Source organism: Variovorax sp. GW822-FHT04E09, assembly GCF_058800845.1.
Genome location: NZ_JBXAMR010000001.1, coordinates 669,472 through 892,794, shown reverse-complemented (window position 1 = coordinate 892,794; position 223,323 = coordinate 669,472). Strand labels below are relative to the sequence as shown.

Below are 223,323 nucleotides of genomic sequence, written 5' to 3'. Positions count from 1 at the left end.
CTGCGCGACGCGCCGACAAGCGATGCGCAAGTGCGCGCCACGCTGCTCGCCGACACCGCGCGCGATGTCACGCAGACGCTCGGCTACTCCGATGCCGAGTTCCTGCCGTTCGCCGCGGCGTGGCCGGCGGTGCGCGACGGGTATCTCGAATGGCTCGCGAAACATGAAGCAGACGGGGCGGTCTTCGTCGAGGCCGAGCCGTGGAAGGAGCAGCCCCTGGGCACCCTGCGGCTGGTCGGCCGGCTCGACCGAGTCGATCGCACGGCCGACGGCCAGCCCTTCGTGATCGACTACAAGACCGAGACCGCCTCCGTCACCAAGGAGCGCGTGAAGGACCCGACCGAGGACACGCAGCTCGCTTTCTATGCCGCGCTGGTGGCCGATGACACCTTGCGTGCGGCCTACGTCAACGTGGGCGAGAAGTCGTCCGGCACGCAGACCGTCGAGCAGCCCGCCGTGGTCGAGGCGCGCGATGCGCTGGTCGCCGGCATCATCGACGACTTCGCACGCATCGCGCAGGGCGCGCCGCTGCCGCCGCTGGGCGAGGGCAGCGTCTGCGATTTCTGCGCCGCACGCGGCCTGTGCCGCAAGGATTTCTGGGAGGTCACGCCATGAACGGCGCTGCCTACGAACACAACGGCCGGCACGTCGCGCGCGAGGCCTTCTACACCGTCGCCTGCGATCCGCGGCGCTCGGTCGCGGTCGAAGCCTGTGCGGGCGCCGGCAAGACCTGGATGCTGGTGTCGCGCATCGTGCGCGCGCTGCTCGAAGAGGGCGATTCAGCCTGCGAGCCGCACGAGATCCTGGCCATCACCTTCACCAAGAAGGCCGCCGGCGAAATGCGCGAGCGGCTCGACCAGTGGCTCGCGCTGTTCGCCGAGCTCGATCCGGCCGCGTCGCAACGCGAGCTCGTGATGCGCGGCATGACCCCCGAGGCCGCGCAGGCGGCCGTGCCGCGCCTGCAGGGGCTCTACCGGCGCCTGCTCGAAGGTGGGCGCCCGGTGCAGTTCCGCACCTTCCACGCATGGTTCGCGGGCCTGCTGCGCAACGCGCCGCTCGCCGTGCTGCGCGAGCTGGGGCTGCCCGCGAACTACGAGCTGCTCGAAGACGATGCCGAGGCGCGCAACCACACCTGGCGTCCGTTCTTCGAGGCCGTGACCGGCGATGCGCGCGCGCTGGCCGACTACTACGCCGTCGTCGCCACGCACGGCCGCTCGCAGACGGCGAAGGCGCTGGGCGAGGCGCTGTCGAAGCGGGTCGAGTTCTCGCTGTCCGATCCCCAGGATGCCGTGACGCCGTTCGACGTGCTGTACCCGGCCCTGCAGGGGCTGGAGGTGCCGACCGACGCGCTGCGCGGCGAGGCCGTGCGCCGCCGCTGGCTCGACCGCGCCGCCGCCCTCGGCCGCGAGGCCAACAAGACACCGCAGAAGGCGGCCGAAGCCATCATCGACGTGTTCGGCACGGGCGAGCCCGCACCCGAAACGCTGGCCGATGCGCTCGCCGTGCTGCGCAAGACCTTCTTCGTTGCCAGTGAAGACCGGCTTACCAAGAACCTGCAGAAATTCCCTGCCGCGCAAGAGGCCGAGACCGAACTGCAGCTGCTGTGCGCCGCGCAGGCCCAGCACGCGGCATGGCTGTACCAGCAGCGCATGACACGGCTCACGCGCCTGCTGATCACCGCCTTCGGCGAGGTCAAGCGCGCGCACGGCTGGGTCGACATGAACGACGTCGAGCAGGCCGCGCAGCTGCTCTTGGGCCAGTCGGCGCTGTCGGGCTGGGTGCAGGAGCGACTTGACGCGCGCGTCGCGCACCTGCTGATCGACGAGTTCCAGGACACCAACCCACTGCAGTGGCAGGCACTCTACGGATGGCTCAGCGCCTACACGGGCGCGGGCGGCAGTGCGCCGCGCGTGTTCATCGTGGGCGACCCCAAGCAGAGCATCTACCGCTTCCGCCGCGCCGAGCCGCAGGTGTTCATCGCCGCCAAGAAGTTCGTGCGCGAAGGGCTCGGCGGCGAACTGCTCAACTGCGACCACACGCACCGCAACGCGCGTGCCGTGGTGGGCCTCGTCAACAGCGCGATGCTGGCCGCGCAGGCGGCCGGCGAGTTCGACGGCTACCGCGCCCACACCACCGAGCGCGGCGACGACGGCGAGCTGCTGAAGCTGCCCGCCATCGACCGCGACGCGCTCGACACCACGGTGGCCGCCGCGCCGGCCGACGACGGCATGCTGCACTGGCGCGACAGCCTCGTCATGCCGCGCGTGCTGCCCGAAGAACAGCTGCTGCAGAAGGAATGCGAGCAGGCTGCGCGCTGGGTCGCGCAGCGCATCGCCGACGGCACGCCGCCGCGCCAGATCATGGTGCTGGCGCGCCGCCGCAGCCGCTTGTCGGCCATGCAGGATGCGCTGCGCCGCCGCCACATTCCCGTGCAGCAGCCCGAGAAGAACGACCTGAACGACGCGCCCGAGGTGCAGGACGTGGTCGCGCTGCTCGACGCGCTGGTGTCGCCCGCGCACGACCTGTCGCTGGCGCGTGCACTCAAGTCGCCGCTGTTCGGCATCGACGACGACACGCTGGTGCAACTGGCGCGCTGCCAGCGCGAGACGCCGGTGGCCAGCTGGTTCTCGCTGATCCAGAAGGGCGAAGGCCTGCCGACCGTGCTGACCGAGGCGGGCGTGCAGTTGCGCCGCTGGCAGCGCTGGCTGATGGCGATGCCGCCGCACGACGCACTGGACGCGATCTTTCACGACGGCGACGTGCTCGCGAAGTTCGGCGCCGCGGTGCCGGCGGCCTTGCGCCAGAGTGCGCTGGCCAACCTGCGCGGGCTGGTCGCTGCCTCGCTCGACATCGACGGTGCGCGCTTCGCGACGCCTTATGCCCTGGTGCGGGCCTTGCGCGCGGGCGGCGTGCGTGCGCCCACCGTGGCCGCGCCCGAGGCGGTGCAGCTGCTGACCGTGCACGGTGCCAAGGGCCTCGAAGCCGACACCGTGCTGATGCTCGACTGCGATGCCCCGCCGCCGCGCGCGCAGACCATGGGCGTGCTGGTCGAGTGGAAGGGCAGCGACAGCGCGCCCACGCGCTTCGTGTTCCTGGCCAGCGAGAAGACCCCGCCGGCCTGCGCCGCCGCGCTGCTCGAGGAGGAGCAGCGCGCGCGCCACCGCGAAGAACTCAACGGGCTCTACGTGGCGACCACGCGGGCGCGCGAGCGGCTGGTGCTGTCGTCGGTGAAGCCGTCGCGCGCCAACGAGGGCAGCTGGTGGGCGCGGCTGGAGCCGCTGTGCGAGCCGACCGAGGCCGACGAGCCGCTGATCGAGGCCTCTGCCACCGGCGAGACCGGGGTGAGCACCTTCGCGATGAAGCGCCTGCCCGCACCGCTCGTGGCTGCAATCGGTGCGCCGCCCGAAAAGAAAAAGGCACAAGACGCCACGGTCGACGCGCGCGCCGCCGCGTTCGGCCAGGCCATGCACCGGCTGCTCGAATGGGCGGTGCCCGGCGAAGCCTTGCCACCGGCCCATGTGCGGGCGGCCGCGCGCGAATTCATGCTCGATCCGCAGCAGGCACGTGGCGCCGCGGCGCTGGCCCAGCGCATCCGCGCGGGTGCCGGTGCCTGGGTGTGGGACGATCGCAGCATCGACTGGCATGGCAATGAAGTCACGCTGGTCCACGAGGGCGATACCTTGCGCATCGACCGGCTGGTGCGCGAGCGCGCCACCGGCGCATGGTGGATCCTCGACTACAAATCGGCCGCGCGCCCCGAACGGGACGCGGCCCTGATCGCACAGATGCAGCGCTACCGCGCTGCCGTGCAACATGCCTACCCCGGTGCCACGGTGCGCGCCGCGTTCCTGACCGGGCAGGGCGAACTGGTGAATCTCGAATGACTGTTTCTTCTACCGTCGCTGTCATCGGCGGCGGACCTGCCGGCCTGATGGCGGCCGAAGTACTGAGCGCGTCCGGCGCGCAGGTGCACGTGTACGACGCGATGCCCTCGGTGGGCCGCAAGTTTTTGCTGGCCGGCCGCGGCGGCCTCAACCTCACGCACTCGGAGCCCTTCGAGGTGTTCGTGACCCGCTTCGGCGAGCGCCGCGCGCAACTCGAGCCGTTGCTCGCGGTTTTCGGTCCGCAACAGGCCCGCGAGTGGGCGGCCGGGCTGGGCATCGAGACCTTCGTCGGCACCTCGGGCCGCGTGTTCCCGACCGACATGAAGGCCGCGCCCTTGCTGCGCGCCTGGCTGCATCGCCTGCGCGCCGCGGGCGTGCAGTTCCACATGCGGCATCGCTGGGTGGGCGACGCGGCCTTCGATGCGAACGCGCTGCGCTTCGCGACGCCGGCGGGCGAGGTCACCGCCAAGGCCGATGCCGTGGTGCTGGCCCTGGGCGGCGCGAGCTGGGCGCGCCTGGGCTCCGACGGCGCATGGGCGCCGTGGCTGCAGGCACAAGGCGTGGCGGTGGCGCCGTTGCTGCCGGCCAATTGCGGCTTCGACGGCGCAGGCTGGAGCGAGCATTTTTCAAGCCGCTTTGCAGGGCAGCCCTTCAAGTCGGTCGCGATCGCTTTCACCGACAGCCAGGGGCGGCACTTCGGGCGCAAGGGCGAGTTCGTTGCTACGGCCACCGGCATCGAAGGCAGCCTGGTCTACGCGGCGTCGGCGCTGCTGCGCGACGAGATTGCAGCGAACGGCAGTGCGACGCTGCTGCTCGACCTGCTGCCAGACCGCAGCGCCGAACAGGTGCTCGCCGCGGTGAAGCATCCGCGCGGCGCGCGTTCGCTGAGCAGCCACCTCAAGAGCCGTCTCGGCATCGAGGGCATCAAGGCGGGCGTGCTGCACGAAGCGCTGAGCAAGGATGCGATGCAGGACCCGGTGCAGCTGGCGGCCACCATCAAGGCGGTGCCACTGAAGCTGGTCGCGACGCGGCCGGTCGACGAGGCGATCAGCACGGCGGGCGGCGTGCGCTTCGATGCGCTCGATCCGGCCCTGATGGCGACGGCGCTGCCCGGCGTGTTCGCGGCAGGGGAGATGCTCGATTGGGAAGCGCCGACCGGCGGCTACCTGCTCACGGCGGCGATGGCCAGCGGCGCGGCTGCGGCGCGCGGCGCGATCCAGCGGCTGGGTCTTTGACGGAAGGCGCGCTCAGCGTGAGCGCGCGCACGGCCAGAAGAACACCTGCTCGGGGTCGTCCGCATCGAGGTTCTCGATGTGGCCGCTCTCCCTGAACCCGGCTTCTTTCAGTAGCGAGTGCATCGCCGCGTTGGAGCGGTTCGTGGAAGTGAAGAGCTTGGGTCGTTCGCAGATCGACTGGAAGTGATCGACGAGTTGCAGGCCGAACCGCTTGCGGCGAAATTGCTCGCCGACCATGAGCATCTCGATGAAGCCGCAGTCGAAGAAGTGGTGGTGCAGGACGCCGTAGGCGGCGATCTCGCCATTCGTCTCGATCACATGGCAGAAGCGATCTTCGATCCAGCCTTTGATCTGCACGGCGCGGCGCGCATTGTGTGCGGCCACGGTGTCGAGGCGCACCAACGCTTCGAGATCGCTGATGCGGGCGGGCCGGATGTCCAAGTTCATGGATGGCTGCGCGAAGTTCTGGGAATTTGAGGTGTCCGGGGTCGGTAACCCCTGGACACGGCGCGTAAGTTCTCTGCAAAGGAACTCACGGCTTCTGGATGTTAGGTTGACGAGCCTTACCCCTGGCACTGACTACGCAGTTAGGGCTGCTTGGTTCCCCACCTGACCCGGTTGGCCACTTCACCATGCAGGGAGGCCCGTCAGCCTGCATTCTAACCGCGCGGATTTGCCCCCTTGGCCGGGGCGTGAATCATTTCGACGGCGGATGGGAAACAAGCGTGAAGTGACCCCCGTCGCGCCTTTTAGAATGCCCGCAATGTCTTATCTCGTGCTCGCTCGCAAGTTCCGTCCGAAAACCTTCGGTGAGATGGTCGGTCAGGGGCATGTGGTCCAGGCGCTGGAAAACGCGCTGACGACGCAGCGCCTGCACCACGCCTATCTGTTCACCGGGACGCGGGGCGTGGGCAAGACCACGGTGTCGCGCATCCTGGCCAAGTCGCTCAACTGCCAGGGCCCGGACGGGCAGGGCGGCATCACGGCCACGCCCTGCGGCGTGTGCCAGGCCTGCCAGGACATCGATTCGGGCCGCTTCGTCGACTACACCGAACTCGACGCGGCCTCCAACCGCGGCGTGGACGAAGTGCAGTCGCTGCTCGAACAGGCGGTCTACAAGCCGGTGCAGGGGCGCTTCAAGGTCTTCATGATCGACGAAGTGCACATGCTCACGAACACCGCGTTCAACGCGATGCTCAAGACGCTCGAGGAGCCGCCCGAGTACCTCAAGTTCGTGCTGGCCACGACCGATCCGCAGAAGGTGCCGGTCACGGTGCTGTCGCGCTGCCTGCAGTTCAACCTGCGGCCGATGGCGCCCGAGACGGTGCTCGAACACCTCACCAGCGTGCTGCAGACCGAGCAGGTGCCGGCCGAGCCGCAGGCGCTGCGCCTGCTGGCGCGCGCGGCGCGCGGCTCGATGCGCGACGCGCTCTCGCTCACCGACCAGGCCATCGCCTTCGGCAACGGCGAGCTGCTCGAGACCGGCGTGCGCCAGATGCTCGGCAGCGTCGATCGCGGCCATGTGTTCCGCCTGATCGAGGCGCTCGCACAAGGCGACGGCAAGACCGTGGTCGACACCTCCGAGGCGCTGCGTCGCGACGGCATGTCCGCCGCGTCCACGCTCGAAGAAATGACGGCGGTGCTGCAGGCCATGGCCGTGCTGCAGGCCGTGCCCTCGCGCGCCGAATCGGCCGACGCGGCCACCGACCCCGATGCGGCCGACACGGCGCGCCTGGCGTCGCTGATGCCTGCCGACGAAACGCAGCTGCTGTACAGCCTGTGCCTGCATGGGCGCGGCGAGCTGGGCCTGGCGCCCGACGAGTACGCGGCGCTGACCATGGTGCTGTTGCGGCTGCTGGCCTTCAAGCCCTCCCACGCGGCCGCCTCGACGGCCTCCACGGAAAAAAAAACTCTGAATGACGCCGGCGGCACCGCGCCGCGGGCTCCCGCGCGCGAAGCCCCCCCGGTTTCCCGGCCTTCGGTACCCGATCCGGCACCCACCGCCGCGCCTTCGCAACCTCCCGCGCAGCCCGCGCCAGCCGGCCAGCGGCTCGCGGTGGTCGATGCCCCGCAGCGCCAGCCCATGCCCCGGCCTGCCCCGCAGGAGGCGTCCGACGCGCCTGCGGCCCATGTGGTCGGCGTGCCGATCCGCGTGCAGCCACCACCCGGCCAGCGCGACGTGCCGCGCGAAGAAGAACAGCGCAGCACCTACACCCCGATCCCGCCGAGCGAAGAGGGCGACTTCTGGCATGCCACGGTCATGCAGCTCGTCGCCGCCGAAAGCGTCGCGGCACTGGCGCGCGAGCTTGCGCTGCAGTCGCAGCTGGTGGCGCGCGACACCGACCAGTGGATGCTGCGCATCGAGCGTGAAACCCTCAACCAGCCGTCCAGCCGCGAGAAGCTCACGGCGGCGCTGCAGGGCCTCGGCCACAATGTGAGGCTGGCCATCGAGATCGGCGGCGTGGTCGACAGCCCGGCGCGCCGCAACAAGCAGGCGGCCGACGAGCGCCAGCGGGTGGCCGAGGAAGCCATCCGCAGCGACCCCGAGGTGCAGATGCTGATGCGCGACTTCGATGCGAAGATCGTGCCCGGATCGCTGAAGCCCCTCTGAAGCCGGCGCCGCAGTCGCCGCATTTTTCGACCCGTATTCTTTCCATCACCAACCCATCACAGACAGGACCAACGATGTTCAACAAAGGACAACTGGCCGGCCTCATGAAGCAGGCGCAGGCAATGCAGGACAACCTCAAGAAGGCCCAGGAAGAACTGGCGCACATCGAGGTCGAAGGCGAGTCGGGCGCCGGTCTCGTCAAGGTCGTCATGACCTGCAAGCACGACGTCAAGCGCATCACCATCGACCCCAGCCTGCTGGCTGACGACAAGGACATGCTCGAAGACCTCGTGGCTGCCGCCTTCAACGCCGCCGTGCGCAAGGCCGAGGAAACCAGCGAGCAGAAGATGGGCAAGCTGACGGCCGGCATGCCCGGTCTCCCGCCCGGCATGAAGCTGCCGTTCTAAGCGAGGCATGGCAGACGCCAGTTCGCTCGATGCGCTGGTCGATGCGCTGCGCCGGTTGCCCGGTGTCGGCGTCAAGTCGGCCTCGCGCATGGCGTTCCATCTGCTGCAGCACGACCGCGAGGGCGCGCAGCTGCTCGCACGCGCGTTGCAGCAGGCGGCAGGCCAGGTGCGGCACTGCGAGCTGTGCAACACCTTCACCGAAGCGCCGATCTGCCATGTCTGCATGGACTCGCGGCGCGACGGCACCAAGCTGTGCGTGGTCGAGACGCCGGCCGACCAGGCCGCGCTCGAACGCACGGGCGCCTTTCGCGGCTACTACTTCGTGCTCATGGGCAAGCTCAGTCCGCTCGACGGCATCGGGCCGAAGGACATCGGCCTGCAGAAGCTGTTCGACCGCGCACGCGACGGCACGGTGAGCGAGGTCATCCTCGCGACCAACTTCACCGCCGAAGGCGAGGCCACGGCGCATGTGATCGGCGAGGCGCTCAAGCAGCACGGGCTCACCGTGACGCGCCTGGCGCGCGGCGTGCCGGCCGGCAGCGAGCTCGAGTACGTCGACCTCGGCACGATCGCGCACGCGCTGGTCGATCGCCGCTGACGCGCGGCCTGTGCAAGGCCGCGTTCGTTCTTCCCTCTTGTTGTCGTCACCATGACCTTCTCTTTGCTCACCGTCGCCTACTGGTGCGTGTTCATCGCCTGCGGCCTGCCGTACCTCGCGGCATGGATCGCGAAGGCGGGCAGCTTCGGCGTGCGCGACAACATGCATCCGCGCGACTGGGCCGCCAAGCAAAGCGGCTGGCGCGCACGCGCCAACAGCGCGCAGGCCAACAGCTTCGAAGGCCTGCCGTTCTTCATCGGCGCGGTGCTCATCGCGCACCAGCTCGGCGTGGCGCAGGCGCGGCTCGACATGCTCGCGGTGGCCTACGTGGTGCTGCGCGTGATCTATCTCGCGCTCTACATCCGCGGCGCGCCGAGCGCGCGCAGCGCGGTCTGGGCACTCGCGTTCCTGGTCAATATCGCGATACTTTTTCTGGCGCGATAGCGCCTTGGCGAAGGCTTCTCCAGGAGGCCTTCGTGCTTACGTGAAAACCCGCACGGGATGACCCCGATGCAGGCCCACAGGGCGCACGCCTAAGCTCGATTCAGTTCACCAGAATCACAGAGCCCGCAGGACCGCGCCATGCTTCATCGCAGAACCCTCATCTCCGCCTCCGCAGTCGCTGCCGCAGCGATTGCATTGCCGCGGGTCTTTGCGCAGCAGGCCAAGCTGGAGAAAACCAAGGTCTCGATCGCGGTGGGCGGCAAGGCGGCGTTCTACTACCTGCCGCTCACGATCTCCGAGCAGCTGGGCTACTTCAAGGCCGAAGGGCTCGAAGTGGAGATATCCGACTTCGCCGGCGGTGCGCGCGCATTGCAAGCGGTGGTGGGTGGCTCGGCCGATGTCTGCTCGGGCGCCTACGAGCACACGATCAACCTGCAGGCCAAGAACCAGTTCTTCCAGGCCTTCGTGCTGCAGGGCCGCGCACCGCAGATCGCGGTGGGCGTGTCGACGAAGAACATGGCGGGCTACACCGGCATCCAGGACCTCAAGGGCAAGAAGATCGGTGTCTCGGCGCCGGGCTCCTCGACCAACATGGTGGCCAACCTCGTGCTCTCGCGCGGCGGCCTCAAGGCCAGCGACGTGAGCTTCATCGGCGTGGGCGTGGCGGCCGGTGCGCTCACCGCGCTGCGCTCGGGTCAGATCGACGCCATCAGCAACACCGACCCGGTGATGACCATGCTGGAGCAGAAGGGCGACGTGAAGATCATCAGCGACACGCGCACGCTCAAGGGCACCGAGCAGGTGTTCGGCGGGCCGATGCCCGCGGCCTGCCTCTACGCGCCGATCGACTTCATCCAGAAGCACCCCAACACCTGCCAGGCGCTGGCCAACGCGATCGTGCGCGGCCTCAAGTGGCTGCAGACGGCGGGGCCGGGCGACATCATCAAGACCGTGCCCGAGACCTACCTGCTGGGCGACCGCGCGCTGTACCTCGCGTCGTTCGACAAGGTGCGCGAGTCCATCGCCACCGACGGCCTCGTGCCGGCCGAAGGGCCGAAGACGGCGCTCAACGCCATCGCGAGCTTCGACACCTCGGTCAAGGCCGACAAGATCGACCTCGCCAGGACCTACACCAACGATTTTGCAAAGCGTGCGAAAGACAGGTTCAAAGCCTGATTGCGAACGTTCAGCAACCCGGCTTCGGCCGGGTTTTTTCTTCCGGAGCGCCATGTCCGACTACGCCCTCGAACTCCTTTCCATCCGCTGCACCTTCCTTTCGAAGGACGACCCGGGCCAGCGCTACACGGCGGTGGACGACACCACGCTGCGCATCGGCGCGGGCGAGTTCGTCTCGGTGGTCGGGCCCACGGGCTGCGGCAAGTCGACGCTGCTGAACGTGGGCGCGGGGCTGCTCGAGCCGTCGTCGGGCGGCGTGAAGGTGTTCGGCCAGCCGCTCACGGGCGTGAACAAGCGCGCGGGCTACATGTTCCAGACCGAGGCGCTGATGCCGTGGCGCAGCGCCATCGACAACGTGAAGGTGGGGCTGCAGTACCGCGGCGTGCCCGACGCCGAGGCGCACGCGCAGGCCGAGGCGTGGCTGTCGCGCGTGGGCCTCACGGGCTTCGGCGACCGCTACCCGCACCAGCTCTCGGGCGGCATGCGCAAGCGCGTGGCGCTGGCGCAGACGCTGGTACTCGACCCCGACATCATCCTCATGGACGAGCCCTTCAGCGCGCTCGACGTGCAGACGCGGCAGCTGATGGAAAACGAAGTGCTCGAACTCTGGAGCGCAAAGAAGAAGGCCGTGCTCTTCATCACGCACGACCTTGACGAGGCCATTGCGATGAGCGACCGCGTGGTGGTGCTGTCGGCCGGCCCAGCGACGCGGCCGATCGGCGAGTTCGTGATCGACCTGCCGCGTCCGCGCGACGTGGCCGAGGTGCGCACGCAGCCGCGCTTCGTGGAGCTGCACCGCCAGATCTGGGAGGTGCTGCGCGACGAGGTGCTCAAGGGCTACGCGCAGCAGTTGAGGAAGGCCGCATGATGCCGCGCCTCGATGCACGCCATGCGCGCTTCTGGCAGCTCGCGCTGCTGGCCGTGATTCTGGTGCTGTGGCATGTGGCCTCGCGCAACGACCAGATCGCGTTCTTCCTCGGCCAGCCGATCGTGGTGGCGGGGCGCATCTGGAGCTGGTTCCTCCCCTTCGAGGTGCCGCCGAACCTGCTGTTTCCCGAAGGCCTGAAGGGCAACGCCGACATCTACCGCCACCTGGGCACGACGCTGCTCGAGACGGTGCTGGCCTTCGGCATCGGCACGGCGCTCGGGCTGGGCTGCGGCCTGTGGCTGGCGCTGGCGCCCACGGCGAGCCTGATCCTCGATCCCTACATCAAGGCCGCCAACTCGATGCCGCGCGTGATCCTCGCGCCGATCTTCGCGCTGTGGTTCGGCCTGGGCATCTGGAGCAAGGTGGCGCTGGCCGTCACGCTGGTGTTCTTCATCGTGTTCTTCAACGTCTACCAGGGCGTGCGCGAAGTGAGCCCGGTGGTGCTGGCCAACGCGAGGATGCTGGGCGCCAACCAGCGGCAGCTGCTGCGCACGGTGTACCTGCCCAGCGCCACGAGCTGGGTGTTCTCCAGCCTGCACACCTCCGTGGGCCTGGCCTTCGTCGGCGCGGTGGTGGGGGAGTACCTGGGGTCGGCGCGCGGCGTGGGCTACCTGATCCTGCAGGCCGAGGGCACCTTCGACGTGAACACGGTCTTTGCCGGCATCGTGGTGCTCACGGCCTTCGCGCTGGCGCTCGACGGGCTCGTGGGGCTGATCGAGAAGCGGCTCATGAAGTGGCAGCCGCGCAGCGGGGAGACTGAGAAGCTCTGAGCCGCGCGCCCAATACCTTCAGTGGGTCTGGCGCGTCTCGGTGTTGACCTGCACCAGCGCGCGTCCCGCGAAGAGGCCGCCGGACATCTCGAGCACCAGCCGTTCCTTGTCGCGGCGGCGCAGGTCGTCGATCACTTCGTCGGCTTCCTCAGGCGTGGCGCCCAGCGCGACCACGCCTTGCCGGCCGAAGGCCATCGCCGATTCGAAGGTCTCGCGGATCTGGTAGTCGACGTCGAGCTTCACGAGCTCCACCGCGTGCTCGCGGTCGAAGGCGCGCACCATCAGGTGCGCATGCGGGAACTCGGACTTCACGTGCTCCGCGATGCGCGTGGCCACGGCGCGGTTGTCGATGCACACCATGATCGCGCGGGCGTTGTGCGCGCCGGCCGCATGCAGCACGTCGGCGCGTGCGCCGTCGCCGTAGTACACCTTGAAGCCGAAGTCGGCGGCGTCGCGGATCACCTGCGTGTCGTTGTCGATGATCGAGATGGAGGCACCGCGCGCCAGCGCGCCCTGGATCGCGATCTGCCCGAAGCGGCCGAAGCCGATGACGAGCACGTTGCCGGCCAGTTCTTCGGCTTTCTCCACGCCCTCCATCGAGGCCTGCGCGGTGGGTGCGAAGCGGCGATGCACCAGCACCACCAACGGCGTGAGCGCCATCGACAGCACGACCACCGCCGTCATGTTGGCGTTGACCGTCGGGCTGATGACCTTGGCGGCGAGCGCCGACGAGAACAGCACGAAGGCGAACTCGCCGCCCTGCGCCATCAGCACCGCACGGTCGAGCGCGTCGGCAGGCGAGCTCTTGGCAAGCCGCGCCACGCCGTAGATGCACAGCGCCTTGACCACCATCATCGAGATCACGCCCGCGACGATGAGCTGCCAGTTCTGCGCCACCACCGCGAGGTCGAGCGACATGCCCACGCCGATGAAGAACAGGCCCAGCAGCAGCCCGCGGAAGGGTTCGATGTCGGCTTCGAGCTGGTGGCGGAAGGTCGATTCGGAGAGCAGCACGCCGGCCAGGAAGGCGCCCATGGCCATCGACAGGCCGCCGACCTGCATCAGCAGCGCCGCGCCCAGCACCACGAGCAGCGCCGCGGCTGTCATGACCTCGCGCGCCTTGGAGTTGGCGAGCACGCGGAACAGCGGGTTGAGCAGCCAGATGCCGGCCGCCACCAGCGCCGCGAGCGCGCCCACGGCAATGCCGATGCCGATCCAGCGCGAAGGCGCAATGGCCTGTTGCGCCGCATCCACCGGTGCGATGAAGGCGACGATGGCCAGCAGCGGCACGATCAGTAGGTCTTCGAAGAGCAGCACGGCGACGATCTTCTGGCCGCGCGGCGCGGCGATGTCGCCGCGTTCGCCGAGCAGCTGCATCACGATGGCCGTGGAGGTGAGCACGAAGCCCATCGCGCACACGAACGAGACGGCGAGCGGGAAGCCGAAGGCCATGCCCACGCCGGTCAGCAGGATGCCGCACACCACCACCTGCAGGCTGCCCAGGCCGAAGATGTCGCGCCGCATGCTCCACAGGTGCGACGGGCGCATCTCGAGCCCGATCACGAAGAGGAACATCACGACGCCGAGTTCGGCCGTGTGAAGGATGGTCTGCGGGTCGGTGAAGAGGCCGAAGCCGAAGGGCCCGATGGCCAGGCCCGCCGCCAGGTAGCCGAGCACGGAGCCCAGCCCGAGCCGCTTGAACAGCGGCACGGCCACGACGGCGGCCCCCAACAACGTGACGACCTTGATGAGATCGCCCGCGCTTCCTTCGACTGCCATGGCCTGTCCTCCTGATGTCGCCTTTCTTGTCCGGGCCCGGCACCGCCCGCCGGCAGGGCAGGGGTCAGCGCTTGCGCTTGGACGGCGTGCCGCCGCGCGGCTGGCGCACCACCGCCTGCTTGGCACTGCTGCTGCCGCGTGCGGCGGCCTTCACCGGTGCGCCGCCGCGCTTGGACGTGACCACCGCCGCGCCCCGGCCGCGCGCGGGTGCCGCGCCCGAGCCGACACGCGCCGCGGGCGTGGCGCGCACCGGCAGGTACACGACCACGCTGTAGCCGCGCTTGAAGGCGTGGTTCTGATTGACGTCGTTCCAGTCGGCCACGGCCGCGGGCTTGAGGTTGTAGCGGCGCGCGATGCTCGCCACGTTGTCCGAGCGGCCGGCCTTGACGGTGGTGCGGCGCGTGATGATCTCGGGCTGGAAGCTCAGGTGGCCGCCGTCGGCCACGACCGCCGCCACGTCTTCCTTCACGCGCGCGCCGCGCGGCACGATCAGCGTGGAGCCGGCCTTGATGAGCATGCGCGGCGGCACGTTGTTGAGCGCGCGCAGGTCCGACTCGCTCATGCCCGAGCGCTGGGCGGCGTCGGCCACCGTCATGGTGGTGGGCACGACCCAGGCGGTCCAGCTGGCGTACTGGCCCTGCGTGTAGGCGTCGAAGTTGCGCTTGAAGACCGCCGCGTTGTCCCAGGGCAGCAGGATCTCGGAAGTGCCGGCCGCGATCAGCACGGGCTTGTGGGCGGCGGGGTTGAGCGCGCGGAAGTCCTCGATGCGCACGTCGGCCAGCTTGGCCGCCAGCTCCACGTCGAGGTCGCGCGTGAGCGGCACGGTCTGGAAGTAGGGGTGGTTGGCAATCAGCGGCAGCTCGGCGTTGAAGGCCTGCGGGTTGGCCACGATGTTCTTCACGGCCTGCAGCTTGGGCACGTACAACCGGGTCTCGGCCGGCATCGACAGATCGCTGTAGGTGGTGGGCAGGCCCAGGCGTTGGTTCTTGGCGATGGCGCGTCCCACGCTGCCTTCGCCCCAGTTGTAGGCGGCGAGCGCGAGCTGCCAGTCGCCGAACATGCCGTAGAGCTTTTGCAGGTAGTCGAGCGCGGCACGGGTGGAGGCCACCACGTCGCGGCGGTCGTCGCGGAAGATGTTCTGCTTGAGGTCGAAGTCGGTGCCGGTGGCGGGCATGAACTGCCACATGCCGGCGGCGCGCGCGCTGGAGACGGCCTGCGGGTTGAAGGCACTCTCGATGTACGGCAGCAGCGCCAGCTCGGTGGGCATGTTGCGGCGCTCGAGCTCCTCGACGATGTGGAAGATGTACTTGTTCGAGCGCTCGGTCATGCGCTGGATGTAGTCGGGCCGGCTGGCGTACCACTGCTCGCGGTCGCGCACCAGGTCGCTCTCGAGGTTGGGCATCTTGAAGCCGCGGCGGATGCGGTCCCACATGTCGGCGGGCGGCGCCAGCGTGACCACGCTCTGCGAACGCGCCTGGCCGCTGGTGAGCGGGCTGAGGTTGCTGTCGCGCGGATAGACCGGGGTGGCGCTGCCCGACGGGCGGGCGCCCGTGCCGCCGGCGGAGGCGCCGGCCTTGGCGGTGGTGGAGGAAGAAGCGCTGTTGTCCGTGCCCGCGCAGCCCGCGAGTACCAGGGAGCCTGCAAGGCAGGTGGCAACGATAAATTTCATCGGAAGTCGTTTTTCCATTGGCGCAGGGCGGCGAACACCTCGGCTTCGGCGGCATCCGCGGAAAGCTCGGCATGGGCCCGCACTGCTCGAAAGACGGTGGCTTCGCGGCTGCGAAGAAAGGGGTTGATCCGGCGTTCGATCGCCAGTTGCGACGGCAGCGTGGGCTGCCCCTGTGCGCGCAGGCTTTCGCAATGCGCGTTGTAGTGAGTGAGTTCGTCGTTGCCGGGTTCCACGGCGCGGGCGAACTTCAGGTTAGCAAGTGTGTATTCGTGCGCACAGCACACGCGCGTGTCGCCGGGCAGCGCCGCCAGGGCGTCGAGCGAGGCGAGCATCTGCGCGGGCGTGCCTTCGAACAGGCGACCGCAGCCGCCGGAGAAAAGGGTGTCGCCGCAGAACAGCACGGGGGCCTGCGCGGCCGAGGCCGGCAGGAAGTAGGCGATGTGCCCGGCCGTGTGGCCCGGCACGTCGATGACCTCGAAGCGCAGGCTCAGGGCCTGTGCGATGTCGCCCTGCACCAGCGGCGTGAAAGGCTCGGGGATGCGCTCGCGCGCCGGGCCCCACACCTTCGCGCCCGTGGCCGCATGCAGCGCGGCCACGCCGCCCGTGTGATCGGGGTGGTGGTGCGTGACTAGAATCGCGGCCAGCTGCAGCTTGTGGTGCGCCAACGCATCGAACACCGGTTGGGCATCGCCCGGGTCCACCACGATGGCGTGGTGCCCGTCGTGCAGCATCCAGATGTAGTTGTCAGCAAAAGCGGGCAGCGGAACAAGGGTCATGAGCGGTCAAATTATAGGTTTGCAGGATTGGTTCGCGACCCCCCCCGGCCGCTACCTCCTGGCCTGGGAGCAGGCCCAGTTCGACGAGGCGGTGGCCGATGTTTTCGGTTACCACGCCTTGCAGCTCGGGGCCGCCGAGGTCGACGGGCTGCGCGCCAACCGCATGCCGCACCGCTGGCTGGCCCTGACCGACCCGGTGCGGGCCGGCAAGGCGACGCTGGTGACCGACTTCGCCGCCTTGCCGTTCGCGGCCAACAGCCTGGACCTCGTGGTGCTGCCGCACGCTTTGGAACTCAGTCCCGATCCGCACGCCACGCTGCGCGAGGTCGAACGCGTGCTGGTGCCCGAAGGCCGGGTGGTGATCTGCGGCCTGAACCCGACCAGCCTGTGGGGCCTGCGGCAGCGCCGCGGGCACCTGTACCGCCGGCTGGGCCTGGGCGAGACCTTCCTGCCCGAGGCCGGCGAATTCATCGGCTACTGGCGCATGCGCGACTGGCTGCGCCTGCTGAGCTTCGAGGTGGAGTCGGGCCGTTTCGGCATCTACCGGCCGGCGGTGCGCAGCGACGCCTGGCTGGAGCGTTCGCGCTGGATGGACGCCGCCGGCGAGCGCTGGTGGCCGATCTTCGGCGCCGCCTACTTCCTGGTGGCGGTGAAGCGCGTGCGCGGCATGCGCCTGCTGAGCGCCGACTGGCGCCGCAGTGGCGCGCGGGCGACGGCGCCGGTGCCCATCGCGGGCAAGGTGCACCGCAGCAAGCAGTGAACGAACGAATCCATGGACGCGGGCGGCATCGCCCGCATGACGCTAGAGAAAAAAGGAACAGTCAGTTTGAACGAAGTCGTGATCTACACCGATGGCGCGTGCAAGGGCAACCCGGGACCGGGCGGCTGGGGCGCGTGGCTCAAGTCGGGCCCCACCGAGAAGGAACTGTTCGGCGGTGAACTCAACACCACCAACAACCGCATGGAACTCACGGCCGTGATCGAAGGGCTGGCCGCGCTCAAGCGGCCCTGCAAGGTGCTGCTGTACCTGGACAGCCAGTACGTGCGCATGGGCATCACCGAGTGGATTCGCGGCTGGAAGGCCAAGGGCTGGCTCACCTCGACCAAGCAGCCCGTGAAGAACGTCGAGCTCTGGCAGAAGCTCGACAAGCTGGTGTCCGAGGGCGGCCACCAGATCGAGTGGCGCTGGGTCAAGGGCCACTCGGGCGACCCGGGCAACGAGCGGGCCGACATGCTGGCCAACAAGGGCGTGGACAAGGCCTTGGGCCGGATCTGACCCTCAGCGGCAGGGCCAGGGGCTAGATCAGCCCTTCGAATACCATCACGTCGACCTCTTGCCCGGCGTCGACATGGCCCTGCTCGTGAGGCAGCACCACGAGCCCGTTGGCCTCGAGCATCGAACTCAGCACGCCCGACCCCTGGTGCGCCGCCACCCGCACCTCGGGCAATGACCCCGGCACCTGGCGCACGACGCCGCGCTGGTACTCGGTGCGCCCCGGCTTCTTGCGGATGGGCCCCGCGCTGCGCGCGCGCAGCAGCGGCGGCGGGGCGCAGGCCGCGTCGTGGCAGCCCATCAGCCGCAGCAGCGCCGGCCGCACGAAGGCCAGGAAGGCGACCATCGCCGCCACCGGATTGCCCGGCAGGCCGAACAGCACGGCCGACGTGGCCGTGGCCTCGCGCGGACGCGGAATCAGCCCCACCGCCAGCGGCCGCCCGGGCCGCATCGCGACCCGCCAGAAGGCCATGTCGCCCAGTTGCTGCATCACGTCGCGTGTGTGGTCGGCCGCGCCCGCGCTCACGCCGCCGCTGGTGACGATGGCATCGGCCTCGTGCGCCGCGCGCTGCAGCGTGGTGGCGAGCGTGGCGGGGTCGTCGTGCACCAGGCCGAGGTCGACCACCTCGCAGCCCAGCCGCGTGAGCAGGCCGAACAGGGTGTAGCGGTTGCTGTCGTACACGGCGCCTTCGCGCGGCGTGTCGCCCAGGCAGAGGATTTCGTCGCCGGTCGAAAAGTACGCCACGCGCAGCCGACGCCGCACGGTCACGCGCGCCAGGCCGAGGCTGGCGACCATGCCGAGCGCGGCCGGCGACAGGCGCTCGCCGCGCCGCAGCGCCGGCTGGCCTTGCATCAGGTCTTCGCCGGCCAGGCGCCGGTTGTCGCCGCGGCCCAGCACGCGGGCCGGAAAGCAGACCTGGTCGCCGTCGACCTTGCAGAACTCCTGCGGGATCACGGTGTCCAGGCCGACCGGCATCATCGCGCCGGTCATGATGCGCACCGCGTCGTGCGGCCCGAGCGCGCCGCGCCAGGCCGAGCCGGCCAGCGCCGTGCCCGCCACGCGCAGCGTGAGCGAATGGTCGATGGGCGCATCGGCCGGCAGCAGCGCGCCATCGAAGGCGTAGCCGTCCATGGCGGAGTTGTCGTGCGGCGGCACGCTCACGGGCGAAACGAGGTCGTCGGCCAGCACGCGGCCGAGCGCGTCGCGCAGCGCGACCTCTTCGGCGTCGGCCACGGCCAGCGGCGCGACGAGGCGCGCGAGAAAGGCGGCGACGGTGTCGACGTCGAGGTCGCCCGCGTCGTAGTCCGCGAGGTCGGCGGCGATGGCGGCGATGCGGCTCATGGCTGTTCGAGCGTCTGCAGGTCGGCCAGCGTGTTCGCGTTGAAGAAGGCGTCGGGCGCGTCGCCGGGGCGGTCGAAGGGAACGGTCAGGGCGTTGTGCTGCGCGGTCCAGGCGCCGACCTTGCGGCCGCCTTCCTCGACAAAGCGGCGCAGGCTGTCGCGCAGTTCGATGTGCAGCAGGCAGAACACCGGCTGGCGACGCAGCACCGTGCGGCCGTCGGCCTCGGTTTCAGGCGCGGCGGCCATGGCGATGCGCGCGTGGGGGCCCTCGGCGGCCAAGGCTTCGGCCAGCCGCGCCGCCAGGTCGGGCGGAAAGCGCGGCGTGTCGCAGGGCACGGTGAGCAGCCAGGGCGTGGGGCAGTGTTCGAGCCCGCTCAGCATGCCGGCCAGCGGCCCGGGGTGGTCGGGCACGCTGTCGGCGAACACGGGCACGCCCAGCGCTTCGTAGGCGGCGAAGTTCCGGTTGGCATTGATCAGTACGCGGCCGACCTGCGGGCGCAGCCGCCGCACGGCATGTGCGGCGAGCACTTCGCCCTGGAGCAGTTGCAGGCCCTTGTCGACTCCGCCCATGCGGGTGCCGCGCCCGCCGGCGAGCACGAGGCCCGTGATGTCGGCCGCTGCGATGGCCGGTGCGGTACCCATGGCTGGCGGCCTCATCCGCCGATGTAGCTCATCTCGACGCGCCGGGGCGCTGCCGCGTCGGGGGGGCTGTCGTCGGGGCCGCGCAGCGCGCGCAGCTCGGAATAGCGGTCGGCGCGGCCCTGCCAGATATGGCCGATGGCGGAGGCGATGTCGCCGTCGCTCGCGCCGTCGCGCAGCATCGGTCGCAGGTCGTGGCCCTGGCTTGCGAACAGGCACAGGTACAGCTTGCCCTCCGTCGACAGGCGCGCGCGGCTGCAGTCGTGGCAGAAGGCCTGGGTCACGCTGCTGATCACGCCGATCTCGCCGCCGCCGTCGGCATAGGCCCAGCGCTGGGCGGTTTCGCCGGGCGTGGTGGCTTCGAGCGGCACGAGCGGAAATTCGGCCGCGATGCGCGCGATGACTTCGGCCGAGGGCAGCACCTCGTCCATGCGCCAGCCGTTGGTGGCGCCCACGTCCATGTACTCGATGAAGCGCAGCACGACCTTGCCGCTGTGGTGCTCGCGGAAGTAGCGCGCCATCGGCAAGATTTCCTGCTCGTTGGTGCCGCGCTTGACCACCATGTTGACCTTGATCGGGCCCAGGCCCGCGGCCAGGGCCGCGTCGATGCCGGCCAGCACGTCGGCCACCGGAAAGTCGACGTCGTTCATGTGGCGGAACACGGCGTCGTCCAGGCTGTCCAGGCTCACGGTCACGCGCTGCAGGCCGGCGGCCTTCAGCGCGGCGGCCTTGCGCTTCAGCAGCGAGCCGTTGGTGGTGAGCGTGAGCTCGAGCGGGTCGCCGTCGGGCGTGCGCAGCTCGGCCAGTTGCGCGATGAGCCCCTCGATGTGCTTGCGCAGCAGCGGCTCGCCGCCGGTCAGGCGGATCTTGTGCACGCCGTGCGAGGCGAACAGGCGCGCCAGGCGCGTGATTTCCTCGAAGCTCAACAGGGCGCTGTGCGGCAGGTACTGGTAGTCCTTGTCGAACACGTCCTTGGGCATGCAGTAGCTGCAGCGGAAGTTGCAGCGGTCGGTCACGCTGATGCGCAGGTCGGTCAGCGGACGGCCCAGCCGGTCGGCCAGCAGGCCGGTGGCGGGCACGGCAATGTCCGGCGCGGCCACGACGGCGTGGCCGGCCTGAGCGATCGGAATGACGGTACTGCTGCTTTTCTTCATGGTGCGATGCCGATTTTGCGCCATGGCCCGCGACCGCGCGCCATGCGGGCTACTTCAGCACTGCCGCATAGACCATGTTGCGCGCGAGGCTTCGGTAGTGGGTGCGGTACTTGGGCGACTGCAGCATCAGCACCACGAACAGCTCGTTCTTCGGATCGACCCACATGTAGGTGCCGCCCGCGCCGCCCCAGTTGTACTCGCCGCCGCCGGACGGGTAGGGTGCCTCGCCGTCGTTGCGGCGCACCGCGAAGCCCAGGCCGAAGCCGTAGCCCGGGCCCGGCAGGTACAGCGGGCCGGGCACGATGCCGGCGCCGGCGTTCGAATGGTCGGTCGTCATCAGCGCCAGCGTGCGCGGGCCGAGGTAGCGGGTGCCGTCGAGCGTGCCGCCGTTGAGCAGCATCTGCAGGAAGCGCGCGTAGTCGGATGCGGTCGACACCAGCCCGCCGCCGCCCGATTCGAACTTGCGCACGATGCGCGGGTCGTTCAGGTCGGCGCCCACGCCGAAGCTGCGGTCGCTCGGCAGCGGCTCGGCGATGCGCGGCTGGCGCGCCGGCTCGGGCACGTAGTACGTGGTGTCCTTCATGCCCAACGGGTCGAACAGGCGCGCCTTTTCGAACTGGTACAGCGACTGGCCCGACACCACCTCGACCACGCGGCCCAGGATGTCGGTGGAGTAGCTGTAGTCCCAGGTCGTGCCGGGCTGGTAGGCCAGCGGCAGCTTGGCCAGGCGCTGCGAGAAATCGGCGCTGGTCGGATCGCCTTCCGCAAGGTTGGCGGCGTTGTAGGCCTGCTTGACGAGGCCCGGGCCGAAGAAGCCGTAGGTCAGGCCCGAGGTGTGGCGCATGAGGTCCTGCACGGTGATCGGGCGGCGCGCGGGCACGGTCTCGAGCACCGGCTTGCCGTCGGTGCCGGGCTTCTCGATGCCGACCGTCATGCGGGCGTACTCGGGCAGGTACATCGCGACCGGGTCGTCCAGCTTCATGCGGCCGTCTTCGACCAGCATCATCGCGGCGACCGTGGTGATGGGCTTGCTCATCGAGTAGATGCGGAAGATGCCGTCGCGCGGCATCGGCGTGCCGGCGGTGGCGTCGAGCTTGCCGACGGGTTCGAACCATGCGACCTTGCCCTGGCGCGCGACCAGCAGCACCGCGCCGGGGATCTTGCCGGCGGCCACGTCGGCCTTGAGCACGTCGGTGAGCTTCTGCAGGCGTTCGCCCGACAGGCCCACCGACTCGGGCCGGGCGGTGGGCAGCGACTGGGCGGTGGCGAGCAGCGGCAGGGCGAGGCTCAGGCCGAGCAGGGCCGTGCGCACCAGGGCGCGGCGCTTCAGGAAGGTCATGCGTGTTGTCTCCGTCGGTGGTGGATGGATGGAACCGGCAGGACGGTCTTGACGCCGTCCGTGCGAACCGGTCGCGGGGCAGTGTATCGGTGGATGGGCCATGGGGCGGCACGCGACCAGCTGGCCGATTGGCGGCATCTATGGCGCCGATATCTTGACGCAGACAATGAGAATTACTATCATTTGAACGCCTGAGTACGCAGCACAAGCACCACGCAAAGGGCTCTCTTCCAACAAGGAGCTTCCGAACCGTGCCGTACACCCTGCCAGCCTTGCCCTATGCCTTCGACGCGCTCGAACCCCACATCGACGCGCAGACGATGGAGATCCACCACGGCAAGCACCACCAGACCTACGTGAACAACCTGAATGCGGCGTTGAAAGACACGCCGCATGCGGACACGCCGGTCGAAGCCCTCATCGCCGGTATCGAGGAACTGCCCGAGGCGCTGCGCGCCCCCGTGCGCAACAACGGCGGCGGCCACGCCAACCACAGCCTGTTCTGGACCGTCATGGCCCCGGTGGGCGAGGGTGGCGGCGGGGCGCCTTCGGGCGCGCTCGCGCAGGCCATCGATACCGACCTGGGCGGCTTCGGTGCTTTCAAGGAGGCCTTCACCAAGGCCGCGCTCACGCGCTTTGGCAGCGGCTGGGCCTGGCTGGTCGTCGGTGCCGACGGCAAGCTCGCCGTGGAAAGCAGCGGCAACCAGGACAGCCCGCTGATGCGCGGCATCGGCTCGGGCAAGACCCCGATCCTGGGCCTGGACGTGTGGGAGCACGCCTACTACCTGAAGTACCAGAACCGCCGCCCGGAATACATCGCGGCCTTCTACAACGTGGTGAACTGGGCCGAGGTGGCCCGCCGCCATGCCGCCGCGACCGGCGGCCGATGAGCCGAAGAGGAGCCCGCCCATGAACGACACGCAGCTGCGCACGGTGGCCACAGCGCCGCCGCCCAGGTCGCCGCGCTCGGTGCGCGAATGGATCGGCTTTGCCATCGTCGCGGCCGGCGCGCTGGCGCTGGCGTCGCAGTTCTGGTCCTTCGTGCGCGCCGACCCGCTGGTGTGGAACGCGCTGCGCGGCGGTTCGGTGGCGGCGCTGGCGACCGCGCTGGGCACGCTGCCGGTGCTGTTCTCGCAGAGGCTGCCCGACCGGCTGCAGGACACGCTGTTCGGCTTCGGCGCCGGCGTGATGCTTGCGGCCTGCGCCTTCTCGCTGATCATTCCGGGGCTGGACGCCGCCAAGTCGATGGGCGTCTTCGGCGGCGGCGACTGGGCGGCGGGCGGCGTGATCGGCGCGGCCATCCTGCTCGGGGGCCTCGTGCTCATGACGATGGACCGCGTGCTGCCGCACGAGCATTTCATCAAGGGCCGCGAAGGGCAAAGCGGGCGGCAGCTGCGCCGCACGTGGCTCTTCGTGTTCGCGATCGCGCTGCACAACGTGCCCGAGGGTCTGGCCATCGGCGTCGGCTACGCGGCCAACAACGGCGTGCGCGCCGACGCGCTCGCCACGGGCATAGCGATCCAGGACGTGCCCGAGGGGCTGGTGGTGGCCGTGGCGCTGCTGGCGGCCGGCTACAGCCGCCTGTTCGCGGTGCTGATCGGCATGGCCTCAGGATTGGTCGAGCCGCTGGGCGCCGTGCTCGGCGCAGCGGTGGTGGGGCATTCGGCGATGCTGCTGCCCTGGGGGCTGGGCTTCGCGGCGGGTGCGATGCTGTTCGTGATCAGCCACGAGATCATTCCCGAGTCGCACCGCAAGGGGCACGAGGCCTATGCGACCAGCGGTTTGATGATCGGCTTCGTGCTGATGATGCTGCTGGACACCGCGCTGGGCTGACGCCCGGGCGCGGCGTCGTCAGCCTCAGCCGTGCTTGACGGCGATGGTCTTCAGCGTCGTGAAGCCGTACAGCGCCTCGAAACCCTTCTCGCGCCCGTAGCCCGACGACTTCACGCCGCCGAACGGCAACTCGACGCCGCCGCCCGCGCCGTAGTTGTTAATGAACACCTGGCCGCTCTTCACGCGCCGGGCCATGCGGAACTGGCGCGCGCCGTCGGCCGTCCAGACGCCGGCCACGAGGCCGAACTGGGTGGCGTTGGCGAGGGCCACGGCTTCGTCCTCGTCGGCGAACTGCATCGCGGCGAGCACGGGGCCGAACACTTCTTCCTGCGCCAGGCGATGGCCCACGGGCACGTCGCGCAGCAGGGTCGGGGCCTGGTAGAAGCCGGTCTCGGGCGCTTCCTCGACCACCACGCCCTGCGCCACCATCGGGATGCCGGCATGTTGCGCGTCGCTGAGGAAATCCCACACGCGCTGCTGCTGCGTCTGGCGGATCAGCGGGCCCACATCGAGGTCCATGGCCGCGGGGCCGACGCGCAGGGCTTCGAAGGCGTGGCCCAGGCGCTCGAGCAGGGGCTCGTAGATGTCGCGCTGGATCAGCACGCGCGAACCCGCCGAGCAGGTCTGGCCGGCGTTCTGCACGATGGCGTTGATCACCACGGGAATCACCGCGTCCAGGCCGGCGTCGGCGAACACGATCTGCGGGCTCTTGCCGCCCAGCTCGAGCGTGACCGGGCAGTGCCGCTCGGCCGCCACCTGCTGGATCAGCGTGCCGATCTTCGGGCTGCCCGTGAAGCTGATGTGGTCGATGCCTTCGTGGCGTGCGAGCGCGTCGCCCACCTCATGGCCGTAGCCCGTCACGATGTTGAGCGCGCCGGCCGGAAAGCCGACCTCGGCCGCCAGCTGCGCCACGCGGATCAGCGACAGGCAGGCGTCTTCGGCGGGCTTCACCACGCACACGTTGCCGGCCGCCAGGGCGCCGCCCACGCTGCGCCCGAAGATCTGCATCGGGTAGTTCCACGGAATGATGTGGCCCGTGACGCCGTGCGGCTCGCGCCAGGTGAAGACGCTGTAGCCGTCCTGGTAGGGAATGGTCTCGCCGTGCAGCTTGTCGCAGGCGCCGGCGTAGAACTCGAAGTAGCGCACCAGCGCCACCGCGTCGGCGCGGGCCTGCTTCACGGGCTTGCCGCAGTCGCGCTGCTCGATGAGCGCGAGCTCGTCGACGTGCTCGGCGATCTTCTGCGAGAGCTTGAAGAGCAGGCGGCCGCGGTCGGCGGCGCTGACCTTGTGCCACACGCCCTCGAAGCAGTCGCGCGCGGCGCGCACGGCGGCGTCGATGTCGGCTGCGTTGCTGCGCTGGATCTCGTCGAAGGGCTGGCCGTCCGACGGGTCGATGACGGGGAGGGTGCGGCCGGAGGCGGAGGGAACGTCCGCGTTGGCGATGTAGTTGAGCTGCATGGGACGAGATTTTGCGCGAAGCCCGCCCCGCGCGTGACGCCCCGGCCGGCCCGCCTTACTTCGCCGCGGTGGCTTTGGGCAGCGCGCGCACGGCGTTCAGCATGCGCTCGACGTGCTTGTCGGGGTTGAGGTTCTGGTAGTAGTAGGCGACTTTGCCGTCGGTCGCGATCACGTACGACAGGCGGTTGGCGAAGTCGGGCCGGGTCTGCATCAGCGCGTCGAAGCCCTGGATCACGGTCTTGCCCTGGTCGGAGGCCACCGGAAAGCGGCTCTGGCAGGACTTGACCGAGAACTTGGAGAGCGTGTCGATGTCGTCGGCCGACACGCCGATCACCGAGGCGCCCAGCGCGGCGAACTGGTCGACCGCCTCGGCGAAGGCGTGGGCCTCGATGGAGCAGTCGTTGGAGTCGGCCGCCGGAAAGAAGTACAGCACCACCGGTCCCTTGGCCAGCGCCTCGGCCAGCGAGTAGCGGAAGGTCTTGCCGCCCAGCGCGGCCGTGGCCGTGAACTTGGGCACCGGGTCGCCGATGTCGAGTGCGGCGTGGGCAGTGGGTACCCCGGCGGCGAGGGCCGCGGCCCACAAAGCGGTGCGCAAAAGGAGCGATCGGGCCATGATGTAACTCCGAAGCGAAGTGAATCGAATTCTAGGACGACGCTTCGCAAAAAGGGCCCCGTTGAAACCGCCGCGGGAGGACCGGCGTACATCAGGGCAGTGGCATCCACAACGACAAGAGGAACCCGACCATGAACGCCTGGGCCCGATCTCTTCTGCGCATGGCGCTGGCCGGCGTGCTGCTGGCATTGCTCGGCGCGTGCGGCTCGCTGCCGCCGGCGCGCGAACGCCCGGCCGAACACGCCGCCGCGGCCGACCCGGGCACCGCGCTCGCGAAGATCGCCGCGGCCTCCACGCCGCCCGGCGAGCATTCGGGCTTCCGGCTGATGCCGCTGGGCGTGTACTCGCTCGACGCGCGCATCCAGCTCGCGCAGCGCGCCGAGCACTCGCTGGTGGTGCAGTACTACCAGCTCGAGAACGACGCCACCGGCCGGCTGCTGCTGCGCACGCTGCGCGAGGCGGCGGCGCGCGGCGTGAAGGTGCGGGTGCTGGTGGACGACCTGTACACGGTGAAGAGCCAGCAGCTGTTGCTGGCGCTGTCCGAGACGCCCAATGTGTCGGTGCGCCTGTTCAACCCGTTCTGCTGCGCGCGCGACGGGTTCCTGTCGCGCTTCGTGGTGTCGATCTTCGACATCCACCGGCTCAATCACCGCATGCACAACAAGCTCTTCATTGCCGACGGCGCGATGGCGGTGGTGGGCGGGCGCAACATCGCCGACGAGTATTTCGTGCTGAGCGAGGCGCAGAACTTCATCGACATGGACGCGCTGGTGGTCGGCAAGGTGGTGCCGCAGCTCGAGTCCATCTTCGACGCCTACTGGAACAGCGACCAGATCTGGCCCATTGCCGAGATCGTGCGCGCGGAGGCCGGCGCCGCCACCTTCGATGCCGAGATCGGCATGTCGGGCCCGCCGCCGAAGGTCGTGCTGCCGCCCTCGGACATCCTCGGCTACGGCCCCATCGCCGAAGAACTCGACGGCGGCCGCATGGGCCTGCTGTGGGGCGAGGCCCGCGCCATCGCCGACCCGCCCTCCAAGCCCACGACGCTGACGGCCGAAGATGCCATTGCCACCAGCGTGACGATGAAGGTCTGGGCGCTGCTGCTCGACGCCAAGACCGAGGTCGATCTGACCTCGCCCTACCTCGTGCCCGGCGAGCGCGGCATGGCGGCCTTCGAGGACCTGGCCAAGCGCAAGGTCAAGCTGACGCTGCTGACCAATTCGCTGGCCGCCAACGACGAGCCGCTGGTGCACACCGGCTACGCGCGCTACCGCGAGCGCCTGCTGAAAGGCGGCGCCGACCTGTACGAGCTGAGCCCGCAGCGCACCACCGCGAGCATGCGTTTCGGCAGCTTCGGCAACTCGCTGGGCCGGCTGCACGCCAAGACCGCCGCCATCGACAAGACGCGCATCTTCATCGGCTCGATGAACCTCGATCCGCGCTCGGCCAGCCAGAACACCGAGATGGGCGTGGTGGTCGACAACCCGCAGCTGGCGCGCGAGATGCTGCGCATCATCCATGTGAGCAAGCTGCAGAACTCGTACCGGCTGCGGCTGTCGAAGGAGGGCGGCACGCTCGAATGGCTCACGAACGACGGCGAGAAAGAGGTGATCCTCACCTCGGAACCCGAGTCGGGTTTCTTCCAGCGCCTGTACAACACCCTGATCTCCCCGCTGGTGCCCGAGATGCTGTTGTAGCCTCGGGGGATGGCACAGACCTTCACTTCTCTTTCGGCCCCGCAGGTCATGCTGTGGGGCCTGCTGTTCTTCGGGGGCATCTACCTGGGTTTCGGCGCGCTCACCTGGCTGCTCACGAAGCGCGTGCTGCCGGCGCTGGGCATCGGGCGCGCGCTCGACCCTCGGCCGCTGCAGCCCGGCCAGCTGCGGCGCGAGCTCACGCAGTCGGGCATCTCGGTGCTGATCTTCGGGCTGGGCATGGTGTTCCCGTGGGGGCTGCTGCAGCTGGGCTGGGCGCGGCTCGAGCCTGACGCGGGCTGGCGCCGCATCGGGCTCGAGATCCTCGTGCTCGCGGTGTGGAACGACGTGCATTTCTGGCTCAACCACCGGCTGCTGCACACGCGCTGGCTGCGCCGCTTCCATGGTCCGCACCATCGCTCGTTCGTGACCACGCCGTGGGCCACCTACAGCTTTCACCCGATCGAGGCGCTGATGCTCGGCAACGTGATCCTGCTGCCGATGGTGCTGCACGACTTCAGCTTCTGGTCGCTGGCGTCGGTGCCGGTGTTCAGTCTGTTCTTCAACTGCGTCGGGCATTCGAACTACGACTTCGTGCCCGGCGTGTCGTACAGCCACTGGTTCGCCGCGAGCCGCCGGCATCACCTGCACCATGCCGTGCACAACGGCAACTACGGCTTCCAGTTCACCTTCATGGACCGGCTGTTCCGCACGCGCATTGCGGCCGACGCGGCCGAGCCGCTGTTCCAGGCGTTTCGAAAGAAGCATGGCGCCACGACGGCCTGACGCGCGCCATCGGCTGCCGCGGCTGCGCCACTGGCGCGACTGGCAAAGCCTGGCGTACCTCGTCGCCTTGCCCGCGCTGGCGGCGTGGCAGTGGGTGCACGGCTTCCAGGTGGTGCTGTATGCGCTGATGCTGTTCCTCACGCTCGGCATCGGCGTGATCCACCACAACCACGTGCACCTGCGCATGTGGCGCGGTCGGCGCATGAACCGGTTCACCGACTTCTGGATCACGCTGCTGCAGGGCCACCCGACCTTCGTCTTCTGGCCCGCGCATGTGGCCAACCACCATCGCCATCGTCATGGACCGAAGGACGTGGCGCGCACCTACCGCTTCGGCGGCGACACCAACCATCTGTGGGGCTACCTGCTGCATCCGTTCCAGGCCGTGTGGGTGCTGACGCCGGTGTTCTTCGGCTGGCTCGCGCGGCTGCACCGGCACCACCGCGGCGCCTGGCGCTATTGCATGGCGCAGTACGCGCTGTGGCTGGCGAGCTGGACCGTGCTCTTGGCGATCGACTGGCGCAAGGCATTGCTCTTCGTGATCGTGCCGCAACTGCACGGCCTGCACTGGCTGCTGGCCACCAACTACCTGCAGCACGCGCATGCCGACGGCCGCAAGACGCCGCGCAAGGAGGCATCCGGCGATACCCGTGGTAGCCAGCTGAACTACGCGCGCAATTTCGAGGGGCTGGTGAACCCCTTGCTGTTCAACATCGGCCTGCACACCGCACACCACGAGAACCCGCATGCCCATTGGTCCGAGCTCACGCACCTGCATCACACGCGCTACCGCGCGCAGGTCGCGCCCGCGCTCAACGAGGGCGGGCTGGTGCCGTACATGGTGCGCGTCTTCGTGCTGGGGACCGTGTGGCCGCGTTTTCGCAGCCGCTCGCTGATGCCTCCCGATTCACCTATTGCCTGAACCCATGCCCGTTTCATTCCAACGCGTGTACCTCGAAAGCGCCGGCTATTTCATGCCCGGCGAGCCTGTTCCCAACGACCGCATGGACGCGTACATCGCGCCGCTCAACCGCATGTCGGAGCGCATCAAGCGCCGCATCCTGGCCGAGAACGGCATCCTCACGCGGCACTACGCGATCGACGAAGAAGGCGTGACGCGCCACACCAACGCGCAGCTGGCGGCCGGCGCGATCCGCGACTGCCTGCAGCGTGGCGGCGCCGAGCTGTCGCGCGTGTCGCTGCTGGCCAGCGGCTCCTCGGGCGGCGACACGCTGATGCCCGGCTTCGCGAACATGATCCAGGGCGAGCTGGCGGCGCAGCCGATGGAAACGCATTCGGTGCACGGCATCTGCGCGGCCGGCGTGTCGGCGATCCAGACGGCGGCGCAGGGCATCGAACTGGGCGCGCACCGTTCGGCGCTGGCGGTGGCCAGCGAAATGCCGTCGCGCCTATTCAAGCGCTCGCGCTTTGCCGCGCGCGGCTACGAGACCGATTTCGACTCGCACTTCCTGCGCTGGATGCTGTCCGATGGCGCGGGCGCGCTGCTGCTGTCCGACGGCACGCCCGCGTTGGCCGGCAAGCCGGGGTTGCGCCTGAAGCTGAAGTGGGTGCACCAGCGCGCGTTCTCGGGCGACTACCCGGTGTGCATGCAGCTGGGCCTCACCGAAGACCGCGCGCGCGGGCATCTCGATTTCGGCTCATGGGCCGAGGCCGAGGCAGCCGGCGCGTTGTCGCTGCGCCAGGACATCCGGCTCTTGCCGCACCTGTTCGACATCGGCATCCACGAATACGCGGGCCTGGTGCGCGACGGCTGGGTCGATCCGAAGCGGGTCGACCATTTCCTGTGCCACTACTCGTCGGAAAAATTCATCCCGGTGGTCGAAGACCTGATGGCCAAGGCCGACCTGGCGATTCCGCGTGAGCGCTGGTGGAGCAACCTCGCGTGGCGCGGCAACACGGGCGCGGCATCGATCCTCGTGATGCTGGCGGAGTTCCTGCACACCAAGGCGCTGAAGCCGGGCGAGCAGATCTTCTGCTACGTGCCGGAGTCGGGGCGCTTCATGGCGGCGTACATGCTGCTCGAGGTCGAGGCCGTCGATGCGGCGCCTGTCGTGATCGCGCCCCGCGCGGCGGCGGTGGCGCCCGACGACGACCTCGTCATCGCGCCCCCGCACGACCCGGCCGCCGCGCCCGAGGGCTTGGGCGCCTTGCTGACCGAACTGGCCGCCATCTGGCACGACTACCGCTCGCGCGTGTGGCGCACGCCGCTGATCCGCCAGATCCGCGAGCGCCGCTTTGCCGTGCCCGACTACCTGAACTGGATGGAACAGTGGGTGCCGCAGGTGCGCGAAGGCAGCCTGTGGATGCGCGAAGGCGCCGCCTCGCTGAGCGAGCCGTACCGGATGCTGTCGTCGCTGATCGACGTGCACGCGGGCGAGGAGCAGAACGACTTCAACATCCTCTTCAGCGACTACCGCAAGGCCGGCGGCACGGTCGAATCGATCGACGAGCTGCGCCGCAACCCCGGCGGCGAGGCGCTCAACGCCTACCTGCACGGCCTGGCCGCCACGCGCGACCCGATCGGCCTCCTGGGCGCGATCTACATCATCGAAGGCACAGGCCAGCGCATCGTGCCGGCGCTGCTGCCGCTGCTCAAGGCCAGCCTGAAGCTGCCGCCCGACGCGTTCCGTTTCCTCGAGTACCACGGCCACAACGACGAGCACCACTTGAACCGCTGGCTCGCCGCGGTCGAGATGGTGATGGCCGTGGAAGGGCAGGCCCGCGCCGCCCGCCAGATTGCCGACACCGCGCGCCACACGGCGGCGCTGTACCTGATGCAGTTCCAGCACATCACCGAACGAATGCCCCATGGATCGAACGCCTGAGTTTTTGACGCAAGCCCACGACGAGCGCGACCCCAGCCCCTGGCTGGCGCTGTACCTCGACCAGAGCACGCCGCTGCCCGACGACGTGAAGGCGGCGTGGCTGGCCGATTCGAGCTCGGCCTCGCGCCAGTACCTGCTGCCGTTCCTGCGGCCGATCGCGCGGCTGACGATCATCCTGATCCAGATCGTGAAGGTGTTCGTGCCGCGCAACTGGTCGCACTCGATGCTGCTGCACCGCTTCCTGGCGTGGGGGCTCAAGCGCTTCGTGTCGCCCGAGGCGAACTGGCTGATCCTGCGGCACTTTCACCTGGGCTCGCAGGTGCTGGCCTTCATCGGCCGCAACTCGCCCGCGCCCGTGGGCACCTCGCCGCTGGAGCCGGCCGACATCGACGCGCTGAAGGACGAGATGTTCCTGAAGCACGACCTGAACCTGTTCAACTTCGTGATCCGGCTGAACACGGCGCTGCGCGACAAGGGGCTGGCGCTGTGCAAGGCCGAGCAGGTCGATTTCTCGATGATCCAGCCGCCGGCGTTGCGGCTGGAAGACATGCCGCAGGGCAAGCTGAATTTTCTCGACCTGCAAAGCGCCATCGAGCTGTTCACTCCGCTGTACCAGCTGATGCTGACCGACAACGATTTCTGGCGCGCCGCCAACTCCTTGCAACTGGACGAAACCATCGGCATCTACGCGGCGACGATCCTGAACGCGCCCGAGCACCTGATCCTGGTCAACAACAAGCATCCGCTGGTGCCGCTGTCGACCTTGCGGGCCGGGCACCGGCTGGTGATCCACGGCCTGTCGACCGAAATGCTTCACAGCCTGCTCCAGCGCATGCGCGCGGCGCAGGAAGCCATGTCGGCAGAGACACTTCCGCGCGACCCGCCCCTTGCATAGGGGTATGCTGTCCCCACATGCAAACCATGAACACGACCCGAAATCCGTCTCCCAAGACCGATCTGGCAGTGACCCACGTGCTGGCTCAACTGCTGGAGAGGCTTGAGCACAGCGCCGTGCCGGTTGGTGCCGAGCAGTACCGCTCGGTGGTCGAGCACCTGGTGCATGAATTCGAAGACGTCGAGCCCGGTGCGGAATTGGGCCAGTTGCTCGATGCCTATCCGGCTGCCTCCGAGGTCTACGAAAATATGAATTACCAGCACGCCGGCCTTTGCCGCTCGGCGCTGGACGTTTCCCTGGCCGCCGAAGGCGCAGCCAGGGAAGCCATTGCCCGCGCCATGCGCGGTGACGAATCGAACAAGGACAAGATGCATGGCCAAGGGTGAAGTGAAAACGGCAGTGGTGGCGGACGGGCTGCGCTACAAATCGAAGGCGCCGGGCTCTCCGTTCCGCGCCTCGGCGTCGTTCAGCGGGGCCACGATGTCCTGCTTCATGTGCGGCAAGCACCGCGTGCGTTCGCAGCTGCGCACGCGCCAGGTGCTGGGCAAGTCGCAGACCGTCTGCGCGCCTTCGTGCAAGGCGCTCGACGAGGCCCTCGAGGCCGAAGCATCGTCGAGCTGAGCGCCTAGCACGGCGCCGCGTCGCGTTGGCGACATGGCCTCATCGGCATGTCGTCGATTGCCTTCCATCCCGGTCGCAATCGATATACAGTTGGACACAAATGATGCAAGTAATTGCATTTAATCTAAAGTTCTAATTTGTAGCCGATGACCACTCAAATCCAGCAAGAAGGCGATCGGTGCCCCGCAGCGGGCGTGGATTTTTCTCTGCGTGGAGGGCCTGAGCTGTGAACAAGCCACGTCACGTCGTCATGCAGGTCGTCAAGCGCTCGTCCGGCAGCGCCACGCACCATGTCGAATTCCTCATGGACGACAACTTTGCCGAGCGCCTGCGCCAATTGCGCTCGCTGGTGCCGCCGCTGGGTGCCCTCAACAAGCAACGCGACCTCGTGATCGACAAGGTGCGCGTGCGCCTGCCCAACGCCATCTGGCGCTCGGGCAACGAGATCGCCATCGACGGCGGGGTGGACGGCTCCTGCATCGTGATTGCGGCCGAGGGCTCGTTCAACTGCGGCGGCAAGGACCGCCGCACGCGCGAAAAGCTCGTGACCTACAACTTCTCGATCGCACGCCTGATCGAGTTGCACGGCGAACGCCCCGAAGGCGAAACGCTCTACATCCGCGACGGCGTGTTCGCCAATGACGAACCGGCCGAATCGCCGGCCGGCCGCTGGGTGGCTTCCATGCACGAACTCGAAGTGGTGATGCGCGTGCCCGATGCGCCGTCCGATTTCGACACGCTGCACGACCTCACGCTGCGCGCCGACGGGCAGCCGACGCAGGCGGGCGCGCTGAGCCCGCACCGCGCCAGCATCTACTGACCCCGGCTGACGAACTCAGGCCGACGTTGCCGCAGGCGCGCCCACGGGCGTGAACTGCGCGCGGTTGTCGGCCAGCCAGCGCGCCGAGAGGCTGCTGTCCTGCTGGTCGGGGTGGAAGTCGCTGCGCAGGTACTGGCGCCAGCCCGCGAGATTGCCCCGCAGCAGGCCGCCGCGGCCCAGCAGGATGCGCGCGGCACTCTTCCAGGTGGCCCACTTCCACAATTGCTTTTCATGCCGCAGGTTGTCGGCCGTCTGGCGCATCAGGTCGCCGAGGAACATCACCGTCACGCGGCGGAACCAGCGCGTGCGCCATTCGTCGGAGCCGCCCGCGGCCTTGTAGATGTCGAAGGCCACGCTCTTGTGCTCCAGCTCTTCGGCGCTGTGCCAGAGCCACATCGTGCGCAGCCGGGGCTCGGCGCCGTCGAGGATCTCGGGGCGGGCCAGCAGCCACTCGGCGAACATGGCCGTGAAGTGCTCGGTGGCCGCCGTCACGGCCAGCGCGTGGCGCGGATCGGCGCCGTCCATCAGCTCCATGCGCTGGCTGGCGCGCGCGGTCCAGCGGTCGACCAGGCCCTGCTGCTCGAGATGCGCGTTGAACAGCGAATGGATGCGCCGGTGCGTGGCTTCCTGGCCGATGAAGCCGCGCACGTCGGCGCGGTGGCGTTCCTGCACCTCGGGCGGCAGCGTGGCCATGGCGTCGCGCACGGCGTCGATGAAGAACTGCTCGCCGAAGGGGAAGCTCATCGACAGGGCGTTGAAGAAAGCGGTCGAGAAGGCATCGCCGCCGCACCAGTCGTGCGAGAAGGGCGGTTGCAGATCGATCAGCAGGCGGCGGACAACGAGTTCGGTCATGGGGTGGCAATTCCTGAGTTCGTGGGTAAAAGTTGGTACAACTCCGTACCGCGTGCCGCCATGGTGCAATTGTGAGCTGGTACTGTCAAGTACCAAGGCGTAGGAAAATGAATCGCACATGACTGCCACCATCGACAAAACCGCCACGCCCGATGCCGCCGAAGGCGCGCCCAGCGAGCACTACGCGCGGCTGCTGCAGGGCATGGCGCATGCCGTGGCGGCCAAGGGCTACGCCGACACCACCATCGCCGACATCGTGCGCGAGGCCGCCGTGTCGCGGCGCACGTTCTACGAACACTTCAGCACCAAGACCGAGTGCCTGATCGCGCTGTACGAAACGGCCAGCCGGCTCGGCCTGCAGGCCGTGAGCGAGGCCTTCGACCCGGCCCAGCCGTGGCACACGCAGGTGGAGCAGGCGATGACCGCGTACATGGACTACCTCGCGCAAGACCCGGTGCTGCTGCGCACGCTGTTCGTCGAAATCCTCGGGCTGGGCCTGCCGGGCTTGGCGGCGCGGCGGCGCGTGAACGGCGAGATCGCCAACTTCATCCAGGTGGCGATCAACAGCAGCGATTCAGGGGAGGTGCCCGCGGCGCACATGAGCAGCCAGATGGCGATGACGGTGGTGGGGGGCATCAACGAACTGGTGCTGCAGGCCATCGAGCAGGACCGCGTGGGCGACCTGCGCGAGCTGGTGGCGCCGGCCACGCGGCTGGTGCGCGCCGTGGCGGCGGACAGCCGACGCTAGTCGCGTTCGTTCTGGCGTGGCGTGGCCGCAGCCCACAGCACGAGCAGCCCCGCCACCACCATCGTCGCCAGCGCGCCCAGGTACGGCAGCACGTCGTGCAGCGGCGCCCCCATCTGGTTGAGTCGCAGCGAGGCCTGGATGCCCGCCGTGCTCGGGAACAGCCAGCGCAGCGCCTGCAGCGGCGCGGGCAGGGCTTCGACAGGCCACGAGAAGCCCGAGAGAAAGGCCATTGGCAGCGCAGTGAAGAGCAGCACCTGCAGCGCGCGTTCGCGGTCGCGGAACCAGCAGCCCAGCAGCAGGCCCAGCACGCAGATCGCAGGCACGTAGAACAGCAGCAGCACCAGCGCGGCGAACGGATTGCCGCCGCGCGGGTAGTCCTGGAGGAAGAACACCCAGCCGAAATAGAACAGGCCGCTCAGCACGCCGAAGCCCGACAGCGCGCCCAGCCGCCCCAGCCACGCGCCCATGCCCGCGCGCAGCCGGCCGGCCTCGGCCCAGGTGCCGGCCAGCATCGCGGCGCCCATCAGCAGCGTCTGCTGCAGGATCAGCAGCGCCACCGCCGGCACCACGTAGCTGCCGTAGCCCTCGGTCGGGTTGAACAGCGCCACCAGCTGCGTGTTGAGCGGGCTGCGGCTGCGCGCGGCCTGCACCGCGCTTTGGCCGCCGGCCTGCAGCTTGCGGATTTCGACGCCGGCCGACACCGTGCCCACCGCCTCGGAGAAGCCGTACAGCACCGCCTTGTTCAGCAGCGCGTAGGCGCCGTTGCCCTCGATGCTCACCACCGCCGGAGTGCCGCGCAGCACGTTGCGCTTGAGGTCCTGCGGCAGCAGGGCGTAGCCCTCGATCTCGCCGCGCCACAGCGCCTGCTGCGCCTCGTGCACGTCGGACGTGACCATGCGCACGTCCAGCCGCGGGCTGGCCATGGCGAAGCGCGCGATCTGCCGTGACAGCCCGCTGTGGTCCTGGTCGACCACCGCCACCGGCACCCGCGTGACGGCCTGCGTGCCGTAGGGCCACGGGTAGAAGAAGCCGTAGATGATGGGCGCGAGCAGCATGATCAGCAGCACGCCCTTGTCGCGCAGCACGCCGCGGGCGGTGTCGCGCCAGGCGGCGGCGAAGCCCTGGATGCGCGCGCTCATCAGCGGCCTCCCCACGTCTCGGGTGCCGCGGCGGCGCGCACCAGCAGCGTCGCCGACACGGCCAGCAGCACCGCGGTGCCCACCACCATCCACAGCGGCGTGGCGGCCGAGTAGGCCAGGGGCGCGCCCATCTGCAGCTGCTCCATCTGCACGCGGATGTAGTGCGTGTAGGGCAGCAGGCCGGCCCACAGCTGCGCGAGCACCGGCATGGCGACCAGCGGAAAGCCCACGCCGCCAAATGCGAAGGCCGGCGCGGTGATGAAGCCGGTGGCCGACAGCGCGGTGCGCAGCGAGCGCGTGAGGCTGGCCACGAAGGCGCCGAGCGCGATCGACAGCGCCAGGAACACCATCAGCGCGAACAGCGTCCATCCCACCGAGCCGACTGGGTGCCAGCCGCGGCCCGCCGTGATCCACAGCATGGCGGCCAGGCCCACCGCCGACAGGCTCGCGAACGGCAGCGCCAGCTTGCCCGTGAGGGCGGCCAGCGCTTCGGGCCAGCGTGGCGCGGCGCCGAGCCAGCCGCCCAGGCTGCGGTCGCGCAGCTCGCGGCCGACGGCCCAGGCGCCGGCCGTCATCGCGAGGATGTGCAGCAGCGCGGGAATGAGCGCGGCGCCGAGAAACTGCTCGTAGTCGGTCGAGGTGTTGAACAGCGCAACCATGCTGGCCTTGACCGGGTCCATGCTGACGCGCGCGGCCTTCATCGACTCGCCGCGCTTGTTGCGCACCGCAAGCTCGACGCCGGCCGACACCGTGGCGACGGCGGTGCGCACGTCGCGCTGGATCAGGCTCGAATGCGTGCCCAGCTGCGCGTTGTGCAGCAGCACGACCTGCCCGACGCGGCCCTGCTTGACGTCACGGCTCAGCTCGCGCGGCAGCTGCACCGCCGCGTCGACGGCGCCGCTGGTGAGCGCGCGCTGCATCTCGCCTTCGTCGGCGTACTGCTGCGCCACGCGCAGGCCCGGCGTGGCGTCCAGGAAGCGCACCAGCTGGCGCGAGAGGGGGGAGTGGTCCTGGTCGAGCACGCCGATCGGCAGGCGCTCGGGCAGGCCGGCCGAGAAGATCCACCAGATCAGGAACACCGCGAGCAGCGGCACCCACGAGATCATGGCCAGGTCCCACGGGCGCGTGCGCAGCAGCGCGAATTCGCGCCGGGCGCTGGCGGTGGAAAAGCCGCGCAGGCTCATGGCGGGTGCGGCGTCAGTCGACCAGAACGCTCATGCCGGGGCGCGCGCCTTCGATCGGCTTGAGCGGCCGGGCGCGGACCTCGAAGGTGCGCACGTCGAAGCCGGCGCCGCCGCGCGTGGCGCGCCAGGTGGCGAAGTCGGGCAGCACGCCGCTGTAGTAGACCTTGAAGCGGGCCGTGCGCCGGTCCTCGGGCAGGGCGGGCAGGCGGGCGTCGAATTCCTTGTCGAGCGCGAAGCGGGCCAGCCGGTCTTCGCGCACGTTGAGCACCACCCACTGGTCGTTCAGGTCGACCACCGTGACCACGGCCACGCCCTGCGGCGAGAGTTCGCCGACCTTGGCGAGCACCTTGGCCACCTCGCCGGCGACCGGGCTGCGCAGTTCGGTCTCGGCCTTGGCGGCTTCCACCTCGGCCACCACGCCGGCCACCTGTCTCGCCTGTGCGTTGGCGGCGGCCTTGTCCTCGGGGCGGGCGCCGGTGCGCGCCATGTCGTACTGCGCCTTGGCCGCCACGGCGGCGTCGCGCGAGGCCTTCCAGTTGGCTTCGGCTTCGTCGCGCTTCTGGTCGGCCACGAGGCCGTCGCGCGCCAGGCCGTCGACACGGCGGAACGAGGTCTGCGCGAGCTGCGCGGCGGTCTCGGCGCGCTGCCACTGCATGCGCGCCATTTCGATTTCCTGCGGGCGGGCGCCGTTCTGCGCCTTGTCGGCCACGGCCTGCGCGGCCTGTTCGGCGGCGGTGGCCTGCGCCAGCTTGGCGCGCACCTCGGGGCTGTCCATGCGCACCAGCAGGGCACCGGCCTGGATGCGGTCGCCTTCCTTCACCGCCACTTCGGCGATGCGGGCGGTGACCTTGCCGGCCAAGTCGGTCTCGCGCGCTTCCATCTGGCCCTGGAACACCTCGGGCGCCGGCTGCGCGGCGCGCCAGAAGCCCCAGGCGAGCAGCACCAGCACGAGCAGTGCGGCGGCGATGGCGATCAGTCGGCGGGTCTTGGCACTCATCATGGTCAGTTCACCTTCACGTCGGCGCGCGCGATGTAGTCGGAAAAAGTCTCGGACAGGCCCGCGCTCTCGAGCAGCTGCGCGAGCGCCTGCACGTAGTCGTTGGCGGCCTGCGCGCGTTCGGTCAGCACCTTGGCCTGGTTGGTCTCGGCGTCGATCAGGTCGAGCGTGGTGCTGGTGCCTTCGCGCAGCCCGGCGGTGCGCAGCTTGACCACCTCTTGTGCAAGCTCGACCGAGACCTTCATCTCGAGGTACTGGCGGCGTGCGTTGTCCAGCGCGCGCCAGTTGCGCTCGACCAGCAGCGAGATGTCGCTGCGCGCCTGCAGGTCGGTGCGCTCGGCCTGTTCGACCTGCTTGTGCGAGGCGGCCGACAGTGCGTTGCGGTCGACCGAGTCGTACAGCGTCCAGCGCACGCCGAGGCCGGCCACCCAGTCGGCGTTGCCGCTCTTGATTTCGCGCGTACCGAAGGCAATCACCTGCGGCCGGCGCAAGGCTTCTTCGCCTTCGTGCAGCTGCTCGGCCTGTGCCTTCTTGGCTGCGACCTTGCCCAGGCCCGGATGCCGCGTCAGCGCCGCATCGATGAAGTGGCCGAGCGGTTCGATCGGCGCGCTGATGAGAAACAGCGGCGTCTGCGGCGTGACGCTGCCTTCGGCGCGCACCGTGCGCGCCAGGGCCACGCCCGCGAGCGCGGCGTCGTTCTCGGCCTTGCGGGCGTTGCGGCGCGCTTCTTCGTACGCGGCGCTGGCCTGCAGTCGCTCGACGCGCGAAATGACGCCGGCCGCGAGCATCTTCTGCGCCGCCGCGTCGTGCTGGGCGATGGTGCGCTCGGCCTGCAGGCGCAGGGTGGCGGCGCGCTGCGCGAGCTGGGCGCCGAAGTAGCGCTGCACCAGCAGCGTGTCGACCTCGTGGCCGGCCTGTTCGGCATCGGCCTGGGCCTCGCGCGCCTGCGCCGAGACAAAGCCTCGCACCGCGTCGGTCGCGCCGCCGAGGTAGAGCGGCCACACGGCCGACACCGAGGCGTTGGCGCCGGTGTCGTGGCGGTTCAGCGTGTAGCTGTTGGGCAGCTGCGGAATCGGCACGCGCGAGACGAAGCTCTGGATCGACGGCGGCAGCGACGAGCCGATCTGGCCGAGCTTCTGGTTGAGCGGGTCGAGGTCGAGGTTCAGGTTCGCGTTGTACGCATAGGCCAGCCCCGAGATGCTGACCACCGGCCCGCCCAGGCGCTTGACGCCTTCGCTCTGCAGTTCCTTGGCTTCGACGGCCATGCGCGCGGCGGCCAGCTTGTCGGAGCGCTCGACCATGCGCTGGCGCGCGGCATCGAAGCTCAGCGCCAGCGTGCTGGAGGTGTCGCCGCGGGCCTGCTGCTGCGCGAAAGCCGCGCCACCGAGGAAGGCCGGCAACAGCAGCAGGGACGGAAGAAGGGCGAGGCGAGGTCGTGTCATCGGCATCAGGCGGTCTTGTGCAGCAGGGCGTCGAGCTCCTGCTGCAGGATCACGGGAAAGGCGGCCTGCACCGCCCCGGTGGCCAGCGGCCGTGCTTTCTCGAGCAGCTGCGCGGCGCGGCCGGCATCGAGGGTGTCGCCGGAGAGCAGGCTGTCGGCCAGCGTGCGCAGCCAGCGCCGCGCCACGGTGCGCAGCGTGCGGACCATGGTTTCCTGCATGCCGATCACCGCTTCGAGCGGCAGGCCGAGCGCGGCCAGCTGTTCGGCGACCTGGCCGAGCGCCGGGCTCAGCACCTGCACCTGGCCGTCGGGCAGTTCGCGCATGAGGCCGGCGCGGGTGGCGCGGCCGAGCAGGGCGGGCGTCATCTGTCCTTGCCATTTGGTGGCCAGCGCCTGGGCCGACACCACCACGGGCGTTTCTTCGGCGAACAGGCTGCCCGACACCGAGCGGGCCACGGCCAGCAGGTCGGGCCAGGTGGAGGCCGGCGCGCGCGTGAAGATGCGGCGGATCGCCTCGATGCCGAAGCCCTGTTCGCGCAGTTCGCGGATCAGCGCCAGGCGTTGGACGTGGTCGGCGCCGTACAGGCCGAGCCGGCCCTGCAGCCGCGGCGGCGGCAGCAGGCCGCCCGTGGTGTAGGCGCGGATGTTGCGCACCGTGACGCCCGTGCGCGCCGCCAGGGCCTCGATGGAGAGGTCCTGCGGGGCCGTGGAATCGGGTGTGGCGGCGGATGCGTTCATGTGACAGTTTCAATGTTACATCGAAAATGTTGCATAAAACCAGCCCGGATCGCGCGGTCCGGGCGGGGCATCCTCAGCCCGGCTTGCGCTGCGCCGGGTCGTAGAAGAACTGTTCGTCGGCGATGCGCTCGCCGTCCCAGCGCTGCCAGGCGATCTCTTCCATGCGCATGCGGCCGCCGCCCTTGAACGTGAACTCGAAGATCCAGTGGATGCCGACGTGGTCGCCGTTCACCAGCACCGGCCGCACGCAGGTCGATGCCACCGACTCGGTGCGCGCGAGCACGGCGCTTTCCTGCGCAACGAGCGTGCTGCGCCCGCGCCGCGGCTCGGCCTGGTTCTCGCGCATCGTGGCGTCTTCGGTGTAGAAATCTTCGATGACCTGCGCATGCGCGCCGCCTTCGACGGCGGCAATGAAGGCTTCGAGCCGGGCGGGCGTGGGCATGTCAGGACTTCACTTTCACTTCGACGCGGCGCGCTTCCGAGGCCGGGCCGTCGGCCTGCGACTGCTCGGGCTTGGCGAGTTCGATCTTGTCCTCGGGCGCGCCCGCCGCCTTGATGGCGTCGCGCACGGCCATGGCGCGCTGCTTGGCCAGTTCGGCGTTCTTGGCCGGGTCGCCGCTGGCGTCGTGGTAGCCGCTCACCAGCACGGTGCCGCCGCTCTGCACGGCCTTGATGACATCGGACAGCGCCTCCTTGGCGTTGGGCGCGACCTCGGCGCTGGCGCTCGCGAAGTAGAACTTCACGATGCCGTTCTCGACCTTCACCGCCGCGGCTTCGGTGGCCCCCACGGCCGCCGAGGCGAGGGTGGCGGCCGGCGTGGCCGCCGGTGCCATCGCCGCAGGTGCGGTGGCTGCAGGCGGCGTCTCGACCTTGGTCGGCACGGCTGCTGCCGCATCGCCGGCGTGGAACTTGACCACCAGCGGCACGATCAGCAGCGCCACGATGTTGATGATCTTGATCAGCGGATTCACCGCCGGGCCGGCCGTGTCCTTGTACGGGTCGCCCACGGTGTCGCCGGTGACCGCCGCCTTGTGCGCCTCGGAGCCCTTGCCGCCGTGGTGGCCGTCTTCGATGTACTTCTTGGCGTTGTCCCACGCACCGCCGCCCGTGCACATGCTGATGGCGACGAACAGGCCGGTGACGATGGTGCCCATCAGCAGGCCGCCCAGCGCCTTCGGTCCGAGCAGCAGGCCGACCAGGATCGGCACCACCACCGGCAGCAGCGAGGGGATCATCATTTCCTTGATGGCCGCGCCGGTCAGCATGCCCACGGCCTTGCCGTACTCGGGCTTGCCGGTGCCTTCCATGATCCCGGGGATCTCGCGGAACTGGCGGCGCACTTCTTCCACCACCGCACCGGCCGCGCGGCCCACGGCTTCCATGGCCATCGCGCCGAACAGGTAGGGGATCAGGCCGCCGATGAACAGGCCCACGATCACCATCGGGTCGCTCAGGTTGAAGCTGATGTTCAGCCCGAAGCTTTCCAGCTTGTGGGTGTAGTCGGCGAACAGCACCAGCGAGGCCAGGCCGGCCGAGCCGATCGCGTAGCCCTTGGTGACGGCCTTGGTGGTGTTGCCGACCGCGTCGAGCGGGTCGGTCACGGCGCGCACGCTGTCGGGCAGCTCGCTCATTTCGGCGATGCCGCCGGCGTTGTCGGTGATCGGGCCGTAGGCGTCCAGCGCCACCACGATGCCGGCCATGCTCAGCATCGACGTGGCGGCCACCGCGATGCCGTACAGGCCGGCCAGCGAGTACGAGGCCAGGATCGCGATGCACACGAAGATCACCGGCCAGGCCGTCGAACGCATCGACACGCCCAGGCCCGCGATGATGTTGGTGCCGTGGCCGGTGGTCGAGGCTTGTGCGATGTGCTGCACGGGCTTGTACTGCGTGCCGGTGTAGTACTCGGTGACCCACACCAGCGCGGCCGTGAGCGCCAGGCCCACGAAGCAGGCGCCGAACAGCTTCAGCTGGCTGCCGCTGGCGGCAATGGCGTTGTCCGGAATGATCCAGCTGGTCACGAACCAGAACGCGATCAGCGACAGGATGCCCGCCACGGCCAGGCCCTTGTAGAGCGCCGGCATCACGTTGACCATGCCCGGCGACGCCTTCACGAAGAAGCAGCCGATGATCGACGCGATGATCGACACGCCGCCCAGCGCGAGCGGGTACAGCACCGCGTCCAGCGGCGCCGCCGTGACCATCAGCGCGCCCAGCACCATGGTGGCGATCAGCGTCACCGCGTAGGTCTCGAACAGGTCGGCCGCCATGCCGGCGCAGTCGCCGACGTTGTCGCCCACGTTGTCGGCGATCACCGCGGGGTTGCGCGGGTCATCTTCCGGAATGCCGGCCTCGACCTTGCCCACCAGGTCGGCGCCGACGTCAGCGCCCTTGGTGAAGATGCCGCCGCCCAGGCGCGCGAAGATCGAGATCAGCGAGGAGCCGAAGGCAAAGCCGATCAGCGGATTGAGGATGGCCGCAAGGCTGTGGTCCGCCTTCGGCGCACTGCCGGCCAGGAACCAGTAGAAGCCCGTCACGCCCAAGAGGCCCAGGCCCACCACCAGCATGCCGGTGATGGCGCCGCCGCGAAACGCCACGTCGAGCGCCGGGCCGATGCCCTGGGTCGCGGCTTGCGCCGTGCGCACATTGGCGCGCACCGACACGTTCATGCCGATGAAGCCGCAGGCGCCCGAGAGCACCGCGCCGACCACGAAGCCGACGGCCGTGGTCAGGTCGAGGAAGAGGGCGATGAGCACCGCGAGCACCACGCCGACCACCGCGATGGTGGTGTACTGCTTGGCGAGGTAGGCCGAGGCGCCGGCCTGGATGGCCGCGGCGATTTCCTGCATCCGGGCGTTACCCGGGTCCTTGGCGAGAATCCAACTTCGGGCCCAGAAACCGTAGCCCACGGCCACCAGGCCGCAGACGATGGCAAGAATCAGGGGGGTGTTGCCGCTCATGCTTTGCTTCTCCATTCGTTCGTTGTGACTTGTGGAGACGGACAGCCTGGGCCCTGCGCGCAACGCGTACGGGACCATGTTCTCCGCCGCGTTGCTTCCTCGAAGCTCGCTGCACCGAAGGTGCGGAGCCGATTGGCCAACGCTTGCAATTTACAGGCAAAAACACACACGCGTGCGACCGGCCCGTGACACGGAAAGTAAACTCCGGGTTTGTCCCCATCCGTCTCATACTTTTCAACTACTCGAAAAACGTCATGTCCTTCGACAAAGTCTCCCCCGGCAAGAACGTCCCCGACGCCTTCAATGTCGTGATCGAAATCCCGATGAACGCCGACCCGATCAAGTACGAAGTCGACAAGGAATCGGGCGCGATCTTCGTGGACCGCTTCATGACGACGGCCATGTACTACCCCGCCAACTACGGCTACGTGCCGCAGACCCTGTCGGGCGACGGCGACCCGGTCGACGTGCTGGTGATCGCCCCGTACCCGCTGCTGCCGGGCGTGGTCGTGCCTTGCCGCCCCCTGGGCATCCTGATGATGGAAGACGAAGCCGGCGTCGACGGCAAGGTGCTGGCCGTGCCCACCGACAAGGTGCTGCCGATCTACAGCCACTGGAAGTCGGTCGACGACGTGAACCCGATGCGCCTGAAGGCCATCAGCCACTTCTTCGAGCACTACAAGGACCTGGAAGCCGGCAAGTGGGTCAAGGTGCTGGGCTGGGAAGGCATCGACGCCGCCAAGAAGGAAGTTCTCGACGGCATCGCCGCGTACAAAAAGTAATTTTTTCTTTCGCTTGAAAGAAACGGCCTGGATGCTCCGGGCCGTCAGCCCCGGACCGCATCCCCGGCCAGCCGCATCCATTCGCGGTTGACGCCTCGCGCATGCGCATTCCAGTGGCGCGCCGCCTGCTGCAGCTCGTTCCAATGGCGCTGCGCGCCGGCGGTGTCGCCTTGCTGCGCCAGCCACGCGATGTAGCGGGCGCGCGTTTCCACCGTGTTGTACGTGCTCAGCGCCGCCTCGAAGGCTTCGCGCGCTTCCGGCGTGCGGCCCTCGGCGGCGAGCGCGCGGGCGTTCAGCACGGCGACCTCGTCCTTGCGGTAGTCGTCGCGCGTGGCGCGCAGGCTCTGCAGTGCCTGCGAGGCTTCGCGGGCCGAGGCCGGGCTGCCTTCGGCGACCAGGGCGCTGGCCAGGCCGAACTGCAGCTCGGGGTCGGAAGCGAAGGGGCCTTTCAGCGCGTCGCGGTAGTGCCCGACGGCATCGGCTGCCTGGCCGCGGTCCAGCGCGGCCTTGGCCAGGCGCAGCTTGTTCTGCGCCGTGGGCGCCAGGTCGTAGGCCTCGGCGGCGGCGCGGTATTCGCGCTCGGGGTCGATGAAGCCGATGGCCGCGTTCGCCACCTTGCCCGCGGTGCGCTGCATGCGCGAGGCCGGCAGGTACTCGACCACGAAGTACACGATGCTGCCGAGCAGCGGAAAGCTGAAGAGGATGATGAGCCAGTACATCTGCTTGCCGTGGCGCATGGCATGCACGGCGAAGTACAGCGCGATGAGGATGTGCAGTCCCAGTCCGACGAATGGCATCGGTGCTCCCTGTGTGTTGTGTGTGGTTGTTTGAGTGCCGGGCGGCTTTATAGCAGCCCCCGGCGCTCCCGCGCCGCTCAGGTCGCCTTGAACGGGCTGCGTTCGCCGAGGTGGTCCATGTAGTTCTCGATGCCCGCGCCTTCGCGCTCGAGGAAGCGCTCGACGGCATCGGCGAACGACGGGTGCGCGAGCCAGTGAGCGCTGGTGGTGCGCACCGGCATCAGCGCGCGGGCCATCTTGTGCTCGCCCTGCGCGCCGCCCTCGAAGCGCACCGCGCCGTGCGCGATGCACCAGGCGATGGGTTGGTAGTAGCAGGCCTCGAAGTGCAGGCAGTCGACGCGCTCCAGCGCGCCCCAGTAGCGGCCGTAGGCCACCAGCGGCTGGGCCTCGTCGGTAGAGAGCGCGATCAGGCTGGTCGCGACGGGGCGCCCGTCGCGCTCCGCCACGAACAGCAGCCACGCCTCGGGCAACGTGTCGGCCATGCGCTGGAAGAAGTCGCGCGTGAGGTAGGGTGGGTTGCCGTGCTCGCGGTAGGTGCGCTCGTAGCAGCGGTAGAAGAAATCCCAGTCGGCGGCGGCAATGTCGGTGCCGCGCGACCAGCGGAAGCTGACGCCGGCCTCGGCGACCTTGCGGCGCTCCTGGCGGATCTTCTTGCGCTTGTCGTGCGAGAGGCTGGCGAGGAAGGCGTCGAAGTCTGTGTAGCTCGGCTGCGTGTTCGTCCAATGGAACTGCACCGTATGGCGCCGCATGAGCCCGGCTTCGGTGCACGCGGCGATGTCGGCGTCGGCGCCGAACAGCAGATGCAAAGACGAAAGTTCCTGTTCCTTGCAGACCGCCACCAGCGCCTGCACCAGCAGCGTGCGGCTTGGCGCGTCGCGTGCCAGCAGCCGGGCGCCGGGCACGGGCGTGAAGGGCGCCGCCACCACGGCCTTCGGGTAGTAGGCGAGCCCGTGCTGCTCGTAGGCGTTGGCCCAGGCCCAGTCGAAGACGTACTCGCCGTAGGAATGGTCCTTGAGGTAGAGCGCGCAGGCGGCTTCGAGCACCTTGCCGCGCCAGAGCGTGACGAACTGCGGCGTCCATCCGCGCTCGGGCGAGGCGCTGCCGCTGTCGTGCATCGCCGCGAGGTATTCGTGGCGCATGAAGGGCGAGGGCTCGGGCTGCGCGGCGAGCAGGGCGTTCCAGGCTTGCGGGTCGATGTCCGACGGCGACGCCAGAACCCGAATGACATAATCGTTCAAGCCTTTTTCTTCCTTCTGTATGACGCTCAAGCTCGCCATCGCGCAACTCAATTTTGTGGTGGGCGACCTCGTCGGCAATGCGCAGAAGATCGTCGGCGCCGCACGCGAGGCCTACGCGCAAGGCGCGCGCCTTCTGCTGACACCCGAACTCTCGATTGCCGGCTACGCGGCGGAGGACCTGTTCCTCCGTCCCGCCTTCACCGAAGCCTGTGATGATGCCGTGAAAGGCATCGCCGCCGCGCTGGCCGATCTCAAAGACATGGTCGTGGTGGTGGGGCATCCCAGCGGCGGCAGCCTGCGCAGCCGATCCGTGGCCGTGCAGCTGCGCCACAACGCGGCCAGCGTCCTCAAGGAAGGCCGCATCCTCGAGACCTACGCCAAGCGCGAACTGCCGAACTACCAGGTGTTCGACGAGCGCCGCTACTTCACGCCGGGGCAGGGCACCTGCGTGTTCGAAGCGGGCGGCGTGTCGGTCGGCTTGCTGATCTGCGAGGACGCCTGGTTCGACGCGCCGGCCGAGCTGGCGCGCGCCGGCGGTGCCGAGGTGCTGGCGGTGATCAACGCCTCGCCGTACCACGTGGGCAAGGAAGGCGAGCGCGTGGCGCGCATGGCCGACCGCGCACGCGCCGTGGGCCTGCCGCTGGTCTACGCGCACCTAGTGGGCGGGCAGGACGAGGTCGTGTTCGACGGCGCCTCCTTCGCGCTGCAGGCCGACGGCGCGCTGGCCGCGCAGGCCGAGAGCTTTCGCGAGCGGCTGGTCTTCATGGAGCTCGCGCGCGGGGCGCAGGGCGGCGTCGCCGTCGTGGCCGACCCGTCAGCCATCGCCGCGCCGCGCGACGCCGAGGCGCAGCTGTGGGACGCGCTGGTGCTCGGCGTGCGCGACTACATCGGCAAGAACGGTTTTCCGGGCGCGATCCTGGGGCTGTCGGGCGGCATCGACTCGGCGCTGGTGCTCGCGATCGCAGTGGACGCGCTGGGCAAGGACAAGGTCCGCGCGGTGATGATGCCGTCGCCCTATACGGCCGACATCAGCTGGATCGACGCGCGCGACATGGCCGGCCGGCTGGGCGTGCGCTACGACGAGATTTCGATCAAGGACACCTTCGAGTCCTTCAAGGCCGCGCTGGCCGGGGAGTTCGCGGGCCGGCCGGAAGACACGGCCGAGGAGAACATCCAGGCCCGCATCCGCGGCACGCTGCTCATGGGGCTGTCGAACAAGTTCGGCGCCATCGTGCTGACCACCGGCAACAAGAGCGAGATGGCCACCGGCTATTGCACGCTCTACGGCGACATGGCGGGCGGCTTCGCGGTCATCAAGGACCTGCTCAAGACCACGGTGTTCGCGCTGGCGCGCTGGCGCAATGCCCACGACCCGTACGGCACCGGCGCGGCGCCGATTCCCGAGCGCATCATCACGCGCCCCCCGAGCGCCGAGTTGCGCCCCGACCAGACCGACCAGGACAGCCTGCCGCCCTACGATGTGCTGGACGGCATCCTGGCACGCTACATGCAGGACGATGAAGGCATCGACGAGATCATTGCCGCGGGCTACGACCGCGCGGTGGTCGAGCGGGTTGCGCGGCTCATCAGGATCAACGAATACAAGCGGCGCCAGGCGCCCGTAGGCATCCGGGTCACCCACCGAAGCTTCGGCAAGGATTGGCGTTACCCTATCACCAGCAAGTTCAACGAAACCGCCGGAGCACAAAAACCATGAAGCAGATCACCGCCATCGTCAAACCCTTCAAGCTCGAGGACGTGCGCGAAGCCCTCGCCGAGGTGGGTGTCACCGGCCTCACGGTGACCGAGGTCAAGGGCTTCGGCCGCCAGAAGGGCCACACCGAGCTGTACCGCGGCGCCGAGTACGTGGTCGACTTCCTGCCCAAGATGAAGGTCGAAGTGGTCGTCAACGAGAGCGACGTGGAGCGCTGCATCGAGGCCATCGTGAGCTCGGCGCGCACCGGCAAGATCGGCGACGGCAAGATCTTCGTGACCGAGGTGGAGCGCATCGTGCGCATCCGCACCGGCGAAGAAAACGAAAACGCAGTTTAAAAGCTCGCCCCCAGGCTGCGCGCACTTCGTGTCGCTACGCCAACCCCCTACCGGGGGCAACACCAGAGGCCCGGCGAAGCCGGTTCCTCGGTGTTCGCTGGAATGGGACGGGGCCCGGTCAGAGGTTCTCTGAAAGGCGGTCGTCGCGGGGGTGCAGGGGGACTTCGGCACGCAGCGCGGTCAGCAGCTCAGGCACGTCGGTGCCGGTGCGCACCAGGTCCATCTGCCATTCACCCATGAAGCCCTCGCGCACGCTGTGCGCCAGGAAGCCCAGCAGGCCGTCGTAGTAGCCGGCGGTGTTGAGGATGCCGGTCGGCTTGTCGTGGTAGCCGAGCTGGCGCCAGGTCCAGATCTCGAACAGTTCTTCGAAGGTGCCGATGCCGCCCGCCATCGCGAGGAAGGCGTCGGCGCGCTCGCCCATCATGGCCTTGCGCTCGTGCATGGTGTCCACCACGTGCAGCTCGTCGCACAGGGGATTGGCCAGTTCCTTGTCGACCAGGGCCTTGGGGATGATGCCGACGACGCGGCCGCCGGCCTGGCGGGTGGCCTCGGCCACCGTGCCCATCAGGCCGGTGCGGCCGCCGCCGTAGACGAGCTGGCCGCCGTGGCTGCCGATCCATTGGCCCACGGCCTGGGCGGCCTGGGAAAACTCGGGGCGCTCGCCGGGGCGCGAGCCGCAATACACGCAAATCGAAAATTCAGGGGTCATCCTGCGATCATGCCGCAGGCGGCGGACCCGCTCATGACACGAAGCGTTGCCACAGGGCCGCGGCCCAGATGCCGCCGCACAGCGTGAGCGACAGCAGGACGGCGGCGCTGCCCATGTCCTTCGCGCGCTTGGAGAGGTCGTGCCATTCGGGGCCGATGCGGTCGATGGCGGCTTCCACCGCCGTGTTGAGCAGCTCCACGATCATCACGAGGACAGCGCTGCCGGCGAGCAGCGCCACCTCGACCCAGCTGCGCCCGAGCCAGAAGGCGGCCGGGATCATCAGCATCGACAAGATGGCTTCCTGGCGGAACGCCGGCTCGCTCCAGCCGGCGCGCAGGCCGTGCAGCGAGATCAGGGTGGCATGCCAGACGCGCTCGAAGCCCTTGCGGGCCTTCTGCGGGTTCACGGCGGGGTCGGGCAGGGCACTCATTGGCGGCTCATCGGCTTGGAGGTGATGAGCCGCGTACCGGCCCAGGCGTCGTGCCAGAACTGGCGCTCGGGGTGAAAACGGGCCAGCAGCGCCCAGATGGCGACCCAGCCGAAGATCAGCACGGTCGATTCGCCGCCCGACAGCTTGAACGGGGCGATGGCGGCGAGCGGCGGCAGGAACCAGATCCAGCTCAGCAGGTAGCGCGCCAGTGCGCGGCCCTGGGTGACGGGGCGGCCGTGGCGGTCGACGATGCGGATGTTCCAGGTCTTCATGGCCAGCGTCTGGCCTTTGGCCCAGAACCAGACGAAGTAGACGCCGAACACCACGAAGAGGAAGGCCTGCAGCAGGTGCCGCCGTTCGTCCATGGCGTCGCGCATCTGGCCCAGCGTGCTGAACAGCCAGCCGGACACGAACACGACCGCGAACAGCAGCATGCCCTCATAGAGCCAGCAGGCCATGCGCCGCCACAAGCCAGGCACCGCGGGAGCGTTGGGGGTGGATGAAGAGGGCGAGGCGGACTGGCCGGGTCCCGAGGCCTCGGGCGAACTGGAAACCATCGAAACCTTCGGTCAGGGGGCGGAGGACGAGGCCGCGGGTGCCGTGGCCGCGGACGGCGCCGGCACCTGGGCCTCGGCGGGCACCGGCGGCGGCGTGAGGCTGCTCGGTGCCGACGCCGCTGGAGCGACGACGGTGCTGGCCGGCATGGCAGGGCGTTCCACGGCGGCAGGCGGCGTCGCCGGCGAACTCACCACGATGGCCGACGGCGGCAGCACGGGCGTGGGGGGCGTGGCCGGCACGATGCGGGGCGTGTGCTGTCCGGGCGGTGTGACGGCCGGCACAGGCACGAGTTTTTGCGACGAGACCGGGCGCACTGGCAGGGCGGCGCCGCGGGGCTTGGGCGGGGCACTCTCGGCGAGCTTGCGTTTTTCTTCTTCGCTCAGCGCCTGGTACTGCTCCCACTTGAGCTTGCGCTCGTCGGCAGGCACGCGCTTGACCTCGGCGAAATTCAGGCGGGCCTGGGCGCGCTGCTGGTTGCTCAGCGCCGCCCATTCGATCATGCGGCTGTGCAGCGTGACCTGGTCGTCGGCGGGCATGTTCGCGTAATTGCGCGACAAGGCCAGCCACTTGCGCTTCTGGCCGGCGTTCAGCGTGTTCCAGTGCGAAGCCAGCGGCTTCAGGGCGTGCTGCTGCTCATTGCTCAGTTCGTTCCACAGGGGCTTGGTCGTGGCGACGGCCTTGGGGCTTGACGCGCCATTGGTGGCTGCGGCGTGCGTGGCGGGCTTGGCGGCTTCGGGCAGCGTCTGTGCATCGGCCAGCGTCAGGCCGAAGGCGGCGGCTGCCAGCGCGCCCGCCCAAACGACGGCGCCCGCCGGGAGCGGGCGCAACGGAAGCAGGGCTTTCGCACGGGAAACGGAGCGGCGTCGCATTCGGTCGGGCAAGGTGTTCAGTCGGAGGCGCTGTCGGACTTCAGGAATTGGGCGAAGCCGGGATCGGTGTAGGCGGCGGGCGGCAGGTCGCCCGTCAGCAGGGCCGAGTCGACCTCGGCGAGTTCGCTGGCGCGGTCGTCGTCCTGCAGCACGCTGATGGTGATCAGGCCGGCCACCAGGGCGATGAGAGGTACCACGGAACCGATGCGGGTCCACCAACTGCCGCCCAGTGTGACCGTGTGGCCCGACTGGACCGCGACGGGCGCCGTGCGCAGCTGTGGCGCCTGCTTGCGCGCGGCGACGGCCTGCGAACGGGCAACGCGCAGACGCTCGCTGATGTCGTGCGGCAACGCTTGATTGCCGTCCGACAGCCGGGCCGCCAGCCGTTGGCCGAAGCGGTCTTCTGCTGCGCTGGATTGAGAGGTTGGAACCTTAGTGTTCATAGCGATATTCCCTTGGCCTTGAGCGCCTTGCTCAGAGCGTGGACAGCTCGCGAACAATGGGTTTTGACGCTGCCCTCGGAGCAGCCCATTGCGGCGGCCGTCTCTGCGACGTCCATTTCCTCCCAGTAACGCATCAGGAAAGCCTCGCGTTGACGGCCGGGCAAAGCCGCGATCTGTTCTTCGATTTCGTGAAAGACCTGGCTGCGGCGGGTGGTGTCTTCGGCGCTCTCCGATTCTCTGGAGTCGGTTGGCGAGACGAAGTTCTCCAGCAGGTCGAAATCTTCGCCGTTGTCGGCCGGTTCGAAGTCGCTCAGGTTGGAAAAAAGGGCGCGGCGGGTCTTCTGGCGGCGGAACCAGTCGAGCGTGCAGTTCGACAGGATGCGCTGGAACAGCATCGGCAGTTCCTCGGCAGGCTTGTCGCCGTAGTGCTGGGCCAGCTTCATCATGCTGTCCTGCACGATGTCCAAGGCCGCTTCTTCGTCCCGCACGTGATAGACCGAGCGCTTGAAGGCCCGTCGTTCGACGTTTTTCAGGAAGTCGGAGAGTTCGTGTTCAGTAGCCAAATGAGAAGGGGCGGCGGGGCGCGCCGCGTGGGGAGGATGTTTGGCGAACGCTCATGTTTTTATGCCGCGGATTATGCCTTTGTGCCAAGACAGGGCACCTGAAGCGAGTCTGAACGCGCCGGTAGTGTCATAATCCGCCTTGCAAGTCAAAAGGCAAACGGGTCACGGTCCGGCGGAACATCAGTCCGCTCATGGCTTTGGCCTCAAGTCCTGGCGCGGCCCCACAAGGGCTGGCAAGGGGCACCCAAGGTTTTTCGTTCCCGAAAAAACACAAAGGTTGATCATGGAAATCTCGAAGGCGGAACTCGCTTCCGCAGCAGCCGCGTCCTCTGGCGCCGGCAACACCACGCAAGAACTCATGGGCGCTGAAGTGCTGGTCAAGGCACTGCAGGCCGAAGGCGTCCAGTACATCTGGGGCTACCCGGGCGGCGCGGTTCTCTACATCTACGACGCGTTCTACAAGCAGGACACCATCCAGCACGTGCTGGTGCGCCACGAACAGGCCGCCGTCCACGCTGCCGACGGCTATGCGCGCGCCACCGGCGAAGTCGGCGTGGCACTGGTGACCTCCGGTCCCGGCCTGACCAATGCGGTCACCGGCATCGCGACGGCGTACATGGACTCGATCCCGATGGTGATCATCTCCGGCCAGGTGCCGACGGCCGCCATCGGCCTGGACGCCTTCCAGGAATGCGACACGGTCGGCATCACGCGCCCCATCGTCAAGCACAACTTCCTCGTCAAGGATCCGAAGGATCTGGCCATGACGATGAAGAAGGCCTTCCACATCGCACGCAGCGGCCGTCCCGGCCCCGTGGTGGTGGACGTGCCGAAGGACGTGTCTTTCAAGAAGATCCCGTACAGCGGCTATCCCGACAAGGTCGAGATGCGCTCGTACAACCCGGTGCGCAAGGGCCACGGCGGGCAGATCCGCAAGGCGCTGCAACTGCTGCTGGCGGCCAAGCGCCCCTACATCTACACCGGCGGCGGCGTGCTCCTGGGCAACGCCACGAACGAACTGCGCACGCTGGTCGACATGCTGGGGTACCCCGTCACGAACACGCTGATGGGCCTGGGCGCCTATCCGGCGAGCGACCGCAAGTTCCTGGGCATGCTGGGCATGCACGGCACCATCGAAGCCAACAACGCGATGCAGAACTGCGACGTGCTGCTGGCCGTGGGCGCGCGCTTCGACGACCGCGTGATCGGCAACCCGAAGCACTTCGCGCAGAACGAACGCAAGATCATCCACGTCGACATCGACCCGTCGAGCATCTCCAAGCGCGTGAAGGTCGACATCCCGATCGTCGGCGACGTGAAGGACGTGCTCACCGAGCTCATCTCGATGATCCGCGAGAGCACCACCAAGCCTGACGCCGGCGCGCTGGCCGACTGGTGGAAGACCATCGAAAGCTGGCGCTCGCGCGACTGCCTCAAGTACGACCGCGACAACAAGGATGTGATCAAGCCGCAGTTCGTGGTCGAGACCCTTTGGAACATGACCAAGGACGCCGACACGTACATCACGTCGGACGTCGGCCAGCACCAGATGTGGGCCGCCCAGTACTACCGCTTCGACGAGCCGCGCCGCTGGATCAATTCGGGCGGCCTGGGCACCATGGGCGTGGGCATTCCCTACGCCATGGGCATCAAGCTCGCCAAGCCCGATTCGGAAGTGTTCACCATCACCGGCGAAGGCTCGGTGCAGATGTGCATCCAGGAGCTGTCGACCTGCCTGCAGTACAACACGCCGATCAAGATCTGCTCGCTCAACAACCGCTACCTGGGCATGGTGCGCCAGTGGCAGGAGATCGAATACTCCGGCCGCTACAGCCACAGCTACATGGACGCGCTGCCCAACTTCGTGAAGCTCGCCGAGGCCTATGGCCACGTCGGCATGCTGATCGAGCGTCCACAAGACGTGGAGCCGGCGCTGCGCGAAGCGCGCAAGCTCAAGGACCGCACGGTGTTCATGGATTTCCGTACCGACCCCACCGAGAACGTGTTCCCGATGGTCAAGGCCGGCATGGGCATTACCGAGATGCTGCTGGGTTCCGAAGATCTCTGATCCGGAACATTCGTTCGTTCAACCTCTACTGACGAATCTATTGCCCGCCAAGCCCGCGCATTACCGTGCACGGGGGAGGGCGGCGAAAAGAGGAGTCACGCCAATATGAAACACATCATTGCAGTGCTGCTGGAAAACGAGCCGGGTGCTCTTTCCCGCGTGGTGGGCCTGTTCTCGGCCCGTGGCTACAACATCGAATCGCTGACCGTCGCGCCGACCGAGGACGCAAGCCTCTCGCGCATGACCATCGTCACCAACGGCTCGGACGACGTGATCGAGCAGATCACCAAGCACCTGAACCGCCTCATCGAGGTCGTGAAGGTGGTCGACCTGACCGAAGGCGCCTACACCGAGCGCGAGCTCATGATGGTGAAGGTGCGTGCGGTGGGCAAGGAACGCGAGGAAATGATGCGCATGGCGGAAATCTTCCGTGGCCGCATCATCGACGTGACCGACAAGAGCTACACCATCGAGCTGACTGGCGATCACGGCAAGAACGACGCTTTCCTGGAAGCGATCGACCGCGGCGCCATCCTCGAGACGGTGCGCACCGGCGCCAGCGGCATCGGGCGCGGCGAACGCATCCTGCGGGTCTGACACCATGATTCGGAGCTCAGTCGCTGCCCGTTCGGGCTGAGCTTGTCGAAGCCTCCGCGCGAGCGGGGACTGCATTGAGCCCTTCGACAGGCTCAGGACGAACGGCACAACAACACACTGCAACTCGCTTATCTATCTGGAGAACATCATGAAGGTTTATTACGACAAGGACGCGGACCTGAGCCTCATCAAGGGCAAGACGGTTGCCATCATCGGCTACGGCTCGCAAGGTCACGCACACGCGCAGAACCTGAACGACAGCGGCGTCAAGGTCGTGGTCGGCCTGCGCAAGGGCGGCGCTTCGTGGGACAAGGTCGGCAAGGCCGGCCTGCAGGTCGCTGAAGTCGCTGACGCCGTGAAGTCGGCCGACGTCGTCATGATCCTGCTGCCCGACGAGCAGATCGCCGCCGTCTACAAGAACGACGTGGCCCCGAACATCAAGGAAGGCGCTTCGCTCGTCTTCGCGCACGGCTTCAACGTGCACTACGGTTTCGTGCAGCCGCGCGCCGACCTCGACGTGTGGATGGTCGCTCCCAAGGCTCCGGGTCACACCGTGCGCGGCACGTACACGCAAGGTGGCGGCGTGCCGCACCTGATCGCGGTGCACCAGGACAAGAGCGGCAAGGCGCGTGACCTCGCGCTGAGCTACGCCACCGCCAACGGCGGCGGCAAGGCCGGCATCATCGAGACCAACTTCCGCGAAGAAACCGAGACCGACCTGTTCGGCGAACAAGCGGTTCTGTGCGGCGGCACGGTCGAGCTGATCAAGGCCGGTTTCGAAACGCTGGTGGAAGCCGGCTACGCGCCCGAAATGGCGTACTTCGAATGCCTGCACGAACTGAAGCTGATCGTCGACCTGATCTATGAAGGCGGCATCGCCAACATGAACTACTCGATCTCGAACAACGCCGAGTACGGCGAGTACGTCACGGGCCCGCGCATCGTGACCGACGAGACCAAGAAGGCCATGAAGAAGGTCCTGCAGGACATCCAGACCGGCGAATACGCCAAGAGCTTCGTGCTCGAAGCCGCTGCCGGCCAGCCGGTGCTGATCAGCCGCCGTCGCCTGAACGCTGAGCATCAGATCGAAGTCGTCGGCGAAAAGCTGCGCGCGATGATGCCCTGGATCAAGAAGAACAAGCTGGTCGACCAGACCCGCAACTGATCTTCAGAGGCAAGAGCCAACGGGGTGCTTCGGCACCCTGTTTCGGAGGGCCACCCGTCGCGGTGGCCCTTTTGTTTGAAGGGGAGCGCACAGGTCCCCTGAACTACACTGCGAAGCATGCGATTCACAGACCAAGATGCTATCGAATGGATAGCTGACCGGGCAGTTCCCACGAGGGGCGGAGGCCAATTCAATGCATGACGACACCGTCCCCGACGACGCGCAGCCGCGCAAGCGTCGCAAGGGCATCTACATCCTGCCGAACCTGTTCACGCTGGCGGCGTTGTTCGGCGGCTTCTACTCGGTCGTGATGGCCATGAACGCGCGCTTCGACCTGGCCGCGCTCGGCGTCTTCGCCGCGATGGTGCTCGACAGCCTCGATGGGCGCGTGGCCCGCATGACCAACACACAGAGCGCGTTCGGCGAGCAGATGGATTCGCTGTCCGACATGGTGTCGTTCGGCGCCGCGCCCGCGCTCATTGCCTACGAGTGGTCGCTCAAGGGCCTCGGACGCTGGGGCTGGATCGCCGCCTTCGTGTACTGTGCCTGCGCCGCGTTGCGGCTCGCGCGCTTCAACGTCAACACGGGCGTGGTCGACAAGCGCTGGTTTCAGGGCCTGCCGTCGCCGGCGGCCGCGGCGCTCGTGGCGGGCTTCATCTGGCTCGTGAACGAATGGGGCAAGCGTGGTGGCGAGGTGCTGTACCTCTCGTGGACGCAGATCACCTGGGTCACTTTCGCCTTCACGCTGTACGCGGGCCTCACCATGGTGACCAATGCGCCGTTCTACAGCTTCAAGGACATCCAGATGAAGAAGAGCGTGCCCTTTGTCGTGATCGTGCTGATCGCACTGGGCATCGCAGTCATCAACATCCATCCGCCGACGGTGCTGTTCAGCCTCTTCGTGGCCTATGGCCTGAGCGGCTACGTGGTGTACGCATGGCGCAAGGCCAAGGGCCAGCCGGTGAGCGTGATCAGCACCTCGACCGAAGAGCCCGACGAGCGGGGGCTGCACAACTGAAGAAGCCCCGGGCCTTCACAGGCCCGCGAAGGCTGTGCTACATTCGCAACCCTCATGACCAAGATTTCGTTGCTGGCCCTACTAGCCCTCCCTCACGGGCGGAGACGGTAGCGCACGCGCTAATCCCTCATCACGGCCCGTTCGCACCAGCAACGGGCCGTTTGTCTTTTGGGGTTGCTGGTTGAGTTCCAACCATCACAGAGAAATCGACATGCTCAAGCAACCTCAAGCCAAATACCGCGCATTCGCCCCGATCGGTCTCAAGGACCGCACCTGGCCCGATGCCGTGCTGACGAAGGCCCCGATCTGGCTGTCGACGGACCTGCGCGATGGCAACCAGGCCTTGGTCGAACCCATGGACATCGCGCGCAAGATGCGCATGTTCGAAACCCTCGTGGCCATCGGCTTCAAGGAAATCGAAGTCGGCTTTCCCTCGGCGTCACAGGTTGAATTCGACTTCGTGCGCAAGCTCATCGAAGAAGACCGCATTCCCGATGACGTGACGATCCAGGTGCTCACGCAGGCGCGCGACCACCTCATCGAACGCACCTTCGAAGCGTTGCAGGGCGCGCCGCGCGCCATCGTTCACCTCTACAACGCCGTGGCTCCGGTGATGCGCCGCGTGGTGCTCGGCATGGACGAGGACCAGATCGTCGAACTCGCGAGCAGCCATGCCCGCATGTTCAACGACTTCGCCGCAAAGCAGCCGAACACGAAGTGGACCTTCCAGTACTCGCCCGAAATGTTCTCGGGCACTGACGTGGTCTTCTCCAAGCGCGTGGTCGACGCGGTCACCGAAGTCTGGGCACCGACGCCCGAGCGCAAGTGCATCGTCAACCTGCCCACCACGGTGGAGCATTCCACGCCGAACATCTTCGCGGACATGATCGAGTGGATGCACCGCAACCTCGCGCGCCGTGATTCCATCGTGCTGTGCGTGCATCCGCACAACGACCGTGGCACCGGCACCGCAGCCGGCGAACTGGCCTTGATGGCCGGCGCCGAGCGCATCGAAGGCTGCCTCTTCGGCAACGGCGAGCGCACCGGCAACCTCGACCTCGTGAACGTTGCGCTCAACCTCTACACGCAGGGTGTCTCGCCCGAGCTCGACTTCTCGAACATCGACGAGATCCGCGCCACGGTCGAGCACTGCAACCAGATTCCCGTACACCCGCGCCATCCGTACGTCGGCGACCTCGTCTACACCTCGTTCTCGGGCTCGCACCAGGACGCGATCAAGAAGGCGTTCGCCGCGCGCAAGGACGGCGACATCTGGGACATTCCGTACCTCCCCATCGACCCGAAGGACGTAGGCCGCAGCTACGAAGCCGTGATCCGCGTGAACAGCCAGTCGGGCAAGGGCGGCATGGCCTACCTGCTCGAGAGCGAGTACGGCCTCGAGATGCCGCGCCGCCTGCAGATGGAATTCATGCAGGTCGTGCAGCGCGTGATGGACGTGGGCGGCAAGGAGCTCACCGCCGCCGACCTCTGGCAGATCTTCGTGAACGAATACGGCATCGAGACCGCCAAGGCCTTGCAGCACCGCGTGATCCAGGAAGAAGGCGAGGGCGCCGAGGCCACGGTGGTACTGCGCGGCGACCTGCCGTGGGACGGTGAAACGCGCGCCATCGAAGGCCGCGGCAACGGACCGATCGACGCCTTCACGCAGGCGCTGAGCCAGGCCACCGGCCACACGGTGCGCGTCATGGACTACCACCAGCACGCCATCGGCGCAGGCGCCGACGCCAAGTCGGTGGCCTACCTCGAGCTGCGCGTGGACGAGTCGCAGACCCTGTTCGGCGTCGGCATCGACGCGAACGTGATCTCGGCCTCGCTGAAGGCGATCGTGTCGGGGGTGCAACGGGCCAGGGGCCGGGGCGCGCGCAGCGCACAATCGGTGGCTGAAGTCGCCTGACGCACCGGCACCAGCCGCACGCAAGGTGGGAACGAACCAAGGAGATCCACGATGACCGACCAACTCATTATTTTCGACACCACCTTGCGCGACGGCGAACAGTCGCCCGGCGCCTCGATGACGCGCGACGAAAAATTGCGCATCGCCAAGCTGCTGGAGCGGCTCAGGGTCGACGTCATCGAAGCCGGCTTTCCGGCCAGTTCGAACGGCGACTTCGAGGCCGTGAAGGCCATCGCCAACGCGATCAAGGACTCGACGGTGTGCGGCCTGTCGCGCGCCAACGACCGCGACATCGCGCGCGCGGCCGAAGCCCTGAAGGGCGCGGCACACGGGCGCATCCACACCTTCATCGCGACCTCGCCGCTGCACATGGAAAAGAAGCTGCGCATGTCGCCCGACGAGGTGCATGAGCAGGCCAAGCTGGCCGTGCGCTTCGCGCGCAACCAGATCGCCGACGTGGAGTTCAGCCCCGAAGACGGCTACCGCAGCGACCCGGACTTCCTGTGCCGCGTGCTCGAAACCGTGATCAACGAGGGCGCCACCACCATCAACGTGCCCGATACCGTCGGCTACGCCATTCCTGAGCTGTACGGCAACTTCATCAAGATGCTGCGCGAGCGCATTCCCAACAGCGACAAGGCGATCTGGTCGGTGCATTGCCACAACGACCTGGGCATGGCCGTGGCGAACTCGCTGGCTGGCGTGAAGATCGGCGGCGCGCGCCAGGTCGAGTGCACGATCAACGGCCTGGGCGAGCGCGCGGGCAACTGCTCGCTCGAAGAAGTGGTCATGGCCGTGAAGACGCGCAGGGACTACTTCGGGCTCGACCTGAACATCGACACCCAGCACATCGTGGCCGCCAGCCGCATGGTCAGCCAGACCACCGGCTTCGTGGTGCAGCCCAACAAGGCCGTGGTGGGCGCCAACGCGTTCGCGCACGCTTCGGGCATCCACCAGGACGGCGTGCTCAAGGCGCGCGACACCTACGAGATCATGCGGGCCGAAGACGTGGGTTGGACCGCCAACAAGATCGTGTTGGGCAAGCTCAGCGGCCGCAACGCTTTCAAGCAGCGCCTGCAGGACCTGGGTGTGACGATGGAAAGCGAAACCGAGGTCAACGCCGCGTTCGCGCGTTTCAAGGAGCTGGCCGACCGCAAGTCCGAAATTTTCGACGAGGACATCCTGGCGCTGGTCAGCGCGGAAGAGCTGTCGCACGTTGGTGAACAGTTTGCTTTCGTCTCTCTCTCCCAGCACAGCGAAACCGGCGAACGGCCCCAAGCCAAGATCGTGTTCACGGTCCAGGGCAAGGAAGTCACCAGCGAATCCGACGGCAACGGGCCGGTCGATGCGTCCCTCAAGGCCATCGAGGCCCACGTCAAGAGCGGCGCCGAGATGGTTCTTTACTCTGTAAACGCCATCAGCGGCTCGACGGAAAGCCAGGGAGAAGTTACAGTCCGGTTACAAAACGCAGGGCGGGTGGTCAACGGTGTGGGTGCAGACCCCGACATCGTGGTCGCTTCGGCAAAGGCTTATTTGAGTGCGCTCAACAAGTTACAGAGCCAAGCTGAGAGAGTGGCGGCACAAGGTTAGGTTTTCAGGCGTTCCTTGGTATTCGAATGAAGAAGAGGATGCAAGTAACTGATATTGCGTGTCTTTTTTGATTTCGATACACTGCGGTCCTCGTTTGTTGCCGCTGGAGATTTATTGATGCCTGAAACCCGTCTACGTCGAGTTTCCATCCAGCGGTTCCTACCCGCCTTCAAGTTCCTCGCCGTGGCGCTGTGCGCCTCGGCGTTTTTGCTGCCTGGCGCCCAGGCCGCGAAGAAGGAAAAACCCGCTGCCGCCAAGTCCGCCGTCGCCAAGAAGGCGAAGGCCCCCGCCGAGGCCAAGCAACGCAATGCGTCCGCTTCCAAGGTGGCACGGGGCGGTCGCGCCGAGCAGGCCGACAAGGTCGTGCGCGGCGGCCGCAATGTCGTGGCCACCATCCACAAGAAGAACGGCAAGACCGTCGTCGCCGTGCAGCGCCGTTCGGTGGTGCGCGTCGAGACGCCGGCTCGCCAGTCCTTCGGCCAGATGGCCGGCCTGCACAGCACCGACGACGCGCTCGACCTGAAGTCGAGCGTCGCCCTGGTGATCGACCAGGACACCCACGAGGTGCTGTTCAGCAAGAACGACCACGCCGTGCTGCCGATCGCTTCGCTCACCAAGCTCATGACCGGTCTGCTGATCAGCGAGGCCCATCTGCCGAACGACGAACTCATCACCATCACGCAAGACGACGTCGACACCGAAAAGGGCAGCCGTTCGCGCCTGACCGTCGGTACCACGCTGTCGCGCGGCGAGCTGCTGCACCTGGCGCTGATGTCCAGCGAAAACCGCGCAGCGCACGCACTGGGCCGCACCTACCCGGGCGGCCTCACGACCTTCGTGAGCATCATGAATGCAAAGGCCCGCATGCTCGGCATGAAGGACACGCGCTACGTGGAGCCCACGGGCCTGTCCAGCCGCAACCAGTCGAGCGCACAAGACCTGGCGCTGCTGGTCAACGCGGCCTATTCCGACGCCACCGTGCGTTCGCTGTCCACGTCGCCGGAATACCAGGTCGAAGTCGGTAACCGCGTGCTGCAGTTCAACACCACCAACCGCCTCGTGAAGAGCCCGGAATGGGACATCGGCCTGCAGAAGACCGGCTACATCTCCGAAGCCGGCCAGTGCCTCGTGATGCAGGCCAAGGTGGCCGGGCGCAAGCTGATCATGGTGTTCCTGGATTCGGCCGGCAAATTCAGCCGCATCGCCGATGCCGAGCGGGTTCGCCGCTGGGTTGAGGCCACGCACGCCGTGTCGGGACCGCGCGGCTTCCAGGTCGCCGGCTGAGATCGGTTGAACGGGGGGCCTTCAGCGGCCTGCCTGCAGCCCTCGTGGAGGGCCAACCGGCTGACTCGCCGGGATAGAGAGGAAAAGAGTCGAAAGCAAACGGGCGCTCAGGCGCCCGTTGTCACGTTCGCGCCCGACGCAGGCGTTGCGGCCATGCCGTCCTTGAAGCCCAGCGCGCCCGAGATTTCATTGGCGGTCGCCTGCAGCTTGGGCAGCCAGCCTTCGTCGAGGCGATCGGCCGGGGCCGAGATCGACAGGCCCGCCACCAGCTTGCCCTGGTCGTCGTAGATGCCGGCGGCCATGCAGCGCACGCCCAGCTCCAGTTCTTCGTTGTCGCGGGCGATGCCGTACTGACGCGCCTTCGACAGCTCGCGCTCGAGCGCGGGCAGCTGGGTGATGCTGTTGCGGGTGTGGCCGGCCAGGCCGGTGCGCGTGGCGTAGCTGCGCACGCGCTGCGGATCGTCGGCGGCCAGGAACAGCTTGCCAGTCGAAGTCAGGTGCAGGGCGGCGCGGCCGCCGATGGCGCGCACCACCTGCATGCCCGAACGTTCGCTGTAGGCGCGCTCGATGTACACGATCTCGTCGCCTTGGCGCATGCTGAGGTTGACCGGCTGCTGCGTAAGCTTGTGCAGCTCGCGCATCGGGCCCAGGGCCGCGTCGCGCACGTTCAGCCGGCCCTTGACCAGGTTGCCCAGCTCCAGCAGGCGCATGCCGAGGCGGTAGCTGCCGGCTTCGGGGCGGTCGACGAAACGACCGACCGCGAGGTCATTGAGGATGCGGTGCGTGGTCGACGGGTGAAGCCCCGTCTTTTCGCTGATTTCCTTCAGCGAGATCGCTTCTTCGCGCGAGGCCAGGACGTCGATCAGCGAGAACATGCGCTCGATGACCTGGATGACGGGAGTGGCGGGAACGTCGGATAGGTTTTTTCTCATGGCGCAATGCGGTGATGACCGTGCGCCATTTTACCTTGTGAAATCGCTCGGTGCCTGCCAGTGGCCGTCCACCAACACTTCGTGCGGGGAAAAGCGGGCCTTGTAGTGCATCTTGGGGCTGCGCTCGATCCAGTAGCCCAGATACACGTGCGGCAGCCCCAGCTTGCGGGCCTGCTCGATCTGCCACAGCACGCTGTAGGTGCCGTAGCCGGCGCCGTCCTCAGGCTCGTAGAAGGTGTAGACGGCCGAGATGCCGTCGCTCAGCACATCGAGGATCGACACCATCTTCAGCGCGCCCGGGCTGCCGTCGGGCAGGGTTTCGCGGAACTCGACCAGCCGCGAGTTGACGCGGCTTTGCAGCAGGAACTGGGTGTACTGGTCGATGCTGTCGTGGTCCATACCGCCGCCCGAGTGGCGGCCGGTCTGGTAGCGCAGGTAGAGCTGGTAGTGCTCGGGCACGAAGCACAGCTTGAGCACGCGCGCCTGCAGGTCGGCGTGCTGCTTGGCGGTGCGGCGCTGGCTGCGGTTCGGCTTGAAGCTGTGCGCCAGCACGCGCAGCGGGATGCAGGCGCGGCAGCCGTCGCAATACGGCCGGTAGGTGAACATGCCGCTGCGCCGGAAGCCGCTGAGCACCAGGTCGGAGTAGGCGTCGTTGTGGATCAGGTGGCTGGGCGTGGCCACCTGCGAGCGGGCCTGGCGATCCGGCAGGTAGCTGCAGGGATAGGGCGCTGTCGCGTAGAACTGCAGCGTGTGAAGCGGGAGATCCTTGAGGTGCGTCACGTCACGTCACGTCGAAAGAGGAGGTCGCTCGGAAAGGAGTTCGGACCAGTATACGGGGTCGAATTGCCACTGCGGGCCCTCCTGTTTTCGGGCCTGGGCCACGTGTGCGACGAAGCGCGCGCGCGGCATTTCGCGGGCGCCGAGGCTGGCCAGGTGCGCGGTGTTCTGCTGGCAGTCGATCATCGCGATGCCGGCGCGGCGGCACAGCGCGACCAGGCCGGCCAGCGCGATCTTCGAGGCGTCCGGGCGGCGCGTGAACATCGACTCGCCGAACACGGCCCGGCCGAGCGCCACGCAGTAGAGCCCGCCCGCCAGTTCGCCGTCGATCCAGGTTTCGACGCTGTGCGCGTGCCCGGCGCGGTGCAATTGCGTATAGGCCTTCACCATGTCCGGCACGATCCAGGTGCCCGACTGTCCGGCGCGCGCCGACTGCGAACAGGCCTGGATCACCGTTCCAAAATCGTGATCGATGCGCAGCTCGCAGCCGGGCGTCGCGGCAAAACGGCCCAGCGTCTTGCGCAGCGAGCGATGCAGCCGGAAGTCGCTCACCCGCAGCACCATGCGCGGGTCGGGGCTCCACCACAGGATGGGCTGGTCGTCGCTGAACCAGGGGAAGACGCAGCGGCTGTAGGCCTGCATCAGAGTATCGACATCGAGGGAGCCGCCGGCCGCCAGCAGGCCGGGCACCGGGTCCCGTTCGTCCCACGCCGAAGCGGGGTCGGGCAGTGCATCTCCGGGTTCGAGCCAAGGCAGTTGTCGCATGGATGCAGGTATACACGGCTTCTCGAAAACGCAAGCCAGTTGAGGGAAAATCCCGCTCACACGGGAACAGTCCACAAGGCTGCGGCCCTGGTGCCACCGCCAATGGCACGCGAGACAACCCCACAAGACCCGTCGAAAAACCTATAGTGCACAGCTTGCTTTCGCAGTACCACAGCGGATCCGGCAGGCATGTGCAGGGCGCCGGGGATCAGCACAAGAGGACCACGTTGACCACTGAACCCAATCCCACGCGCTTCGGCAGCGGCCAGGCGGTGCGCCGCCTCGAGGACGAAAGCCTGCTCGCAGGCGCCGGCCGTTACACCGACGACGTCACGCTCTCCGAGCAGGCGCACCTCGTCTTCCTTCGCTCCCCCTATCCGCATGCGCGCATCGTGTCGATCGACACGTCCGCGGCCGTCGGCATGCCCGGCGTGCTGCGCGTGATCACCGGGGCCGACCTGGCCGAGGCCGGCGTCAAGCCAATGCCCGGCGCGGCCGGCTTCAAGCGCGCGGACGGCAGCGACAGCGCCAGCCCGCCCCGCCGCGCCCTGGCGCACGAGCGCGCGCGCTTCGTCGGCGAACCGGTGGCGTCCGTCATTGCCGACACCGTGCAGCAGGCGCGCGATGCGGCCGAGGCCGTGATGGTCGATTACGAAGAGCTGCCGATGGTGGTCGACCTGCCGGGCGCGACCGCCGAAGGCGCGCCGCTCCTGTGTGAGGAGGCCACGGGCAACATCGCCGCCGAGATGCGCCACGGCAGCAGCGAAGCCGCCACCGCCGCCTTCGAGCGCGCCGCCCACGTGATCGCGCTGGACGTGAACAACCAGCGCGTGGTCGCGCTCACCATCGAGCCGCGCGCCGTGCTCGCCACGCACGACAGCAAGACCGACCGCCTCACGATCCGCATGAGCACCCAGATGCCGTCCGGCGTGCGCGATTCGGTCTGCGCGGCCATTGGCCTGGCGAAAGAAAAAGTGCGCGTGGTCGTGGGCGACGTCGGCGGCGGCTTCGGCATGAAGACCGGCGCCTACCCCGAGGACATCGCGGTCGCCTACGCCGCACTGCAGGTGGGCCGGCCCGTGAAGTGGGTGGCCGACCGCAGCGAAGAGTTCCTGTCCAGCGCGCACGGCCGCGACATCGAGGCGCGCGCCGAAATGGCGCTCGATGCCGACGGCAAGATCCTGGCCCTGCGCATCAAGACGCTCGCCAACGTGGGCGCCTACGCCACCGGCACCGGTGTCGCGATCCAGCTGCTGATCGGCCCCTGGGTGCAGACCAGCGTCTACGACATCCAGACCATCGACTTCCATTTCAAGGCGGTGCTCACCAACACCGCGCCCACCGGCGCCTACCGCGGCGCGGGTCGGCCCGAGGCCATCTTCACCATCGAGCGCCTGATGGACGAGGCCGCGCGCCAGACCGGCATCGACCGCATCGCGCTGCGCCGGCGCAACTTCATCCGCCCCGAGCAGATGCCCTACAAGAACCCGATGGCGCAGACCTACGACACCGGCCAGTTCGAGTCGGTGATGGACCAGGCACTGCAGCTGGCCGACTGGCAGGGCTTCGAGGCCCGCGCAGCCGAATCGGCGGCGCGCGGCAAGCAACGCGGCCTGGGCATCGCCACGTTCCTCGAATGGACCGGCGGCAACGTGTTCGAAGAGCGCGTGACCGTCTCGGTGCAGGCCGATGGCGTGATCGAGGTGTTCTCGGCCGTCAACGCCATGGGGCAGGGCATCGCGACCTCGCTCGCGCAACTGGCCGTCGATGCCTTCGGCGTGCCCATCGAGAAGGTGCGCGTGGTGCTCGGCGACACCGACCGCGGCGACGGCTTCGGCAGCGCCGGCTCGCGGTCGCTCTTCACCGGCGGCTCGGCCGTGCGCATCGGCGCCGAGCGCACCATCGACAAGGCGCGCGAACTCGCGGCGCAGGAGTTCGAGGCCTCCATCGACGACATCGTCTACAGCCGCGGCACCTTCATCGTGGCCGGCACCGACCTCGAGCTCGACCTGTTCACCCTGGCCGCCAAGCAGCCGGGGCGCGAAATCTTCGTCGACTCCACCAGCACCGTGGCCGGGCCGAGCTGGCCCAACGGCTGCCACATCTGCGAGATCGAACTCGACCCGCCCACCGGCGAGATCAGCGTCGTGGCCTACAGCTCCGTCAACGACGTGGGCCGCGTGGTCAACCCGATGATCGTGCGCGGCCAGCTCGAAGGCGGTGCGGTGCAGGGCATCGGGCAGGCGCTGTACGAGCAGGTGGTGTACGACAGCGAAACCGGCCAGCCCGTCACCGGCAGCCTCATGGACTACGCCGCGCCGCGCGCCGACATCGTCGACACCATGTTCCAGATGGAAATGGACGAATCCACGCCCTGCAAGAACAACCCGCTGGGCGTGAAGGGCGTGGGCGAGCTGGGCACCATCGGCGCCACGCCGGCCATCGTCAATGCGGTGGCCGACGCCTTCGCACGCAACGGCCTCGGCGCCCGCGCGCCCCGCCTGCACATGCCGCTGAGCCCGTCGCGCGTGTGGCAGGCCATGCAGACGATCGACTGAGCGCCACGGCCGGTGATCGAAGGGCGACGAAAGTCATCATGCGCGTCACCACCGAACTGCAGACCGACGCGATCCGCGTCTCGACCTACCGCTGCGACGCGGGCGTCGGCGCGGCGCCGTTCACCGAGATGCACGAGACGCACTCGGTCTCGTACGTGCGCAAGGGCAGCTTCGGCTGCCGCGCGCTCGGCCGCGACTACGAGCTGGTGGCCGGTGCGGTGCTGGTCGGTGCGCCGGGCGACGACTACGTCTGCACGCACGAGCACTTCGCCTGTGGCGACGAGTGCCTGTCGTTCCACTTCTCGCCGGGCTTCGTCGACCTGATCGGCGGCGACCGGCGCAGCTGGCATGCCTCGGCGTTGCCGCCGCTGCCCGAACTCATGGTGCTGGGCGAACTCGCGCAGGTCGCGGTCGAAGGCGGCAGCGACGTGGGCCTGGACGAGCTGGGCATGGGCTTCGCCAGCCGTTTCCTCGACGTGGTGAAAGGGCGCGGCAAGCCCGCGGCGGCGCCGCCGTCGGCCACGCCGCGGGACCGTCGCCGTGCGGTCGAGGCCGCGACCTGGATCGAGGCCCACGCCGCCGGCGAGATCGGCCTGGAAGACGCGGCCGCCCAGGCGGGCCTGAGCGCCTTCCATTTCCTGCGGCTGTTCTCCCAGGTGCTGGGCGTCACGCCGCACCAGTACCTCGTGCGCTCCCGGCTGCGCCGCGCGGCCCGCCTGCTGGCGGACAGCGACCTGGCCGTGACCGACGTCGCCCTCGAGGCCGGCTTTGCCGACCTGAGCAACTTCGTGCGCACCTTCCACCGCGCGGCCGGCGTGTCGCCGCGCGGTTTCCGGCTGGCTGCCAAGGGCGACCGCAAGATTTTCCAAGACCGCCTGGCCGCGCTGCTTCACGATGACCGCTTGATCCACCCTTCAAGCAGGAAGTCATCGCCATGTACGACCACATCGGACTGAAAGTCAAAGACCTCGCCGCCAGCCGGCACTTCTACGAGGCCGCGCTCGCGCCGCTCGGCCACGTGCTGGGCTCCCACGACGACAGCTACGCCGGCCTCGGCCCGGCCGGCGAACCGGCGCTGTGGCTCTATGCCGCGAAAGGCGCCAAGGGCCCGGGCACGCACATCGCGTTCCGCGCACCCGACCACGCCGCCGTCGCCGCCTTCCACAAGGCCGGCCTGAAAGCCGGCGGCACCGACAACGGCGGCGCGGGGCCGCGCGCCGACTACAGCCCGACCTACTACGCGGCCTTCCTCATCGACCCCGACGGCAACAACGTCGAGGCCGTCTGTCCCTGACACGAAAGGCACCGACCCCATGGCCACCGTCTACAAGGAATTCATCGTCGAGGCCGACGCCGCGCAGGTGTGGAACGCGCTGCGCGACTTCGGCGCCGTGCACACGCGCCTCGCGCCGGGCTTTCTCACCGGCTGCGAGCTCGACGGGCAGGGCGCCCGCATCGTCCACTTTGCCAACGGCCTCGTGGCGCGTGAGCTGCTCGTGGCGCTCGACGAAGAGAACCGCCGGCTGGCCTACACCGTGACCGACGGCAAGGCCACGCACCACCACGCCTCGGCCCAGGTGTTCGCACACGGCGAAGGCCGGTCGCGCTTCGTCTGGATCACCGACGTGCTGCCCGACGGGTTCGCGGCGTACATCGAACCCATGATGGCGCAGGGCGGAGCGGCCATGAAAAAGACGCTGGAGAAGGCCAACGAACGATGAGCTCGCCGACAACCCCTGGCGCGAGCGAGATCCGGGCGGTCGTGCAGCGCTACGCGCAGGCCTGGGCCACCAACGACCTGAAGGCCATCGTCGACTGCTACCACGACGAGGTCGTCTTTCACTACTTCGGCCGCAGCCCGCTCGCGGGCACGCACCGGGGCAAGGCGGCCTGCCTCGCGGTGCTCAAGCAGGTGAAGGAGCGCACGAACCGCCGGCTGGTCGCGATCCGCGACGTGCTGGCCGGCGAGCATTTCGGGCTGATCGTCGCCATCGAGCAGTTCGAGCACCAGGGGCGCCCGGTCGAGCTGGAGCGCCAGCTGCGCTACGCCGTGAAGGACGGCAAGCTCAGCGAATGCTGGATCTACGACGAAGACCAGCGCTGGGTCGACGAGATGCTGTCGTCGCCCGCCGCTCAGAAGTCCTCGAGCGGCAGCCCCACGTAGTTTTCTGCCAGCGCGGTGGACGCCGCGCGCGAATGCACGAGGTAGTCGAGCTCGGCTTCCTGGATCTTCTGGCCGAAGGCGCCCGTCTCGGGAAAGCGGTGCATCAGCGAGGTGAACCACCACGAGAAGCGCTCGGCCTTCCAGACCCGGCGCAGGCACAGGTCGGAATAACGGTCCAGCGCCGAGGCCGACTTCTCGTTGTAGAAAATCTCCAGGGCGCGCGAGAGGTACCCCACGTCGGCCGTCGCGAGGTTGAGCCCCTTGGCGCCGGTCGGCGGCACGATGTGCGCGGCGTCGCCGGCCAGGAACAGCGAGCCGAAGCGCATCGGCTCGGCCACGAAGCTGCGCAGCGGCGCAATGCTCTTTTCGAGCGACGGGCCCGTCACCAGCCGTTCACGCGCTTCGGGGTCGAGGCGCGCGCGCAGCTCGTTCCAGAAGGCTTCGTCGCTCCAGTTATCCACCTTCTCTTCGGTCGGCACCTGCACGTAGTAGCGCGAGCGCGTGGCGCTGCGCATGCTGCACAGCGCAAAGCCGCGTTCGGTGTTGGCGTAGATGAGTTCGTGCGACACCGGCGGCACGTCGGCCAGCACGCCGAGCCAGCCGAAGGGGTAGACCTTCTCGTAGGTCTGGATCGCGTCGGCCGGCACGCTGGCGCGGCTCACGCCGTGGTAGCCGTCGCAGCCGGCGATGAAGTCGCACTCGATCTCGTGCGTCTGGCCGTCTTTCTCGTAGCGAACGCGCGGCTTGGCCGAATCGAAGTCGTGCAGGCTGACGTTGGCTGCGCTGTAGATCGTCGAGAGGCCTTCGGCCGTGCGCGCTTCCATCAGGTCGCGCGTCACCTCGGTCTGGCCGTACACCGTGACCTGCTTGCCGCCCGTGAGACCGTGCATGTCGATGCGGTGGCGCGCGCCCTTGAACAGCAGCTCGATGCCGTCGTGCGGCAGGCCCTCGGCCTTGGCGCGGGTGTCGACGCCCGCGCGCGCCAGCAGGTCCATCGTGACTTGTTCGAGCACGCCGGCGCGGATGCGGCCCAGCACGTAGTCGCCGCTCTGGCGCTCCACGATGATGTTGTCGATGCCTGCCTTGTGCAGCAGTTGGCCGAGCAGAAGGCCGGCGGGGCCTGCGCCGATGATGGCGACCTGGGTGCGCATGTTCGTGTCTCCGAAAGGGTTTTGCCAAGCGTAGGGCGCGGCCGGCCGGTTGGGGCGGCGGCTGGCGAGGCTCTGTGCGATCATGCGAACGCGTGCGCGATCATCGCGCAACACTTCTTCAGCCGACCGATCCACGACGAACTCCCGACGACGAATGACCATCGCCCGCGCCGACTTCATCGAGGGCATCGCCAAGGGCATGGCGGTGCTCGAAAGCTTCGACACCGAGCGCCAGCGCCTGAACGCCACGCTGGCGGCCGAGCGTGCGGGCCTCACGCGCGCCGCGGCCCGGCGCCACCTGCTCACGCTGGCCCACCTGGGCTACCTGGAAACCGACGGCAGCTACTTCTGGATGGCGCCGAAGGTGCTGCGCTTCTCGGGCAGCTACCTGGCCTCGTCGCGCCTGCCGCGCGCGCTGCAGCCCACGCTGAACCGGCTCGCGGCGCAGACGGGCGAGTCGTTTTCCGCCGTGGTGCTCGACGGCGAAGAGGTGGTCATCGTCGCGCGCAGCGGCAGCTACGGCACGCCGACGCGCGTGCTGGCCTACGGCCTGCACCTGGGGGCGCGCCTGCCGGCCCACGCCACCTCGACCGGGCGCGTGCTGCTGGCCGCCATGGCCGCCACGCAGCTCACGCAGTGGCTCAAGGGCCGGCACCTGGCGCGGCTCACGCCGCACACCATCACCCAGGCACGCGCGCTGCGCCAGCGCATCGCGCAGGTGCGCAAGGACGACTACTGCTTCGCCAGCGAAGAGCACGAACTCGGCGTGCAGGCGCTGGCGGTGCCGCTGCGGGACATGCAGGGGCACACGGTGGCGGCGCTCAACGTGGTGCTGTCGGGCACGCGCTACCAGGAAGAGACCTTGCAGCGCGAGATGCTGCCGCTGCTGTTCGAAGCGGCGCGCGAGGTGCGCTCCCTCCTGTGAACGCGGGCGCGCTGAACTTTCGGCGCCGGCGCGGCCTCGAACCCCCGAAACGGACACCACCATGCGACTCCTGCTTCTCGAAGACGACGTGATGATCGGCGAGGCCGTGCTCGACCTGTTGCGGGCCGAACAGTACGCGGTCGATTGGGTGAAGGACGGCGACGCCGCCGAATCCGCATTGCGCACCCAGCAGTACGACCTGGTGCTGCTCGACCTGGGCGTGCCGCGCCGCGACGGCCTGGAAGTGCTGCGCGCCCTGCGTGCACGCAAGCAGCGCATGCCGGTGCTGATCGCCACCGCGCGCGACTCGGTGCAGCAGCGCATCGAAGGCCTCGACGCCGGTGCCGACGACTACGTGCTCAAGCCCTACGACCTCGACGAGCTGCTGGCCCGCATCCGCGCCTTGCTGCGGCGCGCATCGGGGCGTGCCGAGCCGGTGTATGAGCACATGGGCGTCAGCATCAACCCCGCCACGCGCGAGGTCGCGGTGAACGGCGAACCGGTGGTGCTGTCGGCGCGCGAGTGGGCCGTGCTCGAGCCGCTGCTGGCCCGCCCGGGCATGGTGCTTTCGCGCACCCAGCTCGAAGAAAAGCTCTACGGCTGGAAGGACGAGATCAGCAGCAACGCGGTCGAGGTCTACGTGCACGGCTTGCGCAAGAAGCTCGGTGCCGAGCTGATCCGCAATGTCCGAGGCGTCGGCTACATGGTGCCCAAGGCATGATGCGCCGCGTGATGCGATGGACCGGATCGCTGCGCGCACGGCTGCTGGTGTTTTTGCTCGCCGCCATCGTGCTCGCGGCCGGCGCGCAGGCGCTGGTGGCCTACCGCACGGTGCTGAAAGAGGCCGACGACATCTTCGACTACCACATGCAGCAGATGGCGCTGTCGCTGCGCGCGGGCCTGCCGCCGAGCGCGGCCGTGGGTGGGCTCGGCGGCGCAGAACAGAACTTCGATTTCGTGGTGCAGGTGTGGACCGTCGACGGCGTGCGCATCTTCGAGTCGGCCGAAGAGGCCGCGCTGCCGCAGCTCGCGGTGCTCGGCTTTGCCGACGTGCGCGCCCGCGGTACGACCTACCGCGTGTTCTCGATGCAGACGCGCGGGCTGGTGATCCAGGTGGCGCAAGACATGGCGGCGCGCCGCCACATGGCCGGCTCGCTCGCGCTGCGCACCATCGTGCCCGTGGCGCTGATGGCGCCGCTGTTGATGCTGGTCGTGTGGTGGGTGGTGAGCCTGTCGCTGGCGCCCGTGGCGCGCGTGCGCCGGCAGGTGGCCTCGCGGCAGGCCGACGACCTCTCGCCCGTGAGCGAAGAGAACCTGCCCGAAGAAGTGCGCCCGCTGGTGCAGGAGCTCAACCTGTTGTTCGGCCGCGTGCGCCATGCCTTCGACGCGCAGAAGCACTTCGTGGCCGATGCCGCGCATGAACTGCGTTCGCCGCTGGCCGCGCTCAAGCTGCAGGTGCAGGGCCTGCAGCGCGCGCCCGATGATGCGGCGCGCACGCTCGCCGTGAGCCGGTTGTCGGCCGGCATCGACCGCGCCACGCGCCTGGTCGAGCAGATGCTGGCGCTGGCCCGTCACGAGGCCAGCGTGGCCGCAGGCGCGAAGCCTGAGTCAGTCGACCTAGCCGAGGTGGCGCGCCTGGCGATCTCCGATGCGGTGGCCGCCGCGCAGGCGCGCCGCATCGACATCGGCGTGGCGCAGTCCGACGCGGGCGCGACCGTGAGCGGGCAGCCCGAGGCGCTGCGCATGCTGCTGCGCAACCTGATCGACAACGCCGTGAAGTACACGCCCGAAGGCGGGCGGGTCGACGTCGGCCTCGTGAAGCGCGCCGACGCGGTGGAGCTGCGCGTGGACGACAGCGGCCCGGGCTTGCCCGAGGCCGAGCGTGCGCGCGTGCTCGACCGGTTCTACCGCTCGGGCGAGCCGCAGGCGCCGGGCAGCGGGCTGGGGCTGGCCATCGTGAAGTCGATCGCCGACCTGCACGGCGCCACGGTGGCGCTGGACAAGTCCGCGAGCCTCGGTGGGCTGTGCGTACGCGTGGTGTTCGCTCCCCCAGAGAAAGTGAATTCCGTTTAAGCGACGCCTAAGTCAAGGCCGCGACATTCCTTTCACCGTGTTTGCGCTCCGGCGCAGGATTGAAAGGAATCGAAGAATGAAAGCCGCCCTGATTTCCCCCCGTGCCCTCGTGATCGCGCTGGCCAGCGCCGGCGTGATCGGTGCCGTCGGCGCCGGGGCCTACACCAGCGCCCGCGCCGTGGGTGCGTCGGCCACCACCGCCGCCGTCGCTGCGCCCGCCGCGATGGTCACCTTGCCCGACTTCTCGACCATCACCTCGCGCGATGGCCCGGCCGTGGTCAACATCAGCGTGACCGGCACCGAGAAGGCCCCGGACGACGACACCATGGCGCAGCTGCAGGGCATCGACCCGGACGATCCGATGTTCCAGTTCTTCCGCCACTTCCAGGGGCAGATGGGACCGCGCGGCCAACAACAGCAGCGCGCCGTGCCGGTGCGCTCGCAGGGCTCGGGCTTCATCGTCGACCCGAGCGGGATCATCATGACCAACGCCCACGTCGTGAAGGACGCGAAGGAAGTCACCGTCAAGCTGACCGACCGCCGCGAGTACCGCGCCAAGGTGCTCGGCGCCGATGCCAAGACCGACATCGCGGTGCTCAAGATCGACGCCAAGAACCTGCCCGTGCTCGCACTGGGCAACACCAAGGACCTGAAGGTCGGCGAATGGGTGCTGGCCATCGGCTCGCCCTTCGGCTTCGAGAACACCGTGACGGCCGGCGTGGTGAGCGCCAAGGGCCGCTCGCTGCCCGACGACAGCTACGTGCCCTTCATCCAGACCGACGTGGCCGTGAACCCCGGCAACTCGGGCGGGCCGCTGCTCAATGCGCGCGGCGAGGTGGTCGGCATCAACTCGCAGATCTACAGCCGCAGCGGCGGCTACCAGGGCGTGTCGTTCGCCATCCCGATCGACGTCGCCGTGCAGGTGAAGGACCAGATCGTCGCCACCGGCAAGGCCACGCACGCGCGCCTGGGCGTGGCGGTGCAGGAGGTGAACCAGGCCTTCGCCGATTCGTTCAAGCTCGACAAGCCCGAGGGCGCGCTGGTCTCGAACATCGAGAAGGGCGGCCCCGGCGACCATGCCGGCCTGAAGGCGGGCGACGTGATCCGCAAGGTCGACGGCCAGGCCATCGTGTCGTCGGGCGACCTGCCGGCGGTCATCGGCCAGCAGGCGCCGGGCAAGAAGGTCACGCTCGAGGTGTGGCGCCAGGGCGAGCGCCAGGAGCTGCAGGCCAAGCTCGGCGATGCCAGCGACAAGCCGGCGCAGGTGGCCAAGGCCGACAACACGGCGGGGCAGGGCAAGCTCGGCCTGGCGCTGCGCCCGCTGCAGCCGCAGGAACAGCGCGCAGCCTCGGTCGACGGCGGCCTGCTGATCGAGGACGTGGCGGGCCCGTCGGCGATGGCCGGGGTGCAGGCCGGCGACGTGCTGCTGGCGATCAACGGCACGCCGGCCAAGAGCCTGGAGCAGGTGCGCCAGGCGGTGGCCAAGGCGGACAAGTCGGTGGCGCTGTTGATCCAGCGCGGCGAGGACAAGATCTTCGTGCCGGTGCGCCTGGGCTGACCGAGCAGAGCGCGCTCAGGGCAGCGCGCAGGGCCAGTCGAGCGACACGCGCGTGCCGCCGGCCTGCGCGTCGGCCCGCTCGATCTGCAGCCGCGCCCCGATGGCCTGCGCCCGCGAACGCATGTTCGCGAGGCCGTGGCCACCGGGGCGTTCGTTCGCCGGCAGACCGCGGCCGTTGTCGGTGAGCACGATGCGCACCAGCGGCGGCGTCTGCTCGCCGTGCCAGCCCACATGCATCACGATGCGCGTGGCGCCCGCATGCTTCAGCACGTTGGTGAAGGCCTCCAGCAAGATGCGCTGCAACTGCAGCGCGGCCTGCGCGGCAAAGGGCGCGAGCGTGGGGATGAGCGCCACGTCCCACACCAGCTCGATGCCGGCCGCGTCCAGCCGGGGCTGCAGGCGGTAGCGCAGTGTGGCCAGCACGGTGGTCAGGTCGTCGTGCATGGGCTGCAGCGAATCGACGGCCATGCGCATCTCGTCGAGCGCCAGCTTCACGTGCTCCTCGACCACGTCGCGATCGGGCGCGGGCTGGTTCACCACGTTGAGCAGGCCCACGAGCTGCGAGCCCACGCCGTCGTGGATCTCCCGCATGATGCGCTGGCGCTCCAGCAGCACGGCCTGTTCCTCCTGCTGCTTGCGCACGGTTTCGAAGGCGCCGCGCAGCTGCTCTTCGCGCTCGGCCACGCGCGCGGCGAGGTTGGCGTTGAGCGAGCGGTAGTCGGCCACGGTGCGGCTGTAGCGCTCCACCACGAGGCCGGCCAGGATCATCACGAAGAAGAAGATCGCGTGCGAGGTGAGCGTGTAGTAGGCGCCGCCGAACAGGCCCATGCGTACCAGCAGCAGGTCGTGGGCGCCCGCCAGGATGGCCAGCGTGCCCGCCGCCATCAGCACGCCCGCGATGCGCCGCCGCGCCACCAGCGCGCCGTGCACCACGTAGGGCAGGCAGATGGTGCTCGTGACCTGCAGGATCGCCAGCCCGGTGGTCCACAGTGCCGGCAGCGCGAAGGCGAAGGAGGCGCAGGCCAGCACCACCGACAGCGCCAGCGCCCCGTAGATGGAACGCACCAGCCAGGGCGGGTTGCGGTCGAGCACCAGCAGCACGAAGCGCGCGATCAGCCCGATGTGGCAGGCATAGCAGACCGCCACCACGGCACCCCACAGCGGCCAGGGCACGGGCCCTTCGGTCAGCACGCGGTCGAGGTTGCGCGCCACGCCCGAGAGCGCGGCCAGCGCGAAGCAGCCGTAGAGCGCGTCGCGCTGGCGCAGCCACAGCCCGGCGGCCAGGCCGCCCATCAGCAGCAGGCTCACGGCGTAGACGATGGCCGAGGTGTTGCGCCAGTTCTGCTGCGAGCGGTGCAGCGGGGCCAGGGAGGCCTCGGGGCCGTAGAGCACGCTGGCCAGCCCGCCGCCGCGCTGGCGCTGCATCGTGGCCTGGATGAGCAGCTCCTGCGGCTGGCCATCGCCGCGCCGCAGGGCGGCGGCCAGCGGGATCAGCAGGTTGGCCTTGCCGGCGTCGTAGGCCGGGTCGCCGAGCACGCCGTAGTTGGCGACCAGCGCGCCGTTGAACCACACGGCGGCCTGGTTGCCCAGGCCCGACATCAGGAGCGCCTGGGCGTCGTCCGCGCGGGCGGCGTCCGGGGGCAGCACGATGCGGTAGCTGGCCTTGCCGCCGCGCCCCGGAAACTCGTGGTCCCAGCGAAAGGGCAGCGCCACCTGCCGCACCTGCATCGGCAGGCCGTCGGGTTCGAGGCTGGCTTCGGCCCAGTCCACGTCGGTGGTGCCCGGCGGGGTGGCGGCATGGACGAAGGGGGCTGCGAGCACCAGCCACAGCAGCAGTTGCAGCACGGCTTGCATGCGGGAAAAGAAGGGGCGGCTCACGCGGCTAGGAAAGCCGGCCTGGAGGGCGGGTCGCCAACACGGCGTCCGAGGGTGGGGGCGCATCCAGCTTGCCGTAGATGTTTCTGATATGGGTTTGAACCGTCGATGCGGAGACTCCCATCTGCGCGCCGATTTCGGCATAGGTGAAACCACGAGACACCCGGTCGAGCACTTCGGCCTCGCGCGACGAGAGGTGCCCGGGCGCGCCGTCGGAGGCCTGCCAGCGGCGCAGCAGCTGCCGCGCGATGCCCGGCGGCAGCGGCGAACCGCCCGCGCCCAGGTGGCGCAGGTGCGCCGCCAGGTCGGCCTCGGTGCCGTCCTTGAGCAGGTAGCCGCGCGCGCCGGCCTCGAAGGCCTGCACCATGTGGGTCTCGTCGCCGAAGATCGTCAGCACCATCACCGCGCAGGCCGGCTGCATGCGGCGGCACTGGCGGATCACCTGCAGGCCGGGGTGGTCGGGCAGGCCGAGGTCGACCAGCAGCACATCGACCGGGTTGTCCGTGAGCCAGTTCAGGATGTCGACCGCGTTCGAGGCGCTGAAGGCCAGCGCCAGCGCCGGGTCGGCGCCGATCACGCGGGCGATGCGCTCACGCATGCCGCTGTCGTCCTCGACCACGGCGACCTGGGTGGCGGTCAGGGGCATGGCGGGCTTCCGCAGGCGAGACCGGGGCCGAGGCGCATGGGCAGATCCGTTTCCGTTCGGAGGTTGCAGGTGCCGCAAGCCTATCGACCGGTATCGGGCGAGCCCATCCTATAGACGGGGGATGGGGGTACCCTGCTGGCGCGCGATGGTGTCCAGCCGTGTGGCGACGCGCGCCACGTGCTGCACCAGTTCGGGAGGCGACTCGATCTCGATGGCGTGGCCCAGGCAGCCCAGCCACACGGCCAGCGCATCGAGCGAGCTGGCGCCGGTCACGACGCGCGTGCGGTCCGCGTCGAGGGCCTCGGGCACGCCGCCCACCCAGCCCAGGTGCGGTTCCAGCGCCGCGAGCGGGGCATGCACGATCACGCGCGCGTGATGCAGGTAGGGCGAGACCTTGAGCGCATGTTCCATGTAGGCCTCGACGTCGCCCAGCGGCAGGCGGCGCGCGGTGAAGCGCGCGCCCGTCGGTTCGGCGTCGACGATGCGGTCGAGGCGGAAGGTGCGCCAGTCCTGGCGCGCCGTGTCCCAGGCCAGCAGGTACCAGCGCTGGCCGGTCTGCACCACGCGGTGCGGCTCCACGGTGCGCGCCGTGGCCGTCTGGTGGTGGTCCTGGTAGCCGAAGCGCAGTTCGCGCCGCTCGGTGCAGGCCTCGGCGAACATCGACACCGCCTTCACGCGCACGCCCGACTTGCTTCGCATCACCGGCACCACCGAGGCGCGCACGCTGCCCAGGCGGCGCTGCAGGCGCGGCGGCATCAGCTGGTCGAGCTTGGCGAGGGCGCGCATCGAGGCGTTGCCGATATCGCCTTCGCCCGTGCCGGCATGGCCGAGCGCCAGCGCCACGGCAATGGCTTCCTCGTCTTCCAGCAGCAATGGGGGCAGGGCGCTGCCCGCGCCCAGCCGGTAGCCCCCGGCCACGCCCGAGGTGGAGTCGACCGTGTAGCCGAGGCTGCGCAGGCGGTCGACGTCGCGGCGCAGCGTGCGCTCGGTGATCTCCAGGCGCTCGGCCAGGGCGGCACCGGTCCAGGCGCGCTGGGCCTGGAACAGTGCGAGCAGGCGAAGCAGGCGGGCGGAAGCGGACAGCATGGGCCGCATCATGCCTGCGATCGAGGACAGAATCTGTCCGCAATGGGGCGTAGCCTTGGGCTTCCTCCACTCGTTTCCACGGACACCGACCATGAAGAAGACCTATCACGGCAGCTGCCACTGCGGCAAGGTGCGCTTCCAGGCGCTCATCGACCTCGCCGCGGGCACCGGCAAGTGCAACTGCTCGATCTGCATGAAGTCGCGCGGCTGGGGCGCCATCGTCAAGCCGGCCGACTTCACGCTGCTGTCGGGCGAAGAAGCTCTGTCGAGCTACCAGTTCGGCTCGTTCAGCGCCGAGCACCTGTTCTGCCGCCATTGCGGCGTCAAGTCCTTCGGGCGCGGCAACGTGCCGGAGATCGGCGGTGCGTACGTCAGCGTGAACGTCTCCTGCCTGGACGACGCGACGCTCGAAGAGCTGTCCACGGCGCCGGTGCGCTACATGGACGGTCGCCACAACAACTGGTTCGAGGTGCCGGCGGAGGTGCGCTACCTCTGAGCGGGTCAAGGGCAGGGGCACGCTTTCGGATGAGAATGTCCGTTGCTTCACCTGCTGCGAACGACACCAATGAACGACGAACTCGAAGCCCGCATCCGCTCGGGCCAGGCGCTGTCCGAATCGATGGGCAACTTCCACGTGACCGGCTGGGACGCCGAGCACAAGACGCTGAAGGCCGCCTTCACCGTGCGGCGCGAGTACTGCCACACGAACGGCACGATCGCCCAGGGCGGCTTCATCACGGCCTGGCTCGACGCCGCCATGGCCCATGCGGTCATGCACGACACGGAGCAGGCGCAGACGGTCTTCAGCCTGGAGATCAAGGTGAGCTTCTACGAGAAGGTCGGTCCTGGCGAAGGCCGGGTGGAGGGGCGCGTGATCCGGCGCGGGAAGCGCGTGGCGTTCCTCGAAGCGGCGCTCTACAACCCCGATGGGAAGCTGGCGGCCGAGGCCACGTCGACCGGGATACTGGCGAGCCTCTAGGCTAGGCCCGCCCGACCTGGGCCTGTATCTCGCGGATCACTGCTTCCTTTTCCCGGTTGTAGATCTGCGGGTTGGCCGGGTCGATGCCGTGGGCTCGGTCCTTGGCTTCTTCGTACTTCTGGCGCAGGTCCGGGCGCCGGTCGAGAACTTCCATGAACGCCAGCGAGTCGGCATGCACCGGGTCGCCGCGATGGCAGATGTGCAGGTTGAGGTTGAACCTGCGGCTGTCATGCAGCACGGACGCGCAGACGTAGGGCTTCTCGTCCGTGTCGACCCACACGGGGCGGCGGTGAAACCCGAGGGCTTCGAATTCCGACTGGGCGATGCGCAGGTTCTCGTGCTGCGTGATCGCCGCGATATCGACCATCGGCTTGCCCCGCAAACCGACGATGGCCGTGCTCCCAATGTGCACGAGTTCCACGCCCTCGAGCTGCGCTTGCACGTCACGCTGCACCTGCGCGAACACCTCGGCGTACGCCGGGTCGTAAGGCAGGATGTGGCGCTGGTCCAGGCTCTCGTCGAAGGCGAGGAGCTTCATCGCACGATGCGCGCCAGCCAGGCCAGCAGCACGGCCACGACTTCGTCGCGGTTGGTCTCGTTGAGCGTCTCGTGGCGCGCACCGCCGAACACATGGCACGACACGTCGCGCAGGCCGGCGTCTCGGTAGCGCTGCACCAGTGGATAGAACCACTCGGCCTTGTTGCTGACCGGGTCCTGGTCGCCGGTGAACAGGTACAGCGGCAGCTCGGGCCGGATGCGCGTCTGCATCGCGGCGGGCGTGAGTTCGTCGAGGCTGGCGAACATCGAGCCCATGCCTTCGGCCGACACGGTGAAGCCGCACAGCGGGTCGGCGATGTAGGCATCGACCTGGGTCGGATCGCGGCTGAGCCAGTCGAAGGGCGTGCGCACGTCGGGCAGCGCGGCGTTCATGTCCTCGAGCCGGAAGCCGCTTTGCAGCGCGCCGCCCAGCAGGTCGAGCGCCGTGGTGCCCGACAGCACCGCGCCCGACAGCAGCTCGCTGTGTCGCACCAGGTAGTACTGCGTGGCGAACGAGCCCATGCTATGGCCGACGAGGACCAGCGGCAGCCCGGGGTGCTCGGCGCGTGCGTGGCGGCTGAGCAGCGCCATGTCGTCCACGAGGCCGGCGAATCCGCGCGGGCCGAACTCGCCGAGTTCGTCGCGCGCGGCGGCGCCGGGGCCGTGGCCGCGGTGCTCGTTCGCGTAGACGACGTAGCCGGCCTGCGTGAGCGCATCGGCCAGCGGCCGGTAGCGCAGCGAATGCTCGCCCATGCCATGCGCCAGTTGCACGATGGCGCGCGGCGCGGTGCCCTGCCAGCGGTGGGCCTCCACCGGATGGCCGTCGTTGGCGGTCAGTTCGAAGTGGGTCTCGGTGCTCGGCATGCGGGGTCCTCCAGGGAAGTGGATCTGCATCCTAATCGTTGACGGCCCGCAGCATGGCCTTGCGCAGCCACGCCTGCGCCGGGTCCTTGTCGGTCACCGCGCGCCAGGCCATCCGCAGCGGGTAGCTCGGGCTGTCGAAGGGCAGGGGCTCGCAGCGCAGGCCGCTTTGCGCCGACAGCGCCAGTGCCACGTGCTCGGGCACCGTGGCCAGCAGGTCGGTGCCGGCGAGCACGGCGGGCAGGCTGCCGAACTGCGGCACCGAGAAGAGCACGTCGCGTTGCCGACCGAGTTCGCCCAGCGTTTCGTCGACGGTACCGCACAGGTCGCCGGCATAGGTCACGAGCAGGTGGCGTCGGTGGCAGTAGTCGTCGAGCGACAGCCTGCCGGGCGCGGTGTCGGCGCGAAGCACGGCAAAGCGCGCGGTGCGGACCTTGCGCACCTTCGCATCGGCGGGCAGGTCCTTCAGGAAGGACATCACCGCGCTGACACGGCCCTGGTCGAGGTAGCGCATGGCGTTGCGGTAGCAGACGGTGAGCGTCACCAGTTTGGCGCCGGGCACTTCGGTGCTAAGGGCGCGCAGCAGGCGGGGCAGCATCGCGATTTGCAGGTCGTCGGTCAGGCCGATGCGGAACACCGGTGCGGCGCGCGCCGGTTCGAAGTCGGCCTGCGCGCGGAACGTGGCCTCGATCTGCGCGAGCGCGGGGCCCAGGCCCTGCATCAGGGCGAGCGCCCGTGCGGTGGGTTCCATCACGCGGCCCTGGCGCACCAGCAGTGGGTCGCCGGTGAGCTCGCGCAGTCGGGCGAGCGCATGGCTCACCGCGGGCTGGCCGAGGTTCAGCCGCTCGGCGGCGCGACTGACATGGCGCTCGCGCATGAGCGCGGCCAGCACGGTGAGCAGGTTCAGGTCGATGCGGTTGAGTTCGATGGGTTTCATCGGGATCCTGGCGTTATCGATGGTGCGCATAGCGACTATCCCGCGAATCGATTTCCTTGATGACGCTGCGGCCTCTAGATTGAAGCCCTCGGTCATTCAAGAAAGAAGGAGAGTTGTCATGAGCAGGATGGTTCGCTTCCACGCATTCGGCGGTGCCGAGGTGCTGAAGGTCGAAGAGGTCGCAGTGCCCGCGCCGGGCATTGGCGAAGTGCGCATCGCGGTGCAGGCCATCGGCCTGAACCGGGCCGACGCGCTGTGGCGCGAGAACCTGTACATCGAAGACGCGACGTTGCCGGCGGGGCTGGGCAACGAAGCCGCCGGCGTCATCGAAGCCGTGGGCGAGGGCGTCGAAGGGCTACGCGTGGGCGACAAGGTCGCGGTGCTGCCGGGGGCGAGCCAGGGGCTGTATCCGACCTACGGCGACCGCATCCTCTTTCCGGCCGCGCACGTGGTGCGGTATCCCGCCAACCTGTCGGCCGCGCAGGCTGCGGGCGCCTACATGGCCTACCTCACGGGCTACTTCCCGATGTTCGAGATCGCACGGCTGCAGCGAGGCCAGGTGATGCTCGTCACCGGGGCGTCATCGGGCACCGGCATCGCGGCGCTGCAGATGGCGCGCGTGGCGGGCATCGTCGCCATCGCGGTCACGCGCACGGCTGCCAAGCGCGACGCGCTGCGGGAAGCGGGCGCGACGCATGTGGTCGTGACGGACGAAGAAGACGTGGTCGAGCGCGTGCTGGCGCTCACCGAAGGCCGCGGTGTCGACCTAGTGTACGACGGCGTGGGCGGCGCGCAGGTCGAGCGGCTCGGCGACGTGGTCGCGCATGGCGGCTGGTATGTGCTGTATGGCCTGTCGGGCGGCGCCGAATTCAGGTTTCCGGTGATTGCGCAGTTCCGAAAGAGCTGGCGCTTCCACGTCTACAAGGTGCTGGAGCACACGGGTGCTGCAACCATGGGGTTGCCGCGCGACGAAGGCGCATTGGGCCGTGCGCTGGCTTTCATCGATGCGGGCCTTGCCGATGGCTCGCTGCATGTGCGCATCGACCGCAGCTTCGCGCTCGACGACGTGGTGCAGGCCCATCGCTACCTCGAGCGCGCCGGTCACATCGGCAAGGTCGTGCTCGAGGTCTGACCGGCGCTCAGCCGGCGGATGTCAGCCGGTACCAGGCCACCCCGTCGTCGGCGATGTCGCACGCGATCTCGCCGCGGTGGCGCAGGTAGTTGAGGCAGGCGAGGCTTTCACCGGTGGCCATGCCCAGCAGCGGCACGTCGGACTCGGCGATGCTGCGCGCGAACAGGCTGGTGAACACATCGACCGCGCGCTTCGGCGTCTTCAATGCGTTGCGCAAGCGGTCGAGCGAGCGCTCCTGTCCGTGCTGCAGCCGGTCGATGCGCGCATGCAGGCCGCGGAAGCACTCGTTGTGCGACGGCAGCACCAGCACGTCGTCGGGCACTTCGCGCTTGAGCTTGGCGAGCGACGCGAGCCAGTCGGCCATCGGGTCGGCGTCGGGTTCGACGGGCGAGACCGACACGTTCGACGAGATGCGCGGCAGGATCTGGTCGCCCGAGATCAGCACCTTCAGGTCGGGGCAGTACAGGCACGCATGCTCGGGCGAATGGCCGTTGCCGGTGACGACGCGCCAGTCGTGCGCCCCGATGCGCAGCACCTCGCCGTCGCGCAGGCGCCGGAAGCTGTCGGGCAGCGGGTGGATGTGCTTGCCGAAATTGCCGAAGCGCGTGCGGTAGGTCTCGATGGCCGCCTCGCCCCAGCCGGCGCGGCGGTAGAAGGCGATGGCGTCGTCGGGCGCTTCGCGGCCGGTGTCGGACACCATCACGCGGCACATGAGGTATTCGGAGCGGGTCATCCACAGCCGCACGCCGAACTTGCGCGTGAGCCAGCCGGCCATACCGACGTGGTCGGGGTGCATGTGCGTCACGAAGACGCGGGTGAGGCCGCGCGTGTCCGGCGAATTGGCGAACAGCTCGCGCCAGACCGCCACCGTTTCCTCGGTGCGCACGCCGGTGTCCACCACGGCCCAGCCGTCGCCGTCGTCCAGCGCCCACAGGTTGATGTGGTCGAGCGAATAGGGCAGCGGCATGCGGATCCAGTGGACCCCGTCGGCGACCTCGATCGACTTGCCGCGTGGCGGAAGTTCCGCAAAGGGATAAACGAGCTTGCCCTTGGCTGCTTCCGCCGACTCTTCCAAACCATCCATCGTGTTTCACCTCCAGAGGGATGAATTGTGAACCCGGCCGGCATTCGGCCCGGGTCACTTCGAAGACGATGGACGGCCGCGCTTACTTGCGGCGCGGGCGGGCGGCGCCCGGCGCCGAGGTCTGCGACGGGGCGGCGCCGCCGTCCACGCCCAGCCGGCCGCCGCCGCCCAGGCCCTGGCCGCGCACCGTTTGCGCCTTGTAGTTGCGCAGCGAACGGACCATCTGGTTGAAGGCGTCCATGAAGGCCGCCGCGATCACCTTGCCCTGCGCGGTGTTGGTGTAGCCGCCGATGCCGCCGGCACCGCCGCGGCCACCGAGGCCGCCGAAGCCTGCGAAGTCGGTCTTGGAGGCGCTGCCTTCGGCCGCAGCCACCTGCACGCCCGAGCGGTTGTCGATGAGCGTCAGCAGCGCGCTGGCTTCCTTGGTCTGCAGGCTGGCGCCGACAGCCGCGATGGCGCGGCCACGGCCGCCGCCCACGAGGCCGCCGAGCGCGCCGCCGATGCCGCCGGCATCGTTGTTGCTGAACACGATCTCGGGCGACAGGCCGTAGTCGGAGGCCACCATCTGGCCGCGGCCGAAGTTGCTGCCGCCGCGCATCTCGCCCGATTGCATCAGCGCGCGCTCGCGCGTCATGGCGTTCATGCCGGCCGCGCCGCGCTCCACCACCACGAAGCAGTTCGACTGCTGCACCAGCAGGCGCAGCAGGTTGGCCGTGGGGGGCAGGCGGTATTCACCGGTGAGGATCGTGTACCACCCGGCATTGACGTTCTCGATCAGCGAGACGGTACCGAGCGGCGAGTCGCAGCGTTCGAGCTGGCTGCTCTCGCCCGAGGTGGCGCCGCCGGCGGCGCTGCCCGTGGCCGTGGTCTTGGCCGCCGGAGCGCCCATCTGCATGTCCATGGTCTGGCAACCGGAAAGCGCGAGCAGGCCCGCGAGTGCGCTGGCGAGAGAGAGTTTGGAAAAAGGCATGTCCCTGTCCATCAAATGAAAACAATGTGGCGTCCGCCCCACCGGCGGGCGCCGCGCCCGCGCGACGATACGGGCCGCCCGATGCGGGGGCCAGTGTCGAAAGTCACACGGTCAGGAACATTTGTGGCGCTTGTCGGGGCTTGGTTACAGTCCGAACTCCATTCGCAGGAGTTTTCAGATGGCCACAAAGAAGAGGAATATCGTGGGAGAAGCCGCCGTCGAACTGACGACGCAACAGGTGGCGCAGGCCCTTGCCATTGCCGGGGCGTCGGGCTACAGCGGCAGCGCCGATCCGTCGTTCGTGGGGGCGGTGCTGGTGGCGCTGGCGGTCAACACGAGTTCCGTCAGCGCGACCATCGACAGTGCGAAGAGCAGGGGCCCCGGCGTCGCCGGCGTGCTGCAGCACTGACCGGCCGGTGGGGCGCCGGCCTCCGGCCTGAACCGGCGCACTTTCAGGTCGTGTAGTCGCCGCTGGCTTCCGGCTGGAACAGCACGGCGATCACGCGCGCGCTGTGTTCGCCGCCGCCGGGCGTCTTCCAGCGCGCGACCGCGCCGGTCTTCTGGCCCAGCAGGCCGATGCCGACGGGCGAGAACACCGAGATGAAGCCCGTGGTCGGGTTCGCATCGGCGGGATAGCAGATCACGATCTTCTGCCGCTGTCCGGCGGGCAGGTCTTCGATTTCCACCTGGGTGTACATCGTCACGATGTCCGAGGGCATTTCCCGTGACGGAAGGATGTCGGCCGTGTCGAGCAGATCGACAAGGGCCGGAGGAAGCGGCGTGTCCGCGAATTTGCTGAGACGGACGTAATCGAGTTCGGTGAGCGTGCGCTCCCCGTGAACGGTTGAAAGCATGAAGCACTCCAGATGAACGCAACCCGCCTTTCCAACAGACAGGGTCGCTACCGCGCGGTGTGGTGCCCGGCGGTCAAGGTGTGCGCATCAAGAAGAAGGTAGCGGACCGCCGGGCTCAGGAATGTGCGGACGTGCGTCGGAGGACCGACGTGGCCGCCGCGACGACGGCGCCCACACGACGACCGGCCGCTGCCATGGGCAGGGCTGCGCGCGCAGGGTATCGACGGGGCGAGAGGAGAGCCATGGGCCGCGAGTGTAGGGGATTCTGGCCAGATTGGCCAATTATGGCCCTACGGGCGCAGCGAGGAATTGCCGTGGAATCTCTGGATTCAATCAGTAGAACGCCTGAATTGAAATCAAGAGCCTGTGATTCGAGGCGACGTGAATGAGTGATGAAAAACGGGTGGGCAAGCACTCATCTTTACTAGATTCTTTGTGAGTTGGATATTTTTTTGGTCGCCGGGATTTCTCCGAAATTCATCGATGAATAATTTCTTGTACCGCATCGAATGAGTGGTTTTAAATTAATTCTATGAGTTTGAATTCATTGAAAATATTATTTCACGAATAGGGGTGCGCCTGGGGTTGCTGTTGTTGTCATTCGCTCTCAATTGTTTTGACTCTCCCAGAAGCTTGAAAGCTTCAATTGAGAGGGCTTCAGGTCGAATGAAATGGTGGATGCATTTTGTTTGTTCAATATGTCTCATTTGCGCATCCTCTGTTCTTTTGTTTGATTGCCATAAAAGCCCCGAGACATAAGAATTCAGTACGCAAAATCCAAGTGGCCGATTGCCTTCGATTGCAAGCAATGTTGGCCATTTGTTTGCAATAAGAAGTTGATTGCAAATTTTGCGACATGAATTTCAAATATTGTTAATTGGGGTTTGAATGACAGCATCCACATGGGACTTGTTCTTGTCGTCGTCGCGAGGCCGTGCAGGGGCGGTCCACCCGCTGATCCGCGCAGGCCTGGTCCTGCTTGCCGCAGGCGCCGCGACCGTCGCGTTCGCGCAACCCACCGCTTCGCTGGAGGCGCCGCGCGCACCTGCCGCGAGCCAGGCCGTGACCGTCGTCCTCTCCCAGTCGAAGGTGGTCAAGGGGCCCGACGGCAATGAACAGTTCCAGGACGCGGCCACCATCAAGCCGGGTGACGTCATCGAATACAAGGCCACCTACACCAACAACACGGGCAAACCGGTCAAGGGCCTCGTGGCCGATCTGCCGATCCCCGAGGGGCTGGAATACCTGCCGCGCAGCGCCAAGCCAGGCGCCAGCCTCGTGAAAGCCGCTACCAAGACCGCCGTCTTCGAGCCCGAGCCGCTCGTTCGCAAACTGCCCGGCGGCAAGACCGAACCCGTTCCCTACAGCGAGTACCGCATGCTGCGCTGGAGCCTGGGCCAGTTGCCCGCCAACGGCAGCCTCGCCGTGAGCGCGCGCGCCAAGGTCGAAACCGTCGCGCCGCCAACGGCCGCGCCCCCCACGCCCGCCACGTCGCCCCCGCGCGGCAAGTAAAGGCCGCGCCGCCCCTCGCGCGCTGCGCGAGGCGAGGGCGCCCGCCTTTTCCATCGATCTCTTGTTTCCGAGTGCCAGTCGGCAGGTACGCGTTCGCCCGTCGAAACGTACCGGCCAGGTTCTTTCGTGTTCCCGTTCATCGACAACAGAGGAGAAAACTACGTGATTCCCACCCAGCCAACCCAACGCGCCAGCGGCTGCAAGCCGTGCGCGCCCTGGGCAGGCGCCGCAGCGTTGACGCTGGGCTTCCTTTTCGGAAGCCCGGCTGCATTTGCCGCGTCGCCGCCCGCCAACACCGTCATCGGCAACCAGGCGTCCGCCAGCTATTCGGACGCCGCCGGGACGACCCAGGTCGCGACCTCCAACCTGGTGCAGACCACCGTTCTCCAGGTGGGCTCGTTCACGCTCGACAGCGTCAACCAGGTCACGACGACCATCGTCAACACCAAGTCCGGCGCGGCCGGCGCCACGGTCTATGCGCCTCACGTGCTGACCAACACCGGCAATGGCGTCGACACCTTCGGCCTCACGGTCAAGGCCGACGCGGGCAAGTTCTCGCGCGTCGAGGTCTTCGCCGATGCCGACGGCAACGGGCTGCCCGACAGCACGACGGCGCTCTGCTCGGCGGTCGGCACGGACGTCTGCACGGTGACCCCGGCGCAGAGCGTGCCCGGCAACAACGGCGCGTTCCGTTTCGTCGTGGCCTACACGATCCCGGGCTCGGCCACCGGCGCCGGCAATTTCGATGCCGCAACGATCACCGCCACCCCGGGCACCCCGGCGCTGTACACCGCGCCGAACACCTCGGCGGCCGACAAGGACGAGGTCAAGCTGGCCACCGATGCGGTGTTCAACCTCACCAAGGTCATCGGCACTCCGTCGGTCGCAGCGCCGGGCAACGGCGTCTGGCCGACCGCGCCGGCCAGTGGGCCGAGCTCTTCCGCTGCCTGCACGGCCACGAGCTGGACGGCGGGTCTCGCGTCGAACGCGAACTGCCAGTACTCGGTCTATACCCTCACGTTCAACAACACGGGCGGCGCACCGGGCAAGTTCGCGCTGTCCGACGTGTTGCCTGCAGGTTTGACCTACGTCACCGGTTCGGCCGTGTGGAGCGGTGCGTCGGGTACGGCGCTGGGTGACGGTGTGGGCGGTGATCCGTCGGGCATCGACTTCCAGGTGACCGGCAACACGCTGAATGCCGTGGTGGCTTCGCTGAGCCCGAACGTGACGCAAACGCTGAGCTTCGTGGTGCTGGTGAACAGCACCGCGGCGGTCGGCACGTCCACCACCACCAACGTGGCCCGCTACAACCCCGCGACCGCGCCGGCCGGCGTGACCGCGGCGTTGATCGGCACGGTCGGCTCGACCTCCAACCCGTCGGCATACACCGTCCTGGCGCGTTTCGGCATCGTGGTGGGTTCCAACCCGTCCACGGCTGCAACGGCACTCGACGCGACACCCGGCACGCCCAATCCCGCCGGGCAAGACCTGACCACGAGGCAGTTGGCCGTCGCGGGCGGCAGCGTCCGGTTCCCGCAAACCGTGTTCAACACGGGCGGCGCAGCCGATGCAGTGAACCTGTCGATCTCCGCCAGCACCTTCCCCGCCGGCACGAGCTTCCAGTTCTTCGCGGCCGACAGCGGCGCACCGCTGCTGGACACGAACGGCGACGGCGTGCCCGACACAGGCCCGATTCCTGCCGGCGTGAGCCTCAACATCGTGACGCAGGTGCAACTGCCGCCGGGCACGGTGGGCGGCGCCTACGTGGCCACGGTGCTCGGTCGCTCCGTGAACGACAACACGAAGATCGATGCGACCGAAGACCGCCTCGAGCGCGTGATCGAGACCCTAGTCGACCTGACCAATACAAAGATTGGTACAGGCACCGGCAGTGTTGCCAATGGTGACCTCGGCGCGGGCCCCAGCCCGTTGCCGACGCAGGTCCACGAAACGGGTGCCGGCACCGGCACGGTCTTCACGCTGTGGGTGAAGAACCACGACGTGGTCGACGCGACCTACAACCTTGCCGCCAGCCAGACGACCGGTTTCCCGGGCGCGCTGCCGGCAGGCTGGACGGTCAAGTTCGTGGCGTTTGGCGGCACTTGTGCATCGCCGGCCATCTCGAACCTCGCAGTCATCGCCGGGGGACAGCAGGCGGTCGAAGCGTGCGTCACGCCGCCTTCCTCGCAAGCCGCAGTCACTGCAGTGAAGATCTACTTCAAGGTGCAATCCACTGCGGTGGCTTCGACCGGCGGCATCGCGTCTGACGTCAAGACCGACGCCGTGACGGTGACCTCGACGGCCCTTCAACTGGGCGCCTCGCTCACGCCGAACAACAACGGCCAGGTCGCACCCGGCGGCACCGTGGTGTATGCCCACACGCTGACCAACATCGGCGCCCAGAGCTGCGGCGCGTACACGCTGACAGCCACGGTGCCTGCGGCAGATGCGGCGCAAGGCTGGACCACCACGGTCTACCTCGACGTCAACGGCGACGGCCAGATCGATGCCGGCGACACGCCGGTGAACGGTCCGCTGGCAAGCCTGCCGGCAGGTGCGGCGCAGAAGCTGCTGGTGCGCGTGTTCGCGCCGGGCGGCGTGAGCGCGGGTGTCAGTAACACCACGACGGTGACGGCCACCTTCACCGACCCGGCCCCCAACTGCGGTACGCCTTCGGCCACCGACATCACGGCCGTGATCACCGGCCAGATCCGCGTCCTCAAGACGCAGGCGGCCGACGCGACTTGCGACGGCGTGGCGGACACCGCGTTCGCGGCAACGTCGCTGCAGTTGAAGCCGGGCCAGTGCATCGTCTACCAGGTCGTTGCCACCAACGAAGGCATCGTGCCGGTGACCAACATCGCCATCAACGACGCACTGCCGGCGTACACCGTCCTGAGCGCGAAGCAGCCTGCATTGCAGTGCGAAGCCCCGGGCATTGGCGGTACGGCGCCGGCCTTCGCATCGACCGCCACGGCGGTGAGCTGCGGCAGCGCGGCCAACACCGTGGCCCCAGGTGGAAAGGTCACGCTGACCTTCGCCGTGCAGATCAACCCCTGATCTGACATCGGCGCCGCCGACGGCCCCGCCAGGGCCGTCGGCCGTTTCCCGCGAGGCCCGGGTTCATCTACGGCGCCTCGCCTGTTTCCCCTGCCGCTTTCACGCACATCGCTACATGCAAGCCGTGCCTTGCCAGCCCTCGAGGCGGCAGAGGAAAGAGTTCTTCGACTGTTTGACGTGTCTCCCGCAGCGGGAGGTGCGAGGGAAGGTTCACCGCGTGCCATTTCTTCTTTCTTCTTCGCGTGCCGGCTTGCCTCGGTGGTGGGGCTGCGCGGCGCCTGCGCGCAGCGCGATGGCAGTCTTCGGCCTCGCACTTGCATTCGCCATGTTGTTCGCACCGGTCGCGCAAGCGGCGCGCGCTCCCGGCGGCGTCGTGATCCGCAGCATCGCGACGGGCACCTACGTTCCTGCCGGCCTCGGCCACAGCGAGACCGCCATCTCCAATGCCGTGACCGCCAGCGTGCTGCCCGTGGAGGCGTTGTCGCTCACGCAGGACCAGCGCGTGAACCGCCCGCCCGGCACCGTCGTCACGCTGAACCACTTGCTCACCAACACCGGCAACGTGGCTTCGCGCTACACCCTGGGCCTCGTCAACGACGGCGCGGGGTGCCCGGCCGACGGACTCGACCTGTCAGCGTTGCGCGTGGCGCGCGACGCCAACCACAACGGCGTCGTCGACGCCTCCGATCTGGTGCTGCTGCCCGGTGCGGCCGGCACGCTCGCGCTGGAGCCGGGCCAGACGGCCGAACTGCTGGTGCAGGGCACCATTCCCGCCGCGGCCAGCGGCAGCGCCTGCGTGGTGCTGAGCGCGATCACCGCCCTGCAGGGCGCGAGCGCGAGCAATCGCGACACGGTGGACGTGGGCAGCGTCGCCGTGCTCGCGCTGGTCAAGTCGGCCAGCCATGCGGGAGCCGTCGTGCCCGGCAGCACGCGCATCGACTTCAGCATCTCGGGCACCAACACCGGCGCGCGCGACGCGCAGCCCGGCGGCGCGGCCGCGCCCACCGGCACGCAGGTGCTGGTCAACGGCAGCCCGCGCAGCCTGCTGCTGCTGCGCGACCTCGTGCCCACCGGCACGCGCTACCTGCCTGGCAGCCTGCAGAGCACGGCGGCCGGCGCGGTGCGCCTGTTCCGCATGCCCGGCGACGCCGACTTCAGTTACCGCACCGCCGAAGACGGCGCGGCGATCGAAGTGGCCATCGGTGTGCCCACCGCGCTCGCGCGCAACGCCTCCATCGCCATGCAGTTCGCGGTGCAGGTCAAGGCCGATCACACCGGCGACATTCGCAACACCGCGCACAGCCAGTACAACGACGGCGTCGCACCCGCCGCGTCGCCGTCGAACACGGTGGTGATCGCGGTGGCGCCGCCGCAAGGCCAGGGCCGCATCGGCGTCGCCAAGGCCGCCTCCACGCCGCGCATGCACCGCGGCGCGGACGGCCAACCCGACGGCACGGCCACCGTCACCTTCGACGTTCATGTGCGCAACTACGGCACGACTGCGCTGCACGGCGTGCAGCTGGCCGACGTGCTCGAAGGGCAGGGCGCGACGCAGTTCGGCACCCGCACGACCGCCGCGGTGCCGGGCGCGCGCCAGTACGCCGTGGTGCCCGGAACCCTGACCATCGTCGGCGGTCCGGGCAATGGCGTGGCGGGCACGGTGGCGGCTGTCAACGCCGCGTTCAACGGCACGGCCTCCGCGCAGGACCTGCTCTCACCCGGCGCGGTGCTGCCCGTGGGCGGCCAGTTCACCGTGCGTTTCGATGTGCGCTTCCACGTGTCGGGTCGCGCGGGCACGCTGCTCAACACCGTGCGCGCACAGGCCGCGCTCGCCGCCGGCGGCCCGCCCACCGTCTTCGACGACTCCGTCAACGGCAGCAACCCCGATGCCGACGGCGATGGCAACCCCGGCAGCGACACCTCGCCCACGCCGGTGCAGCTGCAGCAGCCCGTGCTCTCGCTCGTGAAGAGCGTCTCGCAGCCGCGCCGCGTGGGAGAGGGCGTCTACGAACTCGACTACCGCTTCAAGGTCGGCAACACTGGTGCAGCCCCGGCCCCGAACGTGCGCGTGATCGACAACCTCGATTGCACCTTCGACATGGACAAGCCCGACGGCCTCGTCGCCGCCTGGGAACTCGTGGGCGCGCCCAAGGTGCGCCACGGCGTGCTGCAGATCGCATCCGGCTTCACTGGCCGCTCCGCCTGCGATCGCGAGGCCGTTGTCAGCGCCGATCCCTTGCGGCTGCCGATGCAGGCGGCGCTCGGTCTCACCGACGGCAGCCGCGCCCTGGCACCCGGCCAGAGCGAAGACATCGAATTCACCGTGCGCGTCACCCGCAAGCCTTCCAGCAACGGCGCCCGCGTGCCGTTCACCAACAAGGCCTGGGCGGCCGCCTTCGAGCAGAACACCGTTCCTGCGTCGTCGGCCGCGCTCGTCACCGCGAGCGCCAGCAGCGTGTCCTCGATGCTGGCCGACCCGCAGGGCGTGGTCTACAACGCCGTCGCCCGCCAACCGGTCGCCGGCGCCGTCGTCACCTTCACCCGCCAGTCGTGCAGCGACGGCACCGCCCGGCCGATGGCCCTGGCCGAAGTGTTCGGCGGCGACAGCGGCGTCTACCGCGCCAACGCCGACGGCAGCCTGTCCATGACCACCGGCGCCGACGGCGGCTACCAGTTCTATTTCCTGTCGCCGCCGGTCACCGGCAGCTGCACCTATGCGCTGGGCGTGGCGCCGCCCGCGGGCAGTGCCTACGCGGCGCCTTCGCAGCTCATCCCCGCCACGCCCGGCACCTTCGACCGTTGCGGCGCCATCGTCCCGAACGCTGCGTTGCCGCAGGGCGCGGAGTCCACCACGCACCACTTCTCGCTCAAGGCCGGGTTTGACGCCTCAGGCGCGGCATGCGACGTGCTGCACAACCACATCCCGCTCGATCCGGGCAACGTGCTCGGTCTCGTGCTGCGCAAGGAAGGCAGCAAGCGCCAGGTCGAGTTCGGCGATTTCCTCGACTACGCACTTGTCGTCACCAACAAGACCGGCTTTCCCGTCACCGGCCTCAGCCTCTCCGACCAGTTGCCCCCGGGCTTCGCCTACGTGGCCGGCAGTGCGCGGCTCAACGGTGCGGCCACGGCTGAGCCCGTGGGCGGGGCCGGTCCCCGGCTGGTCTTCAACCAGCCCGGCCTCGCGCTTGGCATCGACCAGTCCGCCACGGTGCGCTACCGCGTGCGCGTGGGTGTCGGCGCACCGACGAACGGCGATGCCGTCAACCGTGCACGCGCCAGCTCCGGCCCGATGCAGTCGAACCTCGCCCAATGGACCGTGCGCGTGACCGGTGGCGTGTTCTCCGACGATGCCTTCCTCTTCGGCAAGGTCTACATGGACTGCCGGCGCGACGGTCGCCAGCAGGGCGTCGACGAAATCGGCGTGCCCGGCGTGCGCCTGTACATGGAAGACGGCACGCACGTCATCACCGACGTCGAAGGCAAGTGGAGCCTGTACGGCCTCAAGCCCGTCACCCACGTGCTGCGGCTCGATGCCACCACGCTGCCCGCCGGCGCGCGGCTCGAAGCGCTCGACAACCGCAATGCCGGGCGACCTGACAGCCGCTTCGTCGATCTCAAGAAGGGCGAATTCCACAAGGCCAACTTCGTCGTCGCCAACTGCGACGCACCAGCGGTGATGAGCGACGTCATCGCGCGGCGCGAGGCCATCGCCGCCGTGCCCGACACCGAAGCCGAAGCCCAGGTGCGCATGCGCCTGGACCCCGAAGGCCGGATCGTCCCCGTGGGCGACCGGCGCGCGCTGCCTGCCAGCGGCGAAGTGCGCGCGGGTGGCAGCACCGGCACCAGCACCACGCAGGCCAGCTCGGCGCCGCTGATCGCGATGCCCGCCGCACCGGCGTCGCCCAGCAGCTTCATCGGAGGCGCGTCGGGCAGCCAGGGCAGCACGCTCGGCGCGGCGACCGGCGGCGCCGCGGTGGATGGCGCATCCCCCGTGGGCAGCCTTTTCACCGGTATGCGTGTGTCCCGCGGTATTGCGCAGCCGACCGCCGCTGTGGCGCCGCCGCAGGCCGTCCCCAGCCCCATCGACCTCGAGGCCCTGCTGCCCCGCATCGAAAGCAACGCCCTCGGCTTCATCGACCTGCGCGATGGCGACACCTTGCCCTCGACCTCGCTCAACGTGCGCGTCAAGGGCGAAGCCGGCCTGGCGCTGCGCCTGAGCGTCAACGGCCAGGGCGTCGAGGAGCGCCGTGTCGGCAAGAAGACCGAGCAGGCCAGCCGCCGGATCGGCGCCTGGGAATACATCGGCATCGTGCTGCGGCCCGGTGTCAACCGCCTCGTGCTCGAAGCCGTCGATCCGTTCGGCAACGTGCGTGGCGCCGCGCAGCAGATCAGCGTTACCGCGCCCGACAAGCTCGGCGCCATCCACATCGACGTGCCCGCCTCGGCGCAAGCCGACCTGCGCACGCCCGTCGTCGTGAAGGTGCGCCTGACCGACGCGGCCGGCGTGCCAGTGACCGCGCGCACGCAGCTCACGCTTGAGACCGACCGCGGCCGCTGGCTCGACGAAGACCTGAACCCCGCCGAGCCCGGCACCCAGGTCTTCATGGACGGTGGCGTGGCCGACTTCCGCCTGCTGCCGCCCGGCGAACCCGGCGATGCCCGCCTGCGCGTGACGGCCGCGAGCTTCACGAGCGAGGCGCGGCTGGCGCTGCTGCCCGCGCTGCGCCCGATGATCGGCGTCGGCATCGTCGAAGGCGTGCTCGACTTCACCAAGCGCGGCCAGGTGCCGCTGGGCGCGATGCCCGCGGGCGCGGCCTTCGAGGCCGAGCTGTCCGGCCTGGCCGACGAGGGCAACGACAAGCGCCGTACCGCCGCGCGCGCTGCCTTCTTCTTCAAGGGCGCCGTCAAGGGCGACTACCTGCTCACCGCCGCCTACGACTCCGACAAGACCCGCAAGGACCGCCTGTTCCGCGACATCCGACCCGACGAGTTCTACCCCGTGTACGGCGACTCGTCCGCGAAGGGCTTCGACGCCCAGAGCACGCAGAAGCTCTACGTGCGCATCGACAAGAACCGCTCCTACCTGCTGTACGGCGACTTCAGCACCGCCAGCAGCACCGAGGTGCGCAGCCTGAGCCAGGTCAGCCGCTCGCTCACGGGCCTCAAGCATGTCTACGACGACGGCGAGGTGCGCACCACCACCTACGCCTCGCGCACCGCGCAGACCCAGCAGGTGGAAGAGTTCCGCGCGGTCGGCACCTCGGGCCCGTACTACCTGGGCGCCCGGGGCGGCGAGTTCGTCGAGAACAGCGAGCAGGTCGAGATCGTCGTGCGCGACCGCAACCAGCCCGACCTCGTGCTGCAGCGCTCGAGCGTGACGCGCTTCGTCGACTACACCGTCGAGCCGCTCACGCGCCGCCTGCTGTTCACGCGCGCCATCGCGTCGGTCGATGCGAACCTGAACCCGCAGTCGATCCGCGTCACCTACGAGGTCGACGCGGGCGGCCCCAAGTTCACCGTGGCCGGCGCCGACGTACAGCTCAAGGTGGCCAAGAACCTGCAGGTCGGCGTGGTCGCGGCCATCGACGAGAACCCCGAAAACCGCCGCAAGCTCGGTGCCGTCACCGCCATGGCGCGCCTGGGTGAGCACACCACCGTCGCCGGCGAATGGGTGCAGACCGACTCCGACCGCAACGGCAAGGGCAGCGGCGCCCGCGTCGAGCTGCGCCACCAGGGCGAAGACCTGGCCGTGGCCGCGCTCGCGAGCAAGACCAGCACCGGTTTCGACAACCCCGGCGCGAGCTTCTCGGCCGGGCGCACCGAAGCCTCGGCGCGCGCCGAGTACCGGCTCGACGCCGCCACCGCGCTGCGCGGCGAACTGCTCTACGGCCAGGACGCCCTGCGCGAAGGCACCCGTCGCGGCATCACCGCCAGCGTGCAGAGAAAGTTCGGCGAGCAACTGGTGGGCGAGTTCGGCCTGCGCCACGGCCACAACGGCGCGGGCCTGGGCAGCGGCTCGGGCTTCGACTACGGCCAGGTCTCCACCTACAGCGGCAACCTCGGCAGCGGCGTGGCCGCCAACAACGTCACCGCGCTCGGTGCGGCGGCCAACGCCGGCACCCAGGCCAACGCCAACGACGACGACCTGACCACCGTGCGCGCCCGCCTGTCGGCGCAGGTGCCGGGCGTGCCGCAAGCCAACGTGTTCGTCGAAGGCGAGCAGGACATCCGCAAGTCCGACCGCCACGTGCTCGCCGTGGGCGGCAACTACGCCGTCACCGACAAGACGCGCCTGTACGGCCGCTACGAGCTGGTCTCCAGCCTCTACGGGCCGTACGAGCTGAACGCGGGGCAGTCGAACAACGTGGGCATCCTGGGCATCGAGAGCGCCTACATGGAGGGCGGGCGCGTGTACAGCGAGTACCGCCTGGCAGACAGCCTCGACGGGCGCGCCGCGCAGGCCGCCACGGGCGTGCGCAACACCTTCAGGGTCGACGACCACTGGCGCCTGACCGGCGGCGTCGAGCACACGCGCCAGATCGGCGGGCTGCGCAACAGCGGCAACAACGGCACCGGCCACGCCAGCGGCCTGGCGGGCGACTCCACCGCCATCACCGGCGGCGTGGAATACACCGACGCGCGCATCAAGGCCAGCGGCATCCTCGAAGGCCGCCACGGCGACGACGCGGACACGCGCCTGTTCAGCGCGGGCTTCGGCTTCAAGATCGATCCGTCATGGAGCCTGCTGGCGCGCAGCGTGATGAGCGCCAGCGAAGGGCAGGGCGCCAACGCCGGCAACGCGCACCATCTGGCGCGCCACCAGATCGGCCTGGCCTACCGCCCGGTCGACACCGACAGCTGGAACGCGCTCATGCGCTACGAGCGCCGTTCCGAGCGCGTCACCGGCACCGGCAGTTCGACCGGCGCACTCGACGGCGCCAGCGTCTTCGGTGCGGGCAACGGCAGCGCAGCGCTGCCCGGGCGCACCAGCGCCGACATCGTCTCGGCCCACCTCAACTACAACCCGCGCCCCGGCACCGTCATCAACGGGCGCTACGCCGCCAAGTGGTCGCGCGCCGACGACGGCGTGCTGCGCAGCACCTACTGGGCGCATCTGCTGCAGGCGCGCTACACGCAAGACCTCAACGACAGCTGGGACCTCGGCGTGCAGGCCGGCCTGCTGCGCGGCAAGGGCGGCGGCCTGCAGAAGACCTTGGGCATCGAAGTCGGCTACCAGGTCATGAAGGACCTGTGGGTGTCGGCGGGCTACAACTTCGTGGGCCTGAAGGACCGCGACCTGGCGGCCAACGACTACACGAGCAAGGGCGCGTACATCCGGCTGCGTTTCAAGTTCGACGAGACGGCGCTGGGTGCCGCGTCGGCGGGCGCGGCAGCCCCCGTGAAAGACGAGCGGACCGATCGATGAAGTCGCGGAGGAATGGCCAATGAAAATGCAAAAAACTGATTCGATGCGCTGCGCGACGGCGCTTCGCTGCCTGCCCGTGCGGACGCGTGCGATGGCGCTTGCGAGAGGCGTGGCGCACTTCTTTCATGCCTTGCGCGGCGTCGCCTTTCTGGCACTGACCTCGCTCCTGATCGGCACGCAGGCCACGGCTGCGGAGCTATGTATATGGAAGAGCGGGAACTACGGGGAAGTCGCTGTCACCACGGAGGGTGCATGCAGGGTGGAGGACAAGCGCGCATGGGGTACTTATCTCTGGCTGGGAGATTTCAACGCGTGGGAGGCATGCACGTTCAATTTTTCTGTACCGGTGAAGAACCTGAGCATTCGAACTTACGTGCTCAACTGCGGCGATTTTGGGTGCGAGAAGATGGCGGTGTCCGTCAACGGAAACCACTATCCGTTCACTGCGGCGGAGGTCACGACGCCTATCTCCGATCTATCGGCCACAGAGTTTAGGGCCCTTGCGCCGGTAAAAATCGACGCAGACGGCAATCTTGAGGGGGCGGAACTCGCCACCTCGTTCGGTCATGGGGCCTCTGCATGGGCCCTTATTTCGAGAACATCCGTGTCTTCCGTCACGCTCTCGCACGAGCCACTCTACGGTCAGCCGAATGGGTCGGACAACCTGGTGTGCTTCTTCGTGGAAAACCTCCCAGTTCCCCCATTGGCGCTCAAGAAGGAAGCCAGCGCGGCCCCATGGGTCGTCGGCCAGCCCGCCAGCTACACACTCACGCTGACGAACTCGAGTGGCACCGCGACCACTTCCGAAATGGTGGTGACCGACAACGTGCCGTCTTCGCTGAACATCGGCACGCTTCCCCCGGGGTGCAGCCGAATAGGCCAGAACGTCGGTTGCCTGGTGCCCGCAGGGCTCACGTCGTCCGTGTCCTTTGTCATTCCGGTGACGCCCCTGCCTTCTGCCGTGCCCAGCGTGACCAACACGGCCACGGTATCGAGGGGGGGAGACCCCACTTGCAACGACACAGGGGCGTGCACGAGTACGGTGACCACGCCGGTGGCCCCTACGCCTCCGCCCGTCATCACCTCGACCAAGACGGTCAGCGCCAGCCCGCTGGTGGTGGGGGCGCCCAACCAGTTCTACGCTGTGCTCGTTACCGTGGCCAGCGGCACGACCACGGCGCCGATCTCGGTGGTGGACACCTTGCCGCCGGGCGTCACCCTGCGCGGGGCCCCGACATTGGTGGCGGGAACGACCATCGGCGTGCTGAGCGGTTGCCCGACCTCGGGACCGAACACGACCAACTGCAGTGTGGCGGCGGGCATCGCGCCCGGCACCTTCGAAATACGGATTCCTGTGAACGTCGCCGCATCGGCCGTGGGCGCAACGGGCGGCACGAACACGGTGAATCTCAGCGGCGGTGGGGATGTCGCATGTACGACGGCGCCAGCAGAGGCGTGCGATGCGAGCACGCCGGCCACGCGCGTGGTGTCTCAAGCGACGTTGAAACTCGAAAAGATCGCTGATGTGGCGCAGTTCATCATTGCCGAGCCGGCCAGCTACACGCTGAAACTGAGCAGCACCAATGCCGGGATGACGACGGCGAACACTGTCATCACCGACACCTTCCCGGTCTCCTTGACGATCGGCACGCTGCCTTCGGGGTGCAGCAGGGCCGGGCAGGTCGTAACGTGCACGGTGCCTGCGGGCATGGCAACGTCCGCGTCGTTCGTCATCCCGGTGACGCCTCTGCCGGCTGCGAGGCCGCGCGTGATCAACGCGGCAACGGCCGTGGGGGGCGGGGACCCCGCGTGCAACGGTGTCGGTCCATGCGCGAGCACGACAATCACATCGGTTGCTGGGCCGCGCATCCGGGGATTCAAGTATTCGAGGCCCCACCCATTGATTGTCGGGGCGCCGGGGCAGCTCTACGTGGTCGACGTCGTTGTGGATTTTGCAGCGACCACAGCGCCGCTCGTGCTCGAAGACGTCTTGCCCAAGGGCATCACACTGGCTGGGCCGCCCGTGCTGGTTGCGATCACTACCACGGGTGTCCTGAGCGGTTGTTCCCCCGCCGGCTCCATGGTCGTCCGCTGCAGCGTGGCTGCGGGTGTCATGCCCGGTAGCTTCTCTGTCGAGATTCCTGTGCACGTCGACGCCACGGCCGTCGGGCCGCTGGGTGGTACGAACTCCATCAACCTGAGCGGTGGTGGGGATCCGCTTTGCACCACCTTGCCGAACGAAGCGCTCTGCGATGACTCGACGGGGCCGGTCGCGGTCCTCCTGCCTCCGAAACTTCGCATCGTCAAGGAAGTGATCAGCGGTTCCGGCACCCATCGCTTCGACTTTGCGCTGTCGGGCCTGAGCGTGGCCCGCGACACCATCACGGTCAGCGCGCCGGGCCGGGGTATCGGTGCGCAGACGATCACCGGCAAGGTGGGCGTGCCGGTCACCATCACCGAAACGTCGCCTGCCGGCTGGCCCGTGAACCCGGTGAGCGCCAGCTGCCGCGACCTGAAGGACGTCATCGCGCCGTCGCCCATTCGCGGGGTGTCGGGTTCGAGCCCGGCCGCAGCGGCCGCGTCGGCGCCGCCGGTGGTGCTGGCCGGCAATGTGCTGAAGATTCCTGCCGAGTGGATGGTGGCCGGTGTGGACCTTGAATGCACCTTCGTCAACAGCGATGCGCATGCCATCACCGGCCGCGTCTTCAGCGACAACGGCAGCGGCGCGGGCGTGCCGAACGACGGCGTGGCCAACGGCGGCGAAGCGGGGCTCGTGGGTGTGCAGATGCGGCTCACCAACTGTGCGGCGGGCGTGTGGTCCACCGCCGTGACCGACGGCTCGGGCCACTACCGCCTGGAGGTGCCGTCGCAGCCGTCGTCGCCGTCCGATGGCGATCCGCTGTGCGTCGAGGAGATGACGCCGGCGGGGCATCTGTCCACGGGGGCCTCGGTCGGCGCCACGCCGCTGCCTTCCGGCGCGGGCGTGGCCGTGGGCGGGCGGACCTACACCTACACGCGCACCGCCGCAGGGGCGCCGGATCACATCGCCTTTGCATGGAACGAGGCTCGGGCCGGCGAGCTGAACTTCGGCGACGTGGCCCTCAACCGCTTCGGCGCCGACAGCGCCCGCACCGGCTCGCCCGGCAGCAGCGTGAGCCACGCGCACACCTTCGTGGCGCAGACCGGCGGGACGGTGAGCTTCGGCGTGGCCGGTGCGGAGGCCACGCCGCCGATCGACGGTTGGAGCGCCAGGATCTTCGACGACCCGGGCTGCACCGGCGCCTTGCAGACCGGCGCTGCGGTGCTCTATCCGCCGGCGGTGCCCCGGCCTGTGACGACAGGGCAGAACCTGTGCGTGGTGGTGCAGGAGTTCATTCCGGCCAGCGCGCTCGCCGGCTACAACGACAAGCGCTCGGTGCAGGCGAGCTTCGTGTTCACGAACGCATCGCCCGCGTTGAGCGCGAGCTACCTCGTGCTCGACACCACGACCGTGTCGAGCACGGCGCTGGAGCTCAAGAAGGAAGTGCGCAACCTGACGAAGAACGGCGACTTCGGGCTCAATAACGAAGCCAAGTCGGGCGAGACGCTCGAGTACCGCATCACCTACACCAACAACGGCGCGACGCCGATCAGCGGCCTGACGGTGAGCGACGTCACGCCGGTCTACACCAGCTTCGTCGCCTCGCAGGAAGGCGCGACCCCGCCGACGCTGACCGCATGCATGAAGCACACGCCGGCCAATGCAGTGCCTGCGCCGGCCGTGGCGTGCGCGGCCGCGCAGGCGCCGGGCGGAACGGGTTCACTGGACTGGAAGTTCACCGGGCAACTCGCGCCCGGTGGCACGGGCAGCGTGCGGTTCAGGGTGACGGTGAACTGAGGGCTTGCGCGTCAGCAGGCGCACAAGCTGCTGCTGCTATCAGCAGCGTCCCTTTTTCGCCTGGCCGGGCGGGCAGTGACCGCCGCCGCGGTGGTCGTCGTCATGGTCGTAGCGGTCGTGGTCATGGTGACGGTGGTGGCGGTCTTCGCGGCGTTCCTCACGGCGCTCGGCGCGGCGCCAGTCGCCTTCGCGCCAGCGCCAGCCGCCGTCGGCGCGCACCCAGCCCCCCGGGGCATAGGCGTAGTCGGGGCGGGCCGCGACGTAGTAGCCGGGGCGCCACGCGTAGGCGCGGTCGTTCCACTGCCAATGGCCGGGCACCCAGACCTGGCCGCTGCGCGGCCGGGGCGCGGGTTCGTAGCGCGGTGCGGGCGGCGCGACCTGGATCAGGCCGGGCACGTTGATGTTGACGGACACCTGCGCCACGGCGGGCAAGGTGGCGGCGGCCACGGCGGCGGCCAGAAGAATTCTTGTGAGTTTCATCGTGATGCCCTTGACGGTTGTTATTTGTGAATGACTGAGCCCAAACAACGCCTGAGCGGCGCGTCGCGTGCACGGGTTTGCCCGGGGCAGGGCAGTAGAAGCCGTTAACAAAGAGGGAGTTTTGCACGCAGGGCGGGGCCCGCGTGTCGGACAGGCCCGCGAGCGGGCAGGCGGCGGCCGATGTGTGGCGCCAAAGCAAAAAGGGCCGCAAAGCGAAAAGGCCCGTTACCTTGTGGGTAACGGGCCTTCAGCAAATGGTGGCTCCTCGACCTGGGCTCGAACCAGGGACCTACGGATTAACAGTCCGGCGCTCTACCAACTGAGCTATCGAGGAACAAGCCTTCAATTATATTCAATGAATTCGCCGTTCTGAGACGACGGCGATCATTTTTGATGGGTGAAGCGCGCAGGGCGATTGATTTTTTTCGCACCTTCCACGTCTTCGCCCCCGCGTGCTTCGTTCGCGTGGGGCTCCGCAAATGAAAAGGCCCGCTACCTTGTGAGTAGCGGGCCTTCCAGAGGCCTTGCGGCTTTGTGATGGCTCCTCGACCTGGGCTCGAACCAGGGACCTACGGATTAACAGTCCGGCGCTCTACCAACTGAGCTATCGAGGAACAAGCCTTAGATTATAGCGTGATTTTTGGGGCTTCCAAAACAACGCGGCGCCCGCGCAACGAATTCGTGGCAACGACGCCGCGATGACGAAGACGAAGCGCCCCGCTCATGTCGTCACATCGCGATGCTCACGCCCAGGCGCAGCGTGCGCGGCGCGCCCGGGAACAGGTAGACGTGGCTGAACTGGTAGGGCGATTCCTTCCAGTAGCGGCGATCGAACAGGTTGTCGACGGCCAGCGTCCAGCTCGTGGCCATGCCGGCCAGCTTGGTGTCGTAGCGCAGCACCGCATCCAGGCGCGTCCACGACGGCAGCCGGATGGAGCCGTCGGGCAGCACGTTGCGGCGGCCTTCGTACGACAGCTGTCCCGCAAGCTCGAGGCCCGGCACCGACGCGAAGCGGTAGCCGGCCTGTGCGCGCAGCACCTGCTTGGGCACGTTGGTGGGCGCCTGTCCGTTGAGTTCGGGCGCGGCCGTGCTGCCGCGCCGCTTGGCGTCGATGAGTGCCACGCTGCCGCCCAGGCGCCACGGGCCACCCGTCCATTGCGCGCCGGCCTCGAGGCCGCGATGCACTGCGCGGCCGTCGTTGCGTACCGTGCAGGACACGCCGCACAGGTCGAGGTTGGTCATCGGGCGCGAGATGTCGAACCACGCGAGCTGCCAGTTGAACGCCGCGTCGCCGCCCTTCAGGCCGAGTTCCCACTGGCGCGATTGCAGCGCGGGCAGCGCCTCGCCCGCGTTCGCGTACTGCGAACTCTTGTTCGGTACGACCTGCGACTCGACACCCTTGCCCCAGCTCGCATAGGCGAGCAGTCCGGGCTGGATCGTGTAGCTGGCCGCGATCCACGGCGTGGTGATGCTGTCGCTGTAGCCGGTGGGGCGCGAGCCGTCGGTGCGGATGCTGTCGCGTGACAGCCGCGTGTGCCGCGCGCCGATCCAGGTCGTGAAGCGGTCGTTCCAGCGGATCGCGTCCTGCACCGACAGCTCGGTCGAGCGCTCGTTACGGTTGGTGTTCGCGTCGGTCAGGCGCGGGTCGGCCGGCGTCATCGCGGTGGCCCAGATGTTGCCGGTGCCGACGTAGTTGTAGGCCTGGTCCTGGAAGCGGTTGCGCACGCGGCTTTGTAGCAGGCCGAAGCCCAGCTCGTGCCGCACGCTGCCCGTCATCACGTTGCCCTTGAGGTTCAGGCTGCCCGCGGTCTGCGTGCGGCGCTCGTTCTCGCTGCGGAAGTCGTACACGTCGAAGGTGCCGTCGGAACAGTAGCGGTCGTAGTTGCCTTCGGCGCCGCAACCGAAGGCGTAGGCCAGCCGGTCGTCGGTCTTCAGGCGCTGCTGGCCGATCTGCGCGCTCCAGCGCCAGTCGGCATTCAGCGCCTGGCTGAAGCGCACCGTGCCGGTCCGCGCCTTGAACACCGAGGGCTGCGACCACGGCTGGTTGTTGAGGTTGATGCGCGGATCGACCGGCCGGGGCAGCGTGTTGCCCAGCAGGCTGTAGCCGTTCTGGCTGGGCTGCTGCTTGTGGCTTTGCTCCACCTCGAACTCGAGCACCGAATCGCGCGTGATGCGCCAGTCGGCCGCGAGCGAGAAGAGGCGGCGGCTGCCGTCCAGGTTGTGCGTGAGCGGTTTGAGCTTTTCGCCGGCCACGTTGAGCCGGTAGCCGAACTGGCGGTTCTCGCCGAAGCGCCCGCCCAAGTCGAGCGCGCTGAGCACGCTGCCGCGGCTCGTGGTTTCGAGGCGGATGGCGCGCAGGTCCTGCTCGGTTGGGCGCTTGACCACGTAGTTGACGAGCCCGCCCGGCGCGCTGGTGCCGGCCTGGATGCCGCTGGTGCCGCGCAGGATCTCGATGCGCTCCTTGTTGTCCAGCGGGATCGCCGTCTCGGCGCTGATCGGCAGGCCTTCGCGCCGGTAGTTGAAGCGGTTGTCGAGCACGAAGCCGCGCACCGTGAGGTAGTCCCAATAGCCGGCGGAGTTGTAGGCGTCGGTGACCGAGGCGTCGAACTGCGTCAGGTCGGCGAGGCGGCGTGCGCCGCTGCTGCGCAGCTGCTGGCTGTCGATCACGGTGGCCGACAGCGGCAGCTCGCGCAGCGGCACGTCGCCGAAGCCGCTGATCTCGGCCTGCGGCGCGGCGGCGCCGTCGTTCACGGTGACTTCGGGCAGTGCCTGCGATGAAGACTGCGCATGCGCGCCGCAGGCACCGAAAGTGAGAAGGGCGGCGGCAAGCGCGCGCGAGAGCGGGGAGGGCGAGAAAAGTCGAGCGTTCATTCTGTGCGTTCAGGGGAACCGGGGGCGGCGTGCATCGCCGTCATCCATTGCGCGGCCGTGGCCTCGGGGTCGTCGGCGGCGACCAGCGCGCGCACCACGGCGACCGAGCCGATGCCGGTGGCGAGCACCTCGGGCAACCGCACGGCATCGACGCCGCCGATGCCCACCTGCGGGTAGCCGCGCAGCAGCCGCGCGTAAGCCGCGAGCCGCGCCACGCCCTGCGGCGCGGTCGCCATCTTCTTGAGCGTGGTCGGGTAGATGGCGCCCATCGCGATGTAGCTCGGGCTCACCGCGTCGGCGCGCACCATCTCGGCATAGCCATGGGTGCTCACGCCGAGCCGCAGGCCCGAGGCGCGCAGTTGCTGCAGTTCATCGGGCGACAGCGCGTCGAGGTCTTCCTGCCCAAGGTGGATGCCGTAGGCGCCGGCCGCGATGGCGATCTGCCAGTGGTCGTTGATGAAGAGCAGCGCACCCGTGCCGCGCACCGCATCGACGGCGGCCTGCACTTCGCGCGCGACGGCAACGGCGTCGTCCGACTTGAAGCGCAGCTGCACCGTCGGCACGCCGGCGCGCGCCATGCGGCCGACCCATGCCGCGTCGGGCAGCACGGCGTAGAGGCCGAGCCGTTCGGGGCAGGGCGGAAAGGCGTCGTCGCGCGCGGTCGGCGGAAACGGGCCCATGCCGAAATCGACCGGCGCATCGGGCCATGCCGACGCGTCGAACTGGCTGAGCCGTTCGGTCTGTGCGCGCCACGCGTGGGCAAGGCATTCGGCGTCGATCTCGATGAAGCCGAGGGCGGTGCAGGCCTGCTTCGCGCCGCGGTAGACGGCGTCGTCGGAGGTAAAACGCGGCGCGCTCACGGCCGTGGACGTGGCGGCGCCGAAGCGCAAGCCGTGGGCCGCAACGATGGCTTGTGCCACGGTGCGGGCGTTGGAGGTGTCGATGGCGTTCATGGTGCGTGATGCCAGAAGGGCGTGCCGAGCACGGGCGTGCTGGGCTGCGCGGCGTCCTGCGCGGCCATCGCGCCGGCGCGGTAGGCGGCGCGGCCGGCCTGCACCGCATCGGCGAACGCGCCGGCCATGGCGATCGGCTCCTGTGCGAGCGCGACGGCGGTGTTGAGCAGCACGCCGTCGTAGCCCCACTCCATCACCTGGCACGCATGCGAGGGCAGGCCGAGGCCCGCGTCCACCAGCATCGGCACCTTCAGCCGCTCGCGCAGCAGGCGCAGCGCATATGGGTTGACCGGCCCGCGCCCGGTGCCGATGGGCGCGGCCCAGGGCATCACGGCCTGGCAGCCGACATCGACGAGGCGCTGGCACAGCACGAGGTCTTCGGTGCAGTACGGCAGCACGTGGAAACCGTCGCGGATCAGCTGCGACGCCGCATCGACGAGGTTCAGCGTGTCGGGCTGCAGCGTGTAGTCGTCACCGATGAGCTCGAGCTTGATCCACGGCGTGTCGAACAGCTCGCGCGCCATTTGCGCGGTGGCGATCACTTCCTGCACGCTGTGGCAGCCGGCGGTGTTGGGCAGCACCGGCACGGCCAGCTTGCGCAGCAGCTCCCAGAAGCCGTTGCCGAGGTCGCTGTTGCCGGAGCCCTGGCTGGCGGTCTGGCGGCGCAGCGAGGCGGTCAGCATCGCGGGTTGGGCGCGCCGCACAGCCGCTTCGAGCACGTCGGGCGAGGGGTAGCGCGCGGTGCCCAGCAGCAGGCGGCTGTGGAAGGTCTGGCCGTAGAGGACCAGGGGATCAGGATTGGTCATGGTTGTCGTCTCCATCGTCTTGTCTCTGTGGTGTCGTTCAGCCGCCGGTCACCGGGCGGATCACCTCGACGCGGTCGTCGGCGTGCAGCGGGTGCGTGGCATAGGCCGAGCGCGGCACGAACTCGCGGTTCACCGCCACCGCGAAAGGCGGCACGGCCTGCAGCACGGCCAGCGCGTCGGCGAGCAGCGCGCCCTCGGGCAGCGTGCAGGGCTTGTCGTTGATCAGGATGTTCATCGGGCTTGTCGTTGTTCTCGTCATGCGTCGGGCACGTCCATGCCGAAGCCGCGTGCGAGCGTGGAACGGCCATGCGCCAGCAGTTCCATCGCCGCGTCGAGCAGCGCGGGCGCGATCATGAAGCCGTGGCGGTACAGGCCGTTGATCTGCAGCACGCGCGGCTGGGGCTGGCGAATGGCGGGAAGGTTGTCGGGCAGCGTGGGCCGGCATTGCGTCGCGATCTCGACGATGCGCGCCTCGGCAAAGCCGCTGTGCACCGCGTAGGCCGCGCTCAGCAGCTCGAGCGTGGAGCGCACGCTGGCGGGCGACATGTCGTCCGACTCGATCTCGGTCGCGCCGATCACGAACAGATGGTCGGGCTTGGGCGCGATGTACAGCGGGTAGCGTGGATGCACGAGCCGCGTGGGCCGCTGCAGCGTGACCTCGGGCGCATGCACGCGGATCACCTCGCCGCGCACGCCGCGCAGCGCGCTCCATTGCGGCTTGGCGCCGAGGCCGCGGCAGTCGATCACCCAGTCGGGTTGGCCTGCCGTGCCGGGCGAAAAGTCGGAGGGCGCACGCGGCGACTGCCAGTGCAGCGTCACGCGCGCATCGGATTCCAGCGTGGCGCGCAGTGACGCCAGCAGCGCGCGGTTGTCGAGCTGGCCTTCGCCCGGCAGGTACAGGCCGCGGGCGAAGCGCGTGCCCAGCGAGGGCTCCAGCGCGGCGATGGCGGCGGGCGTGTCGAGCGCCTGCATCGGTGCCAGCTCGGGCACCTGCGCGCCGGTGCGCGCCAGCACGCCCGCGAGTCGCGTGGCCTCGGCGGCGTCCTGGCGGTGCCACAGCACCAGCGTGCCTTCGCGCTGGAAGAACACGGGTTGCGCCAGCGGCGCCAGCAGCTCGGGCCAGCGCGACAGCGCATGCTGGCCCATGCGCACGACCGACACCGGGGCCACGGCCGATTCGGCCAGCGGCGCGAGCATGGCCGCAGCCACGCGCGCGGCCGCGCCTTCGGCCTCGGGGCTGCCGGCTTCGTACAGGTCAATCTTGCAGCCAGCTTGCGCGAGCGTGACCGCCATCAGGCGACCCATCAGGCCCGCGCCGAGGATCGCGGCCGAGCCGAAAGGCAGGGGATGCGGTGTGCTCATGCGGCGCCTCCGTCGGCTCGCCGATAATTTTCGACATGACCCAAGCACCCACCCAGCGCTACGCACGCGTGCTCTCCATCGCCGGCTCGGACAGCGGCGGCGGCGCCGGCATCCAGGCCGACCTCAAGACCTTCGCGGCCCTCGGCTGCTACGGCATGACGGCCATCACCGCGCTCACTGCGCAGAACACGGTGGGCGTCTCGGGCATCCACGGCGTGCCGCCCGACTTCCTGAAGGCGCAGATCCAGGCCGTGGTGGAAGACATCGGCGTCGACGCCGTCAAGCTCGGCATGCTGCACGCGCCCGAGGTGGTCGAGGTGGTTGCCTGGGCCATCGACCGCTACCAGCTGAAGAACGTGGTGCTCGACCCCGTGATGATCGCCACCAGCGGCGACCGCCTGATCGCGGCCGAGACCGTGCAGGTGCTGGTGCGCGAGCTGTTCCCGCGCGCCGTGGTGGTCACGCCCAACCTCGACGAGGCCGCCTTGCTGGTTGGCCACGCCATCGGCGGCATCGACGCGCTCGACGGCGCGGCCGACGAGCTGCTCGCGCTCGGCGCGAAGGCCGTGCTGCTCAAGGGCGGCCACCTGCCCGGCGACGAAGTGGTCGATGTGCTGCTGGAGCGCAGCGGCGCGCGCAAGCGGCTCGCGTCGCAACGCATCGCCAGCCGCAACCTGCACGGCACCGGTTGCACGCTCTCGTCGGCCATCGCCGCGCATCTGGCACTGGGCTTGGCGCTGCCCGAGGCGGTCGAGCGCGCACGCGCGTACATCCTCGGCGCGATGCGCGCCGGTGCGGATGTGCTGGTGGGCGCGGGCCACGGTCCGCTCAACCACGGCTTTGCGCCAGTGCCGACCCACCGCTTGCCGCTGTCGGCCGGCTGAGCCAGGCCAGCACGAAGGTCGCGGCCAGCGTCGGCAGCGCCGAGCCGAACTGCGGTGCCCACTTGGCGAGCGCGTGGTAGGCCGCGATGCCCGCGAGCCAGATCAGCGCCGCGCCCCAGTCGATGGTGCGCGTGCCGTTCGCCGACACGGCGTGGCCGCTGCCCAGCCGCCCGAGGATCACGCCGTACAGCGGCACGAACACCGAGCTCAGCAGCAGCAGGAAGGGTTCGAGCGTGTGCATCGGCAGCACCAGCGCCAGGCCGATGCACAGTACTGCCAGCAGCAGGCCCCAGCGCTTCACGCTCCAGCGCGGCAGCAGGCTGTGCGTGGAGACCGAGCCCGAGTACACGTCGCCATAGGCGTTGTCGAGTTCGTCGATGAGGATCAGCCCCAGCGCCACCAGTCCGCCCTGCGCCAGCAGCAGCGCCATGACAAGGCTGGTGCCCGGCTCGGCCACGCTCACCACCATCACGCCCAGCGCGTAGCACCAGATGTTGGCGAGCGCGTAGCCGATCCAGGTGCCGCTGAACGCGCTGCCCAGGCCGCCCCCCATGCTGCGCTTGCCGTGGCGTGCGTAGTCGGCCACCAGCGGCAGCCACGACACCGGCATCGCAATCACCAGGTCGAGCGCGCTGAACATGCCCATGCTGCCGTTGCCCGGCCGCGCCCAGAAGGCGTCCAGGCCCTTGGCGTGCAGCTGCGTCGCGAACTGCCAGCTGAGCCACAGCAGCGACAGCACCACCAGCGGCAGGCCGAAGCGGCTCACGAAGCGGCGCACCAGCTTGACCATCGAGCCGGCCAGCAGCGCCAGCAGCACCGCGCCCCACAGCAGCGTGGTCAGCACGCCGCCCCAGGCCGTGCTGAGCGCGGGGCCGAAGGCCTGCTGCCCGATGGCCTGCGTGCCCTCGCGCATGATCACGAGTTCGAAGGTGGTCCAGCCCACCAGCTGCACGATGTTGAGCAGCACCGGCAGCCGCGCGAAGGCGCTGCCGTAGGTGGCGTGCATCAGGCCGGCGCTGGCCAGCCCGGTTTCGCAGCCCAGTCGCGCGGTCCAGGCCAGCAGCCCGGCGCCGAGCAGCGAGCCCAGCACGATGGCCAGCGCCGCGTCGCGCGTGCCCACGGCCGGCACCAGGTAGGCGCCGATCTGCATCACCAGCAGCCCGACGCCGAGGCTGAACCACAGCGAGGCGTGGTCGTGCCAGCCGAAGACGCGCCGGGAGGCGGGCAGGGGCGTGAGCGCTTCGTTGCCGGACGAAGCGGAACTGTCGTTGTCGTTGTGTGCCATCCGTTTGCTCCAGTGCAAAAGGTTTGGCAGGTGGGCGAGGCTCCAGTGGCGCGGCCATCACGCGAGACAACGCGACAGGCCACCGGACCAGCTTCCCTGCGCGAGGATTACCTCGGGCTCACAAAATAAAAGTGAGCGCAATCAGGTTCAAAGGGACTTTCTCAGCCGAACGGATAGCCCGTGTCAGCACCCCTAGCGAAGCGCGATTGTAGATCTAGTTGCGCAGGAGATTGGTGGTTTCCGCAATGAGATATTTACACGGCAAGTTACCATGCGATACACGTATTGGTGCATTGCGCGTCCCCATTCGACTTTTAGGAGTTTTTTTGTATGAGAAAGCCTGATGACCTTGCCTTGGAGTATCAGCGCATCGTCGGGGACGCTGAAAGACTTCGGCTAGCTCTGTCACAACAATTGGAGCGGCTACTTGAGTCTGAAGTGGTGACGCTTGGAATGCCCTTGGAAGGACGCGTTAAATCCCTATCTTCTATTCTTGAAAAAATAAAGCGAAAATCAAAAGAAATTAAGGGCATTCTGGAGTTTGATGACATTGTCGGAATTCGGATGGTTCTTCTTTTCTCCAAAGATTTGGAGCAAGTTAAAAGATTGGTTGAGAATAGGCTGGATATAATAAGCAGTGAAGACACGGCGCAGAGACTTGCTGAAGGTCAATTTGGATATCAATCTCAGCACTATATTGTTCGTCTTCCCAAGAGTTGGCTTGAAATACCTACTTTCGCCGGCCTCGGTCATATAAAAGTAGAGTTGCAGATTCGAACGCTTGCTCAACATATTTGGGCTGCAGCTTCCCACAAGTTGCAATACAAAAACGAGTCTAGCGTACCCCCACCTCTACGTCGGGCTATACATCGTGTTTCAGCCTTGCTCGAAATGGTAGATCTCGAATTTGATCGAGTTCTGAGTGAGCGAAAAGACTACGTTACGGAAGAACTCCATCTATCTAATGTGGAGCAATCACTGAACGTGGACGTTATCGAAGCCGTTCTGTCGGAGGTATTTCCAAAACAAAATAGAGGGGCGAATGAAACTTATGCGGAGCTTCTTGAGAATTTGTTATATCTTGAGGTTGACAATGTGGAGAAGTTGCGCAATATATTAACGAGGCACCGAAATGCGGCTGCTGAGAGTGATAAAGAAAATGTCAAGCGCGTTGCCCAAAAGGGGGAGTATCTTGGAACCTCTAGAGAGCGAAACTCCAGAGGGGTGTTTTTTACTCATGTTGGCTTGGCTCGCGAATGTCTTGAGCGAGAATTTGGAGCTAATCGCCTCGGGGAAGCGATGCAGAAGACCTACTCTCCAGAGCCCTGATTTTTCGTCCTTACCACGGCCGAGGGCTGCGCATATTGGCGGCGGAATGCGATTCGCACACTTGCATCAATAGGGGGGAGCATGCACAAAATCGGATTTGTCGACATCGTGGGTCTTCGGGCCTGCCAGCACGTGAGCATGCCAATGGAGTCCTTCACTCCGCTCGTGGGCCAAAACAACGCCGGAAAGTCCACCATTCTTTTTGCACTTGGCTGGGTGCTGAAGCCAGGGGCGTTAGAGCAATCTGACTTCTTCCAAGTCGGTGAGCCTGTAGTGGTCACGGCAAGGATCGATGGCATCAACGAAGAGATCTTGCAGCTCATTCCAGACGCAAAGCATCGAGCAGCCATTGCCCCGTTTTGCGGGACCGGTTCGATGTGGATTCGCGTAGTTGGAAAAGCCCCAGGGGCCAAGGGAATCTCCTGCGAAGTGTTCGACTTCGAGAAGTACCGGGGCGACGGTCTTCCGGAGATCTGGCGAGAGTACCCGACGGGATTGCCTCAAGCCGTGTCTGCGTTGTTGCCTGAAGCATTGCGCATCGACGCGATGGAGGATCTTGGTGAGGACTTGGGAAAAGCAAAGGCCGGCAGCACTCTCAAGTCACTCTTGGACTTGATCATGGTGCCGATCGTCGAAGCCCACGCGGAGCTGAAGGCGGCAATGCAAACCGTGCAAAATATTCTGAGCGCCAAAGGTGCAGCGCGGTCAGATCATCTGAGGGTTTTCGATGAGGGGGCGACAACTGCGCTCAGCAGCTTCTTTCCGGGCCTTAACATTGAGCTTGATCTCCAGACGGTCGAAGTTAAGGAGTTCTTCAAGGCGGGGAGTCTGAACATCACGGACTCCGTGACGGGGGATCGCAGGAGTTTTGATCAGCTCGGAACTGGGGCCCAACGTGCCATCCAGATGGCATTAATCCGCCACCTTGCCGACCTTCGTATTGGTCAGAAGCCGGTTGCTGCGCGACGGCTGCTCCTCATCGATGAACCGGAGTTGTACTTGCATCCGCAAGGGGTCAAGCGACTTCGGCAGGCCCTGGCTGAACTCTCCAATCGTGGCTTTCAAGTTGTTTACGCAACGCACTCTCCAATGATGCTCAGTAGGGAGAATGCTGCGGATGCTGTCATCGTAAGCAAGGACAAGGTACGGGGAACGATCACTCGTCTTCCGCTGCGTCACGCGGTGCCCGCTGCGTTGCAGGAGGCGCAGGCGCAATCCAGAACCTTGTTTGAATTGGGCAACCTCGCGGAGATCTATTTCTCCGACCTCGTCGTGCTCTGCGAGGGAAAGACCGAGCGGCGATTGCTACCTCTGCTCTACGAAAAACTGCGCGGCCGTCACCCGGAACTCGATCAGATCGCCTTTGTGGCCGTGGGCGCATGCTCCGACCTCCCAAAGGCGCTGCCTGTGCTAGCTGCAATGGGGATTCAGGCATGCGCAATCGCTGACCTTGACTATGCATTCACGGAGGCGCGTAAGGGCCAAGCGCCAATGTTGCCGAAGGAAGACGAGGTGCTTGGGCGCAGCAAAACTGTGCTAAAGCGGCTGCAGACAGATCTTGATTTCCCTCTGGGCGACAACGGTCTGCCGGTAAAGGACAAGAAGACCGGGTGGCACGCAGCGGATTCTTGGGCTGCTTTTGCTCGTGACCCTGAGGGGATGAACATCACTGCCGGCCTGCACGATAGCCTTCGAGCGCAGAGCGTCTGGATTTGGAAGGCGGGCTGTCTAGAGGACGTCATGGGCAATGCCGATAAAGGCGAAGACGCGATCTTGGTGCAGGAACATGCGATCGGTTCGATGACCGCGGCAGACGTAGAGGAAAAAATGCCGGCCATTGGGCATTGCTTTCAATGGCTCGATTCAGTGCGCCTAACGATGCCGGAGGTCGTTGCCGAGCAGGCCTGTCGGGAATGAGGGCGGTACAAATCGCACTGTTGAGAGCGTTCTAGTTGGGCCGGCGACGCAGTCATTTCTTTGTCGGAGGCGCGTTCAATGGCAAGCTGAGTACTCGCAGGAAGCCTTTCCCCTGCAGCATGTTTCGGTAGCAATTCACCGCAACGGCCTCTGCCTCGCGTGCGACATCATCGCCCGAGCTGACTACTGTCCCGTCCTCGAGCACGATGGCGAGCCGAGCTGGCTTGCCATCGACGCTGACGCGCAGGCCTTCATGCGACACCGCGGTGATCACCACACCTTGAATAGTGCCGGTAGGCTGGGTGCCGATCATGCTAGTACTCCCTGCTGGTGGTCGACGACGCGCCCGCCCGGGGCGTTGAGCGTTTGGGCGATTGCCTTGTCGCATGCTCTCGAAAACTCGCCGAAGCTCAGGCTGCGGATCTGGTGGCCGTGCAGGTCGACCAGCAGGTCCAGCAGGTCGCGCTCTTCGTAGTACAGCGCCGGCGGGGCCCAAGCGCCTGAAGAGCGAGCGCGCTTGCCGATCTCCTGCAGTGCCACGTCGATGCTGCGGAGGTGCCCGGCAAGGCCGCGCACGACGCCTTGCGTCTCGATGGCGTCGCCGACGTTGACACTGTCGGCGGATCGCGTCACTCACGCGCCTGCTCTTCGTGTCAGATTCCTCAACGGACGCGCAGTCGGCGTGGGGACCACCTTGCTGTTGCACTGCGACTTCGTCGTGCTGGCTGAGGATGCGCTGCTGTCCACGCCGTTCGTCAACCTGGCGCTGGTTCCCGAAGCGGCGTCGAGCCTGCTGCTGCCTGCCCGCATCGGCCACGTTCGTGCCTACGAGATGTTTGCGCTGGGCCTGCCGGTGTCCGCTGCGCAGGCCTTGGCCTGGGGCATCGCGAACCGGGTCGTTCCTGTGTCGGACCTGCACGGCGAGGCGCAGAAGGTTGCCGAGCTGCTCGCCAGCCGTGCCGCGGGCTCGTTGAAGCTGACGAAGGGCCTGATGAAGCAGGGCGCGGCCGTTGCAGCCCAGATGGACCTCGAAGGCGCGCAGTTCGTGGAGCGCCTCCAGAGTCCCGAAGCGCGCGAAGCCTTCACGGCGTTCGCTGAGAAGCGGGCCCCTGACTTCTCAAAGACTGCGGCGTAGCGGCAAGCGGGCCGGTCATCGTCCAGATGTCGGCCGACCCGTGATGCGCCGGTCCGCGGGCCCACGGCCCGGGTGAGAATCTCCGCCACGAGGGCGCCTTCGAATGCCCTGGAGGCTCCCCGCACATGACAGACGACCGCAAGCACCCGGAACCACCGGCCTCATCGCCCGCACCCCACGCGCGGCTGCGGCGCTTCCGGGTCGACGTCGGCACCATCATCTGCGCGGTCGCGCTGCTGCAGTCGCTGCTGCTGGTGGCCTTCGGCTACTGGGGGGCGGAGAAGCTGGTGTCGAAGGTGGGCGAGTCGGCGCACAAGGTCAACCACGACCGCGTCGAGGACAACATCCTCGCCTTCCTGGCCAAGACGGAGGGCCTGGTGCGCGCCATCGCCCACACGCCCGACTTGCACCCGGCGGGCCACGACGGCGAGCAGACCGCCGAGCTGCTCTGGGCCGCGCTGGAACAGACACCCGAAATCGACAGCATCGGCGTGGGCAGCGACGACGGCCATTTCTTGATGGCCATGCGCCACCCCGCGCCGGTGGTGCGGCAGGTGCTGCGCGAGAAAGACTTCAGCACCGAGACCTGGGAGTACAAGTCGCCGCCCGACAGCGACGGCGACGAAGACCCGCGGCGGCGCTACGAGACCACGCGCATCGAGGCCTTCCGCAGCGAAGACGACCCGGTGCACCAGGACTGGTTCACGCAGGCCGAGAAGGCGCAGCGCGCCGTGTGGACCGCGCCCTTCGTGCTGCCCTCGATGAAGGAGCTCGGCGTGAGCCACGCGCGGCCGAGCCGGCGGCAGGACGAGGAGGGCGTCACGCAGACGATCGTGGCGGTCGCCAGCGTGTCGCTCGGGCATCTCTCCAGCCTCGTGCGCCTGTTCGGCGGCACGGGCCACGGCCACAGCGCGCTGTTGAGTGCCGACCACCACGTGATCGCGCGCAGCGACCACCCGCATTCCATGCGCGTGCTCGAAGACCCCGACGAGGGCGTGCTCGGTGCGCTGCACACCCACATGCTGGCCAACGGCAGCCGCGGCTGGACCGAGGACATGGCTTTTGCGCTCGTGCACGAGGGCATGCACTACCAGGTGCAGACCTCGCGCATTCCGGCCACCGACTGGCATCTGGTGAGTTGGGAGCCCGAAGAGGCGCTGCTGGGTGCGCTGCATCGCAACGTGCTGTGGTCGCTGCTGCTGGTGTTGGCGTTCCTGGCGATCGCGCTCTTCATTTCGCTGCGCTTGTCGAAGCTGGTGACCGCGCCCATCGAAAGTCTCTCGCGCACGGCGCGGCGCATCGGGCGGCTGGAGCTCGACGACCTGCCGCGCGAGTCGAGCCGCGTGCTCGAGATCCAGCACCTGAACCAGGCGCTGGACGAATCCGCGCGCAGCCTGCAGGCCTTTCGCAAGTTCGTGCCGGTGGACGTGATCCGACAGCTCATCGCCGAAGGGCATGCCCTCGAACCCAACGGGTCGCCGCGCCGCATCACCGCGATGTTCACCGACGTGGAAGGATTCACGGCCATCGCGGAATCGATGCCGGCCGACGTGCTGATGCGGCAGCTGACCGACTACTTCAACCTCGCGACCCGCGTGTTCGCGCGCCACGGCGGCGTGATCGACAAGTTCATGGGCGACGGCATCATGGTGCTGTGGGGCGCGCCCACCGACCTGCCCGACGCGGAGTACCACGCCTGCGCGGCCTCGCTCGAACTGCACGCCGAGATGACCGAGCTCAACCGTCGCTGGCAGGCCGAGGGCCTGCAGCCTTTTCGCACGCGCATCGGCATGCACACCGGCATCGTGATCGCCGGGGTGCTCGGCTCGAGCGACCGGCTGTCGTACACCGCGCTGGGCGACGTGATCAATGCGGCCAGCCGCATCGAGGGCACCAACAAGCAGCTGGGCACGCGCACGCTGATGTCCGAGGCGACCTTCGAAGGGCTGGGCGGGCGTCTGGCCACGCGGCGCATCGAGGAGCAGATCGAGCTGCGGGGGAGGCAGACGCGGATGGTGCTCTACGAACTCCTAGAGGTCGAGCACCAGCCTCGGTGAGCGGGCCCGCGAGCAGCAGGGCAGGAAGCAGTCGTTGGCCGCCTGCTCGGCGGGTGTCAGGTAGAGGTCGTGGTGCGCGACCTCGCCCGCGAGCACACGCGTGAGGCAGGTGCCGCAGACGCCTTGCGCACACGAGACCGGAATCTCGATGCCCTCGGCGGCGAGCGCGTCCAGCACGGTCATCGTCGCGGGGATGCGGACAACGCGGCGCGAGCGGTGCAGTTCGACCTCGAAGCTGCCCTGTCCATCGGCTGGCGGTGCGGCGCCCGAGAACGACTCGAAGTGCACCTGCGCGTCCGCCCAGTGCAGGGCGCGCGCTGTCGTGCGCACGGCCTCGAGAAAGCCCGAGGGGCCGCAGACATAGACGTGTCGGCCCGGCGCCGGACGGCCGAGGGTAGCGGCGAGGTCGAGGTGCTGCGCGGGCGGGCCGTCGTCGTGGTGAAAGAACACCTTGTGCGCGAACGCGCTGTCTTCGAGCCGGCGCCGGTAGGGCGCGCGCGCCGCCGAGCGGCTGCAGCAGTGCAGCGCGAAGTCGGCCCCCAGCGCGGCCAGCCGCTGCGCCATCGACAGCAGCGGCGTCACGCCGATGCCGCCGGCCAGCAGCAGGCTGTGCGTTGCGTTTTCGTCGAGCGCGAAGAGGTTGCGCGGCGGGCCGATCTGCAACACCGAGCCCTCATGGACGGCGTCGTGCATCGCCCGCGAGCCGCCGCGCGAGGCGGCGTCGCGCAACACGCCGATTTCGTAGTGCCCCTCGTCGCCAGGGGCCGATGCGTTGCACAGCGAATACTGGCGCACCAGCCCGCCGGGCAATGCAACGTCGATGTGCGCGCCCGGCGTGAAGGCCGGCAAGCGCTCGCCATCGACGGGTACCAGCCTGAAGCCGGCCACGCCTTCGGCCTCGACCGTCTTGCGCGCCACCCGCACCGCGATGCCTGCGCCGCCCGACACGCCATTCATTCCTTGGGCACGAGGAAGTTGCCGGCTTCGAACTGCACGGGCGCCGCCGCGGGGTCGAAGCTCACGCCGGCCGGGTCGCGGCCTTCACGCACCGCATCGAGCTGGCGCTGCAGCAGCCGGCGCAGCATCACGATGCCGCGATCCGACGAGGCCAGATGCTCTTCCGAATGCGCGGTGATGGCGCCCTGGCTCACCTGCGCCTCGTAGTCGCCGGGGAAGGCGCGGTGTTCGGCCTCGCTCAGCTCTTCCCACAGCTTGCCGTTCAGGCGCGAGCGCACGCGGGCGAGATCGCCCGGGGTTTTCACCCGGCCGACGGTGTAGATGCGAAAGCTGTGGTCGTCGATCGGCAGCACCCAGCCGATCGACTCGACGCGCCCGTAGGCGGCCACGCGCGGGTTGGGCACCACGCGCAGCGTCGGCAGCACGGGGCCTGCCACGCGGCGGAAGGTGTTGCCGTCTTCGAGCGTGCGGATCGAGGTGATCGTCACGCCGGTCTCGGTGCTCTCGAAGCTCACGTCGGGCATCTGACCCATGAGTGCCACGAACTGCGTGCCGCTGAAGCTGCCGTGCAGCACGGGCACGTGAAACGGGTCGGCCACGTTCTCGTAGTGCTGCAGCCAGTTGCAGGGAATGACCTGCGGCCCGCCGCCGCCGATGCTGTTGCCGTCGGCTTCCAGGGTCTCGCCGTCGTCCATGGTTTCGAGGCAGTCGTAGCGTGGCAGCACGGGCTTCTTCTCGGCCGGGCCGAGGTAGGCCCAGACCAGGCCGTACTGCTCCTGCACCGGGTACCAGGGCTGGCGCACGCGGCCGCGGCTGCGCGCGCCGCCATCGGGTTCGCAGGGCTGGTCGACGCAGTGGCCCTGCACGTCGAACATCCAGCCGTGGTAGCAGCAGCGGATGCCTTCTTCTTCCACGCGCCCGTAGTAGAGCGACGCTCCGCGGTGCGCGCAGCGCCAGTGCACAAGGCCCGCGCGACCTTTCTTGTCGCGGAACAGGATGAGGTCTTCGCCCAGCACGCGCACCTGGCGCGGCGTGTCGGTGGCGTCGGCGGCCAGGCCGATGGGATGCCAGTAGCGGCGCAGCAGCTCGCCCATGGGCGTGCCGGCGCCAACCTCGGTCAGCTCGGGTTTGTGGCTCGGCGCCTTGCGGCCGTAGGCGGTACCGGTGTCGAAGGCGATGGGTTGCCACTCGGAGGTGGCGGAGGGCGGGACAACGGCGCTCATTCGGGGGTGACTCCTGCGGCCTTGATCAGGTCCGCCACGCGGGGAAAGTCGGCCTTGTAGCCGGCACGGAATTCGGCGGGCGTGCTGCCCAGCGGCTCGAAGCCGTAGCCGGCCAGGCGCTCCTGGATGTCGGGCAGCTTCGTGATCTCACGCAGCGCGAGCGACCATTCGTCGAGCACGGGCTGCGGCGTGCGGGCGGGCGCGTACACGCCGATCCAGCTGTCGAGGTCGAAGCCAGCGAAGCCTTGCTCGGTGAAGGTCGGCACGTTGGGCATCGAGCGCACGCGCTGGCGGCCCGTGATGCCCAGCACCTTGATGCGCCCGGCCTGTGCGAGTCCGCGCGCCGTCGCGGGGTTGGCCCAGGCCACGCCCAGCGCTTCGCCGAACATGTCGTTGTGCGCGGCGGCCTCGGCCTTGTAGGGCACGTGCACCAGGTCGATGTGGTTCTGGCGCGCCAGCAGTTCGCCGAACAGGTGCGCGTTGGAGCCGTTGCCCCAGGTGCCGTACGAGACGCCGGGATGCGCCTTGGCGTAGGCCACGAACTCGCGCACGGTGGAGAAGGGCGCAGAGGCGCGGGCGATCAGCATCGGGCCGCCGGTGGCCAGTTGCGACAGCGGCTCGAAGTCTTTCACCGGGTCATAGGGCAGCTTGGGCTGCAGCACCACGTTGTTGATGTGCGTGAGCGGCAGCGTGAGCAGCACGGTGTAGCCGTCGGGCGCGGCCTTGGCGACGGCGTCGGCCGCGATGGTGCCGCTGGCGCCGGGACGGGCCTCGACGATCACCGGCTGGTTCCAGCGCGCCTTGAGCTTCTCGGCGTAGACGCGGGCGATGGCGTCCATCGGTCCGCCGGGCGAGCCGAAGGGCACGATGCGCACCACGCGGTTGGGAAAGGGCGCGGGTTGCGCGAAGGCGGGGCCGGCGGCGAGGGCCGCGATGCCGGCACCGAGCACACCGAGTGCATGGCGGCGCGCAGTGCATGTCTTGTTCGCCTCGGGCGGCGAGGGTCTGAACCGATTCATCGTGTCTCCAGTCGTGTTGTACTTGTGCGCTGGACGATACGGACAGCCTGCCCCGCGGGCAATTCGAAGCTTTGAATATGAGATATGGCCCAACGTGATATCCGCAGCCTCGACGTCGGCATGCTGCGGACCTTCGATGCCCTGATGCGCGAACGCAGCGTGTCGCGCGCGGCGACCCGGCTCTTCCTGAGCCAGCCGGCGGTGAGCGCTTCGCTCAATCGGCTGCGCGACACCTTCGGCGATCCGCTGTTCACGCGCACGGCCCACGGCGTGGAGCCCACCGCGCGCGCCCATGCGCTGGCCGGCCAGGTCGAGCGCGTGCTGGCCGATCTGTCCGCGATGCTGGAGCCCGGCGAGGGCTTCGAGCCGGCGGCGTCGCAGCGCATCTTTCGCATCTCGGGCAGCGACTACGCCAGCCACCTGCTGTTGCCCACGCTCGCCAACGAACTCGCGGCCTGCGGCTCGCGCATCCGCCTGCACTGGGAGACCAGCTCCTTCCTCACGCTCACCGAGCGCCTGCGCAAGGGCGACTTCGACGTGGCCGTGCTGCCGCGCCTGCAGCCGCCGAGCGATTGCGAATCGGCGCTGCTGTACGAGGACCGCTATGTGGTCGCGGTGCGGCGCGGCCATCCGACGCTCGGCGAGGCGGCCACGCTCGATGCCTTCTGCGAAGCACCGCACGTGTTCCTGGGCTACGGCAGCTCGGCGCTCGACGACCTCATCGACCAGGTGCTGGCGCGGCAGGGGCGCACGCGCAGCATGCGCGTGGCGATGACCAGCTTCGGCCAGATCGTCGACCTGCTGGCGCAGACCGACCATGTGGCCGTGCTGCCGCTGCGTGTGGCCGAGCGCTTTCGCGACCGGCTCGCGGTGCACCCGCTGCCCTTCGAGCTGCCGGGCTACCGCTCGGTCGTCTGCTGGAACCGCCGCTCGAACTCGGATGCGGGCGTGCTGTGGCTGAAAGACGCGCTGCTGCGCATCGCGCTCACTGCGCCGGCTTGAGCCTGCGCGCGAACGCTTCCAACCCGTCGATCGTGATCTGGATGTGCCGCTCGAAACTGCTGTCGAGCGGCACGGTGGTGCCGTTGTCCCAGCGCAGGATGAAGGCCTGGTTCGCCAGCTGCGGCAGGTGGCGCGTGAGCACCGGATGGTCGAGCGGGCGGATCGTGTGGACGCGCTCGCGCAGCTCTTCGGCCCAGGCCTGCGTGTTGTCGGCGGGCAGGGGTGAGAACTCCATCGTCAGGAAGCCCAGCATCGCGGCGATCACGCAGTTGTAGGCCTCGCGCAGCGGTTCACCGTCGAAGCCGGCCTCGGTCAGCGCCGCCAGCACGCCTTCGACCAGTTCGGTCGGCAGGCTGCCGTTGGACACCAGCTGCGCCCCGAGCAGTTGCGCCACGTTCGGGTGCTGCCGCACCGCCGCGCGGCAGCGGTGGAACAACTCGGCGATCCAGTCCTGCCAGGCGAGCGTGCCCTTGGGCGGCGTGACCTGCGCCATGACCGTGGCGGCGACTTCGGCGAGCAGGGCCTCGCGCGTGCTGACATGCCAGTGCACCGTGGCCGGGTACACGCCGAGCTGCGCCGCGATCTCTCGCATGCTGAAGGCGCCGAGGCCGAAGGCGTCGATGTGGGCCAGCGCGGCTTCGGCGATGCGCTGCTTCGACAGCGCCGCACCGCCGGCAGGGCGGCCGGCCGTCCGGGGGCGAGGCTCGGGGGCTTTTTTCTTCATGGATGCGGCCATTGTGCAGCGGGTGAATTGATTGTATAAATATTATTAATTGAGCATTGATCAATTAAACGGGCCGGGCGCTCCCGGCACGTTCCACTCCCAAAGGATGTCTTCCATGACGACCGCCATCGACCAGGCCCTGGCCCAGGCCCATCAACGCTTCACCGACGGCAACCCCGAAAGCCTGCGCCGCTTCGAGGCGCAGACGCGCTACATGCCCGGCGCCAACAGCCGCTCGGTGCTGTTCTACGCGCCGTTCCCGCTGACCATCGCGAAGGGCGAGGGCGCGTCGCTCTGGGACGCGGACGGCCATCGCTATACCGACTTCATCGCCGAGTACACGGCCGGTGTCTACGGCCACTCGGCCCCCGAGATCCGCGAGGCGGTCATCGAGGCGATGCAGGGCGGCATCAACCTCACGGGCCACAACCTGCTCGAAGGCCGGCTCGCGCAGACGATCTGCGAGCGCTTTCCGCAGGTCGAGCAGCTGCGCTTCACCAATTCGGGCACCGAGGCGAACCTGATGGCGCTCACGGCCGCGTTGCGCTTCACGGGACGGCGCAAGATCGTCGTGTTCTCGGGCGGTTACCACGGCGGCGTGCTCGGTTTCGGCGACCAGCCGTCGCCGACGACCGTGCCCTTCGACTTCCTCGTGCTGCCGTACAACGATGCGGACACGGCGCGCGTGCAGATCGACGAACACGGTGCGGACATCGCCGCCATCCTGGTCGAACCGATGCAGGGCGCGAGCGGCTGCATTCCGGGGCGGCGCGACTTCCTTCAGACGTTGCGCGACGGGGCCACGCGGGTCGGCGCGCTGCTGGTCTTCGACGAGGTGATGACGTCGCGGCTGGGGCCGCACGGGCTGGCGAACGGGCTGGGCATTCGCTCCGACCTCACGACGCTGGGCAAGTACATCGGTGGCGGCATGTCCTTCGGCGCCTTCGGTGGGCGCTCTGACGTGATGGCACAGTTTGACCCGCGCACCGGGGCACTCGCGCATTTAGGCACCTTCAACAACAACGTGATGACGATGGCGGCCGGCTACGCGGGCCTCACGCAGCTGTTCACGCCCGAGGCGGCAGCAGCATTGGCCGAGCGCGGCGAGGCGATGCGGTCACGGCTCAATGCGCTGTGCGAACACGAGGGTGTCGCGATGCAGTTCACCGGCGTGGGCTCACTCATGAATGCGCATTTCCTGCGGGGCGAGGTGCGGCGCGTGGCCGACCTGGCGGCGGTGGACGGGCGCTTGCGGCAGCTGCTGTTCTTCCACCTGCTGAAAGAGGGGATCTACACCTCGCCGCGTGGATTCGTCGTGCTCTCGCTGCCGTTGTCGGCGCAGGATATCGACCGCTACGTCGCCGCCGTGGGCAGCTTCATCGAGGCCTACCGGCCGCTGCTGCTCAGCGCGGGGTAGCGCCCGCCACGCCCAGCAGCTCGTGCAGGCGCGTGCTGGTGGTCGTGTACTGCAGCGGGATCGCCTTGCCGGGGAACACCCGCGCGGCAGCGCCCCAGGCCGCCAGCGTGGCCTCGTGGAAGCCGCAGACGATGAGCTTCTTCTTGCCCGGGTAGGTGTTGATGTCGCCCACCGCGAACACACCGGGCTCGCGGGTTTCGTACTTCTCGGTGTCGACCGGCACCTGCTTGCGCTCCAGCTCGAGGCCCCAGTCGGCGATGGGGCCCAGGCGCGGCGAAATGCCCAGGCAGGCGACCAGCGCATCGAGCGGAAGCTCGACCGTGGTGGCGTCGGGCGTGGTGATCTGCAGCTGCCGGCCATCGAAGGCACTCGGCTGGCCGACCCGGAAGGCCAGCTTGCCGTCGGCCACGAGGGCGCGCATGGCGGCCACGTTCGCCTCGTCGGCCTGGAAGCCGTCGCGACGGTGGACCAGCGTCACCTGCTTGGCCAGGGCCGTGAGGGCGATGGCGGCTTCCAGCGCGATGTCGTCGCCACCGTTGACCACGACCGTCTGGCCGGCGAAGCGGTCGAGCGAATCGGGGTGATAGAACAGCGTCGAGCCTTCGAACTGCCCGATGCCGTCGACCGCGATGCGCTTGGGCACGAAGGCGCCGACACCCGCCGCGATGAACACGGTCTTCGCGAGGAAGGCCGTGCCGGCCGAGGTGGTCAGCAGCAGGCGGTCGTCGCCCTGGCGGGCCAGGGTAGAAACCTGCTCGCCGAAGTGGAATTGCGGCTTGAACGGCGCCACCTGCTGCAGCAGCGACTGCGCCAGATCGCGCCCGCTGGTGACCGGGGTGCCGGGAATGTCGTAGATCGGCTTGTGGCCGTACAGCGCCACGCACTGGCCGCCCGCGGCGGGCAGCGCATCGACGATGTGGCAGGAAATCTCGAGCAGGCCCAACTGGAAGGCCTGGAACAGGCCGACCGGACCGGCGCCGATGATCAGCGCGTCGGTCTCGATCGGTGCGGGCGCCTGGCTCAGCGCACGAGCTCCGAGATCTTGCCCGTCTTGTCCTTCCACTCCTCGGCTTCGGGCAGGGCGGGCTTGCGCTTGGTGATGCTCTTCCAGCCGTCGGCCAGGGCCAGCTCGGCGTTCAGCTTGATGAAGGCGATCTGGTCGGCCGGCAGGTCTTCTTCGGCGTAGATCGCATTGACCGGGCATTCAGGGATGCAGACGGCGCAGTCGATGCATTCATCCGGGTCGATCACCAGCATGTTGGGACCTTCGCGGAAACAGTCGACGGGGCAAACGTCCACGCAGTCGGTGTATTTGCAACGGATGCAGGCTTCGGAGACGACGTGGGTCATTTGTCTTTTAGCGTCAGGAGAAGGGGCTGGAAAACCCTAGATTTTAGGCCTTTGCGGCGGGCGGCTGCACGAGCACGGCTGCGGAGGTGCGATGAGAGGCCGTATCGACCAGCACGAGTGACCCCAGCGCACGCGATTGGGCGAAGGGCAGCACGGCCAGCGGCTGCTGCAGCGCGAGCACCACATCGCCGATGGAATTGGCTTCCAGCTGGGTCGCCGGCTCGGATTCGAGGGTGGTGATGTTCACGCGATCGACGATGCGCGCCACCTTGGCCTTGACCCAGCGGTGGCCCTGCAGCGCCCAGTACACGCGGCCCGCAACCAGCGGCTCGTCGTCGAGCCAGGCCACGGTGGCGGTGATCTCGCGCACGGGCTCGAAGGCCTCGGGTGCCAGCAGCCAGTCGCCGCGCGACACGTCGAGCTCGCGGTCGAGCACGATGCCGGCGCTGTGGCCCGCATGCACGGTCTTCGGCTGGCGCGTGTGGCTCAGCACCTGGGCCACGGTGGCGGTCTGGTTGCTGGGCAGTACGGTCACGCGCTGGCCGGGCTCCACGTGGCCCGAGGCGACGCGGCCCCAGAACACGCGGCGGCCTTGCGAGGTGTCGGCCGAGGCCGAGAACTTCTCGACCCACTGCACCGGGAAGGCGAAGGGCACGGCTTCGTCCTGCGCGGTCACGGGCAGGTCTTCGAGCAGCTCGAGCAGGCTCGGGCCTTCGTAGCCGACCCAGTCGGCATGGCGCGTGGCCACGTTCCAGCCCTTGAGGGCCGAGATCGGCACGATGGCAGCGACCTTCACGCCGGCCGCTTCGGCAAAGGCGTTCAGCGCGGTCGAGATGCGTTCGAAGGCGAGCGCGGCGTCGTCGATGGCGTCGAGCTTGTTGACGGCGAACACGATCGACTGCACGCGCAGCAGGTTGGCGAGCAGCGTGTGGCGGCGCGTCTGCGGCAGCAGCTCGCGCTTGACCACGGTGCCGTCTTCGACCTCGGCGGCCCAGGCCAGCTTGGTGGCATCGACCAGCACGACGGCCGCGTCGGCGGCCGAGACGGCCGTGACCATGTTGCGCGTGTACTGCTCGTGGCCCGGCGCGTCGCCGATGATGAACTTGCGCTTGGCGGTCGAGAAGTAGCGGTAGGCCACGTCGATCGTGATGCCTTGCTCGCGCTCGGCCGAGAGGCCGTCGGTCAGCAGGGCCAGGTCGGTCTCGCCGCCGCGCTGCACGCCGGCCAGCTGGTCCTGCAGCACTGTCTTGCTGTCGACCAGCAGGCGGCCGATGAGCGTGCTCTTGCCGTCATCGACCGAGCCGCAGGTGATGAAGCGCAGGGCGGTGCCGGTGTCGCCGTGGACGTCGGACGTGGCGGGGGTTGCGATCGTTGCGCTCATCAGAAGTAACCGTCTTTCTTGCGTTTTTCCATCGAAGCTTCGGACGTCATGTCGTCCATGCGCGTGGCGCCGCGCTCGCTGACGTCGACCGACAGCGTCTCCAGCACCACGTCGCCCGCGCCTGCGGCCAGGCTCTCGACCGGGCAGGTGGTCGTGATGTCGCCCACGGTGCGAAAGCGCACGTCGCGCACCTGGACGGTCTCGCCGTCGCGCGGCGGCGTGAGTTCGGTCACGGGCACCAGCAGGCCGCGGCGCTCGACCACTTCACGCTTGTGCGTGTAGTAGATCGACGGCAGGCCGACGTTCTCGCGCTCGATGTATTGCCACACGTCGAGCTCGGTCCAGTTGGAGATCGGGAACACGCGGAAGTGCTCGCCGGGGGCCAGGCGCGTGTTGAACAGCGTCCACAGCTCGGGGCGCTGGTCCTTGGGCTGCCACTGGCCGAAGCTGTCGCGGTGCGAAAAGATGCGCTCCTTGGCGCGGGCCTTTTCCTCGTCGCGGCGGGCGCCGCCGATCAGCGCATCGAAGCGGAATTCTTCGATCGCCTCGAGCAGCGTCACCGACTGGTGCGCGTTGCGCGACTCGCCGGGGTGGGCCAGGCGCACGGTGCCGCGCTTCATCGAGTCTTCGACGCTGCGCACGATGAGTTCGGCGCCCAGCTCCTGTGCGCGCTGGTCGCGGTAGGCCGTCACTTCGGGGAAGTTGTGGCCGGTGTCGATCATCAGCAGCGGGTAGGGAATGCGGCCGACGCCGAAGGCTTTTTCAGCGCACTTGAGCAGCACCAGCGAGTCCTTGCCGCCCGAGAACAGCAGGGTGGGGCGCTCGAAGGCGGCAGCCACTTCGCGCAGGATGAAAATGGTTTCTTCTTCCAGCGCGTCGAGGTGCGTGTTGGACAGGTTCGCGGGTGAATGCATGGGCGGCTGCAGCAGGTCGGCTTCGGTACGGGCGTTCATCGGATGGGTCCTGGAGGCGGAGAGCGATCGTTCAGTGCGACAGGTGCAAGCCGCATTCGCGGTTGTCCTCGCCCTTGGTCGGGTCCACGTAGTCGAAGTTGTTGGGCAGGCCGTTGGCTTCGCAGTATTCGTACAGGTCCTTGGACGACCAGTGCAGCAGCGGCGCGACCTTGATCAGGCCGTCCGGGTTCACGCTGACCGGGTCCATCTGCGCGCGCACGGCCGTGTCGGTGGCCCGCAGCGCGGTGAACCAGACCTTGGGCGCGGTCTCGCGCAGGGCGCGGGCAAAGGGCTCCAGCTTCACTTCTTCGGTGAAGGCGGCGTGGCGCGGATCGTCCAGCGCCGGCGTGGCGCCTTCGACCGCTTCGCGGTGCGCGCGCGAGCGGCGCGGCAAGTAGATGTGCAGGTCCAGGCCCAGGAGCTTCGTCACCTCGTCGGCAAAACGGTAGGTGGCCTCGGTGTTGTAGCCGTTGTCCATCCAGACCACCGGCACGTCCCGCTTGGCGCGCGTGACCATGTGCAGGATCACGGCCTCGAAGGGGCGGAAGTTGGTGGTGATGATCGCGGGCTGGCCCAGGCCGACGGCCCAGTCCACCAGGCCCTCGGCGTTGCGGCCGAGTTCGGTGTTGATGCGTGCAAAGTCGATGTCGGTGGCGATGCTCATGGGGCTCTCTTGTCTGCTCAGGCGCCGGCGACGAAGTGCGGCGCGGTCTTCACCGCATCGCCCTGGTAGAACGTGGCGAAGCGGTCGAACTGGCGCTGTGCGTCGGAGGCGTCCACGCCTTCCTTGAGCACGGCGCTGGAGAAACCGGTGCGTTCCATCTGCACCAGCTGGTCGATCAGCACGTCGCCCGTGGCGCGGATGTCGCCCGTGAAGCCGAGGCGGCGGCGCAGCAGGAAGGCCTGGCTGTAGGCGCGGCCGTCGGTGAACTTCGGAAAGTTCAGATCGATGCGCTCGATGTCGGCCAGGCACACCTCGATGGCGAGCGGGTCGGCATCGTTGGCCAGTTGCAGGACCTTCGGGTCGCCGTCGTCGATGTGTTCTTCGGCCGAAAGGATGTTCAGAGTCTTCTTCATGCTGCTTCCTCCACCTTGAATCGCGCACCGTTGGCTGCGGCCTTGAACGGGTCGTGGCCCACGCGGCGCAGGGTGTCGATGAAGGTCTCGCCGTTGGCGCGGGTGTCGCGGTACGTGGTGAGCACGGCCTCGATCACGCCCGGCACTTCGGCCGCCGAGAACGAGGGGCCGACCACCTTGCCGGCCTGCGGCGCGCCGCTGAGCGCGGAGCCGTCGGAGCCGCCGAGGGTGACCTGGTACCACTCCTTGCCGTCCTTGTCGACGCCCAGGATGCCGATGTGGCCGCTGTGGTGGTGGCCGCACGAGTTGATGCAGCCGCTGATGTGCAGGTCGATCTCGCCCAGGTCGTCGAGCTCGTCGAGGTCCTGGTAGCGCTCGGTGATGGCTTCGGCGATGGGAATGGAGCGGGCGTTGGCCAGCGCGCAGAAGTCGCCGCCGGGGCAGGCGATCATGTCGGTCAGCAGCTGCACGTTGGCGCTGGCGAAACCGGCGGCGCGGGCGGCGAGCCACAACGCGTGCAGGTCTTCGGCGTGCACCCAGGGCAGCACCACGTTCTGGTCGTGCGTCACGCGGGCTTCGCCGGCCGAGAAGCGGTCGGCCAGCTCGGCGATGGTGTCGAGCTGGTCGCCCGAGGCGTCGCCGGGCGCCTGCTTCAGGCGCTTGAACGACAGCGTCACGGCGCGCAGCGCGGGGTTCTTGTGGGCGTCGACGTTGCGGGCGAGCCAGCGCGCGAACATGACGTCGTCGGCGGCGTGGGCGCGCAGTTCGGCGTCGGTCTTCTCGGCGCTTTGCAGCACGCGGGTGGCCAGCGTCGGCGGCACGAAGGAGGCGGCCACGCGGTCGTACTCTTCCTGCGTGATGGTGTGCGGTGCGCCGTCGTGTTCGAGGATCTGCTTGTACTCGGCCTCGACGTCGTCGATGTAGCGCTGGCCTTCGGCCTTCACCAGGATCTTGATGCGCGCCTTGTAGATGTTGTCGCGGCGGCCATAACGGTTGTAGACCCGGATCACCGCTTCGAGGTAATTCATGATCTGCTGCCACGGCAGGAACTCGCGCAGCACGGTGCCGATGATGGGCGTGCGGCCCATGCCGCCGCCCACCTGCACGCGGAAACCGATGTCGCCCGCGTCGTTCTTCACCACGTGCAGGCCCACGTCGTGCCAGCCGGTGGCGGCGCGGTCTTCGGTGGCGCCGGTGATGGCGATCTTGAACTTGCGCGGCAGGAAGGCGAACTCGGGGTGCAGCGTGCTCCACTGGCGCATGATTTCCGCGAAGGGGCGCGGATCGGCGATCTCGTCGACGGCGATGCCGGCGCGCTCGTCGCTCGTGATGTTGCGGATGCAGTTGCCGCTGGTCTGGATGCCGTGCATGTCGACCGAAGCCAGCAGGTCCATCACGTCGGCCGACTTGGCCAGCGGAATCCAGTTGTACTGGACGTTCTGGCGCGTCGTGAAGTGGGCGTAGTGGGTGGGCAGCTTGTGGCTGCCGAGCAGGCCCTGGGTCTCGATGGCCTTGCGATAGACCTCGGCTTCGGGCTCGTCGTATTCGCGGGCGATGCGGGCCAGTACGCGCAGCTGCTTGCTCGACAGCTCGCCGTACGGCACGGCCACGCGCAGCATCGGCGCGTAGCGCTGCACGTACCAGCCGTTTTGCAGGCGCAGGGGGCGGAACTCGTCCTCGTGCAGGCGGCCCTTTTGCCAGCGTTCGAGCTGGTCTCGGAACTGGGCAGCGCGTTGGTGAACGAACTGGCGGTCGAATTCTGTGTATTGGTACATCGTGCGTGTGTGTCTTGAAGAAGTGCGGTGCCGCACGTACAACGGGGCGCCCCAGCAAGAAGCCGTGATTCTGAAAGCCCGCCTTATGGAAGCAAACTATTTTTTGGTTCGCGTCTTATGCGGATAAGCTTATTCACCAGCATCCATGCGGGTTGCGAGGCGGTTGGTTGCTTATTCCGGATAAGGCGCGAAGGCCGGCGCGGTGTCGCCGGACGCTGGATTCTAGGAACCCGGGGGCACCCGCGCAGGGCGCCTACCGCAGCTTGAAGTCGAAGCCGAGGGTCTGCGGCGAGCTCAGCAGCTGCCGGGCGGCCTTGTCGGCCTGGTGCTGCGCATTGAGCCATTCCCGGGCCAGCCGGGCTTCGGTCCGGTTCAGGTGCTCGATGCCGTGGTGGCGCTCCTTCGACCAGGCCTGGAAGCACTTCACCACCCGCAGCGGATCGCCGATCTGCTCCTCGATCCGCAGCCGATAGATGTCCGCGGCCACCATGACGTCCTTCAAGGTGAAGTTCTGGCCTTTGACGTGGACCACGTAGGGGACCACATAAGAAGTTGTCCTGGCTAGATCGCTCATGCCTTCATCCGTGCCTCAAGTCGCTGCCTGTGCCGCAGATTAGCGGCGGGTATCGAAATGAAACTGAGCGTTTCTGAGCGCCGCAGCGGCGCCCGGACAGCGCCGGGCTAGCGCCGGATGAGCGTCTTGGCGTGGAAGCGGTAGCCGGCGTTGCGCGCCGTGTTGATCGGCAGCACCAGCCCCGTGGCCTCGCTGACCTTGCGCCGCAGGCGGCGAATCTGCGTGTCGAGACGGCGCTGGTCGTAGCTCAGGTAGTGCTCGCCCAGGGCTTGCACGATCTGCTGGCGGCTGGCGATCTCGCCGGCGCTGCGCATCAGCTCGTGCAGCACCGTGAGGTCCTGCTCCGACAGCGCAATGGGCGCAAAGCCCGGCGGCGACAGCCGGCGCGGGCCGAGCTCCAGCACCCAGGCGTCGACCGGCAGCGCGGCGGGCGAATCGCCCAGGCGCCGCGACAGCGCCGCCAGCGTGGCCGCCAGTTCATCGAGGTCGGTCGTCTTCGACAGGTAGTAGTCGGCGCCGATGTCCAGCCCCGTCACTCGGTCGCGGGCGCCGCCGCGCGCCGTCAGCACGACGATGCCCAGGCGCTCGCCGCGTTCGCGCAGCTCGCGGATCAGCGACAGGCCGTCGCCGTCGGGCAGCCCGAGGTCGACCAGCGCGATGCCGTGGCGGGCGGGGTCGTAGGTGCGGTGGAAACCTTCGAGCGACGCCTCGGCATCAACCCGGTAGCCGCTGCCGGTCAGGAACTCGCTCAACTCCTCGCGCAGCACGGCTTCATCTTCCAGCAGGATCACATCACGCATGGGAACAGGGTAGGGGCTGGCGACCGGGGGAATCTGAGCGTTTCTAAGCGGGGCGAAGGGCGCGCAGATTCTAGGTGCGGCCTCGATAATCCGCGCCCATGAAACGCCTTGCTCGGTGCCTGTGGTTGTGCGGTTGCCTCGTCGTGTGGGGCCTTCTCTTTTCGACTGCGGCCACCGCCGGTGTGTTGCGGCTGAACCCGCTGGCGAGCGTCGACAGCCACGGCCAGTTGTCCATGCTGCGCGACCCCGAAGGCCAGCTGAGCGCCGACGAGGCCGCCGCCGCCCCGGGCTGGAAGGCCTTGCCCGGCGCCGTGAACGCGGGCTTCACGCGCGATGCGGTGTGGATCAGGCTCGAGGTGCAGCGCCCCGCCGACGTGCCGCAGCAACGGTGGCTGGCGCAGTTCAGGAACGCGCTGCTCGATGACGTGCGGCTGTACCGCCGGGACGACGCCGGCCGCTGGCACCTGGCGGTGCAGTCGGGCGAAGACATCGGCCGCGAGAACTGGCCCATCGACGCGCGCAACGTGCAGCTGCCGCTGACCCTGGAGAGCACCGCGCCCACGCCGCTGCTGCTGCGCCTGCAGTCGCGCAACGCCATGTCGACCACCATCGGCTTCGCCGCGCCCGAGGTCTACGCGGGCACCGCGCGGCGCGAGTACCTCTTCTACGGCCTGGGCTTCGGTTTCGGCCTGATGCTCATCGCCTTCCACGCCCTGTTCTGGCAGATGACGCGCGAGCGCGTGAGCGCCTGGTACCTGGTCTATGTCTCGAACGCGCTGCTGGTCGAGTTCCTGTCGGCCGGGTTGCCGCAGCAGTTGTTCGCGATGCCCGCGCGGCTGTCCGACATGCTGCTGAGCCTGTCGATCTGCGCCGGCGTGGGCATCGGCATCCGGTTTGCCGTCATGCAGCTGGGCGCCGACCTGCAGTGGCCGCGCTTCACCCGCGTGGCGATGAACGCGGTGGGCCTGCTGAGCGCCGTGGGGGCGGTGCTGGTGCTGGCCGGTGCCAACGGCGTGGCCATGCAGGCGGTGCAGGGGACGGCGATGCTGTGCATCGTGTGCCTGATCGGCGCGGCGCTGTGGCTGCTGCCGCGCGACCAGGGCCAGGCGCGGGCCTTCCTCATCATCTTCGGCATCTACTACGTGGGCGTGGTGGTGAGCTTCCTGCGCAACCAGGGCTGGCTGCCGGCCGGTGCCTGGACCGACAACGCGACGGCCATCGGCACGCTGCTGCACCTGCTGCTCATGAGCATGCGGTTGAACCGCCGCTACGACCAGCTGCGCCGGGAGAAAGAGGCTGCGCAGGCGCGCCTCGTGCACGTGGTCGGCCGCCAGAACGACCGGCTGGAAGCGGAAGTGCGTCGGCGCACGGCCGACCTGCGCGGCGAGATCGAGCAGCGCCAGCGCCTCGAGGTCGACCTGCGCGCGGCACTGGAGACCGAGCGCCGCGCCAAGCAGTCGCAGGTGGATTTCGTCGCGATGGTGTCGCACGAGTTCCGCACGCCGCTGGCCATCATCCACACCACGGCGCAGCAGATCGCGAAGAACCTCGACGCCGCGCGCGAGAAGACGCTGGCGCGCTGCCAGAACCTGCGCGCCGCCGCACAGCGCATGACCGCGCTGGTCGACGAGTACCTGACTTCTGATCGCATGGAGGCCGGCCAGACGCCGTTCCAGCCGCGCCCCTGCGAGCGCGACGAGCTGCTGGAGCTGTTCGAGGACCTGGTGGCCGACTGGCCAGACGGCCGCGTCGTGTGGCACGAAGGGCAATTGCCGCCGCAGCTGGTGTGCGACCCCGGACTGCTGCGCGTGGCGCTGCGCAACCTGCTGGCCAACGCCGACCGCCACACGCCGGCGGGCCGGACCATCGTGCTGGACGTGGTGCCGGCGGAAGCGGGTGGGCTGAACATCCGCGTGAGCAACCCCGGCGACGCGATTCCGCACGACGAGGTGCCGCGGCTGTTCGAGAAATACTTCCGTGGCCGCCAGGCGGCGCGCTCACCGGGCGCCGGGCTGGGCCTTTATCTCGTGCACCAGATCGCCGAGTTGCATCGGGGGCACGCCCGGCTAGACAGCGCCGGGCAGGACGGTCACGTGCGCTTCAGTCTCGCGCTGCCTTGAAGTGCCTTGAGGGCGCGCAGCTTCAGCGCAGCATCGACGACATCGCCGAGCAGCAGTTCAGCATGCGCACGGCCGACTCCACCGAGTCGGCGCTGAAGCGCAGCGTCACGCCGTCGACGCGCTCGAAGCTCGGCCACTGGCAGAACAGGTCGGCCATCATCGGCGACTGGGTGCGCAGCGTGACCACCTGCGGGCCCTGGAAGACCAGCGGGCGTGCATGGGCGCGCGCGGCCAGCCCTTCGATCACGCCGGCGCGGATCGCCTGGCGCGACTGCTCCGGCGACAGCGACACGCCGCTGTTGAAGCCGGTCGCCTTCTTGGTCTGCACGAAGCTGGCATGCGGGAAGAGTGCCCGGTTCTCGGAGATGAACACGTCGTCGCCGCTGGCCATCACGACCGGCACGCCGTATTCGCCGGCCAGCGCGCCGTAGATTCCGGCTTCGCCGAGTTCCTGGTCGCCCAGCCGGATGCCCGCGAAGGCAAAGCCGTTGATCGTGTGCGCCAGGATGCCGCGGCCCTGCGCGCGCGAGTGGTAGCCCACCATGCACAGCGCGTCCACGCCTTCTTCCACGCCGGCCACCATGCTCAGGTAGCGCGGCTTGCCTTGCACGACACGGGCGCGTGCATCGAGCACATCGGGCGGCATGTTGCGAAAGCCGCCGTGCGAGTCGTTCACCAGCACCTCGGTGGCACCGGCGTCGAAGGCGCCGGCAATCGCGGCGTTGGCCTCCTGCGCCATCAGCACGCGGGCACGTTCGTACTCGGGGTTGCCCTGGCGCGCCTGCTCGTGGTGATAGACGCCTGCAACGCCTTCGATGTCGGTGGAGATCAGGACTTTCATGGACGTGTGTTCAGACGAGAGGTGAAAGGGAAGACGCCGGCAGCAATTCGCCGAGCGCCGCGCGGTGGTTGCCGTCGCGGCCCGTGACCGGCGTGGCGCGCCACAGCGCATGAAGTATGGCCTGCTCGGTGCTGTCGGCCGCGGCCTGGAACAGCCCGTCGAGCCGTGTGTCGTGCAGCATCGCCACGGCCGGCATGGGCCGGTCGGCGCGATCGGGGATGGTGTAGGCGGTCGAGAAGGCCAGCACCAGGTCGCCGCTGCCGTGGCCGTAGACCGAGCCGGTGCGGGCCAGCCCCGCGCCCGCGCGCAGTGCCAGGCGGCGCAGCTGGCGCGCGTCGAGCGGTGCGTCGGTGGCGACGACGATGATGATCGAGCCCTTCTCGGGCTCCGCTGCTTCCTTCGCTGCCTGCAGTGCCGCGAGCCGCTCGCCCACCGCGTGCCCGGCCAGCACCAGCTGCGGCTGGCGTCCGTAGTTCGCGAGCACCAGCGTGCCCACCGTGTGGGTCGTGCCGTCGGCCATCGCCACGCGGCGCGACGCGCTGCCGATGCCGCCCTTGAGCTGGAAGCTCGACATGCCGCGTCCCGCGCCGACCGAGCCCTGCTCGAAATCGGCCCCGGCGGCGTCGAGCGCCTGCAGGTAGTCGGCCTCGGTCACGGCCAGCCGCTGGATGTCGTTGAGAAAACCGTCGTTGCACTCGAAGACCAGCGGGTTCACCGTGGGCAGCGCGCGGCCGGTCTCGGGGTTGGCCGCCGCGCAGTGGCGGATCTGCGCCGTGGCCACGGTGCCGACCGAGAAGGTGTTGGTCAGCGCGATCGGCGTTTCCAGCACGCCGAGCTCGGTCAGCTGCACCAGCCCCACGCTCTTGCCGAAGCCATTGAGCACCACGGCCGCGGCCGGCACCTTGTCGCGGAACGGGTCGCCGGCGTGCGGGCGGATCACGGTCACGCCGGTCTGCACCGGGCCGTCGGCCAGCGTGCGGTGGCCGACCGTGACGCCCGCGACGTCGGTGATGGCGTCGCGCGTGCCCGCAGGCAGGGTGCCGATGAAGGGCAGGGAGGTCGTCGAGGCCATGAAGAGAAAAAGAAGAACGGTCTTACTGGCGGTCGATCTTCGGATCGAGCGCGTCGCGCAGCGCATCGCCCAGCAGGTTGAAGGCCAGCACGGTGAAGAAGATGGCCAGGCTGGGGAACAGCGCCACGTGCGGCGAGGTCACCATGTCGGCGCGGGCTTCGTTGAGCATCGCGCCCCATTCGGGCGTCGGCGGCTGCGCGCCCATGCCCAGGAACGACAGGCTGGCTGCCGTGATGATCGAGGTGCCCACGCGCATCGAGAAGTACACGACGATCGACGAGATCGTGCCCGGCAGGATGTGCCGCACGATGATGGTCCAGTCGGACGCGCCGATGCTGCGCTCGGCCTCGATGTAGGTCTGCTGCTTGAGCACCAGCGTGTTGCCGCGCACCAGGCGCGCAAAGGCCGGCACGCTGAACACCGACACTGCCACCACCACGTTGGTCATGCTGCTGCCCAGGATGGCCACCACGCCCAGCGCCAGCAAAATGCCGGGGAAGGCGAACAGCACGTCCGAGATGCGCATCACGATGCGGTCCCACCAGCCTTCGTAGTAGCCCGCCAGCAGGCCGAAGGCCGTGCCGATGATGCCGCCCACCAGCACCGACAGGAAGCCGGCCGCCAGCGAGATGCGTGTGCCCGCCAGGATGCGGCTGAAGATGTCGCGGCCCAGCGGATCGACGCCGAACCAGTGCGTGGCCGAGGGCCCGCTGTTCAGCATGTCGTAGTCGAAGAAGTTCTCGGGGTCGAAGGGCACGATCCACGGTGCGAACACCGCGATCACCACCAGCAGCAGCACGAACACCGCTGCGACGATGCCCACGGGCTGTTTCTTGAAGCGGCGCCAGCATTCGCCCCAGGGCGTGCGGACCTTGCCGGCGGTCAGCGCAACGGCGACGGGGGACAGTGGAACGATGGATTCGGCAGACACGCCGGTAGCTTGCGTCATGGCTGCGTGCTCACTTGTAGCGGATGGTCGGGTTGATGTAGCCGTACAGCACATCGACCACGAGGTTGATCAGGATGAATTCGAGCGAGAACAGCAGCACCAGTGTCTGGATGACGGGGTAGTCGCGCATCTGCACGGCATCGACCAGCAGGCGGCCCAGGCCGGGCCAGTTGAACACCGCCTCCACGAGGATGGAGCCGCCCAGCAGGAAGCCGAACTGCAGGCCCATCATCGTGACCACCGGAATCAGCGCGTTGCGCAGCGTGTGCTTGAACACCACGCTGGTTTCGTGCACGCCCTTGGCGCGCGCGGTGCGCACGAAGTCTTCCTGGATCACTTCGACGAAGGAAGCGCGCGTGAAGCGTGCCATCACGGCCGCGACGGCCGCGCCCAGCGTGATCGAGGGCAGGATGTAGTGCTGCCAGGTCGCGGCGCCCACCGTGGGGAGCCAGCCCAGTTGCACCGAGAAGATCTGCATGAGCAGCATGCCCAGTGCAAATGCGGGGAATGAGATGCCCGACACCGCCAGCGTCATGCCGATGCGGTCGGGCCATTTGTTGCGGTACACCGCCGACACGATGCCGATCCCCATGCCGAAGATCACCGCCCACACCATGCTGGTGATGGTCAGCATCACCGTCGGGAAGAAGCGCTCGGCAATCTCCGTCGACACCGGCCGCCGCGTGCGGATCGAGGTGCCGAAGTCGCCTTGCACCATGTGGGTGAAGAAGCTCACGAACTGCTGGGGCAGCGGCTTGTCCAGCCCGAGCTCCGAGCGGACCATGGCCACGGTCTGCTCGTCGGCATCCTGGCCGGCAGCAAGGCGCGCCGGGTCGCCGGGGAGCATGTGGACGAACAGGAACACCAGCACTGCCACGATGAGCAGCGTGGGGATCAGGCCCAACAGTCGTTTGAGGAAGTAATTCAGCATGGGATACGGTTGTCGCGAGCGGGCGATGGCACGGTGCCACCGCCCGCCGGACAGTCAGTCAGGAAACGAAGGAGCTGCGATCAGTTCGACACCGACATGGCGTCGATGTTGATGTTGGCGTCGGGCATCACGAACACACCCGACAGGCGCTTGGCGTGCGCCGACAGGTTCTGCTCGGTGACCAGCGGCACGCGCGGCAGGTCCTTGCGGATCTCTTCCTGCGCGGTCTTGTACAGCGCGGCCTTTTCCTTGTCGTCCACCGTCACGAGCGCCTTGGCGATCGCGGCGTCGACCACGTCGCTCTTGTAGAACGACATGTTGTTGAGCTTGGGCGCCCACGACTCGGAGGCGAACAGCGGACGCAGGCCCCAGTCGGCTTCACCGGTCGACGACGACCAGCCCGTGTAGTACATGCGGACCTTGGCCGTCTTGGGATCGGGCCAGGCATCGACCTGCTCGGTGCGCTGGCCCACTTCGAGCGCCTGCACCTGCAGCTTGATGCCCACCTGTGCGAGCTGCTGCTGCACGAACTGGATCGTCTTCTGGCTGGTCGTGTTGTTGTAGGCGCTCCACAGCACCGACTCGAAGCCGTTGGGGTAGCCGGCTTCGGTCAGCAGCTGCTTGGCCTTCTTCACGTCGTAGGGAATGGGCGCCATCTTCTCGGCGAACTTCACGCCCTGGGGCATCACGCCCTGTGCGGGGAAGGCGTAGCCGCCGAAGGCGACCTTGGACAGCGCTTCCTTGTTGATGGCGTAGCCGATGGCTTCGCGCACCTTCGGGTTGTCATACGGCTTCTGCAGCATGTTGAAGGCCAGGAAGCGCGTGATGATCGAGGGCGAGGCCACCACTTCGAGCTTGTCGCTCTTCTTCAGCAGCTCGGCCTGCTCGTAGGGAATGGGGAAGGCAAAGTCGGCTTCGCCGGTCTGCAGCATCGCGGCGCGCGTGTTGTTCTCGAGCACCGGCTTCCACTGCAGGTTGTCGACCTTCGGGTAGCCCTTCTTCCAGTAGCCGTCGAACTTCTTGGCCTTCACGGCGTCGGTCTGCTTCCACTCGACGAACTCGAAGGGGCCGGTGCCCACGGGGTGGAAGGCGATGTCCTTGTTGCCCCACTTCTTCAGCGCGGTGGGCGAGATCATGGCGGCCGAGGCGTGGGCCAGCGAGTTGATGAAGGGGCCGAAGGGCTCCTTCAGCGTGATGCGCACGGTGGTCGGGTTCACGGCCTCGACCTTGCCCACGCGGTTGAACTGGTTGTAGCGCAGCAGCTTGTTGTCCTGGTTCAGCACGCGGTCGAGCGTGACCTTCACGGCTTCGGCGTTGAAGTCGGTGCCGTCGTGGAACTTGACGCCGCTGCGCAGCTTGATGGTGTAGACCAGGCCGTCCTTGGACACGTCGTAGCTCTCGGCGAGCACGTTCTGCACCTTCAGGTCCTTGTCGAACTGGAACAGGCCTTCATAGAAGGTCTTGGTCACGGCCGTGGTGATGGTCGTGTTGGTGTTGTACGGGTCCAGCGTTTCCGGCTGGTAGCCGATGGCCAGCACCACGTCTTTGGCAGCCAGTGCCGAGCCCGAGGCGGCGAGCGCGGCCAGGCCCAGCAATGCGGATGCCCAGCGCAGGGAGGAAGAAGATTGCTTCATGGAAGAACTCCAGTCGGTTCGTGGAAAAAATGCAGGGGGCCTGCGGGTGAAAAAACGGTTCGGAATCAGAAGGCGCCGCCGATGGCATCGAGCCTCAGAAAGCCCCGCCGATGGCGTGGCGTGCGACGAAGTGACCGGGCGCCACCTGCACCAGCGGCGGCACGTCGGGCTCGTCGCCCACGGCGCGGATCGGGCTGGGAATCTCGCCTTCGAGCAGCGCGCGCGGCTTGTGGCGGCGCGACGGGTCGGCCACCGGCACGGCGGCCATCAGCTTGCGTGTGTAGGGGTGTTGCGGCGCCTCGAACACGGCGCGGCGCGGGCCGATCTCGACGATCTGGCCCAGGTACATCACGGCCACGCGGTGGCTGATGCGCTCGACCACGGCCATGTCGTGCGAGATGAAGAGGAACGCCACGCCCAGCTCGCGCTGCAGGTCGAGCATGAGGTTGACGATCTGCGCCTGGATGGACACGTCGAGTGCCGACACCGATTCGTCGGCCACCACCACCTTCGGGTTCAGCGCGAGCGCACGCGCGATCGCGATGCGCTGGCGCTGGCCGCCCGAGAACTCGTGCGGATAGCGCTGCGCCACCTCGGGCGGCAGGCCGACCTTCTGCAGCAGCCAGTCGACGCGCTGCTGCGCCTCGGCACCCTTGGCGATGCCGTGGATGAGCAGCGGCTCCATGATCGAGAAGCCCACCGTCACGCGCGGATCGAGCGAGGCGAACGGGTCCTGGAAGATGAACTGGATGTTGCGGCGCAGTGCCTGCAGCTCGCGCGTGGGCAGCTCGCGGATGTTCTTGCCGCCGAACTCGATCGCGCCACTCTGGCTCTCGACCAGGCGCAGCAGCGAGCGGCCCGTGGTCGACTTGCCGCAACCCGATTCGCCGACCAGCGCCAGCGTCTCGCCGGGGTACAGGTCGAAGCTGATCTTTTCCACCGCGTGCACGCGGCGCTTCACGCGGCCGAAGATGCCGCTGCGCACGTCGAAGCGCGTCACGAGGTCGCGCACGCGCAGGATCGGGCCGGCGTCTTCGCGCACGGTGGTTTGCGGTGTGGTGTCGGTGCAGGGCACGGTGTCGGTGCTGTCTTCGGTGCCGGATTCGGTACGAAGGAGCTCGAACTTGGCCGGCAGGTCGGTGCCCTGCATCGCGCCGAGCTTGGGCACGGCCGACAGCAGCGCCCGGGTGTAGGGGTGCTGCGGCGAGGCGAACACGGTGTCGGAGCTGCCGGCCTCGACCTTGTCGCCGCGGTACATCACGAGCACGCGGTCGGCAATTTCGGCCACCACGCCCATGTCGTGCGTGATGAAGAGCACGCCCATGCGCATCTCTTTCTGCAGCTCGCGAATGAGCTGGAGGATCTGCGCCTGGATCGTCACGTCGAGTGCGGTGGTGGGCTCGTCGGCAATCAGCAGCTGCGGCTTGCACGACAGCGCCATCGCGATCATCACGCGCTGGCGCATGCCGCCCGACAGCTGGTGCGGAAAGCGGTCGAGCACGTTGCGCGCTTCGGGGATGCGCACGAGTTCGAGCATGCGCAGCGCCTCGGCGCGCGCCGCCGCGTTGCTCTTGCCCTGGTGGATGCGGATGGCCTCGGCGATCTGGTCGCCGGCGGTGAACACCGGGTTCAGCGAGGTCATCGGCTCCTGGAAGATCATCGCAATGTCCGCACCGCGGATGCCGCGCATCGTGCCGTCGCGTGCCTGCGCCAGGTCGAGCACTTCGCCGTTGCGGCGGCGGAAGGCCATGCTGCCGCCGAGGATGCGGCCACCGCCGTGTTCCACCAGCCGCATCAGCGCGAGCGAGGTGACCGACTTGCCCGACCCCGATTCACCCACCACCGCGAGCGTTTCGCCGTGGTCGACATGGAAGGACAGCTTCTTGACGGCGTCGACCGTGCGCTCGGAGGTCGAGAAGCGCACGGTGAGGTCGTCGACGGCGAGGACGCGGCCGTCGGGCAGGTTCAGGGCAGGGGAGGACATGGCGGATGCGGGAGAAAAAGAGGGCGGGCGTCAGGCGAAGATGGCCGTCACGGGGGCTTCGTCGCCGCGCGCGTGGCCGCGGTACATGCCTTCGGTGTTGAAGGCCAGGCTCAGGTTGCCGTGGCGGTCGACGGCGATCAGGCCGCCGGTGCCGCCGATGGCGGGCAGCGACTCGTGCACCACGGCGTGCGTGGCCGCTTCGAGCGTGGCGCCGCCGTAGGCCATGCGCGCGCAGATGTCGTAGGCGGCTGCGACGCGGATGAACATCTCGCCGCTGCCGGTGCACGAGATGGCAGCGGTGCGGTCGTCGGCGTAGGTGCCGGAGCCGATGAGCGGCGTGTCGCCGACGCGGCCCACGCGCTTGTTGGTCATGCCGCCGGTCGAGGTGGCGGCGGCCAGGTGGCCGTGCATGTCGAGGGCCACGGCGCCGACCGTGCCGAACTTCTTGTCTTCGTCCAGCGGCGGCTTGGTCATGGCGGCGCCTTCGTGGTCGGTGACCACGCGGCCCGTGTCGCGCACGCGGTACAGCTGCTGGCGGCGCGCGTCGGTCGAGAAGAAAAAGGGCTCGACCATCTCCAGGCCGCGGTCGCGCGCGAAGGCCTCGGCGCCCGCGCCGGCCAGCAGCACGTGGGCGCCGTCCTCGAGCACGGCGCGCGCGGCGCGCACCGGGCGGCGCACGTGGCTCACGCCAGCAATGGCGCCGGCCGCGAGCGTGGCGCCGTCCATCACGGCGGCGTCGAGCTCGTGCGTTTCCTCGTGCGTGAACACCGCGCCGTAGCCGGCATTGAAGAGCGGGCAGTCTTCGAGCATCTCGACCGCCAGGCAGGTGGCGTCGAGCGCGGACATGCCCTTGAGCAATGCGGCCTGCGCGGCGCGCACGATGGCCTGCAGCGCGTCGTGGTAGGCCTGCGCCTGCTCGGGGTTGGTGGTCGAGGCGCTGATGGTGCCGGCGCCGCCGTGGATGGCGATGACGGGCGTGACGTTCTTCATCGGGGAGCTTTCTTCTTTTTCTTGCCGGCGTCGGAAGCGACGGCGGCGGGGAGGGAGGGCATGGAGACTTCGCCGCGCGCGTGGCCCTGGCCCAGCCCGCCGTGCAGCCACGGGCGCACCGCCTGCAGGATGCGGCCGGCCGACTGCGCCGCGCCGGGCGCGCGCAGGGCGACGGCGCTGGTCAGTGCCTCGATCAGCGCGAGCACGCTGGTCTCGCAATTGGGGCGGTAGCTGGTTTCGGTCTGGCCATAGAGCACCACGTCGGCCAGCGGCGCGATGGGCGAGCTGGGCCGGTCGGTCAGCGCGAGCACCGCGCAGCCCTGGCCGCGCGCGATCTGCGCCAGCGCCACCGTGTCGGTGAGGTAGCGCGGAAATGTGAGGCCGATGAACAGGTCCTGCGGCCCCGCATGCATCAGCGTGCGCGCCGAGTGCGTGACGCCGCTCACGCTGGAGAGCATGCGCACGTCGCTGCAGGAGCCATCGAGCCCGTGCTGCAGCAGCCCCGCGAGCCAGGCGCTGGCGCCGAAGCCGCCGATGTAGATCGAGCGGGCCTTCAGGATGCGCTGCACCGCGGCTTCGCAGGCGGCGTAGTCCAGCGACTGGCGCGTGGCTTCGATGTTGCGGCGGCTCTCGTCGAGCGCGGTGGCGAACACCTCGGCCACCGTGGTCGGGTGCTCCAGGTTGCCGCGCAGCCGCTCGACCGGTGCCACCAGCGGCTCGAAGCCGCGCACGAGCTCGGCGCGGAAGGCCGCGTAGCCGTCGAAGTCCAGCGCGCGCGCAAAACGGTTGGCCGTGGCGACCGACACGCCGGCTGCGGCGGCGAGCTCGTCGATGGGCAGCGTCGCGACCTGCAGCGGATGCCCGAGCACGAAGTCGGCCACCTGCCGGTGCGAACGCGTCAGCCGCGGCAGCGCCTGCGCAATGCGCTGGGCCACGGTGGTGCCTGGGGTGTCGACGTTGGTGCTCATGGGGCGGGCGATGCACCGGGAAGGGTGCGAGTGATGTAAATCGGTTTACAAATATATGTCAGTTATGAAAATTTTCTGTCATTCCCGAGCGATATCGCAAGTAGCGGGCCAGCCGTGAGGGGCTTTGGCGAGGGGCGGAAGGGGCGTGTTTCCCTTGTGGGGCGGCGTGTTCCGGGCCGTTGGGGCGCGGTCTTCAGGGATTTCCCTGATGCTGTCGTTTCATCCCCACGGGCGGGGGATCGGGGGCTTTGGAAACGAACGAATTAACTGCGATGGTCGGGTTGCATGGCGACATTGACGGCCTTCAGGCCAGCCCTGAGTATCCCGAGCGGTGCGATTGGCACCGGGGAACGAGGAACCAAAAAATGAGACAGGAATGGCTTCGCCGCGCGTGCGCGGTGATGGGTGGCTTTGTGCTGGTTGCGGCCGTGACCGCATGCGGCGGCGGTGGGGGCGGAGGGGGTGGCGGGGGCGGTGTGCCGCTGATCCTGCCGCCGACGGGCACGGCGCCCGTGCAGCCGGCGCCTTCGGCCAATGGCCGGGTGGTGTCGGACACCGTGACGTCGAGCGTCAACAACGTGCGCTACCCGATCGAGGTGTTCATTCCGGCGGCGTACGACAGCAGCAGCGACGCCGTGCCGATCATCTACGCCTTCGACGGCGACGCGACCAACGGCCTGCCCGACACGCGCTTCACCAACCTCAAGAACGTGCTGCTCAAGCGCGGCACCAAGGCCATCCTCGTGGGCATCGGCAACACCGCGCGCCGGCAGGAGGACTACAACTTTCCGGGCGCCAACGCGTACCACACCTTCCTCACGAAGGACCTGGTGCCGTTCATCGAATCGAAGTACCGCGCCGACCCGAAGAAACGCATGCTCACAGGCCTCTCGACCAGCGGCAACCTCGCGGCGACAGCACTGTTCCTGGAGGCGCCCGACAACCTCGTGTTCTCGTACTTCATCTCCATCGAGGCGGCCTTCTGGCAGCAGGAGGCCGAGAACAACGCGCTCGAAAAGAAGATGTTCGACGCGCTCGCGGGCCGGCCGTTGCCTGTCACGCTGATCCTGGCGCACTGCGCCAGCGGCTGCAACGAAGTGCCGGTGAAGGCGATGTACAAGCGGATGTCCGAACGGGGCTACGTGGGGCTGCAGCTCATCGACACGGAGTTCAATTCCACGCACGTGGGCACGGACGTGCTCGCGTTCGACGACGCGATCGTGCGGATCTTCAAGTAAGGCTTCGCGGCGAACCGGGCAAGCCGGTTCGCGCCACGCGCTCAGTGGGCGGAAGGACTCGGCGGGTAGCCGGCTTCCGTCAACGCTGCCACCAGCGAGGGGCGGTCTTCGGTGGTGTCGATGCGCACCGTTCTTTGCTTCACGTCCACTTCGAGCCTGGCCTGCGGGTCCAGGTCCTTGATGGCGCGAGTGATGCGGCCGGCGCAACTGCCGCAGGTCATCGACTGGATTTCAAACGCTTGCATGAGGGTGAGTCCTTTCAAAAGAGTGGCTCGCAGTCTCAAGCTTGGCATCGTGTGAAGGTCAAGCGCGGCGAAGGCCTGACCCCTGGCGTGCCAAGGTCATGCGCCGTTTGCGTTTGACTCTCTCATGGTGTGAAGGTTGAGACTTCGCGCTTTGGCTCGAAGGAGAACCCCATGGAACATCCCACGGCGCCGGCTGCTGCGGCGCGCTTGTCTCTAGCCGATGTCGTTGCGCGCTCCGGTGCATCCGCGCAACTGTTGAGCGATTGCGAATCGCTCGGACTGCTCGACGACACGGCGCACGCGGGCCGTTATGACGAGCGCGCCGTGTCGACACTGCGCTTCGTGCGACGCGCACACACGCTGGGTTTCGACACGCCGGAAGTCGTCGAGCTGCACGCCCTGTGGCAGGACGGTCGTCGTGCAAGCTTCGACGTGAAGCGCGTCGCGCTCGAACGCGCCGACGACCTGGCCCAGCGGATCGAAGAGCTCGCGCACATGAAGCGCCTGCTGGAGCGCCTGGCCCACTGCTGCGAAGGCGACGAGCGCCCGGAGTGTCCGATCCTCGATGAGCTGGCCGGGCTCAAGGGCTTCGCCGGCTGCGAAGCACGGCGTGCCTGAAGCCGATCCTCAACCCGGGATGTTCGGCTCGACCAGCTGGGCCAGCGCGACCAGCGATTCCTGCCAGCCCAGGTAGCACATCTCGACGGGAATCACGTCGGGGATGCCTTCCTGCACGACGGACATGTCCGTGCCGCACGAGACCGCGGTCAGGACCACCGTGGTCTTCATCGTGCCCGGCAGGTGGGGATCGTCGAAGCTCGCGTCGTAGGCAATGCGCTGGCCGGGCACGAGTTCCAGGTACTTGCCGCCGAACGAATGGCCGTGGCCGGTGCCGAAGTTGGTGAAGGACATGCGCCACGCGCCGCCCACCACCGGCTCCATGGTGTGGACCTTGCCGGTGAAGCCGAAGGGCGGCAGCCAGCGCTCGAAGGCGCCGGGCTCCACGAAGGCACGGTAGAGCTTGTCGGGGGTGGTGCGCAGCACGCGGTGCAGGCGAACGGTGTTGGTGGCCATGGTTGCTTTCTCCTGATGAAGTACAGAGGACGACCCTCTGTGATGACGTCGGATGAGCCCGCTGCGATTCGACAGGTGCAGGATCAGGAAAAACCCTGAGCCCACACCTCGCGCTTCAATCGATGAACCGCGCGACGATGTCCTGGAACGACGGCAAGTCCATCTGCGTGTGGCCGCCCTCGTAGCCCTTCAGGCTCAGCTGCAGACCCTTGTAGTTGCGTGCGGCGATCTGGTCGCGCAGCGCGGTGATCTCCGGGCCGCCGACGTTGCTGATGGCATAGCCCAGCAGCAGGGTCACGGGAATGTCGCGCGTGCTGCTGTTGGCGTACATCTGGCTTTCGAGCGGATCGAGCTGGCCGCGCGCGCCGGCGGCGGGCGGGTCGGATGCGAAGAAATGCTGGAAGGTGAACGTGCCCGCCGCGCCTTCGGTGAAGAAGGCGATGACCGTGAAGACGCCGCCGTTCGACAGGCCCGAAAGCATGCGCCTGGCAGGGTTGGCCCGGTAGTTCGATTCGACATGCGGCACCAGCTGGGCGACGAGGAACTCGTGGTACGCCTTGGCGCCCGGCATCAGGTAGTCGGTGTTGCGGCGTGAGGTGCCCCCGATGCCGACCACGATGGCTTTCTTGCCGGCCTTCTCGAGGATGTCGGTGAAGTTCTGGAAGCGCGTCACGCTCTGGTTGTAGACCGCGTCGCCGTCGGTGATGTAGACCGTGGGGTAGCTCGCCGTGGCGCCGTCGTAGCCGGCCGGCAGGTAGACCTGGATCGGGTAGGTCGCTTCGGTGGCGGTCGACTTCATCGAACTGCTGACCACCCGGCTGCGCCCGGTGTCCGCGGGCGGTGGCGTCGGCGTGCCGCCGGCCGGTGGCAGCGGCAGCATCGCCACACCGCCTCCGCCGCCCCCACCACCCCCTCCGCCGCCGCAACCTGAAAGCCCCAGCAGCAAGGCGCAGCCCGCTGTGAACATGAGCCGGCGAAGAATCCCTCTTGTCTGCATGTGGTGTTCCTTGTTGGTGAGAACCGTGGTGGCGGAAGCCGGGGCGATCTTAGGGGGTATGGGCTGCCGCCGTCTTCTGCATGAACACACTCAACGGATCGTCCGGGTAGTCCCCGAAGCGCTCGCGCCGCGCATACCCCGCGCGCGCATAGAAGGCCAGCGCCTCGGGCTGGCTCACGCCCGTCTCCAGCCGGAACATCGCGCATCCGCGCGCCGCCGCTTCGCCTTCGAGAAAGCCCAGCACCTTGGCCGCGACGCCTTGCCCGCGGTTCTGCGGGCGCACGTACATGCGCTTGAGTTCGCCGTAGCCGGGGTTCATGACGACGGCGCCGCAGCCGATGGCCGTGCCCGCCACGTCGCGCGCGACGGCGAACAGCACATGCGCCGCCGACAGCGCGGCAATGTCGATGCCGTAGTGGCTCTCGGGCGGGTACAGCGGCTTCTGGTACGCATCGAGGTCGTCGATGAGTTGGATGACGTCGGGCTGGTTCGGGTTTTCGATCGAGATCTGCATCGTTCGATCGTACCGAGCCGACGCGCTGCAAAGCCCGACGCGCAACGGGGTTCTGCGCGGCGGCCAACAATGGCCGCGTCATTCATCTGGTTCGTCAGTTCATTGATTGAAGGAGTAGAACTTTGGAATACCGTCATCTGGGCAAATCAGGCCTCAAGGTCCCCGTGCTGAGCTTCGGCACCGGCACCTTCGGCGGCAAGGGCGAGTTTTTCAGCGCATGGGGCAGCACCGACGTGGCCGAGGCGCGCACGCTGATCGACATCTGCATGGACGCCGGCGTGAACATGTTCGACAGCGCCGACATCTACTCGGGCGGCGCCGCTGAATCGGTGCTGGGCGAGGCGATCAAGGGCCGGCCGCGCGACCGGCTGCTGATCTCGACCAAGGCCACCTTCCGCAGCGGCGAGGGGCCGAACGACGTGGGCTCGTCGCGTCACCACCTCGTGCAGGCGGTCGATGCCTCGCTCAAGCGTCTGGGCACCGACTACATCGACCTGTTCCAGCTGCACGGTTTCGATGCCAGCACGCCGGTGGAAGAAACGCTGTCCACGCTCGACGACCTCGTGCGCGCGGGCAAGCTGCGCTATGTGGGCGCGTCGAACTTTTCGGGCTGGCACCTGATGAAGTCGCTGGGGGTGTCCGAGCAGCGCGGCTACGCGCGCTACGTGGCGCACCAGGCGTACTACTCGCTGGTGGGCCGCGAGTACGAGTGGGAGCTGATGCCGCTGGCGCAAGACCAGGGCGTGGGCGCGGTGGTCTGGAGCCCGCTGGGCTGGGGCCGGCTCACGGGCAAGATCCGCCGCGGCCAGCCGTTGCCGGCCAACAGCCGCCTGCACGTGACGGCCGACATGGGCCCGCCCGTGCCCGACGAGCTGCTGTATCGCGTGGTCGAGGCATTGGAAAAAGTCGGCGCCGAGGTCGGCAAGACGGTGCCGCAGGTTGCCCTCAACTGGCTGCTGCAACGCCCGACAGTGTCCAGCGTGGTGGTCGGCGCACGTGACGAGGCGCAGCTGCGCCAGAACCTCGGCGCGGTGGGCTGGAACCTCACGCCCGCGCAGGTGGCCGAGCTCGACGCGGCCAGCGCGACCACGCGCACCTACCCGTACTGGCACCAGCAGGGCTTCAAGGAACGCAACCCGAACCCGGTCTGAGCGGGTTCAATCGGGTGTCAGCCCCAGCACCCACTGCTTGAAGTGCTCCAGCGCCCCGGAGGCCGGCCGGCCTTCGGGGTACGCGAAGTAGTAGCCCTGGTGCACGTCCAGGTGCCGGTCCACCGGGATCACGAGTTCGCCGGTGCGCAGTTCCTGCTCGACCAGGATGCGCGGCGCCAGCCCCACGCCCATGCCCGCCGCCGCGGCGGCCACCACCATCGTGAACAGCTCGTAGCGCGGCCCGCGCGAGGCGTGCACCGTGTACTCCCATTCCTGCTGCGCGTACCAGTCGCGCCAGGCATGGGCGCGCGTGCTCAGGTGCACGTGGCGGCAGCGCTCGAAGCCGGCTTCGTCCCACCGGGCCTGCGCGTCGCGGAACGCGGGGCTGCAGATGGGCACCATCTCGCCTTCGGAAAAGATCAGCCCGCCGCGCGTGTTCGGCCAGAACTGGTCGCCGAAGTAGATCGCCGCGTCGTACGCGTTTTCCTGGAACGAGAAGGGCTGCGAGCGCGCCGACAGGTTCACCGTGATGTTCGGGTGCAGCCGGCTGAAATCGGGCAGCCGCGGAATGAGCCATTGCGTGGCAAAGGTCGGCACCACGGCCAGTTCGAGCACGAAGCCCATCTCGTGGCCGGCGCTGATCTCCAGCGTGTCGCGGCGGATCTGGTCGAGGTGGCGGCGGATGCGCGCGGCGTACTCGCGGCCCACGTCGGTGAGCGTGAGCCGCTTGCGCACGCGCGAGAACAGCGGCACGCCCAGGCGCTGCTCCAGCATCGCCACCTGGCGCCCGACCGCGCTTTGCGTGAGCGCCAGCTCGGTCGCCGCGCGGGTGAAGCTCCCCAGGCGCGCCGAGGCTTCGAAGGCCTGCAGCGCGCCGAGGTTGGGAATGTCTTTTCTCATCGCGCTATTCTGGCGGGAGCTTGCGCGGCCCGGGCAACGAACCGGGCCCGCACATCGAAGACACGGAAAGGCATCACATGCGGCGTGTGGCGATCATCGGCGGCGGGGCCATCGGCTCGGCCATCGCGTACTTCCTGGGCGCCGACCCGACGGGCGAGGCCTTCGACATCACGGTGGTGGAGCGCGACTTCTCGTACCGGCAGGCCTCGTCGGCGTTGTCGGCCAGCTCGATACGGCAGCAGTTTTCCACCGCCATCAACATCGAGATGTCGCTCTACGGCATCGAGTTTTTTCGCGCGCTGGGCGAAACGCTGCGCGTGGGCGACGACGTGCCGGACATTGGCCTGGTCGAGCCGGGCTACCTGTACCTGGCCTCGCCGGCGGGTGTCGAGGTGCTGCGAGAGAACCACGCGACGCAGAAGGCGCATGCGGTGGACGTGGCGCTGTTGACGCCCGATGAACTGAAGGCGCGCTTCCCGTGGATCTCGATCGAGGGCATCGCGCTCGCATCGCTCGGCCTTTCGGGCGAGGGCTGGTACGACGGCTACAGCCTGCTGCAGGCCTTTCGCAAGAAGGCGGTGTCGCAAGGCGTGCGCTATGTGCAGGCGCGGGCGACGGGTCTGCAGCGCGAGGGCCGCTGCGTCACCGGCGTGCAGCTCGACGGCGGCGACACGCTGCAGGCGGACATCGTCGTCAACGCGGCGGGCGCGTGGGCGGCGCCGGTCGCGCAGTGGGCCGGCATCGCGCTGCCCGTGCACGGTCGACGCCGCAGCGTGTTCAGCTTTTCATGCCCGAGTGCCTTGCCGGGTTGCCCGCTGGTCATCGACACCTCGGGCATCTGGCTGCGGCCCGAAGGTCGCCAGTTCATCTGCGGCTTTGCGCCGCCCGAAGACCGGGACCCCGACGATGCACCGCTCGAAGTCGACCACGAGGCCTTCGAAAGCTTCATCTGGCCGGCGCTGGCCGAACGCATCCCGGCCTTCGAAGCCGTCCGCATGACGGGCGCCTGGGCCGGCTATTACGAGATGAACGTGTTCGACCACAACGCGATCCTCGGCCTGCACCCGGACTGCGACAACCTCTACTTCGCGAACGGCTTCTCGGGCCACGGGCTGCAGCAGTGCCCGGCGGCTGGGCGCGGCATCGCGGAGCTGATCCGCTTCGGCGGCTACCGCAGCCTCGACCTGTCGCCGTTGTCGTTCGCGCGCATCCTCGAGAGCCGACCGCTGCGCGAGAAGAACATCATCTAGGGTTGCTGCTCCGCCGGCTTGATGTCCCCCACGGGCGACAGCAGCGCCGGGTCGAAGGCGGCGAGTGCGCGACCTTCCTTCAGGCGTCGCGGCCAGTCGGGGTTCGACAGCGCGCCGCGTCCCAGCGCCACGAAGTCGGCACCGCCCGCGAGCGCCGCTTCGGCGCGCCCCGGGTCGTGCAGGCCGCCGTTGGCGACGATCGCTAGGCCGGGCGCGTGGCGGCGCGCGAGCTGCAGCAAGCTAGGCCCCGCATCGCCGAAGGCCGGTCGCCAGGCCTCGAACTCGGTGACGTGCAGGTAGTCGATGCCGCTGTGTGCCAAGGCCCCGAACACCGTCGCCGCGCCGGCTTCGGCTTCCGGCCACTTGTGGCCGAAGTCGTTGACCTTGCCTTGCGAGATGCGCACGCCGACCGGCGCCGACGCGCCCAGCATCTGCCGCACGGCGCGCACCACCTCGACCGTGAGCTGCACGCGCTGCGCGAGGGCGCCGCCCCAGCGGTCGGTGCGCGTGTTGGTGTGGCCGCTCAAGAATTGGTCGAGCAGGTAGCCGTTCGCGCCGTGGATCTCCACGCCGTCGAAGCCCGCCACTTCCATCGCCAGCAGCGCGGCCCGGGCGAAGCCGCGAATCGCTTCGGCGATGTCGGCATCGGTCATCGCGCGGGGCACCGGGTACTCGCCTTCGCCGCGGTAGGCCGTCATCTGCGTGCCCAGCGGGCGAACGGCCGACGGCCCCGCCGTGTGGTCGCGAAAGCGGTTGAACTGCGACAGCGCGCCCGCATGCATGAGCTGCGCGATGGCGCGCCCGCCTGCGCCCTGGATCGCCTTCACCACCGGGCGCCACGCGCGGGCTTGTTCGCCATCGATCAAGCCGGGCTGGCGGGCATAGCCTTGCGCATACGCCGCATCGGTGTAGATGCCTTCGGTGATGACGAGCCCGAAGCCGCCCCGCGCAAAGCGCTCGTAGTAGCGGGCCATGGTGCCGTTGGCGTGGCCCTCGGGCGAGGCGCTGACGCGCGTCATCGGCGCCACGGCGAGCCGGTTGGGCAGCTGCAGGCCGTGCAGCTTCGCCGGCGCGAGCAGCGGCGTGCTCATCGGGCGTCTCCGGGCGCGACGGCGATGGCCTCGATCTCGATCATCGCGTCGGGCGAGTACAGGCCCGAGACCTCCACGATGGTGTCGGCCGGGTAGGGCGCCGAAAACCACTGACGGCGCAGTTCGACGATCTTCGGAAAGTTCGCCATCGAGGTCAGGAAGATCGTCACCTTGACCACGCTGCCCAGGCCCGTGCCGGCGGCCCGCAGCACGCGGTCGAGGTTCTTGAAGGCCTGCTCGGCCTGGCGGTCGAAGTCGCCCTTGCCGACGATCTCGCCGTCGTCGCCGATCGCGGCCTGGCCGGAGACGAAGACCAGGTTGCCGAGCTGGATGGCCTGGGACAGCAGGAAGGGCGCGTAGGGGTCGGGTTGCGTGTGGATCTGCTTGGGTTGGAGTTGCATGACAGGTGCCTTCTATGGTGAATTTCAGATCAGCCGTGGAAGTGATTTCTTCCCGCGACCCCTGAAATTTAGGGATGAAGACGGCGCCCGACAAAGGCTGATTTTTCAACCGATGGATGAGTTAAGCTAATCTGTCTGCATGCGAAGACTTCCTCCCCTGGGCGCATTGCGCGTGTTCGAGGCCGCGGCCCGCCGGCTGAGCTTCAAGGCGGCTGCCGACGAACTGCACGTCACGCCCACCGCCGTCAGCCACCAGATCAAGCAGCTCGAGGAAACGCTCGAGGTGCGCCTGTTCGAACGCGGCACGCGGCAGGTGCACCTGACGGCCGCCGGGCACCAGCTGTTTCCCGCGCTGCGCGACGGCTTCGACAGCTTCGAGCGCGCCGTCGACGGCGTGCGCCGGCTGAAGGGCACGCGCATCGCCACGCTGTCGTCCACGGTCGGTTTCATGGCCCGGCGGCTGGCGCCGCGTGCGGGCACCTTCCGCGACCTGCATCCCGAATGGACGCTGCGGCTGGACGCCACCAACCAGGTCGTCGACCTCGACACCGAGGCCGATGCGGCGATTCGCTACGGCAACGGCCGCTACGCCGACCTGGTCGTGGAGCCGCTGTTCCAGGACCACTACGCGCCGGTCTGCAGCCCCGCGCTGGCGGTCGTGGCGCGGCAGGACCTGAAGGCCGTGTCGCTGATCCATTTCGAATGGGGGCGCGCGGGGCGCGACGAAACGCTGGCGCCCGTGTGGCGCACCTGGCTCGCGCGCGCGGGCCGCACCGACGTCGATGCGCAGGCCGGCCTGTCGTTCACCGAAGAGATCCACGCGGTGCAGGCCACGGTCGCGGGGCAGGGCGTCGGCCTGCTGAGCCTGGCGCTCGTGGCCGACGAGCTGGCGTCGGGCCTGCTGGTGCAGCCCTTCGCGTTGTCGGTGGAGAGCTACCGCTACGACCTGGTCTACAGCCCGCGCGCCGCCACCCGGCCCGCGACGGGGGTGTTGCGCGACTGGGTGCACCGCGAGTTCGGCGCTGGCGAAAAGAAGGCATAGTGGCAGGCATGACTGCCCAGACCCTGTACGCGCAAAAGCGCGTTTCCGCCGCCGATGCCGTGCGCCAGGTGCGCAACGGCGACATGATCATCGTGCCCACGGGCGTCGGCGAGCCGCCCTCGCTGCTCACGGCGCTGTCCGAGCAGCGCCGCGACTTCCGCGACGTGAAGGTGGCGCAGATCCTGGCGATGCGCAAGTACGCCTACATCGACCCCGAGACGGTCGAGCATGTGCGCCACGTCGCGCTGTTCTTCGGCGGTGCCACGCGCGCGGGCGGGCAGGCCGGCTGGATCGACTTCATTCCGAACTACTTCTCCGAGATCCCGGCGCAGATCGAGCGCGGGCAGATCGCGGCCGACGTGGTGTTCAGCATGGCTTCGCCGATGGACTCGCACGGTTACTTCGCGCTGAGCCTGGGCCCCGACTACACGATGGCGGCCGTGGCGAAGGCCCGCGCGGTCGTGCTCGAGGTGAACCCCAACGTGCCCTATGCGCACGGCAACTGCCACGTGCACATCTCGCAGGTGGCGGCGCTGGTGGAAAGCAGCGAGCCGGTGATGGAAGTCGGTTTGCCCAAGATCGGCCCGGTGCAGGAAGCCATCGGCAAGCACGTGGCCGACCTGATCGACGACGGCGCCACCTTGCAGATCGGCTACGGCGGCATTCCCGACGCGGTGGTGATGCAGCTCACGGGCAAGCGCGACCTGGGCATCCACACCGAGATGATCGGCGACGGCATCCTCACGCTGGTGGAAAGCGGCGCGGTCACCAACCGCCGCAAGAACTACCTGCCGGGCAAGTCGGTCGCGACCTTCGCGCTGGGATCGAACAAGCTGTACCGCTTCATGGACCGCAACCCGGGGCTGGAGATGCACCCGGTGAACTTCACCAACGACCCGGCGCTGGCGGGGCTGAACGACAACCTCATCGCCATCAACGCCACCATGCAGATCGACCTGCTGGGCCAGTGCGGCTCCGAGAGCCTGGGCCATGCGCCGTACTCGGGCACGGGCGGGCAGTCGGACTTCGTGCGCGCGGCCAACCGCTCGCGCGGCGGCAAGGCTTTCATCGTGCTGCCTTCCACAGCGAAGGACGACACCATCTCGCGCATCGTGCCCTCGCTGTCGCCGGGCACACACGTGAGCACGAGCAAGAACGACATCAACTACGTCGTCACCGAGTACGGCGTGGCGCAGCTGCGCGGCAAGTCGGCCAAACAGCGCGCGCAGGAGCTGATCGCGATTGCGCATCCGGACTTCCGGGCGGAGCTGACGGAGCAGGCGAAGCAAGCCAAACTGCTCTGAGTTTCGTGGGGCGCAGGGCGTGACTTAGGGCACTCCTGCGTGGCCCGGGCGCGGGCTACATTCGCTGCGATGAGCATCTCGTTGCGACACATCTTCCTGCTGGGCGCGGCCTGCGTGCTGTCCGGCCAGGCGTTCGCTTGCAGCGGACCGGGCCAGCCGGGATGCCCGCCACCGAACGCGCCGGGCTGGCCCCACAACAGCCGGCCGCCGCCCCGGGACACCGTGCCCATACTGCCCGGCGGCACGGGCCGCTACAGCGACCCCGACGAGTACCTGGCGCCGCCGCCGCCCGACCCCACCTTCTCGTACAAGTGGGGCGCGTACGTCATCGACAAGTCGAAGGGCGCCTTCGGCGGGGTCGACAACCGGGCGACCCAGGCCGATGCCGAAAACAACGCCATCGCCCAGTGCGTGGGCAACGGCGGTACCGCCACCGGCTGCCGCAGCATGACGCTGACCTGGCAGGAAGGATGCGGCGTGGTCGTGATGGGCCGCAACGTGCTGTCGATGAAAGCCAACAAGCTGCAAAGCGCGGCGCAGGCGGAAGCGATGGCGGAGTGCTCCGCGCACGCGAAGGACTGCAAGGTCGTTACCGCGCGCTGCAACGCGCTGGTCGTCAATCGCTGATCAGCTGGCCTTGGTTGCCCGCACCAGCGACGGCGTGGCCTTGTAGCTCTCGGGGAAGAGCTTCTTCAGGTCGTCGATCTTCGGCAGGTCGTTGATCGCGATGTAGGGCTGGTTCGGGTGCAGCGTGAGGTAGTCCTGGTGGTAGTCCTCCGCCGCATAGAAGGGCTTGGACATCTCGACCGTGGTCGCCAGCGGCTTGTTGCCGAAGGTCTTGGCCTGGTTCAGCTGGGCGATGTAGGCGTTGGCGATGCGGGCCTGTTCGGCGTTTTCGGCGAACACGGTGGAGCGGTACTGCGGGCCGGTGTCGGGGCCCTGGCGGTTGAGCTGGGTCGGGTCGTGCGCCACCGAGAAGTAGATCTGCAGCAGCTTGCCGTAGCTGACCTTGCGCGGGTCGTAGCTGATGCGCACGGCCTCGGCATGGCCGGTGCGGCCCGAGCCGACCTCGTCGTAGCGTGCGGTACGGGCCTCGCCGCCCGCATAGCCCGAGAGCGCATTGCTCACGCCCTCGACGCGCTGGAACACGCCCTGCACGCCCCAGAAGCAGCCGCCCGCGAACACGGCGGTGGCGGTGGTGGCGCCCGCAGGTACGGTGAGGTCGACCGTGGGCGCGGGCACGCGGCGCGCGGTCTCGGCGAAGGAGGGGGCCGCGTGCCAGGCGAAAGCGGCGGCGGCGAGCGTGCCGGCGGCGATGGCGAAGGATTTCATGGCGGTCTTTCGTAGGGAGCGCAGGAAAGGGACGGTGATCCCGATCCCGCCGACCGTCAATGGCGGCGGGTCGGGCAGAGAAAGAGGCTTACTTCTTCATCTCGTCCTTGCCCATCGCGTCCTTCTTCATCTCGTCCTTGGCCATGGCGTCTTTCTTCATGCCATCTTTGGCCATGCCGTCCTTCTTCATGGCGTCCTTGCCCACGGCGTCTTTCTTCATCCCGTCCTTGGCCATGCTGTCCTTCTTCATGCCGTCCTTGGCCATGTCGTCCGCGGCCAAGGCCGAGGCGCCGGCGAAGGCCATGCAGGTGGCGAGGAGGGTGGCGGTGAGCTTGTTCATGTCGGTCTTCCTGAGTTGAGGTTGGGTCTTGTTGTCGAGATCGGCCTGGTTCCCTGTCGGAATTCGGCCTCGCGCTTTCTTCGGCAGTCGAGCGGCTGTGGCAGCCCCTCAGCTCCCTCCGAACCAGTTGTAGCCCTGGTCTTCTCAGTAGCCACCGGGATAGGTGTTGGTCACGTACATCGCCTGGATGTGCTTGGGGTTCTTGTAGCCAAGCTTGGTCGGCATGCGCAGCTTCATCGGGAAGCCGTACTTCGGCGGCAGCGGCTGGCCGTCGTAGTTCAGCGCCAGCAGCGTCTGCGGATGCAGCGCGGTCGGCATGTCGATGCTGGTGTGGTAGTCGTCCGCGCACTGGAAGCCGACGTACTTGGCGCTCAGGTCCGCGCCGACGTGGCGCAGGAAATCGGCAAAGCGCACGCCGCCCCACTTGCCGATGGCGCTCCAGCCTTCCACGCAGATGTGGCGCGTGATCTGGTCCTGCTGCGGCAGGGCGCGCAGCTCGGCGAGTGTCCAGCGGCGCTTGTCGGCGACCATGCCGCTCACTTCGAGGCGGTAGGTGGCTTCGTCGACCTCACGGACTTCGTCCTCGCCGTAGTAGGCGTTGAACGGAAAGGGGCGCGTGATCTCGGCTTCGGTGTAGGTCGGCGCCAGCCGCGTCGGGCTGAAGAGCCAGCCCTGCACCTCGTCGTTGAAGCGCGAGACCTTCGAGAGCGCTGCTTCCACGTGGCTGTCGTCGCTGATGCTGCAGCCGGTGAGCATCGACAGGCCGCCCAGCGTCAGCGAACGGCGCAGGAACAGGCGGCGCGAGGGGGCGTCGAGTTGGCGCTCGATGAGGGCGCGGGCTTCGCGCACCACGGCGTCGCCGTCGACACCGACCAGGGGAGGGCGTTTGAAAAAGAGGCTCATGGGGTGTGGGGCGCGCGACCGCGCAGCATGGTGAGCAGGGTGCGGGGCACGAGCGCCACCATCACAAGGTGCACGGCAACGAAGGCCACCAGGGCCGCCATCGCCACGAAGTGGACGCGGCGCGCGGCTTCGTAGCCGCCCAGCAGCTCGCGCAGCAGCGGAAACTGCACCGACTTCCACAGCACCAGCCCCGACAGCACGATCGCGACGAGGTCGACGATCACGAACAGGTAGGCGAGCTTCTGCACATGGTTGTAGTGGCGCGGGTCGGCGTGCGAGAGCCTGCCGCCGAGCGCGGCCCGCGCATCGCGCCAGAGACCGGCCGGGGTGAGCGGAAAGAACTTGCGCGCGAAGCGCCCGCTGGCAAGGTTCAGCACCAGGTAGACCCCCCCGTTGAACACCAGCAGCCACATCGCCGCGAAGTGCCACTGCAGCGCGCCGCCGAGCCAGCCGCCCAGCGTGATCGCGGCCGGGAAGCGAAAGGCAAGGAAGGGCGCCGCGTTGTAGATGCGCCAGCCGCTGGTCACCAGCACCAGCACGGCCAGCGCGTTGAGCCAGTGCGTGACACGCATCCACAGCGGGTGGATCGGTCGGTGGTCGGGGGCGGCGCGTGTCTGCATGGGCCGGATTGTTGGGCGCACCCCCTCGCCGATTCATCACGCAAAGTTCAAAGATTCGTGATAACTCCGAGGGGCGTCTCGCGGGACAATCGCGGCCATGGACACCGCCAAACGCGTGCTGATCGTCGAGGACGACGCCCACATTGCCGAGCTGCTGCGCATGCACCTGCGCGACGAGGGCTACGCGGTCGAGCACGCCGCCGACGGCAACGCTGGCCTGCGCGCGCTGGAGCGCGGCCAGTGGGACGCGCTGGTGCTCGACCTCATGCTGCCCGGCATCGACGGCCTCGAAATCTGCCGCCGCGCCCGCGCCATGGCGCGCTACACGCCCATCATCATCGTGAGCGCGCGCTCGAGCGAAGTGCACCGCATCCTCGGGCTGGAGCTGGGCGCCGACGACTACCTGGCCAAGCCCTTCTCGGTGCTGGAGCTGGTGGCGCGCGTGAAGGCGCTGCTGCGGCGCACAGACGCGCTGGCGCGCAACGCGCGGCTGGAGTCGGGCAGCCTCACGCTGGGCAACCTCGACATCGAGCCGCTGGCGCGCGAGGTGCGCGTCGACGGCAAGCCGATCGAACTCACGCCGCGCGAGTTCGACCTGCTGTACTTCTTCGCGCGCCACCCCGGCAAGGTGTTCTCGCGGCTTGACCTGCTCAACCAGGTCTGGGGCTACCAGCACGACGGCTACGAACACACGGTCAACACGCACATCAACCGGCTGCGCACCAAGGTCGAGGCCGACCCGGCCGCGCCGCGGCGCATCCTCACGGTGTGGGGGCGTGGCTACAAGCTCGCGGCCGATGAGGCCGCACCGAAGGGTGACGTATGAGCGCCGCGCCGGGCCGCCCCAAGCAAGCTCGCTCCCGCCTGGCGGGAAGGCGCGAAGCGCCAAGGGTGCTTCAATGACGATGGCCTGGGCCACGCTGTCGCGGCGCCTGTCGATCGCGTTCGCAGTGCTGCTGCTGGCCTGCTGCGGCGCCTCGGCGTGGCTGCAGATGCGCGCCGGCGCGCAGCACGCGCAGGAGGTGACGCAGCGGTTGTCGCTCGGGCTTGCGGCCCACATCGCGCAGAACACCGAGCTCATGAAGCCCGGCGGCCTCGACCCGGTGGCGGTGAAAGACCTGTTCGACAAGCTCATGACCGTCAACCCCAGCGTCGAGGTCTACGTGCTGGGGCTCGACGGCCGCATCGAGGCCCAGGCCGCGCCGCCCGGCCACCTCAAGCGCGACAAGGTGGCGCTCGGCCCCATCCGCCGGCTGCTGGCCGGCGAGCGGCTGCCCATCGCGGGCGACGATCCGCGCAGCCCCGACGGTGCCAAGGTCTTCAGCGCCGCGCCGCTGCGCATGGGCGGGCGCGATGCCGGCTACGTGTACGTGGTGCTGCAGGGCGAAGACCACGACGCGCTGGCCGCCAACCTGTCGGCCGACACCGTGCTGCGCACCACGCTGTGGTCGATGGCCTTGGTGGCGCTGCTGGGGCTAATCGCCGGGCTGGTGGCGTTCCGCCTCATCACCCGGCCGCTGCGCGAGCTGACGGCGGCGGTGCGCCGTTTCGAGGCCGAGGGCATTGAGGCGCTGGAGCGCGAGGCGCCCATGCCCGCGCCGCCGCGCCATGCCGACGACGAGATCGCGCAGCTGCAGCAGGCCTTTGCGCAGATGACACGCCGCATCGCCGAGCAGTGGCGCGAACTGAGCCTGCAGGACCGCCAGCGCCGCGAACTTTTCGCCAACATCTCGCACGACCTGCGCACGCCGCTCACCTCGCTGCACGGCTACCTCGAGACGCTGCTGCTCAAGGCCGGTACGCTCAGCGAGGAAGAGCGCCGCCGCTACCTGGAGATCGCACTCGGCCAGAGCCGCAAGGTGGGCCGGCTCGCGCAGGAGGTGTTCGAGCTGGCGCGGCTTGAGTACGGCGTGGTCAAGCCCGAGAAAGAGAACTTCGCGCTCGCCGACCTCGTGCAGGACGTGTTCCAGAAGTTCGAACTCGCGGCCGAAGCGCGGCGCCAGCAGCTCAAGCCCGACATCGCGCCGAACCTGCCCGTGGTGTCGGCCGACCTCGGCATGATCGAGCGCGTGCTGACCAACCTGCTGGACAACGCCATCCGCCACACGCCGGCCGGCGGCGAGATCGAGGTGCGCCTGCGCCCGTCCGACGCCGGCGTGGCGGTGCAGGTGAGCGACACCGGCCCGGGCATTCCGGGCGAGCTGCAGAAGGGGCTGTTCACGCGGCCGGCCTTTGCCGACGGCGGTGCGCGCGGCGGCGGGCTGGGGCTGATGATCGTGCAGCGCATCCTGCAGCTGCACGGCAGCGACATCCGGCTCGTGCCGCAGCCGGGCAAGGGCGCGGTGTTCCTGTTCCGGCTCGGGGGCGCAACGGGGCGTTGAGCCCGGCGGTCGACGGGTTTGCCAGCGGGCGGCGGGCGATGCTACAAGCGAAGCGGCATCACCCCCCAAGAACAGAAGGAGACCCCCGACCATGCCCGCTTTCGAGACCGTCCTGATCGACAAGGACCCGCAGCACCCGCGCATCGCGCGCCTCGTGCTCAACCGCCCCGAGAAGCTCAATGCCATCGGCGACAGCACGCCGACCGACATCCGCCGCGCGGTCGAGTGGGCCGAGGCCGACGACGAGGTGCATGTGATCGTGGTCGAGGGCGCGGGCCGCGCCTTCTGCGCCGGCTACGACCTGGGCGACTACGCCGAAGGCCACGGCCGCGAAGGCCAGGCCGACCATCCCTGCCGGCAGGAAAAAACGCCGTGGGACCCGATGCTCGACTACGCCGCCATGAAGCGCAACACCGAGGACTTCATGTCGCTGTGGCGCTGCCGCAAGCCGACCATCGCCAAGGTGCACGGCTACGCGGTGGCCGGCGGCAGCGACATCGCGCTGTGCTGCGACCTGCTCACCATGGCCGACGATGCGCGCATCGGCTACATGCCCACGCGTGTGTGGGGCTGCCCGACCACCGCGATGTGGACCTACCGCCTCGGCGCGCTGCGCGCCAAGCAGCTCATGTTCACGGGAGACACCATCACCGGCACGCAGGCGGCCGACTGGGGCCTGGCCAACTTCGCGGTGCCCGCGGCGCAGCTCGATGAGGCCACGCTGGCGCTCGCGCAGCGCATCGCGGGCGTGCCCAGTTCGCACCTCATGATGCACAAGATGGTCGTCAACCAGGTCTGGCACTCGATGGGGCTGGAGCAGACCCAGATGTTCGCCACCGTGTTCGACGGCATCACGCGTCACAACCCCGAAGGCATGTGGTTCCGCCGCCAGGCCGAGGCCGAAGGCTTCAAGAGCGCGGTGCAGTGGCGCGACAGCGGCCGGCCGATTCCGGAAGGCGATGAAGCCCGCGCACGCATCGCCGAGCTCGAGGCGAAGCTGGCTGCGCGCGGCTGAGCGCGATGGTTCGCGCGGTGGCTTAGCCGCCCTTGCGCCGCTTCACCACCACCGTGGCCTCGAGGCCTTCGTAGGCCTCGGCGTCGCCGTACCAGCTGCCCGAGATGGGCGCCGCCAGCGCGGGGTCGCGCGCCACGCCCACGCGGATCAGCTGGCCGCTGCCCATGAGGTTGTTGGTCGGGTCGAAGGCCAGCCAGCCCGCGCCCGGCAGGTAGGCCTGCAGCCAGGCGTGCGTGCTGCCGGCGCCGGTGACCGATTCGCCGGGCGCCTGCCCGGTGGCGTCGTTGTCCAGCGAGGCGTCGTAGAGGTAGCCCGAGACGAAGCGCGTCGCGATGCCGAGACGGCGCGTGGCTTCCATCATCAGCAGCGCGTAGTCGCGGCAGCTGCCGCTGCCCAGCGCCAGCGTCTCCAGCGGCGTCTGCGTGCCTTCCTCGTCGCGCGCCTTGTATTCGAAGCTCTGGCCGATGTGCGCGTTCATGCGCGTGAGCACGTCGCGCGTGCTGTTGGGCTGGTCGGTGTGCAGGAACTGGTGCGCCCAGCGGATCAGCGTGCCGTTGGCATCGTCGTTGTGGTGCGGGCGCAGGTAGTGCTCCAGGTCCAGGCGCTCCTGCACCGAATAGGCAAAGGGCAGGAACTCGGCCGACGGGTCGAGCGTGAGCAGGTCGCGCTGCGACGGCGGCACGTGCTCGATGGTGAAGGAGCACACGATGCGCAGCTCGGTCGCCTCGCCCAGCGGCTGCACCAGCGCGACGGAGTTCGAGTACGGGTCCTGGATCAGCCGCGTGAGGGCCTGCGGGCTCACCTGCAGGTCGGTGGCGAGCACCCGCAGGTCGTGGCTGTCGCGCGGACGGAACATCACGCGGTGCAAGCCGAAGGTCACCGGCTTGTTGTAGCGGTAGACGGTGGTGTGGGTGATGTCGTACTGGATGGCCATGGCGCGCATTGTGCGATGCGCGCGTGACCTCGGGTGACGGGAAACCCAGAACGAGCCGATTCAGTCCGATCCGGGCCAGAGCCGCTGCGTGCCCAGCGCCTTGGCAAGCGTCGCGGGCAAGGGCAGCGGCTCGCCATGCCACTGCGCCGCCAACAGCTCGGCGCACAGGGTGGCAAAGCTCAGGCCGCGCGAGCCCAGCGCGGTGCAGGCCCACAGGCCCTCGTCGGCCCCCGGGGCCAGCGGGCCGACCAGCGGCCGGCGGTCGCCCGAGGCGCAGCGCACGCCGACCCAGGCATGGGTGTCTCCGCGTTCAAAGGCGGGCGCGAGCGCGGCGGCGGCGCCGGGGTGCAGGCGCGCGAGCCGGTCGCGGTTGGCGAGGCGGTCGGCGTCGTTGGGGGCGAGGTCGGTGTTGTCGCGGTCGAAGGTGGCGCCGATCAGCCACAGCGGCTGCGGTGCCTGGCCGTCGGGCACGCCGGCGATCAGGTGGCCGTCGCCGTTGATGGGGGTGACGGGCAGGGCGGCGGGGTCCGCGCGGCCCCAGGCGACTTGGCCGCGTACGGGTTGCAGCGGCAGGTTGGGTGCGAAGTGGCGGGATGCGAAGCCCGCGGCCACGACGACGCGGTCGGCTTCGGAGAGCAGGGCGCCGGTGTCGTCGAGCAGCTGCCAGTTGCTGTCCGTGCGTGCGAGGCGCGCCACATGGCTGTTGCCGCGGAATTCGACGCCCGGTTGGCTCAGCCACGCGGCGATCAGGCGGTGCGGCCGCACCCAGGCCGCGCGCGCATGCCACAGCGCCGGCGTGTCGGGCGGCAGGCCGGCTGCGGCGAGCCGATCGGGCTGTGCGGGCCAGGATTCGTTCGGGCCCTGAGCGCTCCAGCCGGGCGGCACGCGCACGTCGCCGTCGGGCCGGCGTTCGAGCGAGCCGTGCGCGCCCCAGTCGCGGCCGGGGTCGAGCCGCAGCGCCAGTTCGGTCCAGGTGGCGCGGATGCCGGCGCGCGTGAGCCGCGACAGCAAGGCGTCGTCGGATGACACATGCGGCGCCAGCAGCCCGACCGGCAGGCCTGACGCGCCCGAGGCCGGCGTGTCGGCCGCGTCGAGCACCGTGACCCGCCAACCGCGCCGCGCGAGGCTGGCCGCGACCGCAGCACCCGCGAGCCCGGCACCGATCACCGCGCAGTGGCCGGGCGCGTCGACGCCTTCGCGCACCGGCTGGCGGCGCCGCACCGTCCAGGCGGGCGCGAACACGCCGCGCAGGCTGCCGTGGCGCGAATCGAGCTGGAAGCCGTTCTGCATCAGCGCATGGCGCACCCCGTCGTCGTCGGTGCGGGCCGCGAGGCCGGTGCCCTGGCGGGCGAAGCGCGACACCGCCTTGAGCGTGTCGGGTGAGGCCATCGCCGAGCCGAAACCGTCGAGGAAGAGACTGTCGGCCTCGAAGCGCTGGGCGCGCAGCATCGGCTGCAGCTCGCCCACGCACAGCGTGAGCAGCACGCGGCCGTCGTCGAAGGCCAGCCGATGAAAGCCCGGCAGCAGCCCGGTCCATTGGCGGGCCAGTTCCGCGGCGAGCGGCGCCAGCGCCGGGTCGGCCTCACCGGCGCGCAGCAGATCGCCGGCCGGCGCCGGATGGGCGTCGACCGCGACGTAATGCAGCAGGCGCGACCGGTGCGGGTCGGCGCGCCAGGCCTGCCAGGTTGTCAGGAAATGAAAGCCCAGCCCGAAGCCGGTTTCGAGAATCCGCCATTGCGGGCGCCCGGACCAGGCGGCGGGCAGGCCGCAGCCGTCCAAAAACACACGGCGCGAAAGCGCCGGTGTGTCGTTGTCGAGGGGGGAGGTGTCGCCGGAGCGCGCGCCGAGCGGGGTGCCGTCGGCGGCCACGCCGGACTCAGTTCGAGGGGGGAACGTAGCCTTGCGCCACGTCGGCGCCTTCGCCGAAGAAGTGCTTTTCCATCTGGCGCGCCAGGTACTGGCGGGCGCGCAGGTCGGCCAGGTTCAGCCGGTTTTCATTGACCAGCATGGTCTGTTGCTTGAGCCAGGCGGCCCAGGCTTCCTTGCTGACGTTTTCCCACAGGCGCTTGCCCAGGTCGCCGGGGTACGGCGGAAAGTCGAGTCCTTCGGCCTCTTTGCCGAGCTTGATGCACTGAACCATGCGTGCCATTTGATTGCCTCTTGTGGGGGAAAGCGGTTGCTTAGTTGATTTGGCTATTAAGAACTGAAAACTTGGTCGTTCCAGTTCCTATATGTCGTATTCAGAATACGTGGCTTCATTGATATGCCTTTTTAAGAGCAAGACACCATGAGCCTTCGCCGCGACTTTATCAAGCTTTCCCTGGGTGCCGGCGTGGCCGGTGCCTTGGCCCTGTCGGCATTGCCGTCGTTTTCGCAGGGTGCGGCGGGTGCCAAGGGCCCCGTGACGCTGCTGAACGTGTCGTACGACCCGACCCGCGAGCTGTACGTGGACTACAACCAGGCCTTCGCCAAGTACTGGAAGGCCAAGACCGGCCAGGACGTGAGCGTCAAGCAGTCGCACGGCGGCTCGGGCAAGCAGGCGCGCTCGATCATCGACGGCATCGATTCCGACGTGGCCACGTTGGCGCTGGGCGGCGACATCGACGCCCTGGCCACGCACGGCGGCCTCGTCAAGGCCGACTGGCAAAAGCGCCTGCCGCACAACTCCGCCCCCTACACCTCGACCATCGTGTTCCTGGTGAAGAAGGGCAACCCCAAGGGCCTGAAGGACTGGGACGACCTGGTCAAGCCCGGCGTGCAGGTGATCACCCCCAACCCCAAGACCTCGGGCGGCGCCCGCTGGAACTACCTGGCCGCCTGGGAATTTGCCAAGCGCAAGTACGGCGGTGACGCCAAGGCCAAGGAATTCGTCGGCAACCTGTACAAGAACGTGCCCGTGCTCGACACCGGCGCGCGCGGCTCGACCATCACCTTCGTGCAGCGCGGCGTGGGCGACGTGCTGCTGGCCTGGGAAAACGAAGCCTTCCTGGCGCTGAAGGAATTCGGCCCCGAGAAGTTCGAGATCGTCGTGCCGTCGATCTCCATCCTGGCCGAGCCCAGCGTGGCGGTGGTCGACAAGGTGGTCGACAAGAAGGGCACGCGCGCCGTGGCCGAGGAGTACCTGAAGTACCTGTACTCGGACGAAGGCCAGGACATCGCTGGCCGCAACTTCTACCGCCCGACCTCGGACAAGGCCAAAGCCAAGTACGACAAGCAGTTCCCCAAGCTCACGCTGGTGACCATCGACCAGGCCTTCGGTGGCTGGGCGAAGGCGGACAAGGAGCACTTCGCCGACGGCGGCTCCTTCGACCAGATCTACGCGCCGAAACAAAAGTAACCCCCCAGGCTGCGCGCACTTCGTGTCGCTTCGCCCACCCCCCTGCCGGGGGCGGGCCGGCCGCTTCGGGCGGCCGTGCGCGGCGGCCCCCACGCGTTAGCGCTCCTCTTCATCGAACCAAGGTTTCCTGTGTCCGTTCTCCTGATTGCCGGCAGCCCCTCGGCCCCGTCCCGCTCCACCGCCTTGCTCGACGCGGTGGGCGAGCGGCTGGCCCAACGCCATGCGCGCATCGAGCGGCTCGCGATCCGTGACCTGCCGGCGCAGGCGCTGCTGCTGGCCGAGTGGGCGCATCCGGCCATCGAGCGTGCCATTGCCCAGGTGGCGGCGGCCCGCGTGATCGTGGTGGCCACGCCGGTCTACAAGGCGGCCTACAGCGGCGTGCTGAAGGTCTTTCTCGACCTGCTCTCGCAGAATGCGCTCAAGGGCAAGACGGTGCTGCCGCTGGCCACCGGCGGCAGCCCGCACCACATGCTCGCACTCGACTACGCACTGCGCCCCGTGCTGCAGTCGCTGTCGGCGCGCCACATCCTGCCGGGTGTCTACGCGAGCGATTCGCAGATCGCGCTGACGCCCGAGAACGCCTACCAGGTGCACCACGACCTGGCGGAGCGCCTGAACGAGGCCGTCGAGGTGCTCGCGACCGAAGGCCTGAAGCTGCCGGCGACCCATGGCTTCGAGCCGGTTCCTTTCTCCCGTGTGCGATGTAGCGTCTGACGACCGGGTTCGCTGCTGAACCCGGCCCCGGCCAGACCTCTTTCCGTTCCCCGTTTTTTGAAGCCGCCTGCGCGCGGCCGGGGGATCGCTTTGCCCCACGTTTTTGCACCAAGGAATTCCGCATGAACCCCGTCGCTCCCGAAGACTCCGTGTTCGAAGTCGCGCCGCGCTCCTTCTGGCAGGCGCTGCGCGACCTGGCCATCAGTGCCATCGTCGTCACCGCCATCGCGCTCATCGTGAGCTTCATCTCCGCCGCCTCGGCACACGCCCAGACGCAGACGAAGGCCAGGGGCGAGCTGCGCATCGGCTACCAAAAGTCGGCCAGCCTGTTCGTGTTGCAGAAGGCGCAGGGCACGCTCGAGAAGAAGCTCTCGCCGCTGGGCTTCGGCGTGAAGTGGGTCGAGTTCCCGGCCGGCCCGCAGCTGCTCGAAGGGCTGAACGTCGGCGCGGTCGACGTGGGCTATGTCGGCGAGGCGCCGCCCATCTTCGCGCAGGCCGCGGGGGCGAAGTTCGTCTACTTCGGCTACGACCCGGCCGCGCCGCGCGCCGAGGCCATCCTCGTCACCAAGGATTCGCCCATCCGCTCCGTGGCCGACCTCAAGGGCAAGAAGGTCGCGCTCAACAAGGGCAGCAACGTGCACTACCTGCTCGTGAAGCAGCTGGAGAAGAACGGCCTGAAGCTGTCCGACATCCAGCCCGTGTACCTCGCGCCCGCCGATGGCCGCGCCGCCTTCGAAAGCAAGAACGTCGACGCCTGGGTGATCTGGGACCCGTTCCAGGCCGCCGCCGAGAAGGCCACCGGCGCCCGCGTGCTGGCCGATGGCGCGCCTGACGTGGTCAACAACTACCAGTACTACCTGGGCGAGCGCGGCTTCGTGAAGAAGCACCCGCAGGTGATCGATGCGCTGTTCGCCGACTCGGTCGAGCAGGGCATCTGGCTCAAGAAGAACCTGCGCCAGGCCGCCGAGCTGATCGCGCCGCTGCAGGGCCTGCCCGTGGACGTGGTCGAGCTGGCGCTGCGCCGCTATGAGTTCAACGTGAAGCCGATCACCGCCGCCGTCGCGGCCGACCAGCAGCAGATCGCCGACACCTTCTACGCGCTGAAGCTCATTCCCAAGCCCATCAAGGTCAGCGACGCGGTCGTCACGGCCCAGCCCTGAACAGTTTCGAAGGACCCCATTCCATGACCCGCATTGCCATTCCCCGCCGCCGCCTGCTCCAGGGCGCGGCCGCCGCCCTCGCGCTGCCGTCGTCGTTCGCCGCCCTGGCGCAGGCCCCCGCGCGCCAATTGCGCATCGGCCATCAGAAGGGCTACCTGAGCGTGCTCAAGGCCCGCGGCACGCTCGAGAAGCGGCTCGCGCCGTTGGGCGCCACCGTGAAGTGGACCGAGTTCACGGCCGGCCCGGTGCAGCTCGAGGCGCTGAACGTCGGCTCGATCGACTTCGGCGACGTGGGCGAAGCGCCGCCCATCTTCGCGCAGGCCGCCGGCGCGCCGCTGGCCTACGTGGGCGCCACGGTGCCGCGCCCGAAGACCGAGGCGGTGCTGGTGCCCAAGGGCTCGGCCATCCAGACCGTGGCCGACCTCAAGGGCAAGAAGATCGCGCTCAACAAGGGCTCGAACGTCCACTACTTCATCGTCAAGCTGTTCGAGAAGCACGGCCTGGCGTACAGCGACCTGAACCTGGTCTACCTGCCGCCGGCCGATGCGCGCGCCGCCTTCGAAAAGGGTTCGGTCGACGCCTGGGTGATCTGGGACCCGTTCCTGGCCGCCGCGCAGCAGTCGCTCGACGCGCGCATCCTGGCCGATGCCGTGGGCGTGGTCGGCAACCGCGCCTACTACTTCTCGTCGCTCGACTACGTGGCGAAGAACGCCGACGTGCTGGCCGTTGCGATCGAAGAGGTCAACAAGATCGACCAGTGGGGCGCCGCCCATCGCAACGAACTGGCGACCGAACTGTCGGCCATCTGGGGCCTGCCCAAGGCGGTGGCCGACCTGTCGCAAGGCCGCACCGCCTACGGCACCGGCCCGATCACCAAGGCCATCCTGGCCGAGCAGCAGCAGATCGCCGACACCTTCTTCGCGCTCAAGCTGATTCCCAGAAAGATCAACGTGCTCGAAGCCGCCGGCGCGGGGATCGCGTGATGGCCGCCGTGTTGTCGACTGCGCTGCACGAACGCGCCGGCCACGTGCTGGCCATCACGGCGCGCGCCTGGGGCGTCGTGTCCGCGGCGCGCCGCCTTCCTTTCCTGCTTGCCGTCTGAACGGGCAAGCCAACGAACGATCGAGAGTTTCCGATGCAGATCTTCTGGTTCCTCCCCACGCACGGCGACAGCCGTTACCTCGGCACGAGCGAAGGCGCGCGCGCCGTCGACCTGCCGTACCTGCAGCAGATCGCCGGCGCGGCCGACCACCTCGGCTACGAAGGCGTGCTGATTCCCACCGGCCGCTCCTGCGAAGACCCGTGGGTGATCGCGTCCAGCCTGATCGGCGCGACGAAGAAGCTCAAGTTTCTGGTGGCGGTGCGCCCGGGCCTGCACCAGCCCAGCCTGGCCGCGCGCATGGCCGCGACCTTCGATCGGCTCTCGGGCGGGCGCCTGCTCGTGAACCTCGTCACCGGCGGCGACCAGGCCGAGCTGGAAGGCGACGGCGTGTACCTCGACCATGCGGCGCGCTACGAGCAGTCGGCCGAGTTCATCCGCATCTGGCGCGAGATCATTGCGCGCAGCCACGAGACCGGCACCTACGACTACGAGGGCAAGCACCTGAGCGTGAAGGGCGCGCGGCTGCTGTTCCCGCCGGTGCAGAAACCGTATCCGCCCGTGTGGTTCGGCGGCTCTTCTGCGGCGGCGCATGACCTCGCGGCCGAGCAGGTCGATGCCTACCTGACCTGGGGCGAGCCGCCCGCGGAAGTGTCAAAAAAGATCGCCGACGTGCGCGCCCGCGCCGAGCGCCAGGGCCGCACCGTGCAGTTCGGCATCCGCCTGCACGTGATCGTGCGCGAGACCGAGGACGCCGCCTGGAAGGCCGCCGAAGAACTCATCAGCCGCGTCGACGACGAAACCGTCGCGCGCGCCCAGGCCGCCTTTGCGCGCATGGATTCCGAAGGCCAGCGCCGCATGGCCGCGCTGCACGCCGGCGGCGCCAAGCGCGGGCGCGCCGACCTGGAGATTGCGCCCAACCTCTGGGCCGGCGTGGGCCTGGTGCGCGGTGGCGCGGGCACGGCGCTGGTCGGCGACGCCAAGACCGTGGCGGCGCGCATCGAGGAGTACGCGGCACTGGGCATCGACAAGTTCATCTTCTCGGGCTACCCGCACCTCGAAGAGGTCTACCGCTTCGCCGAGCTGGTGTTCCCGCTGCTCTCGCGCAAGGCGAAGACGCAACTCGCGGGCGGCTCGCTGAGCGGTCCTTTCGGCGAAGTCGTCGCCAACCTCGACGCGCCTTCCCGACTCGTCTCGCAAAGCTGAGGACTCGCATGACCGAACAAGTACAGGAACTGCCGGCGGTGGCGCCGGCATCGAACACCGCAGGGGACGCATTGCGGGGCTTCGGCCTCAACGTCGCGAAGCGGCTCATTCCGTGGCTGGTGCCCGTGGGGCTGATCGTCGTCTGGCAGATCGCCTCGTCGCTGGGCTGGCTCTCGACGCGCGTGCTGCCGGCACCGCTGGACGTGGTCAAGGCCGCGTGGTCGCTCACCGTGTCCGGCGAGCTCTGGACGCATGTGAAGGTGAGCGCGGGCCGCGCGCTTGCGGGGCTGGCCATCGGCGGCGGCGCGGGGCTCGCGCTGGGCCTGCTCACGGGCTCGGTGAAGTTCTTCGAAACGCTGCTCGACTCCACCATCCAGATGGTGCGCAACATCCCGGCGCTGGCGCTGATTCCGCTGGTGATCCTGTGGTTCGGCATCGACGAATCGGCCAAGCTCTTTTTGATCTCGGTGTCGGTGTTCTTCCCGATCTACCTGAACACCTTCCACGGCATCCGCAACGTCGACCCGCAGCTCATCGAGATGGGCCGCACCTACGGCCTGTCGCGCTGGCAGCTGTACCGCGAGGTGATCCTGCCGGGCGCGCTGTCGTCGATCCTGGTGGGCCTGCGCTTCTCGCTGGGCCTGATGTGGGTGATCCTCATCGTGGCGGAGACCATCTCGGCGCAGGCCGGCATCGGCTACCTCACGATGAACGCTCGCGAGTTCCTGCAGACCGACATCGTGCTCGTGGGCATCCTGCTGTACGCGCTGCTCGGCAAGCTGGCCGACCTGTTCGCACGCGGCCTGGAGCAATGGTGGCTGCGCTGGCACCCTGGCTACCAGAAGAAGCCGGCGAAGTGAAGGCAGGGCACATGAACCACCTCATCAATCGCCGCACCGCCATTGCGACGCTGGGTGCGCTCAGCGCAGGTGCCGTGCTGGCACAGCAACAACGGCCCGCCACCGTGCGCTTCGGCTACCAGAAGTCGTCCACGCTGATCGCGCTGTTGAAGGTGCAGGGCACGCTCGAGAAGCAGCTCGTGCCGCTCAATGTGACGCTGAGCTGGCACGAGTTCACCAGCGGCCTGCCGCTGCTCGAAGCGCTGAACCTCGACAACCTGGACATCAGCGCCGACGTGGCCGACACCGTGCCCGTGTTCGCACAAGCGGCCGGCGCCGACCTGACCTTTCTGGCGCAGGAAGCCCCATCGCCGGCCGCGCAGGCCATCGTCGTGCGCGACGAGTCGCCGCTCAAGACCGTGGCCGATCTCAAGGGCAAGAAGGTCGGCTTTGCGAAGGCGGCCGGCGCGCACTACCTGCTGATCGCCGCGCTGGAGAAGGCCGGCCTGTCGTTCAAGGACATCGAGCCCGCCTACCTCACGCCGGCCGACGGCCGCGCCGCCTTCGAACGCGGCGCCATCGACGCCTGGGTGGTCTGGGACCCGTTCCTGGCCGCGGCCCAGCGCCAGTCGAAGGTGCGCATCCTGGCCGACGGCGCGGGCATTGCGTCGTACCAGCGCTACTACCTGGCGAGCACCAAGTTCGCGAAGGCGCGGCCCGACGTGCTGCGCGTGGTCTACACCGAACTAGAAAAAACCGGCAAGCGGGTCAAGCAGCACCCCAAGGAAGCCGCGGCCTTGCTCGCGCCCGTGTGGGGGCTCGACGCCCCGACCATCGAGCAGGCCAACAGCCGCCGCAGCTACGCCGTGCGGCCGGTGGTGGCCGGCGGGCTGGCCGAACAGCAGCGCATCGCCGATGCCTTCTTCGCCGAGAAGCTGCTGCCCAGAAAAATCGATGCGCTGAACGTGGCGCTGTTCAACCCCGGGGCCTGACTTCATGAGTGCCGTTCTGAAAGACATCCAACCTCAAGCCATTGCCGGCGGCGTGCGCCTCGAGGCGCGCGGCCTGCACAAGCGCTACGGCGCGCGCGAGGTGCTGCGCAACACGCAGCTGACCATCGAGCCGGGCCAGTTCATCGCCATCGTGGGGCGCAGCGGCTGCGGCAAGAGCACGCTGTTGCGGCTCATCGCGGGCCTGGAAGAAGCCACCTCCGGTGGCCTCTACACCGACGGCAAGGCCGTGAGCGGCCTGCACGACGACACGCGCATCATGTTCCAGGAAGCGCGCCTGTTGCCGTGGCGCCGCGTGCTCGACAACGTGACGCTGGGCCTGCCGAACGATGCCAAGGCGCGCGGCAAGGAAGTGTTGGCGCAGGTCGGCCTGGCCGACCGCGAGAACGAATGGCCGGCGCGCCTGTCGGGCGGTCAGCGCCAGCGCGTGGCCCTGGCGCGCGCGCTGGTGCACCACCCGCGCCTGCTGCTGCTCGACGAGCCGCTGGGCGCGCTCGACGCGCTCACGCGCATCGAGATGCACCGCCTCATCGAGAACCTGTGGCAGCGCCACCGCTTCACCGCGCTGCTGGTGACGCACGATGTGCAGGAAGCCGTGGCGCTGGCCGACCGCGTGATCCTCATCGAGGACGGCCGCATCGCGCTCGACGAGAACATCGCGCTGGCCCGCCCGCGCTCGCAGGGCGACCCGGCCTTTGCCGCGATTGAAAAACGAATCCTCGACCGGGTGCTGCAGAAGTCCGAAGAGACCGATGTGGAAAGCACCGATGCCAGCTGGCTCACGCCCCAGGCCCACGCCCTGCGCTGGGCGATCTGAGTCGTTTCATCCATTCCCCCTTTGAAAGGCAGTCGCATGTCGCAGAACTGGAAATTCGAAACCCTGTCGGTCCACGCCGGCTACTCGCCCGACCCGACCACCCGCGCGGTCGCGCCGCCGATCTACCAGACCGTGGCCTACGCCTTCGACAGCGCGCAGCACGGCGCGGACCTGTTCGACCTGAAGGTGCCGGGCAACATCTACACCCGCATCAACAACCCGACGCAGGACGTGCTGGAGCAGCGCGTGGCCGCGCTCGAAGGCGGCATTGCGGCGCTGGCGCTGGCCTCGGGCCAGGCGGCCGTGACCTACGCGATCCAGACCATCGCCGAGGCCGGCGACAACATCATCAGCAGCACCGCGCTGTACGGCGGCACCTACAACCTGTTCGCCCACACGCTGCCGCAGTTCGGCATCACCACGCGCTTCGCGGACCACCGCGACCCGAGCAGCTTCGAGAAGCTGTTCGACGAGCGCACCAAGGCGGTGTTTGTCGAGTCGCTGGGCAACCCGGCGGGCAACGTGACCGACATCGCGGCCATCGCCGAGATCGCGCACCGCCACGGCGTGCCGCTCATCGTCGACAACACCGTGCCCTCGCCGTACCTGAGCCGACCCATCGAGCACGGCGCCGACATCGTGGTGCACTCGCTCACCAAGTACCTGGGCGGCCACGGCACCAGCATCGGCGGCGCCATCGTCGACTCGGGCAAGTTCCCGTGGGCCGAGCACAAGGAGCGCTTCAAGCGCCTGAACGAGCCCGACGTGAGCTACCACGGCGTGGTCTACACCGAGGCACTGGGCCCGGCCGCCTACATCGGTCGTGCGCGCGTGGTGCCGCTGCGCAACACGGGCGCGGCCATCTCGCCGTTCAACGCCTTCCTGATCCTGCAGGGCATCGAGACGCTGGCGCTGCGCATGGACCGCATCAGCAGCAATGCGCTGGCGGTGGCGCAGCACCTGAAGCAGAGCAAGGCCGTCAACTGGGTGAACTACGCGGCGCTCGAAGACCATGCCGACTACCCGCTGGCGAAGAAGTACTTCGGCGGCCGTTCCAGCGGCGTGCTGACCTTCGGCATCGGCGCAGGTCGCGAGGGCGGGGCGAAGTTCCTCGATGCGCTGAAGCTCTTCACGCGCCTCGTGAACATCGGCGATGTGCGCTCGCTGGCCACGCACCCCGCATCGACCACGCACCGGCAGCTGTCGCCCGAAGAGTTGGCCCGGGCCGGCGTCACGGAAGACACGGTGCGTTTGTCGGTGGGCATCGAGCACATCGACGACCTGATTGCCGACCTCGACCAGGCGCTGGCCGCCGCATCGAACTGAGACAGCGTTCCAAGCCATGACCACATTGCAAGCCATTCCTGACGCCGCGCTGGACCAGCTGTTTCGCAAGGCGCGCACCGTGCACGCCTTCAAGCCGGTGCCCGTGACCGACGCGCTGATCCATCAGCTGTATGACCTCGTGAAGTGGGGCCCGACCGCCTACAACGCCCAGCCCGCGCGCTACGTGTTCGTGCGCAGCGAGGAGGCCAAGGCGAAGCTGAAGCCGGCCGTGTCGGCGGGCAACACCGCGCAGACGCTGCAGGCCGGCGTGACGGTGATCGTGGCGCACGACACGCGCTTCTACGAGCACCTGCCCACGCAGTTCCCGGCCTACGACGCCAAGCCCTTCTTCGAGAAGAGCGCCGACGCCGCGCAGGCCACGGCCTTTCGCAACAGCAGCCTGCAGGGCGCCTACCTGATCCTGGCGGCGCGCGCACTCGGGCTCGACGCGGGGCCGCAGTCGGGCTTCAACGCCGACCTGGTCGACAAGGCCTTCTTCCCCGACGGCCGTTACCGCGCGAACTTCCTCGTCAACCTCGGCGTGGCCGACCACGCCGGCACTTTCGAACGCGGGCCCCGGCTGGCGTTCGACGACGTGGCCGAGATCGTCTGAGCGCCGGCCGTTTTCACTCACAACCCCTGTCAACCCTGAAAGAGAAATCACCATGTCCATCCAAGCCATCAACGTCCGCAACCAGTTCAAGGGCAAGGTCCGCGAGATCATCCGCGGCGACGTCGTCTCCGAAGTCGATGTCGAAACCGCCTGGGGCATCGTCACCTCCGTCATCACCACGCGCTCGGTCGACGAGCTGCAGCTGAAGGTGGGTTCCGACGTGGTCGCACTCGTGAAGTCGACCGAAGTTTCGATCGCCAAGCTCTGACGGACCCTCGGGCTTTGCGATTCCCCGGTGCTGTCTTTGGTGCCGGGGTTTTTCGTTTGAGGTCGCTGGTTCGGGGCGTGTGCCCAGGCCACCGGGTACTTCCCTCCGCGAATGTCCTCCGGCCTGCGGCCTCCCCCTTGATTTCGCTGCGGGAAGCACCCAGTGTCCTGCGCACGGGACGCGGCGGTGGTGTGCAGCCGATCAACGACCGCACTGAACACGCTCACGCCGATGGGGTGCCTTGCGCAGCGAAATCAAGGAGGAGCCCGAAGGGCGGGGGACATTCGCGGAGCAAGGTACCCCGTCGGCGGGAGCGCGCCCTGAAGCACCCGGGCCTTGCACCCCATAGATCACAAGGTTGTTAAGAATCGACTTTTGAGTCGTTTGACCTTGGCCTTCGCACTCCTACAGTGGTGGTTATCGCCATCAAGGAAGATGGAATGACCAACGTACAACAGGAGCCGAACCGCATGTCCGTGGAAGTTGAAGATGTCATCGCCTTGCCGCCCGCTCTCGAACAGGCGCGCGCGCAAGCCATCGAAAAGAACTGGCCCTACGCCGGCGGCGTGACGCCCCCCGTGGCGTGGCAGCTGGTGCAGGACGGCCAGGCCCTGATCGTGGACGTGCGCTCCGGCGAAGAACGCAAGTTCGTCGGTCACGTGCCCGACAGCCTGCACGTGGCGTGGGCCACGGGCACCGCGCTCACCCGCAACCCGCGCTTCGTGCGAGAACTCGAAGCCAAGCTGGCGAAGGACGGCGGCAAGGAGGCCGTGGTGCTGCTGCTGTGCCGCAGCGGCAAGCGCTCGGCGCTGGCGGCCGAAGCCGCGGCCAAGGCCGGCTTCACGCAGGTGTTCAACGTGCTCGAAGGCTTCGAGGGCGAGATCGATGCGCGGCAGCATCGCGGCGGGTCCGACGGCTGGCGTTTCCATGGCCTGCCGTGGGTGCAGGACTGAACCCACACCGATAGAAACACACGGGAGGAAAACACACATGGCTCAATTCGAAGTGAGTGACATCGTGCGCGCCCTGCACGAGGTGCGTGACGAGTGGCGCGATTCGCAGCGCCGTTCGCGCGAGCCCGGTGCGCGCGAGTTTCCGTCGCGCGATGCGCTGGCGCAGATCGTCGAATCGCTCAAGGGCGCGCTCTTTCCGATGCGGCTGGGCCCGCCGGACCTGCGCCACGAGAGCGAGGATTTCTACGTGGGCCACACGCTCGACGCCGCCTTGCAGGCACTGCTGGTGCAGGCCCGGCTCGAGCTGAACTTCAACGCCCGGCTGGCACCGCGCCCCGCGAGCGAGATCGACGCTGCAGCCACCGAAGCCGTGCGCCAGTTCGCGAACGCGCTGCCGGGCCTGCGCCGGCTGCTCGACAGCGACGTGCTCGCGGCCTACCAGGGTGACCCCGCGGCGCGCAGCGTCGACGAGGTGCTGCTGTGCTATCCGGGCGTGCTCGCGATGATCCACCACCGCCTCGCGCACCGGCTCTACGAGCTCGGCCTGCCGCTGCTCGCGCGCATCGTGGCCGAGCTGGCGCATGCGCAGACCGGCATCGACATCCACCCGGGCGCGACGATCGACGCGGGCTTCTTCATGGACCATGGCACCGGCGTCGTGATCGGCGAGACGGCCGTCATCGGCAAGCGCGTGCGGCTGTACCAGGCCGTCACGCTCGGCGCCAAGCGCTTCCCCACCGACGCCGAAGGCAACCTGCAGAAGGGCCTGCCGCGCCACCCGGTGGTGGAGGACGACGTGGTCATCTACGCGGGCGCCACCATCCTGGGCCGCGTGACGCTGGGCAAGGGCGCGGTCATCGGCGGCAACGTGTGGATCACCGACGACGTGAAGCCCGGTGCCAGCGTCACGCAGGCCAGCCTGCAGAACAACAGCGCACCGAAGGCGGGCGGCGTATGAAAGCCTTCGTCGAAGACTTCGGCGTCACCGTGCGCCAGCTGCGCGAAGGGCAGGGCTGGTCGCAGGAAGAGCTGGCCGAGCGTTCCGATCTGAACCGCTCGTACGTGGGCGAGATCGAGCGCGGGCGCGTGATCCCGTCGATCGTCACGGCGCAGAAGCTGGCCACCGCGCTGGGCATCAACATCGTCAACCTGCTCGCGCGTTGCGAGCAACTGGAGCAGTCGCGCCTTGCACGGCGGATCAACTTGGCGGCTATAGCCTGTTGAGGGGAAACCCGTGGTCGCCAGACACTGGCGATCACTTTTTCCTCAACCCACGGAGCCTTGATCCATGAGTGCAACAGTCGGTGGTACCACCGCCCTTGGCGACAACGCCGCCCGCCAGCTAGCCAACGCCACCAAGACCGTTCCCCAACTCGAGACCATCAGCCCGCGCTGGCTGACGCACCTGCTGCAATGGGTGCCGGTGGAGGCGGGCATCTACCGCGTCAACAAGGTCAAGAACCCCGAGTCGATCAAGGTCACCTGCACCTCGCGCGAAGAAGAGAACCAGCTGCCGCGCACCTTCGTCGACTACGAAGAGAACCCGCGCGAGCACTACCTCAATGCCGTGAGCACCGTGCTTGATGTGCACACCCGCATCTCCGACCTGTACAGCAGCCCGCACGACCAGATCAAGGAGCAGCTGCGCCTGACGATCGAGACGATCAAGGAGAACCAGGAGAGCGAGCTCATCAACAACCCCGACTACGGCCTGCTGGCGCAGGTGAGCGAAGAGCAGCGCATCTTCCCGCTGACCGGCGCGCCCACGCCCGACGACCTGGACGAGCTGCTGACCAAGGTGTGGAAGGAGCCCGCGTTCTTCCTCACGCACCCGCTGGCCATTGCCGCGTTCGGCCGCGAGGCCACGCGCCGCGGCACGCCGCCGCCCACGGTGAGCCTGTTCGGTTCGCAGTTCATCACCTGGCGCGGCATTCCGCTGATTCCGTCGAACAAGGTGCCGGTGGCCGACGGCAAGAGCAAGATCCTGCTGCTGCGCGTGGGCGACAAGCGCCAGGGCGTGGTGGGCCTGTTCCAGCCGGGCCTGTCGGGCGAGCAGAGCCCGGGGCTGTCGGTGCGCTTCATGGGCATCAACAACCATGCGATCGCGTCGTACCTGATCTCGCTGTACTGCTCGCTCGCGGTGCTGACCACCGACGCGCTGGCCGTGCTCGACGACGTCGAGATCGGCAAGTACCACGACTATCCCGACACCTACAAGTAAGCCGCGGTGAGCAGCACACCCACGTTCCCGGGCGAGGCGCCGTTCGATCCGGCCGTTCTCGCGCGCATGGCCAGCGCCATGTTCTCCGCGCCGCCGGGCGCGCAGTTTCCCGCCAACATCGCGCCGCCGGGCTCGCCGCTGGTGAGTCCCGCCGGCTTCGGGCCGAGCGTGCCGGGCACGCCGATCCCGCAGGGGCAGATTCCGGGCGCCAATGTGCTGCCTGCATCGCCGACGCAGCTGCCGTCGCTCGCGAACCGCGCGCCGGCCTTGTTGCCGCATGCGTTGGCGGGCAACGGCGTGCCTGACACGGTGCTGTCGGTGGCGCCGGCTTTCGAGCCGCGCTCGGGCGGCGTGGTGCAGGGCGTGCCGCAGCAGGTGGGGGCGCCTGCGTCGCCGCAGGCGGCTTCAGCCTCGCCGTTCTACTTCCTGAACCACAGCTACGGGCATCCGACGGCCACTGCCAGTGACGGCTTCGCGATCCACGATCCGTTCGCGGGCCTTGCCGCGCCGACGGCGCAGCCCGCATTGCCACCGAGCCCGCTTTCGGCGCCGGTCGGACGCGACGCGCAGTTCTACTTCGTCGATGCGGTGCGCCTGCCCAACGGCTTCGTCACGCCGGCCAAGCCCGATCCGCGCGGCCCCGACGCGGTGCCGCTCGCGGGCAGCGGCCAGCATCCGCCGTTCGACGTGCACGCTGTGCGCCGCGACTTCCCGATCCTGCAGGAGCGGGTGAACGGCAAGCAGCTCGTGTGGTTCGACAACGCCGCCACCACGCACAAGCCGCAATCGGTCATCGACCGCATCGCGTACTTCTACGAGCACGAGAACTCGAACATCCACCGTGCAGCCCACGAGCTGGCCGCGCGCGCGACCGACGCCTATGAAGGGGCACGCGAGCGCGTGCGCAAGTTCATCAACGCACCCGAAGTCGACGAAGTGATCTTCGTGCGCGGTACCACCGAGGCCATCAACCTCGTGGCCAAGAGCTGGGGCGGCCAGCATGTGGGCGAGGGCGACGAGATCATCGTGTCGAACCTCGAGCACCACGCCAACATCGTGCCGTGGCAGCAGCTTGCCGCCGCCAAGGGCGCGAAGCTGCGCGTGATCCCGGTGGACGATTCGGGCCAGGTGCTGCTCGACGAATACCGCAAGCTGCTGAACGACCGCACGAAGATCGTCGCGGTCACGCAGGTATCGAACGCGCTGGGCACCGTGGTGCCGGTGAAGGAGATCGTCGAGCTGGCACACCGCGCGGGCGCCAAGGCGCTGGTCGATGGCGCGCAATCGGTCTCGCACATGCGCGTCGACGTGCAGGACATCGGCGCCGACTTCTTCGTGTTCTCCGGCCACAAGGTGTTCGGCCCGACCGGCATCGGCGTGGTCTGGGGCAAGCGCGAGGTGCTCGAGGACATGCCCCCGTGGCAGGGCGGCGGCAACATGATTGCCGACGTGACCTTCGAGAAGACCGTGTTCCAGCCGATCCCGAACAAGTTCGAGGCCGGCACCGGCAACATCGCCGATGCCGTGGGCCTGGGCGCGGCCATCGACTACGTGAACAAGGTCGGCATCGAGAACATCGCGCGCTACGAGCACGACCTGCTGGTGTACGGCATGGCGCAACTGGGCGCGATCCCCGGCGTGCGGCTGATCGGCACCGCGGCCGACAAGGCGAGCGTGATGTCCTTCGTGCTCGACGGCTACACCACCGAAGAGGTGGGCCACGCGCTCAACGACGAAGGCATCGCGGTGCGCACGGGGCACCACTGCGCGCAGCCGATCCTGCGGCGCTTCGGCGTCGAGACCACGGTGCGACCGTCGCTGGCGTTCTACAACACCTTCGACGAGATCGACCGGCTGGTGACGGTGGTGCGGCGGCTCGCCGGCCAGCGGCGCACGCGCTGAGCCGGCTCAGGGCTTCGATGCCAGGTGCTGCCTGAAGAAGGCGAGCACCTTGGCATTGAAGTCGGCGTGGAAGGCGACGCGGTCGAAGCCGCCGGCATCGCTGCAGATCTCCGGCAAGGCCTTGGCCATGGCCGGCGCGCAGGGCGCCAGGAAGGCGAAGTGCGCGGTGTTCGAGGGCTCGTACCAGTCCGGCGCGGAAGGCAGGTGGCGGCGAATCGCTTCGACGTCATCCAGCGCCACCCCGTCGCCGCCACGCGCGGAGGCCCAGAGCTGGACGGGCACCGTGACCTGCTTCAGCCCCTCGGCATCGAAAAAACTCAACGGGTCGACGATCACCGCCGCCTTGATGCGCGCATCGTGCACCGGCGGCGCGGGCAGTTCCTGGCGCTGGATCTGGCCGCAGAACGGAATCCTCGACGCCGGCGTGCAAAAGCGCAGGCCCAGCTTGAAGTCGGGCACCGCGCCCGTCGCGACGAGGCCGGTGTAGCCGCCGCGCGAGAAGCCGAAGAAGCCGACCTGGTCGGCGACGATCTTTGTGTGGCCGGGCCACGTCTTGAGCATGTGATCCGCCAGCCGCCGCATGTCGACGGGCCGCGCGGCAAATGTCGAGAGATGGCCCCGGCGTTCCATGTCCTGGAAGTTGTCGTTCGGATGGTTGATGGCGGCGACCACGAAGCCCGCGTCGGCCAGCGCCGCGGCCGTGTCGTGGTGCCCGAGGAACGAGCCGCCCGAGCCGTGCGACATCAGCACCAGCGGCAGGCCCGTGCCGGCAATGGGGCAGTCCTTGGTGGCCGAAATGGCGATCAGGCCGAACGCGATCTCGCCGGGTGCCGCCTCGCAAGGCGTCCACACCGCGCCGCGCAAGGCCGGCCCGTCCTTGTCGGCCGGCACCTCGATGAAGCTGAACCCCGCGGCGTGGCTCCATGCAGCAGACACACAGAGGGCGGCGAGCAGTGCAAGGCGATGCAGGGTCATGGCGCGCAAGGGGTCGAGGGCTGAAAAGGCCGCCAGTGTGCCGCCTCCGGCCCCGCGCCGCCAGCCCGTTTTGCGTCGTGCGATGCGGGCGCGCTATGCTCTGTCGCTGTCCATCACGCTGCTTGTCTTCGCATGTCCCAGCCTCAGGTTTCTTCTTCCGGTGCTCCTTCTTCTGTCAGCGATTCCTGCGATGTGTTCGTGATCGGCGGCGGCCCCGCGGGCTCGACCGTCGCGGCGCTGCTGGCGCAGCAGGGGCGAAGGGTGGTGCTGGTCGAGAAAGAGCACCATCCGCGTTTTCACATCGGCGAATCGCTGCTGCCCGCGAACGTTGAGCTGTTCGACAGGCTCGGCGTGCGTGACCAGGTCGAGAAGATCGGCATGCCGAAGTTCGGCATCGAGTTCGTCTCGCCCGAGCATGAGCACCGCAGCTACGTGGAGTTCGCCGAAGGCTGGGACAAGTCGCTCGACTCCGCCTGGCAGGTGCGCCGCTCCGAGCTCGATGAGCTCTTGTTCCGCAACGCCGCCACGCGCGGCGCCCAGACCTTCGAAGGCTGCAAGGTGCGCGACGTGGCCTTCGACGCCGACGGCGCCACCGTGCAGGCCGTGATGGATGATGGCGCCAAGCGCAGCTGGCGCGCGCGCTTCGTGGTCGACGCCACGGGCCGCGACACGCTGCTGGCCAACAAATTCCGCTGCAAGCAGAAGAACCCCGACCACAACAGCACCGCGCTGTTCGGCCACTTCACGAACGCCGAACGGCTCGAAGGCAAGAAGGAAGGCAACATCAGCATCTGCTGGTTTCCGCACGGCTGGTTCTGGTTCATTCCGCTGGCCGACGGTACGACCAGCGTGGGCGCGGTGTGCTGGCCCTACTACCTGAAGACGCGCGAAAAATCGCTGAAGGAATTCTTCTACGACACCATCGCGTTGTGCCCCGTGCTGGCCGACCGCCTGAAGAACGCCACCCTGGTCGACGACGCCGTGCACGCCACGGGCAACTTCTCGTACTCGAGCACGCACGCCACCGGCGACAACTACCTGCTGCTGGGCGACGCCTTCACCTTCATCGACCCGATGTTCTCCTCGGGCGTGTACCTGGCGATGCACAGCGCCTTCGACGGCGCCGAACTGGTGGCCACCGCGCTCGACCAGCCGGCCGAGTTGGCCCGCGCGCGCGAAGGCTTCGAGGCCATGATGCGCAAGGGCCCGCGCGAGTACTCGTGGTTCATCTACCGCGTGACCAACCCGACCATCCGCGACATGTTCATGTACCCCGGCAACCCGTTCCGGGTGAAGGAGGCGCTGATGTCGCTGCTGGCCGGCGACATCTACAAGGGCACGCCGATGTGGGGCGCGCTGCGCATGTTCAAGGTGCTGTACTACGGCATCTCCCTCGCCAACTTCCGCCGCACCTGGGCGGGCTGGAAGCGCCACCGCTTCAACATCCGCGACATGGGTGCGTTGAAGGGGGAGACGATCCTCAAGTCGGACTAGGCGCGCCCAGAGGCGGGTTCGCGTCGCGGGGCTACCAGCCCGTCAGGCCGGTACGGGCGGATGCCCACGCGGTGTTCGATGCGCGCAACGTCGCCACCGCGTGCGCCACCCCCAGTTGCGGGCTGCTGAGCACATCGACCCCGAGGTCCGCCAGCAACCCCGTCACCGGCGCCATCGACGCCTGCGCCAGCACGATCACGTCGGTGCCGTCGGCCGCGGCGCGGATCGATTCGGCCAGCGTGGCCACGTAGCGCGCGATGTCGCCGGACTGGAAATGCACCCAGGCGTCCTCGACCAGCAGCGTGCTGGCGCGGATGCCGACGCCGGCTTGCCGCGCGGCTGAAAGCACGAGCGACAGGGTCGGGTCGATGGTGCTTTCGACGGCACCGACGATCAGCACGCGCGGGCCGTTGCGCACGGCGCGGTCGGCCATGGCGCGGTCGATGCGCAGGGCGGCGAAGGCGCCGCCGGTGGCGGTCCTTTCGGCGATGCCGCCGATGGTCGAGCAGGTGCACACGACCACCGAGGCGCCGTCCAAGGCGGCGTCGCGCATGGCCTCGTGGACGCGCGCCACCAGGCCGGCGTGGTCGAGGCCCAGGGTGCGCGCATCGGCGAGCAGCTCTTCCATCACCAGGTGCTGCACGCGCAGCTCGGGCGCGAGCTCGCGGGCCAGGCTGCCGAAGGTCTGCACATGCACCTGCGCGGTATGGAGGAAGGCGAGCGTGTCGGCCATGGCGTGGCTGCCGTTCAACCGGCTTCGCGGGCGCGCCGGAACTCGTAGGCCTTGAGGTGCACGTACGCCGTGCGCAGCACCGACGGTGTGGCCGAGGCGCTGCGCGGTGCGCGGGCCAGCAGGTCGCCCAGGATGTGGTCGGCCTCGACGCGCGCGCCGCGGGCCATGTCCTTGTACATGGATGCGGTCATGGGCGAGCCGGCGGTCGTGACCACCGCGCGGCCGCGCGTGACGGCGCCGGGCCGCGGGGCAAAGCCGTTGTGGGCGGCGATGGCGCAGCACTCGTCGAAGATCGCAAGCGCCGTCTTCGCCGCCGGCGGCCACGATGTCGCCGATGGAGGCGTGCATCAGGCTCGTGAGGCCCGCGGCCGAGGCGATGAAGACCCACTTCTCCCACATGTCCTGCGCGATGGTCTCGCTCGCGGTGGCGGTGAAGTTCGCGCCGGCGAACTGGGCCGCGATGGCGTCGATGCGCGGCGAGCGCCCGCCCGCGCGTTCACCGTAGCTCAGGCTGTGCATGTCGTTCAGGTGCTGCACGCGGCCCTCGTCGTCGAGCGTGGCGGAGATCATGCACAGGCCGCCGAGCACGCGCGCCTCGCCGAAGCGCGCGACCAGCCGGTCGATGTGGCCCAGGCCGTTGAGCAGCGGGAGGATGACGGTGTCGGGCCCGACGGCGGGCGCGAACGAGTCCATGGTGGCGTCGAGGTCGTAGGCCTTGCAGCCGACCACGACCACGTCGTACGGGCCATCGATCTGCGGGGCCAGCACGTGCTTCGGCGTGGGCAGGTCGAGGTCGCCGAAGGGGCTGCGCACCACGAGACCGGTCGTGGCCAGCTGGGCCGCGCGGCCGGGACGCAGTAGAAAGGTCACATCGCGGCCTGCCGCGAGCAGGCGTGCGCCGAAGTAACCACCGAGTGCTCCCGCACCCACCATCAGGAATCGCATCGCGCGCTGCCTCCGAAGAAACTGAAGATCGGGAGCGATGATGCCCCGGATCGCGCGCGGGCGCCTCAGGGGTGTTGCGAGGTCGCCAGCCGCTCGCGGCCAAAGGGCCGCAGGTCGAGGTTGTGCGCGCTCTCGCGGCCGAGCACGCGGTCGGCGATGGCGTCGCCCAGCCCGGCCGAGTGCTTGAAGCCGTGGCCCGAGCAGGCCGAGACGATCAGCACATTCGGCAGGCCGTCGAGCGCGTCGATCACGAAGCGGCGGTCGGGCGTGACGGTGTACATGCAGGCGCGGGCCTTGAGCGCGTGCCCCGCGATCTGCGGAAAGCGCCCGGCCACGCGGTGGCGGTACATGGCGGCGCTTTCCTCGGCGCTCACCTCGCGGTCGAGCGCGTCGGGCGTGGTGGCGTCGACGTACTGCTCGGTGGCGACCTTCAGCGCGGGCTGCGACGCGTCGGAGGCCGGAAAACCGTACATGTAGTCTTCCTGCGCGTCGCCGAACATCCAGATGAAGATGGGAAAACGCCCGGGCGCGAAGTCGGCCGCGGCGGCGGGGCCGGTGTCGAACCAGTGCATCACCTGGCGGTGCACCGAGAAGTGGGCCTGCCAGTCGGTGCGCGCCTGCCGGCCGAGGAATTCGGGCAGCCAGGCGCCGGCCGCGACCACCACCTGGTCGGCGGTGAAGCTCGCGGTTTCGGTGCGCACGCGCACGGTGTCGCCGTTGCCCACGGGCTCGACGCCCAGCACGCGCTCGCCGGTGCGGGTCTGTGCGCCGTCGGCGCGGGCCACGGCGAGCTGGGCGGCGATGGCGTCTTCGGGGCGCACGAAGCCGGCGTCGCGCTCGAGGTAGCCGATCTCGTCGCCCTGCAGGTGGAACTGCGGGTAGCGCGCGCGGATGCCGGCCGCATCGAGCACCTCGTGCGCGATGTCGAAGCGCTCGGCGCAGGCGATGGTGCGGCGCACGAAGTCGGACTTGCCGTGGTGCGCCGCCACGCGGTCGCGCGGCGCGAGGATGAGGCCGCCGGTGGTGGTCATCAGCGGCCGGCCGGTGCGCGCCTCGAGCTCGCGCCAGATGGTGTGCGAGCGGTGCACCAACGGCACGTACTCGTCGCCTTCGCCGACGGCCAGCCGCGTGATGCGCGAATCGCCGTGCGAGGAGCCGCGGTCGTGCGGCGGTGCGAACTGGTCGATGCCGAGCACGCGCGCGCCGCGCTGCGAGAGCTGGTAGAGGGTGGCCGCGCCGAGGGCGCCCAGGCCGATGACGATCGCGTCGTAATGAGTAGGAGAACGGGTCACGGGGCGAGAGGTTTCGTCGTCACACAAGGTTCAGGTCGAGAAACGCATCCTTGACCACGATGGGCTGGGGAATGAGCTTCAGCTGCGCGAACACGTCGGCCAGGCCCTGCTGTTCGCGGGCGATGGCGGGCGTGAGGGCCACGACGCCATAGTGCCGCCGTTCGGTCGCCAGCGCCAGCACCTTGGGCTCGACCTTGAGCTGCGGCGCGAGCGTGGCCACCACGTCGCCGGGGTGGGCCTGGGCCCAGTCGTTGGCCTTGCGCAGCTCGGCGAACACGGTACGCAGCGTGTCGGCGTTGGCGCGCGCGAAAGCGGGTTGCGCGAAGTGGTAGGTGCGGTTGCCGCTCAGGCCGGTGCCGTCGAACAGCAGGCGCGACTCGGTCGCCACCTGCGCGCCGGCCAGGAACGGGTCCCACAGGCCGATGGCCGCGACGCTGCCCGACTGGTAGGCGGCCACGGTGTCGGAGGCCGTGACGATGTAGACCGGCTCGATGTCTTCGTGGCGCAGGCCGGCCGCTTCGAGTGCGCGGATCAGCACGTACTGCGTGTTGTAGCCGCGGCCGGTGACGACCTTCTTGCCCTTGAGGTCGCGCACGCTGCGGATCGGCGAGTCGCGCGGCACCAGGAAGCCGACGCCGCCGGGGTAGGGGCTTTCGGCCGCGAGGTAGACCAGGCCCTTGCCGCTGGCCTGCTGGAACACGCCGATGCCGTCGGAGGCGTGGCCGAAGTCGATGGCGCCGGCCGCCAGCGCTTCCGACAGCTGGCTGCCGCCGAGGAACTCGCGCCACTCGACGCTCACGCCGGCCGGCGCCAGCGCCTTCTCGAGCTGGCCCGTGCCCTTGAGGATGTTGAGCGTGTTGAACTTCTGGTAGCCGATGCGCAGCGTGCGGGCGCGCGTCTGGGCGAACAGCGGAGCCGATGCGGCCACGGCGGCGGCACCGACACCGGCGCGAAGCAGAAGGCGCCGGGAGACGGCGGGTGAGGAAGAGCGTGGGAAGTGCATGGGAAGAGCGGGGCCGCGTCGCGCGGCCGAAGAAGAAAAAAGCAGTCAGTCGGAAGGCAGAGGCTGGCCACTCTAGGGGCCGACGCTGTCTCGCGCCACGAAGCTTTTGTCATTTGTTCATGCGCAACTCATCGCTGCATATGCAAGCGGAAATTGCTTCGTTGGCGCCGTACGCAGCGCTGCCTAGAGTCGCGCTCTCTTTTTCCACTTCCAGCGAAGCGCAGGCATGACCCGCAACACCCACTCTTTCACCGTTTCCAGCCTGGCCCTGGCAATCGGCGCTCTCACCACCCTGGGCAACATCGCCTGGGCCGACAAGCTCGACGACATCCGCAAGGCCGGTGTGCTGCGCGTGGCCGCGTTCGACGGCAACCCGCCCTTCGGCTACATCGACCCGGCCAGCAAGAAGCAGGTCGGCCACGACATCGACCTGGCGACCGAGTTCGCGAAGAGCCTGGGCGTGAAGATCGAGCTGGTGCCGACCAACCCGGCCAACCGCATTCCGCTGCTGACCTCGGGCAAGGCCGACGTGGTGTTCGCCAGCTTCACCATCACCGACGAGCGCGCCAAGGCGGTGGACTTCACCACGCCGTACTTCCTGGTCGGCCAGCAGTTCCTGGCGAAGAAGGGCGTGCTGAAGGAGGCCGCGCAGATCAAGGACATCCGCATCGGCACCGAGAAGGGCACGACCATGGAGTCGAACCTGCGCAAGAACTACCCCGACGCCAAGGTCGTGCTCTACGACGATTCGCCCTTTGCGCTGGCCGCGCTGCGCAACGGCAACGTGCAGGCCATCACCAACGATGGCGTGAAGCTCACGGCGCAGTGGAACGCGATTCCCGACAAGGAGAAGTACGAGATCCCGGCGATCACGGTGTCGAAGGAATACCTCGGCGCGGCCGTGGCCAAGGGCGAGACGCGCCTGCTCGAGACGCTCAACGCCTGGCTGGTCGACAGCGAGAAGAACGGCCGCGCCGTGGCGATCTACGACACCTGGTTCGGCCCGAACAGCAAGGCGCCGCTGCCGCGCCTGCTGAAGATCGGCGACCAGCGCGTGGCCGCCAACTGATGGGGCACGCAACGACCGGATCGATGCGGCCTTGAGCGATTTCCTGCGCGAGCACCTGCTCGCGCCCCATTACCTCGGCTGGCTGCTCGACGGCTGGCTCGTGACCGTGGGCGCCTCGCTGCTGGTGGCGGCGGGCGCCACGCTGCTGGGCGTTGTCGTGGCGGCGGGGCGCTCGTCGAGCCGGCCCGCGTGGCTGCGCGCGAGCGGCGCGTACGTTTCGCTGTTTCGCAACACGCCGCTGCTGGTGCAGCTCTTCTTCTGGTACTTCGGCGCGCCCAGCCTGCTGCCCGAGGCGCTGCGCGAAGGGCTGCTGGCGGGGCGCTTCATTTCCTTCGAACTTCTGTCGGCGCTGCTCGGGCTCACGCTGTATGCGGCCGCCTACGTGGGCGAGGACATCCGCTCGGGCATCCGAGGCGTGCCCGTGGGGCAGACGCTGGCGGCGCAGGCGCTGGGCTTCACGCGCGCGCAGGTGCTGGCGCAGGTGGTGCTGCCGCAGGCGCTGCGCATCGCGTTGCCGCCGCTGCTGGGGCAGTACATGAACATCGTCAAGAACACCTCGCTCGCGATGGCCGTGGGGCTGGTCGAGCTGTCGTACGCCTCGCGCCAGGTCGAGGCCGAGACCTTCAAGACCTTCCAGGCTTTCGGCGTGGCGACGCTGCTCTACATCGTGACCATCGGCGCGATCGAGTTGCTGGCGGCGCGGGCTGCGCGTCGGCAATCGGCGGTGCCGGGGAGGGCAGCTGCATGAGCGACGCGCTGCACATGCTGTGGGACAGCCTGCCGTACCTGCTGTGGGGCGCCTTTCCGCAGGGCGAGCTGGGCGGTGCGGCGCTCACGGTGCTGCTCAGCGCCGGCTCGGGCATCGCGTCGGCGCTGCTGGGGCTGGCGTGGGGCATCGGGCTGGCCATGGCGCGGGGGCCGCTGAAGCGCGTGCTGACGCTGGGGCTGGCGTTCCTGCGTGCGATCCCGGTGCTGATGCTGATCTTCTGGACCTACTTCCTGCTGCCGTTCGCGCTGGGCGTGAGCGTGCCGGGCGTGCTGTCGGTGATGTGCGCGCTGTCGCTGGTGGGCGGCGCCTACCTGGCGCACGCGGTGCATGCGGGCATCCGCGGCATCGGTGCGGGGCAGTGGGCGGCGGGGCTGTCGCTCGGGCTCACGCGCTGGGGCACGCTGCGCCACGTCGTGCTGCCGCAGGCGCTGCGGATGATGCTGCCGTCGTTCGTCAACCAGTGGGTCACGCTCGTGAAGGACAGTTCGCTGGCGTACGTGGTGGGCGTGGGCGAGCTGTCGTTCGTGGCCTCGCAGGTGAATGCGCGCACCATGGTCTATCCGGCGGAGATCTTCGTGCTGGTGGGCGCGATCTACTGGCTGCTGTGCACCGGGCTGGACCGGCTGGCCCACGGGGTCGTGCGCCGCGCGCAGGCGGGTGCGCCGGTTGTCATGAACTTTTCTGGAAAAGGTCTTGAGCGCTTCGCATAATCGTCCCGGTCATTCCGACAGCCTTTTCCATTTCAAGGAGTTCCACCCATGGCACAGACCCGGATCGCCGTCATCGTCGGCAGCCTGCGCAAGGATTCGTTCAACCACAAGCTGGCCCTGGCCCTGGCGCATCTCGCGCCGTCGGACTTCACGTTCGAGACCCTGCGCATCGACGACCTGCCGCTGTACAACCAGGACGACGACGGCAACCAGGCCGCGCAGGTGAAGCGCCTCAAGAGCGAAGTGGCCGCCGCGCAGGGCGTGCTGTTCGTCACGCCCGAATACAACCGCTCGATCCCCGGCGTGCTGAAGAACGCCATCGACCACGCCTCGCGCCCCTACGGCCAGAGCGTGTGGGCCGGCAAGCCGACCGGCGTGCTCGGCATCTCGGTGGGCGCCATCGGCACCGCACTGGCGCAGCAGCACCTGCGCAACATCCTGGCGTACCTCGACGCACCCACGATGGGCGGCCCCGAGGTCTTCCTGCAGGCCAAGGAAGGCCTGTTCGACGACAAGGGCCACATCGGCAACGAAGGCACGCAGAAATTCCTGCAGGGCTGGATGGACAAGTACGTGGCCTGGGTCAAGGCGCACGCTGCAGCCTGAACGCAGAGCAAGCGCCAATGAAAAAGCCGCCCCAAGGGCGGCTTTTTCGTTCCGGTGTCGGAGCTACCTGGCTGTTGCACAAGATTCCTCGCTCCCTCGGAGCGAGGGGTTTCTTCGGGACCGCTAGTGGAGCGATTTAAGCCCGACCACGCCCATGACAATCAGCCCAATGCAAAGTAGCCGGAGTGCCGAAGCCGACTCTCCCAAGAGAGCCATGCCCACAATCGCTGTTCCGACCGCACCGATGCCTGTCCACACGGCGTAGGCAGAACCGACTGGCAAATGCCTCAGCGAGAAGGTGAGCAGTGACAGGCTGCCGAGAAGCGAAGCGATCGTGCCTGCCAACACCCAAGGGCGGTCGAATCTTGTGGCCGATTTCAGCCCGACGGCAAATAGGATTTCGAGTCCCCCAGCAGCAAAGAGCGCTAACCATGCGGTCGCCGCATTCATGATTGGGTCCATTCGGCTGCGAGTCGCATGCGCAAGATCAAAGGCACAGAAGCAACACGATGCTTTGAGCGACCAACGTGAAAGGACACCTTGCTGCTGAACAGGCAGAAGTGAGCGGCTTGTTGGTCCGTCAAGTGAAATCCGACATACAAGACGAGCACAGATGCTGTGCCGTGCTCAAACGCGCGCTTACTGAGTTGGCCCCTTACTGCATGCCCACAGAAAACCAGATCCGTTTCCTGCTCGGCATCGGTTTGTTGGGCACGTCGAGAAGCTGAGGAAACTTCTTGTTGACCAGTCGTGGGATCGAATGTGATGCGCGCCATCAGTTCGTTGCGTGCAGGAGCCATCGCAACGTAGTTGCTGATTTCATTCCCAATCGCTTCTCCTCGGAGTCCTTGTGCATGCAAGGCTTCCTGGCCCTGCAGCCAAAGCGACTCCTTGGTTTCGAAACTGACGGCGTATGGCGGCCTTGTCGGCAAGCTGCGAGCGGCTCGGAGATCAAGAAGCCGTTGGCTGTGCGTACCGCGTGCCTGCTCAAACTGCCTGCGTGACAGGGGCTGCGACCCTCTTGGTGAGCGCTGAGTTTCGGTCACTTCAGTTCGCAAGGAGCTTGCCGTTGAAGACGATACGGAAGGTCCGCACAGTCAGTAGCGACAGAGCCGCGGTGAGCAGGATCAGCAAGCCCCACGCAAGCCACGTCAGGGGCTGTGATGACTGCACGGACGCATATTTGAGTGCAGCGTTGACGAGCGCGGCAAGGGGGAAGCTGATAGCCCACCAAGCGGGACCGAACGCAATGCCCGGCCGAAACACTTTGGGAGCCAGAACCAGGAACAGGAAGAGGCCGAAGTAAAAGAGCATTGCGGCGAAGGCGTCGACTTCGCCTGTGAGATTGGTGTAGGCGAGGAAGCCAACCTCAAACGGAGCCACGAGAATCATCAGAGAAGGCGTCATGGCCGGAGCGAGCGGCTCTCGCTGCACGAGTCTCACAACGATCATCGTGAACATCACCAAGGCGAGGGCCGTGCCAATGCCGGCAGCGACACGCAAAGTCTCGGCGGAGCCCGGTAGATCGGTGTAGGCGAAGGTCACGGCAATGTCCAGCGCGGCAACACCGGGAATCAACCAGGCAGGCACGGCGTGCGAGGGGTCACCCCCGCCGGATAGCAGCCGGGAAACGACCACGTAGCTCACCAGGAGTGTCGTGACGGTGCCAACGATCCACAACACCAGTCCCACCTGCCCGAAGTAGTGGCCCAGTACGGCTGACTGCAGCAACAGCGAGATGGTGATTGTTCCGAAGAAGTTGCCAGCGATGGGGTGGCGGAACTCGGCCAGGACAGCGTCGGGATGCTTCACCAGCTTGAAAAGATACGCGACCGTGATGGCCAGAAAAACGAGGCTGGAAAAGATGCTCAGGGCATCCGCGACTTGCGCGCCAAAGCCAAGAGACTGGGTGGCCAGGCGCCAACCCAGTGCAAGGCCTGAGAGGCCCATGACAGCTCCGAAAAGGTTGACAGGAAGATTCCGGATGGAACCCGTTACTGCAGGGCGGGACTGCTGTTCAGCAGAGAGGAGATTGGCGGTCATTTGTTGCTCCGTATGTTGGCGGAAAGTGCCATGTACGAAAGTTTCCGCCAACAGGCGAGGGCGCGGGCTGCAGTCCTCCGCTCTTTTCTGCCAATGTTCAAGCAGATACAGCCGACCTCGTTACAGCATGGTCAAACCCCGTGGCTTGAATTGCCAATCCCGTGAGATCCCGCCAAACTTCCGGCACGGCGCGCCCATGGCGCGCATGACGGAGCCACCCCGATGCGTATCGCCATCCTTGCTTTCCCACGTGTTCAGCTGCTTGATGTTGTCGGCCCGGCTGACATCTTTGCCGAGGCTTCGAGGCAGCTGGGAGATCCGCGCGCGTACCGCGTGCAGGTCATCGCCCCAGATGAAGGGGCACTCAAGAGCAGCAGCGGGCTGCGTCTGATGATCGATGCCACGATTGCCAGCCATCGAGGTGCGATCGACACGTTGCTGGTTGCGGGGAGTCCAGATGTGCACAGCGTGACGGGCAACGAAGCGCTCAAGACGTGGCTTCGGCAGCAATGTGGGAGGGTGCGACGCATCGGGTCGGTTTGCAGCGGCGCCTTTGTGTTGGCAGCAGCCGGTCTTCTGAGCGGAAAGAAGGTGGCCACGCACTGGAATGCAGCAGACCGACTTGCCGCGGACTATCCAACTACAGACGTTGACGCTGACGCAATATTCGTGAGAGATGGGAATCTCTACACATCGGCGGGCGTATCTGCTGGAATGGATCTCGCGCTCGCTCTGGTCAAGGAAGATCATGGGCGCGATCTCGCACTTCGCGTGGCTCGCGAGATGGTGATGTTTCTGAAGCGCCCCGGGGGCCAGTCCCAGTTCAGTGCGCACCTCGCGGCCCAGACCGCCGAGCGTTCCGCAATTCGTGAGATTCAAGACTTCGTCCTGGGCAACCTCCGGGCCGACCTCAGCGTGCCTGCGCTCGCCCTGCAAGCAAAGATGAGTGAGCGGAACTTTGCGCGGATTTTTCGACTTGAGGCTGGCATGACGCCTGCAGACTATGTCGAGAGCGTTCGAATCGACGCAGCGCGCAGGCGCATCGAGGAGTCAAACGTTTCGTTGAAGGGTTTGGCCGACGAAGTAGGCTATGCCAATGGGGACGGCCTTCGCCGCGCGTTTCACCGGCGGCTCGGGGTCGGACCTGCGGACTACCGCAAAAGATTCTCCAGCTGAAGCTCTTGGGTCTGCAGAAGGTAGCGCACCGTGAACGCTCGATTGGCCCAGACAGCTCTACGCTGCATGGGCTCAACCAAGCGGCAATGACATCCAGCTTCTTAAGCGACTGGTTCTGTTGGCTTTTGCATCAGCCAGACAAGTCCGTTCCGGCCGTGGAAGCTTCAGGCGGCTTGCGCGACGTTCTTCTGGTTCGCAGCTTCGGTCGTGGCCACGAGGATGTCGGCGCGGGCGGCGGCCAGTGCGGCGGCCTTGGGCGCGTCACCCATCGCGATGCCTTCGGCGCGCACGAAGCGCACGTCGGTGATGCCGAAGAAGCCGAAGATCACCTTCAGGTAGCTCTCCTGGTGCTCGGCCGCCTGGCCGCCTTCCGAGGTCGAGTAGATGCCGCCGCGGCTCGAAGCCACGATCACCGTCTTGCCGCCGGCCAGGCCGACGGGGCCCTTCTCGGTGTACTTGAAGGTGCGGCCGGCTTGCGCGAGGCGGTCGATCCAGGCCTTGAGCTGGGTCGGGATGGTGAAGTTGTACAGCGGCGCGCCGAGCACGACGACGTCGGCGGCCAGGAACTGGCTCACCAGCTTTTCCGACAGGGCGTTCTCGCGCAGTTGCGCTTCGGTCGGCTGGGCCTGCACGCCGGTCTTGATGCCGAGGGCGTCGACGCCGAAGTGCGAGGGCGCGTCCACGGCGAGGTCCAGGTACTCGACCTGGGTGTCGGGGTGGGCGGCGCGCCATGCGGCGACGGTTTCGGCGGTCAGCTGGCGCGAGGTGGAGCCGGCGGCGAGGATGCTGGAGTCGATGTGGAGCAGCTTCATGTCAGTCAATCACTTTCTGTGCAAGGTGTCGGCGCTGAGAAGTGGCCGGCGTTGGGAGAATTCTATTTTTGATGTGAGTGGCTGATAAGTAGCCAAAATTTGATCAGATCGTTCTGTTTGCAGGACAATGAAGCCATGCAAGACCTCAACGACATGGTGTTCTTCGCCGAGGTGGCCGAGCGGGGCGGCTTTGCCGCCGCCAGCCGGGCGCTGGGCATCCCCAAATCGCGGCTGTCGCGCCGCGTGGCCGAGCTCGAGGAACGGCTGGGCGTGCAGCTGATGCAGCGCAGCACGCGCCGCCTGTCGCTCACGCCGGCCGGCGAGATCTACCTGCGGCACGCCTCGGCCATGCGCGACGCGGCCCAGGCGGCGGCCGAGGCGGTGGCGCAGGTGCAGACCGAGCCGAGCGGGCTGGTGCGGCTGACCTGCCCGGTCACCATCTCGCACAGCGGGCTGGCGCAGCTGATGCCGGTGTTCATGGCGCGCCACCCGGCGGTGCGCGTCGACATGCGCGTCATCAACCGGCCGGTGGACCTGATCGAGGAGGGCATCGACATCGCGCTGCGCGTGCGCCCGACCATCGAGGACAGCACGGTGCTGGTGGCCAAGACCTTCGGCCACAGCCGCGGCGTGCTGGTCGCCAGCCCGGCGCTGTTGGCCAGCCAGGGCCCGGTCGACACGCCCGCCGACCTCGCGAAGCTGCCGACGGCGGCCATGTCGGTCAACGGGGAAGGGCGCTCGGAGTGGCGGCTCGAAGGCCCGGAAGGCCGCAGCCACGTGCATGTGCACACGCCGCGCTACGTGGCGGATGACTTGGCCACACTGCAGTTCGGCGCGCTGGGCGGCGTCGGCGTGACCCTGCTGCCCGACTACATGTGCAGCGCCGACATCGAGGCGGGCCGGCTGGTGCGGGTGCTGCCCGGCTGGGGGCCGTCGCCGGTGGTGGCGCACATGGTGTTTCCGGCGCGGCGGGCGCTGGTGCCGGCGGTGCGGCGGCTGATCGACTTTCTGTCCGAACACCTGCAAAGCGAGCAGATGCGGATGTTTTGAGGCAGGTTGCTATCTAAAAAATAGCGCCATAGTGGGTCTTCGCAGGTTCTATATGCGAAAAACGTCATATCCAAACAAACAGATATTCGTTTGCCATTGAAGCAGCGGTTCGCACAATCCAGGGCTTCACCCCCTCCTTGGAGCGACCATGGCAACCCTGCGACTCGGCGACACCGCCCCTAATTTCACCCAGGACTCCAGTGAAGGCCCGATCGACTTCTACCAGTGGGCCGGCGATTCGTGGATCGTGTTCTTCTCGCACCCGGCCGATTTCACGCCCGTGTGCACCACCGAACTCGGCAAGACGGCGGCGCTGTCGGGCGAGTTCGCCAAGCGCGGCGTGAAGCCCATCGCACTGAGCGTCGACCCGGCCACCAAGCACAAGGAGTGGATCGGCGACATCAACGAGACGCAGAACACCACCGTCAACTTCCCGATCATTGCGGACGCCGACCGCAAGGTGGCCGACCTGTACGACCTGATCCACCCGAACGCCTCGACCACGGCCACGGTGCGCAGCGTCTACATCATCGACCCCAAGAAGGTCATCCGCACCACCATCACCTACCCGGCGTCGACCGGCCGCAACTTCGACGAGATCCTGCGCGTGATCGACTCGCTGCAGCTCACCGACAGCCACAAGGTCGCCACGCCCGTGAACTGGAAGGACGGCGACGACGTCGTCATCGTGCCGAGCATCCAGGACCCGGCCGAGCTGGCCGAGCGCTTCCCCAAGGGCTTCAAGGCCGTCAAGCCTTACCTGCGCATCACGCCGCAGCCCAACAAGTAAGAAGCCGCAGGACCGCGCCGTCATGCAGACTCGTGTCGTCATCGTGCCCGGTTGGCGCGACTCCGGGCCCGGCCATTGGCAGAGCCTGTGGGAAGAACGCATTCCGGGCGCGGCGCGGGTGGCGCAGGACGACTGGGCTTCGCCCAAGCGCGATGCCTGGGTGCCTGCGCTGGCCAAGCTGGTGCTCGAAAGCGAAGGCCCCGTGGTCATCGCGGCGCACAGCCTGGGCTGCATCGCCACGGCGCACCTGCCGCCCGAGGCCGCCGCCCGCATCCAGGGCGCGCTGCTGGTGGCGCCGGCCGACCCCGAGCGCCGCGCGGTGCTGTCCGACTTCGCACCCGTGCCCTACGCGGCGCTGCCGTACCGCAGCATCGTGGTGGCGAGCAGCAACGATCCTTATTGCCCCATCCGCCTCGCCGGCGCCTACTCGCGCGCCTGGGGCAGCGAGTTCGTGCGCATGCAGAATGCGGGGCACATCAACATCGATTCGGGGCACGGAGACTGGCCGCTCGGCCTGGCCCTGCTGCAATCGTTGACCGACGAACCCGCCGCCTGGTCGGCGGGACGTGAATTTTCAGAAAACCTGGCAACCACATGACTTCCAGAATCAAGACCTTCGTCGCCGTGCTCGCGCTGGCGTCCTCCGCACTCGCCGGCAGCACCGCCTTCGCACAAGGCACGGGGCTGCTGAACGCCTCGTACGACGTGGCCCGCGAGTTCTACAAGGACTACAACGCGGCCTTCGTGGCGAACTACAAGAAGGCCACGGGCAAGGACGTCAAGATCGACCAGTCGCACGGCGGCTCCAGCGCCCAGGCGCGCGCCGTGGCCGACGGCCTCGATGCCGACGTGGTGACCATGAACACCTCGACCGACATCGACTTCCTGGCCAACGCCGGCGTGGTCGCCAAGGACTGGAACAAGAAGTTCCCCGAGAACGCATCGCCCACCACCTCGACCATGCTGCTGCTGGTGCGCAACGGCAACCCCAAGGGCATCAAGGACTGGGACGACCTGATCAAGCCGGGCGTGCAGGTCGTGATCGTCAACCCCAAGACCGGCGGCAACGGCCGCTACGCCTACCTGGCGGCCTGGGGCTACATCAAGAAGAAGGGCGGCACCGACGCCCAGGCCGCCGAGTTCGTCGGCAAGCTGTTCAAGAACGTGCCGGTGCTGGCACGCGGCGGCCGCGACGCGACCACCGCCTTCCTGCAACGCAACATCGGCGACGCGCTGATCACCTTCGAATCCGAAGTGGTCTCGATCGACCGTGAGTTCGGCACCGGCAAGGTCGACTCGGTGTACCCGTCGATTTCCATCGTGGCCGAGAACCCGGTCGCCATCGTCGAGCGCACCGTCAAGAAGAAGGGCACGGGCGAGCTGGCCAAGGCCTACCTCGACTGGCTGTACTCCGAAGAAGCGCAGGAAATCGCCGCCAAGCACGCGCTGCGCCCGCGTTCGCAGACCGTGCTCAAGAAGTACGCCTCGACCTTCAAGCCGCTGCAGCTGTTCACGGTGCAGGAACTGTTCGGCAGCCTGAGCGAAGCGCAGAAGGTGCACTTCAATGACGGCGGCCAGTTCGACAAGCTGTACACCCCTGGCGCGAAGTAAATGAGCGGCGCTGCTTCTTCGGCGCTCCCGGCAGCGGGAGCGCCTTTTTCACGTGCCAACCGGGCAGGGGGCGCCAAGCGCGTGCTGCCCGGTTTCCACATCACGCTCGGCTTCACGGTCTTCTATCTGTGCCTGATCGTGTTGATCCCGTTGTCGGCGCTGGTCTTCAAGACCTTCACGATGACCTGGGAGCACTTCTGGGTGTCGGTGACCGCGCCGCGCGTGATGGCCTCGTACCGCCTGACCTTCGGCGCCTCGCTGATCGCTGCCATGGTGAACGCGGTGTTCGGCCTGCTGGTGGCCTGGGTGCTGGTGCGCTACAAGTTCCCGGGCAAGCGCATCGTCGATGCGCTGGTCGACCTGCCGTTCGCGCTGCCCACGGCCGTGGCCGGCATCTCGCTCACGGCGCTGCTCGCGGGCAACGGCTGGATCGGGCAACTGCTCGAGCCGCACGGCATCAAGCTGGCGTTCACGCCGGCGGGCATCGTGATCGCGCTGATCTTCATCGGGCTGCCCTTCGTGGTGCGCACGGTGCAGCCGGTGCTCGAAGACGCCGAGAAGGAACTCGAAGAAGCCGCCACCTCGCTGGGCGCCACGCGCCTGCAGACCTTCACCAAGGTGATCTTCCCGTCGATCGCGCCCGCGCTGCTGGCGGGCTTTGCGATGGCCTTCGCACGCGCCATCGGCGAGTACGGCTCCGTGATCTTCATCGCCGGCAACATGCCGATGATTTCCGAGATCACGCCGCTCATCATCATCGGCAAGCTGGAGCAGTACGACTACACGGGCGCCACCGCGGTCGCGCTGGTGATGCTGGTGCTGTCGTTCATCCTGCTGCTGGTCATCAACGGCCTGCAGGCCTGGCAGCGCAAGCGCGCGGGGGCATGACATGAGCGCACCTTCGAAAATCATCCGCCGCGCGCAGGCCGGCACCACCGAGTCGGCCTGGGTCCGCTGGACGCTGATCGGCATCGCCCTGGCGTTCATGTTCCTGTTCCTCGTGCTGCCGCTGGCGGCCGTGGCGGTCGAGGCGCTGCGCAAGGGCCTCAATGCCTACCTCGAGGCGCTGAAGGAGCCCGATGCGTGGAGCGCCATCCGCCTCACGCTGATCACCGCCGCCATCGCGGTGCCGATGAACCTCGTCTTCGGCGTGGCCGCAGCCTGGGCCATTGCCAAGTTCGAGTTCCGCGGCAAGGCCTTTCTCACGACGCTGATCGACCTGCCGTTCGCGGTGTCGCCGGTGGTGGCGGGCCTGATCTACGTGCTGGTGTTCGGCGCGCAGGGCTGGTTCGGTCCGTGGCTGGCGGAGCACGACATCAAGATCATCTTCGCCGTGCCCGGCATCGTGCTGGCCACCGTGTTCGTGACCTTTCCCTTCATTGCGCGCGAACTCATTCCGCTGATGCAGGCGCAGGGCACCGACGAGGAGCAGGCCGCCATCGTGCTCGGTGCGACCGGTTGGCAGACCTTCTGGCGCGTGACCTTGCCCAACATCAAGTGGGGCCTGCTGTACGGCGTGATCCTGTGCAACGCGCGCGCCATGGGCGAGTTCGGCGCGGTGTCGGTGGTGTCGGGCCACATCCGCGGCCAGACCAACACCATGCCGCTGCACGTCGAGGTGCTCTACAACGAATACCAGTCGGTGGCCGCCTTCGCGGTGGCCTCGCTGCTGGCGATCCTGGCGCTGGTCACCCTGGTGATCAAGTCGGTCATCGAGTGGCGCCATGAGCGCGAAATGAAAGCCATCGCCGAGCTGCCGCCCGAGCGTCCCCCCGAGCCTTCGGCGGCCTGAGAAGACGAGAGAACAAGACCATGAGCATCGAAATCCGCAACATCAGCAAGCAGTTCGGCGACTTCCGCGCGCTGAACAACGTGAACCTCGACGTCGAGTCGGGCGAACTGGTCGCGCTGCTCGGCCCCTCGGGCTGCGGCAAGACCACGCTGCTGCGCATCATCGCGGGCCTGGAAACGGCCGACACCGGCAGCATCCACTTCTCGGGCGAAGACACGACCGACGTGCACGTGCGCGAACGCCAGGTCGGCTTCGTGTTCCAGCACTACGCGCTGTTCCGCCACATGACCGTGTTCGAGAACGTGGCCTTCGGCCTGCGCGTGAAGCCGCGCAAGGAGCGCCCGAGCGACGCGCAGATCAAGGCCAAGGTGACCGACCTGCTCAAGCTGGTGCAGCTGGACTGGCTGGCCGACCGCTACCCGTCGCAGCTGTCCGGCGGCCAGCGCCAGCGCATCGCGCTGGCCCGCGCGCTGGCGGTGGAGCCCAAGGTGCTGCTGCTGGACGAACCCTTCGGCGCGCTCGACGCCAAGGTGCGCAAGGAACTGCGCCGCTGGCTGCGCCGGCTGCACGACGAGCTGCACGTCACTTCGATCTTCGTCACGCATGACCAGGAAGAAGCACTCGAGGTGGCCGACCGCGTGGTGGTCATCAACAAGGGCCGCATCGAGCAGGTCGGTTCGCCGCAGGACGTGTGGGACAAGCCCGCGAGCCCGTTCGTCTACGGCTTCCTGGGCGACGTGAACCTGTTCCACGGCCGGGCCGACAACGGCGCCGTACAACTGGACGGCATGCGCATCGACTCGCCCGAGCACAGCAGCGCGCGCGACGCCAAGGCGCTGGCCTATGTGCGCCCGCATGACCTGGATGTGACACGCTACGTGTCGGGTGCCACCGGCATCGTCGCCACGCTGTCGCGCGCGATCGTGGTCGGACCGATCGCGCGGCTGGAACTTGAGCCCACCGAAACGAATCCAGATAATCCGGGCTCCGGAACCATCATCGAAGCGCAACTCCCTGCGCAACAGTTCCGCGACCTGGGCTTGAAGGAAGGCGACACCGTCGTCGCCAACCCCCGCAAGGCCAGGGTGTTCGTAGAAGAAGATTGGGTATCTCCTTGATCCATTGGTACTTCGGCGCGCCGCGCCGCGCGCTCGGGCTGATCTGCGTGGCCTGTGTCCTCATGCTGGCCTTCGGGCTGTATCTGCAGCACGTGGTCGGGCTCGAACCCTGCCCGATGTGCATCGTGCAACGCTATGCGCTGATGCTCGTGGCGCTGTTCACCGGCCTGGCGGCGCTGTTCAGCAGCCGCGGCCTGCAGGTGACGGGCGGGGTGCTGGCGCTGGCGGCGGCGGTGGGCGGTGCCTACACGGCGGCGCAGCAGAGCTGGCTGCAGTGGTATCCGCCCGAAGTCGTCTCGTGCGGGCGCGACCTGTACGGGATGATCGAGACCTTCCCGCTCAAGCGTGCGCTGCCGATGATCTTCCGCGGCGGCGGCGACTGCTCCAAGATCGACTGGTCGCTGTTCGGCCTGACGCTGGCGAACTGGTCGTTCATCGCGTTCACGGTGCTGGCGCTGTTGCTCCTCACCTTGCTCTTGCGCCGGCGCACCGCGCGCTGAGTTCTTTTTCAGTAGTCTTTTGCGGCGTGGCCCGCTGTCCTTCGAGGGCAGCGGGCCACGCCGTTTTCATGGGTCGCTGCGCAGGCCCGTGCAAAAAGCCCGTCAAAACGCATGCTTTAGCAGGCCTTCAGCAACCGGGGCTAGGATGAACCGCATCCCTTCCCGGGCCTCGCCGCCCGTTCCATTCCACTTCTTCACTGCATGCCCACCACTCCTTCGCGACGATCGCGCAAGTTCCTTGTCGGCCTGGCCTTGCTCGTCGTGCTGGCCATCGCGGCCTTCTTCTGGCTGAGCCCGCCGAAGAAAAGCGACTACCTCACCGCCACCGTGCAGCGCAGCGACCTGGAGAACGCGGTGCTCGCCACCGGCGTGCTGCAGGCGCTCAAGCAGGTCGAGGTGGGCGCGCAGGTGTCGGGGCAGCTCAAGTCGCTGAAGGTGGTGCTCGGCCAGACGGTGAAGAAGGGCGACTGGCTGGCCGAGATCGATCCCGTCATCTCGCAGAACACGCTCGCGCAGGAACAGGCCAAGCTCGAGAACCTGCAGGCCCAGAAGCTCGCCAAGGAAGTGCGTGTGAAGCAGGCCGAGCTCACCTGGGCGCGCCAGCGCGAGATGCTGGCGCAGGACGCCGCCGCGCGCCAGGACCTGGAAAGCGCGGACACCGAGCTGCGCGCGCTGCGCGCCGACGCCGTCTCGCTCGACGCGCAGATCCGCCAGCAGAAGCTGGCCCTGGCCTCGGCGCAGACCAACTTGTCGTACACCCGCATCGTCGCGCCCATCGACGGCGACGTGGTGTCGATCAGCACGCTCGAAGGCCAGACCGTGGTGGCCTCGTTCCAGGTGCCCACGCTGATGAAGCTGGCCGACCTGTCGACCATGACCGTGAAGGCGCAGGTGTCCGAGGCCGACGTGGTGCGCGTGAAGGCCGGCCAGCCGGTGTACTTCACCATCCTGGGCGACCCCGACACGCGCTACCACGGCACGCTGCGCGCGGTGCAGCCTTCGCCCGAGAAGATCAACAACGCCGTGTTCTTCAACGCGCTGTTCGACGTGCCCAATCCCGACCGCACGCTGCGCGTCGACATGACGGCGCAGGTCGCCATCCTGCTGGGCGAGGCCAAGCAGGCGCTGACCGTGCCGCTCACCGCGCTCGGCACGCGCGACAAGGACGGCCGCCACGAAGTGCGCGTGCTCCTGCCCGACCAGCGCGTGGAAAAGCGGCAGGTGCGCGTGGGCATCAGCAACAACTTCCAGGCGCAGGTGCTCGAAGGCCTGAAGGAGGGCGACAGCGTCATCACCGGCGATGCCTCGGCGCTGGAGAAGACCGACGGCAATGACAGCGGCAACCGGAGGCCGCGCCAGTGACGCAGCCGCTGCTGACCCTGCGCGGCATCGGCCGCAGCTTTCCCTCGGGCGAGCAGGAAGTCCAGGTGCTGAAGGACGTCGACCTGGACATCGGCCACGGCGAAATGCTGGCCATCGTCGGCGCCTCGGGCTCGGGCAAGTCGACGCTCATGAACATCCTCGGCTGCCTCGACCGGCCGAGCACCGGCACCTACACCGTGTCGGGCCAGGACGTCGGCACGCTCGACAGCGACGCGCTCGCCGCGCTGCGGCGCGAGCACTTCGGCTTCATCTTCCAGCGCTACCACCTCATGCAGCACCTGACGGCCACCGGCAACGTCGAGGTGCCCGCCGTGTATGCCGGCACCGAGGGCGCGGCGCGCGACGCGCGGGCGCGGCAACTGCTCGCGCGCCTGGGCCTGGAAGACCGCACCGAACACCGGCCGAGCCAGCTCTCGGGCGGCCAGCAGCAGCGCGTGAGCATCGCGCGCGCGCTCATGAACGGCGGGCAGGTCATCCTGGCCGACGAGCCCACCGGCGCGCTCGACAGCAAGAGCGGCCAGGAGGTCATCGGCATCCTGCGCGAGCTGCATGCGCAGGGGCACACCATCATCATCGTGACGCACGACATGCAGGTGGCGCGCTGCACCGAACGCATCATCGAGATCGCCGACGGCGTGATCGTGGGTGACCGGCCGAACGTGCCGACCGTGGCCGCGCCCGCGCAGACGGTGGGCGACGACACCCCCACGCCGCCCGCCATGACGCGCCCCACGCTGGGCATTGCGCGCTTCAGCACCGGCTGGGCGCGTTTCTCCGAAGCCTTCCGCATGGCCTGGCGCTCGATGATGGCGCACCGAATGCGCACGGCACTGACCATGCTGGGCATCATCATCGGCATCACCTCGGTGGTGTCGATCGTGGCCATCGGGGAGGGCGCCAAGCGCTTCGTGCTGGCCGACATCAAGGCCATCGGCACCAACACGCTCGACATCTACCCGGGCCACGACTTCGGCGACGACAAGGCCGCGAGCATCCGCACGCTGCTGCCGGCCGACCTGCAGGCCATCGCCGCGCAGCCCTACGTGCACAGCGTCACGCCCACCACCATGCGCAGCCTGCGCCTGCGCTACCGCAGCGCCGACGTCAACGGCAACGTGAACGGCGTCAGCGACAACTTCTTCAGCGTGCGCGACATCCAGATGGCCAGCGGCACGGCCTTCGACGCCAACGACCTGCGGCACCAGTCGCAGGTGGTGGTGATCGACCAGAACACGCGGCGCAAGCTCTTTCCCGACGGCACCGACCCCGTCGGCAAGATCATCCTGGTGGGCAGCCTGCCATGCACCGTGATCGGCGTGGCGCAGGAAAAGAAGAGCATGTTCGGCGAGAACAAGTCGCTCAACATCTGGCTGCCCTACAGCACCGGCGCGAGCCGCCTGTTCGGCCAGCAGCACTTCGACAGCATCACCGTGCGCATCCGCGACGACCAGCCCACCAAGGCGGCCGAAGAGAGCATCGTGCGGCTGCTCACGCTGCGCCACGGCGGCAAGGACTTCTTCACCTTCAACATGGACAGCATCGTGAAGACGGCCGAGCGCACGAGCCAGTCGCTCACGCTGCTGCTGTCGCTGATCGCGGTGATCTCGCTCGTGGTGGGCGGCATCGGCGTGATGAACATCATGCTGGTGTCGGTGACCGAGCGCACCCGCGAGATCGGCATCCGCATGGCCGTGGGCGCGCGCCAGAGCGACGTGCTGCAGCAGTTCCTGACCGAGGCCGTGCTCGTGTGCCTGGTCGGCGGTTTCATCGGCGTGCTGCTGTCGTACGGCATCAGCTTTGTGTTCTCGCTGTTCGTGAAGCAATGGCAAATGATCTTTTCGCTGGGGGCAGTTGTGTCGGCTTTTTTGTGCGCGTCGCTCATCGGCGTGCTGTTCGGGTACCTGCCGGCGCGCAATGCTGCTCGGCTCGACCCCATCGAGGCGCTGGCGCGTGAGTAGCGCGCGACCGACCCTGGCGGGCCTCGCCATCGCGCTGGCGCTCGGCGGCTGCACGTTGTTCGCGCCGGAGCGGCGCGAACACCGACCGCTCGGCGTGCCGCAGGCCTGGCAGCAGCAACAGCCCCTGCCGCAGAACGCAGCGGCCGTGCCGCAGGCCCGCTGGTGGACCGCCTTCCACGACGCGCGGCTCGACACCCTCATCGACAGCGCCCTGCGCACCAACAACAACCTGGCCGCTGCCGGCATCCGCGTGCAGCGGGCGCAGCTGCAGGCCGGCCTAGCGAACACCAACCTCACGCCGGGCGTGACGGGGCAACTGGGCACCCAACGCAGCTTCGACCTGAAGCGCGGCGGCGTGGCCGCATCGAGCGCGAACTCTTCACTGAGCCTGAGCTACGAAGTCGACCTGTGGGGCCGCCTGTCGGCGCAGCGCAGCGTCGCCGACTGGGAGCTGCAGGCCACCCAGTCCGACCGCGAGGCCACGGCGCTGGCGCTGGTGGGCACCACGGCCGGGCTGTATTGGCAGACCGGCTACCTGAACCACCGCATCGCGCTGAGCGAAGCCGGCATGGCCGATGCACGGCGTATCCAGGCGCTGGTGCGCGCCAAGTACGCGGCAGGTGCCGTGTCCGGCCTCGATGTCGCGCAGGCCGGCCAGAACCTTGCGAGCCAGGAGGCGGCCCACACGCAGTTGCTGCAGCAGCGCGTCGAGGCGCGCAACGCGCTGGCGATCATGTTCGACATGCCGCCCGACGCCCCGAGGGAAGAGCCCTCGCAGCTGCCGGACACCGCTTTGCCCGTGATCGATGCCGGCCTGCCTGCCAGCCTGCTGGGCCGCCGGCCCGACCTGCGTGCTGCGGAGCAGCGCCTGCGGTCCTCGCTGGCGAACGTCGATGCCACGCGCACCAGCTTCTATCCGGTGCTGAGCCTCACGGGTTCGCTGGGCGCGGGGAGCAATGCCCTGGGCGAGGTGCTGAAGAACCCGGTCGCGACCCTCGGTGCCGGCCTGGTGCTGCCTTTCCTGCAATGGAACACCGCGCGGCTGACCGTCGCCGTGTCCCAGACGCGTTATGAAGAAGCGGTCGTCGGTTTCCGCCAGTCGCTGTACACCGCGCTGTCCGAGGTCGAGAACACGCTGTCGTCGCGCACCCAGCTGCAGGACGAAAGCGTGAAGCTGGCCCTGGCGTTGCAGCAAGCGCAACGCGCGGAGGCCTTGTCGGAAGTGCGCTACCGCGCCGGCGCCACCGCGTTGCAGCCCGTGCTCGATGCCAAGGACAAGCGCCGCCTCGCGGAGGTGTCGGTAGCGCAGAACCGGTTGAACCAGCTCAACGCCACGATGACGCTCTACAAGGCACTGGGCGGGGGCACGATCGTCGAGTAGCGGAAGAAGGGCAGGGTGCTTTCACGCCACGGCAGGTGCCCGGCAGGCGGTGCGGTGTGGGCGGCCCCTCTGTGCCGCCGAGGAGCGCAGCGTTTCGCGGATCAGGGCTCGCAGCTGTTTGAGCGAAGCGAGTTCTGCGAGACCCCGCGAAACGCGAGCACCGCAGGGCAGCCGCGAAGCGGCCGGCACAGTGGGGCCGACCGCGCCGAACCGCCTGCCGGGCGCCCCTCAAAAGAAGGCTAGGCCTGAAACGGCGGCGCCCCCCGCAGCTTGCGAAAAAGCAACCCCGGCAACCGCAAGACAAACTCGACCATCAACCGCGTGTGCATCCAGGTCAGCAGCACATTGTCCCGCCCATAGCGAAAGTGCGACACCCCGCCTTCCTCCGCCGTCAGGTACTTCACAGGCGCATCGATGTTCACCGGCTTGACCCCGCGCCAGGCCAGCCGCACGACCGCTTCGGTGTCGAAGTCGAAGCGCCGCATCCACGGTTGCCGCGCCATCACGGCGATCAGGTCGACCACCGGGTACACGCGAAAGCCGTAGAGCGAATCGCTCACGCCCGCGAACAGCGTCTCGAGCTGCGTCCAGCCGTTCGACACCCGCCGCCCGCGCACCCGCAAAAGCGGCGCGCTGGCGTCGAACACGGGTCGACCCAGCACCATCGTCTCGGGCCGCGCCAGCGAGGCGTTCATGAAAGAGGGGATCAGGTCCGCCGGATGCTGCCCGTCGGAATCCATCGTGAGCGCGTGCGTGAAGCCCGCTTCTTTCGCGACCCGCAAGCCGTGCAGCACCGCCGAGCCCTTGCCCTGGTTCTGCGGCAGCACCCACACGCGCAATCCCGGATCATTGGCTGCCATCTGCTGCAGCCGTTCACCCGTGCCGTCGTCGCTGCCGTCGATCACCACCCACACCGGGTTCCATTGGGCCCGCGCGGCGGCGACCGTCGAGAACAGGCGCTCGCCCGTGTTGTAGCTGGGAATCAGGACAAGGTGGGTGCGCGAGGCGTCTGCTGGCATTCGGGGGACGCGTCGGTGGCGCGCTGCTCCATGTGTTGACGGAAATAGTGCTCCAGCTCGACCTGCAACGCATCGCTGTCCTGCGTTGGTGCAAAGCGCTTGCCCAGCCGCAGCGTGAAGACGATGGGCAGCGGCGGCACGCGCCACAGCGGCCAGCCCTTGCCGAGGTAGGGCGAGTCGGTGTCGATGAACACGGTCTGGATCGGCGCCTGCGCCAGCTTGGCGATCAGCGTGGTGCCGGGGCGGAAGGGGTTCAGCGGCGGCGTCACCGTGCGCGTGCCTTCGGGAAAGATCACGAGCTGGCCGCCCTGGCGCAGGTCGTTGACCGCCAGGCGCACCATCGTGCGGGCCGACTTGTTGCTGATGTAGCGCGCCAGCCGGGCCCCGGCGCCGAGGAAGATGTTGCCCATCAGCTCGGCCTTCATGATGCAGGCGCTGCGCGGCAGCCGCGCCACCAGCAGCAGCGCATCGAGCATGGTCGGGTGGTTGGCCACGAAGATCACGCCGGGCTCGTTGCGCATCGGGTCCAGGCACGAGGCGTCGATGCGCATCATGCCGGTGACCGAAGCGAGCCACCAGAACATCCGGTAGGCAAAGGCGATGGTCATGCGGCCCAGCGCGCGCGCCGGTACGGCCGGCATCACCGGGTACAGCAGCATGGCGACGAAGTTCCAGACCAGCGAGATCAGGCCGAGGAACAGCAGCAGCGCATAGAGCATCAGCGCGAGCGGGATCGACGTGAGAAGACGCAGCACGTTCATGGGTGGTGTCGGTCGAGCAGGCGGACGGCGGGCCGCTCAGGCGGCCTGCAGCCGGCCGGCGGCGACCGTGTGGGCCTCGATCTCGACCAGCAGATCGCTGCGGCAGATGTCGGCTTCCAGGTACACCGCATGGCGGGCCATCGGCGCGGAGGCGCCGAGCGCGGCTTCGATCACCTCGCGCACGGCCTCGGTGTCCGGCGGATGCCGCACGTACACCACGCAATCGAGCGCATCGAGCGAGAAGCGCGCCGTGGTCTGCGCATGGGCGGAGGCGATCACGGCCTCGAGGTTGCGCAGCGTTTCGCGGGCCTGCTCACGCACGTCGCCGTGGTGCACCGTTTCGTGGCCGACGATGCTCGCCGTGCCCGAGATGAACAGCGCCACCTGGCCGTCGCCGATGTCCGCCAGCGCGGCGCGCGAGAAGGTCGGCGAGCGCGGGCCGTAGGTTTCGGGATAGCGGTAGGCCGACACCTGCCGCGGGTTCTCGACCGGCAGCGGCGCGGCACGTCCCGCGAGAAAGCGGATCGACAGCGCGCCCTGGCGGATGCCCAGTGCGCAGGCGGCCGGTGCGCCTTCGAAGGCGGCGCGGCCGGCTTCGAAGAAGGCCTCTTGCCGACCGAGGTTGAACTGGCGATACCGCTCCAGCCCGCCGCCGTCGGCATTGATGCGCGGCAGGTAGTTCCAGATGCGCTGCAGGTGCGGCGTGCCGGCCTGCTCGAGTGTGCGGAACAGGTCGCGGTAGGCGCGCTGCGCGAGTTCGGTCAGGCCCTGGCCTTCGACGGCTTCATCGAGGTCGATGGCGCCGAGCAGCCAGTGCCCGTCGGTGCGCCAGCGCGCGATGCCGGTGGTGCCCGACCGGACCTGGGTGCCGTCACCCACGTGCCCCACGTGCCACACATCGGCCATCGCGCCTTGCGGTGACAGCACGCGCGCGTTGACCGTGGGCATCCAGGCGACACCGTGCGGCGTGCCGTAGCCGAGCGCGGCGAAGGGCGCATGGCTGTGCGTGGCCAGCGCAAGGCTGTCCGGCAGCGAGAGGCGCTCCACGCGCAGGGGGGAATGAAGGCGGTCGTCCTGGGGGCGCACGTTCAGCGAACCTCGTCGGCGGTGGATTCGGGTTTGCGACCGGTGTAGGCAGAGAAGACCCCGAGGCTCGCATGCCGGCGCACGTCGCTGAAGCCGGCGGCGCCCAGTGCCTGCATGACGCGCTCGGGCGGGATGCAGGCCTCGATCGTGTCCCAGTAATAGCGCCACAGCTCCGAGGTGTCGCTGCGGCGGCCGACCACGCGGGCGATCAGCGGCACCACGGCGCGCATGTAGCCCTTGAGCAGCGCGGTGGCGATGCGGCCTTCTGGCTTGGTGATCTCGAGCACCACCACGCGCCCGCCCGGTCGCAGCACGCGATGGAACTCGGAAAAGGCGGCGGCCACGTCGCTGATGTGGCGCATGGCGTAGCCCATGCTCACGAAATCGCAGCTGGCGTCGGGGCGGGGCAGGGCCTCGGCGACGCCTTGAATGAGTTCGACGCCGGGCAGCCGGACTTGACCCATCATGCCCACGCTGGGGTCGACGCCGGTGAGCTTGCCGGTGGAGCCGATGAGCTTCAGGGCTTCGCGGGCGACGAGCCCGGTGCCGATGCCCACGTCGAGCACCTGGGCGCCCGCCGTGAGGCCGGCCTGCTTCAGTGCATCGCGCCGGTACGAGGGGCCGGTGCCGAAGGCCAGCACGGCTTCGATGCGGTCGTAGTCCGCGGCCGTGCTGTCGAAGATGCGCCGCAGGAACGCCTGGTGCTCCGCTTCGGTGTTGTAGTACAGCGGCAGCGGGGCGTGCGGCGGCAGGGCGTCGGGATTTCCCGTACCGGCAATGGGCGATGGCGTCATCGAACAATTATCACCAAAAGGTCCGGGCCGAAATCCCGGGCGCCGGGGGAGCGTTGTGTGCGCCGGACAGTAAACTCCGTACTTGCTTTGAAAACACACGACAGCGAGAGAGAAAGCCATGGCCGGACATAGCAAGTGGGCAAATATTCAGCACCGCAAGGGCCGCCAGGACGAGAAACGGGGCAAGCTCTGGACCCGCGCCATCCGTGAAATCACGGTGGCGGCACGCGCCGGCGGCGCCGACCTCAGCGCCAACCCCCGGCTGCGACTGGCGGTCGAAAAGGCCAAGGCGGTCAACCTGCCCATCGACACCGTCAAGCGCAACATCGACAAGGCCACGGGCAACCTCGAAGGCGTCAATTACGAAGAAATTCGTTACGAAGGGTACGGCATCGGCGGCGCGGCGATCATCGTCGACACCATGACCGACAACCGCGTGCGTACCGTGGCCGAAGTGCGCCACGCCTTCTCCAAGCACGGCGGCAACATGGGCACCGAAGGCTCGGTGGCCTTCCAGTTCAAGCACTGCGGCCAGATCATCTTTGCGCCCGGCACCAGCGAGGACAAGGTCATGGAAGTGGCCCTGGAAGCCGGCGCCGAGGACGTGATCACCGACGACGACGGCGCCATCGAGGTGCTCACCGCCATCGGCGACTTCGAGGCCGTGAAGAATGCGCTCGAAGCCGCGGGCCTGAAGCCCGACGCCGCCGAAATCACGATGCGCGCCGAGAACACCGTGGACGTGACCGGCGAAGACGCCGCCAGAATGCAGAAGCTTCTCGACGTGCTCGAGGACCTGGATGATGTGCAGGACGTGTATCACAACGCCGCACTGTCCGACTGAACGAATGAATGATGGATCCACAGCGACAAACGAAAGCCCGCGAATGAAGGTACTGGTGATTGGAGGAGGGGGCCGCGAGCACGCACTGGCGTGGCGGCTGGCGCAGGGCAACCGGGTCAGCCGCGTCTACGTGGCGCCCGGCAACGGCGGCACCGTGAGCGACGAACGCTACGACTGCATCGACATCACCGAACCCGCCGCGCTGCGCGAGTGGGCGATGGCCGAGAAAATCGCGCTGACCGTGGTCGGCCCCGAGGGGCCGCTGGCGGCGGGCGTGGTGGACGAGTTCCGCGCGCACGGCCTGCGCATCTTCGGCCCGACGCAGGCGGCTGCGCAGCTCGAAAGCTCCAAGGCCTTCTCGAAGGCCTTCATGAAGCGCCACAAGATCCCGACGGCCGAATACGAGGCCTTCACCGACGCCGCCGCGGCCCATGCGTACATCGACGCCAAGGGCGCACCGATCGTCGTCAAGGCCGACGGCCTGGCCGCCGGCAAGGGCGTGGTGGTTGCCATGACCGCGCAGGAAGCTCATGAGGCCGTCGACTTCATGCTGGTCGACAACAAGTTCGGCGTGTCGCACAACGAAGGCGGCGCGCGCGTCGTCATCGAAGAATTCCTGCAAGGCGAAGAAGCCAGCTTCATCGTGATGTGCGACGGCAAGAACGTCGCCGCGCTCGCCACCAGCCAGGACCACAAGCGCCTGCTCGACGGCGACGAAGGCCCGAACACCGGCGGCATGGGCGCGTACTCGCCCGCACCGGTCGTCACGGCCGAGGTGCATGCGCGCGCCATGCGCGAGATCATCCTGCCGACCATCCGCGGCATGGAAAAGGACGGCATTCCGTTCACCGGCTTCCTCTATGCCGGTCTCATGATCGACGCGGCCGGCCAGCCCAAGACGCTCGAATTCAACTGCCGCATGGGCGACCCCGAGACGCAGCCGATCATGATGCGCCTGAAGTCCGACCTGTTCGAGGTGTTCTGGCACGCCACCGACGGCACGCTCGACCAGGTCGAGCTGCAGTGGGACCGGCGCGTGGCGCTGGGCGTGGTGATGGCCGCGCACGGCTACCCGCTGTCGCCGCGCAAGGGCGACCGCATCAGCGGCATCCCGGCCGAGGCGCCCGATGCCGTGGTGTTCCACGCGGGCACCACGCTCGAGAACGGTGAGCTCAAGACCAGCGGCGGCCGCGTGCTCTGCGTGACCGTGCTGGCCGACAGCGTCAAGCAGGCGCAGCAGCGCGCCTACGAGGTCGCGGCGCGCGTGCAGTTCGACGGTGCGCAGTACCGCAAGGACATCGGCTACCGCGCCGTCAACGCGCGCAACACGCCCCACGCCTGATGCCAGCCACCCAGCCGAAGGCGGTCGGCGACTACCTGCGCGGACTGCAGCAATCGATCATCTCGGCGGTCGAGGCGGCGGACGGCGGCAGCGCGGTGCGCGATGCCTGGCAGAAAGAACCCGGCGAGCCGCTGCAGGGCAGCGGCCTGACCTGCATCCTCGAAGGCGGCGCGCTGTTCGAGCGCGCCGGTGTCGGCTTCTCGCAGGTGCGCGGCGCCAAGCTGCCGCCCTCGGCCACGCAGAACCGCCCCGAGCTCTCGGGCGCACCGTTCGAGGCCATGGGCGTGTCGCTGGTGTTCCATCCGCGCAATCCTTACGTGCCGATCGTCCACATGAACGTGCGCATGCTGGCTGCGCAGCCCGCGGGCCGCGGTGATCCCGTGTGCTGGTTCGGCGGCGGCATGGACCTCACGCCGTGCTACGGCTTTGAAGAAGACGCGGTGCACTTCCACACCGTGTGCCGCGACGCGCTCGCACCGTTCGGCGTCGACAAGTACCCGCGCTTCAAGACCTGGTGCGACGAGTATTTTTTCCTCAAGCACCGCAACGAGCAGCGCGGCATCGGTGGCATCTTCTTCGACGACTTCGCCGAGGGCGGCATCGAGAACGGCTTTGCGCTGATCCGCTCGGTCGGCGATGCCTTCCTGCAGGCCTACCTGCCGATCGTCGAGCGCCGCCGCAGCATGCCGTACGGCGAGCGCGAACGCGAGTTCCAGCTGTACCGGCGCGGGCGCTATGTCGAGTTCAACCTCGTGTGGGACCGTGGCACGCACTTCGGCCTGCAGTCGGGCGGGCGTACCGAATCGATCCTGCTGTCGATGCCGCCGCTCGCGAGCTGGGCCTACCGGCAACAGCCCGCAGCGGGCAGCCCCGAAGCCGCGCTGTACAGCGACTTCATCGTGCGCCGGGACTGGGTGTGAGCCCCACCGGTTCCGCTTTGCGCATCGGCGTCTTCGGCGGGGCCTTCGACCCGCCGCACAACGCGCACGTCGCCCTGGCCGAAGCTGCATTGGCGCAGCTCGATCTGACGGAGTTGCACGTCATTCCCACGGGGCAGGCCTGGCACAAGAGCCGCACGCTCACGCCGAAGGAAGACCGCCTCGCGATGGCGCAACTGGCCTTCGGCAACTTGCAAGGCAAGGTCGTCATCGACAGCCGCGAGGTGTTGCGCGACGGCCCGACCTACACGCTCGACACGCTGCATGAATTGCAGAAAGAGCAGCCCGGCGCACAGCTCGTGCTGGTGATGGGCGCGGACCAGGCGGCGGCCTTGCCGACCTGGCACGGCTGGCAGGATATACTCGGCATTGCTATCGTTTCTGTAGCGTATCGCGCACTATCGACGGGTGACGTCACTCGTTTTGATCCGAAACAGCTGCCCGGCCTCCCGGCTGGCGCGCGTTTCGAGGCGCTTGAACTGCCTGCCGCCATGGACACCAGCGCCACCGATATCCGGCGGCGTGTGGCGTCGGGTGTGGACATTTCCTCGCTGGTTCCGCCCACGGTTGCACGCTATATTGACCAACACCACCTCTACCGCTCTGCCTGATGACCACTGAAGCCGCCGCCAAAAAAGACATCCAAAAACTCCAGCGAGCCATCATCGATGGTCTCGAAGACGTCAAGGCGCAGGACATCCAGGTATTCGACACGGAGCACCTCTCGCCGCTGTTCGAGCGCGTGATCGTGGCGTCGGGCACCTCCAACCGCCAGACCAAGGCGCTCGCTTCGAGCGTGCGCGACGCCGTGCGTGAAGCCGGCTTTGCCAAGCCGCGCACCGAGGGCGAGGAAAACGGTGAGTGGATCATCGTGGACTGCGGCGCGGCCGTGGCGCACATCATGCAGCCCGCCATCCGCCAGTACTACCACCTCGAAGAGATCTGGGGCGACAAGCCGGTGCGCGCCAAGCTCGGCGCCACCAAGCCCGCGCTGGCCACCGCCTCGTCCGTCGTCAAGGGCGCCGAAGAGAAGAAGACGGCCGCCGCCAAGACGCCGAGCCTGCGCCGTTCGAGCGCCGCCAAGACCGCGATCCGCGCGGCCGAGCAGGAAGCCAAGGCCGCCAAGGCCCCGGCGAAGAAGGCCGCATCGAAGACCGCGGGCAAGACTGCCGCCAAGAAGGCGCCTGCGAAGAAGTCCGCCACGGGCACCGCGCGCGTGCCGGTGAAGGTGGTCGGCAAGCCGGCCGCCAAGAAGACCGCTGCGAAGAAGGCGCCGGCCAAGAAGGCGCCAGCCCGCCGCGCATGAAGCTGCTGGTGGTCGCCGTCGGGCAGCGCATGCCCGACTGGGCGCAGACTGCCTGGGACGACTACGCCAAGCGCTTCCCGCCCGAGCTCAAGCTCGAGTTGCGCGCCGTCAAGACCGAGCCGCGCGGTTCCAAGACACTCGAAACGCTGTATGCCGCCGAGCGCGAGCGCATCGAAGGCGCCATCGCCCGCGGCATGCGCATCGTCGTGCTCGACGAGCGCGGCACCGCGCTCACCACCAAGGCGCTGGCCACACGGCTGCAGACCTGGCAGGGCGAGGGCGACGACGTCGCGCTGGTCATCGGCGGCCCCGACGGGCTCGACCCGGCCTTCAAGGCCGCGGCGCACGAACGCATCCGCCTGTCCGACCTGACCCTGCCGCATGCCATGGCGCGCGTGCTGCTGGTCGAGCAGCTCTATCGGGCGTGGTCGGTCAACGCGGGCCATCCGTACCACCGGGAATGACCACGGGGCCGGCGGTGGGGCCCACCTCGGAGACCTGAACTTGCCTGACTTCATTTATCTCGCGTCGCAAAGCCCGCGCCGCGCCCAATTGCTCGGCCAGCTCGGCGTGCGCCACGAACTGCTGCTGGCCGGCGCCGACGAAGACGCCGAGGCGCTCGAGGTCTTGCTGCCGAACGAGTCGCCCACAGCGTACGTGCAGCGCGTCACCGCCCTCAAGCTCGATGCCGCCGTTGCGCGCCGCAAGCGCCTGGGCCTGGCCGATGCGCCCGTGCTGTGCGCCGACACCACCGTCGCGCTCGGCCGCACCATCCTTGGCAAGCCCGAGGACGCACGCGATGCCGAGCGCATGCTCGCGCACCTGTCCGGCGCCACGCACCGCGTGCTCACCGCAGTCGCACTGCAGAACGGCCGTCGCCGCCATGCGGCGCTCAGCGTGTCGCGCGTGCGCTTCGCCACGCTCACCAAGAAGCAGGTCGCGGCCTACGCCGCCAGCGGCGAGCCGCTCGGCAAGGCCGGCGCCTATGCCATCCAGGGCGCAGCGGCTGCGTTCGTGGAGCACATCAGCGGCTCCTATTCGGGCATCATGGGACTCCCCATGTTCGAGACCGCGCAGCTGCTTCGAGGCGTCGGTTTCAATACTTAAGACATCCATGCAAGACATCCTGATCAACTGGTCTCCGCAGGAGACCCGTGTGGCGCTGGTCGAGCACGGCGCGGTGCAAGAGCTGCACGTCGAGCGCACGCTCGAGCGCGGGCTGGTCGGCAACATCTACCTGGGCAAGGTCTCGCGCGTGCTGCCGGGCATGCAGTCGGCCTTCATCGACATCGGCCTGGAACGCACCGCCTTCCTGCACGTGGCCGACATCGTCTCGCCGTTCACGCCGGGCTCGCGCCCGAGCGCCGCGCCGCCCGAACGCGACCACCGCAACGGCGGGCCGATGGTGCCCATCGAGAAGCAGGTGTTCGAAGGCCAGTCGCTGCTGGTGCAGGTCATCAAGGACCCGATCGGCACCAAGGGCGCGCGGCTGTCCACGCAGATCAGCATCGCGGGCCGGCTGCTGGTGTTCCTGCCGCAGGACAACCACATCGGCGTGTCGCAGAAGATCCCGCCCGATCAGCGCGAGTCGCTGCGCAACCGCATGCTGGCGCTCATCGAAGCGGCCGCGGCCGCCGAGAGCGGCGGCGTGGTGCCGGTGAACACGGGCGGCTTCATCCTGCGCACCAACGGTGAAGACGCCGCCGACGCCGAACTGGCCGAAGACATTGCCTACCTGCGCAAGACCTGGACGCGCATCCGCGAGGCCTCAAGCCGGATGCCGGCCATGTCGCTGCTGCACCAGGACCTGAGCCTGCTGCAGCGCGTGCTGCGCGACATGACGAGCGAAGACACGCAGACCATCCGCATCGACTCGCGCGAGCAGTTCGAGGTGCTGCTGAAGTTCGGCCTCGAATTCATGCCGCAGGCGGCCGGCAAGCTGCAGCACTACAAGGGCGAGCGGCCGATCTTCGACCTGTATTCGGTGGACGAGGAAATCGCGAAGGCGCTGGGCCGGCGCGTCGACCTGAAGTCGGGCGGCTACCTCGTGGTCGACCAGACCGAGGCGCTGACCACCGTCGACGTGAACACCGGCGGCTTCGTCGGTGCGCGCAACTTCGACGACACCATCTTCAAGACCAACCTGGAGGCCGCGCAGGCCATTGCGCGGCAGCTGCGCCTGCGCAACCTGGGCGGGATCATCATCGTCGACTTCATCGACATGGCACGCGACGACCACCGCGAGCAGGTGCTGGCCGAGTTCCGCAAGCAGCTCGCGCGCGACCGCGTGAAGACCACGGCCGGCGGTTTCTCGCAGCTCGGCCTGGTCGAGATGACGCGCAAGCGCACGCGCGAATCGCTGGCCCACATGCTGTGCGAGCCCTGCGTGGCCTGCGGTGGGCAGGGCATCGTGAAGACCGCGCGCAGCGTGGCCTACGACGTGATGCGCGAGATCCTGCGCGAAGCGCGGCAGTTCACGCCGCGCGAGTTCCGCATCGTTTCTTCGCCGCAAGTTATCGAGCTGTTCCTCGATGAAGAGAGCCAGCACCTCGCGGGGTTGAGCGACTTCATCGGCAAGCCGATCTCGCTGCAGTCGGAGCCGGCGATCGGGCAGGGGCAGTACGACATCGTGCTGCTCTGATGGCAGGAGCGCGCGGCCCGTTGCAACGACGGGTCAGCGCTTCGACTCCTGGCCCTGCCGCATCCAGACGCTGGCCAGCGCGGCGGCCACCAGCATGCCGGCGATCAGCAGCAGCCCGTTCTTCGTGCTGCCCGTGCTCTGCTCGATCCAGCCCATCACCGACGGCCCGATGAAGCCGCCCACGAGGCCGCAGGTGTTGACCAACGCGAGTCCACCTGCCAGCGCCACACCGGCCAGCCGTGACGACGCGAACAGGAAGATCACGGACTGCACCACGAAGAACATCGAGCCCGTGAGGCAGAAGCCGGCCAGCGCGACGGCCGGGCTTGCGAAGGCTGCAATCAGCAAGCCCACCGCCATCGAGACCAGCCCGACCAGCAGCAGTAGCCGGCCGCGCTGCGGCGTGACCGCGAGCCGCGGCAGCGCAATGGCGCCGACAGCGGCGGCCACCCAGGGCAGCGAGTTGAGCGCGCCGATTTCCAGCGGCGAGAGCTTGCCGTAGGTGCCGATGATGCTCGGCAGGAAGAAGATCACCGTGTAGATGCTGATCTGGTGGCAGAAGTAGACAAAGATCGCCAGCCAGATCTGCCGGTCGACCAGGCAGGCGCGGAACGACTCGCCGACCTGGCCGTTGGCCACGTCCTCGGCGCGTTCGGCGGCGAGCTGGCGTTCGATGGCCTGCGCCTGCGGGCGCGTGAGCCAGCTGGCGCTGGAGGGGCCGTCGGGCAGCTTGCGCCAGACCACGAAGGCCAGCGCCACGGCGGGCAGGCCTTCGAGCACGAACATCCATTGCCAGCCGTGCCAGCCCCACAGGCCGTCCATCTGCAGCAGCGCGCCGCCGACGGGGCCGCTGAGGATGTTCGCGATGCACACGCCGAGCAGGAAATAGCCCGTGGCGCGTGCGCGGTCCTTGCGGCCGAACCAGTAGTTCAGGTACAGCATCACGCCCGGGAACAGGCCGGCTTCCGCCGCGCCGAGCAGGATGCGCATCACGTAGAACGAGGTCTCGCCCGTGACGAAGGCCATGCCGGCCGACAGCAGGCCCCAGGTGATCATGATGCGGGCGATCCACCAGCGGGCGCCCACGCGGTGCATCACGAGGTTGCTGGGCACTTCGAGCAGCGCGTAGCTCAGGAAGAACAGCCCCGCGCCCAGCCCGTAGGCGGCCGCCGAGATGCCGATGTCCACGGCCATGTGGCTCTTGGCGAGCGCGATGTTGGTGCGGTCGATGAAGCTGATCACATAGGCCAGCACCAGCAGCGGCATGAGCTTGCGGAAGATCAGCGCATTGAGCGAGGCCTGCTCGTCGACGGCCTGGCTGGCGCGCAGGCCCGGCGGCGTGGCGGGGATGGATGGGTGTTGCATGGGATGTCTCTCTCCTGTCCTGTCGTGTTCTGGCGGAAGGTCGTCGGCGGGAGCCGGCGGGCGTGCAGATGCGGCCCGGTCATGGGCCGGGCCGAGTCGGGTCAGTGGTTCTGGCGCAGGGCTAGAAGTCGACGTTCGCCGCGCCCTTGAGCCCGAGGATCTCGCGGGCTTCGGTGGGTGTCGCGATGTCGATGTTCAGGGCCTCCAGCACGGTGCGGATGCGCAGCACCTGTTCGGCGCTCGACGCGGCGAGCCGGCCCGGGCCAATCCACAGCGAGTCTTCGAGCCCGACGCGCACGTGCGCGCCCATGGCCGCGCCGATGGTGGCCAGCGGCAGCTGGTTGCGGCCGGTGCCGAGGATCGACCATTCGAAGCGGTCGCCGAACAGCCGCGCGGCGGTGCGGCGCATGTGCATCAGGTCTTCGGGATCGGCGCCGATGCCGCCCAGGATGCCGAAGACCGTCTGCACGAAGACCGGCGCCTGCACCAGCCCGCGGTCCAGGAAGTGCCGCAGGTTGTTGAGGTGGCTCACGTCGTAGCACTCGAACTCGAAGCGCGTGCCGTTGGCGTTGCCGAGCTTGAGGATGTTCTCGATGTCGGCGAAGGTGTTCTTGAAGATCAGGTTGCGGCTGTTCTCCAGGTGCTCGCGCTCCCATTCATGCTCGAAGGACTTGAAGCGCTCCAGCATCGGAAAGAGGCCGAAGTTCATCGAGCCCATGTTGAGCGACGCGAGCTCGGGCTTGAAGGTGGTGGCCGGGCGCATGCGCTCCTCGACGCTCATGTGCGGGCTGCCGCCGGTGGTGATGTTGATCACCGCATCGGTCGCGGCCTTGATCTTCGAGAGGAAGGGGCGGAACAGGTCCGGGTCCTGCGAAGGGCGGCCGTCCTTCGGGTCGCGGGCATGCAGGTGCAGGATCGCGGCGCCGGCGCGGGCGGCTTCGATCGAGGCTTGCGCAATCTCGTCGGCCGTCACGGGAAGGTGCGGCGACATGCTGGGCGTGTGGATGGCGCCCGTGGGGGCGCAGGTGATGATGGCTTTGGAGCGTTGGGCCATGAGGTATCCGGAAAGAAGAAGAGGGAAAGAGAGGGCGTGCGAGCGGATCAGCTCAGCGCCTGCGTGTGGCCGTCCACCACGAGCTCCTGGCCCGTGACGCTGGCGGCCAGGTCGCTGGCGGCGAACAGAACCATGTTCGCGATGTCTGTCGCTGTGACCATGCGGCCCAGTGCGGCCTGCGCGGTGTAGGCGCGCGTCACTTCGTCGAGCGGCTTGCCCAGCGCCTCGGCCTTGGCGGCGATGACCGCACGGATGCGTGGACCGTCGACCGCGCCCGGCAGGATCGCGTTGACGCGGATGCCGTCGGCCCCGAGCTCGAGCGCCAGCGTTTTCGTGAAGCCGATGACGGCCCACTTCGAGGCGGAGTAGGGCGAGCGCCCCGGCATGCCCAGGTGCCCGGCGGCCGAGGACAGGTTGATGATGGCCGGCAGGCGGCCCTTGCGCAGCCGCGGCACGGCCAGCCGCACGCAGAGAAACTGGCCGGTGACGTTGACGGCCATCGTGCGTTCCCAGTCGGCGAGCGAGACGGTCTCGACCGGCCCGGTGGGGCCGGCCACGCCGGCGTTGTTCACCAGCACGTCGAGGCCGCCGAGTTCGCGGTCGACGGCCTCGAAGAGGCGGGCCACGTCGTCCTCATTGGACACGTCGGCGACGCAGCGGCCCACCTCGGGCAGTTCACGCGCGAGCTGGTCGAGGCTGGCAGCCTGCACGTCGCAGACGAAGACCTTGGCGCCCGCCGCCGCGAAGCTGCGCACGATGTCCAGGCCGATGCCGTTGGCACCGGCGGTGACGAGCACGCGCCGGCCGGCGAGGGAGTTGTTGTTCCACATGCTGAAGAGATCCTTGAGGTCGATTTCGGAATGACGGGGATCGTATATCTGTGATCACAGATAAATCATAGGGAATACCCCGGTCATATACTTCGACGCATGAGCCTCACCGATCTCGTCACCCCCCTGAAGCGCCAGACGCTCAGCGCCAACGTCTACGACCAGTTGCGCGACCTCGTGATGAGCGGGCAGATGATGCCGGGCGAGCAGATTTCATTGCGCAGCGCGGCCGAGGCACTGGGCGTGAGCGTGATGCCGGTGCGTGAGGCGATGCAACGCCTGGTGGCCGAGCAGGCGCTCGAACTCACGCCCAGCCGCACCTTGCGCGTGCCCCGGATGACGGCGGCACAGTTCAAGGAAATCACCACCATCCGCACCAACCTCGAAGGCCTGGCCACGGAGCTGGCGGCCTCGGCGTCGGGCGCGGTGGCGCTGCGCGACATCACGCGCTGGCACGACGAGTTCGCGGCCGAGATGAATGCGGCGAGCCCGGACGGCTCGAAGCTCGTCACCTTCAACAAGGAGTTCCACTTCGCGGTCTACGCCGCCGCCGACATGCCGGTGTTGTTGCAGATGATCGAGGCGCTGTGGCTGCGCATCGGCCCCATCCTCAACTACGACCTGCGGGCCGGCTCGCGCCGTGTGGGGGACAAGGTGGCGATGTCGCACCATGCGGCGCTGCTGGCCGCATTGAAGCGCCGCGACGGCGCCAAGGCCCGTGCCGCGCTGCAGGGCGACATCGAAAGCGCTGCGGAATTCATCCTGTCGACGGGCGTGCTGGTGTCCGATGGCACGCTGCCGCCGCAGAACGCTGCGCCGGCGGCGAAGAAGGCGCGCGCTGCGGCGGGCACCGCGCGCTGACGGTCAGAGCGTCGGGTCCTGCCCCGGCGCCGCGCTGCGCACCGCCAGCGTCTGCAGCCGCGCATAGAGCCCGTCGCTCGCCATGAGCTGCTCGTGGCTGCCTTGCTCGGCGATGCGGCCTTGCTCCATCACGATGATGCGGTCGGCGTGCTGGATGGTCGACAGGCGGTGCGCCACGATCAGCGTGGTGCGGCCTTGCATCAGGCGCTGCAGGGCGTCCTGCACCAGCCGTTCCGATTCGGTGTCCAGCGCCGACGTGGCTTCGTCGAGCAGCAGCACGGGGGCGTTCTTGTAGAGCGCGCGGGCAATCGCCAGCCGCTGGCGCTGGCCGCCCGACAGCTGCGTGGCGTTGTGGCCCAGCACGGTGTCGATGCCCTGCGGCAGGGTCTCGACGTGCGTGCTCAGGTTGGCCGCCTCGAGGCAGGACTGCACGCGCGCGATGTCGATGTCGCCGCCCAGCGCCACGTTGGCGGCGAGCGTGTCGTTGAGCATGACCACGTCCTGGCTCACCATCGCGAACTGGGCGCGCAGGCTCTTGAGCTGCCATTCGCTGGTGTCGTGGCCGTCGAGCAGCACCTGGCCGCCGCTGGGCTGCACGAAGCGCGGCAGCAGGTTGACCAGCGTGGTCTTGCCCGAGCCCGAGGGGCCGACGAAGGCCACCACCTGGCCGGGCTCGATGACGAGGTTCACGCCGTCGAGCGCGCGCTGTTCGTCGTCGCCGCGGTAGCTGACCTGCACGTTGCGCAGCTCGATGTGGCCTTGCGCGTGCGCAATGCTGAAGGTGCCCTGCGATTCGGGCGCCACTTCGTCGATGAGGATCAGCCCACGCTCCAGCGCTGCAAGGCCGCGCGTGATCGGCCCGGCCACTTCGGCCAGGCGGCGGATCGGTGCGATCAGCATCAGCATGGCCGTGATGTAGGCGACGAAGCCGCCCACCGTGAAGCCCTGCTTGCCGCTTTGCCAGAGGGCGATCATCACCACCACCGACAGCGCCAGCGAGGCCATCATCTGCGTCAGCGGCGTGGTGGCGGCCTGGGCGATGGTGGACTTCACGGCGAGGCGGTTCAGGCGCTGGCTCAGTTGTTCGAAGCGGCGCTCCTGCGCCTGCTCCGCGCCGTGCAGCCGCACGACGCGGTGGGCCAGCACGTTTTCCTCGACCACGTAGGCCAGCTCGTCGGTGGCCTGCTGGCCTTGCTGCGTGAGCTTGTACAGGCGCTTGGAGAACACCTTCATGATCCAGGAGATGCTGGGCACCAGGAAGGCGACGATGAGCGTGAGCTTCCAGTTCAGGTAGACCAGGTAGCCCAGCAGCGCGATCAGCGTGAAGCCGTCGCGCGAGAGCCCGAGCAGCGCTTGCACCAGCAGCATGGCGCCGGTCTGCACCTCGTACACCACGGTGTTCGACAGTGCGCTGGCCGACTGCCGCGCGAACAGCGCCAGCTCGGCGCCGAGCAGTCGCTCGAACAGCACGCGGCGCAGCTTCTGCATGCCTTCGTTGGCGATGCGAGAGAGCGCGTACTGCGAAATGAACTGCGCGATGCCGCGCACCGCGAACAGCAGGAGCACGGCGGCCGGAATGAACCACAGCGGCATTTCGCCGCGCGTGAAGCCCCGGTCGAGCAGCGGCTTGAGCAGGGCGGCCATGAGCGGCTCGGTGAGCGCGGCCAGCAGGGCGCCGATCAGCCCCACGGCCCACCATTGGCGCGAACTGCCGAACCAGGTCATGAGTCGCGCCAGCCTGCGCATGAGGGGAGGGCGGGCGCTCTCGCTGCCGGGGGATGCTTGCATATGGCGGCGGATTTTACGGGGCGGCTCCGACCGCCTTTTTGAAGGGCTGTAGGACCATTTCGCCGGATAAACGTTTTGTGACGGCGGGTTCAACCCAGTGTGTAACATGTGGCCCGTGAAACGCCGGGGAGAAACTTTTTACCCGGAAACCTCTCCGAACCGCATGAACAAGCCGTTGCCAGATCTTTCCCCAACTCCTTCTTCATCGTTGATTGCACGCCGCAGCCTCATCGCGGCCCTTGCTGCCTCTCCCATGCTTCCCGCCATGGCCCAGTTCCGGGTCGAGGTGTCGGGCGTGGGATTGACGCAGTTGCCGATCGCGCTCGTGCCTTTCCGGGGGCAGGACGCCTCGCCCCAGAAGATTTCCGACATCGTCCAGGCCGACCTCGAACGCAGCGGCCAGTTCCGCGGCGTCGATGCCTCGGGCCAGGCGCTCGACGAGTCCTCGCGCCCCGACCTCGCCCTGTGGCGCCAGCGCACCGCCGACTCGCTCGTGGTGGGCAGCGTGAGCCGGCTGGGCGACGGCCGCTACGACGTGCGCTTCCGCCTGTGGGACGTCGTGAAAGACCGCGACCTCGGCGGCCAGAGCTACACCGTGCCGCAGGGCGACCTGCGCCTGGCAGCCCACCGCATCGCCGACTACGTGTATGAGAAGCTGACCGGCGAGAAGGGCATCTTCTCGACCCGCATCGCCTACGTCACCAAGGGCGGCAGCCGCTACTCGCTGTGGGTGGCCGACGCCGACGGCGAGAACGCGCAGGCCGCGCTCGCCAGCCCCGAGCCGATCATCTCGCCCTGCTGGTCGTCCAACGGCCAGCAGCTGGCGTATGTGTCCTTCGAGTCGCGCAAGCCCGTGGTCTACGTGCACAACGTGGCCAGCGGCCAGCGCCGGTTGCTCGCCAACTTCAAGGGCTCCAACAGCGCTCCGGCGTGGGCGCCCGACGGCGGCTCGCTGGCCGTCACGCTCAGCCGCGACGGCGGCTCGCAGCTGTACACCATCCCGGCCAGCGGCGGCGAACCGCGCCGCCTCACCCAAAGCTCGAGCATCGACACCGAGCCCGTGTACTCGGCCGACGGCAGCACGATCTACTTCGTGAGCGACCGCGGCGGCGCGCCCCAGATCTACAAGATGAGCGCCAGCGGCGGCAACCCGACGCGGGTCACCTTCAGCGGCACCTACAACATTTCTCCATCTGTCAGCGGCGATGGCCGGTGGTTGGCCTACATCTCGCGGGTCGGCGGTGCGTTCAAACTCCACGTGATGGAGTTGGCCAGCGGCAATGTCGCCGCGATCACCGACACCACGGCCGACGAGAGCCCGAGCTTCGCACCCAACAGCAAGCTGATCGTCTATGCCACGCACCTGCAGGGCCGCGAGGCGCTCATGACGACCACGCTGGACGGAAAGATCAAGGCCCGCCTCGCGGGTCAGGCGGGAGACATCCGTGAACCGGACTGGGGTCCGTTTCAGAAGCAATAAGCATTGACCAGATAAATTTACTTGAGGAGTTCGCAAATGTTGAAACGTACGATCTATTCGCTCGCCATCGTGGCGCTCATCGCCGGTTGCTCGTCGGGCACCAAGCTCAACGAAACGCCGGTCACCGACCGCAGCGGCACGGCCGGCGGCCAGCAAGGCGGCGCAACCGCCGTGGCCCCGGTGACCATCGACCCCAACGCAAACACGGCGCAAGGTCCGGTCGGCGTGGCACGCATCGTGTACTTCGACTACGACAGCTACACGGTCAAGCCCGAGTTCCAGTCGGTGATCGACGGCCATGCACGCTTCCTCAAGGGCGCCACGCAACGTCGCATCTCGATCGAAGGCCACACCGACGAGCGCGGCGGCCGCGAGTACAACCTGGCCCTCGGCCAGAAGCGTTCCGAAGCCGTGCGCCGTGCGCTCACGCTGCTGGGCGTGAACGACAGCCAGATCGAAGCCGTGAGCTTCGGCAAGGAAAAGCCCGCGGCCCAAGGCTCGGGTGAAGAAGTGTGGGCGCAGAACCGCCGCGCTGAAATCCGCTACACCCGGTGATGCAGCCACGTGCCCTGTGGCGAGGCGCGGCCCTCGCCGCCGCCTTGTTCTGCGCGTCGGCCGGCTCGCAGGCGGCGCTGTTCGAGGACGACGAGGCGCGCCGCGCCATCCTCGACCTGCGCCAGCGCGTCGAAGCCATGCGCCAGCAGACCGACCAGCGCCTGGCCGACGAGAACGGCCAGCTGCGCCGCAGCCTGCTCGACCTGCAAAGCCAGATCGAGCAGATGCGCGGCGAGCTGGCACGCATGACCGGCCAGAACGAGCAGCTCACGCGCACGCTGAGCGAAATGCAGTCGCGCCAGACCACGATCGACGACAAGCTCAAGCAGAACGAGCCTTCCAAGGTCTCGATCGACGGCCGCGAGTTCAACGCCGATCCGAAGGAAAAGGCCGACTTCGAAGCCGCCCTGGGCGTCTTCCGCTCGGGCCAGTTCGCCCAGGCCCAGACCGCCTTCGCCGAGTTCGTGAAGCGCTACCCGCAAAGCGGCTACAACGCGTCCGCGCTGTTCTGGCTCGGCAATGCGCAGTACGCCACGCGCAACTACAACGAAGCCATCGCCAATTTCCGCTCGATGCTCTCGCTCGCGCCCGACCACGCCAAGGCGCCCGAAGCCGTGCTGTCGATTGCGAATTGCCAGATCGAACTGAAGGACACGCGCGCCGCACGCCGCACGCTGGAAGACCTGACCAAGGCCTACCCGCAGTCGGAAGCCGCACAGGCCGGCCGCGAGCGTCTGTCGCGCCTGCGTTGATGCAATGACCGTTTCGGCGGAGTGTTCCGCTTGAGAGTGCTTCGATGATGCCTTCGGCTGAAGAAGCCTCGCCCCTCCCCATGGCCGCCGCGGATGTCCTCACCGACACCGCGGCGCCTGACTTTGCGCGCCGCTTCGGCGGCCTCGAGCGCCTGTACGGCGTGGCCGGTGCCGCGCGCATCCGTCACGCGCATGTGCTGGTCGTCGGCATCGGC

The 223,323-nt window shown here is 68.2% G+C and carries 212 protein-coding genes, 2 tRNA genes, 1 other RNA gene and 2 pseudogenes (2 of these 217 cut by a window edge); 114 read left to right on the top strand and 103 right to left on the bottom strand.

Annotated features, from left to right (window positions below; genetic code table 11):
* The 3 genes in view from AC1RL8_RS04260 to AC1RL8_RS04250 are tightly spaced (each overlapping or abutting the next) and all read left to right on the top strand, a layout consistent with a single transcriptional unit that may run on beyond the window.
* Positions 1–615 carry the final stretch of a PD-(D/E)XK nuclease family protein gene (locus tag AC1RL8_RS04260; RefSeq protein ID WP_492683994.1) on the top strand. Its footprint begins 1,941 nt before the window's first position, so 615 of the gene's 2,556 nt are visible here — the last part of the coding sequence; its start codon lies beyond the left edge, outside the window; the stop codon is at positions 613–615.
* Positions 612–3,884, top strand: coding sequence for a UvrD-helicase domain-containing protein (locus AC1RL8_RS04255; protein ID WP_492683993.1), 3,273 nt, complete (start codon positions 612–614; stop codon positions 3,882–3,884). The genes AC1RL8_RS04260 and AC1RL8_RS04255 overlap by 4 nt, the downstream gene beginning before the upstream one ends.
* Positions 3,881–5,119, top strand: coding sequence for a TIGR03862 family flavoprotein (locus tag AC1RL8_RS04250; protein WP_492683992.1), 1,239 nt, complete (start codon positions 3,881–3,883; stop codon positions 5,117–5,119). The genes AC1RL8_RS04255 and AC1RL8_RS04250 overlap by 4 nt, the downstream gene beginning before the upstream one ends.
* 12 nt (positions 5,120–5,131) lie before the next feature.
* Here AC1RL8_RS04250 and AC1RL8_RS04245 read toward each other — a convergent pair whose 3' ends face one another.
* A complete protein-coding gene (locus tag AC1RL8_RS04245) occupies positions 5,132–5,560 on the bottom strand; it encodes a GNAT family N-acetyltransferase (RefSeq protein WP_492683991.1) in 429 nt (142 codons plus the stop codon).
* Positions 5,561–5,671: 111 nt separating this feature from the next.
* Positions 5,672–5,768: signal recognition particle sRNA small type (ffs, locus tag AC1RL8_RS04240), an RNA gene on the bottom strand.
* Between the two features lie 114 nt (positions 5,769–5,882).
* Here ffs and dnaX point away from each other — a divergent pair.
* From dnaX to AC1RL8_RS04205, 7 genes are all read left to right on the top strand, one after another.
* Positions 5,883–7,730 (top strand): DNA polymerase III subunit gamma/tau, encoded by a 1,848-nt coding sequence (gene dnaX, locus AC1RL8_RS04235; protein ID WP_492683990.1) that lies wholly within the window; start codon positions 5,883–5,885, stop codon positions 7,728–7,730.
* Positions 7,731–7,804: 74 nt separating this feature from the next.
* Positions 7,805–8,137, top strand: a complete 333-nt coding sequence (locus AC1RL8_RS04230; RefSeq protein ID WP_007836669.1) for a YbaB/EbfC family nucleoid-associated protein — start codon at positions 7,805–7,807, stop codon at positions 8,135–8,137.
* Between the two features lie 7 nt (positions 8,138–8,144).
* Positions 8,145–8,735 (top strand): recombination mediator RecR, encoded by a 591-nt coding sequence (recR, locus tag AC1RL8_RS04225; protein ID WP_062473120.1) that lies wholly within the window; start codon positions 8,145–8,147, stop codon positions 8,733–8,735.
* Positions 8,736–8,786: 51 nt separating this feature from the next.
* Positions 8,787–9,179 (top strand): MAPEG family protein, encoded by a 393-nt coding sequence (locus tag AC1RL8_RS04220; protein WP_062473118.1) that lies wholly within the window; start codon positions 8,787–8,789, stop codon positions 9,177–9,179.
* Between the two features lie 138 nt (positions 9,180–9,317).
* Entirely contained in the window at positions 9,318–10,355 is a 1,038-nt protein-coding gene (locus AC1RL8_RS04215) for an ABC transporter substrate-binding protein (RefSeq protein ID WP_062473116.1), read from the top strand.
* A 52-nt stretch (positions 10,356–10,407) separates the two neighbouring features.
* Positions 10,408–11,223 (top strand): ABC transporter ATP-binding protein, encoded by an 816-nt coding sequence (locus AC1RL8_RS04210; protein WP_307586782.1) that lies wholly within the window; start codon positions 10,408–10,410, stop codon positions 11,221–11,223.
* On the top strand, positions 11,220–12,053 hold the full coding sequence (locus tag AC1RL8_RS04205) for an ABC transporter permease (RefSeq protein ID WP_492683988.1): 834 nt from the start codon (positions 11,220–11,222) through the stop codon (positions 12,051–12,053). The genes AC1RL8_RS04210 and AC1RL8_RS04205 overlap by 4 nt, the downstream gene beginning before the upstream one ends.
* Positions 12,054–12,071: 18 nt before the next feature.
* On the opposite strand, the gene AC1RL8_RS04200 is transcribed toward AC1RL8_RS04205, so the two are convergent.
* The 3 genes from AC1RL8_RS04200 to gloB all read right to left on the bottom strand — a co-directional run bounded on the left by AC1RL8_RS04200 (position 12,072) and on the right by gloB (position 16,277).
* Entirely contained in the window at positions 12,072–13,832 is a 1,761-nt protein-coding gene (locus tag AC1RL8_RS04200) for a monovalent cation:proton antiporter-2 (CPA2) family protein (RefSeq protein ID WP_492683987.1), read from the bottom strand.
* 64 nt (positions 13,833–13,896) lie between these two features.
* The gene (locus AC1RL8_RS04195) at positions 13,897–15,501 is read right to left on the bottom strand and encodes a transglycosylase SLT domain-containing protein (RefSeq protein ID WP_307635632.1); all 1,605 of its coding nucleotides are present in this window, start codon (positions 15,499–15,501) and stop codon (positions 13,897–13,899) included.
* Positions 15,498–16,277 carry a hydroxyacylglutathione hydrolase gene (gloB, locus tag AC1RL8_RS04190; protein ID WP_492683986.1) on the bottom strand — a complete coding sequence of 260 codons (780 nt, stop codon included), beginning with the start codon at positions 16,275–16,277 and terminating at the stop codon, positions 15,498–15,500. Before gloB ends, AC1RL8_RS04195 begins: the two co-directional genes overlap by 4 nt.
* On the opposite strand from gloB, the gene AC1RL8_RS04185 reads away from it, so the two are divergent.
* Together AC1RL8_RS04185 and rnhA are read left to right on the top strand one after the other, a co-directional pair.
* A complete protein-coding gene (locus AC1RL8_RS04185) occupies positions 16,276–17,037 on the top strand; it encodes a class I SAM-dependent methyltransferase (protein ID WP_223301333.1) in 762 nt (253 codons plus the stop codon). The genes gloB and AC1RL8_RS04185 overlap by 2 nt on opposite strands.
* 66 nt (positions 17,038–17,103) lie before the next feature.
* Positions 17,104–17,553 (top strand): ribonuclease HI, encoded by a 450-nt coding sequence (gene rnhA / locus AC1RL8_RS04180; protein ID WP_095745544.1) that lies wholly within the window; start codon positions 17,104–17,106, stop codon positions 17,551–17,553.
* A 22-nt stretch (positions 17,554–17,575) separates the two neighbouring features.
* On the opposite strand, the gene moeA is transcribed toward rnhA, so the two are convergent.
* Genes moeA through AC1RL8_RS04160 form a run of 4 tightly spaced genes read right to left on the bottom strand, consistent with a single transcriptional unit; the run spans position 17,576 to position 22,023 of the window.
* The gene (moeA, locus tag AC1RL8_RS04175) at positions 17,576–18,892 is read right to left on the bottom strand and encodes a molybdopterin molybdotransferase MoeA (RefSeq protein WP_492683985.1); all 1,317 of its coding nucleotides are present in this window, start codon (positions 18,890–18,892) and stop codon (positions 17,576–17,578) included.
* A complete protein-coding gene (mobA, locus tag AC1RL8_RS04170) occupies positions 18,889–19,533 on the bottom strand; it encodes a molybdenum cofactor guanylyltransferase MobA (RefSeq protein WP_492683984.1) in 645 nt (214 codons plus the stop codon). The genes moeA and mobA overlap by 4 nt, the downstream gene beginning before the upstream one ends.
* 11 nt (positions 19,534–19,544) lie before the next feature.
* Positions 19,545–20,684 carry a GTP 3',8-cyclase MoaA gene (gene moaA, locus AC1RL8_RS04165; RefSeq protein WP_492683983.1) on the bottom strand — a complete coding sequence of 380 codons (1,140 nt, stop codon included), beginning with the start codon at positions 20,682–20,684 and terminating at the stop codon, positions 19,545–19,547.
* A 49-nt stretch (positions 20,685–20,733) separates the two neighbouring features.
* Complete coding sequence (locus tag AC1RL8_RS04160) at positions 20,734–22,023, bottom strand: serine hydrolase domain-containing protein (protein ID WP_492683982.1); 1,290 nt, start codon at positions 22,021–22,023, stop codon at positions 20,734–20,736.
* Positions 22,024–22,274: 251 nt separating this feature from the next.
* On the opposite strand from AC1RL8_RS04160, the gene AC1RL8_RS04155 reads away from it, so the two are divergent.
* Positions 22,275–22,913, top strand: coding sequence for a superoxide dismutase (locus AC1RL8_RS04155; protein ID WP_492683981.1), 639 nt, complete (start codon positions 22,275–22,277; stop codon positions 22,911–22,913).
* 19 nt (positions 22,914–22,932) lie between these two features.
* Positions 22,933–23,856 carry a ZIP family metal transporter gene (locus AC1RL8_RS04150; protein WP_492683980.1) on the top strand — a complete coding sequence of 308 codons (924 nt, stop codon included), beginning with the start codon at positions 22,933–22,935 and terminating at the stop codon, positions 23,854–23,856.
* A 24-nt stretch (positions 23,857–23,880) separates the two neighbouring features.
* Here AC1RL8_RS04150 and AC1RL8_RS04145 read toward each other — a convergent pair whose 3' ends face one another.
* Both AC1RL8_RS04145 and AC1RL8_RS04140 read right to left on the bottom strand, forming a co-directional pair.
* On the bottom strand, positions 23,881–25,314 hold the full coding sequence (locus AC1RL8_RS04145) for an aldehyde dehydrogenase family protein (protein ID WP_492683979.1): 1,434 nt from the start codon (positions 25,312–25,314) through the stop codon (positions 23,881–23,883).
* Positions 25,315–25,369: 55 nt separating this feature from the next.
* A complete protein-coding gene (locus tag AC1RL8_RS04140; protein ID WP_095745539.1) occupies positions 25,370–25,927 on the bottom strand; it encodes a peroxiredoxin in 558 nt (185 codons plus the stop codon).
* Between the two features lie 131 nt (positions 25,928–26,058).
* On the opposite strand from AC1RL8_RS04140, the gene AC1RL8_RS04135 reads away from it, so the two are divergent.
* From AC1RL8_RS04135 to AC1RL8_RS04100, 8 genes are all read left to right on the top strand, one after another.
* On the top strand, positions 26,059–27,624 hold the full coding sequence (locus AC1RL8_RS04135) for a phospholipase D family protein (protein ID WP_492683978.1): 1,566 nt from the start codon (positions 26,059–26,061) through the stop codon (positions 27,622–27,624).
* Between the two features lie 9 nt (positions 27,625–27,633).
* On the top strand, positions 27,634–28,407 hold the full coding sequence (locus tag AC1RL8_RS04130) for a sterol desaturase family protein (RefSeq protein ID WP_095745538.1): 774 nt from the start codon (positions 27,634–27,636) through the stop codon (positions 28,405–28,407).
* Positions 28,388–29,329 (top strand): fatty acid desaturase family protein, encoded by a 942-nt coding sequence (locus tag AC1RL8_RS04125; protein WP_492683977.1) that lies wholly within the window; start codon positions 28,388–28,390, stop codon positions 29,327–29,329. Before AC1RL8_RS04130 ends, AC1RL8_RS04125 begins: the two co-directional genes overlap by 20 nt.
* A 4-nt stretch (positions 29,330–29,333) precedes the next feature.
* Complete coding sequence (locus AC1RL8_RS04120; protein ID WP_159276637.1) at positions 29,334–31,253, top strand: iron-containing redox enzyme family protein; 1,920 nt, start codon at positions 29,334–29,336, stop codon at positions 31,251–31,253.
* Entirely contained in the window at positions 31,237–32,148 is a 912-nt protein-coding gene (locus tag AC1RL8_RS04115; protein ID WP_492683976.1) for a DUF6999 family protein, read from the top strand. The genes AC1RL8_RS04120 and AC1RL8_RS04115 overlap by 17 nt, the downstream gene beginning before the upstream one ends.
* 26 nt (positions 32,149–32,174) lie before the next feature.
* Entirely contained in the window at positions 32,175–32,534 is a 360-nt protein-coding gene (locus AC1RL8_RS04110; RefSeq protein ID WP_370680636.1) for a hypothetical protein, read from the top strand.
* Complete coding sequence (locus AC1RL8_RS04105; protein WP_056580179.1) at positions 32,521–32,769, top strand: hypothetical protein; 249 nt, start codon at positions 32,521–32,523, stop codon at positions 32,767–32,769. Before AC1RL8_RS04110 ends, AC1RL8_RS04105 begins: the two co-directional genes overlap by 14 nt.
* 226 nt (positions 32,770–32,995) lie before the next feature.
* Positions 32,996–33,589: a hypothetical protein gene (locus AC1RL8_RS04100; protein WP_070060930.1), complete on the top strand. Its 594-nt coding sequence runs from the start codon at positions 32,996–32,998 to the stop codon at positions 33,587–33,589.
* Between the two features lie 15 nt (positions 33,590–33,604).
* Here AC1RL8_RS04100 and AC1RL8_RS04095 read toward each other — a convergent pair whose 3' ends face one another.
* Positions 33,605–34,441 carry a metal-dependent hydrolase gene (locus AC1RL8_RS04095; protein ID WP_492683975.1) on the bottom strand — a complete coding sequence of 279 codons (837 nt, stop codon included), beginning with the start codon at positions 34,439–34,441 and terminating at the stop codon, positions 33,605–33,607.
* A gap of 118 nt (positions 34,442–34,559) precedes the next feature.
* On the opposite strand from AC1RL8_RS04095, the gene AC1RL8_RS04090 reads away from it, so the two are divergent.
* Positions 34,560–35,189 carry a TetR/AcrR family transcriptional regulator gene (locus tag AC1RL8_RS04090; RefSeq protein ID WP_062473073.1) on the top strand — a complete coding sequence of 210 codons (630 nt, stop codon included), beginning with the start codon at positions 34,560–34,562 and terminating at the stop codon, positions 35,187–35,189.
* Here AC1RL8_RS04090 and AC1RL8_RS04085 read toward each other — a convergent pair.
* The 7 genes from AC1RL8_RS04085 to AC1RL8_RS04055 all read right to left on the bottom strand — a co-directional run bounded on the left by AC1RL8_RS04085 (position 35,186) and on the right by AC1RL8_RS04055 (position 43,648).
* Entirely contained in the window at positions 35,186–36,328 is a 1,143-nt protein-coding gene (locus AC1RL8_RS04085) for an ABC transporter permease (protein ID WP_492683974.1), read from the bottom strand. The two genes, AC1RL8_RS04090 and AC1RL8_RS04085, sit on opposite strands and share 4 nt — an antisense overlap.
* A complete protein-coding gene (locus AC1RL8_RS04080) occupies positions 36,328–37,512 on the bottom strand; it encodes an ABC transporter permease (protein WP_492683973.1) in 1,185 nt (394 codons plus the stop codon). Before AC1RL8_RS04080 ends, AC1RL8_RS04085 begins: the two co-directional genes overlap by 1 nt.
* A 13-nt stretch (positions 37,513–37,525) precedes the next feature.
* Positions 37,526–38,512, bottom strand: coding sequence for an HlyD family secretion protein (locus AC1RL8_RS04075; RefSeq protein ID WP_492683972.1), 987 nt, complete (start codon positions 38,510–38,512; stop codon positions 37,526–37,528).
* Positions 38,513–38,514: 2 nt separating this feature from the next.
* Positions 38,515–39,951 (bottom strand): TolC family protein, encoded by a 1,437-nt coding sequence (locus tag AC1RL8_RS04070; protein ID WP_492683971.1) that lies wholly within the window; start codon positions 39,949–39,951, stop codon positions 38,515–38,517.
* Between the two features lie 5 nt (positions 39,952–39,956).
* Positions 39,957–40,688, bottom strand: a complete 732-nt coding sequence (locus tag AC1RL8_RS04065; protein WP_492683970.1) for a MerR family transcriptional regulator — start codon at positions 40,686–40,688, stop codon at positions 39,957–39,959.
* Positions 40,689–40,761: 73 nt separating this feature from the next.
* Positions 40,762–41,130, bottom strand: a complete 369-nt coding sequence (locus tag AC1RL8_RS04060) for a nuclear transport factor 2 family protein (RefSeq protein WP_492683969.1) — start codon at positions 41,128–41,130, stop codon at positions 40,762–40,764.
* Between the two features lies 1 nt (position 41,131).
* Positions 41,132–43,648: a sodium-translocating pyrophosphatase gene (locus AC1RL8_RS04055; protein WP_492683968.1), complete on the bottom strand. Its 2,517-nt coding sequence runs from the start codon at positions 43,646–43,648 to the stop codon at positions 41,132–41,134.
* Between the two features lie 254 nt (positions 43,649–43,902).
* Here AC1RL8_RS04055 and ppa point away from each other — a divergent pair, with 254 nt between their 5' ends.
* A complete protein-coding gene (gene ppa, locus AC1RL8_RS04050; protein WP_007834256.1) occupies positions 43,903–44,430 on the top strand; it encodes an inorganic diphosphatase in 528 nt (175 codons plus the stop codon).
* Positions 44,431–44,474: 44 nt separating this feature from the next.
* On the opposite strand, the gene AC1RL8_RS04045 is transcribed toward ppa, so the two are convergent.
* Positions 44,475–45,227, bottom strand: coding sequence for a hypothetical protein (locus AC1RL8_RS04045; protein ID WP_062481428.1), 753 nt, complete (start codon positions 45,225–45,227; stop codon positions 44,475–44,477).
* Between the two features lie 77 nt (positions 45,228–45,304).
* Positions 45,305–46,465 (bottom strand): GNAT family N-acetyltransferase, encoded by a 1,161-nt coding sequence (locus AC1RL8_RS04040; protein ID WP_492683967.1) that lies wholly within the window; start codon positions 46,463–46,465, stop codon positions 45,305–45,307.
* Between the two features lie 19 nt (positions 46,466–46,484).
* On the opposite strand from AC1RL8_RS04040, the gene AC1RL8_RS04035 reads away from it, so the two are divergent.
* Both AC1RL8_RS04035 and AC1RL8_RS04030 read left to right on the top strand, forming a co-directional pair.
* Positions 46,485–48,182 carry an NAD+ synthase gene (locus AC1RL8_RS04035; RefSeq protein ID WP_492683966.1) on the top strand — a complete coding sequence of 566 codons (1,698 nt, stop codon included), beginning with the start codon at positions 46,485–46,487 and terminating at the stop codon, positions 48,180–48,182.
* Positions 48,179–48,517: a P-II family nitrogen regulator gene (locus AC1RL8_RS04030; RefSeq protein ID WP_056580191.1), complete on the top strand. Its 339-nt coding sequence runs from the start codon at positions 48,179–48,181 to the stop codon at positions 48,515–48,517. The genes AC1RL8_RS04035 and AC1RL8_RS04030 overlap by 4 nt, the downstream gene beginning before the upstream one ends.
* Before the next feature lie 118 nt (positions 48,518–48,635).
* On the opposite strand, the gene AC1RL8_RS04025 is transcribed toward AC1RL8_RS04030, so the two are convergent.
* Genes AC1RL8_RS04025 through AC1RL8_RS04000 form a run of 6 tightly spaced genes read right to left on the bottom strand, consistent with a single transcriptional unit; the run spans position 48,636 to position 52,089 of the window.
* Positions 48,636–49,226 carry an LOG family protein gene (locus AC1RL8_RS04025; RefSeq protein ID WP_492683965.1) on the bottom strand — a complete coding sequence of 197 codons (591 nt, stop codon included), beginning with the start codon at positions 49,224–49,226 and terminating at the stop codon, positions 48,636–48,638.
* Between the two features lie 31 nt (positions 49,227–49,257).
* Positions 49,258–49,656, bottom strand: a complete 399-nt coding sequence (locus AC1RL8_RS04020) for a diacylglycerol kinase (protein ID WP_119552011.1) — start codon at positions 49,654–49,656, stop codon at positions 49,258–49,260.
* Entirely contained in the window at positions 49,653–50,213 is a 561-nt protein-coding gene (locus AC1RL8_RS04015; RefSeq protein ID WP_095745526.1) for an RDD family protein, read from the bottom strand. Before AC1RL8_RS04015 ends, AC1RL8_RS04020 begins: the two co-directional genes overlap by 4 nt.
* Before the next feature lie 12 nt (positions 50,214–50,225).
* Positions 50,226–51,041, bottom strand: coding sequence for a DUF3106 domain-containing protein (locus AC1RL8_RS04010; RefSeq protein WP_492683964.1), 816 nt, complete (start codon positions 51,039–51,041; stop codon positions 50,226–50,228).
* 59 nt (positions 51,042–51,100) lie between these two features.
* Positions 51,101–51,526: a DUF3619 family protein gene (locus AC1RL8_RS04005; protein ID WP_062478060.1), complete on the bottom strand. Its 426-nt coding sequence runs from the start codon at positions 51,524–51,526 to the stop codon at positions 51,101–51,103.
* On the bottom strand, positions 51,523–52,089 hold the full coding sequence (locus tag AC1RL8_RS04000) for an RNA polymerase sigma factor (protein ID WP_062478063.1): 567 nt from the start codon (positions 52,087–52,089) through the stop codon (positions 51,523–51,525). The genes AC1RL8_RS04005 and AC1RL8_RS04000 overlap by 4 nt, the downstream gene beginning before the upstream one ends.
* 283 nt (positions 52,090–52,372) lie before the next feature.
* Between AC1RL8_RS04000 and AC1RL8_RS03995 the strand changes: the two genes are divergently transcribed.
* The 7 genes from AC1RL8_RS03995 to AC1RL8_RS03965 all read left to right on the top strand — a co-directional run bounded on the left by AC1RL8_RS03995 (position 52,373) and on the right by AC1RL8_RS03965 (position 61,726).
* Positions 52,373–54,157 carry an acetolactate synthase 3 catalytic subunit gene (locus AC1RL8_RS03995; RefSeq protein WP_062478065.1) on the top strand — a complete coding sequence of 595 codons (1,785 nt, stop codon included), beginning with the start codon at positions 52,373–52,375 and terminating at the stop codon, positions 54,155–54,157.
* A gap of 105 nt (positions 54,158–54,262) precedes the next feature.
* The gene (gene ilvN, locus AC1RL8_RS03990) at positions 54,263–54,754 is read left to right on the top strand and encodes an acetolactate synthase small subunit (RefSeq protein WP_062478068.1); all 492 of its coding nucleotides are present in this window, start codon (positions 54,263–54,265) and stop codon (positions 54,752–54,754) included.
* Positions 54,755–54,902: 148 nt separating this feature from the next.
* On the top strand, positions 54,903–55,919 hold the full coding sequence (ilvC, locus tag AC1RL8_RS03985; protein ID WP_062478069.1) for a ketol-acid reductoisomerase: 1,017 nt from the start codon (positions 54,903–54,905) through the stop codon (positions 55,917–55,919).
* A gap of 193 nt (positions 55,920–56,112) precedes the next feature.
* Positions 56,113–56,937 carry a CDP-diacylglycerol--serine O-phosphatidyltransferase gene (pssA, locus tag AC1RL8_RS03980; protein ID WP_062478071.1) on the top strand — a complete coding sequence of 275 codons (825 nt, stop codon included), beginning with the start codon at positions 56,113–56,115 and terminating at the stop codon, positions 56,935–56,937.
* A 211-nt stretch (positions 56,938–57,148) separates the two neighbouring features.
* Positions 57,149–58,852 (top strand): 2-isopropylmalate synthase, encoded by a 1,704-nt coding sequence (gene leuA / locus AC1RL8_RS03975; protein WP_139704127.1) that lies wholly within the window; start codon positions 57,149–57,151, stop codon positions 58,850–58,852.
* A gap of 51 nt (positions 58,853–58,903) precedes the next feature.
* Complete coding sequence (locus AC1RL8_RS03970; RefSeq protein WP_492683963.1) at positions 58,904–60,442, top strand: 2-isopropylmalate synthase; 1,539 nt, start codon at positions 58,904–58,906, stop codon at positions 60,440–60,442.
* Between the two features lie 117 nt (positions 60,443–60,559).
* Positions 60,560–61,726, top strand: coding sequence for a serine hydrolase (locus tag AC1RL8_RS03965; protein WP_095950197.1), 1,167 nt, complete (start codon positions 60,560–60,562; stop codon positions 61,724–61,726).
* Between the two features lie 107 nt (positions 61,727–61,833).
* Here AC1RL8_RS03965 and AC1RL8_RS03960 read toward each other — a convergent pair whose 3' ends face one another.
* From AC1RL8_RS03960 to aat, 3 genes are read right to left on the bottom strand one after another with little or no spacing between them, the layout of a single operon-like run.
* Positions 61,834–62,658, bottom strand: a complete 825-nt coding sequence (locus AC1RL8_RS03960) for an IclR family transcriptional regulator (protein ID WP_070060913.1) — start codon at positions 62,656–62,658, stop codon at positions 61,834–61,836.
* Between the two features lie 30 nt (positions 62,659–62,688).
* The gene (locus AC1RL8_RS03955) at positions 62,689–63,438 is read right to left on the bottom strand and encodes an arginyltransferase (RefSeq protein ID WP_062478083.1); all 750 of its coding nucleotides are present in this window, start codon (positions 63,436–63,438) and stop codon (positions 62,689–62,691) included.
* A gap of 6 nt (positions 63,439–63,444) precedes the next feature.
* Positions 63,445–64,200 (bottom strand): leucyl/phenylalanyl-tRNA--protein transferase, encoded by a 756-nt coding sequence (gene aat / locus AC1RL8_RS03950; RefSeq protein WP_492683962.1) that lies wholly within the window; start codon positions 64,198–64,200, stop codon positions 63,445–63,447.
* A gap of 227 nt (positions 64,201–64,427) precedes the next feature.
* Here aat and AC1RL8_RS03945 point away from each other — a divergent pair, with 227 nt between their 5' ends.
* The 5 genes from AC1RL8_RS03945 to AC1RL8_RS03925 are packed head-to-tail and all read left to right on the top strand — an operon-like array spanning position 64,428 to position 68,922.
* Positions 64,428–66,758 (top strand): xanthine dehydrogenase family protein molybdopterin-binding subunit, encoded by a 2,331-nt coding sequence (locus AC1RL8_RS03945; protein WP_492683961.1) that lies wholly within the window; start codon positions 64,428–64,430, stop codon positions 66,756–66,758.
* A gap of 38 nt (positions 66,759–66,796) precedes the next feature.
* A complete protein-coding gene (locus tag AC1RL8_RS03940) occupies positions 66,797–67,714 on the top strand; it encodes a helix-turn-helix transcriptional regulator (RefSeq protein ID WP_492683960.1) in 918 nt (305 codons plus the stop codon).
* Positions 67,693–68,052: a VOC family protein gene (locus AC1RL8_RS03935; protein WP_492683959.1), complete on the top strand. Its 360-nt coding sequence runs from the start codon at positions 67,693–67,695 to the stop codon at positions 68,050–68,052. Before AC1RL8_RS03940 ends, AC1RL8_RS03935 begins: the two co-directional genes overlap by 22 nt.
* Positions 68,053–68,071: 19 nt before the next feature.
* Positions 68,072–68,479 carry an SRPBCC family protein gene (locus tag AC1RL8_RS03930; RefSeq protein ID WP_492683958.1) on the top strand — a complete coding sequence of 136 codons (408 nt, stop codon included), beginning with the start codon at positions 68,072–68,074 and terminating at the stop codon, positions 68,477–68,479.
* On the top strand, positions 68,476–68,922 hold the full coding sequence (locus AC1RL8_RS03925) for a nuclear transport factor 2 family protein (RefSeq protein WP_492683957.1): 447 nt from the start codon (positions 68,476–68,478) through the stop codon (positions 68,920–68,922). The genes AC1RL8_RS03930 and AC1RL8_RS03925 overlap by 4 nt, the downstream gene beginning before the upstream one ends.
* On the opposite strand, the gene pobA is transcribed toward AC1RL8_RS03925, so the two are convergent.
* On the bottom strand, positions 68,892–70,073 hold the full coding sequence (pobA, locus tag AC1RL8_RS03920; RefSeq protein ID WP_492683956.1) for a 4-hydroxybenzoate 3-monooxygenase: 1,182 nt from the start codon (positions 70,071–70,073) through the stop codon (positions 68,892–68,894). The genes AC1RL8_RS03925 and pobA overlap by 31 nt on opposite strands.
* Positions 70,074–70,227: 154 nt before the next feature.
* On the opposite strand from pobA, the gene AC1RL8_RS03915 reads away from it, so the two are divergent.
* The 4 genes from AC1RL8_RS03915 to AC1RL8_RS03900 all read left to right on the top strand — a co-directional run bounded on the left by AC1RL8_RS03915 (position 70,228) and on the right by AC1RL8_RS03900 (position 74,629).
* Positions 70,228–70,998 (top strand): IclR family transcriptional regulator domain-containing protein, encoded by a 771-nt coding sequence (locus tag AC1RL8_RS03915; RefSeq protein ID WP_070060906.1) that lies wholly within the window; start codon positions 70,228–70,230, stop codon positions 70,996–70,998.
* 61 nt (positions 70,999–71,059) lie between these two features.
* The gene (locus AC1RL8_RS03910; protein ID WP_492683955.1) at positions 71,060–71,719 is read left to right on the top strand and encodes a response regulator; all 660 of its coding nucleotides are present in this window, start codon (positions 71,060–71,062) and stop codon (positions 71,717–71,719) included.
* 11 nt (positions 71,720–71,730) lie between these two features.
* A complete protein-coding gene (locus tag AC1RL8_RS03905; RefSeq protein WP_492683954.1) occupies positions 71,731–73,071 on the top strand; it encodes an ATP-binding protein in 1,341 nt (446 codons plus the stop codon).
* A gap of 76 nt (positions 73,072–73,147) precedes the next feature.
* Complete coding sequence (locus tag AC1RL8_RS03900; protein ID WP_492683953.1) at positions 73,148–74,629, top strand: DegQ family serine endoprotease; 1,482 nt, start codon at positions 73,148–73,150, stop codon at positions 74,627–74,629.
* 15 nt (positions 74,630–74,644) lie between these two features.
* Here the strand turns inward: AC1RL8_RS03900 and AC1RL8_RS03895 are convergent, their stop codons facing one another.
* The 3 genes from AC1RL8_RS03895 to AC1RL8_RS03885 all read right to left on the bottom strand — a co-directional run bounded on the left by AC1RL8_RS03895 (position 74,645) and on the right by AC1RL8_RS03885 (position 78,236).
* Positions 74,645–76,483: a sensor histidine kinase gene (locus AC1RL8_RS03895; protein ID WP_492683952.1), complete on the bottom strand. Its 1,839-nt coding sequence runs from the start codon at positions 76,481–76,483 to the stop codon at positions 74,645–74,647.
* Positions 76,484–76,511: 28 nt separating this feature from the next.
* On the bottom strand, positions 76,512–77,150 hold the full coding sequence (locus tag AC1RL8_RS03890) for a response regulator (RefSeq protein ID WP_159276685.1): 639 nt from the start codon (positions 77,148–77,150) through the stop codon (positions 76,512–76,514).
* Between the two features lie 108 nt (positions 77,151–77,258).
* Positions 77,259–78,236 carry a helix-turn-helix transcriptional regulator gene (locus AC1RL8_RS03885; RefSeq protein WP_492683951.1) on the bottom strand — a complete coding sequence of 326 codons (978 nt, stop codon included), beginning with the start codon at positions 78,234–78,236 and terminating at the stop codon, positions 77,259–77,261.
* Between the two features lie 91 nt (positions 78,237–78,327).
* Here AC1RL8_RS03885 and AC1RL8_RS03880 point away from each other — a divergent pair, with 91 nt between their 5' ends.
* Both AC1RL8_RS03880 and AC1RL8_RS03875 read left to right on the top strand, forming a co-directional pair.
* Complete coding sequence (locus tag AC1RL8_RS03880) at positions 78,328–78,732, top strand: GFA family protein (RefSeq protein ID WP_492683950.1); 405 nt, start codon at positions 78,328–78,330, stop codon at positions 78,730–78,732.
* A 69-nt stretch (positions 78,733–78,801) separates the two neighbouring features.
* Positions 78,802–79,215 carry a PaaI family thioesterase gene (locus AC1RL8_RS03875; protein ID WP_062478117.1) on the top strand — a complete coding sequence of 138 codons (414 nt, stop codon included), beginning with the start codon at positions 78,802–78,804 and terminating at the stop codon, positions 79,213–79,215.
* Position 79,216: 1 nt separating this feature from the next.
* On the opposite strand, the gene AC1RL8_RS03870 is transcribed toward AC1RL8_RS03875, so the two are convergent.
* The 3 genes from AC1RL8_RS03870 to AC1RL8_RS03860 are packed head-to-tail and all read right to left on the bottom strand — an operon-like array spanning position 79,217 to position 81,550.
* On the bottom strand, positions 79,217–79,753 hold the full coding sequence (locus tag AC1RL8_RS03870; RefSeq protein WP_492683949.1) for a GrpB family protein: 537 nt from the start codon (positions 79,751–79,753) through the stop codon (positions 79,217–79,219).
* The gene (locus AC1RL8_RS03865; protein ID WP_492683948.1) at positions 79,750–80,616 is read right to left on the bottom strand and encodes an alpha/beta fold hydrolase; all 867 of its coding nucleotides are present in this window, start codon (positions 80,614–80,616) and stop codon (positions 79,750–79,752) included. The genes AC1RL8_RS03870 and AC1RL8_RS03865 overlap by 4 nt, the downstream gene beginning before the upstream one ends.
* Before the next feature lie 31 nt (positions 80,617–80,647).
* Positions 80,648–81,550: a LysR family transcriptional regulator gene (locus AC1RL8_RS03860; RefSeq protein WP_492683947.1), complete on the bottom strand. Its 903-nt coding sequence runs from the start codon at positions 81,548–81,550 to the stop codon at positions 80,648–80,650.
* 118 nt (positions 81,551–81,668) lie between these two features.
* Here AC1RL8_RS03860 and AC1RL8_RS03855 point away from each other — a divergent pair, with 118 nt between their 5' ends.
* Positions 81,669–82,682 carry a zinc-dependent alcohol dehydrogenase family protein gene (locus AC1RL8_RS03855; protein WP_492683946.1) on the top strand — a complete coding sequence of 338 codons (1,014 nt, stop codon included), beginning with the start codon at positions 81,669–81,671 and terminating at the stop codon, positions 82,680–82,682.
* A 7-nt stretch (positions 82,683–82,689) separates the two neighbouring features.
* Here the strand turns inward: AC1RL8_RS03855 and AC1RL8_RS03850 are convergent, their stop codons facing one another.
* Positions 82,690–83,766: an MBL fold metallo-hydrolase gene (locus AC1RL8_RS03850; protein WP_492683945.1), complete on the bottom strand. Its 1,077-nt coding sequence runs from the start codon at positions 83,764–83,766 to the stop codon at positions 82,690–82,692.
* Between the two features lie 82 nt (positions 83,767–83,848).
* The gene (locus AC1RL8_RS03845; RefSeq protein ID WP_095950180.1) at positions 83,849–84,736 is read right to left on the bottom strand and encodes a CsgG/HfaB family protein; all 888 of its coding nucleotides are present in this window, start codon (positions 84,734–84,736) and stop codon (positions 83,849–83,851) included.
* A gap of 178 nt (positions 84,737–84,914) precedes the next feature.
* Between AC1RL8_RS03845 and AC1RL8_RS03840 the strand changes: the two genes are divergently transcribed.
* The gene (locus AC1RL8_RS03840; protein WP_062472430.1) at positions 84,915–85,145 is read left to right on the top strand and encodes a hypothetical protein; all 231 of its coding nucleotides are present in this window, start codon (positions 84,915–84,917) and stop codon (positions 85,143–85,145) included.
* Between the two features lie 43 nt (positions 85,146–85,188).
* Here the strand turns inward: AC1RL8_RS03840 and AC1RL8_RS03835 are convergent, their stop codons facing one another.
* Positions 85,189–85,590: a GreA/GreB family elongation factor gene (locus AC1RL8_RS03835; RefSeq protein WP_062472433.1), complete on the bottom strand. Its 402-nt coding sequence runs from the start codon at positions 85,588–85,590 to the stop codon at positions 85,189–85,191.
* A gap of 888 nt (positions 85,591–86,478) precedes the next feature.
* On the opposite strand from AC1RL8_RS03835, the gene AC1RL8_RS03830 reads away from it, so the two are divergent.
* From AC1RL8_RS03830 to AC1RL8_RS03815, 4 genes are all read left to right on the top strand, one after another.
* Complete coding sequence (locus AC1RL8_RS03830) at positions 86,479–87,102, top strand: hypothetical protein (protein WP_492683944.1); 624 nt, start codon at positions 86,479–86,481, stop codon at positions 87,100–87,102.
* A 126-nt stretch (positions 87,103–87,228) separates the two neighbouring features.
* Entirely contained in the window at positions 87,229–90,162 is a 2,934-nt protein-coding gene (locus AC1RL8_RS03825; RefSeq protein WP_492683943.1) for a hypothetical protein, read from the top strand.
* A 325-nt stretch (positions 90,163–90,487) separates the two neighbouring features.
* Positions 90,488–97,588, top strand: coding sequence for a hypothetical protein (locus AC1RL8_RS03820; protein ID WP_492683942.1), 7,101 nt, complete (start codon positions 90,488–90,490; stop codon positions 97,586–97,588).
* Between the two features lie 19 nt (positions 97,589–97,607).
* Complete coding sequence (locus AC1RL8_RS03815; protein WP_492683941.1) at positions 97,608–101,465, top strand: prealbumin-like fold domain-containing protein; 3,858 nt, start codon at positions 97,608–97,610, stop codon at positions 101,463–101,465.
* 39 nt (positions 101,466–101,504) lie between these two features.
* Here AC1RL8_RS03815 and AC1RL8_RS03810 read toward each other — a convergent pair whose 3' ends face one another.
* The 8 genes from AC1RL8_RS03810 to AC1RL8_RS03775 form a co-directional block, all read right to left on the bottom strand.
* Complete coding sequence (locus AC1RL8_RS03810) at positions 101,505–101,945, bottom strand: hypothetical protein (RefSeq protein ID WP_492683940.1); 441 nt, start codon at positions 101,943–101,945, stop codon at positions 101,505–101,507.
* A gap of 258 nt (positions 101,946–102,203) precedes the next feature.
* Positions 102,204–102,279, bottom strand: a tRNA-Asn gene (locus tag AC1RL8_RS03805).
* 204 nt (positions 102,280–102,483) lie between these two features.
* Positions 102,484–102,559: transfer RNA gene (locus AC1RL8_RS03800), tRNA-Asn, on the bottom strand.
* A gap of 115 nt (positions 102,560–102,674) precedes the next feature.
* A complete protein-coding gene (locus AC1RL8_RS03795; RefSeq protein WP_492683939.1) occupies positions 102,675–104,816 on the bottom strand; it encodes a TonB-dependent siderophore receptor in 2,142 nt (713 codons plus the stop codon).
* Positions 104,813–105,769, bottom strand: a complete 957-nt coding sequence (gene thiE / locus AC1RL8_RS03790) for a thiamine phosphate synthase (protein WP_492683938.1) — start codon at positions 105,767–105,769, stop codon at positions 104,813–104,815. Before thiE ends, AC1RL8_RS03795 begins: the two co-directional genes overlap by 4 nt.
* On the bottom strand, positions 105,766–106,575 hold the full coding sequence (locus AC1RL8_RS03785; protein WP_492683937.1) for a thiazole synthase: 810 nt from the start codon (positions 106,573–106,575) through the stop codon (positions 105,766–105,768). The genes thiE and AC1RL8_RS03785 overlap by 4 nt, the downstream gene beginning before the upstream one ends.
* A 37-nt stretch (positions 106,576–106,612) precedes the next feature.
* On the bottom strand, positions 106,613–106,810 hold the full coding sequence (gene thiS, locus AC1RL8_RS03780) for a sulfur carrier protein ThiS (RefSeq protein WP_062472460.1): 198 nt from the start codon (positions 106,808–106,810) through the stop codon (positions 106,613–106,615).
* Between the two features lie 20 nt (positions 106,811–106,830).
* Positions 106,831–107,937: an FAD-dependent oxidoreductase gene (locus AC1RL8_RS03775; RefSeq protein WP_492683936.1), complete on the bottom strand. Its 1,107-nt coding sequence runs from the start codon at positions 107,935–107,937 to the stop codon at positions 106,831–106,833.
* Positions 107,938–107,972: 35 nt separating this feature from the next.
* Between AC1RL8_RS03775 and thiD the strand changes: the two genes are divergently transcribed.
* Positions 107,973–108,821, top strand: a complete 849-nt coding sequence (gene thiD, locus AC1RL8_RS03770) for a bifunctional hydroxymethylpyrimidine kinase/phosphomethylpyrimidine kinase (RefSeq protein WP_095950172.1) — start codon at positions 107,973–107,975, stop codon at positions 108,819–108,821.
* Here the strand turns inward: thiD and AC1RL8_RS03765 are convergent.
* On the bottom strand, positions 108,766–110,106 hold the full coding sequence (locus AC1RL8_RS03765; protein ID WP_492683935.1) for a purine-cytosine permease family protein: 1,341 nt from the start codon (positions 110,104–110,106) through the stop codon (positions 108,766–108,768). The two genes, thiD and AC1RL8_RS03765, sit on opposite strands and share 56 nt — an antisense overlap.
* Positions 110,107–110,436: 330 nt before the next feature.
* On the opposite strand from AC1RL8_RS03765, the gene AC1RL8_RS03760 reads away from it, so the two are divergent.
* Both AC1RL8_RS03760 and AC1RL8_RS03755 read left to right on the top strand, forming a co-directional pair.
* Complete coding sequence (locus AC1RL8_RS03760; protein ID WP_492683934.1) at positions 110,437–111,435, top strand: GTP pyrophosphokinase; 999 nt, start codon at positions 110,437–110,439, stop codon at positions 111,433–111,435.
* An 81-nt stretch (positions 111,436–111,516) separates the two neighbouring features.
* On the top strand, positions 111,517–113,352 hold the full coding sequence (locus tag AC1RL8_RS03755; RefSeq protein WP_492683933.1) for an ATP-dependent nuclease: 1,836 nt from the start codon (positions 111,517–111,519) through the stop codon (positions 113,350–113,352).
* Between the two features lie 52 nt (positions 113,353–113,404).
* Here AC1RL8_RS03755 and AC1RL8_RS03750 read toward each other — a convergent pair whose 3' ends face one another.
* Together AC1RL8_RS03750 and AC1RL8_RS03745 are read right to left on the bottom strand one after the other, a co-directional pair.
* Complete coding sequence (locus AC1RL8_RS03750; RefSeq protein WP_492683932.1) at positions 113,405–113,665, bottom strand: hypothetical protein; 261 nt, start codon at positions 113,663–113,665, stop codon at positions 113,405–113,407.
* A complete protein-coding gene (locus AC1RL8_RS03745) occupies positions 113,662–113,985 on the bottom strand; it encodes a hypothetical protein (RefSeq protein ID WP_492683931.1) in 324 nt (107 codons plus the stop codon). The genes AC1RL8_RS03750 and AC1RL8_RS03745 overlap by 4 nt, the downstream gene beginning before the upstream one ends.
* Between AC1RL8_RS03745 and AC1RL8_RS03740 the strand changes: the two are divergent.
* Positions 113,978–114,487 (top strand): annotated as a pseudogene (locus tag AC1RL8_RS03740) (enoyl-CoA hydratase-related protein); the annotation flags it as partial. The gene AC1RL8_RS03745 and the pseudogene AC1RL8_RS03740 sit on opposite strands and share 8 nt — an antisense overlap.
* Before the next feature lie 965 nt (positions 114,488–115,452).
* Positions 115,453–116,544 carry an adenylate/guanylate cyclase domain-containing protein gene (locus AC1RL8_RS03735; RefSeq protein ID WP_492684853.1) on the top strand — a complete coding sequence of 364 codons (1,092 nt, stop codon included), beginning with the start codon at positions 115,453–115,455 and terminating at the stop codon, positions 116,542–116,544.
* Here AC1RL8_RS03735 and AC1RL8_RS03730 read toward each other — a convergent pair.
* Genes AC1RL8_RS03730 through AC1RL8_RS03720 form a run of 3 tightly spaced genes read right to left on the bottom strand, consistent with a single transcriptional unit; the run spans position 116,518 to position 119,743 of the window.
* Positions 116,518–117,501, bottom strand: coding sequence for a PDR/VanB family oxidoreductase (locus AC1RL8_RS03730; RefSeq protein ID WP_492683930.1), 984 nt, complete (start codon positions 117,499–117,501; stop codon positions 116,518–116,520). The two genes, AC1RL8_RS03735 and AC1RL8_RS03730, sit on opposite strands and share 27 nt — an antisense overlap.
* Positions 117,498–118,724 carry a Rieske 2Fe-2S domain-containing protein gene (locus AC1RL8_RS03725; protein ID WP_492683929.1) on the bottom strand — a complete coding sequence of 409 codons (1,227 nt, stop codon included), beginning with the start codon at positions 118,722–118,724 and terminating at the stop codon, positions 117,498–117,500. Before AC1RL8_RS03725 ends, AC1RL8_RS03730 begins: the two co-directional genes overlap by 4 nt.
* Positions 118,721–119,743 (bottom strand): Bug family tripartite tricarboxylate transporter substrate binding protein, encoded by a 1,023-nt coding sequence (locus tag AC1RL8_RS03720; protein ID WP_492683928.1) that lies wholly within the window; start codon positions 119,741–119,743, stop codon positions 118,721–118,723. The genes AC1RL8_RS03725 and AC1RL8_RS03720 overlap by 4 nt, the downstream gene beginning before the upstream one ends.
* Positions 119,744–119,827: 84 nt before the next feature.
* Between AC1RL8_RS03720 and AC1RL8_RS03715 the strand changes: the two genes are divergently transcribed.
* Positions 119,828–120,745, top strand: a complete 918-nt coding sequence (locus AC1RL8_RS03715; protein ID WP_062472484.1) for a LysR family transcriptional regulator — start codon at positions 119,828–119,830, stop codon at positions 120,743–120,745.
* Here AC1RL8_RS03715 and AC1RL8_RS03710 read toward each other — a convergent pair.
* On the bottom strand, positions 120,729–121,469 hold the full coding sequence (locus tag AC1RL8_RS03710) for a TetR/AcrR family transcriptional regulator (protein ID WP_492683927.1): 741 nt from the start codon (positions 121,467–121,469) through the stop codon (positions 120,729–120,731). The genes AC1RL8_RS03715 and AC1RL8_RS03710 overlap by 17 nt on opposite strands.
* Before the next feature lie 115 nt (positions 121,470–121,584).
* Between AC1RL8_RS03710 and AC1RL8_RS03705 the strand changes: the two genes are divergently transcribed.
* On the top strand, positions 121,585–122,886 hold the full coding sequence (locus tag AC1RL8_RS03705) for an aspartate aminotransferase family protein (protein WP_492683926.1): 1,302 nt from the start codon (positions 121,585–121,587) through the stop codon (positions 122,884–122,886).
* Here the strand turns inward: AC1RL8_RS03705 and AC1RL8_RS03700 are convergent.
* The 9 genes from AC1RL8_RS03700 to AC1RL8_RS03660 all read right to left on the bottom strand — a co-directional run bounded on the left by AC1RL8_RS03700 (position 122,873) and on the right by AC1RL8_RS03660 (position 130,796).
* Positions 122,873–123,949 carry an NAD(P)/FAD-dependent oxidoreductase gene (locus tag AC1RL8_RS03700; RefSeq protein WP_492683925.1) on the bottom strand — a complete coding sequence of 359 codons (1,077 nt, stop codon included), beginning with the start codon at positions 123,947–123,949 and terminating at the stop codon, positions 122,873–122,875. The genes AC1RL8_RS03705 and AC1RL8_RS03700 overlap by 14 nt on opposite strands.
* Positions 123,907–124,236: a ferredoxin FdxA gene (gene fdxA / locus AC1RL8_RS03695; RefSeq protein WP_062472491.1), complete on the bottom strand. Its 330-nt coding sequence runs from the start codon at positions 124,234–124,236 to the stop codon at positions 123,907–123,909. The genes AC1RL8_RS03700 and fdxA overlap by 43 nt, the downstream gene beginning before the upstream one ends.
* Before the next feature lie 43 nt (positions 124,237–124,279).
* Positions 124,280–125,617: a sulfate adenylyltransferase subunit 1 gene (locus AC1RL8_RS03690; RefSeq protein ID WP_492683924.1), complete on the bottom strand. Its 1,338-nt coding sequence runs from the start codon at positions 125,615–125,617 to the stop codon at positions 124,280–124,282.
* Positions 125,617–126,570, bottom strand: a complete 954-nt coding sequence (gene cysD / locus AC1RL8_RS03685) for a sulfate adenylyltransferase subunit CysD (RefSeq protein ID WP_307588654.1) — start codon at positions 126,568–126,570, stop codon at positions 125,617–125,619. Before cysD ends, AC1RL8_RS03690 begins: the two co-directional genes overlap by 1 nt.
* A gap of 31 nt (positions 126,571–126,601) precedes the next feature.
* Complete coding sequence (locus tag AC1RL8_RS03680) at positions 126,602–127,234, bottom strand: phosphoadenosine phosphosulfate reductase domain-containing protein (protein ID WP_139706772.1); 633 nt, start codon at positions 127,232–127,234, stop codon at positions 126,602–126,604.
* 17 nt (positions 127,235–127,251) lie between these two features.
* A complete protein-coding gene (locus tag AC1RL8_RS03675) occupies positions 127,252–127,647 on the bottom strand; it encodes a DUF934 domain-containing protein (protein WP_062472499.1) in 396 nt (131 codons plus the stop codon).
* Entirely contained in the window at positions 127,644–129,422 is a 1,779-nt protein-coding gene (locus tag AC1RL8_RS03670) for a nitrite/sulfite reductase (protein ID WP_159276726.1), read from the bottom strand. Before AC1RL8_RS03670 ends, AC1RL8_RS03675 begins: the two co-directional genes overlap by 4 nt.
* A 253-nt stretch (positions 129,423–129,675) precedes the next feature.
* On the bottom strand, positions 129,676–129,996 hold the full coding sequence (locus AC1RL8_RS03665) for a hypothetical protein (RefSeq protein WP_139705889.1): 321 nt from the start codon (positions 129,994–129,996) through the stop codon (positions 129,676–129,678).
* Between the two features lie 107 nt (positions 129,997–130,103).
* Positions 130,104–130,796 carry a response regulator transcription factor gene (locus AC1RL8_RS03660; RefSeq protein WP_492683923.1) on the bottom strand — a complete coding sequence of 231 codons (693 nt, stop codon included), beginning with the start codon at positions 130,794–130,796 and terminating at the stop codon, positions 130,104–130,106.
* Positions 130,797–130,894: 98 nt separating this feature from the next.
* Between AC1RL8_RS03660 and AC1RL8_RS03655 the strand changes: the two genes are divergently transcribed.
* The gene (locus AC1RL8_RS03655) at positions 130,895–132,916 is read left to right on the top strand and encodes a sensor histidine kinase (protein WP_492683922.1); all 2,022 of its coding nucleotides are present in this window, start codon (positions 130,895–130,897) and stop codon (positions 132,914–132,916) included.
* 22 nt (positions 132,917–132,938) lie between these two features.
* Here the strand turns inward: AC1RL8_RS03655 and AC1RL8_RS03650 are convergent, their stop codons facing one another.
* From AC1RL8_RS03650 to AC1RL8_RS03615, 8 genes are all read right to left on the bottom strand, one after another.
* Complete coding sequence (locus AC1RL8_RS03650) at positions 132,939–133,757, bottom strand: M55 family metallopeptidase (protein WP_159271646.1); 819 nt, start codon at positions 133,755–133,757, stop codon at positions 132,939–132,941.
* Positions 133,758–133,767: 10 nt separating this feature from the next.
* Positions 133,768–134,829 carry a DmpA family aminopeptidase gene (locus AC1RL8_RS03645; protein WP_492683921.1) on the bottom strand — a complete coding sequence of 354 codons (1,062 nt, stop codon included), beginning with the start codon at positions 134,827–134,829 and terminating at the stop codon, positions 133,768–133,770.
* A 22-nt stretch (positions 134,830–134,851) separates the two neighbouring features.
* Positions 134,852–135,778, bottom strand: coding sequence for a glutathione ABC transporter permease GsiD (gsiD, locus tag AC1RL8_RS03640; protein ID WP_062472514.1), 927 nt, complete (start codon positions 135,776–135,778; stop codon positions 134,852–134,854).
* Between the two features lie 10 nt (positions 135,779–135,788).
* Positions 135,789–136,709: a glutathione ABC transporter permease GsiC gene (gsiC, locus tag AC1RL8_RS03635; protein ID WP_095950158.1), complete on the bottom strand. Its 921-nt coding sequence runs from the start codon at positions 136,707–136,709 to the stop codon at positions 135,789–135,791.
* Positions 136,710–136,789: 80 nt separating this feature from the next.
* Complete coding sequence (gene gsiB, locus AC1RL8_RS03630; RefSeq protein WP_159271648.1) at positions 136,790–138,343, bottom strand: glutathione ABC transporter substrate-binding protein GsiB; 1,554 nt, start codon at positions 138,341–138,343, stop codon at positions 136,790–136,792.
* 94 nt (positions 138,344–138,437) lie between these two features.
* Positions 138,438–140,327, bottom strand: a complete 1,890-nt coding sequence (locus AC1RL8_RS03625) for a dipeptide ABC transporter ATP-binding protein (protein ID WP_492683920.1) — start codon at positions 140,325–140,327, stop codon at positions 138,438–138,440.
* Between the two features lie 30 nt (positions 140,328–140,357).
* Positions 140,358–141,317, bottom strand: coding sequence for an isoaspartyl peptidase/L-asparaginase family protein (locus AC1RL8_RS03620; RefSeq protein WP_307692953.1), 960 nt, complete (start codon positions 141,315–141,317; stop codon positions 140,358–140,360).
* Positions 141,314–142,285 (bottom strand): MurR/RpiR family transcriptional regulator, encoded by a 972-nt coding sequence (locus AC1RL8_RS03615; protein WP_492683919.1) that lies wholly within the window; start codon positions 142,283–142,285, stop codon positions 141,314–141,316. The genes AC1RL8_RS03620 and AC1RL8_RS03615 overlap by 4 nt, the downstream gene beginning before the upstream one ends.
* Before the next feature lie 365 nt (positions 142,286–142,650).
* Between AC1RL8_RS03615 and AC1RL8_RS03610 the strand changes: the two genes are divergently transcribed.
* Positions 142,651–143,523 carry an alpha/beta hydrolase gene (locus AC1RL8_RS03610; protein ID WP_492683918.1) on the top strand — a complete coding sequence of 291 codons (873 nt, stop codon included), beginning with the start codon at positions 142,651–142,653 and terminating at the stop codon, positions 143,521–143,523.
* Between the two features lie 41 nt (positions 143,524–143,564).
* On the opposite strand, the gene AC1RL8_RS03605 is transcribed toward AC1RL8_RS03610, so the two are convergent.
* Positions 143,565–143,768, bottom strand: a complete 204-nt coding sequence (locus AC1RL8_RS03605) for a heavy-metal-associated domain-containing protein (RefSeq protein ID WP_159276741.1) — start codon at positions 143,766–143,768, stop codon at positions 143,565–143,567.
* Between the two features lie 171 nt (positions 143,769–143,939).
* Here AC1RL8_RS03605 and AC1RL8_RS03600 point away from each other — a divergent pair, with 171 nt between their 5' ends.
* On the top strand, positions 143,940–144,386 hold the full coding sequence (locus tag AC1RL8_RS03600) for a MerR family DNA-binding protein (RefSeq protein ID WP_492683917.1): 447 nt from the start codon (positions 143,940–143,942) through the stop codon (positions 144,384–144,386).
* 9 nt (positions 144,387–144,395) lie between these two features.
* Here AC1RL8_RS03600 and AC1RL8_RS03595 read toward each other — a convergent pair whose 3' ends face one another.
* From AC1RL8_RS03595 to AC1RL8_RS03585, 3 genes are all read right to left on the bottom strand, one after another.
* Positions 144,396–144,842: an SRPBCC family protein gene (locus AC1RL8_RS03595; RefSeq protein ID WP_307588679.1), complete on the bottom strand. Its 447-nt coding sequence runs from the start codon at positions 144,840–144,842 to the stop codon at positions 144,396–144,398.
* Positions 144,843–144,957: 115 nt separating this feature from the next.
* Positions 144,958–145,722, bottom strand: a complete 765-nt coding sequence (locus AC1RL8_RS03590) for an alpha/beta hydrolase (protein WP_492683916.1) — start codon at positions 145,720–145,722, stop codon at positions 144,958–144,960.
* Positions 145,723–145,888: 166 nt separating this feature from the next.
* Positions 145,889–146,353, bottom strand: a complete 465-nt coding sequence (locus AC1RL8_RS03585; RefSeq protein WP_492683915.1) for a GNAT family N-acetyltransferase — start codon at positions 146,351–146,353, stop codon at positions 145,889–145,891.
* 122 nt (positions 146,354–146,475) lie between these two features.
* Between AC1RL8_RS03585 and AC1RL8_RS03580 the strand changes: the two genes are divergently transcribed.
* Positions 146,476–147,504: an aldo/keto reductase gene (locus AC1RL8_RS03580; RefSeq protein WP_492683914.1), complete on the top strand. Its 1,029-nt coding sequence runs from the start codon at positions 146,476–146,478 to the stop codon at positions 147,502–147,504.
* Positions 147,505–147,510: 6 nt separating this feature from the next.
* Here the strand turns inward: AC1RL8_RS03580 and AC1RL8_RS03575 are convergent, their stop codons facing one another.
* Positions 147,511–148,404 (bottom strand): LysR substrate-binding domain-containing protein, encoded by an 894-nt coding sequence (locus AC1RL8_RS03575; protein WP_095745476.1) that lies wholly within the window; start codon positions 148,402–148,404, stop codon positions 147,511–147,513.
* A gap of 77 nt (positions 148,405–148,481) precedes the next feature.
* Here AC1RL8_RS03575 and AC1RL8_RS03570 point away from each other — a divergent pair, with 77 nt between their 5' ends.
* Positions 148,482–149,654 carry an NAD(P)/FAD-dependent oxidoreductase gene (locus AC1RL8_RS03570; RefSeq protein WP_492683913.1) on the top strand — a complete coding sequence of 391 codons (1,173 nt, stop codon included), beginning with the start codon at positions 148,482–148,484 and terminating at the stop codon, positions 149,652–149,654.
* Here AC1RL8_RS03570 and AC1RL8_RS03565 read toward each other — a convergent pair.
* Positions 149,651–150,745: an oxidoreductase gene (locus tag AC1RL8_RS03565; protein WP_492683912.1), complete on the bottom strand. Its 1,095-nt coding sequence runs from the start codon at positions 150,743–150,745 to the stop codon at positions 149,651–149,653. The two genes, AC1RL8_RS03570 and AC1RL8_RS03565, sit on opposite strands and share 4 nt — an antisense overlap.
* The gene (locus AC1RL8_RS03560; RefSeq protein ID WP_095745474.1) at positions 150,742–151,146 is read right to left on the bottom strand and encodes a RidA family protein; all 405 of its coding nucleotides are present in this window, start codon (positions 151,144–151,146) and stop codon (positions 150,742–150,744) included. Before AC1RL8_RS03560 ends, AC1RL8_RS03565 begins: the two co-directional genes overlap by 4 nt.
* Before the next feature lie 139 nt (positions 151,147–151,285).
* On the opposite strand from AC1RL8_RS03560, the gene AC1RL8_RS03555 reads away from it, so the two are divergent.
* The 3 genes from AC1RL8_RS03555 (at position 151,286) to AC1RL8_RS03545 (ending at position 154,119) form a co-directional block, all read left to right on the top strand.
* Entirely contained in the window at positions 151,286–152,188 is a 903-nt protein-coding gene (locus tag AC1RL8_RS03555; protein WP_492683911.1) for a LysR substrate-binding domain-containing protein, read from the top strand.
* An 8-nt stretch (positions 152,189–152,196) separates the two neighbouring features.
* On the top strand, positions 152,197–153,492 hold the full coding sequence (locus AC1RL8_RS03550) for an acetyl-CoA hydrolase/transferase family protein (protein ID WP_492683910.1): 1,296 nt from the start codon (positions 152,197–152,199) through the stop codon (positions 153,490–153,492).
* Between the two features lie 69 nt (positions 153,493–153,561).
* Positions 153,562–154,119 carry a DUF4189 domain-containing protein gene (locus AC1RL8_RS03545; protein ID WP_095745471.1) on the top strand — a complete coding sequence of 186 codons (558 nt, stop codon included), beginning with the start codon at positions 153,562–153,564 and terminating at the stop codon, positions 154,117–154,119.
* Here the strand turns inward: AC1RL8_RS03545 and msrA are convergent, their stop codons facing one another.
* The 4 genes from msrA to AC1RL8_RS03525 all read right to left on the bottom strand — a co-directional run bounded on the left by msrA (position 154,120) and on the right by AC1RL8_RS03525 (position 156,687).
* A complete protein-coding gene (msrA, locus tag AC1RL8_RS03540) occupies positions 154,120–154,824 on the bottom strand; it encodes a peptide-methionine (S)-S-oxide reductase MsrA (RefSeq protein WP_492683909.1) in 705 nt (234 codons plus the stop codon).
* A gap of 88 nt (positions 154,825–154,912) precedes the next feature.
* Positions 154,913–155,164 (bottom strand): pentapeptide MXKDX repeat protein, encoded by a 252-nt coding sequence (locus AC1RL8_RS03535; RefSeq protein WP_492683908.1) that lies wholly within the window; start codon positions 155,162–155,164, stop codon positions 154,913–154,915.
* A 144-nt stretch (positions 155,165–155,308) separates the two neighbouring features.
* Positions 155,309–156,067 carry a molybdopterin-dependent oxidoreductase gene (locus AC1RL8_RS03530; RefSeq protein WP_492683907.1) on the bottom strand — a complete coding sequence of 253 codons (759 nt, stop codon included), beginning with the start codon at positions 156,065–156,067 and terminating at the stop codon, positions 155,309–155,311.
* The gene (locus tag AC1RL8_RS03525) at positions 156,064–156,687 is read right to left on the bottom strand and encodes a cytochrome b/b6 domain-containing protein (RefSeq protein ID WP_492683906.1); all 624 of its coding nucleotides are present in this window, start codon (positions 156,685–156,687) and stop codon (positions 156,064–156,066) included. The genes AC1RL8_RS03530 and AC1RL8_RS03525 overlap by 4 nt, the downstream gene beginning before the upstream one ends.
* A gap of 97 nt (positions 156,688–156,784) precedes the next feature.
* Here AC1RL8_RS03525 and AC1RL8_RS03520 point away from each other — a divergent pair, with 97 nt between their 5' ends.
* The 3 genes from AC1RL8_RS03520 (at position 156,785) to AC1RL8_RS03510 (ending at position 160,083) form a co-directional block, all read left to right on the top strand.
* Positions 156,785–157,513 (top strand): response regulator transcription factor, encoded by a 729-nt coding sequence (locus AC1RL8_RS03520; RefSeq protein WP_492683905.1) that lies wholly within the window; start codon positions 156,785–156,787, stop codon positions 157,511–157,513.
* Positions 157,514–157,592: 79 nt separating this feature from the next.
* Positions 157,593–159,068 carry a sensor histidine kinase gene (locus AC1RL8_RS03515; RefSeq protein ID WP_492684852.1) on the top strand — a complete coding sequence of 492 codons (1,476 nt, stop codon included), beginning with the start codon at positions 157,593–157,595 and terminating at the stop codon, positions 159,066–159,068.
* A gap of 91 nt (positions 159,069–159,159) precedes the next feature.
* Entirely contained in the window at positions 159,160–160,083 is a 924-nt protein-coding gene (locus tag AC1RL8_RS03510; RefSeq protein ID WP_062472565.1) for a crotonase/enoyl-CoA hydratase family protein, read from the top strand.
* A gap of 22 nt (positions 160,084–160,105) precedes the next feature.
* Here AC1RL8_RS03510 and AC1RL8_RS03505 read toward each other — a convergent pair whose 3' ends face one another.
* Genes AC1RL8_RS03505 through AC1RL8_RS03495 form a run of 3 tightly spaced genes read right to left on the bottom strand, consistent with a single transcriptional unit; the run spans position 160,106 to position 163,166 of the window.
* On the bottom strand, positions 160,106–161,017 hold the full coding sequence (locus AC1RL8_RS03505) for a transglutaminase family protein (protein ID WP_223301327.1): 912 nt from the start codon (positions 161,015–161,017) through the stop codon (positions 160,106–160,108).
* A 60-nt stretch (positions 161,018–161,077) separates the two neighbouring features.
* Positions 161,078–162,886 carry an FAD-dependent 5-carboxymethylaminomethyl-2-thiouridine(34) oxidoreductase MnmC1 gene (gene mnmC1, locus AC1RL8_RS03500; protein WP_492683904.1) on the bottom strand — a complete coding sequence of 603 codons (1,809 nt, stop codon included), beginning with the start codon at positions 162,884–162,886 and terminating at the stop codon, positions 161,078–161,080.
* 7 nt (positions 162,887–162,893) lie between these two features.
* The gene (locus AC1RL8_RS03495; protein ID WP_070060844.1) at positions 162,894–163,166 is read right to left on the bottom strand and encodes an oxidative damage protection protein; all 273 of its coding nucleotides are present in this window, start codon (positions 163,164–163,166) and stop codon (positions 162,894–162,896) included.
* A gap of 138 nt (positions 163,167–163,304) precedes the next feature.
* On the opposite strand from AC1RL8_RS03495, the gene AC1RL8_RS03490 reads away from it, so the two are divergent.
* The 16 genes from AC1RL8_RS03490 (at position 163,305) to AC1RL8_RS03415 (ending at position 178,482) form a co-directional block, all read left to right on the top strand.
* Positions 163,305–164,354, top strand: a complete 1,050-nt coding sequence (locus AC1RL8_RS03490; RefSeq protein WP_070060843.1) for a sulfate ABC transporter substrate-binding protein — start codon at positions 163,305–163,307, stop codon at positions 164,352–164,354.
* A 129-nt stretch (positions 164,355–164,483) separates the two neighbouring features.
* Complete coding sequence (gene ssuE / locus AC1RL8_RS03485; protein WP_070060842.1) at positions 164,484–165,068, top strand: NADPH-dependent FMN reductase; 585 nt, start codon at positions 164,484–164,486, stop codon at positions 165,066–165,068.
* A 122-nt stretch (positions 165,069–165,190) separates the two neighbouring features.
* Positions 165,191–166,228, top strand: coding sequence for a sulfonate ABC transporter substrate-binding protein (locus AC1RL8_RS03480; protein ID WP_492683903.1), 1,038 nt, complete (start codon positions 165,191–165,193; stop codon positions 166,226–166,228).
* 23 nt (positions 166,229–166,251) lie between these two features.
* Complete coding sequence (locus AC1RL8_RS03475) at positions 166,252–167,211, top strand: sulfonate ABC transporter substrate-binding protein (protein WP_062470010.1); 960 nt, start codon at positions 166,252–166,254, stop codon at positions 167,209–167,211.
* 152 nt (positions 167,212–167,363) lie between these two features.
* Positions 167,364–168,533, top strand: a complete 1,170-nt coding sequence (gene ssuD / locus AC1RL8_RS03470; RefSeq protein WP_492683902.1) for an FMNH2-dependent alkanesulfonate monooxygenase — start codon at positions 167,364–167,366, stop codon at positions 168,531–168,533.
* Between the two features lie 8 nt (positions 168,534–168,541).
* Positions 168,542–169,393, top strand: a complete 852-nt coding sequence (ssuC, locus tag AC1RL8_RS03465) for an aliphatic sulfonate ABC transporter permease SsuC (RefSeq protein WP_487846838.1) — start codon at positions 168,542–168,544, stop codon at positions 169,391–169,393.
* An 11-nt stretch (positions 169,394–169,404) separates the two neighbouring features.
* Positions 169,405–170,364, top strand: a complete 960-nt coding sequence (locus AC1RL8_RS03460; RefSeq protein ID WP_492683901.1) for an aliphatic sulfonate ABC transporter substrate-binding protein — start codon at positions 169,405–169,407, stop codon at positions 170,362–170,364.
* A 4-nt stretch (positions 170,365–170,368) separates the two neighbouring features.
* Positions 170,369–171,199: an ATP-binding cassette domain-containing protein gene (locus AC1RL8_RS03455; protein ID WP_095745458.1), complete on the top strand. Its 831-nt coding sequence runs from the start codon at positions 170,369–170,371 to the stop codon at positions 171,197–171,199.
* Positions 171,200–171,235: 36 nt separating this feature from the next.
* Positions 171,236–172,525, top strand: coding sequence for an O-acetylhomoserine aminocarboxypropyltransferase/cysteine synthase family protein (locus tag AC1RL8_RS03450; protein WP_492683900.1), 1,290 nt, complete (start codon positions 171,236–171,238; stop codon positions 172,523–172,525).
* Between the two features lie 16 nt (positions 172,526–172,541).
* The gene (locus tag AC1RL8_RS03445) at positions 172,542–173,138 is read left to right on the top strand and encodes a malonic semialdehyde reductase (RefSeq protein ID WP_062470026.1); all 597 of its coding nucleotides are present in this window, start codon (positions 172,542–172,544) and stop codon (positions 173,136–173,138) included.
* Positions 173,139–173,190: 52 nt separating this feature from the next.
* On the top strand, positions 173,191–173,406 hold the full coding sequence (locus AC1RL8_RS03440; RefSeq protein ID WP_007829250.1) for a TOBE domain-containing protein: 216 nt from the start codon (positions 173,191–173,193) through the stop codon (positions 173,404–173,406).
* A 470-nt stretch (positions 173,407–173,876) separates the two neighbouring features.
* Positions 173,877–174,359 (top strand): rhodanese-like domain-containing protein, encoded by a 483-nt coding sequence (locus AC1RL8_RS03435; RefSeq protein ID WP_369632785.1) that lies wholly within the window; start codon positions 173,877–173,879, stop codon positions 174,357–174,359.
* Between the two features lie 37 nt (positions 174,360–174,396).
* Positions 174,397–175,317 carry a serine O-acetyltransferase EpsC gene (epsC, locus tag AC1RL8_RS03430; RefSeq protein WP_070060834.1) on the top strand — a complete coding sequence of 307 codons (921 nt, stop codon included), beginning with the start codon at positions 174,397–174,399 and terminating at the stop codon, positions 175,315–175,317.
* Positions 175,314–175,583 (top strand): helix-turn-helix domain-containing protein, encoded by a 270-nt coding sequence (locus AC1RL8_RS03425; protein ID WP_062470032.1) that lies wholly within the window; start codon positions 175,314–175,316, stop codon positions 175,581–175,583. The genes epsC and AC1RL8_RS03425 overlap by 4 nt, the downstream gene beginning before the upstream one ends.
* A gap of 64 nt (positions 175,584–175,647) precedes the next feature.
* Complete coding sequence (locus AC1RL8_RS03420) at positions 175,648–176,580, top strand: family 2A encapsulin nanocompartment shell protein (RefSeq protein ID WP_042579703.1); 933 nt, start codon at positions 175,648–175,650, stop codon at positions 176,578–176,580.
* 66 nt (positions 176,581–176,646) lie between these two features.
* Positions 176,647–178,482 (top strand): family 2A encapsulin nanocompartment cargo protein cysteine desulfurase, encoded by a 1,836-nt coding sequence (locus AC1RL8_RS03415; protein ID WP_492684851.1) that lies wholly within the window; start codon positions 176,647–176,649, stop codon positions 178,480–178,482.
* A 6-nt stretch (positions 178,483–178,488) separates the two neighbouring features.
* On the opposite strand, the gene AC1RL8_RS03410 is transcribed toward AC1RL8_RS03415, so the two are convergent.
* On the bottom strand, positions 178,489–179,457 hold the full coding sequence (locus tag AC1RL8_RS03410) for an alpha/beta hydrolase family protein (RefSeq protein ID WP_492683899.1): 969 nt from the start codon (positions 179,455–179,457) through the stop codon (positions 178,489–178,491).
* A gap of 132 nt (positions 179,458–179,589) precedes the next feature.
* Between AC1RL8_RS03410 and AC1RL8_RS03405 the strand changes: the two genes are divergently transcribed.
* The gene (locus AC1RL8_RS03405; RefSeq protein WP_492683898.1) at positions 179,590–180,951 is read left to right on the top strand and encodes an NAD(P)/FAD-dependent oxidoreductase; all 1,362 of its coding nucleotides are present in this window, start codon (positions 179,590–179,592) and stop codon (positions 180,949–180,951) included.
* A gap of 31 nt (positions 180,952–180,982) precedes the next feature.
* Here AC1RL8_RS03405 and AC1RL8_RS03400 read toward each other — a convergent pair whose 3' ends face one another.
* The 4 genes and pseudogenes from AC1RL8_RS03400 to AC1RL8_RS03385 form a co-directional block, all read right to left on the bottom strand.
* Positions 180,983–181,684 (bottom strand): aspartate/glutamate racemase family protein, encoded by a 702-nt coding sequence (locus AC1RL8_RS03400; RefSeq protein ID WP_492683897.1) that lies wholly within the window; start codon positions 181,682–181,684, stop codon positions 180,983–180,985.
* A gap of 14 nt (positions 181,685–181,698) precedes the next feature.
* A pseudogene (gene panE, locus AC1RL8_RS03395) lies at positions 181,699–182,629 on the bottom strand (2-dehydropantoate 2-reductase).
* Between the two features lie 65 nt (positions 182,630–182,694).
* On the bottom strand, positions 182,695–183,921 hold the full coding sequence (solA, locus tag AC1RL8_RS03390; protein WP_492683896.1) for an N-methyl-L-tryptophan oxidase: 1,227 nt from the start codon (positions 183,919–183,921) through the stop codon (positions 182,695–182,697).
* 19 nt (positions 183,922–183,940) lie between these two features.
* Positions 183,941–184,849, bottom strand: a complete 909-nt coding sequence (locus AC1RL8_RS03385; RefSeq protein ID WP_492683895.1) for an aliphatic sulfonate ABC transporter substrate-binding protein — start codon at positions 184,847–184,849, stop codon at positions 183,941–183,943.
* 301 nt (positions 184,850–185,150) lie between these two features.
* Between AC1RL8_RS03385 and AC1RL8_RS03380 the strand changes: the two genes are divergently transcribed.
* The 4 genes from AC1RL8_RS03380 to AC1RL8_RS03365 are packed head-to-tail and all read left to right on the top strand — an operon-like array spanning position 185,151 to position 188,078.
* Complete coding sequence (locus tag AC1RL8_RS03380) at positions 185,151–185,993, top strand: transporter substrate-binding domain-containing protein (protein WP_062470056.1); 843 nt, start codon at positions 185,151–185,153, stop codon at positions 185,991–185,993.
* Positions 185,994–186,024: 31 nt separating this feature from the next.
* Entirely contained in the window at positions 186,025–186,741 is a 717-nt protein-coding gene (locus AC1RL8_RS03375) for an amino acid ABC transporter permease (RefSeq protein ID WP_492683894.1), read from the top strand.
* Positions 186,738–187,472 (top strand): amino acid ABC transporter permease, encoded by a 735-nt coding sequence (locus tag AC1RL8_RS03370; RefSeq protein WP_492683893.1) that lies wholly within the window; start codon positions 186,738–186,740, stop codon positions 187,470–187,472. The genes AC1RL8_RS03375 and AC1RL8_RS03370 overlap by 4 nt, the downstream gene beginning before the upstream one ends.
* 48 nt (positions 187,473–187,520) lie before the next feature.
* Positions 187,521–188,078: an NADPH-dependent FMN reductase gene (locus tag AC1RL8_RS03365; protein WP_492683892.1), complete on the top strand. Its 558-nt coding sequence runs from the start codon at positions 187,521–187,523 to the stop codon at positions 188,076–188,078.
* Between the two features lie 123 nt (positions 188,079–188,201).
* Here AC1RL8_RS03365 and AC1RL8_RS03360 read toward each other — a convergent pair whose 3' ends face one another.
* Genes AC1RL8_RS03360 through AC1RL8_RS03350 form a run of 3 tightly spaced genes read right to left on the bottom strand, consistent with a single transcriptional unit; the run spans position 188,202 to position 190,121 of the window.
* Positions 188,202–188,528 carry a DMT family transporter gene (locus AC1RL8_RS03360; RefSeq protein WP_492683891.1) on the bottom strand — a complete coding sequence of 109 codons (327 nt, stop codon included), beginning with the start codon at positions 188,526–188,528 and terminating at the stop codon, positions 188,202–188,204.
* The gene (locus AC1RL8_RS03355; protein ID WP_492683890.1) at positions 188,525–189,124 is read right to left on the bottom strand and encodes a DUF3501 family protein; all 600 of its coding nucleotides are present in this window, start codon (positions 189,122–189,124) and stop codon (positions 188,525–188,527) included. Before AC1RL8_RS03355 ends, AC1RL8_RS03360 begins: the two co-directional genes overlap by 4 nt.
* Before the next feature lies 1 nt (position 189,125).
* The gene (locus tag AC1RL8_RS03350; RefSeq protein ID WP_492683889.1) at positions 189,126–190,121 is read right to left on the bottom strand and encodes an SLAC1 anion channel family protein; all 996 of its coding nucleotides are present in this window, start codon (positions 190,119–190,121) and stop codon (positions 189,126–189,128) included.
* A 222-nt stretch (positions 190,122–190,343) separates the two neighbouring features.
* Here AC1RL8_RS03350 and AC1RL8_RS03345 point away from each other — a divergent pair, with 222 nt between their 5' ends.
* Positions 190,344–191,297, top strand: coding sequence for a GlxA family transcriptional regulator (locus AC1RL8_RS03345; protein ID WP_492683888.1), 954 nt, complete (start codon positions 190,344–190,346; stop codon positions 191,295–191,297).
* 164 nt (positions 191,298–191,461) lie between these two features.
* Here the strand turns inward: AC1RL8_RS03345 and AC1RL8_RS03340 are convergent, their stop codons facing one another.
* Positions 191,462–192,109, bottom strand: a complete 648-nt coding sequence (locus AC1RL8_RS03340) for an FMN-dependent NADH-azoreductase (RefSeq protein WP_095745444.1) — start codon at positions 192,107–192,109, stop codon at positions 191,462–191,464.
* 135 nt (positions 192,110–192,244) lie between these two features.
* Between AC1RL8_RS03340 and AC1RL8_RS03335 the strand changes: the two genes are divergently transcribed.
* From AC1RL8_RS03335 to AC1RL8_RS03285, 11 genes are all read left to right on the top strand, one after another.
* Entirely contained in the window at positions 192,245–193,159 is a 915-nt protein-coding gene (locus AC1RL8_RS03335) for a LysR family transcriptional regulator (protein ID WP_070060824.1), read from the top strand.
* A gap of 148 nt (positions 193,160–193,307) precedes the next feature.
* A complete protein-coding gene (locus AC1RL8_RS03330; protein WP_062470070.1) occupies positions 193,308–193,949 on the top strand; it encodes a peroxiredoxin in 642 nt (213 codons plus the stop codon).
* 22 nt (positions 193,950–193,971) lie between these two features.
* Positions 193,972–194,547, top strand: a complete 576-nt coding sequence (locus AC1RL8_RS03325; RefSeq protein ID WP_056580397.1) for an RBBP9/YdeN family alpha/beta hydrolase — start codon at positions 193,972–193,974, stop codon at positions 194,545–194,547.
* A complete protein-coding gene (locus AC1RL8_RS03320) occupies positions 194,544–195,560 on the top strand; it encodes a sulfate ABC transporter substrate-binding protein (RefSeq protein ID WP_492683887.1) in 1,017 nt (338 codons plus the stop codon). The genes AC1RL8_RS03325 and AC1RL8_RS03320 overlap by 4 nt, the downstream gene beginning before the upstream one ends.
* Positions 195,561–196,448, top strand: a complete 888-nt coding sequence (cysT, locus tag AC1RL8_RS03315; protein WP_492683886.1) for a sulfate ABC transporter permease subunit CysT — start codon at positions 195,561–195,563, stop codon at positions 196,446–196,448.
* 1 nt (position 196,449) lies between these two features.
* Positions 196,450–197,352: a sulfate ABC transporter permease subunit CysW gene (gene cysW / locus AC1RL8_RS03310; protein ID WP_153284104.1), complete on the top strand. Its 903-nt coding sequence runs from the start codon at positions 196,450–196,452 to the stop codon at positions 197,350–197,352.
* Between the two features lie 20 nt (positions 197,353–197,372).
* Complete coding sequence (locus AC1RL8_RS03305) at positions 197,373–198,470, top strand: sulfate/molybdate ABC transporter ATP-binding protein (protein WP_062470081.1); 1,098 nt, start codon at positions 197,373–197,375, stop codon at positions 198,468–198,470.
* Entirely contained in the window at positions 198,467–198,970 is a 504-nt protein-coding gene (locus AC1RL8_RS03300; protein ID WP_492683885.1) for a disulfide bond formation protein B, read from the top strand. Before AC1RL8_RS03305 ends, AC1RL8_RS03300 begins: the two co-directional genes overlap by 4 nt.
* Positions 198,971–199,171: 201 nt before the next feature.
* Positions 199,172–200,332 (top strand): macrolide transporter subunit MacA, encoded by a 1,161-nt coding sequence (gene macA, locus AC1RL8_RS03295; protein WP_492683884.1) that lies wholly within the window; start codon positions 199,172–199,174, stop codon positions 200,330–200,332.
* Positions 200,329–202,311, top strand: coding sequence for a macrolide ABC transporter ATP-binding protein/permease MacB (gene macB, locus AC1RL8_RS03290; RefSeq protein ID WP_492683883.1), 1,983 nt, complete (start codon positions 200,329–200,331; stop codon positions 202,309–202,311). The genes macA and macB overlap by 4 nt, the downstream gene beginning before the upstream one ends.
* Positions 202,304–203,692 (top strand): efflux transporter outer membrane subunit, encoded by a 1,389-nt coding sequence (locus AC1RL8_RS03285; RefSeq protein ID WP_492683882.1) that lies wholly within the window; start codon positions 202,304–202,306, stop codon positions 203,690–203,692. The genes macB and AC1RL8_RS03285 overlap by 8 nt, the downstream gene beginning before the upstream one ends.
* Positions 203,693–203,931: 239 nt before the next feature.
* Here the strand turns inward: AC1RL8_RS03285 and AC1RL8_RS03280 are convergent, their stop codons facing one another.
* From AC1RL8_RS03280 to AC1RL8_RS03265, 4 genes are read right to left on the bottom strand one after another with little or no spacing between them, the layout of a single operon-like run.
* Positions 203,932–204,711, bottom strand: coding sequence for a glycosyltransferase family 2 protein (locus AC1RL8_RS03280; RefSeq protein ID WP_492687418.1), 780 nt, complete (start codon positions 204,709–204,711; stop codon positions 203,932–203,934).
* Complete coding sequence (locus AC1RL8_RS03275; protein ID WP_369628991.1) at positions 204,675–205,472, bottom strand: lysophospholipid acyltransferase family protein; 798 nt, start codon at positions 205,470–205,472, stop codon at positions 204,675–204,677. The genes AC1RL8_RS03280 and AC1RL8_RS03275 overlap by 37 nt, the downstream gene beginning before the upstream one ends.
* Positions 205,473–205,508: 36 nt before the next feature.
* On the bottom strand, positions 205,509–206,558 hold the full coding sequence (locus AC1RL8_RS03270; RefSeq protein WP_492687417.1) for a chorismate transformation FkbO/Hyg5 family protein: 1,050 nt from the start codon (positions 206,556–206,558) through the stop codon (positions 205,509–205,511).
* Between the two features lie 2 nt (positions 206,559–206,560).
* The gene (locus AC1RL8_RS03265) at positions 206,561–207,352 is read right to left on the bottom strand and encodes a class I SAM-dependent methyltransferase (protein ID WP_062470103.1); all 792 of its coding nucleotides are present in this window, start codon (positions 207,350–207,352) and stop codon (positions 206,561–206,563) included.
* Between the two features lie 118 nt (positions 207,353–207,470).
* Here AC1RL8_RS03265 and AC1RL8_RS03260 point away from each other — a divergent pair, with 118 nt between their 5' ends.
* Genes AC1RL8_RS03260 through rng form a run of 8 tightly spaced genes read left to right on the top strand, consistent with a single transcriptional unit; the run spans position 207,471 to position 214,423 of the window.
* Positions 207,471–208,196, top strand: coding sequence for a YebC/PmpR family DNA-binding transcriptional regulator (locus tag AC1RL8_RS03260; RefSeq protein ID WP_056580425.1), 726 nt, complete (start codon positions 207,471–207,473; stop codon positions 208,194–208,196).
* 43 nt (positions 208,197–208,239) lie between these two features.
* Complete coding sequence (gene purD / locus AC1RL8_RS03255; protein WP_062470106.1) at positions 208,240–209,538, top strand: phosphoribosylamine--glycine ligase; 1,299 nt, start codon at positions 208,240–208,242, stop codon at positions 209,536–209,538.
* Entirely contained in the window at positions 209,538–210,458 is a 921-nt protein-coding gene (hemF, locus tag AC1RL8_RS03250; protein ID WP_492687416.1) for an oxygen-dependent coproporphyrinogen oxidase, read from the top strand. The genes purD and hemF overlap by 1 nt, the downstream gene beginning before the upstream one ends.
* Positions 210,455–211,087 carry a nicotinate (nicotinamide) nucleotide adenylyltransferase gene (nadD, locus tag AC1RL8_RS03245; protein ID WP_062470111.1) on the top strand — a complete coding sequence of 211 codons (633 nt, stop codon included), beginning with the start codon at positions 210,455–210,457 and terminating at the stop codon, positions 211,085–211,087. Before hemF ends, nadD begins: the two co-directional genes overlap by 4 nt.
* Positions 211,087–211,782 (top strand): ribosome silencing factor, encoded by a 696-nt coding sequence (gene rsfS, locus AC1RL8_RS03240; protein WP_062470113.1) that lies wholly within the window; start codon positions 211,087–211,089, stop codon positions 211,780–211,782. Before nadD ends, rsfS begins: the two co-directional genes overlap by 1 nt.
* Positions 211,779–212,246: a 23S rRNA (pseudouridine(1915)-N(3))-methyltransferase RlmH gene (gene rlmH / locus AC1RL8_RS03235; RefSeq protein WP_159276828.1), complete on the top strand. Its 468-nt coding sequence runs from the start codon at positions 211,779–211,781 to the stop codon at positions 212,244–212,246. Before rsfS ends, rlmH begins: the two co-directional genes overlap by 4 nt.
* Positions 212,247–212,286: 40 nt before the next feature.
* Positions 212,287–212,889, top strand: a complete 603-nt coding sequence (locus AC1RL8_RS03230; protein WP_492687415.1) for a Maf family protein — start codon at positions 212,287–212,289, stop codon at positions 212,887–212,889.
* Positions 212,890–212,896: 7 nt separating this feature from the next.
* On the top strand, positions 212,897–214,423 hold the full coding sequence (gene rng, locus AC1RL8_RS03225) for a ribonuclease G (RefSeq protein ID WP_062470121.1): 1,527 nt from the start codon (positions 212,897–212,899) through the stop codon (positions 214,421–214,423).
* A 33-nt stretch (positions 214,424–214,456) separates the two neighbouring features.
* Here the strand turns inward: rng and AC1RL8_RS03220 are convergent, their stop codons facing one another.
* The 3 genes from AC1RL8_RS03220 to AC1RL8_RS03210 form a co-directional block, all read right to left on the bottom strand.
* Positions 214,457–215,788 carry an MFS transporter gene (locus AC1RL8_RS03220; protein WP_492687414.1) on the bottom strand — a complete coding sequence of 444 codons (1,332 nt, stop codon included), beginning with the start codon at positions 215,786–215,788 and terminating at the stop codon, positions 214,457–214,459.
* 121 nt (positions 215,789–215,909) lie between these two features.
* Positions 215,910–216,842 (bottom strand): 3,5-dioxohexanoate:acetyl-CoA acetone transferase, encoded by a 933-nt coding sequence (gene kce, locus AC1RL8_RS03215; RefSeq protein ID WP_492687413.1) that lies wholly within the window; start codon positions 216,840–216,842, stop codon positions 215,910–215,912.
* Between the two features lie 47 nt (positions 216,843–216,889).
* Positions 216,890–217,672: an SDR family oxidoreductase gene (locus AC1RL8_RS03210; protein ID WP_095948650.1), complete on the bottom strand. Its 783-nt coding sequence runs from the start codon at positions 217,670–217,672 to the stop codon at positions 216,890–216,892.
* A 99-nt stretch (positions 217,673–217,771) separates the two neighbouring features.
* Here AC1RL8_RS03210 and AC1RL8_RS03205 point away from each other — a divergent pair, with 99 nt between their 5' ends.
* Positions 217,772–218,533, top strand: a complete 762-nt coding sequence (locus AC1RL8_RS03205) for a GntR family transcriptional regulator (RefSeq protein WP_341892454.1) — start codon at positions 217,772–217,774, stop codon at positions 218,531–218,533.
* 3 nt (positions 218,534–218,536) lie between these two features.
* On the opposite strand, the gene msbA is transcribed toward AC1RL8_RS03205, so the two are convergent.
* Positions 218,537–220,321 (bottom strand): lipid A export permease/ATP-binding protein MsbA, encoded by a 1,785-nt coding sequence (gene msbA / locus AC1RL8_RS03200; protein ID WP_307588499.1) that lies wholly within the window; start codon positions 220,319–220,321, stop codon positions 218,537–218,539.
* Between the two features lie 163 nt (positions 220,322–220,484).
* Here msbA and tolB point away from each other — a divergent pair, with 163 nt between their 5' ends.
* The 4 genes from tolB to AC1RL8_RS03180 form a co-directional block, all read left to right on the top strand.
* Complete coding sequence (gene tolB, locus AC1RL8_RS03195) at positions 220,485–221,801, top strand: Tol-Pal system beta propeller repeat protein TolB (protein WP_095745431.1); 1,317 nt, start codon at positions 220,485–220,487, stop codon at positions 221,799–221,801.
* Between the two features lie 36 nt (positions 221,802–221,837).
* Positions 221,838–222,356 (top strand): peptidoglycan-associated lipoprotein Pal, encoded by a 519-nt coding sequence (pal, locus tag AC1RL8_RS03190; protein WP_062470142.1) that lies wholly within the window; start codon positions 221,838–221,840, stop codon positions 222,354–222,356.
* Positions 222,356–223,108 carry a tol-pal system protein YbgF gene (gene ybgF / locus AC1RL8_RS03185; RefSeq protein WP_062470144.1) on the top strand — a complete coding sequence of 251 codons (753 nt, stop codon included), beginning with the start codon at positions 222,356–222,358 and terminating at the stop codon, positions 223,106–223,108. Before pal ends, ybgF begins: the two co-directional genes overlap by 1 nt.
* A gap of 80 nt (positions 223,109–223,188) precedes the next feature.
* Positions 223,189–223,323, top strand: the 5' end (the start) of a protein-coding gene (locus tag AC1RL8_RS03180) for a tRNA threonylcarbamoyladenosine dehydratase (RefSeq protein WP_235926844.1). 684 nt of this gene lie beyond the right edge of the window; 135 of the gene's 819 nt are visible here — the first part of the coding sequence; the start codon lies at positions 223,189–223,191; its stop codon lies off the right edge, out of view.

Coding starts and splice junctions, on each gene's coding strand:
- AC1RL8_RS04255 (WP_492683993.1), top strand. CDS start 612: ATGAACGGCGCTGCCTACGAACACAACGGCCGGCACGTCGCGCGCGAG.
- AC1RL8_RS04250 (WP_492683992.1), top strand. CDS start 3,881: ATGACTGTTTCTTCTACCGTCGCTGTCATCGGCGGCGGACCTGCCGGC.
- dnaX (WP_492683990.1), top strand. CDS start 5,883: ATGTCTTATCTCGTGCTCGCTCGCAAGTTCCGTCCGAAAACCTTCGGT.
- AC1RL8_RS04230 (WP_007836669.1), top strand. CDS start 7,805: ATGTTCAACAAAGGACAACTGGCCGGCCTCATGAAGCAGGCGCAGGCA.
- recR (WP_062473120.1), top strand. CDS start 8,145: ATGGCAGACGCCAGTTCGCTCGATGCGCTGGTCGATGCGCTGCGCCGG.
- AC1RL8_RS04220 (WP_062473118.1), top strand. CDS start 8,787: ATGACCTTCTCTTTGCTCACCGTCGCCTACTGGTGCGTGTTCATCGCC.
- AC1RL8_RS04215 (WP_062473116.1), top strand. CDS start 9,318: ATGCTTCATCGCAGAACCCTCATCTCCGCCTCCGCAGTCGCTGCCGCA.
- AC1RL8_RS04210 (WP_307586782.1), top strand. CDS start 10,408: ATGTCCGACTACGCCCTCGAACTCCTTTCCATCCGCTGCACCTTCCTT.
- AC1RL8_RS04205 (WP_492683988.1), top strand. CDS start 11,220: ATGATGCCGCGCCTCGATGCACGCCATGCGCGCTTCTGGCAGCTCGCG.
- AC1RL8_RS04200 (WP_492683987.1), bottom strand. CDS start 13,832: ATGGCAGTCGAAGGAAGCGCGGGCGATCTCATCAAGGTCGTCACGTTG.
- AC1RL8_RS04195 (WP_307635632.1), bottom strand. CDS start 15,501: ATGAAATTTATCGTTGCCACCTGCCTTGCAGGCTCCCTGGTACTCGCG.
- AC1RL8_RS04185 (WP_223301333.1), top strand. CDS start 16,276: ATGAGCGGTCAAATTATAGGTTTGCAGGATTGGTTCGCGACCCCCCCC.
- gloB (WP_492683986.1), bottom strand. CDS start 16,277: ATGACCCTTGTTCCGCTGCCCGCTTTTGCTGACAACTACATCTGGATG.
- moeA (WP_492683985.1), bottom strand. CDS start 18,892: ATGAGCCGCATCGCCGCCATCGCCGCCGACCTCGCGGACTACGACGCG.
- mobA (WP_492683984.1), bottom strand. CDS start 19,533: ATGGGTACCGCACCGGCCATCGCAGCGGCCGACATCACGGGCCTCGTG.
- moaA (WP_492683983.1), bottom strand. CDS start 20,684: ATGAAGAAAAGCAGCAGTACCGTCATTCCGATCGCTCAGGCCGGCCAC.
- AC1RL8_RS04160 (WP_492683982.1), bottom strand. CDS start 22,023: ATGACCTTCCTGAAGCGCCGCGCCCTGGTGCGCACGGCCCTGCTCGGC.
- AC1RL8_RS04150 (WP_492683980.1), top strand. CDS start 22,933: ATGAACGACACGCAGCTGCGCACGGTGGCCACAGCGCCGCCGCCCAGG.
- AC1RL8_RS04145 (WP_492683979.1), bottom strand. CDS start 25,314: ATGCAGCTCAACTACATCGCCAACGCGGACGTTCCCTCCGCCTCCGGC.
- AC1RL8_RS04140 (WP_095745539.1), bottom strand. CDS start 25,927: ATGGCCCGATCGCTCCTTTTGCGCACCGCTTTGTGGGCCGCGGCCCTC.
- AC1RL8_RS04135 (WP_492683978.1), top strand. CDS start 26,059: ATGAACGCCTGGGCCCGATCTCTTCTGCGCATGGCGCTGGCCGGCGTG.
- AC1RL8_RS04130 (WP_095745538.1), top strand. CDS start 27,634: ATGGCACAGACCTTCACTTCTCTTTCGGCCCCGCAGGTCATGCTGTGG.
- AC1RL8_RS04125 (WP_492683977.1), top strand. CDS start 28,388: ATGGCGCCACGACGGCCTGACGCGCGCCATCGGCTGCCGCGGCTGCGC.
- AC1RL8_RS04120 (WP_159276637.1), top strand. CDS start 29,334: ATGCCCGTTTCATTCCAACGCGTGTACCTCGAAAGCGCCGGCTATTTC.
- AC1RL8_RS04115 (WP_492683976.1), top strand. CDS start 31,237: ATGGATCGAACGCCTGAGTTTTTGACGCAAGCCCACGACGAGCGCGAC.
- AC1RL8_RS04110 (WP_370680636.1), top strand. CDS start 32,175: ATGAACACGACCCGAAATCCGTCTCCCAAGACCGATCTGGCAGTGACC.
- AC1RL8_RS04105 (WP_056580179.1), top strand. CDS start 32,521: ATGGCCAAGGGTGAAGTGAAAACGGCAGTGGTGGCGGACGGGCTGCGC.
- AC1RL8_RS04095 (WP_492683975.1), bottom strand. CDS start 34,441: ATGACCGAACTCGTTGTCCGCCGCCTGCTGATCGATCTGCAACCGCCC.
- AC1RL8_RS04090 (WP_062473073.1), top strand. CDS start 34,560: ATGACTGCCACCATCGACAAAACCGCCACGCCCGATGCCGCCGAAGGC.
- AC1RL8_RS04085 (WP_492683974.1), bottom strand. CDS start 36,328: ATGAGCGCGCGCATCCAGGGCTTCGCCGCCGCCTGGCGCGACACCGCC.
- AC1RL8_RS04080 (WP_492683973.1), bottom strand. CDS start 37,512: ATGAGCCTGCGCGGCTTTTCCACCGCCAGCGCCCGGCGCGAATTCGCG.
- AC1RL8_RS04075 (WP_492683972.1), bottom strand. CDS start 38,512: ATGATGAGTGCCAAGACCCGCCGACTGATCGCCATCGCCGCCGCACTG.
- AC1RL8_RS04070 (WP_492683971.1), bottom strand. CDS start 39,951: ATGACACGACCTCGCCTCGCCCTTCTTCCGTCCCTGCTGCTGTTGCCG.
- AC1RL8_RS04065 (WP_492683970.1), bottom strand. CDS start 40,688: ATGAACGCATCCGCCGCCACACCCGATTCCACGGCCCCGCAGGACCTC.
- AC1RL8_RS04060 (WP_492683969.1), bottom strand. CDS start 41,130: ATGCCCACGCCCGCCCGGCTCGAAGCCTTCATTGCCGCCGTCGAAGGC.
- AC1RL8_RS04055 (WP_492683968.1), bottom strand. CDS start 43,648: ATGAGCGGCAACACCCCCCTGATTCTTGCCATCGTCTGCGGCCTGGTG.
- ppa (WP_007834256.1), top strand. CDS start 43,903: ATGTCCTTCGACAAAGTCTCCCCCGGCAAGAACGTCCCCGACGCCTTC.
- AC1RL8_RS04045 (WP_062481428.1), bottom strand. CDS start 45,227: ATGCCATTCGTCGGACTGGGACTGCACATCCTCATCGCGCTGTACTTC.
- AC1RL8_RS04035 (WP_492683966.1), top strand. CDS start 46,485: ATGACGCTCAAGCTCGCCATCGCGCAACTCAATTTTGTGGTGGGCGAC.
- AC1RL8_RS04030 (WP_056580191.1), top strand. CDS start 48,179: ATGAAGCAGATCACCGCCATCGTCAAACCCTTCAAGCTCGAGGACGTG.
- AC1RL8_RS04025 (WP_492683965.1), bottom strand. CDS start 49,226: ATGACCCCTGAATTTTCGATTTGCGTGTATTGCGGCTCGCGCCCCGGC.
- AC1RL8_RS04020 (WP_119552011.1), bottom strand. CDS start 49,656: ATGAGTGCCCTGCCCGACCCCGCCGTGAACCCGCAGAAGGCCCGCAAG.
- AC1RL8_RS04015 (WP_095745526.1), bottom strand. CDS start 50,213: ATGGTTTCCAGTTCGCCCGAGGCCTCGGGACCCGGCCAGTCCGCCTCG.
- AC1RL8_RS04005 (WP_062478060.1), bottom strand. CDS start 51,526: ATGAACACTAAGGTTCCAACCTCTCAATCCAGCGCAGCAGAAGACCGC.
- AC1RL8_RS03995 (WP_062478065.1), top strand. CDS start 52,373: ATGGAAATCTCGAAGGCGGAACTCGCTTCCGCAGCAGCCGCGTCCTCT.
- ilvN (WP_062478068.1), top strand. CDS start 54,263: ATGAAACACATCATTGCAGTGCTGCTGGAAAACGAGCCGGGTGCTCTT.
- ilvC (WP_062478069.1), top strand. CDS start 54,903: ATGAAGGTTTATTACGACAAGGACGCGGACCTGAGCCTCATCAAGGGC.
- pssA (WP_062478071.1), top strand. CDS start 56,113: ATGCATGACGACACCGTCCCCGACGACGCGCAGCCGCGCAAGCGTCGC.
- leuA (WP_139704127.1), top strand. CDS start 57,149: ATGCTCAAGCAACCTCAAGCCAAATACCGCGCATTCGCCCCGATCGGT.
- AC1RL8_RS03970 (WP_492683963.1), top strand. CDS start 58,904: ATGACCGACCAACTCATTATTTTCGACACCACCTTGCGCGACGGCGAA.
- AC1RL8_RS03965 (WP_095950197.1), top strand. CDS start 60,560: ATGCCTGAAACCCGTCTACGTCGAGTTTCCATCCAGCGGTTCCTACCC.
- AC1RL8_RS03960 (WP_070060913.1), bottom strand. CDS start 62,658: ATGAGAAAAAACCTATCCGACGTTCCCGCCACTCCCGTCATCCAGGTC.
- aat (WP_492683962.1), bottom strand. CDS start 64,200: ATGCGACAACTGCCTTGGCTCGAACCCGGAGATGCACTGCCCGACCCC.
- AC1RL8_RS03940 (WP_492683960.1), top strand. CDS start 66,797: ATGCGCGTCACCACCGAACTGCAGACCGACGCGATCCGCGTCTCGACC.
- AC1RL8_RS03935 (WP_492683959.1), top strand. CDS start 67,693: ATGTACGACCACATCGGACTGAAAGTCAAAGACCTCGCCGCCAGCCGG.
- AC1RL8_RS03930 (WP_492683958.1), top strand. CDS start 68,072: ATGGCCACCGTCTACAAGGAATTCATCGTCGAGGCCGACGCCGCGCAG.
- AC1RL8_RS03925 (WP_492683957.1), top strand. CDS start 68,476: ATGAGCTCGCCGACAACCCCTGGCGCGAGCGAGATCCGGGCGGTCGTG.
- pobA (WP_492683956.1), bottom strand. CDS start 70,073: ATGCGCACCCAGGTCGCCATCATCGGCGCAGGCCCCGCCGGCCTTCTG.
- AC1RL8_RS03915 (WP_070060906.1), top strand. CDS start 70,228: ATGACCATCGCCCGCGCCGACTTCATCGAGGGCATCGCCAAGGGCATG.
- AC1RL8_RS03910 (WP_492683955.1), top strand. CDS start 71,060: ATGCGACTCCTGCTTCTCGAAGACGACGTGATGATCGGCGAGGCCGTG.
- AC1RL8_RS03905 (WP_492683954.1), top strand. CDS start 71,731: ATGCGATGGACCGGATCGCTGCGCGCACGGCTGCTGGTGTTTTTGCTC.
- AC1RL8_RS03900 (WP_492683953.1), top strand. CDS start 73,148: ATGAAAGCCGCCCTGATTTCCCCCCGTGCCCTCGTGATCGCGCTGGCC.
- AC1RL8_RS03895 (WP_492683952.1), bottom strand. CDS start 76,483: ATGCAAGCCGTGCTGCAACTGCTGCTGTGGCTGGTGCTCGCAGCCCCC.
- AC1RL8_RS03890 (WP_159276685.1), bottom strand. CDS start 77,150: ATGCCCCTGACCGCCACCCAGGTCGCCGTGGTCGAGGACGACAGCGGC.
- AC1RL8_RS03885 (WP_492683951.1), bottom strand. CDS start 78,236: ATGCTGTCCGCTTCCGCCCGCCTGCTTCGCCTGCTCGCACTGTTCCAG.
- AC1RL8_RS03880 (WP_492683950.1), top strand. CDS start 78,328: ATGAAGAAGACCTATCACGGCAGCTGCCACTGCGGCAAGGTGCGCTTC.
- AC1RL8_RS03875 (WP_062478117.1), top strand. CDS start 78,802: ATGAACGACGAACTCGAAGCCCGCATCCGCTCGGGCCAGGCGCTGTCC.
- AC1RL8_RS03870 (WP_492683949.1), bottom strand. CDS start 79,753: ATGAAGCTCCTCGCCTTCGACGAGAGCCTGGACCAGCGCCACATCCTG.
- AC1RL8_RS03865 (WP_492683948.1), bottom strand. CDS start 80,616: ATGCCGAGCACCGAGACCCACTTCGAACTGACCGCCAACGACGGCCAT.
- AC1RL8_RS03860 (WP_492683947.1), bottom strand. CDS start 81,550: ATGAAACCCATCGAACTCAACCGCATCGACCTGAACCTGCTCACCGTG.
- AC1RL8_RS03855 (WP_492683946.1), top strand. CDS start 81,669: ATGAGCAGGATGGTTCGCTTCCACGCATTCGGCGGTGCCGAGGTGCTG.
- AC1RL8_RS03850 (WP_492683945.1), bottom strand. CDS start 83,766: ATGGATGGTTTGGAAGAGTCGGCGGAAGCAGCCAAGGGCAAGCTCGTT.
- AC1RL8_RS03845 (WP_095950180.1), bottom strand. CDS start 84,736: ATGCCTTTTTCCAAACTCTCTCTCGCCAGCGCACTCGCGGGCCTGCTC.
- AC1RL8_RS03840 (WP_062472430.1), top strand. CDS start 84,915: ATGGCCACAAAGAAGAGGAATATCGTGGGAGAAGCCGCCGTCGAACTG.
- AC1RL8_RS03835 (WP_062472433.1), bottom strand. CDS start 85,590: ATGCTTTCAACCGTTCACGGGGAGCGCACGCTCACCGAACTCGATTAC.
- AC1RL8_RS03830 (WP_492683944.1), top strand. CDS start 86,479: ATGACAGCATCCACATGGGACTTGTTCTTGTCGTCGTCGCGAGGCCGT.
- AC1RL8_RS03820 (WP_492683942.1), top strand. CDS start 90,488: ATGTTGTTCGCACCGGTCGCGCAAGCGGCGCGCGCTCCCGGCGGCGTC.
- AC1RL8_RS03815 (WP_492683941.1), top strand. CDS start 97,608: ATGAAAATGCAAAAAACTGATTCGATGCGCTGCGCGACGGCGCTTCGC.
- AC1RL8_RS03810 (WP_492683940.1), bottom strand. CDS start 101,945: ATGAAACTCACAAGAATTCTTCTGGCCGCCGCCGTGGCCGCCGCCACC.
- AC1RL8_RS03795 (WP_492683939.1), bottom strand. CDS start 104,816: ATGAACGCTCGACTTTTCTCGCCCTCCCCGCTCTCGCGCGCGCTTGCC.
- thiE (WP_492683938.1), bottom strand. CDS start 105,769: ATGAACGCCATCGACACCTCCAACGCCCGCACCGTGGCACAAGCCATC.
- AC1RL8_RS03785 (WP_492683937.1), bottom strand. CDS start 106,575: ATGACCAATCCTGATCCCCTGGTCCTCTACGGCCAGACCTTCCACAGC.
- thiS (WP_062472460.1), bottom strand. CDS start 106,810: ATGAACATCCTGATCAACGACAAGCCCTGCACGCTGCCCGAGGGCGCG.
- AC1RL8_RS03775 (WP_492683936.1), bottom strand. CDS start 107,937: ATGAGCACACCGCATCCCCTGCCTTTCGGCTCGGCCGCGATCCTCGGC.
- thiD (WP_095950172.1), top strand. CDS start 107,973: ATGACCCAAGCACCCACCCAGCGCTACGCACGCGTGCTCTCCATCGCC.
- AC1RL8_RS03765 (WP_492683935.1), bottom strand. CDS start 110,106: ATGGCACACAACGACAACGACAGTTCCGCTTCGTCCGGCAACGAAGCG.
- AC1RL8_RS03760 (WP_492683934.1), top strand. CDS start 110,437: ATGAGAAAGCCTGATGACCTTGCCTTGGAGTATCAGCGCATCGTCGGG.
- AC1RL8_RS03755 (WP_492683933.1), top strand. CDS start 111,517: ATGCACAAAATCGGATTTGTCGACATCGTGGGTCTTCGGGCCTGCCAG.
- AC1RL8_RS03750 (WP_492683932.1), bottom strand. CDS start 113,665: ATGATCGGCACCCAGCCTACCGGCACTATTCAAGGTGTGGTGATCACC.
- AC1RL8_RS03735 (WP_492684853.1), top strand. CDS start 115,453: ATGCGCGTGCTCGAAGACCCCGACGAGGGCGTGCTCGGTGCGCTGCAC.
- AC1RL8_RS03730 (WP_492683930.1), bottom strand. CDS start 117,501: ATGAATGGCGTGTCGGGCGGCGCAGGCATCGCGGTGCGGGTGGCGCGC.
- AC1RL8_RS03725 (WP_492683929.1), bottom strand. CDS start 118,724: ATGAGCGCCGTTGTCCCGCCCTCCGCCACCTCCGAGTGGCAACCCATC.
- AC1RL8_RS03720 (WP_492683928.1), bottom strand. CDS start 119,743: ATGAATCGGTTCAGACCCTCGCCGCCCGAGGCGAACAAGACATGCACT.
- AC1RL8_RS03715 (WP_062472484.1), top strand. CDS start 119,828: ATGGCCCAACGTGATATCCGCAGCCTCGACGTCGGCATGCTGCGGACC.
- AC1RL8_RS03710 (WP_492683927.1), bottom strand. CDS start 121,469: ATGAAGAAAAAAGCCCCCGAGCCTCGCCCCCGGACGGCCGGCCGCCCT.
- AC1RL8_RS03705 (WP_492683926.1), top strand. CDS start 121,585: ATGACGACCGCCATCGACCAGGCCCTGGCCCAGGCCCATCAACGCTTC.
- fdxA (WP_062472491.1), bottom strand. CDS start 124,236: ATGACCCACGTCGTCTCCGAAGCCTGCATCCGTTGCAAATACACCGAC.
- AC1RL8_RS03690 (WP_492683924.1), bottom strand. CDS start 125,617: ATGAGCGCAACGATCGCAACCCCCGCCACGTCCGACGTCCACGGCGAC.
- cysD (WP_307588654.1), bottom strand. CDS start 126,570: ATGAACGCCCGTACCGAAGCCGACCTGCTGCAGCCGCCCATGCATTCA.
- AC1RL8_RS03680 (WP_139706772.1), bottom strand. CDS start 127,234: ATGAGCATCGCCACCGACATCGACTTTGCACGCATCAACACCGAACTC.
- AC1RL8_RS03675 (WP_062472499.1), bottom strand. CDS start 127,647: ATGAAGAAGACTCTGAACATCCTTTCGGCCGAAGAACACATCGACGAC.
- AC1RL8_RS03670 (WP_159276726.1), bottom strand. CDS start 129,422: ATGTACCAATACACAGAATTCGACCGCCAGTTCGTTCACCAACGCGCT.
- AC1RL8_RS03665 (WP_139705889.1), bottom strand. CDS start 129,996: ATGAGCGATCTAGCCAGGACAACTTCTTATGTGGTCCCCTACGTGGTC.
- AC1RL8_RS03660 (WP_492683923.1), bottom strand. CDS start 130,796: ATGCGTGATGTGATCCTGCTGGAAGATGAAGCCGTGCTGCGCGAGGAG.
- AC1RL8_RS03655 (WP_492683922.1), top strand. CDS start 130,895: ATGAAACGCCTTGCTCGGTGCCTGTGGTTGTGCGGTTGCCTCGTCGTG.
- AC1RL8_RS03650 (WP_159271646.1), bottom strand. CDS start 133,757: ATGAAAGTCCTGATCTCCACCGACATCGAAGGCGTTGCAGGCGTCTAT.
- AC1RL8_RS03645 (WP_492683921.1), bottom strand. CDS start 134,829: ATGGCCTCGACGACCTCCCTGCCCTTCATCGGCACCCTGCCTGCGGGC.
- gsiD (WP_062472514.1), bottom strand. CDS start 135,778: ATGACGCAAGCTACCGGCGTGTCTGCCGAATCCATCGTTCCACTGTCC.
- gsiC (WP_095950158.1), bottom strand. CDS start 136,709: ATGCTGAATTACTTCCTCAAACGACTGTTGGGCCTGATCCCCACGCTG.
- gsiB (WP_159271648.1), bottom strand. CDS start 138,343: ATGAAGCAATCTTCTTCCTCCCTGCGCTGGGCATCCGCATTGCTGGGC.
- AC1RL8_RS03625 (WP_492683920.1), bottom strand. CDS start 140,327: ATGTCCTCCCCTGCCCTGAACCTGCCCGACGGCCGCGTCCTCGCCGTC.
- AC1RL8_RS03620 (WP_307692953.1), bottom strand. CDS start 141,317: ATGAAGAACGTCACGCCCGTCATCGCCATCCACGGCGGCGCCGGCACC.
- AC1RL8_RS03615 (WP_492683919.1), bottom strand. CDS start 142,285: ATGAGCACCAACGTCGACACCCCAGGCACCACCGTGGCCCAGCGCATT.
- AC1RL8_RS03610 (WP_492683918.1), top strand. CDS start 142,651: ATGAGACAGGAATGGCTTCGCCGCGCGTGCGCGGTGATGGGTGGCTTT.
- AC1RL8_RS03605 (WP_159276741.1), bottom strand. CDS start 143,768: ATGCAAGCGTTTGAAATCCAGTCGATGACCTGCGGCAGTTGCGCCGGC.
- AC1RL8_RS03600 (WP_492683917.1), top strand. CDS start 143,940: ATGGAACATCCCACGGCGCCGGCTGCTGCGGCGCGCTTGTCTCTAGCC.
- AC1RL8_RS03595 (WP_307588679.1), bottom strand. CDS start 144,842: ATGGCCACCAACACCGTTCGCCTGCACCGCGTGCTGCGCACCACCCCC.
- AC1RL8_RS03590 (WP_492683916.1), bottom strand. CDS start 145,722: ATGCTGCCGCTGCCACCGGCCGGCGGCACGCCGACGCCACCGCCCGCG.
- AC1RL8_RS03585 (WP_492683915.1), bottom strand. CDS start 146,353: ATGCAGATCTCGATCGAAAACCCGAACCAGCCCGACGTCATCCAACTC.
- AC1RL8_RS03575 (WP_095745476.1), bottom strand. CDS start 148,404: ATGAGAAAAGACATTCCCAACCTCGGCGCGCTGCAGGCCTTCGAAGCC.
- AC1RL8_RS03570 (WP_492683913.1), top strand. CDS start 148,482: ATGCGGCGTGTGGCGATCATCGGCGGCGGGGCCATCGGCTCGGCCATC.
- AC1RL8_RS03565 (WP_492683912.1), bottom strand. CDS start 150,745: ATGAGCACGCCGCTGCTCGCGCCGGCGAAGCTGCACGGCCTGCAGCTG.
- AC1RL8_RS03560 (WP_095745474.1), bottom strand. CDS start 151,146: ATGCAACTCCAACCCAAGCAGATCCACACGCAACCCGACCCCTACGCG.
- AC1RL8_RS03555 (WP_492683911.1), top strand. CDS start 151,286: ATGCGAAGACTTCCTCCCCTGGGCGCATTGCGCGTGTTCGAGGCCGCG.
- AC1RL8_RS03550 (WP_492683910.1), top strand. CDS start 152,197: ATGACTGCCCAGACCCTGTACGCGCAAAAGCGCGTTTCCGCCGCCGAT.
- AC1RL8_RS03545 (WP_095745471.1), top strand. CDS start 153,562: ATGAGCATCTCGTTGCGACACATCTTCCTGCTGGGCGCGGCCTGCGTG.
- msrA (WP_492683909.1), bottom strand. CDS start 154,824: ATGAAATCCTTCGCCATCGCCGCCGGCACGCTCGCCGCCGCCGCTTTC.
- AC1RL8_RS03535 (WP_492683908.1), bottom strand. CDS start 155,164: ATGAACAAGCTCACCGCCACCCTCCTCGCCACCTGCATGGCCTTCGCC.
- AC1RL8_RS03530 (WP_492683907.1), bottom strand. CDS start 156,067: ATGAGCCTCTTTTTCAAACGCCCTCCCCTGGTCGGTGTCGACGGCGAC.
- AC1RL8_RS03525 (WP_492683906.1), bottom strand. CDS start 156,687: ATGCAGACACGCGCCGCCCCCGACCACCGACCGATCCACCCGCTGTGG.
- AC1RL8_RS03520 (WP_492683905.1), top strand. CDS start 156,785: ATGGACACCGCCAAACGCGTGCTGATCGTCGAGGACGACGCCCACATT.
- AC1RL8_RS03515 (WP_492684852.1), top strand. CDS start 157,593: ATGGCCTGGGCCACGCTGTCGCGGCGCCTGTCGATCGCGTTCGCAGTG.
- AC1RL8_RS03510 (WP_062472565.1), top strand. CDS start 159,160: ATGCCCGCTTTCGAGACCGTCCTGATCGACAAGGACCCGCAGCACCCG.
- AC1RL8_RS03505 (WP_223301327.1), bottom strand. CDS start 161,017: ATGGCCATCCAGTACGACATCACCCACACCACCGTCTACCGCTACAAC.
- AC1RL8_RS03495 (WP_070060844.1), bottom strand. CDS start 163,166: ATGGCACGCATGGTTCAGTGCATCAAGCTCGGCAAAGAGGCCGAAGGA.
- AC1RL8_RS03490 (WP_070060843.1), top strand. CDS start 163,305: ATGAGCCTTCGCCGCGACTTTATCAAGCTTTCCCTGGGTGCCGGCGTG.
- AC1RL8_RS03480 (WP_492683903.1), top strand. CDS start 165,191: ATGAACCCCGTCGCTCCCGAAGACTCCGTGTTCGAAGTCGCGCCGCGC.
- AC1RL8_RS03475 (WP_062470010.1), top strand. CDS start 166,252: ATGACCCGCATTGCCATTCCCCGCCGCCGCCTGCTCCAGGGCGCGGCC.
- ssuD (WP_492683902.1), top strand. CDS start 167,364: ATGCAGATCTTCTGGTTCCTCCCCACGCACGGCGACAGCCGTTACCTC.
- ssuC (WP_487846838.1), top strand. CDS start 168,542: ATGACCGAACAAGTACAGGAACTGCCGGCGGTGGCGCCGGCATCGAAC.
- AC1RL8_RS03460 (WP_492683901.1), top strand. CDS start 169,405: ATGAACCACCTCATCAATCGCCGCACCGCCATTGCGACGCTGGGTGCG.
- AC1RL8_RS03455 (WP_095745458.1), top strand. CDS start 170,369: ATGAGTGCCGTTCTGAAAGACATCCAACCTCAAGCCATTGCCGGCGGC.
- AC1RL8_RS03450 (WP_492683900.1), top strand. CDS start 171,236: ATGTCGCAGAACTGGAAATTCGAAACCCTGTCGGTCCACGCCGGCTAC.
- AC1RL8_RS03445 (WP_062470026.1), top strand. CDS start 172,542: ATGACCACATTGCAAGCCATTCCTGACGCCGCGCTGGACCAGCTGTTT.
- AC1RL8_RS03440 (WP_007829250.1), top strand. CDS start 173,191: ATGTCCATCCAAGCCATCAACGTCCGCAACCAGTTCAAGGGCAAGGTC.
- AC1RL8_RS03435 (WP_369632785.1), top strand. CDS start 173,877: ATGTCCGTGGAAGTTGAAGATGTCATCGCCTTGCCGCCCGCTCTCGAA.
- epsC (WP_070060834.1), top strand. CDS start 174,397: ATGGCTCAATTCGAAGTGAGTGACATCGTGCGCGCCCTGCACGAGGTG.
- AC1RL8_RS03425 (WP_062470032.1), top strand. CDS start 175,314: ATGAAAGCCTTCGTCGAAGACTTCGGCGTCACCGTGCGCCAGCTGCGC.
- AC1RL8_RS03420 (WP_042579703.1), top strand. CDS start 175,648: ATGAGTGCAACAGTCGGTGGTACCACCGCCCTTGGCGACAACGCCGCC.
- AC1RL8_RS03415 (WP_492684851.1), top strand. CDS start 176,647: ATGGCCAGCGCCATGTTCTCCGCGCCGCCGGGCGCGCAGTTTCCCGCC.
- AC1RL8_RS03410 (WP_492683899.1), bottom strand. CDS start 179,457: ATGACCCTGCATCGCCTTGCACTGCTCGCCGCCCTCTGTGTGTCTGCT.
- AC1RL8_RS03405 (WP_492683898.1), top strand. CDS start 179,590: ATGTCCCAGCCTCAGGTTTCTTCTTCCGGTGCTCCTTCTTCTGTCAGC.
- AC1RL8_RS03400 (WP_492683897.1), bottom strand. CDS start 181,684: ATGGCCGACACGCTCGCCTTCCTCCATACCGCGCAGGTGCATGTGCAG.
- AC1RL8_RS03380 (WP_062470056.1), top strand. CDS start 185,151: ATGACCCGCAACACCCACTCTTTCACCGTTTCCAGCCTGGCCCTGGCA.
- AC1RL8_RS03370 (WP_492683893.1), top strand. CDS start 186,738: ATGAGCGACGCGCTGCACATGCTGTGGGACAGCCTGCCGTACCTGCTG.
- AC1RL8_RS03365 (WP_492683892.1), top strand. CDS start 187,521: ATGGCACAGACCCGGATCGCCGTCATCGTCGGCAGCCTGCGCAAGGAT.
- AC1RL8_RS03360 (WP_492683891.1), bottom strand. CDS start 188,528: ATGAATGCGGCGACCGCATGGTTAGCGCTCTTTGCTGCTGGGGGACTC.
- AC1RL8_RS03350 (WP_492683889.1), bottom strand. CDS start 190,121: ATGACCGCCAATCTCCTCTCTGCTGAACAGCAGTCCCGCCCTGCAGTA.
- AC1RL8_RS03345 (WP_492683888.1), top strand. CDS start 190,344: ATGCGTATCGCCATCCTTGCTTTCCCACGTGTTCAGCTGCTTGATGTT.
- AC1RL8_RS03340 (WP_095745444.1), bottom strand. CDS start 192,109: ATGAAGCTGCTCCACATCGACTCCAGCATCCTCGCCGCCGGCTCCACC.
- AC1RL8_RS03335 (WP_070060824.1), top strand. CDS start 192,245: ATGCAAGACCTCAACGACATGGTGTTCTTCGCCGAGGTGGCCGAGCGG.
- AC1RL8_RS03330 (WP_062470070.1), top strand. CDS start 193,308: ATGGCAACCCTGCGACTCGGCGACACCGCCCCTAATTTCACCCAGGAC.
- AC1RL8_RS03325 (WP_056580397.1), top strand. CDS start 193,972: ATGCAGACTCGTGTCGTCATCGTGCCCGGTTGGCGCGACTCCGGGCCC.
- AC1RL8_RS03320 (WP_492683887.1), top strand. CDS start 194,544: ATGACTTCCAGAATCAAGACCTTCGTCGCCGTGCTCGCGCTGGCGTCC.
- cysT (WP_492683886.1), top strand. CDS start 195,561: ATGAGCGGCGCTGCTTCTTCGGCGCTCCCGGCAGCGGGAGCGCCTTTT.
- cysW (WP_153284104.1), top strand. CDS start 196,450: ATGAGCGCACCTTCGAAAATCATCCGCCGCGCGCAGGCCGGCACCACC.
- AC1RL8_RS03305 (WP_062470081.1), top strand. CDS start 197,373: ATGAGCATCGAAATCCGCAACATCAGCAAGCAGTTCGGCGACTTCCGC.
- macA (WP_492683884.1), top strand. CDS start 199,172: ATGCCCACCACTCCTTCGCGACGATCGCGCAAGTTCCTTGTCGGCCTG.
- AC1RL8_RS03280 (WP_492687418.1), bottom strand. CDS start 204,711: ATGCCAGCAGACGCCTCGCGCACCCACCTTGTCCTGATTCCCAGCTAC.
- AC1RL8_RS03275 (WP_369628991.1), bottom strand. CDS start 205,472: ATGAACGTGCTGCGTCTTCTCACGTCGATCCCGCTCGCGCTGATGCTC.
- AC1RL8_RS03265 (WP_062470103.1), bottom strand. CDS start 207,352: ATGACGCCATCGCCCATTGCCGGTACGGGAAATCCCGACGCCCTGCCG.
- AC1RL8_RS03260 (WP_056580425.1), top strand. CDS start 207,471: ATGGCCGGACATAGCAAGTGGGCAAATATTCAGCACCGCAAGGGCCGC.
- purD (WP_062470106.1), top strand. CDS start 208,240: ATGAAGGTACTGGTGATTGGAGGAGGGGGCCGCGAGCACGCACTGGCG.
- hemF (WP_492687416.1), top strand. CDS start 209,538: ATGCCAGCCACCCAGCCGAAGGCGGTCGGCGACTACCTGCGCGGACTG.
- rsfS (WP_062470113.1), top strand. CDS start 211,087: ATGACCACTGAAGCCGCCGCCAAAAAAGACATCCAAAAACTCCAGCGA.
- rlmH (WP_159276828.1), top strand. CDS start 211,779: ATGAAGCTGCTGGTGGTCGCCGTCGGGCAGCGCATGCCCGACTGGGCG.
- rng (WP_062470121.1), top strand. CDS start 212,897: ATGCAAGACATCCTGATCAACTGGTCTCCGCAGGAGACCCGTGTGGCG.
- AC1RL8_RS03220 (WP_492687414.1), bottom strand. CDS start 215,788: ATGCAACACCCATCCATCCCCGCCACGCCGCCGGGCCTGCGCGCCAGC.
- kce (WP_492687413.1), bottom strand. CDS start 216,842: ATGGCCCAACGCTCCAAAGCCATCATCACCTGCGCCCCCACGGGCGCC.
- AC1RL8_RS03210 (WP_095948650.1), bottom strand. CDS start 217,672: ATGTGGAACAACAACTCCCTCGCCGGCCGGCGCGTGCTCGTCACCGCC.
- AC1RL8_RS03205 (WP_341892454.1), top strand. CDS start 217,772: ATGAGCCTCACCGATCTCGTCACCCCCCTGAAGCGCCAGACGCTCAGC.
- msbA (WP_307588499.1), bottom strand. CDS start 220,321: ATGCAAGCATCCCCCGGCAGCGAGAGCGCCCGCCCTCCCCTCATGCGC.
- tolB (WP_095745431.1), top strand. CDS start 220,485: ATGAACAAGCCGTTGCCAGATCTTTCCCCAACTCCTTCTTCATCGTTG.
- pal (WP_062470142.1), top strand. CDS start 221,838: ATGTTGAAACGTACGATCTATTCGCTCGCCATCGTGGCGCTCATCGCC.
- ybgF (WP_062470144.1), top strand. CDS start 222,356: ATGCAGCCACGTGCCCTGTGGCGAGGCGCGGCCCTCGCCGCCGCCTTG.